The organism is Emticicia sp. SJ17W-69 (assembly GCF_051209875.1).
GTDB lineage: Bacteria > Bacteroidota > Bacteroidia > Cytophagales > Spirosomataceae > Emticicia.
On record NZ_JBNTQY010000001.1, the window covers coordinates 2,652,889 to 2,883,574 of the forward strand.

Annotated in this window: 174 protein-coding genes and 4 tRNA genes (1 of these 178 cut by a window edge); 71 read left to right on the plus strand and 107 right to left on the minus strand. The window is 33.4% G+C overall.

The window, feature by feature from the left end; translation table 11 throughout:
- The 9 genes from ACQUQZ_RS10840 to ACQUQZ_RS10880 all read right to left on the minus strand — a co-directional run.
- Window positions 1-2,484, minus strand: partial view of a choice-of-anchor Q domain-containing protein gene (locus ACQUQZ_RS10840; RefSeq protein ID WP_435354956.1) — the 5' portion only. The gene continues 690 nt to the left of window position 1, outside the view; 2,484 of the gene's 3,174 nt are visible here — the first part of the coding sequence; it begins with the start codon at window positions 2,482-2,484; its stop codon lies off the left edge, out of view.
- Window positions 2,485-2,909: 425 nt separating this feature from the next.
- Entirely contained in the window at window positions 2,910-3,896 is a 987-nt protein-coding gene (locus tag ACQUQZ_RS10845) for an SIR2 family protein (RefSeq protein ID WP_435354957.1), read from the minus strand.
- Between the two features lie 454 nt (window positions 3,897-4,350).
- On the minus strand, window positions 4,351-4,551 hold the full coding sequence (locus tag ACQUQZ_RS10850; RefSeq protein ID WP_435354958.1) for a hypothetical protein: 201 nt from the start codon (window positions 4,549-4,551) through the stop codon (window positions 4,351-4,353).
- A 440-nt stretch (window positions 4,552-4,991) separates the two neighbouring features.
- Window positions 4,992-5,576 carry a DUF6630 family protein gene (locus tag ACQUQZ_RS10855; RefSeq protein ID WP_435354959.1) on the minus strand — a complete coding sequence of 195 codons (585 nt, stop codon included), beginning with the start codon at window positions 5,574-5,576 and terminating at the stop codon, window positions 4,992-4,994.
- A gap of 374 nt (window positions 5,577-5,950) precedes the next feature.
- Window positions 5,951-6,556 carry a hypothetical protein gene (locus tag ACQUQZ_RS10860; RefSeq protein WP_435354960.1) on the minus strand — a complete coding sequence of 202 codons (606 nt, stop codon included), beginning with the start codon at window positions 6,554-6,556 and terminating at the stop codon, window positions 5,951-5,953.
- A gap of 303 nt (window positions 6,557-6,859) precedes the next feature.
- Entirely contained in the window at window positions 6,860-7,390 is a 531-nt protein-coding gene (locus ACQUQZ_RS10865) for a hypothetical protein (RefSeq protein ID WP_435354961.1), read from the minus strand.
- Between the two features lie 1,173 nt (window positions 7,391-8,563).
- A complete protein-coding gene (locus tag ACQUQZ_RS10870; RefSeq protein ID WP_435354962.1) occupies window positions 8,564-12,712 on the minus strand; it encodes a M43 family zinc metalloprotease in 4,149 nt (1,382 codons plus the stop codon).
- 440 nt (window positions 12,713-13,152) lie between these two features.
- Entirely contained in the window at window positions 13,153-13,536 is a 384-nt protein-coding gene (locus ACQUQZ_RS10875; protein ID WP_435354963.1) for a hypothetical protein, read from the minus strand.
- Between the two features lie 349 nt (window positions 13,537-13,885).
- Window positions 13,886-14,506: a hypothetical protein gene (locus tag ACQUQZ_RS10880; RefSeq protein WP_435354953.1), complete on the minus strand. Its 621-nt coding sequence runs from the start codon at window positions 14,504-14,506 to the stop codon at window positions 13,886-13,888.
- Window positions 14,507-15,003: 497 nt separating this feature from the next.
- Here ACQUQZ_RS10880 and ACQUQZ_RS10885 point away from each other — a divergent pair, with 497 nt between their 5' ends.
- The gene (locus ACQUQZ_RS10885) at window positions 15,004-15,426 is read left to right on the plus strand and encodes a hypothetical protein (protein ID WP_350268702.1); all 423 of its coding nucleotides are present in this window, start codon (window positions 15,004-15,006) and stop codon (window positions 15,424-15,426) included.
- A gap of 434 nt (window positions 15,427-15,860) precedes the next feature.
- Here ACQUQZ_RS10885 and ACQUQZ_RS10890 read toward each other — a convergent pair whose 3' ends face one another.
- The 3 genes from ACQUQZ_RS10890 to ACQUQZ_RS10900 form a co-directional block, all read right to left on the minus strand.
- On the minus strand, window positions 15,861-16,502 hold the full coding sequence (locus ACQUQZ_RS10890; RefSeq protein ID WP_435354964.1) for a hypothetical protein: 642 nt from the start codon (window positions 16,500-16,502) through the stop codon (window positions 15,861-15,863).
- A 46-nt stretch (window positions 16,503-16,548) separates the two neighbouring features.
- Entirely contained in the window at window positions 16,549-17,433 is an 885-nt protein-coding gene (locus ACQUQZ_RS10895) for a DUF5780 domain-containing protein (protein WP_435354965.1), read from the minus strand.
- 98 nt (window positions 17,434-17,531) lie between these two features.
- Window positions 17,532-18,080: a hypothetical protein gene (locus ACQUQZ_RS10900; RefSeq protein WP_435354966.1), complete on the minus strand. Its 549-nt coding sequence runs from the start codon at window positions 18,078-18,080 to the stop codon at window positions 17,532-17,534.
- A gap of 554 nt (window positions 18,081-18,634) precedes the next feature.
- Here ACQUQZ_RS10900 and ACQUQZ_RS10905 point away from each other — a divergent pair.
- On the plus strand, window positions 18,635-18,766 hold the full coding sequence (locus ACQUQZ_RS10905) for a hypothetical protein (RefSeq protein ID WP_435354967.1): 132 nt from the start codon (window positions 18,635-18,637) through the stop codon (window positions 18,764-18,766).
- A gap of 319 nt (window positions 18,767-19,085) precedes the next feature.
- Here the strand turns inward: ACQUQZ_RS10905 and ACQUQZ_RS10910 are convergent, their stop codons facing one another.
- On the minus strand, window positions 19,086-20,168 hold the full coding sequence (locus ACQUQZ_RS10910) for a hypothetical protein (protein ID WP_435354968.1): 1,083 nt from the start codon (window positions 20,166-20,168) through the stop codon (window positions 19,086-19,088).
- Window positions 20,169-20,983: 815 nt separating this feature from the next.
- Window positions 20,984-22,552 carry a 3-coathanger stack domain-containing protein gene (locus tag ACQUQZ_RS10915; RefSeq protein ID WP_435354969.1) on the minus strand — a complete coding sequence of 523 codons (1,569 nt, stop codon included), beginning with the start codon at window positions 22,550-22,552 and terminating at the stop codon, window positions 20,984-20,986.
- Window positions 22,553-22,749: 197 nt separating this feature from the next.
- On the opposite strand from ACQUQZ_RS10915, the gene ACQUQZ_RS10920 reads away from it, so the two are divergent.
- Window positions 22,750-22,911 (plus strand): hypothetical protein, encoded by a 162-nt coding sequence (locus tag ACQUQZ_RS10920; RefSeq protein ID WP_435354954.1) that lies wholly within the window; start codon window positions 22,750-22,752, stop codon window positions 22,909-22,911.
- 644 nt (window positions 22,912-23,555) lie between these two features.
- On the opposite strand, the gene ACQUQZ_RS10925 is transcribed toward ACQUQZ_RS10920, so the two are convergent.
- From ACQUQZ_RS10925 to ACQUQZ_RS10960, 8 genes are all read right to left on the minus strand, one after another.
- Window positions 23,556-24,359, minus strand: a complete 804-nt coding sequence (locus ACQUQZ_RS10925; RefSeq protein ID WP_435354970.1) for a hypothetical protein — start codon at window positions 24,357-24,359, stop codon at window positions 23,556-23,558.
- 294 nt (window positions 24,360-24,653) lie between these two features.
- On the minus strand, window positions 24,654-24,854 hold the full coding sequence (locus tag ACQUQZ_RS10930) for a hypothetical protein (RefSeq protein ID WP_435354958.1): 201 nt from the start codon (window positions 24,852-24,854) through the stop codon (window positions 24,654-24,656).
- A 376-nt stretch (window positions 24,855-25,230) separates the two neighbouring features.
- Window positions 25,231-25,785 carry a hypothetical protein gene (locus tag ACQUQZ_RS10935; RefSeq protein WP_435354955.1) on the minus strand — a complete coding sequence of 185 codons (555 nt, stop codon included), beginning with the start codon at window positions 25,783-25,785 and terminating at the stop codon, window positions 25,231-25,233.
- Between the two features lie 415 nt (window positions 25,786-26,200).
- A complete protein-coding gene (locus ACQUQZ_RS10940; RefSeq protein ID WP_435354971.1) occupies window positions 26,201-26,788 on the minus strand; it encodes a hypothetical protein in 588 nt (195 codons plus the stop codon).
- A 451-nt stretch (window positions 26,789-27,239) separates the two neighbouring features.
- A complete protein-coding gene (locus ACQUQZ_RS10945; protein ID WP_435354958.1) occupies window positions 27,240-27,440 on the minus strand; it encodes a hypothetical protein in 201 nt (66 codons plus the stop codon).
- A 1,212-nt stretch (window positions 27,441-28,652) separates the two neighbouring features.
- Window positions 28,653-28,736, minus strand: a tRNA-Leu gene (locus ACQUQZ_RS10950).
- A 105-nt stretch (window positions 28,737-28,841) separates the two neighbouring features.
- Window positions 28,842-28,914, minus strand: a tRNA-Lys gene (locus tag ACQUQZ_RS10955).
- 83 nt (window positions 28,915-28,997) lie between these two features.
- Window positions 28,998-29,070: transfer RNA gene (locus ACQUQZ_RS10960), tRNA-Lys, on the minus strand.
- 127 nt (window positions 29,071-29,197) lie between these two features.
- Between ACQUQZ_RS10960 and ACQUQZ_RS10965 the strand changes: the two genes are divergently transcribed.
- Window positions 29,198-29,935 carry a hypothetical protein gene (locus ACQUQZ_RS10965; protein ID WP_435354972.1) on the plus strand — a complete coding sequence of 246 codons (738 nt, stop codon included), beginning with the start codon at window positions 29,198-29,200 and terminating at the stop codon, window positions 29,933-29,935.
- Window positions 29,936-29,986: 51 nt separating this feature from the next.
- Here the strand turns inward: ACQUQZ_RS10965 and ACQUQZ_RS10970 are convergent, their stop codons facing one another.
- Window positions 29,987-32,194, minus strand: a complete 2,208-nt coding sequence (locus ACQUQZ_RS10970) for a gliding motility-associated C-terminal domain-containing protein (protein ID WP_435354973.1) — start codon at window positions 32,192-32,194, stop codon at window positions 29,987-29,989.
- 146 nt (window positions 32,195-32,340) lie between these two features.
- Between ACQUQZ_RS10970 and rlmD the strand changes: the two genes are divergently transcribed.
- Entirely contained in the window at window positions 32,341-33,750 is a 1,410-nt protein-coding gene (rlmD, locus tag ACQUQZ_RS10975; protein ID WP_435354974.1) for a 23S rRNA (uracil(1939)-C(5))-methyltransferase RlmD, read from the plus strand.
- Window positions 33,751-33,843: 93 nt separating this feature from the next.
- On the opposite strand, the gene ACQUQZ_RS10980 is transcribed toward rlmD, so the two are convergent.
- Window positions 33,844-34,857, minus strand: coding sequence for a rhodanese-related sulfurtransferase (locus ACQUQZ_RS10980; RefSeq protein WP_435354975.1), 1,014 nt, complete (start codon window positions 34,855-34,857; stop codon window positions 33,844-33,846).
- Window positions 34,858-35,009: 152 nt separating this feature from the next.
- On the opposite strand from ACQUQZ_RS10980, the gene ACQUQZ_RS10985 reads away from it, so the two are divergent.
- Window positions 35,010-35,651 carry a deoxynucleoside kinase gene (locus tag ACQUQZ_RS10985; protein ID WP_435354976.1) on the plus strand — a complete coding sequence of 214 codons (642 nt, stop codon included), beginning with the start codon at window positions 35,010-35,012 and terminating at the stop codon, window positions 35,649-35,651.
- Between the two features lie 182 nt (window positions 35,652-35,833).
- Window positions 35,834-37,504 (plus strand): sulfatase-like hydrolase/transferase, encoded by a 1,671-nt coding sequence (locus ACQUQZ_RS10990; protein WP_435354977.1) that lies wholly within the window; start codon window positions 35,834-35,836, stop codon window positions 37,502-37,504.
- A 1-nt stretch (window position 37,505) separates the two neighbouring features.
- Here the strand turns inward: ACQUQZ_RS10990 and ACQUQZ_RS10995 are convergent, their stop codons facing one another.
- Both ACQUQZ_RS10995 and ACQUQZ_RS11000 read right to left on the minus strand, forming a co-directional pair.
- On the minus strand, window positions 37,506-39,002 hold the full coding sequence (locus tag ACQUQZ_RS10995; protein ID WP_435354978.1) for an LptF/LptG family permease: 1,497 nt from the start codon (window positions 39,000-39,002) through the stop codon (window positions 37,506-37,508).
- 101 nt (window positions 39,003-39,103) lie between these two features.
- Window positions 39,104-39,487: an START-like domain-containing protein gene (locus ACQUQZ_RS11000; protein ID WP_435354979.1), complete on the minus strand. Its 384-nt coding sequence runs from the start codon at window positions 39,485-39,487 to the stop codon at window positions 39,104-39,106.
- 190 nt (window positions 39,488-39,677) lie between these two features.
- Between ACQUQZ_RS11000 and ACQUQZ_RS11005 the strand changes: the two genes are divergently transcribed.
- Together ACQUQZ_RS11005 and ACQUQZ_RS11010 are read left to right on the plus strand one after the other, a co-directional pair.
- Window positions 39,678-39,751, plus strand: a tRNA-Met gene (locus tag ACQUQZ_RS11005).
- Window positions 39,752-40,072: 321 nt separating this feature from the next.
- Window positions 40,073-42,691, plus strand: a complete 2,619-nt coding sequence (locus tag ACQUQZ_RS11010; protein ID WP_435354980.1) for a YCF48-related protein — start codon at window positions 40,073-40,075, stop codon at window positions 42,689-42,691.
- Window positions 42,692-42,780: 89 nt separating this feature from the next.
- On the opposite strand, the gene holA is transcribed toward ACQUQZ_RS11010, so the two are convergent.
- Window positions 42,781-43,788 (minus strand): DNA polymerase III subunit delta, encoded by a 1,008-nt coding sequence (gene holA, locus ACQUQZ_RS11015; RefSeq protein WP_435354981.1) that lies wholly within the window; start codon window positions 43,786-43,788, stop codon window positions 42,781-42,783.
- Between the two features lie 27 nt (window positions 43,789-43,815).
- Window positions 43,816-44,439: an ACP phosphodiesterase gene (locus tag ACQUQZ_RS11020; protein ID WP_435354982.1), complete on the minus strand. Its 624-nt coding sequence runs from the start codon at window positions 44,437-44,439 to the stop codon at window positions 43,816-43,818.
- A gap of 98 nt (window positions 44,440-44,537) precedes the next feature.
- On the opposite strand from ACQUQZ_RS11020, the gene ACQUQZ_RS11025 reads away from it, so the two are divergent.
- The gene (locus tag ACQUQZ_RS11025) at window positions 44,538-45,050 is read left to right on the plus strand and encodes an FKBP-type peptidyl-prolyl cis-trans isomerase (protein WP_435354983.1); all 513 of its coding nucleotides are present in this window, start codon (window positions 44,538-44,540) and stop codon (window positions 45,048-45,050) included.
- On the opposite strand, the gene ACQUQZ_RS11030 is transcribed toward ACQUQZ_RS11025, so the two are convergent.
- Complete coding sequence (locus ACQUQZ_RS11030) at window positions 45,040-45,510, minus strand: deoxycytidylate deaminase (protein ID WP_435354984.1); 471 nt, start codon at window positions 45,508-45,510, stop codon at window positions 45,040-45,042. The genes ACQUQZ_RS11025 and ACQUQZ_RS11030 overlap by 11 nt on opposite strands.
- Window positions 45,511-45,651: 141 nt before the next feature.
- On the opposite strand from ACQUQZ_RS11030, the gene ACQUQZ_RS11035 reads away from it, so the two are divergent.
- On the plus strand, window positions 45,652-46,251 hold the full coding sequence (locus tag ACQUQZ_RS11035) for a DUF2911 domain-containing protein (protein WP_435354985.1): 600 nt from the start codon (window positions 45,652-45,654) through the stop codon (window positions 46,249-46,251).
- A 4-nt stretch (window positions 46,252-46,255) separates the two neighbouring features.
- Here ACQUQZ_RS11035 and ACQUQZ_RS11040 read toward each other — a convergent pair whose 3' ends face one another.
- Both ACQUQZ_RS11040 and ACQUQZ_RS11045 read right to left on the minus strand, forming a co-directional pair.
- A complete protein-coding gene (locus ACQUQZ_RS11040) occupies window positions 46,256-47,527 on the minus strand; it encodes a M43 family zinc metalloprotease (RefSeq protein WP_435354986.1) in 1,272 nt (423 codons plus the stop codon).
- Window positions 47,528-47,578: 51 nt separating this feature from the next.
- Window positions 47,579-48,529: a PhoH family protein gene (locus ACQUQZ_RS11045; RefSeq protein ID WP_435354987.1), complete on the minus strand. Its 951-nt coding sequence runs from the start codon at window positions 48,527-48,529 to the stop codon at window positions 47,579-47,581.
- Between the two features lie 247 nt (window positions 48,530-48,776).
- Here ACQUQZ_RS11045 and dnaB point away from each other — a divergent pair, with 247 nt between their 5' ends.
- Window positions 48,777-51,431, plus strand: a complete 2,655-nt coding sequence (gene dnaB / locus ACQUQZ_RS11050) for a replicative DNA helicase (protein WP_435354988.1) — start codon at window positions 48,777-48,779, stop codon at window positions 51,429-51,431.
- A 169-nt stretch (window positions 51,432-51,600) separates the two neighbouring features.
- Window positions 51,601-52,359, plus strand: coding sequence for a glutamate racemase (gene murI, locus ACQUQZ_RS11055; RefSeq protein ID WP_435354989.1), 759 nt, complete (start codon window positions 51,601-51,603; stop codon window positions 52,357-52,359).
- Here the strand turns inward: murI and ACQUQZ_RS11060 are convergent, their stop codons facing one another.
- Window positions 52,360-52,857, minus strand: coding sequence for a GNAT family N-acetyltransferase (locus ACQUQZ_RS11060; protein WP_435354990.1), 498 nt, complete (start codon window positions 52,855-52,857; stop codon window positions 52,360-52,362).
- A gap of 102 nt (window positions 52,858-52,959) precedes the next feature.
- Between ACQUQZ_RS11060 and surE the strand changes: the two genes are divergently transcribed.
- Both surE and ACQUQZ_RS11070 read left to right on the plus strand, forming a co-directional pair.
- Window positions 52,960-53,727 (plus strand): 5'/3'-nucleotidase SurE, encoded by a 768-nt coding sequence (surE, locus tag ACQUQZ_RS11065; RefSeq protein ID WP_435354991.1) that lies wholly within the window; start codon window positions 52,960-52,962, stop codon window positions 53,725-53,727.
- A gap of 125 nt (window positions 53,728-53,852) precedes the next feature.
- Window positions 53,853-55,403 carry a GH3 family domain-containing protein gene (locus ACQUQZ_RS11070; RefSeq protein ID WP_435354992.1) on the plus strand — a complete coding sequence of 517 codons (1,551 nt, stop codon included), beginning with the start codon at window positions 53,853-53,855 and terminating at the stop codon, window positions 55,401-55,403.
- Window positions 55,404-55,460: 57 nt separating this feature from the next.
- On the opposite strand, the gene ACQUQZ_RS11075 is transcribed toward ACQUQZ_RS11070, so the two are convergent.
- The 3 genes from ACQUQZ_RS11075 to ACQUQZ_RS11085 form a co-directional block, all read right to left on the minus strand.
- On the minus strand, window positions 55,461-56,999 hold the full coding sequence (locus ACQUQZ_RS11075; RefSeq protein WP_435354993.1) for a c-type cytochrome domain-containing protein: 1,539 nt from the start codon (window positions 56,997-56,999) through the stop codon (window positions 55,461-55,463).
- A gap of 118 nt (window positions 57,000-57,117) precedes the next feature.
- Window positions 57,118-58,881 (minus strand): RagB/SusD family nutrient uptake outer membrane protein, encoded by a 1,764-nt coding sequence (locus ACQUQZ_RS11080; RefSeq protein WP_435354994.1) that lies wholly within the window; start codon window positions 58,879-58,881, stop codon window positions 57,118-57,120.
- A 31-nt stretch (window positions 58,882-58,912) separates the two neighbouring features.
- Window positions 58,913-62,167: a SusC/RagA family TonB-linked outer membrane protein gene (locus ACQUQZ_RS11085; RefSeq protein ID WP_435354995.1), complete on the minus strand. Its 3,255-nt coding sequence runs from the start codon at window positions 62,165-62,167 to the stop codon at window positions 58,913-58,915.
- A gap of 244 nt (window positions 62,168-62,411) precedes the next feature.
- Here ACQUQZ_RS11085 and ACQUQZ_RS11090 point away from each other — a divergent pair, with 244 nt between their 5' ends.
- Window positions 62,412-62,960: an NUDIX domain-containing protein gene (locus tag ACQUQZ_RS11090; RefSeq protein WP_435357650.1), complete on the plus strand. Its 549-nt coding sequence runs from the start codon at window positions 62,412-62,414 to the stop codon at window positions 62,958-62,960.
- Between the two features lies 1 nt (window position 62,961).
- A complete protein-coding gene (locus tag ACQUQZ_RS11095) occupies window positions 62,962-63,567 on the plus strand; it encodes a LysE family translocator (protein WP_435354996.1) in 606 nt (201 codons plus the stop codon).
- A gap of 81 nt (window positions 63,568-63,648) precedes the next feature.
- Here the strand turns inward: ACQUQZ_RS11095 and ACQUQZ_RS11100 are convergent, their stop codons facing one another.
- From ACQUQZ_RS11100 to ACQUQZ_RS11115, 4 genes are all read right to left on the minus strand, one after another.
- A complete protein-coding gene (locus ACQUQZ_RS11100; RefSeq protein ID WP_435354997.1) occupies window positions 63,649-64,575 on the minus strand; it encodes an SPFH domain-containing protein in 927 nt (308 codons plus the stop codon).
- A 127-nt stretch (window positions 64,576-64,702) separates the two neighbouring features.
- A complete protein-coding gene (locus tag ACQUQZ_RS11105; protein ID WP_435354998.1) occupies window positions 64,703-65,410 on the minus strand; it encodes an SDR family NAD(P)-dependent oxidoreductase in 708 nt (235 codons plus the stop codon).
- A 120-nt stretch (window positions 65,411-65,530) separates the two neighbouring features.
- Window positions 65,531-66,211 carry a GTP cyclohydrolase I FolE gene (gene folE / locus ACQUQZ_RS11110; RefSeq protein WP_435354999.1) on the minus strand — a complete coding sequence of 227 codons (681 nt, stop codon included), beginning with the start codon at window positions 66,209-66,211 and terminating at the stop codon, window positions 65,531-65,533.
- Window positions 66,192-66,614, minus strand: a complete 423-nt coding sequence (locus ACQUQZ_RS11115) for a 6-pyruvoyl trahydropterin synthase family protein (protein WP_435355000.1) — start codon at window positions 66,612-66,614, stop codon at window positions 66,192-66,194. The genes folE and ACQUQZ_RS11115 overlap by 20 nt, the downstream gene beginning before the upstream one ends.
- 357 nt (window positions 66,615-66,971) lie before the next feature.
- On the opposite strand from ACQUQZ_RS11115, the gene ACQUQZ_RS11120 reads away from it, so the two are divergent.
- The 4 genes from ACQUQZ_RS11120 to ACQUQZ_RS11135 all read left to right on the plus strand — a co-directional run bounded on the left by ACQUQZ_RS11120 (window position 66,972) and on the right by ACQUQZ_RS11135 (window position 72,176).
- On the plus strand, window positions 66,972-68,315 hold the full coding sequence (locus ACQUQZ_RS11120) for a Gfo/Idh/MocA family protein (protein ID WP_435355001.1): 1,344 nt from the start codon (window positions 66,972-66,974) through the stop codon (window positions 68,313-68,315).
- A gap of 21 nt (window positions 68,316-68,336) precedes the next feature.
- Entirely contained in the window at window positions 68,337-69,563 is a 1,227-nt protein-coding gene (locus ACQUQZ_RS11125; RefSeq protein ID WP_435355002.1) for a sugar MFS transporter, read from the plus strand.
- A gap of 44 nt (window positions 69,564-69,607) precedes the next feature.
- Complete coding sequence (locus ACQUQZ_RS11130) at window positions 69,608-70,786, plus strand: thiolase family protein (RefSeq protein ID WP_435355003.1); 1,179 nt, start codon at window positions 69,608-69,610, stop codon at window positions 70,784-70,786.
- A 61-nt stretch (window positions 70,787-70,847) separates the two neighbouring features.
- On the plus strand, window positions 70,848-72,176 hold the full coding sequence (locus ACQUQZ_RS11135; RefSeq protein ID WP_435355004.1) for a galactokinase: 1,329 nt from the start codon (window positions 70,848-70,850) through the stop codon (window positions 72,174-72,176).
- A 91-nt stretch (window positions 72,177-72,267) separates the two neighbouring features.
- Here the strand turns inward: ACQUQZ_RS11135 and ACQUQZ_RS11140 are convergent, their stop codons facing one another.
- On the minus strand, window positions 72,268-76,410 hold the full coding sequence (locus ACQUQZ_RS11140; RefSeq protein WP_435355005.1) for a two-component regulator propeller domain-containing protein: 4,143 nt from the start codon (window positions 76,408-76,410) through the stop codon (window positions 72,268-72,270).
- A 498-nt stretch (window positions 76,411-76,908) separates the two neighbouring features.
- Here ACQUQZ_RS11140 and ACQUQZ_RS11145 point away from each other — a divergent pair, with 498 nt between their 5' ends.
- Both ACQUQZ_RS11145 and ACQUQZ_RS11150 read left to right on the plus strand, forming a co-directional pair.
- Complete coding sequence (locus ACQUQZ_RS11145) at window positions 76,909-78,270, plus strand: amidohydrolase (protein ID WP_435355006.1); 1,362 nt, start codon at window positions 76,909-76,911, stop codon at window positions 78,268-78,270.
- Between the two features lie 110 nt (window positions 78,271-78,380).
- Window positions 78,381-79,010, plus strand: a complete 630-nt coding sequence (locus tag ACQUQZ_RS11150; protein ID WP_435355007.1) for an L-threonylcarbamoyladenylate synthase — start codon at window positions 78,381-78,383, stop codon at window positions 79,008-79,010.
- 58 nt (window positions 79,011-79,068) lie between these two features.
- On the opposite strand, the gene mtaB is transcribed toward ACQUQZ_RS11150, so the two are convergent.
- The 4 genes from mtaB to ACQUQZ_RS11170 form a co-directional block, all read right to left on the minus strand.
- Entirely contained in the window at window positions 79,069-80,400 is a 1,332-nt protein-coding gene (gene mtaB, locus ACQUQZ_RS11155; RefSeq protein WP_435355008.1) for a tRNA (N(6)-L-threonylcarbamoyladenosine(37)-C(2))-methylthiotransferase MtaB, read from the minus strand.
- Window positions 80,401-80,592: 192 nt separating this feature from the next.
- A complete protein-coding gene (locus tag ACQUQZ_RS11160) occupies window positions 80,593-81,618 on the minus strand; it encodes a glutamine synthetase beta-grasp domain-containing protein (protein WP_435355009.1) in 1,026 nt (341 codons plus the stop codon).
- A gap of 436 nt (window positions 81,619-82,054) precedes the next feature.
- Complete coding sequence (locus ACQUQZ_RS11165; RefSeq protein ID WP_435355010.1) at window positions 82,055-83,470, minus strand: C1 family peptidase; 1,416 nt, start codon at window positions 83,468-83,470, stop codon at window positions 82,055-82,057.
- Window positions 83,471-83,882: 412 nt separating this feature from the next.
- Window positions 83,883-85,724 carry an LTA synthase family protein gene (locus tag ACQUQZ_RS11170; RefSeq protein ID WP_435355011.1) on the minus strand — a complete coding sequence of 614 codons (1,842 nt, stop codon included), beginning with the start codon at window positions 85,722-85,724 and terminating at the stop codon, window positions 83,883-83,885.
- Window positions 85,725-85,932: 208 nt separating this feature from the next.
- Here ACQUQZ_RS11170 and ACQUQZ_RS11175 point away from each other — a divergent pair, with 208 nt between their 5' ends.
- The 3 genes from ACQUQZ_RS11175 to ACQUQZ_RS11185 all read left to right on the plus strand — a co-directional run bounded on the left by ACQUQZ_RS11175 (window position 85,933) and on the right by ACQUQZ_RS11185 (window position 91,299).
- On the plus strand, window positions 85,933-88,125 hold the full coding sequence (locus ACQUQZ_RS11175) for a glutamine synthetase III (protein WP_435355012.1): 2,193 nt from the start codon (window positions 85,933-85,935) through the stop codon (window positions 88,123-88,125).
- Window positions 88,126-88,276: 151 nt separating this feature from the next.
- Window positions 88,277-90,196: a sialate O-acetylesterase gene (locus ACQUQZ_RS11180; protein ID WP_435355013.1), complete on the plus strand. Its 1,920-nt coding sequence runs from the start codon at window positions 88,277-88,279 to the stop codon at window positions 90,194-90,196.
- 113 nt (window positions 90,197-90,309) lie between these two features.
- Window positions 90,310-91,299 (plus strand): hypothetical protein, encoded by a 990-nt coding sequence (locus ACQUQZ_RS11185; protein ID WP_435355014.1) that lies wholly within the window; start codon window positions 90,310-90,312, stop codon window positions 91,297-91,299.
- 15 nt (window positions 91,300-91,314) lie between these two features.
- Here ACQUQZ_RS11185 and ACQUQZ_RS11190 read toward each other — a convergent pair whose 3' ends face one another.
- From ACQUQZ_RS11190 to ispG, 6 genes are all read right to left on the minus strand, one after another.
- Complete coding sequence (locus ACQUQZ_RS11190) at window positions 91,315-93,810, minus strand: DUF5686 family protein (protein ID WP_435355015.1); 2,496 nt, start codon at window positions 93,808-93,810, stop codon at window positions 91,315-91,317.
- 113 nt (window positions 93,811-93,923) lie between these two features.
- Window positions 93,924-94,343, minus strand: a complete 420-nt coding sequence (locus tag ACQUQZ_RS11195) for a gamma-glutamylcyclotransferase family protein (RefSeq protein WP_435355016.1) — start codon at window positions 94,341-94,343, stop codon at window positions 93,924-93,926.
- Window positions 94,344-94,347: 4 nt separating this feature from the next.
- Entirely contained in the window at window positions 94,348-94,902 is a 555-nt protein-coding gene (locus tag ACQUQZ_RS11200) for a tetratricopeptide repeat protein (RefSeq protein WP_435355017.1), read from the minus strand.
- A gap of 3 nt (window positions 94,903-94,905) precedes the next feature.
- Window positions 94,906-95,256, minus strand: coding sequence for an MmcQ/YjbR family DNA-binding protein (locus ACQUQZ_RS11205; RefSeq protein ID WP_435355018.1), 351 nt, complete (start codon window positions 95,254-95,256; stop codon window positions 94,906-94,908).
- Window positions 95,257-95,301: 45 nt separating this feature from the next.
- A complete protein-coding gene (locus ACQUQZ_RS11210; protein WP_435355019.1) occupies window positions 95,302-95,496 on the minus strand; it encodes a DUF6728 family protein in 195 nt (64 codons plus the stop codon).
- 56 nt (window positions 95,497-95,552) lie between these two features.
- Window positions 95,553-97,571, minus strand: a complete 2,019-nt coding sequence (gene ispG / locus ACQUQZ_RS11215; protein WP_435355020.1) for a (E)-4-hydroxy-3-methylbut-2-enyl-diphosphate synthase — start codon at window positions 97,569-97,571, stop codon at window positions 95,553-95,555.
- A gap of 216 nt (window positions 97,572-97,787) precedes the next feature.
- Between ispG and ACQUQZ_RS11220 the strand changes: the two genes are divergently transcribed.
- On the plus strand, window positions 97,788-98,369 hold the full coding sequence (locus tag ACQUQZ_RS11220; RefSeq protein ID WP_435355021.1) for a 7-carboxy-7-deazaguanine synthase QueE: 582 nt from the start codon (window positions 97,788-97,790) through the stop codon (window positions 98,367-98,369).
- 25 nt (window positions 98,370-98,394) lie between these two features.
- On the opposite strand, the gene ACQUQZ_RS11225 is transcribed toward ACQUQZ_RS11220, so the two are convergent.
- Both ACQUQZ_RS11225 and ACQUQZ_RS11230 read right to left on the minus strand, forming a co-directional pair.
- A complete protein-coding gene (locus tag ACQUQZ_RS11225) occupies window positions 98,395-99,528 on the minus strand; it encodes an NAD(P)/FAD-dependent oxidoreductase (protein ID WP_435355022.1) in 1,134 nt (377 codons plus the stop codon).
- Between the two features lie 153 nt (window positions 99,529-99,681).
- Window positions 99,682-101,187: a vanadium-dependent haloperoxidase gene (locus ACQUQZ_RS11230; RefSeq protein ID WP_435355023.1), complete on the minus strand. Its 1,506-nt coding sequence runs from the start codon at window positions 101,185-101,187 to the stop codon at window positions 99,682-99,684.
- 136 nt (window positions 101,188-101,323) lie between these two features.
- Here ACQUQZ_RS11230 and polA point away from each other — a divergent pair, with 136 nt between their 5' ends.
- The 4 genes from polA to ACQUQZ_RS11250 are packed head-to-tail and all read left to right on the plus strand — an operon-like array spanning window position 101,324 to window position 106,699.
- The gene (polA, locus tag ACQUQZ_RS11235) at window positions 101,324-104,215 is read left to right on the plus strand and encodes a DNA polymerase I (protein WP_435355024.1); all 2,892 of its coding nucleotides are present in this window, start codon (window positions 101,324-101,326) and stop codon (window positions 104,213-104,215) included.
- A 38-nt stretch (window positions 104,216-104,253) separates the two neighbouring features.
- Complete coding sequence (locus tag ACQUQZ_RS11240; protein ID WP_435355025.1) at window positions 104,254-104,856, plus strand: nucleotidyltransferase family protein; 603 nt, start codon at window positions 104,254-104,256, stop codon at window positions 104,854-104,856.
- The gene (locus tag ACQUQZ_RS11245; RefSeq protein ID WP_435355026.1) at window positions 104,856-105,755 is read left to right on the plus strand and encodes a lysophospholipid acyltransferase family protein; all 900 of its coding nucleotides are present in this window, start codon (window positions 104,856-104,858) and stop codon (window positions 105,753-105,755) included. The genes ACQUQZ_RS11240 and ACQUQZ_RS11245 overlap by 1 nt, the downstream gene beginning before the upstream one ends.
- A complete protein-coding gene (locus ACQUQZ_RS11250) occupies window positions 105,752-106,699 on the plus strand; it encodes a glycosyltransferase family 9 protein (RefSeq protein ID WP_435355027.1) in 948 nt (315 codons plus the stop codon). Before ACQUQZ_RS11245 ends, ACQUQZ_RS11250 begins: the two co-directional genes overlap by 4 nt.
- On the opposite strand, the gene ACQUQZ_RS11255 is transcribed toward ACQUQZ_RS11250, so the two are convergent.
- The 5 genes from ACQUQZ_RS11255 to ACQUQZ_RS11275 form a co-directional block, all read right to left on the minus strand.
- Window positions 106,680-107,285, minus strand: coding sequence for a hypothetical protein (locus tag ACQUQZ_RS11255; protein ID WP_435355028.1), 606 nt, complete (start codon window positions 107,283-107,285; stop codon window positions 106,680-106,682). The two genes, ACQUQZ_RS11250 and ACQUQZ_RS11255, sit on opposite strands and share 20 nt — an antisense overlap.
- Before the next feature lie 76 nt (window positions 107,286-107,361).
- Window positions 107,362-107,784 (minus strand): hypothetical protein, encoded by a 423-nt coding sequence (locus ACQUQZ_RS11260; RefSeq protein WP_435355029.1) that lies wholly within the window; start codon window positions 107,782-107,784, stop codon window positions 107,362-107,364.
- Window positions 107,785-107,858: 74 nt separating this feature from the next.
- Window positions 107,859-110,753: a WD40/YVTN/BNR-like repeat-containing protein gene (locus ACQUQZ_RS11265; protein WP_435355030.1), complete on the minus strand. Its 2,895-nt coding sequence runs from the start codon at window positions 110,751-110,753 to the stop codon at window positions 107,859-107,861.
- Entirely contained in the window at window positions 110,750-112,132 is a 1,383-nt protein-coding gene (locus tag ACQUQZ_RS11270; protein ID WP_435355031.1) for a hypothetical protein, read from the minus strand. Before ACQUQZ_RS11270 ends, ACQUQZ_RS11265 begins: the two co-directional genes overlap by 4 nt.
- A 675-nt stretch (window positions 112,133-112,807) precedes the next feature.
- Window positions 112,808-113,638, minus strand: coding sequence for a helix-turn-helix domain-containing protein (locus tag ACQUQZ_RS11275; protein ID WP_435355032.1), 831 nt, complete (start codon window positions 113,636-113,638; stop codon window positions 112,808-112,810).
- 235 nt (window positions 113,639-113,873) lie between these two features.
- Between ACQUQZ_RS11275 and ACQUQZ_RS11280 the strand changes: the two genes are divergently transcribed.
- The gene (locus ACQUQZ_RS11280; RefSeq protein ID WP_435355033.1) at window positions 113,874-115,238 is read left to right on the plus strand and encodes a M20/M25/M40 family metallo-hydrolase; all 1,365 of its coding nucleotides are present in this window, start codon (window positions 113,874-113,876) and stop codon (window positions 115,236-115,238) included.
- A gap of 82 nt (window positions 115,239-115,320) precedes the next feature.
- Window positions 115,321-115,680, plus strand: a complete 360-nt coding sequence (locus ACQUQZ_RS11285) for a DUF1304 domain-containing protein (RefSeq protein ID WP_435355034.1) — start codon at window positions 115,321-115,323, stop codon at window positions 115,678-115,680.
- A gap of 151 nt (window positions 115,681-115,831) precedes the next feature.
- On the opposite strand, the gene ACQUQZ_RS11290 is transcribed toward ACQUQZ_RS11285, so the two are convergent.
- From ACQUQZ_RS11290 to ACQUQZ_RS11300, 3 genes are all read right to left on the minus strand, one after another.
- Complete coding sequence (locus ACQUQZ_RS11290) at window positions 115,832-117,157, minus strand: ammonium transporter (RefSeq protein WP_435355035.1); 1,326 nt, start codon at window positions 117,155-117,157, stop codon at window positions 115,832-115,834.
- A gap of 96 nt (window positions 117,158-117,253) precedes the next feature.
- The gene (locus ACQUQZ_RS11295) at window positions 117,254-118,384 is read right to left on the minus strand and encodes a porin (protein ID WP_435355036.1); all 1,131 of its coding nucleotides are present in this window, start codon (window positions 118,382-118,384) and stop codon (window positions 117,254-117,256) included.
- A gap of 388 nt (window positions 118,385-118,772) precedes the next feature.
- Complete coding sequence (locus ACQUQZ_RS11300; RefSeq protein WP_435355037.1) at window positions 118,773-119,123, minus strand: 4Fe-4S dicluster domain-containing protein; 351 nt, start codon at window positions 119,121-119,123, stop codon at window positions 118,773-118,775.
- Between the two features lie 116 nt (window positions 119,124-119,239).
- Here ACQUQZ_RS11300 and ACQUQZ_RS11305 point away from each other — a divergent pair, with 116 nt between their 5' ends.
- Entirely contained in the window at window positions 119,240-120,259 is a 1,020-nt protein-coding gene (locus tag ACQUQZ_RS11305; RefSeq protein ID WP_435355038.1) for an acyl-CoA reductase, read from the plus strand.
- 84 nt (window positions 120,260-120,343) lie between these two features.
- Here the strand turns inward: ACQUQZ_RS11305 and ACQUQZ_RS11310 are convergent, their stop codons facing one another.
- The 6 genes from ACQUQZ_RS11310 to ACQUQZ_RS11335 all read right to left on the minus strand — a co-directional run bounded on the left by ACQUQZ_RS11310 (window position 120,344) and on the right by ACQUQZ_RS11335 (window position 127,539).
- Window positions 120,344-121,534, minus strand: a complete 1,191-nt coding sequence (locus ACQUQZ_RS11310) for a vWA domain-containing protein (RefSeq protein WP_435355039.1) — start codon at window positions 121,532-121,534, stop codon at window positions 120,344-120,346.
- A gap of 41 nt (window positions 121,535-121,575) precedes the next feature.
- Window positions 121,576-122,430, minus strand: a complete 855-nt coding sequence (locus ACQUQZ_RS11315; protein ID WP_435355040.1) for an AAA family ATPase — start codon at window positions 122,428-122,430, stop codon at window positions 121,576-121,578.
- 76 nt (window positions 122,431-122,506) lie between these two features.
- Window positions 122,507-123,037 (minus strand): hypothetical protein, encoded by a 531-nt coding sequence (locus ACQUQZ_RS11320; protein WP_435355041.1) that lies wholly within the window; start codon window positions 123,035-123,037, stop codon window positions 122,507-122,509.
- Between the two features lie 71 nt (window positions 123,038-123,108).
- The gene (locus ACQUQZ_RS11325; RefSeq protein WP_435355042.1) at window positions 123,109-124,542 is read right to left on the minus strand and encodes an MBOAT family O-acyltransferase; all 1,434 of its coding nucleotides are present in this window, start codon (window positions 124,540-124,542) and stop codon (window positions 123,109-123,111) included.
- Window positions 124,543-124,846: 304 nt separating this feature from the next.
- Complete coding sequence (locus ACQUQZ_RS11330; protein ID WP_435355043.1) at window positions 124,847-126,127, minus strand: dihydrolipoamide acetyltransferase family protein; 1,281 nt, start codon at window positions 126,125-126,127, stop codon at window positions 124,847-124,849.
- Window positions 126,128-126,279: 152 nt separating this feature from the next.
- Window positions 126,280-127,539: a competence/damage-inducible protein A gene (locus tag ACQUQZ_RS11335; protein WP_435355044.1), complete on the minus strand. Its 1,260-nt coding sequence runs from the start codon at window positions 127,537-127,539 to the stop codon at window positions 126,280-126,282.
- Between the two features lie 178 nt (window positions 127,540-127,717).
- Between ACQUQZ_RS11335 and ACQUQZ_RS11340 the strand changes: the two genes are divergently transcribed.
- Window positions 127,718-128,446 (plus strand): DUF4197 domain-containing protein, encoded by a 729-nt coding sequence (locus ACQUQZ_RS11340; RefSeq protein WP_435355045.1) that lies wholly within the window; start codon window positions 127,718-127,720, stop codon window positions 128,444-128,446.
- Between the two features lie 96 nt (window positions 128,447-128,542).
- On the opposite strand, the gene rhaT is transcribed toward ACQUQZ_RS11340, so the two are convergent.
- Window positions 128,543-129,613 (minus strand): L-rhamnose/proton symporter RhaT, encoded by a 1,071-nt coding sequence (rhaT, locus tag ACQUQZ_RS11345; protein ID WP_435355046.1) that lies wholly within the window; start codon window positions 129,611-129,613, stop codon window positions 128,543-128,545.
- A gap of 210 nt (window positions 129,614-129,823) precedes the next feature.
- On the opposite strand from rhaT, the gene gldC reads away from it, so the two are divergent.
- Window positions 129,824-130,171 (plus strand): gliding motility protein GldC, encoded by a 348-nt coding sequence (gldC, locus tag ACQUQZ_RS11350; RefSeq protein ID WP_435355047.1) that lies wholly within the window; start codon window positions 129,824-129,826, stop codon window positions 130,169-130,171.
- An 80-nt stretch (window positions 130,172-130,251) separates the two neighbouring features.
- On the opposite strand, the gene ACQUQZ_RS11355 is transcribed toward gldC, so the two are convergent.
- From ACQUQZ_RS11355 to ACQUQZ_RS11380, 6 genes are all read right to left on the minus strand, one after another.
- Window positions 130,252-130,995 (minus strand): acyl-CoA desaturase, encoded by a 744-nt coding sequence (locus ACQUQZ_RS11355; RefSeq protein WP_435355048.1) that lies wholly within the window; start codon window positions 130,993-130,995, stop codon window positions 130,252-130,254.
- 146 nt (window positions 130,996-131,141) lie between these two features.
- The gene (locus tag ACQUQZ_RS11360) at window positions 131,142-131,801 is read right to left on the minus strand and encodes a DUF4159 domain-containing protein (protein WP_435355049.1); all 660 of its coding nucleotides are present in this window, start codon (window positions 131,799-131,801) and stop codon (window positions 131,142-131,144) included.
- A gap of 1 nt (window position 131,802) precedes the next feature.
- On the minus strand, window positions 131,803-132,516 hold the full coding sequence (locus ACQUQZ_RS11365) for a 16S rRNA (uracil(1498)-N(3))-methyltransferase (RefSeq protein WP_435355050.1): 714 nt from the start codon (window positions 132,514-132,516) through the stop codon (window positions 131,803-131,805).
- Between the two features lie 2 nt (window positions 132,517-132,518).
- Window positions 132,519-134,288, minus strand: coding sequence for a sialate O-acetylesterase (locus ACQUQZ_RS11370; protein WP_435355051.1), 1,770 nt, complete (start codon window positions 134,286-134,288; stop codon window positions 132,519-132,521).
- A 301-nt stretch (window positions 134,289-134,589) separates the two neighbouring features.
- Entirely contained in the window at window positions 134,590-135,336 is a 747-nt protein-coding gene (locus tag ACQUQZ_RS11375; RefSeq protein ID WP_435355052.1) for a L,D-transpeptidase family protein, read from the minus strand.
- Window positions 135,337-135,433: 97 nt separating this feature from the next.
- The gene (locus ACQUQZ_RS11380; protein WP_435355053.1) at window positions 135,434-136,240 is read right to left on the minus strand and encodes an alpha/beta hydrolase; all 807 of its coding nucleotides are present in this window, start codon (window positions 136,238-136,240) and stop codon (window positions 135,434-135,436) included.
- A 335-nt stretch (window positions 136,241-136,575) separates the two neighbouring features.
- Between ACQUQZ_RS11380 and ACQUQZ_RS11385 the strand changes: the two genes are divergently transcribed.
- From ACQUQZ_RS11385 to ACQUQZ_RS11405, 5 genes are all read left to right on the plus strand, one after another.
- Window positions 136,576-137,286 (plus strand): alpha/beta fold hydrolase, encoded by a 711-nt coding sequence (locus ACQUQZ_RS11385; protein WP_435355054.1) that lies wholly within the window; start codon window positions 136,576-136,578, stop codon window positions 137,284-137,286.
- Window positions 137,287-137,381: 95 nt separating this feature from the next.
- Window positions 137,382-138,380 (plus strand): ATP-grasp domain-containing protein, encoded by a 999-nt coding sequence (locus tag ACQUQZ_RS11390; protein ID WP_435355055.1) that lies wholly within the window; start codon window positions 137,382-137,384, stop codon window positions 138,378-138,380.
- A gap of 122 nt (window positions 138,381-138,502) precedes the next feature.
- Complete coding sequence (locus ACQUQZ_RS11395; protein ID WP_435355056.1) at window positions 138,503-139,600, plus strand: carboxylate-amine ligase; 1,098 nt, start codon at window positions 138,503-138,505, stop codon at window positions 139,598-139,600.
- 121 nt (window positions 139,601-139,721) lie between these two features.
- The gene (locus ACQUQZ_RS11400; protein ID WP_435355057.1) at window positions 139,722-140,534 is read left to right on the plus strand and encodes a type 1 glutamine amidotransferase; all 813 of its coding nucleotides are present in this window, start codon (window positions 139,722-139,724) and stop codon (window positions 140,532-140,534) included.
- 39 nt (window positions 140,535-140,573) lie between these two features.
- Window positions 140,574-141,770, plus strand: a complete 1,197-nt coding sequence (locus tag ACQUQZ_RS11405; RefSeq protein WP_435355058.1) for a hypothetical protein — start codon at window positions 140,574-140,576, stop codon at window positions 141,768-141,770.
- A gap of 47 nt (window positions 141,771-141,817) precedes the next feature.
- On the opposite strand, the gene ACQUQZ_RS11410 is transcribed toward ACQUQZ_RS11405, so the two are convergent.
- From ACQUQZ_RS11410 to ACQUQZ_RS11430, 5 genes are all read right to left on the minus strand, one after another.
- A complete protein-coding gene (locus ACQUQZ_RS11410) occupies window positions 141,818-142,465 on the minus strand; it encodes a hypothetical protein (RefSeq protein ID WP_435355059.1) in 648 nt (215 codons plus the stop codon).
- A 90-nt stretch (window positions 142,466-142,555) separates the two neighbouring features.
- Window positions 142,556-143,644: a family 20 glycosylhydrolase gene (locus ACQUQZ_RS11415; protein WP_435355060.1), complete on the minus strand. Its 1,089-nt coding sequence runs from the start codon at window positions 143,642-143,644 to the stop codon at window positions 142,556-142,558.
- Between the two features lie 164 nt (window positions 143,645-143,808).
- The gene (locus tag ACQUQZ_RS11420; protein WP_435355061.1) at window positions 143,809-144,132 is read right to left on the minus strand and encodes a hypothetical protein; all 324 of its coding nucleotides are present in this window, start codon (window positions 144,130-144,132) and stop codon (window positions 143,809-143,811) included.
- A complete protein-coding gene (locus ACQUQZ_RS11425; protein WP_435355062.1) occupies window positions 144,125-144,376 on the minus strand; it encodes a hypothetical protein in 252 nt (83 codons plus the stop codon). The genes ACQUQZ_RS11420 and ACQUQZ_RS11425 overlap by 8 nt, the downstream gene beginning before the upstream one ends.
- Window positions 144,377-144,509: 133 nt before the next feature.
- Window positions 144,510-146,783 carry an aconitate hydratase gene (locus ACQUQZ_RS11430; RefSeq protein WP_435355063.1) on the minus strand — a complete coding sequence of 758 codons (2,274 nt, stop codon included), beginning with the start codon at window positions 146,781-146,783 and terminating at the stop codon, window positions 144,510-144,512.
- A gap of 346 nt (window positions 146,784-147,129) precedes the next feature.
- On the opposite strand from ACQUQZ_RS11430, the gene topA reads away from it, so the two are divergent.
- The 3 genes from topA to ACQUQZ_RS11445 all read left to right on the plus strand — a co-directional run bounded on the left by topA (window position 147,130) and on the right by ACQUQZ_RS11445 (window position 151,485).
- Window positions 147,130-149,598 carry a type I DNA topoisomerase gene (gene topA / locus ACQUQZ_RS11435; RefSeq protein ID WP_435355064.1) on the plus strand — a complete coding sequence of 823 codons (2,469 nt, stop codon included), beginning with the start codon at window positions 147,130-147,132 and terminating at the stop codon, window positions 149,596-149,598.
- Between the two features lie 94 nt (window positions 149,599-149,692).
- Window positions 149,693-150,391, plus strand: coding sequence for an SIR2 family NAD-dependent protein deacylase (locus ACQUQZ_RS11440; protein WP_435355065.1), 699 nt, complete (start codon window positions 149,693-149,695; stop codon window positions 150,389-150,391).
- Window positions 150,388-151,485 carry a serine hydrolase domain-containing protein gene (locus ACQUQZ_RS11445; RefSeq protein WP_435355066.1) on the plus strand — a complete coding sequence of 366 codons (1,098 nt, stop codon included), beginning with the start codon at window positions 150,388-150,390 and terminating at the stop codon, window positions 151,483-151,485. The genes ACQUQZ_RS11440 and ACQUQZ_RS11445 overlap by 4 nt, the downstream gene beginning before the upstream one ends.
- Before the next feature lie 70 nt (window positions 151,486-151,555).
- Here the strand turns inward: ACQUQZ_RS11445 and trxA are convergent, their stop codons facing one another.
- Together trxA and dnaE are read right to left on the minus strand one after the other, a co-directional pair.
- Window positions 151,556-151,879 carry a thioredoxin gene (trxA, locus tag ACQUQZ_RS11450; protein WP_435355067.1) on the minus strand — a complete coding sequence of 108 codons (324 nt, stop codon included), beginning with the start codon at window positions 151,877-151,879 and terminating at the stop codon, window positions 151,556-151,558.
- 286 nt (window positions 151,880-152,165) lie between these two features.
- Window positions 152,166-155,747, minus strand: coding sequence for a DNA polymerase III subunit alpha (gene dnaE, locus ACQUQZ_RS11455; protein ID WP_435355068.1), 3,582 nt, complete (start codon window positions 155,745-155,747; stop codon window positions 152,166-152,168).
- Window positions 155,748-156,184: 437 nt separating this feature from the next.
- Between dnaE and katG the strand changes: the two genes are divergently transcribed.
- The 3 genes from katG to rplT all read left to right on the plus strand — a co-directional run bounded on the left by katG (window position 156,185) and on the right by rplT (window position 159,488).
- The gene (katG, locus tag ACQUQZ_RS11460; RefSeq protein WP_435355069.1) at window positions 156,185-158,401 is read left to right on the plus strand and encodes a catalase/peroxidase HPI; all 2,217 of its coding nucleotides are present in this window, start codon (window positions 156,185-156,187) and stop codon (window positions 158,399-158,401) included.
- 297 nt (window positions 158,402-158,698) lie between these two features.
- Window positions 158,699-158,893 carry a 50S ribosomal protein L35 gene (gene rpmI / locus ACQUQZ_RS11465; protein ID WP_238805355.1) on the plus strand — a complete coding sequence of 65 codons (195 nt, stop codon included), beginning with the start codon at window positions 158,699-158,701 and terminating at the stop codon, window positions 158,891-158,893.
- A 250-nt stretch (window positions 158,894-159,143) separates the two neighbouring features.
- Entirely contained in the window at window positions 159,144-159,488 is a 345-nt protein-coding gene (gene rplT / locus ACQUQZ_RS11470) for a 50S ribosomal protein L20 (protein ID WP_435355070.1), read from the plus strand.
- 102 nt (window positions 159,489-159,590) lie between these two features.
- Here the strand turns inward: rplT and ACQUQZ_RS11475 are convergent, their stop codons facing one another.
- Window positions 159,591-160,013, minus strand: coding sequence for a nuclease A inhibitor family protein (locus ACQUQZ_RS11475; RefSeq protein WP_435355071.1), 423 nt, complete (start codon window positions 160,011-160,013; stop codon window positions 159,591-159,593).
- 150 nt (window positions 160,014-160,163) lie between these two features.
- Here ACQUQZ_RS11475 and ACQUQZ_RS11480 point away from each other — a divergent pair, with 150 nt between their 5' ends.
- The 4 genes from ACQUQZ_RS11480 (at window position 160,164) to ACQUQZ_RS11495 (ending at window position 168,131) form a co-directional block, all read left to right on the plus strand.
- On the plus strand, window positions 160,164-160,754 hold the full coding sequence (locus ACQUQZ_RS11480) for a DUF937 domain-containing protein (RefSeq protein WP_435355072.1): 591 nt from the start codon (window positions 160,164-160,166) through the stop codon (window positions 160,752-160,754).
- Window positions 160,755-161,040: 286 nt separating this feature from the next.
- Entirely contained in the window at window positions 161,041-163,755 is a 2,715-nt protein-coding gene (locus ACQUQZ_RS11485; RefSeq protein ID WP_435355073.1) for an NPCBM/NEW2 domain-containing protein, read from the plus strand.
- A 105-nt stretch (window positions 163,756-163,860) separates the two neighbouring features.
- Entirely contained in the window at window positions 163,861-165,759 is a 1,899-nt protein-coding gene (gene dnaK, locus ACQUQZ_RS11490) for a molecular chaperone DnaK (protein WP_435355074.1), read from the plus strand.
- Window positions 165,760-166,607: 848 nt separating this feature from the next.
- Window positions 166,608-168,131: a response regulator gene (locus ACQUQZ_RS11495; RefSeq protein WP_435355075.1), complete on the plus strand. Its 1,524-nt coding sequence runs from the start codon at window positions 166,608-166,610 to the stop codon at window positions 168,129-168,131.
- 60 nt (window positions 168,132-168,191) lie between these two features.
- Here ACQUQZ_RS11495 and ACQUQZ_RS11500 read toward each other — a convergent pair whose 3' ends face one another.
- The 3 genes from ACQUQZ_RS11500 to trpS are packed head-to-tail and all read right to left on the minus strand — an operon-like array spanning window position 168,192 to window position 170,185.
- Window positions 168,192-168,617, minus strand: coding sequence for a DUF2147 domain-containing protein (locus ACQUQZ_RS11500; protein ID WP_435355076.1), 426 nt, complete (start codon window positions 168,615-168,617; stop codon window positions 168,192-168,194).
- A gap of 27 nt (window positions 168,618-168,644) precedes the next feature.
- Window positions 168,645-169,211: a phosphatase PAP2 family protein gene (locus ACQUQZ_RS11505; protein ID WP_435355077.1), complete on the minus strand. Its 567-nt coding sequence runs from the start codon at window positions 169,209-169,211 to the stop codon at window positions 168,645-168,647.
- On the minus strand, window positions 169,211-170,185 hold the full coding sequence (gene trpS / locus ACQUQZ_RS11510) for a tryptophan--tRNA ligase (protein ID WP_435355078.1): 975 nt from the start codon (window positions 170,183-170,185) through the stop codon (window positions 169,211-169,213). The genes ACQUQZ_RS11505 and trpS overlap by 1 nt, the downstream gene beginning before the upstream one ends.
- A 57-nt stretch (window positions 170,186-170,242) precedes the next feature.
- Between trpS and ACQUQZ_RS11515 the strand changes: the two genes are divergently transcribed.
- Complete coding sequence (locus ACQUQZ_RS11515) at window positions 170,243-170,911, plus strand: DUF2461 domain-containing protein (protein ID WP_435355079.1); 669 nt, start codon at window positions 170,243-170,245, stop codon at window positions 170,909-170,911.
- A 21-nt stretch (window positions 170,912-170,932) separates the two neighbouring features.
- Here the strand turns inward: ACQUQZ_RS11515 and ACQUQZ_RS11520 are convergent, their stop codons facing one another.
- The 5 genes from ACQUQZ_RS11520 to ACQUQZ_RS11540 form a co-directional block, all read right to left on the minus strand.
- Window positions 170,933-172,123 carry an aspartate aminotransferase family protein gene (locus ACQUQZ_RS11520; RefSeq protein WP_435355080.1) on the minus strand — a complete coding sequence of 397 codons (1,191 nt, stop codon included), beginning with the start codon at window positions 172,121-172,123 and terminating at the stop codon, window positions 170,933-170,935.
- A 296-nt stretch (window positions 172,124-172,419) separates the two neighbouring features.
- The gene (locus ACQUQZ_RS11525; protein WP_435355081.1) at window positions 172,420-173,139 is read right to left on the minus strand and encodes a LytR/AlgR family response regulator transcription factor; all 720 of its coding nucleotides are present in this window, start codon (window positions 173,137-173,139) and stop codon (window positions 172,420-172,422) included.
- Between the two features lie 123 nt (window positions 173,140-173,262).
- Window positions 173,263-174,276: a sensor histidine kinase gene (locus tag ACQUQZ_RS11530; protein WP_435355082.1), complete on the minus strand. Its 1,014-nt coding sequence runs from the start codon at window positions 174,274-174,276 to the stop codon at window positions 173,263-173,265.
- A 171-nt stretch (window positions 174,277-174,447) separates the two neighbouring features.
- On the minus strand, window positions 174,448-175,791 hold the full coding sequence (locus ACQUQZ_RS11535) for an MFS transporter (RefSeq protein ID WP_435355083.1): 1,344 nt from the start codon (window positions 175,789-175,791) through the stop codon (window positions 174,448-174,450).
- Window positions 175,792-175,822: 31 nt separating this feature from the next.
- A complete protein-coding gene (locus tag ACQUQZ_RS11540) occupies window positions 175,823-177,571 on the minus strand; it encodes an alpha-amylase family glycosyl hydrolase (protein ID WP_435357651.1) in 1,749 nt (582 codons plus the stop codon).
- Window positions 177,572-177,742: 171 nt separating this feature from the next.
- On the opposite strand from ACQUQZ_RS11540, the gene ACQUQZ_RS11545 reads away from it, so the two are divergent.
- The 4 genes from ACQUQZ_RS11545 (at window position 177,743) to ACQUQZ_RS11560 (ending at window position 183,284) form a co-directional block, all read left to right on the plus strand.
- Window positions 177,743-179,620, plus strand: coding sequence for a glycoside hydrolase family 13 protein (locus tag ACQUQZ_RS11545; protein ID WP_435355084.1), 1,878 nt, complete (start codon window positions 177,743-177,745; stop codon window positions 179,618-179,620).
- Window positions 179,621-179,690: 70 nt separating this feature from the next.
- Window positions 179,691-180,338 (plus strand): beta-phosphoglucomutase, encoded by a 648-nt coding sequence (gene pgmB, locus ACQUQZ_RS11550; protein ID WP_435355085.1) that lies wholly within the window; start codon window positions 179,691-179,693, stop codon window positions 180,336-180,338.
- A 2-nt stretch (window positions 180,339-180,340) separates the two neighbouring features.
- A complete protein-coding gene (locus ACQUQZ_RS11555) occupies window positions 180,341-180,907 on the plus strand; it encodes a DinB family protein (RefSeq protein ID WP_435355086.1) in 567 nt (188 codons plus the stop codon).
- Between the two features lie 52 nt (window positions 180,908-180,959).
- A complete protein-coding gene (locus tag ACQUQZ_RS11560; protein ID WP_435355087.1) occupies window positions 180,960-183,284 on the plus strand; it encodes a family 65 glycosyl hydrolase domain-containing protein in 2,325 nt (774 codons plus the stop codon).
- 69 nt (window positions 183,285-183,353) lie between these two features.
- Here ACQUQZ_RS11560 and ACQUQZ_RS11565 read toward each other — a convergent pair whose 3' ends face one another.
- On the minus strand, window positions 183,354-186,236 hold the full coding sequence (locus ACQUQZ_RS11565; protein ID WP_435355088.1) for a reprolysin-like metallopeptidase: 2,883 nt from the start codon (window positions 186,234-186,236) through the stop codon (window positions 183,354-183,356).
- A 139-nt stretch (window positions 186,237-186,375) separates the two neighbouring features.
- The gene (locus ACQUQZ_RS11570; RefSeq protein ID WP_435355089.1) at window positions 186,376-187,980 is read right to left on the minus strand and encodes an acyl-CoA carboxylase subunit beta; all 1,605 of its coding nucleotides are present in this window, start codon (window positions 187,978-187,980) and stop codon (window positions 186,376-186,378) included.
- A gap of 137 nt (window positions 187,981-188,117) precedes the next feature.
- Between ACQUQZ_RS11570 and ACQUQZ_RS11575 the strand changes: the two genes are divergently transcribed.
- The 3 genes from ACQUQZ_RS11575 to ACQUQZ_RS11585 all read left to right on the plus strand — a co-directional run bounded on the left by ACQUQZ_RS11575 (window position 188,118) and on the right by ACQUQZ_RS11585 (window position 191,054).
- Entirely contained in the window at window positions 188,118-189,266 is a 1,149-nt protein-coding gene (locus ACQUQZ_RS11575; RefSeq protein WP_435355090.1) for an acyl-CoA dehydrogenase family protein, read from the plus strand.
- 91 nt (window positions 189,267-189,357) lie between these two features.
- Window positions 189,358-190,197 (plus strand): hydroxymethylglutaryl-CoA lyase, encoded by an 840-nt coding sequence (locus ACQUQZ_RS11580; RefSeq protein WP_435355091.1) that lies wholly within the window; start codon window positions 189,358-189,360, stop codon window positions 190,195-190,197.
- Window positions 190,198-190,238: 41 nt separating this feature from the next.
- Window positions 190,239-191,054, plus strand: coding sequence for an enoyl-CoA hydratase/isomerase family protein (locus ACQUQZ_RS11585; protein ID WP_435355092.1), 816 nt, complete (start codon window positions 190,239-190,241; stop codon window positions 191,052-191,054).
- Between the two features lie 33 nt (window positions 191,055-191,087).
- On the opposite strand, the gene ACQUQZ_RS11590 is transcribed toward ACQUQZ_RS11585, so the two are convergent.
- The gene (locus ACQUQZ_RS11590; RefSeq protein WP_435355093.1) at window positions 191,088-194,333 is read right to left on the minus strand and encodes a WD40/YVTN/BNR-like repeat-containing protein; all 3,246 of its coding nucleotides are present in this window, start codon (window positions 194,331-194,333) and stop codon (window positions 191,088-191,090) included.
- A gap of 125 nt (window positions 194,334-194,458) precedes the next feature.
- Here ACQUQZ_RS11590 and ACQUQZ_RS11595 point away from each other — a divergent pair, with 125 nt between their 5' ends.
- The 4 genes from ACQUQZ_RS11595 to ACQUQZ_RS11610 all read left to right on the plus strand — a co-directional run bounded on the left by ACQUQZ_RS11595 (window position 194,459) and on the right by ACQUQZ_RS11610 (window position 196,788).
- A complete protein-coding gene (locus ACQUQZ_RS11595) occupies window positions 194,459-195,037 on the plus strand; it encodes a hypothetical protein (protein WP_435355094.1) in 579 nt (192 codons plus the stop codon).
- 184 nt (window positions 195,038-195,221) lie between these two features.
- Window positions 195,222-195,686, plus strand: a complete 465-nt coding sequence (locus ACQUQZ_RS11600) for a DinB family protein (RefSeq protein ID WP_435355095.1) — start codon at window positions 195,222-195,224, stop codon at window positions 195,684-195,686.
- Window positions 195,687-195,796: 110 nt separating this feature from the next.
- A complete protein-coding gene (locus tag ACQUQZ_RS11605; RefSeq protein ID WP_435355096.1) occupies window positions 195,797-196,339 on the plus strand; it encodes a DinB family protein in 543 nt (180 codons plus the stop codon).
- A 281-nt stretch (window positions 196,340-196,620) separates the two neighbouring features.
- Window positions 196,621-196,788 carry a hypothetical protein gene (locus ACQUQZ_RS11610; RefSeq protein WP_435355097.1) on the plus strand — a complete coding sequence of 56 codons (168 nt, stop codon included), beginning with the start codon at window positions 196,621-196,623 and terminating at the stop codon, window positions 196,786-196,788.
- Between the two features lie 79 nt (window positions 196,789-196,867).
- Here ACQUQZ_RS11610 and ACQUQZ_RS11615 read toward each other — a convergent pair whose 3' ends face one another.
- On the minus strand, window positions 196,868-198,286 hold the full coding sequence (locus tag ACQUQZ_RS11615) for an aldehyde dehydrogenase family protein (protein ID WP_435355098.1): 1,419 nt from the start codon (window positions 198,284-198,286) through the stop codon (window positions 196,868-196,870).
- Between the two features lie 191 nt (window positions 198,287-198,477).
- Between ACQUQZ_RS11615 and ACQUQZ_RS11620 the strand changes: the two genes are divergently transcribed.
- The 3 genes from ACQUQZ_RS11620 to ACQUQZ_RS11630 all read left to right on the plus strand — a co-directional run bounded on the left by ACQUQZ_RS11620 (window position 198,478) and on the right by ACQUQZ_RS11630 (window position 201,334).
- Window positions 198,478-199,482, plus strand: coding sequence for a helix-turn-helix domain-containing protein (locus ACQUQZ_RS11620; RefSeq protein ID WP_435355099.1), 1,005 nt, complete (start codon window positions 198,478-198,480; stop codon window positions 199,480-199,482).
- Window positions 199,483-200,628 (plus strand): methionine aminotransferase, encoded by a 1,146-nt coding sequence (locus tag ACQUQZ_RS11625; RefSeq protein ID WP_435355100.1) that lies wholly within the window; start codon window positions 199,483-199,485, stop codon window positions 200,626-200,628.
- A 118-nt stretch (window positions 200,629-200,746) separates the two neighbouring features.
- Window positions 200,747-201,334 carry an HD domain-containing protein gene (locus ACQUQZ_RS11630; RefSeq protein ID WP_435355101.1) on the plus strand — a complete coding sequence of 196 codons (588 nt, stop codon included), beginning with the start codon at window positions 200,747-200,749 and terminating at the stop codon, window positions 201,332-201,334.
- A 1-nt stretch (window position 201,335) separates the two neighbouring features.
- On the opposite strand, the gene ACQUQZ_RS11635 is transcribed toward ACQUQZ_RS11630, so the two are convergent.
- The 3 genes from ACQUQZ_RS11635 to ACQUQZ_RS11645 all read right to left on the minus strand — a co-directional run bounded on the left by ACQUQZ_RS11635 (window position 201,336) and on the right by ACQUQZ_RS11645 (window position 203,740).
- Window positions 201,336-202,073 (minus strand): hypothetical protein, encoded by a 738-nt coding sequence (locus ACQUQZ_RS11635; RefSeq protein ID WP_435355102.1) that lies wholly within the window; start codon window positions 202,071-202,073, stop codon window positions 201,336-201,338.
- The gene (locus tag ACQUQZ_RS11640) at window positions 202,039-203,160 is read right to left on the minus strand and encodes an AMP-binding protein (RefSeq protein ID WP_435355103.1); all 1,122 of its coding nucleotides are present in this window, start codon (window positions 203,158-203,160) and stop codon (window positions 202,039-202,041) included. Before ACQUQZ_RS11640 ends, ACQUQZ_RS11635 begins: the two co-directional genes overlap by 35 nt.
- A 67-nt stretch (window positions 203,161-203,227) precedes the next feature.
- Window positions 203,228-203,740: a ubiquinol-cytochrome c reductase iron-sulfur subunit gene (locus ACQUQZ_RS11645; RefSeq protein ID WP_435355104.1), complete on the minus strand. Its 513-nt coding sequence runs from the start codon at window positions 203,738-203,740 to the stop codon at window positions 203,228-203,230.
- Between the two features lie 294 nt (window positions 203,741-204,034).
- Between ACQUQZ_RS11645 and ACQUQZ_RS11650 the strand changes: the two genes are divergently transcribed.
- Both ACQUQZ_RS11650 and menB read left to right on the plus strand, forming a co-directional pair.
- The gene (locus ACQUQZ_RS11650; RefSeq protein ID WP_435355105.1) at window positions 204,035-204,496 is read left to right on the plus strand and encodes a DUF2452 domain-containing protein; all 462 of its coding nucleotides are present in this window, start codon (window positions 204,035-204,037) and stop codon (window positions 204,494-204,496) included.
- Between the two features lie 35 nt (window positions 204,497-204,531).
- A complete protein-coding gene (menB, locus tag ACQUQZ_RS11655; protein WP_435355106.1) occupies window positions 204,532-205,347 on the plus strand; it encodes a 1,4-dihydroxy-2-naphthoyl-CoA synthase in 816 nt (271 codons plus the stop codon).
- A gap of 91 nt (window positions 205,348-205,438) precedes the next feature.
- Here menB and ACQUQZ_RS11660 read toward each other — a convergent pair whose 3' ends face one another.
- The 4 genes from ACQUQZ_RS11660 to ACQUQZ_RS11675 form a co-directional block, all read right to left on the minus strand.
- Window positions 205,439-206,539 (minus strand): MBL fold metallo-hydrolase, encoded by a 1,101-nt coding sequence (locus tag ACQUQZ_RS11660; RefSeq protein ID WP_435355107.1) that lies wholly within the window; start codon window positions 206,537-206,539, stop codon window positions 205,439-205,441.
- 148 nt (window positions 206,540-206,687) lie between these two features.
- Window positions 206,688-210,329, minus strand: coding sequence for a M1 family aminopeptidase (locus tag ACQUQZ_RS11665; protein ID WP_435355108.1), 3,642 nt, complete (start codon window positions 210,327-210,329; stop codon window positions 206,688-206,690).
- A 14-nt stretch (window positions 210,330-210,343) separates the two neighbouring features.
- Window positions 210,344-211,216, minus strand: a complete 873-nt coding sequence (locus ACQUQZ_RS11670) for an ABC transporter ATP-binding protein (RefSeq protein WP_435355109.1) — start codon at window positions 211,214-211,216, stop codon at window positions 210,344-210,346.
- 282 nt (window positions 211,217-211,498) lie between these two features.
- Window positions 211,499-213,967, minus strand: a complete 2,469-nt coding sequence (locus tag ACQUQZ_RS11675; protein ID WP_435355110.1) for a PIG-L family deacetylase — start codon at window positions 213,965-213,967, stop codon at window positions 211,499-211,501.
- A gap of 42 nt (window positions 213,968-214,009) precedes the next feature.
- On the opposite strand from ACQUQZ_RS11675, the gene ACQUQZ_RS11680 reads away from it, so the two are divergent.
- Entirely contained in the window at window positions 214,010-216,853 is a 2,844-nt protein-coding gene (locus ACQUQZ_RS11680; RefSeq protein ID WP_435355111.1) for a S8 family serine peptidase, read from the plus strand.
- A 153-nt stretch (window positions 216,854-217,006) separates the two neighbouring features.
- On the plus strand, window positions 217,007-219,631 hold the full coding sequence (locus ACQUQZ_RS11685; protein WP_435355112.1) for a sodium-translocating pyrophosphatase: 2,625 nt from the start codon (window positions 217,007-217,009) through the stop codon (window positions 219,629-219,631).
- 66 nt (window positions 219,632-219,697) lie between these two features.
- Here the strand turns inward: ACQUQZ_RS11685 and ACQUQZ_RS11690 are convergent, their stop codons facing one another.
- The 3 genes from ACQUQZ_RS11690 to leuS all read right to left on the minus strand — a co-directional run bounded on the left by ACQUQZ_RS11690 (window position 219,698) and on the right by leuS (window position 224,500).
- Window positions 219,698-220,276 (minus strand): Uma2 family endonuclease, encoded by a 579-nt coding sequence (locus ACQUQZ_RS11690; RefSeq protein ID WP_435355113.1) that lies wholly within the window; start codon window positions 220,274-220,276, stop codon window positions 219,698-219,700.
- Between the two features lie 42 nt (window positions 220,277-220,318).
- Window positions 220,319-221,566, minus strand: a complete 1,248-nt coding sequence (locus tag ACQUQZ_RS11695; protein WP_435355114.1) for a PQQ-dependent sugar dehydrogenase — start codon at window positions 221,564-221,566, stop codon at window positions 220,319-220,321.
- A gap of 153 nt (window positions 221,567-221,719) precedes the next feature.
- Window positions 221,720-224,500: a leucine--tRNA ligase gene (leuS, locus tag ACQUQZ_RS11700; protein WP_435355115.1), complete on the minus strand. Its 2,781-nt coding sequence runs from the start codon at window positions 224,498-224,500 to the stop codon at window positions 221,720-221,722.
- Between the two features lie 186 nt (window positions 224,501-224,686).
- On the opposite strand from leuS, the gene ACQUQZ_RS11705 reads away from it, so the two are divergent.
- On the plus strand, window positions 224,687-225,532 hold the full coding sequence (locus tag ACQUQZ_RS11705) for an SAM hydrolase/SAM-dependent halogenase family protein (RefSeq protein ID WP_435355116.1): 846 nt from the start codon (window positions 224,687-224,689) through the stop codon (window positions 225,530-225,532).
- A 74-nt stretch (window positions 225,533-225,606) separates the two neighbouring features.
- Here the strand turns inward: ACQUQZ_RS11705 and infC are convergent, their stop codons facing one another.
- The 4 genes from infC to ACQUQZ_RS11725 form a co-directional block, all read right to left on the minus strand.
- Window positions 225,607-226,164, minus strand: a complete 558-nt coding sequence (gene infC / locus ACQUQZ_RS11710) for a translation initiation factor IF-3 (protein WP_238805467.1) — start codon at window positions 226,162-226,164, stop codon at window positions 225,607-225,609.
- Window positions 226,165-226,363: 199 nt separating this feature from the next.
- On the minus strand, window positions 226,364-228,307 hold the full coding sequence (thrS, locus tag ACQUQZ_RS11715) for a threonine--tRNA ligase (RefSeq protein ID WP_435355117.1): 1,944 nt from the start codon (window positions 228,305-228,307) through the stop codon (window positions 226,364-226,366).
- A gap of 12 nt (window positions 228,308-228,319) precedes the next feature.
- Complete coding sequence (locus ACQUQZ_RS11720; RefSeq protein WP_435355118.1) at window positions 228,320-229,543, minus strand: tetratricopeptide repeat protein; 1,224 nt, start codon at window positions 229,541-229,543, stop codon at window positions 228,320-228,322.
- Window positions 229,544-229,747: 204 nt separating this feature from the next.
- Window positions 229,748-230,647, minus strand: a complete 900-nt coding sequence (locus ACQUQZ_RS11725) for a class I SAM-dependent methyltransferase (RefSeq protein WP_435355119.1) — start codon at window positions 230,645-230,647, stop codon at window positions 229,748-229,750.
- Window positions 230,648-230,686 lie beyond the last annotated feature (39 nt).

A 230,686-nucleotide genomic window follows, 5' to 3' on the forward strand; every position in this document is an offset into this window, starting at 1 on the left:
TTTTGAAGAGTCTAAATTATCAAAATATGCCCCACCACCATATTCTCCTGAAGAGTTTTCTTGAAATATAACCCCCACAAGTTCAATTGAGTTAAGTAAAGCCGAAACCCCTCCTCCATTTGTCTGAGCAACATTTTTCTCAAAAACTGAATTATATATATTAGTCTTAGATTGATAAGATGACAAACCGCCACCATTGAGAGATTTATTCCCAATGATACTCATATTACTTAATTTTGCTTTCGATTTCCCTAAGAAAATTCCCCCTCCTTGATTATGTAAAATAAAACTTGTTCCAACAGATGTTAATATATTTTTATCTGCTTGCCCTCCAGTCAACACAAAGTTATCAATTTCAATACCCAAAGTGTCATTAACTGCCGAAAGTACATTTAACGAATTATTACCTTGAATTTGAGAAACATCCTCAATGATGAAATTAGTATCTGTATTTATGTCATTATTATCAATGTCTCCACTTAAAATAGTTTTGGGGTTTCCTATGATTCTCTCTGTAATTGAAAGCTCATTCCCTGAGAATCCGCCATATAATTTAATATTATCTCGTACTAAAAAAGTTTTAGTACGAACATCCGTTGGATTCGAATTTCCTAAACCGTCTTTTTCAGGATAATAAACATCGCTTGTAACCCAAATTTCGCCAACTTGATAACAATTTCTCGCTCTGGTAAGAGCATCCTCCAAACTTGTAAAGGCATTTGTCCAACTATTACCTTTATTTAATCCCCCAGCACTTTTATTCACATATAGTCTTGTCTTCGACATTGGTATTAGTTTCTGATACTCGTAAGCTCCAATATCAGGAATTCCACCGTTATAAGGTCTAACATTGCCTGCAATATCGGTATTAGTTGTTGGCAAGAAAGCTCCAGTATTTATTCCCAAAGAACAGCTATCCAGACTTAATCCATCATCTTCTGTACCCAAAATATTATCTTCTCCGTCAAAGTCATTCAAATTATAAAATAGAGGATTGTTATTGGTATAACCTGAACCCGACAAATATTGAGATTTTTGAATAATTGAATTGGAAATTTGATAAATATTTGAACCTGAAGTTTTGATAAAACTATTGTTTTCTGAATACCCCCAAATAATAGAGTTTTTTATTGTTGTAAGTGGACTGCCTTGCAAATAAACGCCGAAACAGCTACTCGATGATTGGACTCCAGCAATAGTTGAATGAACTATTTCGCATTCTGAATCACTAATCGCAACATTTCCCTTTTCATTACCACCCAATACACAGTTATAAAACTTAATATTTGAATTTGATGTAATAGTCGCTCCTGTCAGATTATTGATTAGAAATGTATTTTTGACTGCCATCGTAGCATTAAATATGTAAAGTGCAGCTGGAGAAAAGCCTTGAGTTACAGTAGATAAATGGTTTTTTATTGTACAATGGTCTATAAATGAGTTTAATGGATTTGAAACTATTAAGATGCTTATTGCATGACCTCCATTGATTGCCTCATTGTTATCGAAAAGACAAGAATCAATTTGCAAAGTTTGTGCTCTCACAACCACAAGACCTCCACCAGAACTATTTATTGATTTATTCTCAATAAAAGAGGAATTATTTATTTTTATATTATAACAGTCCTCAGAATAAAATGCACCACCATTTTGGGCCTTATTATTTGAAAATACACATTCATTCATTACAAGCCCCCCTTCACTATAATTAGTGTAAATACTCCCTCCTGCTAGCTTAGCCTCATTATTCAAGAAAGTATTTTTTAGTAGTTTGACTTCAAAAAGTTCTAAATTTGAGTAATTTTCGAAAACAGCCAAAGCCCCTCCATAGCTACTTTTATTTCCAATAAATAAATTATTTGATAATTGAATATTTGAGACATTTACTACAGCACCTGCACCAATGTGCTTCCTCACACCAAAATACTGGTTAGGGATGTTAGGATCAGTATTACCCATGCCAGATGTTATAATAAAGCCATCCATCAGCGAACCAGTAACACAGTTGGAAGCTAAAACAACATGATAGGCATTTTCTCCAACAAGGTTAGCCGTTGTCTCAGCAATATAGTTGCCATCATTATTGATGTCATTATTATCTATGTCACCACTTAAAATAGTTTTAAATAAATTAGGATTTCTTTGGTTTAGTAAGGTTTCATTACCCAAGAATCCCCCGTACAATTGCATTGTGCCTGAGATATAGAAAGTCATATCCCTATAAGGAACTGTAGTTCCTGGAAATGGTCGTCCACCAAAAGGGTCTCTGTCGGGAAAATAAACTCCTTGAGCCACCCATATCTGTTGATTGGAGGTTCTTGCTAAGTCTAAAGCATCAGAAAGATTTTTAAAAGCGTTTTCCCAAGAAGTCCCATTGTTAAGCCCATTCGCATCTACTTTTACATAAATTTGTGCGAAGGAGGTTTGTATCAAAGCAAAAAGAATAAAAATTGAAGTTTTTCTAAAAATAGACAAGCTATTCATACTATGAAATCATTTTAAAACAACGAATAAAATACCGAATCAATCTAGCTATATATCAAATCTTGAAAAGGGGCATAATATTTTAATATGGATTAACCAAGACACTGATTACTAATAATGCAAGTGCAAAATAAGTATGTGCTTTTTCGTAAAAAGGTTATATGTTGAGTTTATGATTTAAAATTAGCAAACTTTTACATATTTTTTCGAAGTGGGACAAAAAATACTTGCCATTGTACTAATTTGATGTCGGTAAGCAACTTGGCTAAAGTTCTCTGTTAATTTTTGCTCAATTGCTATTCAAAAATTATTGGCACACTCGCCATTTAAAATCCGAATCATAATGTAACTTGTGTCGGTTGTAACCTAACCCTTTGTTTGCCTTGGTTCTTGCCATTTGTTTACTAAATTTGTGTAAACCTATTTCAGTTGCATACGTATTTATTAATTAGCTTAATAATATTATTTAGTTCATCATGTGTTGAGCTATAAGGATATTTTATAACTCTCACGTTCAGCCTTAATAATTCATTTTTTAATAATAAAAACTTTCTTTTATCATATTCGGTGTCTTGATGTGTTATTAACGCATAATGATACGCATTTGGTGATAGCCGATGAATTGAAAGTTTTCTTTTAAGACTTGGGTCGTTAAATGACAATCCAATAAATAGACAAGTTGTACTGGTTAGTTTAGTAGTATGAAGCTGGTTGTACCACGAATTCGGTTGAATTATATCTGTTAAATAGTCATCTTCTGTTAAGTATATTTTGCTTTCTAATCCTCCTTTATAAGGTAAAATTCCGTGCATGTGGTAAATTGGGAAATTCTTATGTATACTGAAGTAATTGTCTCCAACTACCGATGATGTTTTGAAATTCTGATTTTTAAAATATATTTCTATTAAATCATCATAATTGTAAGTCAAAATACTTGTTACACGTTTTTGCGTTGATACTAAATTGTAAATATTAGCAATTAGTTCTGATGAAAAATTTAAATTGACATTTTCATATAATGCTTTTCTAAGTAAATATCTCCAATTGTTGAGTTCAATACAATTCTTGATTAATTGGGCAAGTATTAAAGGGTCTTCGTTGTAAAAAGAATCTGGAATTTTAAAATCAGGATAAGCTACCTCATAATATTCTGCCAACATATTTATTGAAATTGATTTAGGGGCTACTTCTTTGTAAATTTTATTATTTTCTTCGATGTCCCTCCATGCAAATAAGAATTCTGTTACAATGGTTTTTAAGAATTTTGTCCAAGTTGGAAGACCAGCTGAAACAGATAAACCAGCACCACAAACAATTGTTAGTTCATTATTTTCAAAGTTACGTAAAAAGTTCGTTAAACTTTTTTGACTATCAGAGTCTAAAAAAACTATATCATCTCTAATTTGTTTCATTAAGCATTTAAATAGTAAACTTCCAACGACCAGCATTGTGATGGTTTTGGGGTGATTTTAGAGTTAATTTATTAACTATCAAGCCTTTATATAATGCTTTCGAGTTGGACTTTCGAGCCTTTGAACGCTCTTCCTTCCAAGTGTCGCCAAGCACCAACAAACACAAAGATATAAAAAACGTAGAATAATCAGAGAGGTTTTTGCGAAAAAAAGCCTTTGTACTTCACCAATTTCACGTCGAACCAAACGCTGAAAAAAGCAGCCCAAAAAACAGCGAAGTAATTTGAGAACTAACACTTAGAAACTTCGCTTTGAAATTGTCGAACGAGCCTAAAAACTGTGACATTTTACTGAGAGGTTTTTGCGAAAATAGTTTCGTAAAACTTCGCTACTAAAATGTCGGATAAGTATAAAAAAACTTACAAAAACTGCTAAACCATTTCAGAAGAATAGGTTAATTTTTTCTGTTTAATTGTAAATCAATATCTTTTGCAAACTCAATACATTTTAGAATTGCAGCTTCTAAATCAGAATCTGTGCAACCTGCAATACGTCCTAATCCATCGTTTAATTCAACTTTATAAACGTTATTTGAAACTTCATCAAAATATAGAAACCAACCACTAAGTACCTCATCTCCGTTTCTGCGTTGCATATTTTTTGTTCTTCTTCCAACGACCGCAAATGAGAAGATTTGGGATTGGATTTTGAGTTAATTAGTTGATTATCAAACTTTTACTTATTTGCTCGTGTTGGAGACAAACAAAATTTGCGAAAGCTCCAATTTGATGTCGCCCAGCCAGATTTGAGAACTAAGATAGAAAAAAGCGTAGAAACTGCTCTGCCTAATTGTCCCCAAACCAAATCTGCATACCAAGTTCTGAAAAAAGAAAATGAAAAGCAAAAGAATTTATTTTTCGGAGTGAAATTTGAGAAAATACCACGCATTTTGAGTGTCGCAAATGACTATGCGTTTAAAATTTTGCTGAGAATTCACATTTAAAAACTTCGCTTTTGTCTCGTCGAACGAGCCTTTGAGCTAAAAATGTCAAACTATTTTAGTGGCATACGAAATGCTAATTTGAGAATTTTAATTTACCACTCATCAGTATAATGTTCGGCTTCAAATCCTAAATTTTTAGCTAATTGCTTAACTTTCTCAAAATCACCTTTTTTAACAAGCATAATTTGATAGCTATCACTATTAATGTCAATACCACACAATGTTATGTTAAATTTTTCTAAATTTTCTCCGAATATTTTATAAACTTTATCTATTGAGTTCAACACAGATAAATCACAAAAGGTATTGGTTCTGACTTCAACATCAAAATTTCTTTTAAGTGCCTTTTCTAAATACACAGCTAATTCTTCACTATCTTCTTTCCAATCAAAAAATCCATAAAAGTAAATCGGAGTTGCGTACATGAAATCTATAATTTCTTGTGAACAAAATTCAAAATTTTCATTTAACTTATTTTTGTGTTCTGATTTTTCAACCCTATTAAGTAAGAACTCTTTAATTATTTCAGCATCTTCAACTTTTAGTGTTAAGTCAATTAAAGAGAATATATTGTCAAACGTAAATGGTTTGCTTTGTGTTTGTTCCGTTACAAACTTTTTGAAAAAATTAAATATTCCCATGAGCCGATTTAAAGCTGTATTTTGTTTACGTTCCAACGACCAGCATTGTGATGGATTTGGAGTGATTTTAGAGTTAATTTATTAAATATCAGACCTTTACACAATGCTTCGTGTTGGAGACAAATCAATCTTGAACACCAACGCTTTCAAAATGTCGCCCAACAATTGAAAATGCTAAGGACTAAAAAGCGTAGAAACTGTTCTGCCTAAATGTCGCTGACCAAATCTGAAAACCAAGTTCTGAAAAAAGAAATTGAAAAGCAAAAGAATTTATTATTCGGAGTGAATTTTGAGTAAATACCACGCATTGGAAATGTTGGGAGTGCCTTTGCCTTTGAGAACTCACACTAAAAACTTCGCATTTGTCCAGTCGAACGAGCCTTTGTACTAAAACTATCTTTTAATATGGCTTACTTACAATAAGGATTGATAGTAATTTTGTTTTGCATCCACCATGTTTCAATTTTTGAATCCCAATGATTACCAGTAATTTTAATATAATAGTTTTGGTCTTTTAGAAGACTAAATAAATCTGGATATACAATCTTTGGATCATATAAAGCAATTATTTCATTAAATGAAAGATTATTTTTATCATTACTTAATAATTGGTCAATCCCAACAGCACCTACTTGTTTATCATATTTTTCAGTGAAAGATACTGGTGAGTAGGCGTCTGGGTTTTGCATAATACTAATCCAAAGCCCAATATTATTATTTGGATATATTTTTTTTACATCGTCTATCACTTTCATCAAAGCAATTCCTAATTTTTTAGGATTAAATGTAAGTTTAACGATTCTTGTTCCAGCTGAATATTGTTCAATATTCATTTCTCCAAAATATTCTAATTGTATTTTAGATGAATTTGGAAGTATAAAAAACATATTTTCAGTATTAATACTTTGTTGGCAGTAAATTGGTGGGACGATAACTTTGGGTTCTTCCCGAGTAGTTTTCTCACAGCTAAATACAAAAAATGATAGAAGTGTCGAAAATATAAATATTTGCTTCATTTATAAAATTTTTACAACCAAAAGAATTGAGATGGTTAGATTTTAGAGTTAATTAATTGATTTCCAGTTTCTTACCTTTTCTTAATTCGGATGTTGGAACACCAAGAAAAGTGAAACCTTTGCTCATTTTTGCCGTCCCCAGACGGCGGGCAAGCGGTGATATAAAACTAAGATGTTTATTGCTGAAAACCAAATTTGCACGCAAAATTTCGCTCTGATGTCCTGTCGCAGATGAATTTGAAGACCCCTTGAAATCGCTCAAATATCTTGTCGAGGATATGGTTGAATAACCTTAGGACACAATTATTGAGTTGTAATGAATGACAGAAATTCTTTGCCTAAAGTTGTAGTTCTTTCACTTAAAACTCCATTTATGGTCATCATACTTTTCAAACTACCAGACTTATGAAAACCAGCAGTTTTTAAATCTTCCCAAATTAAATCTAATATATCATCTTGATTTTTTAAGTCTGGGTATGCTTCTATAATTAAGCCATGAAGGCTGCCCATCATTATATTTGGTATTTCTTTTTGTCTATCATTAAACCATTTAGATGGATTATCAATGAAATTAAGAATAATTATATGTAATGCAGAAAATTTATCAAGCTGATGAAGAAATAATTGATTCTTGGTTACATCTGAATTAATACCGAGTGCAGCATTTATTATTGCATTTTTAAAAGAATCTAATTTTACTTTCTCGCTTGTTTTCAAAGCAAGGGAAGTTGCTTGTAATACAATATCAATGAAAATCTCATTCTCTTTTAAATTATTTAAATCTACTCCTCGATTTTCTTGCAGATTGAATATTTTTTCAGCAATATCATTCATCCATTCCGCCTTTCTTTTTCCAAAGGTGGTGAGATAATTAATCCAAAGATTTCTGAGGCTAATGAACCAACAACTGGAATCGTTCCAATACTACCTTTAATTATTGAATGTGCTATATCGAGTTTTGTAGCTTTAAATTCCATGTATTGTTGTTCATGATTCCAACGCTCGCAAGTAAGATGATTTTTGAGCGAATATTGAGTTAATTAGTTGATTATCAGACTTTTACTTGCTTGCTCACGTTGGAGAAAAGCCAACTTTGCAAGCTCTTCTTTCCGAGTGTCGCCCGAAAACTAAGCGACCCAAAGATATAAAAAAAGTAGCCACTATGGAATAGTATAAACCGCAAAGTTTTAGAGAAAAAAAACTGGCAAATTTCTTCTAATCGCACTTCGCCGAAAGCGATGAGTGCAGGAGCCTAAAAAACGTAGAAGCTATTGTAATTAAACACTTTAAAGTTTCGCAAATCAACCGTCTGCGGTAACTATGAGCTTGACAAAAACTGTCAAACTATTTTAGCTGCATACGCAAATGAAAATACTAGAAGTACAAAATTAATTGTTGAAATAAATAGAGTTTTTTGTCTTACATTATAAAACCCAAATTTGAATAATGAAAAATGGATAAGTTCTAAAAAAGCAAAAGCAATTAGCAAGATTATTATAAAATCGTTGTGAAAATTGGCTAAAAAAGTGGCTAATGAAATAAAAAAAGAGGCGATGAAATTTACGAAAATAGCTAAAACTTGAATAGATTTATTTGCAAACATATTTGTTTTTTCAATTCATTCCAACGACCAGCATTGTGATGGTTTTGGAGAGATTTTAGAGTTAATTTATTAAATAACAGACCTTTACATAATGCTTTTGTTGGAGACAAAGGACTTTGAATGCCAACGCATTCAATATTTCGCCCAACAAATGAAAGTGATAAGGACTAAAAAGCGTAGAAACAGCTCTGCCCAAATATCGCTCACCAAATATGAATAACAAGTTCTGAAAAAAGAAATTGAAAAGCAAAAGAATTTATTTTTCGGAGTGAAATTTGAGCAATTACCACACTAATTGAATGTCGAAAATGACTATGCGTTTGATGTTTTGCTGAGAATTCATGATAGAAAACTTCGCTTTTGTGCCTATGGACAAAATGCTATCAAATTATTCATGGCATAAATTAGTTACATCCCCCAATCTTAGCTTCAAATATTTCATCTCTTCCTACCGAAAATCCGGGCAGTAATAAAATATTTTTACCTGCTGATGCCGAAATGCCACCGACTAAATCAGAACTTATAGTTATACTGTTGCTCGCTTTATAAATCCCACTTTGAGATGTGTTATTCAATGTCAAATTATTGGCACAGACGATTAAAGTTGCAGGAATTCTATCACTCACACAATTATTCGATTGACAACTAACAAAATATGTTGTATTTGTAAAAAGTTTAGGAGTAAGAAAAGTATTTCCCAAAGAAACGGGGTCTTCATCTTGTTGAGAGTTATACCACCTTACTGTTCCATTACAAGACTGTACCTCTAAATTAGCTCTTTGACCAGGCTGAACTGTCGAAGTAGGCACAAGGTTTACAATAGTGTGGTTGTAATTTACAGTTGCTGATGCTGCACCAATACAACCGTTGGAATTTACTGCAGCTGTATATGTACCTGATTGCTTAACAAAAATATTTGCTGTTCTCCCAACATCAGGTAGTGAAATTCCGTCTTTACTCCAATCAATAGGTAAATTTGGATAATTTAGTTTAAGTTCAATTGTTTGATTACCGCACCAAATATTATTTGATGTGGGACTAATTTCGAGAGAATTTCCAAAATGTTGTGTGATAATGTAAGGCGTTGATGTGTACGTACAAATTCCGTTTGATGCAACTAAGGTATATGAACCTGCAGATTGTGCATTATAACCACTATATGTTGCAAATGGTATGTCTATATTATCTTTCTTCCATTGAAAATTAAAGCCTGTAAGAAAAATTTCAGAGGTGAGATAAGTATAATCATTATTACCACAAAGCTTATTTTTGTTAGCAGTTATTTTCAAGAGATTAAAGTTATTAATCACAAAATCATCTGAATTTCTCTGGCATTCAGAATTAGAATACTCAGATAAAATAGAATATGTTCCAATTTGATTAACTGTAATACTGTATGTATTTGATGAAATTAATGACCCATTTCTATACCAACTTAATGGAAAACCAGAACCATTTGCGGTAAGAGTAGCCGTATTACAACTAAAAGATGATACAATGATTTTAGGTTTTCTTTGGTTATTTCCAAATCTTACTTTGATAGAATTTGTAGTTGTTTCAAAGTGAGATCCGATTATTTTTGCATAGTAGATACCTTCAGTTTCGCCACTAAAAAAAGATTCAGACCTTGCTATTTTTTCTCTTCTAATTAATTGGTCATTTCTATACCATTCAATAATTAAATCTTCAAGATTTAATCCTGAATTTAGTCTAACTCCTAATTGCGAATATTTATTAACACAATCAAGTAAACTATCTCCTGTAAGTGTTGCCTTATAAGTAGTACTAAATTGTAAATTCTTTTCTACAGATACTATAAGTTGACAATTAGGGTCATTTACTTCTACTTTGTAATTACCAGTGCTATTGGCTAAATAATATGGTTTTGAGCTATTTGGAATTTCGATATTATTTTTAAACCACTTGTAAGTTGCTGTTGATGAATTGTATGAAGATACTATTTTTACATTTTCACCAATGTAAAAAGGTTCTAAGAGAGAAGTGTTTGTTAATAATAAAATGTTAGACACGTACGTACTTGAATAAACAGGTATATTTACCGTAGATGTACAAGCATTATTTGAGATTTGTAAAGAGTAATTACCTGTGGAATTAATTAAGAGAGAATCTTTATTGCCATTTGCGATAGAAATATTGTCCTTAAACCATTGATAGCTTAAACCATCATCCAAAAGGTTGTTGAAGTAGATATTTGAAGAAGACTTAGGCTTGATAAATTGACTAGAATTGGGGCAAAGCGAAGTTGAACTTCCAGTGTAATTATTAAGATATTTAGAAATAATAATACTACCTAAATTGCTAGTTGTAACACCATTACTGACAATAAAATTGTAATTTCCAGATGATAACTTAAATAAATCAAAATCATTAGATAAGTAAACTCCCTTATCAGGTACACCATTGTTTTGGTAAGAACTTAGTGTTGATTCATAAATCAACTCATTATTTTTTAGAATCTTTAAATAAAATTGACCACTTAAACTCGTTGATTGAATTGGAAAAAAGAGATATGGGGTATTTGTACAAAAACTAATGGATAGATTTGTTTTTACTACTATGCTTGATTCTGAGACAAAAATTTTACCTATTGCTCTATTTTTGATTTTGAAGCCTGATGGTAGCGTACATTCGGCAAAATAGCTTGTGTTTCTGACCAAAGTTGGAGTTTGGAGTTGAAGTCCTGATGTTATTGGTAATCCTCCAATTTCTGTATTGTACCATTTTATTTGCCCTGTACAACCTAAAGCCTCTAATTGTGCTGTTTGATTTTGATTGATGTATTTCTCTTTTATTTCAAAACCTTTTATATTATCATCAACAATTACTTCTACACTATTTGTACCTCCCCAACATCCAAAAGAATTGCAAGCGGCATAGTATTTTGAGTTTACAAATAGAGATTTTGAATAGAATATATTTCCTTTTGAAATAAATTCGGTCCGTAAGCTATCCTGATACCAATATACTTCGCCATTTAAACAGTTTTTAGCTTCTAAAACAGCAAAATCTCCTTTTTTTACTGCAATTTTTGAAATTTCTAAAGGAGGAATTGAAAAATTACAGTTTGAAGGGTTAATGAAAATATCAAAATCACATACACTTCCAACATAGATTTTATTGTTTTTGGTTAGGTTTATGAGATTACAAGCCGTGGAATTTTGGTCAGGAGAGACAACTATTCTTATTCTATATCTTTCTCTTTCTGTAAGAGTAGTTGGCAGAATAAAACTATCTGTTACATTAAATGTACTTACTGAACTATATATAATCTCTGAATTTTCATCAAATGCACCATCTTGGTTTGAATCTATGTATATTTTTACTCTACCTTGGTTAAAGGTTTCTCCAAGATTACCATAACATTGAAGAGTTAAAGGATATAATTGCCCTTTATTAACTTTCAAAATATTTGGTATTTTTTTTAAGGGACTACTTCCACTGACACCGTTCTGCCCGAGAGATAAGTTTCCTACATAACCAAAGTTTGTATTAAAGAAATTTTGTAGATTAACGAATATATAACCAGTATAATTATTAACAAACTGTAAGTTACATAAGCTTGGTTGAGGACTCATTTGAACTAAATGAGAAGAATTTAATAACAATTCTCTTGTCGAGGAAAGAAAAGAAAAATTTCTCATTCTTTCGATTTGTCCAATAGTAAATTGATTTTTGTAAGCATTATAGGACATTATATTGTGATAAAGATTGCCCACGAGTTGACCAGTGCATTGATTTATTGAATTAGGAGTACTGAGAAATCCTACTTTATGTGGTTGCGTATCTACTACTTTGTCACCATCGTTTAACGGGTCATTATTTTGAGGGCAGTTAGCATTGTTATTATCCCCTTCGAAGGTGTGTATTAAATTAAGGGAATGACCCATTTCATGAGCATAAGCTGCATTCCAATAATCAAAGTTAAAACTCCCACCTGTTTGCATAAACAAGCTACCATTATAACTTGCAAACCCGCCAGCTTCGATAATTTTCCAATAAACATTAATAGTAATGATTGATTTGTTGGATTCTGCTTCAATTGGTGTGATGTTACCTAATAGTGCCCCAATATTACTTACCATAGAATATCCGTTGCTCACGTATGTAGGTATTGAGGACGCATCTATTCTAACAATTCCATTAGTGGTTATATTTAAATAATTTTTCTGAGCTAAAACAAATTGAATTTTTGAGTCATTGCCTAAAATTAGATATTCACTTCTTGCTCTGAATGCATCATTAAGATTTTTAACTTGATTTTGAATATATTCTTCACTTACGTTACTTCCTATACCAACAGGCTCTCCAATATGATATATATTAAATTTCACTGGTATAGTTAAAACGGAATCAATACTTATTGCATTAAATAATATTTTGTCCTTTACTTTTTGTGCAATATCTTCAATAAATGCCTTGTATTCTTTTGCTTCAGAAAGTGTTGGAGTACCACAATTAGAGATTTCTCCAGTTTGTGCATAACTTTTTAATGAAAAAATAGAAAATAAGAGTAGTAGCCTAAATTTATTCATAACAATACATGTGTTTTAGCTCAATTGGTCAATACATTAGTGAAATGTCAAAAAAGTATTCTTCCAACGCTCCGAAAGGAGAAGTTGGGAGGTTATTTTGATTTAACTGATTGATTTAAAGACATTTACTTCTTTCATTACGTTGGAGTCGAGTTAACTAATTGATTTATAGATATTTACTTCTTTCGTCACGTTGGACTCACCAATTTTGAAAACTTCGCTGATTTGATGTCGCCCAACAAAAGTAAGTGCTAAGGTATAAAAAACGTACTATAATCAGAGAGGTTTTTGCAAAAAAAACTATGCAAATCGCTCTAATCTCACGTCGCCGAAACCGATAAGTACAGAAGCCCCAAAAACATAGAAGCTATCGAGAATAAACACCTTAAAGTTTTGCTAATCAATTGTCTGAGGTAACTATGAGCTTGACAACGAGGTAATTATTTATAAGCATAGTACATTGCTTGATTCAAAAGTCTAATAATATTCTTGTCATCAATCCAATCTTGTTTTACTTTTAAGAATTTATCCAATTCTTCTTTAAGCTTTGTAAATTCAATATTTTGATTTGACCGTACCAATTCTCCAATCTTATTAGCAACAAAAACGTTACTTTCATTCATAATTTGTTTGCAAATAGAGTTGAATGAATTTAAATCATTCTCACTTAAAAATGGATATTTTGATTTTAATCTTTCCTGAATCGGCATAAGCCAATTTTTGCCAAATTCCATAGCAATATCAAGAGCATCATTCAAAATATCTTGTCTCGATGGTTCGTCTTTTTCTGTATTTTTCGGAAATATCAAGTCGATTAAATTCATTTATTTTTTAAATTCTACCGAAGAATAGAAAAATTCCAACGACCAGCATTATGATGGTTCTTGGAGTGGTTTTAGAGTTAATTTGTTAATTATCAAGCCTTTACATAATGCTTCGTGTTGGAGACAAAGGACTTTGAACACCAACGCTTTCAAAATGTCGCCCAACAAATGAAAGTGCTAAGATATGAAAAACGTAGAATAATCAGAGAGGTTTTTGCGAAAAAAAAACTATGCAAATCGCTCTAATCTCACGTCGCCGAAAATGATAAGTGCAGAAGCCCCAAAAACGTAGAAGCTATCGAGAGTAAACACTTTGCAAACCCGCTCATTAAGTGTCGAAAATGCCTATTTAAATGACAAAGAATTGTTGAATAATATGTAACCAAGTTGGTTTTGGATTTGTAATATAAACGTCATTATAAAGTTCTGGGTATCTTTTTTGAGAAATGCAACACGCATTATCTTCCAATGACTTGTCCAGAAAATTACTCCAATTTAATTTGTCGAAATAACTTTCTAAAATTTTACAAATACCAAAATCTTCTTCTGAAACTTCATATAAATTACCATCTTTTGTGCCAGCAACCTTAATTTTGATAAAACTTTCATAGACCCAAATAAAGGTATTACATCCAAAGATATTTTTATGTCCAGGTTGTTCAAGGTCAGGAAATTCCTTAATCTCACTTTTGAATTTTGTAAACTCTGTTCCTGTATAGGAATGCCCTATTATTGCTCTTGGAAAGTCTGGTGGAATGATATTTAATGAGAATCCAATTTGTTCAATTTTATTTATTAAATCTTCTCTATCAGTAAAACTAAACGCCACCTGAAATTCGTCACCATCATTAGCATGACCACCCCAAGCACGTTTAAAGTGAAAATATTTAAGTTGTTTTATCCATAATTTGACTGTTTGTTTTGAGTGTTGTTGAAACAAATAACTTTCAGATAACTTATCAATTTTCATTATTATGAATTTGAAACTTTCCAACGACCGCAAATGAGAAGATTGGAAGTGATTTTAGAGTTAATTAGTTGAATGTCAAACTTTTACTTATTTGCCCGTGTTGGACGCAAGAAAACTTTGCGACCGCTCTAATTTGGCGTCGCCAGACGCCAAGCACGCTAATGAACCCATCCCATCAACTTGATTGCTGGAAGTAAATTTGCATGGAAAAATACAAAAAAGCAAATGAGTTGGTTAAAAATTTGCGAGTCGAAGAAAAGTTTGCGTAAATACCAATCAGAGAACTTGTCGCCAGCCCACTTTGCAAGCCAAAATCCTAAATTGAGTAGGAGAGAACTGTCCTGTCCGCCAAAATTTATGCGTTTGAAAAACTGAAAAACCAGCGAATCCGTCTTGTCGAATGAGTCTATGAGCCAAAAACTGCCAAACTAATTCAGTCGCATACGATTATTGGAATTCTATTTTTTTTCAATTTAATTTGTGATAAAAACCATTTTATGAAGCTTCTACTTAACTTATGGATTCTTTTGTTCTGTTTTTCTTGTAATTTAGCAAGACTCTCAAACAAGTCATCAGATTACTTAAACTTGCAAGGTATTTGGTTAGCTGAAACAGAAAGCCAAAATGGCATCAAAAAGAATGTTGCTTTTCAGTATAACTTCAGTGGTAATCTACTTGTATTTACAGACGAAACTGGACAAACAGTAAAGTATAATTTTGAATTAGGTAAAATAAAAAATTTAAAGGTGATAAATATTATTCCAGAAGGTTCACCCAAAGACTCTAAACCTGTAAGCGTAGGATACGAATTGAAAAGTAATTTGCTTAAAATTGTGGTTGCACCACCGGGTTTAATTCCTTTAGATATTTCAGACAAAAACGAACAAGAATTGATAATTAGTAGACGAAAAAAATTGTGAGTAAACTCTCAAATCAACTAACTACAAAGTCAAAATTGATTCATTCCAACGACCAGTATTATGATGGTTTTGGAGTAGTTTTAGAGTTAATTTGTTAATTATAAGCCATTTACATAATACTTCTTGTTGGAGAGAAACCAACTTTGAGTGCCAACGTTGATAAACTGTCACCAAGATAGATGCGTGCTAAGGACTAAAAAACATATAACCTGCTCTGCCTAAATGTCACTCACCAAATCTGCATATTAAGTTCTGAAAAAAGAAAATGAAAAGCAAAAGAATTTATTTTTCGGAGTGAAATTTGAGCTAATACCACGCATTAGAAATGTCGAAAGTGACTATGCGTTTGATATTTTGCTGAGAACTCACACTTAAAAACTTCGCATTTTGCATGTCGCAAGCAACCATGTTTGACAAGTTTATAGAGTATATTACTATTTTCTTTTTTGGTTTACCTCCTTGTAAGCCGATATATACTTGTTTGCCTGATAAATATTGGAATTTAAAGTATCAATGTTGGTATTCAAAGTTTTGCTTGACAAGGAAGATTCTTTTAATAGTAATTTTATTTCTGATAATTCTTTCTTTTGCTCTTTTTCATCATTATAATCCTTACGTAATGAATATCCTAATGTAACAATAGAAACTCCTAAACCGATAAGAGCCACCCTGTTTGACATCTTAGCGGACTTGAAATTCTTTTCAGAACTTGCTCTATTTAATTCTGCTTCTCTAAATGACAATAGCTTCATGCAGCTATCGGCTCTCATTGTAAAATTGCAACCCAAGTGTTCGTCAAGTTTTTTAATATCATTTGCACTATTTGCGTGTTCACAATGTGCTTCTTCATGGAAGAAAGAGTTCCAAAACCATTCTCTTACACACCTCTCTAAGCAACCACCACTGTCAAACTCAAAATTTTCTTCCCTAAGTCTATGAATTAATGTATTATAACTTATTCCACAGGTTAGACATTCGCTACCAATTTCAAGGACTCTTTTATATATATCTTCTGGCGATTTTGATTCGATTGAATCAACCTTTGAATTGCAGGTTGGGCAAACTGTTGGCTTCATTTTAGAGTAATTTAAGCAGTTTATAAGGTTTTAGATGTAAATAATATCACTCTCCACTAATAGCGATAATTGTCTTTGGAATCCATTTAGAACCATTTTTAAAATGAACTGACTTAATAATTATCTTTATTTTGGTAGTATTCTCATGTCCATATAATGTCCATGTGGAATAATTTTCATTAAGCGGTTCAATTTCGTCTTGTGATATACCTTTAAATCTATTAGTCTTATATAAATAATGACTTACTGGTCTGTTATAGTTATCATAACACAAAATATCTACTTCAAAAGCGTCTATTACCTTGTTCGATATATTTCTTACTTCTAATGTTGCTTCGGGATTTCCAATAGAATTGTATGATACGCTTGCCTTTGATAATTCAATGGGGACACCCATTGACCTTAATCTTTCATATTTCTTATTTATCTCATCTTGTTTATTTTTTAAAACATCCTCTTCCTTTTGGATTTGAATACCCCTATCTCTTTCATATAAATTATCTACTTGACTTTTTACCTCATCGTAATTTGCAAATTGCAGCGATGACACATATCCTATTTTTTTATTAAAAATTACTTTTAAAAAGTCGTTTTCATAGTCAATTACCTCAATATTGCTACCTTTTGGAATAAAATCAGAAGCACTACCGTTCAATATTGGCGTTTTTCTAAATGGCATTTCATTTTTTGTTAATACACTCACTTTTTTAAACCCCAAAGTGCTATTATTTTTTAATGTTAAAGCCGTTATTTGATTTTCTACCTTAGTTATTTCAGAGTTTATCTTATCTAAATTACTTGATAGTCTTGATTGTTCTGTTTTGAGACTATCTAATTTTTTAGATAGATAATTAGAATCCTGAGAAAAACAAGTATTTACAATAGCTATAAAAGATAATAAGGTACTTAATATGCAAATTTTATAATTCATGTATTGATATTTATTAAGCTAATTAAATTTGCTTTTATTAATATTATTTAGTATATTAGTGTATTAATTAATCTTAATACAGTGTTAAAATGAATACATTATGGTTTCCCGATTGGTATTTTTACGGAATCATTTTTAATACCCTTTTTGCTTGCATTGGTTGTGGCTGTGTCGGATATTTTCTTGGGAATTGTCGTAGGAGGCTCAATTTTAGAGAATAGAAAATCAATCTTACTGTTATAATACCCCCAATTGTAAGCCAAAGTGCCAAATATAGCCAATAATGTTAGTAGCGATGGTATTAAAACTTCATTGCTAAATTGACTGAGAAAATTATTTTTCTCCTTTTCTTCAAATTTTTCAATTATTGATAACTCTTGATTAATATAGAATAGATACTTTTCAGTATGTATTTCGTAACCACAATTTTTAGTTATATCACCAAATGGGTGGCTACTTTCTTGATGAACTTCAAGTTCGTGTTGAATATTTAATTTTATATACTTTAAAAACGTTCTCTTGTCTTTAATTGAATCTAATGTGGCTAACTTATCTCTTAATGGGTATATTATTTTAGCGAATGAACTATGAGTATATTCTTCTGTAAAATCATCTGCAAATTGTCTTATAGTATCTATACTTGTCATTGATTTGAATTTTATTGTCGCAATTAACTCGAAACGAAATAATAGCCAAAGAAGAACTTACTTTATTTATTATTCGGTAAGAGAAAGAAACATTTCCAACGCTCCGAAAGGAGAAGTTGGGAGATTATTTAATTTAACTGATTGATTTAAAGACATTTACTTCTTTCGTTACGTTGGAGACCTATAACTATGAAATCCAACGCCTTCAAAATGTCGCCAGACAAAAGTGCGAACAAAAGCCTAAAAAAGCAAGGCCGCAATGGAATTGAAAAAAATAGAGAAGTTTTTGCGAAAAAAGGCTGTTCAATTTTTCCGCTGATGCGTTGTCGCAGGAGCCTAAAAAACTTAATAAAAACGTAGAAGTTTATAGAGAGAAAACACCATGCAAACAGCTTATTATCAATGTCGAGCGAAACTATAAACTGAAAAAATGAGCCGCAATGGAATTGAACAAAACTGCAAAAGGTTGAGAAAAAAGTCAGAGAATTTACGAGGAAATTCCAGAGAAATCTGCGAAAATAGCGAGGAAAATTTGAGTAACAGTTTGAAAGTTGATGAAAAAGCGAGAAAAATTTGTAAAAATACTTTTCGCCGTTGAGATGTCGAAAGAAACTGAAAAACTTACCGCAATGGAATTGAAAAATAGATTAGCGTTAACTCATTTCCAACGCTCGCAAGCAAGATGATTTTTGAGCGAATGTTGAGTTAATTAATTGATTATCAAACTTTTACTTGCTTGCTTTCGTTGGAGACAAAGGACTGTGAACGCCAATTCTAATCAAATGTCCCCCACCAAATATGAGTGCTAAGGTAAAAAGAATTGTAGTAAAAAAGCAACGAAGCTATTGAGAAAAAAGCCTTTGAATTATTTATCTAATCAAACGTCGCAAAAAACTTGGCGAAAAGTAGCCCAAAAATGCCGAAGCTATGGAGAACTAACACTTGAAAAATTCGCTAATCAACCGTCTGCGATAACCGTGAGCTTGAAAAATGACTTGACTAATTCTACTCTTTTTTTCGTTTTATACTAAGCAATTTACTATAATTAATTACATTAAATTTTGAAAGGTCAAGATAAATAAAACCATCTTTGTACTCATTATTATACAATTCATTATATTCAAATTCACCAGATTCGCTTTTAAATTCTGCTTTATCTATATAGACATCTGTATCTGTTTCTTTATCATTCCTCTCTTTGTTTAATGTTATGACGAAGGAATTTACAATGCTACCTTGAGTAGTTGTAGTTGTTTTTTTATGTGTGAAGGATAATTCAGAAAGTTCATCATTTCTAAGTCTTCTATTTGGTGATGTATTGATGGGTGTTTTATAGTTAAAGATTGATTCAACAAACTCATAAGTATTTTCATTTTTTCTGAAAATATTAATTTTGCAGTTTGTGGAGTCATTAGTTTGATTATCAAATTCATATGAAATCTCTTCAAGATTGAGAACAATACCCTGTTTAAACACTCCTTTGAAATCAATGATTTTATTATACCCTTCTGTATAGCCATTCGGATAAACTCTTATTTGAAAATCACCATCAATCAAATTGTTACTGGCAGATATTTTTTTTTCAAGTGGTGCAGGTTGATAATATTTCATTATTTTGATAATTTTTTCGAAATCAAAATTACCATTTAAGTAATAATAGGGAAACCCATTAAATCCAAATTTTTCAATTTTACTACGGTCATTTGAAAATAAAGGCTGATTTCTGACAATAAGTTCTTCTTTTTCAGCAAAATCATTGTTTTCGGTAGCAAAAGTAGTGATATACATAGAATCACCTTTGATTATAAATTCTTTGCTGTTAAGGGTACTAATATTTAATAGCTTCGCTTTTATAAGTTTACCATTGTGTGCCTCTCCATATATTATTCCATCCCCAATTTCATTTGATTCTCCTAAGATTTGAAAACTTCCATCAAGAAGGTTGTTTTTAAAGAATAACTTATTTTCTAACTTTACATTATTTAATTCAACCATTTTGCTATTAACATATTTAGTAGATTTTTCGGTGTATCCTCCTGTTGATTTTAATTGTCTAAAAATGTCATAGCCATCTAATTCATCATTCAAATTTCTATTTGTGATTGATTGAATAATTTTGGAATCATCAAAGAACGATGCTGAATAAATTGTTATTCCGTTTTGAAAGTAGTAAATATTTTTTGGGAAAATTCCATTATTATCCATAATTAATTTGAACCCGTCTTGTTGCCCAAACTCATTAACTTCATAATATAATTGTAATTTTCCATTGTATTTATTTCTTTCTTCAATGGATTTATTTGACGACTTAGGTGCATGAAAATAATGGATAGGGAATTTTTCCAAAGTAAAACCCTTGAATATTTTATTAGAATACTCCTTATTCTGAGAAAAGGAATTTATTGAGTAAATTAAAAAAAATACTAAAGAGTATAGTTTGTTCATAGATACTTGCTATTGACTTTAAAATGTGGGAATGACTATTTTTATTAAACAGGGCAAAAGATAACCAACTATTTTTATTTGTCCCAGTTCCAACGCTCGCAAGCAAGATGATTTTTGAGCGAATGATGAGTTAATTAGTTGATTATCAAACTTTTACTTGCTTGCTCACGTTGGAGATAAACCAACTTTGCAAGCTCTTCATCCCGAGTGTCGCCCGAAAAATAAGCGACTCAAAGATATAAAAAACGTAGTATAAACCGCAAAGTTTTCGAGAAAAAAAGCTATAAATTGTTTTTCCAATCTCACGTCGAACGAAACTTGGCAAGCAGTGGACTGAAAAAGGTTGCTAAGAACTAACACTTGAACTCTTCGCCGATTTCTTGTCTGCCAAAACTATGAACTTGACAAAAAAAAGCCAAACTATTTCGCAGTCTATGGAACATTTCTTTTATAGGGGGCTAATTACACCCTGCCAATATTTTAGCAATAAATACACTACTTTGATTAGCTACAAAGCCTGGGTTTAAAAGCACATATTGACCACCTTGATAAGTTACATTTGCACTATTAGGAATTATATTGAGTGTGCCATTGCTTGCATTGCCAGCAATAGTAATCACGGTATTTATTGCTTTTTGATTACTTATTATTGTACCAGTCGGAGTAAGGGTATTTGGACAATCAGAAGAACCATCTGTTATTTTTATTATCCAATAATCAGTATCACCTTTACTTGCCTGTGTTTTATCACCAGAAATGCCAGAATAAGAATATCCTGCGATAATAAAACTCCCATCATTAGTTTTCAGTATTCCGCCAGTAGGACCTGGAAGTGAATCTCCAACTCTATCAGCAGAACTACCGCCAATAGTTTTGTCCCATACTTTTTGACCTAAACTATTGATTTTCACTATCCAATAATCATCTCCCCCTTTGCCAGATTCCGATTTATCGCCAGAAATACCATAAGAAGAAGAAGCTAATCCTGCTAAAACAAATCCACCGTCATTGGTTGAAACAACAGAATAAATAGAACTAAATTCTAATGTTGAGATGCTTTTATCCCAGACCTTCTCTCCTAAACTATTCAATTTTACTAACCAAGGGTTAAATCCAGCTCCTATTCCTGTTTCTGTTTTATCTCCAGAAATACCAGAAAAAGATTCACCCGCAATCAAAAATCCACCATCACTGGTTGCAATAACCGAATTAGCACGATCAGTCTTTAAACTCCCAATGGTTTTATACCAAACCACTCCGCCGGAATTATTAAATTTTGCTATCCTATAGTCTGTATTAATACCGCCGGCTGCAATGATGCCTGCTACAACAAATCCACCATCAAGGGTAGCGGTTATTGTTCTTACTCTTGAATCACGATCATAACCATCAAAGCTTGTATCCCAAACTTTCTGCCCTAAACTATTCAATTTTACTATCCAATAACCATAGTAGCCATTATTTCCTGATGTTTTATCGCCCGAGTAACCAGACAGAGATTGTCCCGCTATTATAAAACCACCATCAATAGTTGCCAAAATTAAAGGCTTCTCATCATAAAAATTACCTCCAATTGTTTTATCCCAAACTTTTTGCCCCGCACTATTCAATTTTACTATCCAATAGTCAGTATATGAACCACTTTCTTTGTTTGCTTCTGTCTTATCACCAGAAATACCAGAGTAAGAATATCCAGCTACTACAAATCCTCCATCAATAGTAGCGACAACTGAAGTTGCGTAATCTATACCACTACCCCCAATTGTTCTATCCCAGACTTTTTGCCCTAAACTATTTAGTCTTACTATCCAATAATCAAAAACACCTTTACTTGCTTCTGTTTTATCCCCAGAAATACCTGAGCCAGAATATCCAGCTAATACGAATCCTCCGTCATTTGTAGCAACAATTGAACTTAGAACATCTGTCCCAGAACTACCAATTGTTGAGTCCCAAACTTTTGTAGGCGTTTGGGCATTGGCTTGAAATGAAATAAAAAAAGTTATAGAAAAGAATAATTTTTTCATAATAAAATTCATAATGATTTAACTTTTCTATGATTTTTAACAATGCTAAGTTTGTAGCTAAACAAATGTATATAATGGTAAGATGCAAAAAAAGAGAAAGGAGAAAAATTTATTATTCGGTACTTTTTGGGTATTGATTAAATTTTTCCAACGACTCGCAAGCAAGATGATTTTTGAGCGAATGCTGAGTTAATTAATTGATTATCAAACTTTTACTTGCTTGCCCGAGTTGGACTTTAGAAACTTTGCGTACCAACGCCTTCGTAATGTCGCCCGACAAAAGTGCGAACAAAAGACTAAAAAAGCAAAGAATTGGCGTAGAAGTTTTTGCGAAGAAATGCTGTGAAAACCAACGCTGATTAATTGTCGCCCGAGCCTAAAAAGCTAAACAATTTGTGAAGAAAATTTGGTAGAATTAACATTTAAAAATTTCGCTGATTTCATGTCGCACAAGCCTAAAAACTGAAAAAAGCCGAGAGTAAAATTGAGAAAAGTGGAGAAAAAATTGAGAATTTACCAAGAAAAATTGCGAGAAAAACAAAGAATAATCTGAGACGAGCCACAATGGAATTGAAGAAACTGCGAAAAAAAAACGTAAAATCTTAACGAATTAGAGTTGTCGCAAGTGCCTAAAAAGATTTGAAAGAAAGATTAGCGTGAACTTCGTTCCAACACTCGCAAGTAAGATGATTTTGGGGCGAATGTTGAGTTAATTAGTTGATTATCAAACTTTTACTTGCTTGCTCACGTTGGAGATAAACCAACTTTGCAAGTTCTTCATTCCGAGTGTCGCCCGAAAAATAAGCGACCCAAAGATATAAAAAACGTAGTATAAACTGCAAAGTTTTCGAGAAAAAAAACTTTCAAACTTCTTCTAATCGCACGTCGCCGAAAACGATGAGTGCAATAGCCCCAAAAAAGTAGAAGCTATCGAGAGTAAACACTTTAAAGTTTCGCTAATCAACCGTCTGCGGTAACTATGAGCTTGACAAAAACTGTCAAACTATTTCAGTCGCATCCGCTTATACTTGTCTGTAATATTTTTTCCAATTGAAAATTCATTCTCATTTATGTCTAACAAACGATATTTAAGAATTTTATTAGAAATTATACTTGGTGGCATTGGATAAATGGATACAAATATTTTTTTATTACACTTATTATCAAGTTTTAATTTGATTTTTTCGTAACCTATTTGGGTAATTTGGTAATTTTCGTTCTTTTTAACTTGTTTTATGATAATATTAGCCTCATTTGATAAAGGTTGAAATATTTTAGAGTCAGAATCTCGAATAACCCAAGCTGGGAGATATAAACTATTACTGTCAGTAGTTATAAACTCTAATGTAGCAGTTTCTTTTTGAGATTCTCCATTTACTATTCTAAATTGGCTTTTACTTTTTTGTTTATTATTGGCGAATACTAATTTTAAAATTTGTTTTTTCAAAATATACGTTCCATTTCCTATTTTTGAAATCCCTAGACATCCAGAGATTTGATAATCAAATTGATTGTTAGGTTTAAAAGAAATACAAGTTACATTTCCTTCTCCTAATGTATATGAGCAAAACTCGCCACTTAATTTTATTTGAGAAAATGCAATCGTAGTAGATATAAGCAAAAGAAATGTTACTCGGATTGCCATAATATCTAATAGTTTTTTGTTTTTCCAACGACCAGCATTGTGATGGTTTTGGGGTGATTTTAGAGTTAATTTATTAACTATCAAGCCTTTATATAATGCTTTCGAGTTGGACTTTCGAGCCTTTGAACGCTCTTCCTTCCAAGTGTCGCCAAGCACCAACAAACACAAAGATATAAAAAACGTAGAATAATCAGAGAGGTTTTTGCGAAAAAAAGCCTTTGTACTTCACCAATTTCACGTCGAACCAAACGCTGAAAAAAGCAGCCCAAAAAACAGCGAAGTAATTTGAGAACTAACACTTAGAAACTTCGCTTTGAAATTGTCGAACGAGCCTAAAAACTGTGACATTTTACTGAGAGGTTTTTGCGAAAATAGTTTCGTAAAACTTCGCTACTAAAATGTCGGATAAGTATAAAAAAACTTACAAAAACTGCTAAACCATTTCAGAAGAATAGGTTAATTTTTTCTGTTTAATTGTAAATCAATATCTTTTGCAAACTCAATACATTTTAGAATTGCAGCTTCTAAATCAGAATCTGTGCAACCTGCAATACGTCCTAATCCATCGTTTAATTCAACTTTATAAACGTTATTTGAAACTTCATCAAAATATAGAAACCAACCACTAAGTACCTCATCTCCGTTTCTGCGTTGCATATTTTTTGTTCTTCTTCCAACGCTCCGAAAGGAGAAGTTGGGTGATTATTTTGAATTAAGAAATTGATTTATAGATATTTACTTCTTTCGTCACGTTGGACTCACTAATATTAAAAGCTTCGCTGATTTGGTGTCGCCCAACAAATGAAAGTGCTAAGATATTAAAAACATAGTATAATCAGACAGGTTTTTGCGAAAAAAAACTATGCAAATCGCTCTAATCTCATGTCGCCGAAAACGATAAGTGCAGTAGACCCAAAAACGTAGAAGCTATTGAAAGTAAACACTTTGCAAACCGCTCTAATCTCACGTCGGCAGTAACTATGAGCTTGATAAAAGCTGTCAAGCTATTTCAGTTGTATAGGGACAAAGTATTTTAATATTCATTGTCAAAAATTAATTCTTCGTAGTATTTAGATTCAAGTTCAATTAGCCTTTCTTTTTTTAAAGGAATATGGGGAAAATCAATTTTACTTCTTAAATTTTTTATAAACTTTTTTTCTTCCTCATTTAATTCTTCATTTGTATCTGCATAATATTGAATTGTCCCTTCATAATCATAGCATATTTGTTCTAATGAAAACCAGCCTTTGTAAAATCCTATTGATAAAAATTCGTTTAAGTTTTCAGCTAAAATTATATTACAATCTTTTGATGAATTTCTGTAATTCATTGGTACTGTCATAATAATCGGTTGGATACTATCTGAAATTTCAAAAATACTGTAATGAACTCCATCCCCTCCTGTTGTTGCAAACACAATTGTATTTTTTGGTGTTAAATCGTATCTAAATGTTTCATCATCATTAGGAATTATGCCAGCATAGTCAAAAGACAAGTAATGTTTGGATTGTTCTTTTTTTAAATCATCAGCTGATTCTTCAATTACTTTTCTGAATATTTCCAAATTGATTGTTTTTTTGATATTCATTTTTATTTTGAACTGCTTAAATTTTTTCCAACGCTCGCAAGCAAGATGATTTTGGGGCGAATGTTGAGTTAATTAGTTGATTATCAAACTTTTACTTGCTTGCCAGAGTTGGACTTTAAGAACTTTGCATGCTCTTCTTTCTGAGTGTCGCCCGAAAAATAAGCGACCCAAAGATATAAAAAAAGTAGCCGCTATGGAATAGTGTAAACCGCAAAGTTATCGAGAAAAAAAACTATAAATTATTTTTCCAATTTCATGTCGCAGACCAACTTTGAGAACGGAAAATGTAAATAAAATGCCAGAAAGCTGTCCTGTCCACCGAAAACTATGCGTTTGAAAACTGAAAACCCAGCGAATTTTGCTTGTCGAGCGAGCCTTTGAGTTAAAAACTGTCAAACTATTTAAGCATCATACGTTAAATTTTTTGGAAATCTAACTTTGCAATAATTCCTCTACACTCATCAACCACTTTTTTTGTGATTTTTCTGTTGTTGGAGTTATAATTTTGATTTTTTATTCCATTAAATTTTTTCATTTCCATAACATAAATAGGGTAAGATTTAGTTATTTGTTTATCATTTAGGTAAAGGTTAATTTCTTCTACATTATCATGTGATTTTGAAAATGAGTGAGTAAATTTTCTCTTTACGTTTTCAACCCTTTTTATTGTTTCAACTTCAAATTTGCTAATGTTACTTTCTAAGGCGTTAAAACTTATAAATTTATTTAATATTATAGGCTTGTAATTAAAACAGTTATCAATTCTTTGAACTGTAATTTTATTATCCTTTTTATAAAAAATATGATAAACTTCGAAGTTATCTATTTCACAATTTGTTGAGTCAAAGGGGGCTTGAATAGCTCCATTGTCATAATTTCGATAAACTAAAATTGTGTCAATTTTTTGAGATTTCAAGTCATAAACTACTTTTTCAATTTTTTGTCCATTTGCAAATCTATTGCTTAAAAATATTATTAGAATTAGATTGAGGATGACCTTCATTTTTCATTTTTAAAAATTTCCAACGACCAGCATTGTGATGGTTTTGGGGTGATTTTAGAGTTAATTTATTAACTATCAAGCCTTTATATAATGCTTTCGAGTTGGACTTTCGAGCCTTTGAACGCTCTTCCTTCCAAGTGTCGCCAAGCACCAACAAACACAAAGATATAAAAAACGTAGAATAATCAGAGAGGTTTTTGCGAAAAAAAGCCTTTGTACTTCACCAATTTCACGTCGAACCAAACGCTGAAAAAAGCAGCCCAAAAAACAGCGAAGTAATTTGAGAACTAACACTTAGAAACTTCGCTTTGAAATTGTCGAACGAGCCTAAAAACTGTGACATTTTACTGAGAGGTTTTTGCGAAAATAGTTTCGTAAAACTTCGCTACTAAAATGTCGGATAAGTATAAAAAAACTTACAAAAACTGCTAAACCATTTCAGAAGAATAGGTTAATTTTTTCTGTTTAATTGTAAATCAATATCTTTTGCAAACTCAATACATTTTAGAATTGCAGCTTCTAAATCAGAATCTGTGCAACCTGCAATACGTCCTAATCCATCGTTTAATTCAACTTTATAAACGTTATTTGAAACTTCATCAAAATATAGAAACCAACCACTAAGTACCTCATCTCCGTTTCTGCGTTGCATATTTTTTGTTCTTCTTCCAACTAGTAATTGGACGACAGTGTACAACTACAAGTGATTGATTATTAATTAGTTATATTATTCAATTTTTATGAATAATATTTAAAATAAAATATTTCCCCTCAAAAATACAACTATCTATTAGTTTTCTTTTTTTGTCAAACGTTTAAACCCTGATAATAAGCTTATTATCGATAGGTATTTATTTGCATTTTTACCCTTTATTAATTCATCCTTGAGTACTTTTTTGAAATTCGAGAGTTCTCTTAGTTCCTCATGAAATATTTATCCGAAATTTTTAATTTATTAAGCAAATATTACCCAAAAAAAAGAAATGGTTGCACCAGAAGAACAACCCTAAATTTTTAAATAGATATATTATTATGTTTTTTACAAAATATATAAACAGGTGGATTAAGTCAAAACAAACGCCCCTTCGGTTGTACATATTTTACCCTAAACCAATATTCAAAATATCTTGAAATTCCCATGCTCCATATCCTATTCTCAAGAGAATAGGATATACTTATACACTAGTAAGTACAGAAGTCCAAAGTTTGCATATATAAACAGATTTGATAACAAAAGCTACTTGCGAAATAATTTTAAATGAAGAAGCATCGGGAGAAATCACAGACTGGGTAAAACTTTGTATGAGATTGAATCAAATACTCATGAAGAATATTGTAATTGTTTATAAACTTGACCGTTTGAGCTGTTCATTGATAAATCTTTTAGAGCTCGTAGCTGAAATGAATTAAAAGAAAAAAACATCGAAAGCATTAAAATGCCTTTAACACATCTACTACCTTCGGAGATTGGTTTTAAATATCTCAGCTTGAATTGAAGAATTTGAAAGGAATTTGATTTGAGATCGAACGAAGACACAGAAGCTGCAAAAACCAAAGACAGAAATGGCAGTCGCCGACAAAGCTTGTTTAATCAAGCAGAACTAAAGGCAATTTTGCAAAAAATATGACCAAGATGGTAAAATAACTGCTTTAAAAACGTCTTATTTTGTAGGTATATAAATAAGATTGCGTTCTAATTTTACTTAGTTAATAAAATCAAACGAACCACATTTTCGACAAGTCACCTCTCCTATTCTCAGCTTATTCAAACTGGTCATTTTACAGAGGCAGCTTGTCGAAATTTGCAGCAATTTTTGTAGCAATTTCCTCAAAAGTGCGTTTAACGGCTTTATTGAGGGTTTTGTGACGAAGAAGAGATTCGAACTCTCACAGGCTTTCGCCCACTACCACCTCAAAGTAGCGTGTCTACCAATTTCACCACCTCGCCATTGATAAACTTTTGTATTGCAAAACTAAAAAAGGTCAAAGATTTTTCCAAATTTTTATTCTGCTCTTTCATCTTAAAAATAAAAGCCTCATTGAGAGGCTTTTGTGATCCCGCTGGGATTCGAACCCAGGACCCATACATTAAAAGTGTATTGCTCTACCAACTGAGCTACGGAATCATCAAATAAAATCTTACGACTAAATTTGTATATATGTTATGTGTCATCTGACACGAGAGGAAAATTACCGACGGTAACCTTCGTGATCCCGCTGGGATTCGAACCCAGGACCCATACATTAAAAGTGTATTGCTCTACCAACTGAGCTACGGAATCTTTTTACGACTTGATTTTTGAGTACAGAAATTTAGTGAAAAAATTTACTAAATTTGTATTTTGAATTTCTATTCGCTGTAACCCTTTTCTTAAATCGTGGTGCAAAATTACTACTTTACATCTTATTATGCAAACATACTTTTTGAAATTTCTGAAAATATTTTTTTTTATTTCTATTATATTATTGCAAGTACCTGATAGTCAGGCACAAAGAGCATTTTACAAAAAAGCAGATTCTTTATTTATTCAGAAAAAAAATGATGAGGCGAAGGCATTATATGAACAAATCATTAAAATTTCCCCAAATCCTAATCCTAAAATTTATCTCAAGCTGGCAAATATTTGTGAAACAAAGGGTGAGTTTGTTAAAGAACTTTATTATTTGAATTTGTATTTTTTTAAAAATCCCAATGAAAAAGTTTTTGAAAAAATGTTTAACGTTGCTACTGAAAACGGATTTAGTGGTTATGAAAAAAATGATTTAAATTATTTTCTTTTTTATTATCGACAATTTTCAAATTATGTTTGGGGTAGTTTTTTAGCTCTTGGGATTTATATTTTTGTTGTTTTATTGTTTAAAAAGAAAAACAAGCAATACTCTCCTATCAGACACAAAATTATTTTTTTTGTTTATCTGATTTTTTTAGCGGTGCTGATCAACCTACCAAACAATTATCGATCTGTTATTATAAAAAATGAGAAAGTTTATTTGAGAGATTATCCCTCGGCTGCTTCGCAAATAGTAGGTGATATTAGCGAAGGTAATCGTTTAAATGTCATCAAGTCAGACGACATTTGGTACCAAGTCTTGTGGGAAGGTAAATTTTGTTATTTAAAAGAAAGTGATGTTTGGTTGGTTAAGTAGGATAATTTTCCAAATTGTGGGTTACCACAATTTGGAAAATTATCCTACTTTCTATCTAACCAAATGAATAACGCCTTTAAAGACATCATCCGTAAACTGTAAGGCATAATAATATTCTCCACTTGGTTCCTCATCTCCCGACCATATAAAATCCCTATCATTGGTTGTATAAACAATTTTGCCCCATCTATTGAAAATTTCAAATTTTATAAACTGTCTTTTACAATTATCACCTGGAATCGAGCCAAGGTTGAAAAAATCATTTTTCCCATCTCCATTGGGTGAAAAAGAATTGTAGGGTTTAATAGGGTTATCAGATACAATATTGTCTTTTAATACCAACCTAACATTCACTGAATCGACTTTTTGAAGGCAGTTATTGTCTTGGGTTGCGAAACTAACGATAAATTCCTTGGAATCTTTTCCTCCTAACATAAAACAAGTTGGTTTCCAAGTAAACGTGCTGCTTACTTTTCCGATACCTGCTTTACTGTCAAATGACATTAAAACTGTTTTAAAATCAAATCCTTTGGGAGTGCCAGTAAGCGAAATTTGTTCGTTATCAATATCTTGCCCATTGACATTAAACTTGACTTCATTATTTTGTGATGACCCCAAAACAACTTCGACAGTATTGTTTACCAATGAGGTAGTTACACTTGGAGCATTATTGGGCTTTGCTTGTACATTTACGGGTACCGATATTAAAGCTTGTGAACTTACCCCACAACGCAGGTCACGGGCAACAAAATCAAGTAAAATTTGCTTTTGTTTAATAGCTTCGCAATTCGGTATAAACAAAAGTGTAGAATTTACACTTCCAAGCCCTTGTTTGGGCTGAAATGAAAAGCCCAATGAAGCTAAATTTTGATTTCGAGCAGTTCCAGTTAAGAACAAGGTATCTATGTCAATATCATTTCCTGAAACATTAAATTTTAAGGTATCCCCATACAAAACCAATGGCACTGCTCCATTTGGTAAAGATGTTGTTACGGTTGGTTTATTATTTGAATTTTCTTCAAATTGGATTTTCATACGATAGCCTCTATTTTGGGGTACTGGGCATCCATTATCGCTAATATTTACAAAAAATTCGGCAGGAACATTATTTTTTGTGATAATACAATCATCCAAACAAAAAGTAGCTCTCAATGTATCTTTTGAAGCAACAACTACATTTGAAATAGACGGTATTGATATTTTTTTTGTGTCAAAATTAATCCCTCGTGCAGTAATTGTCAGTTTTTGACTAATATCTGGGTCAAAATATAAAATATCGAAACATCTTTTCTCACCTTTTTTTAATTGAATTGTTTCTCCGTCTTGAAAATTCTTTTTAGAGTTCTGATTTCTAACAAAAATTTGAGGAGGATTGTTGATTACACAATCAATAACTTTTAGCTGAAAATCTCTCTTTACACGACCAATTCTTACTCCTTTTCTAAATTCATCAATGGTAACTGAAAACACAAAAAGTCCAAGTTTATTAGGTTTTACAAACAAAACGCCAGTTTCAGGGTCAATTTGCAAAGGAATATCTCCAGGAATCATATTGTTTACCGTAATTCCATTTACAAAACTTGCCTCCCTATAAGACGTGCTTCCTGCAGAAGAAAAATTTGGATTACTGGTTGAAGAATTTCCAATCCACGGAACGCTCATGGTATAGGTCAAACTATCTCCATCGGCATCTGTTCCACTGAAATCCATCTCAAAATTTTGATTAATACAAATATAATCAGCAATCAATTCTTTAAAATGTGGTGTTGTATTAGGTACTTTATTTGAAGCAAATTCCAAGTAAAAAACCATTCCAACTGAGCTTGGGTTTTGAATATTTGTAATAATCACATTTCTGCAACATCTCTCATAAACCGCAATATAGCCTTCTGGGTCAGAGAACTTTTCATCTGTAAGGTCAATTGTATTAGTGTATTTCATTAATAAAGTTTGTAAATCACCTTTTTGACAGGAAGGGTCAATATATTTGATTAATTGCCGATATACTTGTGGACAAGTAATATTTCCCATCAAGGCTAAATCTTTTTTTCGATAGATTTGAATACGAATGGAAAGTTCTTCAGCCTGAGCTCTACCATTAATTGCATCAAAATATAGATTTAGTGTTATTTGATGAGTAGCTCCTCCAGAAATTGGATTATTTAATGGGACTAATTCAATTTCACCGCCAACAATATGCGAAGCAAAAGAAGCAATTGAGTAAAGTAAAACACAAATCGTAAGTATATATTTCTTCATAGTTAGTTAAGGGTAATTTCATTTCTTTATATAGACGTAATATATTAATCAAAGGTTGGATTTTGAACTTCAAGCGAAGTTAAATACTTTTGTGAATAAATAATAAAAAACTCCTTACAATATTCTATATTGGAGAAAACCAAATAATGGCTAAAATAAAATCATTCGTTATCGAATCAATTGAAGTTGAAAGTTTTGCTGCTGAGGGAAAATGTATCGCTAAACATGAAGGTCAAGTAATTTTTATTGAAGGAAGTAATGTGCATCCTGGAGATAAAGTAAAACTATTTGTCAATAATCGTAAGAAAAATTATGCAGAAGCAAACGTTTTAGAAATACTCGAACCCTCTCCCTTAAGGATTCAACCATTTTGTTCACACTTTGGGGTTTGTGGAGGTTGCAAGTGGCAACATGTACCTTATGAAAAACAATTGAGTTTGAAATGGCAACAAGTAAATGACCAATTGACAAGAATAGGAAAACTACAACTGCCAGAAATTAAGCCTATTTTAGCATCTGCCAATACCCAATTTTACCGAAATAAATTAGAATATACCTTTTCTAACAGTCGTTGGTTCACTCGTGATGAAATTAGTACTGACCTTGCTATGAGTAAAAATGCTTTGGGCTTTCACGTTCCGAAGCGATTTGAGAAAGTTTTACCAATCGAAAAATGCTACTTACAAGCTGACCCTTCGAATGATATTCGATTGACGCTAAGAGATCTCGCAATCAAAAATCAATATACCTATTATGATCATATCGCCCATGAAGGGTTTTTGAGAAATATCATGATTCGAACTGCTTCAACTGGTGAAATTATGATAATGGTTCAGTTTGCTCAAGACAATGAAACTGAAATTAATGTAGTAATGGAGCATTTAAAGGCTAAATTTCCTCAAATAAACTCTCTGAATTATATATTAAACCAAAAACGTAATGATACTTTTAATGATTTGGAAGTAAATACTTTTTATGGTAAGCCTTACATTGAAGAGCGTATGGAGGACTTAGTTTTCAGAATCGGGGTCAAATCATTTTATCAAACAAACTCTGAACAGGCCTATGAATTATATAAAATTACACGAACATTCGCTGATTTAAAAGGGGATGAATTAGTTTATGATTTATATACTGGTACTGGAACAATAGCAAATTTTGTAGCAAAGCAAGCCAGACATGTAATTGGAATCGAATATGTCGCTGATGCGGTAGAAGATGCAAAGATTAATTCGGCTGTTAATCATATTCACAACACCGAGTTTTTTGCGGGGGATATGCGTAAGTTTTTGACAAACGACTTTATTGCTGAAAAAGGTAGGCCAGATGTTGTAATTACTGACCCTCCACGTGCAGGAATGGATGAGCCAGTGGTAAGAACATTGATGGAGTCAGCTCCAAAAAGAATAGTCTATGTAAGTTGCAACCCTGCTACTCAAGCCAGAGATTTGGCCATATTAAGTGAAAAATATGACATTACAGCAGTCCAGCCAGTGGATATGTTTCCTCATACCCACCATGTAGAAAATGTTGCAAGATTGGATTTGAGAGGCTAATTAAGCTGATAAAGAAAAATAAAAGTCAGACTATCTTAAAATTATCTTTTAAGGATAGTCTGACTTTTAGCATTTATACCCATTTATACCCATTTATACTAAGCCCAATTCTTCTACAATTTGTAGATTTTTAGTATTTTTTCTTGTTCTAAAAGCAATTTCAGGTTTATAACCTTCAGTGGTTTTGGCGTAATACCCTGTTCCATCATAAAAACGCTTTCTTGGATTCTCTTTGCATTCAATTGAACACGCTCCTTGCATTTCTACACCACATTTTTCACAAATTGGCACATGCTCATTGCAATCTGGGTTGGCACAATTGACCATTCTGTCACAAGTAGTACCGCAAATATGGCATTTTGAGATAACTACGGGATTAACTTTATTTACTTCAGTCGTTAAACGATTGTCAAAAACATAACATTTCCCATCAAAATCTTCTCCACCTTCTTCCAAACCATATTTGATTATTCCACCATGCAATTGATAAACATCTGTAAATCCTTGCGAAAGTAGGTAAGCACTTGCTTTTTCACATTTAATGCCACCTGTGCAGTATGTAATGACTTTTTTGTCTTTCAAATGTTCAATTTCGTGCATATGCTCAGGTAATTCACGAAGGTTTTCCATATCAAAAGTTACAGCTCCTTTAAATCTCCCAACTGAATGTTCATAATTTGAACGCATATCAACCAAAACAACATTTGGGTCGTTTTTGATAAGCTGCTTAAAATCTTCAGGTTCGAGGTGTTTACCTGTTTGAATCAATGGATCAACAGGTAATTCTGAATGAACAATTTCTTTTTTGATTTTTACATAAAGTTTTTTAAAAGTATGCGTTTCGCTTTGTTCAACTTTAAAATCAACTTTCGCAAATCTTGGGTCGGATTTTATCCATTTCATGTATTTATCACAATCCTCAACAAGTCCAGAAACTGTACCATTTAAGCCCTCAGGAGCAATAATAATGCGTCCTAAAAGATGATTATCTAAACAAAATTGATGGTGAATGTCTCGATATTCTACAACATTGTCAATTGGAGAATAGATGTAATAAAGCAAAACGCTATATTTTGCTTGTGTAGTGTTTTGTTCTTCAGTCTTCATTGATTACAAAATTTCCAGCTTCAACCTGGATTTGAAATTTATGCAAAATTACAAAACATATTTTTTTAATTCTATGATTTTTATCAGATAAAGCCTTATTTTGTAAAATGTTCGTATTCTGAACATTGATTTAAAAACATTATTTATTAACAATGCACATTGCAATTACAGGAAACATCGGAGCTGGTAAAACTACTTTAGCAACAAAATTGGCGGAATATTATGGGTGGGAAGTGCTTTATGAAGCAGTTGATGGCAATCCTTACCTTCCTCCATTTTATCAGGATATGGAAAAATGGGCTTTTCACTTACAGATCTATTTTTTAAATAGTCGTTTTGAACAAGTTTTGAAAATAAAGAAATTAACGGAAGAAAAAACAATTATTCAAGATCGTTCAATATATGAAGATGCCTATATTTTTGCTCGAAATTTATATGAATCAGGTAAGTTTAATGAAATTGATTACCAAACTTACCAAGGCATGTTTAATACAATCACCCAAGCAATTTCTCACCCAGATTTGATGATTTATTTACGAGCAGATTTACCTAAGCTTCAAAAACAAATAAAAAAACGAGGTAGAGACTTTGAAAAAAACATCGACCCTGATTATTTGATGAGTTTAAATAAATTATACGAGGATTTTGTGAATTTATACACACATGGAAAACTGCTCATTATTAATGTAAATGACATCGATTACGCAGAAAACGAAAATGATTTTCAACAGATCATAGAAATTATAGATAAAAATATAAGTATGGGGACACAATTAGAAATCCAAACACTTTAAGAAAAAAACTGAAACTTCCATACAATTTGATCAAACAATCATATATAAATGGCATGAAAACGATTCATAAATTCTTACTATTTATTATTATTCAATTATTCATCTCGTTGTTAATAATTATAGTTTTTCGACAAATTTATGATTTAAGTTTAAAGTTAATTATTGGACATCTCTCGATTATATTGAGTATTCATTTAATACTAATAATTTGGGGAATATGTTGTTTTTCAATAAAACTGAATATTGTTCAAAAAATCATAAAGTATTCAATTCCGATTTTTTATGGAGTTTTTACTATTCTACTTTACTTTACCTATTTAGCAGCATTTTTTGGTAAAAATTATAATTCTAGGATATTTACTTTTGAAATACTTTGGGGATACTTGAAATATCTTAATGATTTAATTACTACTTTTTCTCTAAATAGCGTATTTGTATATTTTATTATATTCTTTGTTCCGTTGATCATTTTTGTTGCATTTCAATTGATGAATAAATTAATATTTCAAGGTCTCCAACAATTGAAGAATATTAAAATACAAGAATACTATACTCCTCGTATAATCTTATTATGTATTTCAATTTTAGTAGCATCTTTTTTAATCGTAAAAAAACGCTGGTTTATTAACGATAAACTTTTATTAATGGAAGAACCTATCATTTCATTTATTTCACAAGCTCCGTTTCAGGGTTTAACCATTTTGGATGATAATGAAGATGACAAAATACGAAGTGAATATCCCAAGAATTTAAAATTTCAAAAAAAAAACATCGTATTAATTGTAGTTGACGCTTTACGCTCTGACCATTTAAGTCTTTTTGGTTACAAAAGAAAAACATCTCCTTTTCTCGATAGCCTTTACACAACTGGGAATTTAAAAAAAGTTGGATTATCTTTTTCCGTGGCAGGAGCATCGTTCCCAGGTATAAATGGAATATTAAGATCAAAAATATGGTCAAATATGGGCTATAAGAACTTCTCTTTACAACAACTCTTAAAGGATCAAGGATATGAACTTAATTTTCTTGTTAGTGGTGACCACACACACTTCTATGGATTGAAATCTTTTTACGGAAAAAATTCAGATTTCGATTATTATATTGATGGTTCAGAAACTAAAAAATACATTGTCAATGATGATAGAATAATATTTGAAGGACTTGAAAACATCAAACCTTATCATAACAATCCCTCCTATTTTCATTTTCATTTGAATTCAGCACATTTTTCGGGAATAAAACTTGCTAAATACGAAAAATATCAACCTGCTTCATCAAATACAAAAGATAGAGATAATTACACAAATAGATATGATAATGGCATCCTTCAGGCTGATGATTATTTGAAAAGTATTTTTAAAATCTTGCAATCGAAAGGTTATTTACAAAACAGTATAGTTGTCATTACCGCCGATCATGGAGAGGCTCTGGGTGAAAGAGAGCAATTTGGTCACGTGAAGAATGTTTACACTGACCAAATTTTAGTGCCAATTCTGTTTTACGAATCAGAAAAAGTTGCATACAGAAACACAAGTTTAGCAACTACAGTAGATATTGCACCAACAATTATTGATCGACTTGGTTTGCCCATTCCAAAAACTTGGGAAGGTAACTCACTTTATAGCAATGAAAACAGAGATTTTACTTTTCACCAAATGAATGAACATTATGCAATTATCTATTGCAAAGGAAAATCAAAATTAAAGTATGTGTTCAACTACAAAACTAAGAAAGAGGAAATCTATGATTTAAATAAAGATCTTTATGAAAAAAGAGATCTTATTAATACATTAGATAAACCTTCTCTAAATATTTTTAGAAAAAAAATGAGTACATTTCGTTTGAATCAATAATTTAAGAGGCATTACTAACCGTCATTCTTTTGGCAAATTTCTTTTTCCAATAAATCTTAATTTTATCGAAATAAACATCGTAAATGTCACTTTCAAACAGACGGGCATCATTTGTTGCTTTGTAGAGGAAGTAAACACCGAATAGTAAAAGCACAAAATCTGGCATCCAAACACCAATAATAACTGGCCAAATACCTTCTTTTGCGTATTTATCACCTAATTGCATCAAAATATACATCAAAATAAAAAATGTAATTGAAAGTAAAACTGGCATACCAAATCCACCTTTTTTGATAATTGAACCTAATGAAGAGCCGATCAAGAACATGACAAAACATGCAAAAGCCATAGTGAATTTATGCCATTTTTCAACTTCAGCCTTGAAAACATCCCTTCTTTTACTTAAAAAAATGTCAGTATTGGTTTGAAGCTGGTCACGAAGATTTTTTGCTTGCGTAATTGCTACTTCAAAGGTTTCTAAACTTCTTTTATCTTTTTCTAAATTAGCAAATTTAGAATCTATCCATTTCCCGGCTAAAATTTTCTTTACCTGAACAGTATCCCTTTTGATAGTGTCAACAACAACTATTTGTTTTTTTAAATGAAAATTATAAAACTGTCCAATATTATCAGCTTGATTTTTTTGTGAAACTATTATTTCTCTTCTAATTGAGTCCGCTTGTTTATTCAATTGAGAAATATTCTTCATATACTCATGGTACTTGAATTGAGATTCATCTGTACGTTTCATACCAAATGATTCTAAAGAGAATACCATTTTATTCTGTTTGAAGGAATTTTTCACGAATTGAGTTTCATTGTAATTTCCACCGGTATTATTCTTGTATTCAACATAATTTGTGCCGTTAAACAATTCAAAAACCAAATAATTATTATCATACATGGTGTACATTTTACCCGAATCGGCCAATGTTACGTTTACATTACCATCATTTGTATTATGATTATAAATTGTAACTCCCTTCAAGGTTCTACCGTCAGGAAATTTCTTCACTACCTTAATTTTATAACCTGGAATCTCTCTATAGAAAATCCCTTCTTTCACATTCAAAGTGACTTTAGTAGTTTTTACATCATATAACAGACTATAACCTTTCAAATTTGCCCAAGGATTAATTGTATTATTGAACCACAATGAAAACATACTCACGCCAAATGCAAAAATTACTGCTGGTAAAAGTACCCTTGAAATAGGAATCCCAGCAGCCTTAATAGCAGTAAGTTCTGAATACTCCCCCAAATTCCCAAAACACATCAGTGAAGCTAAAAGTACTGATAGGGGTAAAGAAATTGGAACTGTAATAAGAGAAAAATATATAAAGAGTTTGCCAAATACGTCATACCCCAAGTCTTTTCCAACAAAATCATTGAAATAGAGCATTAGGAAACGCATTAAAAAAATAAAAACTACCACACAGGTAGTTAATATAAATGGCCCTATAAAAGAACGTATAACTAATAAATCAATTTTTTTCATGCAAAGCCAGGCGATTTGTCGCCCATAAGAATTAAGCACAAAATTCCGTTAGGAATTTCATTTTCGCAAGCCTTTAAGCTATTTTAACAAACACAAATGTTTTAACCGCCAACAATTTCTTTTAATTTTTCAACCATGCCATCCCAAATATCTTCGAGTTCGGTTTCATCATGGTTATCAGAATTATCAGTAACCTTTAAAAATGTAGCATTTGTTAATTCGCTTTGTTCTAATTTGAATTCTACATAATTACCTTTTTGCTCGTCTTTTAAGAAGTCAAATTTTACTAATTTATTCAAACGCTGAGCAGAAAGCCGAGCTGGATGGCTTTCGTCATCCCAAAGAAAATCAAAATTTGAATCGTTGGTGTATTTGACTTTTGAAGCAAACCATTGCTGCAAACCAGCAGGTGTGCTGAAATACGGATATAGCACTTTTGGTGATGCTCTGAATTCGTATTCACGAGAGAACTTGTATTTTTCCATAACACAAATAAATTTAGAAATGATACTTACTCGACTCAATTAAGTATGATTGAATAACTTTTCCAAGAATTACTATAAATATTTCCGAAATTATTGATTCTCAAATTAGATTTTTTGCAATGTAAGAAAACTTTAACTAATTTTGCAACATAATAATTAAACAGAGTTAGTTCTGAGAAAAATTATTCACTGCGGGATAGCTCAGATGGTTAGAGCGTAGGATTCATAACCCTAAGGTCGGCGGTTCGATCCCGCTTCCCGCAACATTAGTAATCAAGCAGTTACGATTTTACTCGTAACTGCTTTTTTTTATGTACAAGCTTAAAAATGAGTATCGAATAAACTTAACTAAATTCATTGTCAACTTTATTGATAATATATCGTAGTTGACTCTATACTACTTATCTTACAAATTTATTTTTCATCTTATCGAATATCAAATATATCCTATAAATGATTAAATAAAATTCTTTTTTTAATCATTTATAGCTATTTTGCAAAATAACATTGTGATTCCAAACAAAACTTTTCAATAAACTTCACTTTACATCTTTGTAATTTTTTTAAATTTCAAACCTAAATGATATGAAGAAAATTTACTGTTCGTTATTATTCTTACTTTTGCTCGTTGACTTAAATGCACAATTCAGACTATCGGCAAATCAATCCATTCTATGCAATGGAAATTCTACAACTATTACACTACTTCATCCAAATGCTAATACAAACTTCAATGCTACATTACAACGAAATGGCGTAAACATTGCAAGTACAACCACTGGTGAACATAGCTATACCACCAGTGAAGCTGGAGAGTATCAATATGTTTATGATGATAGACCAGTTTTGAGGCAAATATTCGGACCTAAATTAGATGTTTTAACAGCATATAATGACATATATTTTATCAACCCTACAACTGGATTTATTGTAGGAGAAAATGGGGTTATTCTAAAAACTACGAATGGTGGGCAAGACTGGGGTCTAATCTCTAACACTAATAGTTCATATCTCAATGGTTATCGTTCTATTAGTTTCAGTGATGCTAATAATGGTTGGGTTTTGAGTAGTTGGGGAAAGGTGCTTAAAACTACTGATGGTGGAAATACATGGACAGATAAAAGTCTTGCTCCTATTTGGGTCAAGGATATTTCTGCTGTTAGTGCTACAACAGCTTGGGTTGTAGGTCGAGAATACCGACCGATTATAAAAAAGACAAGTAATGGAGGAGATAGTTGGGAAGATGTTTCTATTGGTACTTTAAACAGTGATAGATATTTGAATACAGTTTTTTTCCTTAATCAAAACATTGGATTTATTGCAGGTGATAGAGGTATAATCTACAAGACTATAAATGGGGGTACAAACTGGCAATCTATTTCAATAAGCTCAAATACCTATCTTGATTTCACTGATATTTTTTTTCTTGATGCAAACACAGGCTGGTGTATAACCGTTGGTGGAATAATCTTTAAAACAACTGATGGAGGTACAAACTGGACAATGCAAGCACAGGGTAATGGGAATGATTACAGTGAGACTAATAATAAAATCCATTTTTTTGATACGATGAATGGCGTTGCTTCAAGGGGGGAGTTAATTCAAAAAACTGCTGACGGTGGCCAGACTTGGACTTATTTCGGTCCTATAGAAGGTAGTTCTGGCTCAACTAATTCAAGTGCATTATATTTCTTTTCTCCTGATAATGGCTTTAAAACAACTGCAGACCGCATCTATAAATATTATTCTTCTATGCCAAGAAGAACCAATAGCGTTACGATAGAACAACAACCAATTATCAGTTCCGAAAATCCGAATATTTGTCTTAATCAAATAACTACCCTTTCTGTAAATAATACCTCTTCTTATAGTAATATTCAGTGGTTAAAAGAAAATACACCGATTACAAATGCTAATCAAAGGAATTATTCCCCTTCTGAAACTGGAAACTATCAAGTACGGTCTTCTACTTCTATAGACTCATGGCAAATAAAACCAAACTTACCTGGTACAGAATATTTCTCTTTTGCCAATGCACAAATCGGTTGGATTAGAGGAGCAAACGCTAATCATGAAGCAGTATTTTTTAAAACAATTGATGGAGGTGAAACCTTTAGCGAAACGGTAGTACCAAGTGCGGAAACTCAGTTGAGGGGACTAACAAAGTTCACCGTACGGACAACTCAAGAAGCATGGGCAATAGGATACGAACCTTTTATTGGATATAGCTATTACATTAAAAAAACAACAGATGGAGGCGTAACTTGGACAAAAAAGAAAAGTGAGACGGGGGATAAAGTGTTGAGGGATATTTTCTTTTTGGATGAAAATCGTGGTTGGGCAGTAGGTTCAACTTTTGGTGGAAATTATGAAGCATTTATATTGCGGACAACTGACGGAGGCGAGAATTGGGTGACTCAATCTTCGTACCACCCTTTTATAAATAATTTAAGTAATATTTTCTTTACAAATGCTAATATAGGTTGGGCTTGGGGAATCGATTCTGAGTTCCACCAATCAAACTCTAATTCAATTATATTAAAAACTACAGATGGCGGTAACAACTGGACTAAAGTTTTATCAGTGTTAGGAGAAAACCCAAAAGCTTTTTTCTTAGACGAAAATAATGGTTGGTTTTCTACCAGATATTATATGTATCGCACACATGATGGGGGTGCTAACTGGACGATGTTACCCTCTCAATACAAGGAAGTATTCGGACAAATGTACTTTAGTAATCTAAACGATGGAATTATGCTATTTGACAGAGCTAACTTTAGTGGGCCTGCCGATTATGATGCTGGTACTTACAGAACCAATGATGGAGGTAATACATGGAGAAAATTAACTGCTATTCAATTGTCAGACGTTCCTGCTCAAATTCTTGGTCTTAACAAAATTTTTGCCAGAATAGGCAATACCATGTCTTATCTTACGCAAAGCACATTTTCATGCCAATCTTTGCCAATTACGGTTGGTACCAATTGTTGTTCATTGTCAGTAAATTTATCAAGTCCAAATGATGATATAACAAATGGCATCATTACTAAGCAAGCCTCTGCAACAAATGGTAATATAAGTGCATCAAATCAGATTAGTGGACTTGCCAAAGTAACTTATCAAGCAAAATCAATTCAACTTAATCCCAATTTCAAAGCTGATAATGGTACTGTTTTCAAAGCCGAGATTGGTGGATGTAATTAAAATATATCTTAGGAGGTAGTTCTATCCCACTTTCCTCAACCAAAAAAGCCTCAAAAAGAGGCTTTTTTGGTGTTTTTTTTAATAATAAGTTAGTGCAATATTTCAAATACCAACTTTCTCAAAATATCTCCTTCGTTTTCTTCACCAGTTTCAACACCTTTTGATTTTAAATCAGCAATTTTTAGAGCATGTATGATAAATGCCAATTTTGAAAAGGAGTAATTTCTGGACGCTATCAAATAGTCTTTGGCAAAAAAAGCATTTACTTTTAATAATGCGGCTACTGCACTTTCTGATTTATCATTAGAAGCATGAACTAATAAAACTTTGCTAAAGAAATTATATAGAATAATCAAAATTGGTTGAATTGGGTTATCCTTAGGATTATTACCGAAATAAATTACAATTTGATTAGCTTTTAAAATATCTCTTTGTATTAAGGCTTTTTGCAACTCAAAAACATTATATTCCTTGCTAATCCCAACGTATTTTTGAATAACATCAGCATCAATCCCATCACCTAATTTTACGTTCAATACTACTTTATCAATTTCACCTGTCAATCTTTTCAAATCATTCCCAATATGTTCAACAAGTAATTGGATAGCTTTCATGCTAATTTTAACACCATTACTATGACAATAACTGGCTACAAATTCTGGTAGCTGATTATCATATAATTTCTTAAAGTTTTGCAAAACCCCTTTTTTGGCAAACGCCTTCACCCAAGTTTTTCTCTCATCTTGTGCATTACCAAAACAAAGTACTAAAATGGTAGAAGCTAATGGATTTAAGGCATAATCTTCTAATATTTTTTGATTTTCCTTTTGATCAATTCCTTGTATTTGATTAGCATCCTTCACAATAATCAATTGGCGTTCTGCCATCATGGGAAATCGTCTGGCGTAATTGAGTAAAGCTCCAACTGTCAATTCTTTTCCAAAAAGCACAAATTCATTAAAACCTTTTTCGTGTACAGGTATGGCTAAGCTCTGAATTTTATCAGCAATTTGTTCAATATGAAATGGTTCATCTCCATGTAGAAAATAAAGTGGTTTAATAGAATCTTTTTTGATCGATTTTAAGATTTCGGACATATTTCCTCAATAAAAACTTGCTAATAATTATACAGATTTATTACTGGCAACATAACCTTTGTTGATTAAAAAGTTTGTGCATTCATTTATCATTAATGGAAAAAAAACACTAAATTTTTCATCAAAGAAATCATAATGTAGTTTCAAATCTTCAACTGCATTTTCCATGTTTGATTCATAAGCTGTGCGTCGAGAAATGCCAGTTAAGGCTCTTTCCATCCCCCAAAATTCACTGTAATTTTTAAGCCAATCATGTTTGATCATTGATTCTATCATCGGTTTCATTCGCTCAGGCATCACGTCCCAATGTTTTTGAAATGAAGAATGTACTCTTTTTCTAAAATCTTCAAACGGCTCAGAAGAATATTTCTCCCAATGTATAGCCAAAAAGTGGTCGAAAAAAATATCAATCACAACGGCAGCATATTTGTGATACTTCTTATAAAGCACTGATTTACAATCACTTACTATTGGGTGCGTATCAGTAAAACTATCGATTAACCGATGTAGCAAAATACCATTTTTAATATTTTCATTGTAATGTTCATTTCGAGGATGTTCGATTCTTCCTACAACAAAATCTTCTAAAAGATTGCCAACCATGACCTCCTCATCATCGCCTGAAAGAAATAAATGTGCTAAAAAATTCATTAAATAATTTAGAATGTGTACGTTTGCGACAAAGTTAAAAAAATAACTTACTCTTTAAATACAAAATCTTTAAAAGGCGAACAAACGCTACTAAAATTATGAAAATTGCATCAAAAAAAGTTGTAAAGTTGGTCTATGAATTATACATAGGGGAAGATCAAACAGAGGAATTGGTTGAAGTGGCAGGTGAAGATGATCCAATGGTCTTTATCCATGGATTAAGTGGCTTACCCGAAGCATTTGAAAACCACCTTATTGGATTATCAGCCAACGACTCATTCAACTTTACAGTCAGTGCAGAAGATGGATATGGTGACATCGACGAGGAAGCAGTAATTGACTTCCCTATTGAACATTTTAAAATTGAAGATGGAAAAGTTCCAGATGGAATGTTAGAAATTGGAAATTTTATTCCTTTTGCAAATGAGGAAGGAAATAAAATGACAGGTAGAGTAACGGAAGTTCACCCAGATTTTGTCATTTTAGATTTTAATCACCCATTGGCAGGACAAACCATGCATTTTAAAGGTCATGTAATTTCGGTCCGTAATGCAAATCCAGATGAACTTTCACATGGTCATGTTCATGGCGAAGGTGGCGTTATTCACTAAATTGAACTACTTCAACACCAAACTTTCGTAGAAAATCTACGCCTTCATCATTAGGGATACCTTTGTATTGGGCGTAGGATTTCCAAAATAACACTTTTTTTATTTTCATAGAATAAATTACTCTTGCACAAGCTATACAGGGTGAAAGTGTAACATACAGAGTTGTTCCCTCAATATTAGCCCCATTTTTAGAAGCGTATAATATTGCATTCTGTTCGGCATGAAGAGCCAAAGAACAACTACCTTTGGAATCTCTTGGACAGCCATCATGCGGAAATTCTTCATCACAATTGTGGGTATGTGCAGGTGGACCATTATATCCAATGGAAATGATTCGAGTGTCTTTTGTCAAAACTGCCCCAACTTGTGCCTTTACACAATGCGAACGTAAAGCAAGGTTTTTGGCCAAATCCATAAAAATATCATCAAAATCGGGCTTTTGTTTTACAACTTTTTCCATTTTTTATCGTTAAAGTAATCTTGACAGTTGATTTAAGGTCAGAAAGCAAGAAAAAAACTATTAAATATTCTAAACTTTGGCACAATAACGCCCAGCTTCTTTAATTCTATCGTATATAAATACAATCCGAAACGCTAAATTATGAAATCTTGTTTAAACCCAATGCAGTCTATTTGTATTCTTTTTTTATTCATAAGTATTTCAAGCTTCGCAGTAAATGATAGCATTGTAAAACCTCAGGTTAGAAACAGTCCTATTGTGATTGCAAATTTAAAAACAGCAGAAAATAACTATGTCAAATGCACTTATGGACAACCTTTAAAGAAAGGAAGAATTATTTTCGGTGAATTAGTACCTTATGGTAAACTTTGGAGAACTGGTGCCAATGAAGCTACCGAAATTACATTTACAACAAACATTCAAATCGGAGAAAATGCCCTTCCAGCTGGCACTTATACCCTATTTAGTATTCCTGATAAAGAAAAATGGACAATTATTTTGAACTCTGAATTAGGGCAATGGGGAGATTTTACATATAATGCTTCAAATAATGTATTAACTTATGAAGCAAGTATAAGTAAAAATACAGATATATATGAAGGTTTTACAATTCAGTTTGAAGACAAAAATGGTGGTTTTAATATGTATTTATTATGGGATGATATAAAAGTAAATGTTCCTATTCAAATAATTGGTGAAATAAAACAATCCAAAAAAAAGAAAAAAAAGCGATGGCTATGATTTTTTAAAACAAAGCCAGTCTTTTTTGTACCTGTTGAGCATTGGAGGTAACGGTTAAAATATAATTGCCCGGAGGTAAATCTTTGGTTTTGAGTGTAACAACTGTACTGGGCAAATCAGTAAAAAATTCGGAATAAACTTCTCTTCCAAAAATATCTTTGATTTTAATATTAAAATCTTGAAAATTTGGCAATAATACTTGAACTTGTACAGCAGTGATACTCGCTGGGTTTGGGAATATGGTAGCCTCTAAGGTTGTTGAGGGTGGGAGTTGATATTTTGCAAAGTTAACCACTCTCCTACGACGTTTGCTCAAGTCTAATGCAGCTCTTATTCTATCTTTTTGACCTTGAGTGAAAATATTCATACATGAATCAGGCGTATAATCCATGTAATCTTCAATCAAGTTACGTGTTCTTGTTCCGCCGCAATTTGAAAAAACTGCATTACAATAATTAATATTAGATGTCGATGTTGGAGGAGTATCCGCCACAAAATCTGTTCCACAGTATTCATCTCCCCAAGTATGATATAACCCAAGCCAATGTCCAATTTCGTGCGTTGCAGTACGTCCAAAACTATATAAACCTTTGGTATTTGTACCTATTTTCTTTCCAAAAACTGTATAATCAATATAAACTCCATCAAGGCTTTCTGTTGCTTCATTATCTAAACCTGAAATGGTTTCAGCATAAGGAAATTCACCATATCCAATATAACCTGAATTATACGCTCCAACCCAAATATTTAGGTATTTATTGCTATCCCAATATGACAAGTTTGACATCGTTTGACGATCATTATCACTTGTAATATTGAAGATTTTTTTTGTAGTATATGAACGAGTGATACCGGATGAAGGATTACCATTTGGGTCAATGTTTGCTAGAAAAAATTCTATTTCTACATCGGCACCAATTGGATTAGAATTAAAACCCAATGTCCCTGCTTTTCTTCTATAATCTTCATTCAAAACCTTTATTTGTGAATAAATTTGCTCATCAGAAATATTATTACCAGTAATTTCATTATTGGCTTGATTATGAATTATATGCACAACTACTGGAATTCTGATAATCTCAGAAGCTACACGAAGATTTTTTTGACCATTGAGATACGTTTCTAGAGCTTGCTCATACCTTATTTTTTGGAGAGAAAGTTCTGGATGATTCATTTTAATAACTGAATCGCAATAGGCATTTGCACATACTCTTGTTCTTTGAGCAAAAGCAAAAATATGCAAAAACAAGAAAATGATTGTTAATTTTTTTTTCATTCTAATAAGACGTGTCGAACTTAGTTTTTGGTTGCAAATCCAGTCTGCATGTTAACTATTATCAGCACTTTCATAAGCTTTTAAAATGTCTCTCACTAATTTATGTCTAACTACATCTCGATCATCTAATTCAATAAAGCCAATACCTGTGATATTCTTTAAAATATGCAAAGCATCTGCTAAACCTGATTTCTGCTTAGAAGGTAAATCAATTTGAGTTTTATCTCCTGTAATAAATGCTTTTGAAAGAGGTCCCATACGAGTCAAAAACATTTTAATCTGCATAGGCGTGGTATTTTGTGCTTCATCTAATAGTATAAAAGCATTATTGAGTGTTCTACCTCTCATGTAGGCTAATGGAGCAATTTCTATGGTACGATTCTCAATATAAAATTTTAGTTTTTCTGAAGGAATCATGTCATCTAAAGCATCATAGATTGGCCTCAAATATGGGTCAATTTTCTCTTTTAAATCTCCAGGCAAAAATCCTAAATTTTCACCAGCTTCAACCGCTGGACGAGTAATGATAATTTTCTTAACTTCTTTATCTTTCAATGCTTTTACTGCCAAAGCAACTGCTGTATAGGTCTTCCCCGTACCTGCAGGTCCAGTGGCAAATACAATATCAAATTTCTTACCTGCCTCAACCATTTTCTTTTGATTAGCAGTTTTTGCTTTGATGGCATTACCCTTCGTACCGATCAATATTAAATCATCATCGGGTGTTTCATGTGTTGCGGATTCTATATCGGCTTTTATATAACTGCGAACTTGTTCCGTTGTCAGTCGTCCATATTTTTCTAAATGCTGAATCAATGCTTCTAAGACATCTGAAATTCTATGAATTTCGTCAACATTCCCTTTGATTAATATTTGATTCCCACGAGAAATGATTTTACTCAATGGAAAAGCTTTTGCAAGCTCTTTGATATTATTATTTTCAACCCCAAGAAAATCTGTCAATGAGATTTCTTCATCCAACGTAAATACTTTATCTGTCAAAATTCAATTATGGTTTGTTTATGTGATATTTTAATATTATCTTATATGAACTTTCTAAATGAAAGTACTCAAGCTTATTAACTCCCAAAGTTCAAAAATTATTCACATATTTGTTGAGTTTTCCACAAAAAAATCTTAAAAAACTTATTTTTAGCTGATAATCAAGCTATTAGTCAATATAACTAAAATATTCAAAAGTTGCTTGCTTTTTTGATAAAAGAATTTTCCTTAACATTGTATTAATATTATGGAAAAAAGTTATCAAAATAACCCAGTTAATGCTAATCAAAACCAAAGAGGTTTTGGAAAAAATCTCTTTTTGGAAACACTAAGGTCTGAATCAGGCAAACTCCCACCCCAAGCCGTTGAGCTTGAAGAAGCCGTTTTAGGAGCTTTGATGATTGAAAAAGATGCCCTCACTGCCGTAGTTGACATTCTTCAAGATTCAAGCTTTTATAAAGAATCTCATCAAAGAATTTATAAAGCAATTATTTCTCTATTTGGTAAATCCGAACCAATAGATATGCTCACCGTTACAACTCAATTGAGAAGTACTGGTGAATTAGAGTTTGTTGGAGGTGCCTCGTATTTAGTCAAATTGACAAATAAAGTAAATTCTGCTGCAAATATTGAATACCATGCTCGTATTATTACTCAATCTGCCATCAAGCGAGATATGATTAAAATTGCGGGTGAAATCCTAAAGGATGCTTATGAAGATACAACGGATGTATTTAACCTTTTGGATAAAATTGAACAAAATTTCTTTGAAATTTCGGAAAGAAATATTCGTAAAAACTATGCTGATGCCAGCACAATTATGCGGGCTACCATTGAAGAATTAGAGAAGAAGAAAAATAATAAAGATGGTCTGACTGGGGTAGCAAGTGGATTTACTGAACTTGACCGAATCACAAGTGGTTGGCAAAATACTGAACTTACTATCATTGCTGCAAGGCCAGCGATGGGAAAATGCTTAGGTAAAGGAACAAAAGTATTGATGTATGATGGTACTTTGAAAAAAGTTGAGGATGTTGAAAAAGGTGACTTATTAATGGGCGACGATTCTACGCCAAGAAATGTACTTTCAATTGCTCGTGGACAAGAAAAAATGTACTGGATTCGTCAAAATAAAGCGATTGACTATCGAGTAAATGAAAGCCATATTTTATCTTTGAAACGCAGTCGTAATGAAGGAAAATATAAAAAAGGTGAAGTTTTAAATATCACAGTAAAAGATTATCTTGATAAATCCGATAAATTTAAATCAAATTATAAAGGTTATAAAGTTGAAATCGATTTTGAAGAAAGAAATCTTGAATTAGAACCCTATTTCTTGGGGCTTTGGTTAGGAGATGGTCACTCTTATAGTTCAAGAATAACTAATATTGATACGGAAGTTGTAGGTTTTCTAGGAGAATATGCTGAAAAGTTAGAATTGGAATTAGTAGAATATAGTCAAGTTGGCAAAACACCGAACTATGGAATCACCAAAGGTTTCCAAGGAAAACAAGATTTTTATAGTATTCAACATGAGCTTAGAGAACTAAATCTTCTCCAAAATAAACACATTCCCCAACATTATTTAATTAATTCTAAGGAAAATCGTTTGCAATTATTAGCAGGATTATTGGATAGTGATGGTAATTACGATGAAAAATTCAACTGTTTTGAAATCTCACAAAAGAATGAAAATTTAGCTCATCAAATAAAATTCTTGTGTGATTCTTTGGGTTTTAGAACTTCAATAAAAAAGAAAAAAACCACAATAAAAGCTTTGAATTTTGAAGGAACTACCTTTAGAGTTCGTATTTTTGGTAATTTAGATTCCATTCCAACAAGAATTGAACGTAAAAAAGCTCGTCAATTAAAAGCCAAAGCAGATTGGAGAGTAACTGGAATTAAAGTAGAATTTGACAAAGTTGACGATTATTACGGTTTTGAAATTGACGGCAATCATTTGTTTTTGCTGGAAGATATGACTGTAACTCATAATACAGCCTTCGTTGTTTCTGCCATGAGAAATGCTGCTGTTGAATGGAATATTCCGGTGGCTATGTTTTCTTTGGAGATGTCGGCAACACAATTAATGTTACGTTTGATTTCTGCCGAAGCTGAAATTGATAGTAATAAATTACGCAAGGGAAAACTCGAAAATCATGAGTGGGTACAACTGCATCAAAAGATAAAAAATCTTTCGAATGCACCCATTTATATTGATGATACTCCTGCCCTATCTATTTTAGAAATGCGGGCAAAATGTCGTCGTTTAAAAGCTCAATTTGATATTGGTTTGGTGATTATTGATTATTTGCAATTAATGACTGCCGATACTGGTAGCGGTGGCAAAGGCAATCGTGAACAAGAAATTGCCGCGATTTCTCGTGCCATGAAAAACCTTGCTAAAGAAATAAATGTGCCTGTTATTGCTCTTTCTCAATTAAGTCGTGCAGTAGAAACTCGTGGAGGTGATAAGCGACCTCAATTATCTGACTTGCGTGAATCTGGTTCAATTGAGCAAGATGCTGATATGGTTATGTTTTTGTATCGTCCTGAGTATTATAAAATTACACAAGACGAACAAGGCAATTCAACTGAAGGAGTTGGTGAAGTAATTATTGCCAAAAACCGAAGCGGAGATGTAGATACTGTAAAGCTTAGATTTATTGGAAAATACACTAAATTTACAGATTTGGATGGTTTTTACACACCACTTCCAGGACAAGATAATTTTGGTGATTTTAATATTCCAAAACCAATCATTTCTGCTAATTCATTAGAAAATTTTGAAAGTTCAGCTCCAAGTTCTATGCCAAGCCCTAATATTGGTGGAACAGTCACATTGGGTAGCAAGGCTAATCAAGCTCGAAATTTAGATGATGAAAAAGAGTTTCCTTTTTAAAAAGAATGAGCAGTTGAATGAATTCATGAATAATTCTTCATGATTATTCATCAAGACACTTTTATTGAATTTTTAAGAAAAAAATATAAGTCATTGATTATAAGCGACTTGCATTTTTCGCAAATCGTAAATCCTAAATCGCACGGGCGACCCCGTCGTAATTTCTTAAATGATAGGCGTTTTTGATTCTGGAATTGGCGGACTCACTCTTCTACATGAAATCATTCAGCAATTGCCAAATGAGCAATTTTGCTATTATGCCGATACAGAAAACGTTCCTTACAGCACAAAATCCGAAGAACAGATAAAATCTTATGTGGAAGATGCGGTCAATTATTTTCTTCAAAGAAATGTAAAAGCCATTGTTTTAGCTTGTAATACCGCCACTAATGTTTGTGTTGAAGATTTACGTAATCGTTACACATTGCCCATTATTGCCATTCAACCAGCAGTAAAAGTGGCTGTTGATAATGACAAATTTGGGAGAAAAATATTGGTTTGTGCTACCCCTATTACCTTACGTTCGGCAAGATTTCAGAGATTGGTTGACTTATTAAATGCCAATAATTTAGTTGAGAGATTAGCTTTGCCAGAATTGGTAAAATTGGCCGAATCTGAAGTTTTCGATGAAAAAGCTAAGCAATATATTCAAGATTCGCTACAGCAATTTGATATCAAACAGTTTAGTTCTGTCGTATTAGGTTGTACTCATTTTACCTATTACGAACCTACTTTCCGAGAGATTGCCCCTCATTTAAGCATTTTTGATGGAAATGAAGGTACTGCTCGGCACTTAAAGAATATTTTAAGTAAGCTGAATTTACTTTCAAATGAAAACTTTTCAGTTGAATATATAGAATCGGGAAAGCCTACACAAAACCTTTCAAGGTTTGAAAGATATATCGAGAGAATCAAATTATTATATTGATTAAATTAATATTTTTCTCATCACAAAATCATTCATCCAATAATCTCCAATTGGAATATCCTCCTCTAAAATAATTTCAAAACCCACTTTTTCATAAAAAAAACGAGCTTTATTATACCGATTAACATTCAAATCAAGGATTTTTCCACCTAAGTTTTTAACTTGGGATTCCACTTCTGATAATAATTTTTTACCATATCCACCACCTTGAAAAGTTGGATCTAAATATAATTTATTCAACTTATACACACTTTCTTTTTCGTCCTTTAACGAATAAGATGCGAAAGCAACAATTTGATTATCAGCAAATTGTAAAACAAATACTTGTCCATTTGTCATTTGCTCAGCAAGTGCTGTTTCACTATAAATCAAATCAAACATAAATTTCGGTTGCTCTTTACCTAAAATTGGTTCATAAGTTACAAACCATGTTTTTTCAGCAATTAATCTTATTTGTTCAATATCTTTGTTTTTTGCTTTTTTATAAGTAATAATCATAGTTTTTCAAAAATTCTTCACAAATATAAACTCTGCTTACATAACATTTTGTTAATTTGCATCAAAATATTATCTGCGATCTGAAAGTTCGCCTAACAGTATATGAAACCACTAATTTTAGTTACAAATGATGATGGTATTACTTCTAAAGGAATTTCGGTTTTGATTGAGGTGATGCGAAAAATAGGAGAAGTATTCGTTGTGGCTCCTGATAGTCCCAATTCCGGTATGGGTCATGCAATCACTGTTGATAGTACCATTCACGTAAAAAAATCAAAATTATTTAAAGGTTTAGAAGCCTATGAATGTTCGGGAACACCAGCAGATTGTGTAAAATTAGCAAAACATCATTTTTTGAAAGATAGAAAAATTGATTTGGTTGTGAGTGGTATCAATCATGGAGCAAATGCTTCTATTTCTGTAATTTATTCGGGTACTATGTCAGCGGCAGTTGAAGGAGCAATCGAAGGAATTCCTTCAATAGGCTTTTCAATTGATGATTTTAAATATGATGCTGACTTTCAACATGTAAAACGTTGGATAAAGCGAATCACAGAAAAGGCTCTAAGTCATGAATTTCCTGCACATGTTGCCTTAAATGTTAATTTCCCGAAAAAATCTGAGAAACCAATCAAAGGAATAAAAATTTGCCGTCAGACAAACGGCTATTGGCACGAGGAATTTGATTTCAGACATGACCCACACGGTAGACCTTATTTTTGGATGGGTGGTGATTATGTCAATCGTGAACCTGATGTTGAAGGCACTGATATTCATGCAATTAATGAAAATTATGTGGCGATTGTACCTGTTCATTACGATATGACTGCTCATTCGACAATAAAAAGTTTGAAAAAATGGAAACTTTGAAGGAGTTAGGAGTTAGGAGTTAGGAGTTAGGAGTTAGGAGTTAGGAGTTAGGAGTTAATTTAAAAAGTGTTTATTGGATTAATCGTAAAACTCAAAATTTATTACTGAAAAAGAGCGAAAATCATATGGCAGTATTAGGCAGATTATTAAAGGGCAGTATCACATTTACTAGTAAAATTCAAGAAATAAGGAAAATTAAACCTTTGAAATGGCAAAAAAAGGCTTTTACTAAACTTATTTCTAAAGCTCGTTATACACAGTTTGGCGAAGCCTTTAACTTTGAAGAAATTCTTAGTTCAGCAATTTTTGACGGTGAAAAAGAATTTTACCAAAAATTCAAGCAGAATGTGCCAATTTATGATTATTCAAAAATATATAAAGAATGGTGGTATAAAGCTCGTTTGGGAGAAAAAAATGTTTGTTGGCCAGGTAAAGTTAAATATTTTGCACTAAGTTCTGGTACTTCGGATGCTTCGTCAAAAGCAATTCCTGTGACCAAAGATATGATAAAAGCTATTCAGCGAACAAGTATCAATCAAATCATAACTCTTGGAAAATATACTGAATTACCTGCCGACATTTACGAAAAAGGATATCTAATGCTTGGAGGTAGTACCGCATTAAATGAAGTTGATTCTCATTACGAAGGCGATCTTAGTGGTATCACAACTGGTACAATCCCAATTTGGTTTCAAAATTTTTACAAACCTGGTCAAAAAATTGCGGCTTTAAAAAACTGGGAAAATAAATTAGAAGATATTACTGCCAATGCACCAAATTGGGACATTGGTTTCTTGGCAGGTGTGCCTGCTTGGCATACAATTTTACTCGAACGAATCATTAAGCGATATAATTTAAATACAATACATGATATTTGGCCAAACCTTACTGCTTTTGCATGGGGAGGGGTTTCTTTGGATCCATATAAACAAGGTTTAGAAAAACTATTTGGTAAACCTGTAATTTATATCGAAACCTACATGGCTTCAGAAGGTTTTCTTGCTTATCAAGACCGTCCTAATGGGAATCTTCGATTAGTTTTAAATCGGGGAATTTTCTTTGAATTTATTCCATTCAATGAAAATAATTTTGATGAAGATGGTAATTTAGTAACAAGCCCAGAAACATTGATGGTTGATGAAGTTGAAGAAGATGTTGATTATGCACTTCTTATCTCAACGTGTGCTGGTGCTTGGCGTTACATGATTGGTGACACAATAAAGTTTACCGATAAAAAAATGGCCGAAATTAAAATTACTGGCCGAACTAAACATTATTTAAGTTTATGCGGTGAACATTTGTCGGTCGATAACATGAATCATGCAATCGAACTTGTTTCAAAAGATTTAGGTCTTGATATTAGAGAGTTTACAGTTATTGGCGTAAAACATCCACCTTTATTTGCTCATCAATGGTACATTGCTACTGATGATAAAGTTGATGAAAAGCAGCTTTGCGAATTAATTGACAAGAAAATTTGTGAACTTAACGATGATTATGCCGTTGAAAGAGGTCATGCCTTGAAAAATATTTTTGTAAAGGTTTTACCAACACAAGCATTTTATGAATGGATGAAAATGCGTGGCAAGGAAGGCGGTCAACATAAATTTCCACGAGTTTTAAAAGGTAAATTAGTGGAAGATTGGGAAGGGTTTGTTAAAGAAAAATATTCTTAGAGGTATAATTAATAAAGATAATTAGAAGGCATGAAAGTAATATCCATGCCTTCTTTTTTATTTTTTCTTATAAACATCATCATTTACAGTATCAGCCTTAGCCTGCATGAGCAAAGCCATTTGCTGATCATTGATGCCTGATTCAATGACTAAATTAGGACATTCTTTTTTCAATTGCACTATTCCAGCTTTGGTTACTTTTGTTTTCCATACATAAACTTTCTTCAACCATTTCATAGCACCTAAGACTTTTAATCCTTCGTCAGTAACTGAAGTGCCATTGATGTTCAAATATTCAAGATTTTTTAATTCTTTTAATTGTTGTAAACCGTTATCAGAAATTTTTGTCCCTTCCAAATGTAGTCGTGTAAGATTTTTTAGTTTTGCAATTTCAACCAATGTTTTATCTGTAATTTGCGTATTACTTAATTTCAACCAAAGTGTTTGTTGAGGAGCATTTGAAACCACTACTGCTTCTTTATCAGTCAGTTTTGAATTATTCAAATAATTGATTTCAATGTAATTATTATTTTGAGCAATAGGCAGAATTAATGCCTTAGTCTTTTTTATATCTTCTGAAACTCCTTCATTAATGATCCCAACTTCTATTGAAAGAATCTTCTCTTCTAAATCAAACTTATCTTGTTTAACAGTTGAAATATTTTTATTGTCAATGACATTTATTCCACCACCGAGCGAAGCCAAAATCGGCTTAATTGTCTGATTTACAGTTAACTGTGAAACTTTTTTGTCAAAACTCGCACCTTGTTCAACCCACCATTTCATTAAAGAAAGTTCATTTTCTGTAATTTGATTTTTACCTTTTGGAGGCATGTGGTGTTCATCAGATTCGGGTAACAAGATTCTATTGATAAATTCGCTTTCTTCAACATGATTAGCCTTAAAAATTACGCCATTTTTTCCACCTTTTTTTATAAGCTCAATTTCGTCCATTTGAAGGTTTCCTTTCTTTTTACTTGCATTATGGCATTGTTCACATTTTTGTTTAAAAATTGGATGGATGATTTCTTGATAGACCAATGCTTCATTTACATTTACAATTTTGGGTAAATCTGTTTTATTAATATTTACTAATCTATCTGACATTCCAAGCCAGCTACGAAATGGTGGAGGTGTATTATCTGTCAAATAGGTTTCACCATGTGTAAGATTACCGCCATGATGTCCTGCAACAAACATTAAAATACATGATAAAAATATTGCAGGAACATAAAAGATTGTGTTGATTCCAATTTTCTGCGTAAGCCATTCATTTTTTGCCAACCAAGCAATCCAAAGAAAAACTGCTAACCAAATTCCTTGCCATTGATGCTCAATTAGTATCTCTTCGTTATAACCACCCTCCATAGAAAGGAAATAACCTGCCACACAAGCAAGTGTAGCACTCAAGGCTGTCACTAATAAAGCAATTTTGATGAGTTCATTTGAAACCTCCAATTTTCCTAACATTTTGAAGATCTCAATGATGGAAATCAATATTATAAAGCCAATGGGTAGATGAACTAAAAGTGGGTGGAATCTTCCAAAGAAAGCTGTCCAGTCTGAGACTGTTAGCATGATCAATAAATGGCACATATATATTTTTAGGGTTGATAGATTTATCAAAAATACAAATTCAAAAGGAAGAATCAAAAAAAGAGTCAAAACAACATGTTTTGACTCTTTTTAGAATTATCGAGGATTTTAAATACTATTAATACCCTGGATTTTGAGTTAATGTTGCTTTACCGTCTTTTTGGCTATTCAAAATTTCATCATTTGGTAATGGGAAATAAGCATTTTTAGCTGCAAATGATTTTCCAACCAAATAACCACGCTTATTATAAGTTCTACCAGTATTGTCAGTACCATTTTTAGACTCTTCTGAAACATACTTATTCAAATATTTTTCAGCTATGCCCCAACGAACTAAATCGAAGAAACGATGACCTTCCATAGCAAATTCCAAACGATTTTCCATGCGTACGGCATTTCTTGCATAATCTGCACCTTTATCAGTAAATGTACCTTTAGGATAAGGATTTACTACATAATTGATAGATGGGTCTTGAACAGAACCAGTTTTTGCACGAGTACGAATCATATTTACATAATCCTCTCCAGCTTGCAAATTACCCAATTCTATTTCACACTCAGCCAACCAAAGAATTACAGAAGACATTTTTAATAAACGATAGTTATTATTAACATTTCTTTTTGAGGTTGAGTGAGTTGAGCTTCCCTCATCAGCTAAATAATACATCCATTTTTTACCAATAAATGGGCCAGAGTAGCTTTGATTTCTAATCCAAGAAAAACCTGGCATTGGACCCCAATCTAAGAAATTTACACCTCTACGTCCAACAGTCCAATCTAAACGTGGATCAACTGGAACAGTTTTATCAAGACTAAATGCTTGGTCTGATTTTAAACCTTGGTCATTTGATAAATCAACTTGGTTATATGTATCAGCAGTACCGTCTGGAGATGAACCAATTAAAGGTAAACCATCTTTATCAGTTTTGAAAGCATTTACCAAGTTATGTGATGGTAAATAGAATCCACAACAACCTCTTCCAGGTGCATTGGCAGAGTACGGCCAGTTCAAGTTGTCACCAGCATTACCATTATTACCATTTGTACCATCATTAATTGAGAACTCAACTTCGAAAATTGACTCAGCATTATTATTAGTAATGTTTCTGTAATTATCATGGTAATTAGGCATCAATTTTTTACCTGAATTCTTGTAAACATCCTCCAACAAAGCCTTAGCAGCAGCCCATTTCTTTTGGAAAATAAGTGCTTTTGCCAAGTATGTTTTTGCAGCCCATTTGGTAGCTCTACCTTTTTGAGATTGAGTTGCAGGCAAGTTGTCAGCAGCAAATTGAAAATCTGCTTCAATTTTAGGCCAAATATCTTGGTCATTAGGTATTTTTGTAGAATTTGGGTCAGCTGCTACATAGATTTTTTCATCAATGTAAGGCACTTTATTCCACATTTTTTTAGCTTCAAAATGATAGTGTCCACGTAAAAATCTTGCTTCTGCAATAACTTGCGTTTTTTCTGCATCAGTCATATCTTTTACATCAGGGTTACCAACCAACTGAATTGCTTCGTTTGAACGAGCAACGCCATCATAAGAATGTTGCCATTTACCCAAGAAATAAGTATTATCAGACAACCAGTTATATTGTTCAATGTACTCTTGTTCTGGTTGGTCACCAATATCTGTACCTTTTACAGCGTCACCACTGGTGATTCCTCCAAATACATAATTTGAAATTGTAGATTGACGACCAGTATTACCAGCACCAACACCATCTAATAATGAATAGGCACCTATCAAAACTGCATTTACACCATTCTTATTACTCAAGGATGCCAATGAAGCAGCTCCTTGAGGTTGAATGTCAAAGAATGAATCAGAACAAGAAACGCTTATTCCTATCAATGCTATTATTAATATTTTTTTCATTGTAATGTATTTAAAATTTTTGTTTTATCAATTAAAATCCTAATCTTAGACCAACGTTATATGACTTAGCCACTGGGAAAGCACCTTCATCGATACCCATGTGAATATCTTGGTTATCAGTACCAGAGTTTCTCAAGTTAATATCTGGATCTAAACCTTTATACTTTGTGAAAGTAAACAAGTTTTGACCTTGTACATAAATCTGAGCTGAACTTATTTTGATTTTAGACAAAAGAGCTGTTGGGAACGTGTATGTCAATTGGATATTTTTGATACGCATATAAGATCCATCTTCAACAAAATAAGTTGAGATTTGTTGACTTGTTCCATCTTGTGAATTCAAACGTGGCAATAAAGCATCATCACCTTGTTTTTTCCAAGAATTATATAACATATCTTTTGAACGGTTTCCTTGGAATGTATTAAAATCAGTCCAGAATTTTTGGTAATTGAAAATATCATTGCCATAAGATCCTTGACCAAATATTGCTAAATCCCAGTTTTTATATCCTAAGTTAATATTAAAGCCATAAGTAAAATCTGGATGAGGATTTCCAATGATAGTTTTGTCAGCAGCTGTGATCACACCATCTCCATTGACATCTCTAAATTTGAAAACACCTGCTCTTGTATAAGATCCAAACTTAGGTGCAGCGGCAGCTTCAGCATCATCTTTGATTACACCATCAACAATGTATCCATAGAAACTTGAAATTGGTAAACCAGCTTTTGTAACCGAAATGGCAGGAAGACGAGTTGTAAATCCAAAAATTGTTGCATTAGGGTCATTATTCAATTTAACAACGTTATTTTTGTATTTACTGATCATTCCAGTGATAGTATATCTAACCTGACCAATTTTATCTCTGTAAGTAATATTCAAATCAACCCCTTTATTGTTAACTTCACCAATATTTACAAAAGGAATTGAACCAGTTCCTGCTGTTCTTGGTATTGGCACTTGAGTCAACATATCAGATGTTGTACGAGTGTATAAGTCTAAAATAACTTCTAATTTACTTTTCAATAAAGTTGCATCAATACCAACGTTTGTTGAAGTATTAGTTTCCCATTTACCATTAGGGTTACCAAATTGAGTTAAGTCAAAACCGTTCGCAATTGAGTTACCGCTACCAGAAATATCATAAGCGTTGTTTTGTGGATCTGGTGTATATAATGTATAAGCGTTATATACGTTCGGAATCAATTGATTTCCAGTTTTTCCCCAACCACCTCTGATTTTCAAATCATCAACAAAAGTCAATTTTTTCATGAAGTCAAACTCAGTCATACGTAATCCAACTGAGAATGCTGGGAAAATACCATAACGGTTAGCAGCCGAGAATCTTGAAGAGCCATCACGACGCATAGTAAAGTCAGCTAATAAAAAGTCTTTATAAGAGTAGTTGATTTTACCAAATTGTGAGAACAATGCACTAAGAGTCGCTCCAGAACCACCATTAGCTAAACCAGCAGCAGCACCAAGATTAAGATAACGATATGAAAGGTCATCAAAAGCATAATTACTACGTGCAGCATTAAAACCAAAAGCATAAGTTTGAACAGCTTCAGTTCCAGCTAATATATTAAACTCGTGAGCACCAATTTTCTTGTTGTAGTTTAAAGTATTAAACCAAGTGATTGCTCGATCGAAGTTATTTGAAACAGTTAAGCTATTTGCACTACGTGGTTCAGCAGCTTCAATATCTCTATTAAAGTATTGTGAGAAGTTATAGTTATTAAATTCTACACCCAAACTTGTTCTGAATTTTAAATCTTTCAGGATACCAACTTCAGCAAACATATTACCAAAGATGTGAGTACCTTTGATGATATTGTCTTTCTCACGCCATTGTCTTGCTAATGGGTTTGGAGCATTACCAAGATTTGAACCTCTACTTCCTGCAAAACCATTCAAATCAGATGTATTAGTACCACCCAAAGCCACTGGGCCACCTGTAATATCAAATACCGGAATAATTGGTTGAATTCTAATGGCAAATGAAATTGGGTTACTCTCGTTTTGGTTACCACTTGGTACACCTACTCTTTCATCATAAGCAACTGTAAAGTTTTCACCAAAAGTCAAACGACCTTTGGTAAATTCAGTATTTGCACGAACTGAATAACGCTTATAGCTGGTATATTTTAAGATACCATCTTGATCAAAATAACTTCCAGAAATAGCATATTTACCATTTTTTGAACCACCAGTTGCACCCAATTGATAATTAGAAATTCTCGCTGGGCCAAAAATAACATGTTGCCAATCTGTACCTTCTTTGTTTGCTTTTGTAATATTAAAAGCAGTAACACCTAATTTTGGGTCTGCAATATCATTTGTATAGGTGTAGTTAGCAGGTAACGCACCATAAACGTTTGGATAGATATAGTCAGCAATTGTTTGCGAACCATCCGCTCCAAATTTATATTGTGCTGATGGTGATGTACCTGGTGCTTTACCAGCTCCAATTTCAGATTCATAATATAATTGACCTAATTCTTTTGTATTTAGTAAGTCAAGTGTTCTACCCACTCTTTGTGTACCAGTGTACATATCAAATGAGATTTTTGGCTCACCTGTACCACCTCTTTTAGTTGTAATGATTACAACACCATTGGCAGCTCTTGCACCATAGATTGAAGCAGCAGAAGCATCTTTCAATACCTGCATTGATTCAATATCATTTGGGTTGATTTGGTTGAGTGTACCTTGTGTTGGAGTTCCATCAATTACATATAGCGGGCTATTGTTATTGATTGACCCAAATCCACGAATACGAACCATAGTCCCGCCACCAGGAGAGTTGTCATTTCCAACTGTTACGCCGGCAGCACGACCTTGCAATTGTTGAGCAACACTTGCTGCAGGAAGTGATTGCAATTCTTTAGCTCCAACAACAGTTACAGCACCAGTAATGTCTTTCTTACGTTGTGAAGCATAACCAGTAACAACTACTTCGCTCAAAGCCTTTGTATCTGATTGCAACGTTACATCAACGATTGATTGATTTCCTACCGCAACTTCTTGAAGCACATACCCAATTGATGAGAATACCAAAGTTGCATTATTTGGTACTTCGATTGAATACGCACCATTGGCATCGGTAGCAGTTCCTTTGTTTGTACCTTTTACTTGAATTGTTGTTCCTGGTAGACCAGTACCACTTTCGCCATCGGTTACTTTGCCTGATACTTTCCTTTGGGCAAAAACCATCGAACCGCAGAATAAAAACATAATCATCAAAACGGACGCTTTGATTGGAATCGGGTAAGAGTGTTTCATAAAATACATTGTAAGATTAGGTTTATAAAATATTACGATTCAAATATAAAATATTACAGATTCTATTTCTAATTTTTTTTAAAAAAAATCTTGGAATATTAAAATTACTTTGATTTAGAGATAAAATCAACCACAAAATGGTAAAAATCATAATTTATTTTAAAATACTATTTTTTTATAAGATAAGACTATTATGAAAAAATCTTTTTTTCAAATCTGCCTAAAAAATATTAAGTTTGCATCTATGAATGAGAATGTAAACCCGTGGCAAATCCTCGATTCTGAGGTAAAGTATGAGAACAATTGGATTGAGGTAGTCCATCAAAATGTCGTTAATCCAAGTGGTGGAAAGGGGATTTATGGAACTGTCAATTTTAAAAATATTGCCGTTGGAATATTGCCTATTGACCAAAATGATAACACTTGGCTTGTAGGGCAATTCCGTTTTCCACTCAATGAATATTCTTGGGAAATTCCTGAAGGTGGTTGTCCAAATGGTGAAGAAGTTTTAGCAAGTGCCAAAAGAGAATTAAAAGAAGAAACTGGCTTAATTGCAAAAAAATGGACGTTAATTTCTAAACTTCATACATCAAACTCTGTATGCAGAGAGGTAGCTTATATTTATCTTGCTGAAGATTTAACACAATCCGAAAGTCAACCCGAAGAAACAGAACAACTTCAAATAAAAAGAATACCATTTAAACAAGCATTAGACATGGTTTTAAAAGATGAAATCACTGACTCGATAAGTGTCGCAGGTATTTTAAAAGTTGCAAGATTAAAAGGACTTTAATATGCTTGAAGCTATTTCATTAGGTTTTTTTACTGGGATTGTACTAAGCTTTGGATTCGGTAGTGTATTCTTTGCCCTTATCCAAGATAGCATTGAGAATGGCTATCAAGCAGGAATCAAAATTTCACTTGGCGTTGTTTTTGGTGACATTTTGATGGTTTTCATTGCTTTTCTTGGGACTTCATTTTTACCAAATATACCTAATTTTGGATTTTATTCAAGAATTTTCGGGTCTATCCTACTCATCAGTTTAGGAGTTTTTCAATTTATTCAATCTAAGCCTTCAACAAAAAAAAAGGATTTTAAATTAGCTCGTTTCTTTTATTTCTTTGGAAAGGGTTTTTTACTAAATGTCATTAATCCAGTCAATTTCATTTCATGGATGGTCATTTCAGCGTCATTGAAAAGTTATAAATATGATATTTATGATGAAATTGCTTTTTTTTCCACTTGTATTCTAATGATTTTTGTGGTTGAGTCAGTGTTTGCTCTATCAGCTTATAAAATCAAAAATAAAATGAGTGAAAAAACAATACAATACATTAAATATATATCGGGTATAGTTTTCATTGTTGTTGGTTTGAAGTTGATCTATGATGCTTTTTAATGTTTAATAAACATATATTTATAAAAAACTAAGGCTACCCCAAAAAGGTAGCCTTAGTTTTTTAATGGACTGTAAACTTTATTATTTCCTCTGTTTATTTTCAGAATTTTGATTCAACGCCATCATTTGTTTCATTGTCTTATCAAATCCTTCAACCGAGCCATCCATAAATATAACATTTCCTTTACCATCTTGAGCTACCTGACGCATGGTTTCTGTCCAAAGCGAAAATAGAATAATTGATGGGTCAAGATGAGCTTTTTCCATTTCTGCTGCTGCCACTGCCATCCCTTTAGCAATTTCTTCACGAAACTGTGCCAAACCTTGTCCACGTAAACGTGCTGCTTCTCTTTCAGCCTCAGCCGAAATTCTAATCGCATTTCCATCAGCCTCAGCACCCTTTGTTTTAGTAATTAATAGGGCTTGTCCTTCATTTTCAGCCGCTGCCTTTAAATTATTAGAAGCAACCACTCTGGACATTGACTTTACAATTTCTTCATCAAACGTAATATCATTAATTTGTAAGTCTAATAAATGATACCCCCAGCCATTCAAAATATGATCAAGATTAGATTTTACGTCATCAACGATTTCATTTCTTAAACCCAAAATTTCTGCTTGCTTTTTTGTAGCCACAAAGCTACGAATTGAACCTTCAATTGAGCGAACCAATGCTTGCATAAAGTTGGCTTGATCAATAAATTTAAAAGCCACATTCTTAATTTGTTCTTCAGAATTATCAGTTACTGTATATAATAACATTGCCTTGAAGTAAACATTGGCTTGGTCATTCGTAATTGCTTGAAATTGTAGTTCAGCCGAACGATTTTGAATAGAAATTGTGCGAAAAACAAATTCAATGAATGGAATTTTGAAATTTAGACCTGGTGTCATGATTCGGCTATATTTTCCGAATACAGTAATAACTGCCACATTGCCTTGTTGAACAATGACAATTGACAAATAAAGAATGATAATAACGGGAATAATAATAAAAAGAAAGCCCATTGCTTTAGAAAGGTTTAGTTAGAATAATGGTTCAAATGTACTTTGAAAAATGAAACCTATAACATTTTCTTGACAAATGGTAAATTTTAATCAAAAACTTACATTTAATTTATTATAAGGTTAAAAATTACATCATTCTTATAGAACTCATACCACCATCCACATGAAAAATCTGACCTGTTATCCAGCTGCCATCATCTGAAAGTAATAATTTTGCCATTGATGCAATATCTTCACTCTTACCAACTCTTCCGATTGGATGTCTTTTATTCGATGCTTCAATTTTTTCTGGAGAAGAAAGTAAAGTTTTAGCTAAAGGCGTATCAGTCAACGATGGAGCGATTGCATTAACTCTTATTTTAGAAACAGCAAATTCAGCGGCTAAAGATTTTGTTAATCCTTCTATTGCACCTTTGGATGCAGCAATGGAGGCATGAAATCCCATTCCAGTTTGAACTGCTACTGTACTAAATAATACAACCGAAGCATTTCCTGCGGCTTTCAAACGACTTAAATTAGCTTGAATAACACTGACAGCTCCAAGAAGATTTATTTGAAAATCTTTCAAAAAGTCTTCGTTACTCAATCGATGAAAGGGTTTCAAATTTATTGTGCCTGGGCAGTAAATTAGGCCATCTAAAATTGTAGGTAATTCATTAAATGTATTGCTGTCAGGATTTTGTGCATCCCAGAAGAAAAAATTTGCCATGAGATTCGGCTGTGTGCGAGAAGCAGTAAAAACATTTGCTCCTGCTTCGATTAGACTTTGTGCAAGTGAAAAACCAATACCAGAGCTTGCTCCAACTATTAGGAAATTTTTATTTTTAAATGACATATATTTAATTGTTAACTGATAATTGATAATGGAGAATTTAATATCTCAACTACTACAATTTAAACCGAATGTTCAGTAAATTGTTTTAATGATTCTCCATTATCAATTAGCCATTATCAATTATACACTAAGCACCTTCAAAAACTCTCCTTTTTTATCTTCGTTTTTGAAGACTCCACCGTAAAAAGAAGTAATTGTTGAACTTGTTTGGTCTTTTACTCCTCTTGATGAAACACATTGGTGGTCGGCATCAACGAGCACAGCTACATCTTCTGTCATTAAGGCAGTTTTCAAAGCATTTCCAATTTGCATTGTTAGACGTTCTTGTACTTGTGGACGACGAGCAAAATAATTAACAATTCGGTGCAGTTTCGACAATCCAATTACTTTTCCACTTGAAATATAAGCAATATGCACTTTCCCAATGATTGGAACAAAATGATGCTCACAATTTGAATAGAATTGAATGTTTTTTTCAACTAACATTTCATTATAATGATAATCGTTAGTGAAAAGGGTCATAGCAGGTTCATTTTCTGGATTTAAGCCTGAAAACAACTCTTTTACATACATTTTTGCCACACGATGAGGTGTTCCTCTTAAACTTTCGTCTAAAAGATCAAGACCTAATGTAAGCATAATTTCTTTGAAATGCTTTTCAATAATTTCAATTTTTTCGTCATCATCTAAATCAAAAGCATCTTCTCTCAAAGGTGTTTCGAGTTTAGTGAAGGGATGATCTTGGTCATCTAATAATAAATCGTTCACTAAAGTTTGGTCTTTAAATTGGATATTCGACATAATTTCTTTCAGTTTCGTAAAGTCTAATTTTCAAATCAAGGTTGTCCGAAATTTTGGGTCTCAAAATTTCATAAATTACAATCGCAATGTTTTCCGCTGTAGGATTAAGGTTTTTAAACTCCTCTGTATCAAGGTTTAGATTCTTGTGATCAAATTTATCCAAAACATTTTCTTTAATTAAATCACTTAAAATTTTCAAATCAAAAACATAGCCTGTCGCTGGATTTACCTCACCAGTCAGTTGTACAATCAAGTCATAATTATGTCCATGAAAATTAGGATTATTACATTTCCCAAAAATACGGGCATTTTCTTCCAAAGTCCATACGGGATTATGGAGGCGGTGAGCAGCATTGAAGTGTTCTTTACGGAACACAGCAACCCTTTTATTTTTTGATTCCAAATTAAAATGTTGAAAGTGTTAAAAAATCAAGTCAAAAGTCGTTACAAAGTTTGTGTATAACACTCATTGACTTCCGAGCGGTAGCTTTTAACGCTCAGTTGAAACGGTTTCGATTATATTAACAAGTGGTTTTTTTATTTTGTTCAAGAAATATTAAAAAATAATATTTTTCCAAATCAAAATAATTCATTTTAACTTTGGGAATTACTTAAAAAGTCTTTTTTTTGAAAGAAAACGCTTGATTATTTCTTTATTTTTTAGATTTTTTTGAGTTAAGGTGTAGATTTCCAAAATTTGAAATTAATTTGTAATCTAATAATTAATAATTGTTTTTATTCATCCTCAAACCTAACAAAAATGAATCGTCGAAATTTCCTTTCTACAAGTTTGGCTACCTCAAGCATTCCATTCATAGTTAAGAAAAATAATCTAAAAGAAGACAAAAAAGTCAGACTAGGTTTTATAGGTGTTGGGTTGCGAGGCCGCACCCATCTTGAACAAGCCATGTATCGTTCGGATGTTGAAATTCCTGCCATTTGTGATATTGACTTAAATTCAATCAATGAAGCCAATAAAATTTTTCAAAAGTTTGGTAAAAAAGAGCCAATAGCCTATACAAAAGGAGAAAGAGATTTTGAAAACTTTGTTAAACGAGATGATTTAGACGGAATTATTATTGCCACACCTTGGGAATGGCATGTACCTATGTCGGTTGCTGCCATGAAAGCAGGTAAATATGCTGGTGTTGAAGTTTCTGCAACGGTAACTTTACAAGAATCTTGGGACTTGATTGATACATACGAAAAAACAGGCTCACATTGCATGATTCTCGAAAATGTATGTTATCGCCGTGATATTATGTCAATATTAAACATGGTGCGTCAAAATATGTTTGGTGAAATGCTTTATGGACATTGCGGTTACCAACATGATTTGCGTTTTGTAAAATTAAATGATGGAAAATCAGCTTATGGTAAAGGGGTAGAATTTGGAGAAAAAGGTTTCAGTGAAGCTAAATGGCGTACCCAACATTCGGTCGATAGAAATGGAGACCTATACCCTACGCACGGACTTGGGCCAGTTGCTCATTGGATGGATATTAATCGTGGAAATAGATTTGAATACCTAACATCATTTGCAACAAAATCAAGAGGTTTACATAATTATATTGTAGAAAATGGTGGTGAAAATCACCCAAATGCCAAAGTTAAATTCAAATGCGGTGATATTGTCACCACAACAATTCAATGTGCCAATGGTGAAAACATTGTAATCATTCATGATACAAATGCACCAAGACCATATTCTTTAGGTTTTAGAGCTCAAGGTACTAAAGGAATTTGGATGAATGATGGAAATCAAATCTATTTAGATGGCGTTTCAAAAAAACATGATTCATGGGAGCCTTTTGCCGATTATCAAAAACAATACGACCATCCCCTTTGGAAAAAATTTGAACAAGATGCCGTTAATGCTGGTCATGGTGGCATGGACTTTTTTGTATTAAGAGCATTTATTGAGTCCGTAAAAAATAAAGTTGCACCACCAATTGATGTATATGATGCCGCTGCTTGGAGTGCAATCAGTCCACTTTCTGAGTTATCTATTGCCAGAGGAAGTTCACCGATTGAAATTCCTGACTTTACTCGTGGAAAATGGAAAACTAATAAAAGAATTTTTGGATTAAATGACAATTACTGATCTTCAATAAATAATAAAATCATGCAAGAAAATAATAAAAACTATATCGGGCCACTCATTATCATTGGACTTTTATTTTTTGTCTTTGGATTTGTCACGTGGGTAAATGGTACTTTGATTTCATTTTTTAAAAAAGCCTTTGATCTTTCAAATACCAGTTCATATTTGGTAACTTTTGCATTCTTTATTTCATATACCATTATGGCTATCCCATCGTCAGCGGTGCTAAAAAAAGTAGGTTTTAAGAAAGGAATGTCATTAGGGTTAGGTATAATGGCAATAGGTACATTAATTTTTGTCCCTGCCGCTGAGGCTGAATCTTATCCATTATTTCTGGTAGGTTTATTTACCATCGGTATTGGCTTAACTTTGCTTCAAACTGCCTCAAACCCTTATGCAACTATACTTGGGCCGAGAGAAAGTGCTGCTCAACGTATCAGTTTTATGGGCATTGCCAACAAAACTGCCGGAATCATCAGTCAGAAAGTTTTTGGTGGAATTTTATTAGCAGGTGGTGTTGCAGGGGCAGCCGTTTCTGCCAAAGAAGAACTTCAAAAAGTTGTAACGCCATATTTGGTTCTAACGGGTGTATTAGTAGTTTTAGCAATATTAATTTTGTTTTCTAAAGGATTACCAGAAGTCAGCGAAGAACAAGACGGAAATGATCAGGCTGCTTTAACTACCAAATCAAGTGTTTTTGAGTTTCCAAATCTGGTTTTAGGGCTAATCGCATTATTTTGCTATGTGGGTGCTGAAGTGATTGCGGGTGATTCTATTATCAGTTATGGCATTTCATTGGGTTTTTCAACGGAGGAAGCAAGTCAATTTGGTACCTATACGCTATGGTTGATGATGTTGGGCTATGTGTTAGGAATTGTTTTGATACCAAAGTATGTTTCTCAACAAACTTGGTTAAAACTTTCATCAATTTTAGGCATAATTGTTACAATTTTAGCTTTGTTCACAACTGGCTTTTCATCAGTTTTATGTATTGCAGTTTTAGGTCTGGCAAATGCCATTATGTGGCCAGCAATTTGGCCTTTAGCTATTGATGGGTTGGGCAAATACACAAAGATTGGGTCTGCTTGGTTAGTGATGATGATTGCAGGAGGTGCAATTCTACCTTTGGTGTATGGTAGCCTTTCAGATTTTCTAAAAAATTCTCAATTGGCTTATGCAATTATGATACCTTTGTACGGTTTTGTATTATATTATGCCATGATTGGTCATAAAAAGAAAACTTGGTAAAAATCCATTTATTTGTTAATAGTAAAAAATACTAACATATATCAATGCAAAATACGTTTATCATTTCTGCAGTTCGTACGCCAATTGGGAGCTTTGGAGGTTCATTATCAACTGTGGCTGCACCATATTTAGGAGCTGCTGCTATTAAAGCTGCTGTATTAAAAGCTGGCATTGACAATAATTCAGTTGAAGAGGTATTATTTGGCAATGTCTGCCAAGCCAATGTAGGGCAAGCACCAGCCAGACAAGCAACAATTTATAGTGGTTTGAGTAACAAAACAAACGTAACGACCATTAATAAAGTATGTGCATCGGGTATGAAGTCGATTATTTTTGGTAGTCAATCAATTGAATTAAGTCAAAATGAGATTGTCGTAGCTGGTGGCATGGAAAATATGTCGATGATTCCATTTTATTTGGCTAAAGCACGCTATGGATATGGTTATGGGAATGGAGAATTAATTGATGGTTTAGCTAAAGATGGTTTAGTAAATGTCTATGACGGGAATGCTATGGGTTGCTTTGCCGATGCAACTGCCAAGAAATTTGACATTTCTCGCCAAGATCAAGATGATTTTGCGATTCAATCTTATAAGCGTTCAGCAGAAGCTTGGGCTAATGGTATGTTTTCTAATGAAGTGATTCCCGTAGAAGTTACTGACAAAAAAGGAAATGTGAAAGTTTTTGCTGAGGATGAAGAATATAAGAATGTAAACTTTGAAAAAATTCCAACATTAAGACCTGTTTTCACCAAAGATGGCACAGTAACAGCGGCTAATGCCTCAACAATCAATGATGGTGCGGCAGCTCTTGTGTTGTCATCAAAATCAGCAATTGAAAAAAATAATTTAAAGCCAATTGCCAAAATTATTGCTTATGCTGATGGCGAACATGAGCCAGAATGGTTTACCACAGCCCCTATCATCGCTGCTGAAAAAGCACTTAAAAGAGCAGGATTAAAAATCAATGATATTGATTATTTTGAAGTTAATGAAGCATTTTCTGCCGTACCAATCGCTTTTTGCAAAAATTTTGGCATTAGCTATGAAAAAGTAAATATTTTTGGTGGAGCTGTTTCATTGGGACATCCCCTTGGTTGCTCTGGAGCCAGAATTGTGACAACCTTGATTAATGTTTTGCATCAAAAAAATGGTCGCTTCGGTATGGCTGCTATTTGTAATGGTGGTGGTGGTGCAAGTGCAATTATTGTAGAAAAATTATAAAAATCTCGAACCAAACAAACCTTGCAGGATTTATTTAATCTTGTAAGGTTTTTTAGTAAAAATGAAAATAAACTCAGATTCCTCTCTTGTACTTCAAAAATTTTTCGGAAATAATCAAACTTTAATCCAAGCATCTTCACCTGGACGAATGGACGTTATGGGTGGTATTGCTGATTATTCGGGTTCGATGGTTTTGCAAATGCCAATCAAAGAAAAAGCAATTGTTACTATTGGTATAAGAAATTATAACCAATTACATATTAAAAGTTTAGATATTCAGACAAATAATGAAGTTTATATAGATTTAGATGAATTACCATTAGAGTATGAACAAGCAAGATTATATCTTCAAAACATTGATGGCGGCGATTGGGCTTCATACATTATCGGTGTTTACTTGGTTTTAAGTAATGAAAAAAAAGTTAATTTGGGTGGTTTAGATATATTAATTGACTCAAATGTTCCAGTCGGTAAAGGTGTTTCTTCATCCGCAGCGATTGAAGTTGCTACTTTAAAAGCAATGACTGAGTTATTTTCTATAAATTTAGCAGCAACTGACCTTCCAAAATTTGCACAAAAGGCAGAAAATTTAGTCGTAGGAGCTCCTTGTGGATTAATGGATCAATTGGCTTCTTTTTTTGGTGAAAACAACAAACTTTTGCCCATTTTGTGTCAACCTGATAAAATACATAACTTAGTAGAAATTCCAGAAAACCTTTATTTTGTAGGTATTGATAGTGGAGTTAGGCATTCGGTTGGTGGAGCGTCTTATGGTGAAGTTCGTACAGCTGCATTCATGGGTTATTCAATTATTGCACAAAAAAGTGGAATCCCAAAAGAAAGAATTCAAGAACTTAGCAATGATGAAATACCATTTAATGGCTTTTTAAGTAATATTTCACCTTCGATGTTTGAATCAAACTTTGCGAGAAGTCTTAATTCAATGTATGGAAAAGATTTTATCCATGATTTTGGTGGAATAACTGATCAATTATCTACGATTAAAGCGGATGTTTTCTATAATATAAACGCTTGCACTCAGCACCCAATTTATGAAAATCATCGTGTTACAACTTTTCTTGAATTATTAAAAAATCTTTCTGAAGCCAATTATTCTGCCATTTTACCCATTATGGGCGAATTGATGTATCAATCGCACGAAAGTTATAACAAATGTGGTTTAGGAAATGAAATGACAGATAAAATTGTGAGTATGGCTCGTAAAAAAGGATATGATTCTGGTATTTATGGTGCTAAAATCACAGGTGGTGGCAGTGGTGGGACCGTTTGCTTAATGGTCTATGGAGAAAAAGGCTTAAATGCTTCTAAAGAACTTTTTGCTAACTATCAGAAGCAAACCAATCAATCATCATTAGTCTTTTTCGAATAAAAGTTAATGAATGTTCATCTATCAATTTATTTTTAATTCGAGAATTCGTGTATAATCAAAAAAGAAAAGGCTAAAGCCTTTTCTTTTTTGATTATTGCCAAGCTTCCATCCTTCTTTGAATTTCAATTCCCCACTTTTCTAACATATTTACAAATAACTCCATTTGGATTGGTTTACTAATATAATCATCCATACCAGCTTCTTCACATTCTAATCTACTTTCTTGTAAGGCATTTGCTGTCATTGCAATAATTATTGGCTGATTAATTTTTTGTTTCCGTATTTGAACTGTTGTTTGTAAACCGTCTAATTTTGGCATCTGAACATCCATCAAAATAACTTGATATTCCTTTTTCAAAATTGCATCTAAAACTTCTAAACCATTTTCGGCCAAATCAGCTTCAAAGCCAAGTTTACTTAACATTCTAATTGCAAATTTTTGGTTCATAACGTTATCTTCAGCTATCAAAATTTCCATGGGATATCTATTTGCAAAATCTGGAGACAGTTTTTGTTCATGGGGTTTTTCTATGCTTTTTTCAACCAAGATTGGCAAAACTTTTGGTGCCAAAGCATTATATATACTTCGGCATAAAATGTGTTGCTTGACTGGCTTTGTCAATACAGAACAAAACAAATCGGGGTGTTCTTTATAATAAGTGTCTGCTATAGAACTAAGCGAAATAATTGGCAACTTATCATCTATTTTTTTGATTCCAAGTGCCAATTCAATTCCATCCATTGTTGGAAACTGCATATCTGCAATCACCACAGCAAAATCATGGTTTTTATTGACAATTTTTAATGCTTCTTCTGGAGAATCTGTCAAGGTCGGAATCATCTTCCAACGCTCAAGTTGCCCTTTCAAAATATTTAGATTTGTAAGATTGTCGTCAATTACTAAAATTTGTTTGTTTTCTAAACTTTCTAAATTAAAAGGTGGAACCGAAAACTTAATATTACTAATGAGGGTTTTTATTGTGAAAGTAAATATTGTACCTTTATTCACTTCACTTTCAACTTCAATTTTACCTTTCATTAAGCTCACTATTTTTTCGCAAATTACTAAGCCAAGACCTGTTCCTCCATATTTTCTACTTGAAGATGCATCAACTTGAGAGAACGCTTTAAATAGTTTTTCTAATTTATCTTCAGGAATACCTATACCTGTATCTTTTACTTTGAATCCGATCTCAACATATCCATTTTCAAAATTTTCAATTAAATAAACCTTAATAAAGATTTCACCTTTTTCAGTAAATTTTATGGCATTTCCTACGAGATTCAAAAGGACTTGTCTTAAACGTAATTGATCACCCACAATATTTAATGGCACATCCCAATCAATCTGATATAATAAATCAATTTTTAATTGGGCAACTTTGGTAGCAAAAACATCTAATGTTTCTTCAATACAATTCCTTAAATTGAAACTCTTTTCTTCCAATTCCATTTTTCCCGATTCTATTTTTGAAAAATCAAGAATATCATTGATAACTGTCAATAATCCTTCTCCGCAAGATTGAATTGTATCTGTATAACTTTTTTGTTCTTCATTTAACTCTGTTTCTTCCAACAGTGAAGTCATCCCAATTATACCATTTAAAGGTGTTCTAATTTCGTGACTCATTGTTGCGAGAAAAATACTTTTAGCACGGTTTGCTTTTTCTGCCTCTTCTCTTGCAATGAGTTCTTCTTGTGTTGATTTATAAAGTTGTTGTGTACGCAATTCAACTTCTTTTTCAAGACGAATGTTATGTTTAGTGATTAAACCCATTCGGTAATAATAGTATAAATAGGCTAAACCAACAATACTTGAAATTAACAGGAATCTAAACCACCATGTTTCCCAAAAAGGAGGTAAAATCTTTAAAATCAACGCTACTCCTTTTTCATTCCACAAACCATCATTATTTGACGCTTTTACTCTGAAAATATATTCGCCTGCATCCAAATTTGTATAAGTAGCTGTACGGCGATTGCCAATATAATTCCATTCACTATCAAATCCTTCTAATTTGTAGGCATACATATTTTTGGAAGATAATGTATAATTTAAAGCAGCAAACTCAAATGAAATAACTGATTGAGTGTGAGCTAATGTAATTTTTTTTGTTTCAGTGATAGGCTTGCTCAGTGGAGAACCAGACTCTTTATTTCCAGGAATAATTGATTTGTTAAAAACCTGAAAGTCAGTAATATAAACGGGTGGCACAAATGTATTATCATGCAAACGTTCTGGATAAAATGTATTGAGTCCATCTGTTCCACCAAAAAACATTTCACCATCAATGGTTACAAAAGCAGCTCTTGGTTTGAATTCATTTCCTTGCAAACCATCTGAAACCCCATAATTTCTAAAAACTTTTGTTGATGGATTATAATTTGAAATCCCTTTGTTCGTACTTATCCATAGATTCCCTTTTTTATCTTTCAATATACTATGAATGATATTATTTACTAATCCATCATTTTCAGTAAAGGTCTGAAACTTTTTCGTTTTGAGGTTTAATAAATTTAATCCATCCATTGTCCCAATCCAAAGATTACCATTGCCCGCATCAACAATTGTTTGAATATTATTATTACTTAAGCTAGTTTTATCATTTGGATCATTGACAAAATGGGTAAAAACCTTCGTTTTTTTGTTGAAATAATCAAGTCCATTTTCAGTCCCTACCCATAAATTATCTTCATTATCTTCAAAAAGTGCTTTCGCATAATTATCACAAATACTCTTTGAATCTTTTGGATTATGAATATAAGCGGTAAAACGCTTAGTTTTTCTATCATAATAGTCTAATCCACCTGTGTAAGTACCTAACCAAAGATTACCATCTTTGCTCTTGAGAATTGCAAAAACACTTGAAGCAGAGATACTATTGGGATTTTTACTATTGGGTAAGTGATGAATAAATTGTTTAGTAGTCGTATTAAACAAATCAAAACCACCTAAATAATGACCTATGGCTAATAAATCTTTTTCAACCTCAATTACTGAAACTACAAAGTCAGAACCAATGCTATTTTGTGCATTTGAATGTCTTTTATAGGTAGTAAAAGTGTTTGTTTTTCTATTAAAATAACTTAAACCTCCCCCATCTGTTCCTAACCAAACATTGTCATTTTTTGAATCACCGGCAATAGACAAGATAATACTTGAGTTAAGTCCATTTATTTCTTGTTTATAGGTTGAAAATTTCTTTCCAAAATTTGGCAAAAAATTAATTCCTCCAGAATATGTTCCTACCCAAATATTTCCAATATCATCTAAGTATAAACTATAAATCGAGTTATTACTTAAACTATTAAAATCATTAATATCATATTTAACTGTCGAAAACGTATTTTCTTTTTCATTAAAAATACTAATTCCACCATTTTCTGTACCGATCCATAAATTACCTTTTTTATCATTCATGAATGATAAAATATTATTGAGAGCAATGCTATTAGTCTTTTGAGGATCATGCTTATAATTGATAAATGTATCATCTTTAGGGTTTAATCTGGCAGCTCCACCACCCGATGTACCAATCCATATGTTTTGATGATTATCTTTAAAAATCGCTCTTATCCAATTAGAACCAATCGATTTTGGGTTTTTAGGATCATTAAAAAATCGAGTAAAAAGGTTTTTATTTATATCAAATTTATTTAAACCATTTTTAGTAGCTATCCAAAGATTGCCAAAGCTATCTTCTCCGATTTGGAAAATAAAATCATTGCTTAAACTATTTGCGTTTTTTTCTTGGTGCTTGAAGCAAGTAAATGTACCTTTTTGAGTATTTAATAGGTAGAGGCCAGAGGTTGTACCCAACCAAATTCTTTTTTTACTGTCTTGAAAAATATCACGGACGCATATTTTAAACTTGTCATTAAAAAAATGATAAAAGCCATCAGTTTCTCTATTTAAGCGATCTAAACCACTTGAAGTTGCGATCCACAACTCTCCTTGATAGTCTTCTAAAATATCATATACAAAATTGTCGTTTAAACTTGAGCGATCGATATGTGAATGTTTATAGGTAGAAAAACGGTAGCCATCAAATTTATTTAATCCTTCTTCAGTTGCAAACCACATAAAGCCTTTTCTATCCTTGAGTATAGAACTTACATGGCTCTGGGAAAGCCCTTCATTTGTTGAAATACGCTTAAATGAAAAGTCCTTTTCTTGTGCAATCGCTATTTGAATGCACAAAAAAATATACAATAAAATTAAATTATATTTCATAGGAAAGAAAGGTGTATTGTACAAATACATTAAAACGCAGGTTTAAAATGCTTTTTAACGTTTGCATTATAAATTTATTACTAAAAAAACTTAGAAATAAACTAAAATATAGAACTTATACAAGTAAATGCAGCAAAAGTTATGCCAATAGTTTCTCGAAGTTTGCTTTTAAAAATTAAACTAAACCTACAATTTATTGGCTATAAATATCTCAGAAAGGCAAATGTATGAGGTAAAATTAATCATATTTTATGCTTAAAAAAAACTTCATAATGGTATTAAATTAAAATTTTATAAAAGTTGTCTATAATTTTATGCTAATTTAAGCAAGATTGGCTAACGGAATCGAATAATCGTAAGTTGATTAATAAATGTTTTAAATCCTAATTTTGCAATTCAACAGAAAGATTTTTATAAATTTCAACTAAATAGCAATTTATTCTAAACTACGATTCTTTTTTTGATTAAATTTGAAACATCATATAACTAAACTTACCGATGAAAAAAATCTTAACAACCATTTTAGCAATCTCATGTGGATTGGTATATGGTCAAACCTCACTTAAAACCAGAATCAATGCAGGAGCGGATGCTATTGAAAAAAAAGTCATCACTTGGAGACGTGATTTTCATGAACATCCTGAATTGGGTAATATGGAGGTTCGGACTGCAAAAATAGTAGCCGATCATCTTCGCTCACTTGGCATCGAAGTTCAAGAAAAAGTTGCCGTAACCGGTGTAGTTGGAATTCTCAAAGGTGGCAAACCTGGTCCTGTAGTTGCTCTTCGTGCAGATATGGACTGTTTACCAGTTACTGAACGTGTAGATGTTCCCTTCAAATCAACCGTTTCAACTGTTTATAATGGTCAGAAAACAGGTTTAATGCACGCCTGTGGCCATGACTCACACGTGGCTATCTTAATGGGTGTTGCAGAAGTATTATCTTCTATGAAAAATGATATTGCTGGAACAGTAAAATTTATTTTCCAACCTGCTGAAGAGGGTGTTTATGACCCAAGTTTATTAAAAAATGGTAAATCTGGTGCAGAATTAATGGTAATGGAAGGAGTAATGGAAAACCCTAAAGTTGATGCTGTATTTGGCTTACACATTAGCTCAGTTACAGAAGTGGGTACCATCGGCTATCGCCCAGGAGCAACAATGGCGGCTGTTGATCAATTAGGAATTAAAGTAAATGGTAAACAAACACACGGAGCAAATCCTTGGGGAGGTATTGACCCAATTGTGACGGCCTCACAAATTGTCATGGGCTTACAGACAATTGTTAGCAGAAATGTGAATATTACTGAAAATCCTGCCATTGTTACCGTTGGAGCAATTCATGGTGGTATTCGTCAAAACATCATTTCTGAATCACTTGATATGATTGGAACAATTCGTACTTTCGGAACAGAACAAAGAGAATTAGTTCATAAAAGAATCAGAGAAGTAGCCACAAATATTGCAGAAAGTGCTGGTGCTAAAGCTGATGTTACTATCGAAACAGGTTATCCAGTTACGTACAATGACCCAGCTCTTACCGAAAAAATGATTGGGTCATTAGAAAACTTAGCTGGTAAAGCAAATGTGCAAGTTCAACCTGTTCAAACTGGTGCCGAAGACTTTAGCTTTTTTCAACAAAAAGTCCCTGGATTCTTTTTCTTTTTAGGTGGAAAACCTAAAAATGTAAAAGTTGGATTTCCACACCATACACCAGATTTTTACATTGATGAATCTGGCTTTACACTCGGTGTAAAATCACTTGCAGCTTTAACAGTTGATTATATGGATATGAATGCTCCAAAATCAACAGATAACGAAGCTTCAGCGGTAGGTAAAAAAAGCAAAAAAAGTAAATAAGTTAAACTTAAGCAAATTGATTTGTTGAATTGTTTGCCAAATATAGTTTTCAAAATTTTAATGAGCAGTTATCAACTTTTGATTGATAACTGCTCACTAATAACAAAAAGATGTCTGCTGAGATTATAGAAATATTCCCAAGTAATTTAGATGAAAGAAAACTCCGTCATGTTGTCGATTGTCTAAAAAATGGAGGGATTATCATTTATCCTACCGATACAGTTTATTCAATGGGATGTGATATTAATAATGTAAAAGCTGTAGAAAAACTCTGTAAAATTAAAGGAATCAAACCTCAACAAAATAATTTTTCAATTGTTTGCCACGATTTAAGCAATATTTCAACGTATGCAAAAGTTTCAAACAACGCTTTTCGCTTAATGAAACGAGCTTTACCTGGACCGTTCACATTCATATTGCCTGCAACAGGAGAACTTCCAAAAATTCTTCAAACAAAAAGAAAAACCATAGGTATTCGTATTCCAGACCACGAAATTCCTTTGAAAATTATTGAAATGTTGGGCAACCCAATTATTACAACATCTGTGAAAGACGATATTGATGATATCATTGAATACCCTAATGAAATTGAAGTAATTTATCAGCAAAACAGTGAAAAAGCTGATATTATTATTGATGGTGGTTGGTGCGGAATTCAAGCATCAACGGTTGTTTTTGCCGTTGATGATGATTTTGAAGTTATCAGACAAGGAGTTGGTGATTTAGCAGAATTTTTGTAACACAATTCTCCGAATTGTGCCATTTCAACGAACACAATTCGGAGAATTGTGTTACAAATTAGTGCATCAGATATTCCTCAACTTCTTCTACCTCAACCAACATTTTTTCATTTACCAACGACAAGTTTACAGTCTTCATTTCATTGATTAAGATGGGGTCATACTTGGCCGTAACTCGAACATAATTTTCAGTCCATCCGTGCATGTTTCCTTCTTCTATATCTTCTTCAAATAATACATTAAATGTTTTTCCAATTTGGCTTTCGTAGAAAAATCTGCGTTTTTTGTCAGACAAAATATGTAACATTCTCGAACGCTCGGCACGTTTATTTTGAGGTACAATTGGCTTGATTCCGATAGCAGTTGTATTGGGTCTTTCAGAATAAGTAAACACATGTAAATAACTGATATTCAATTCATTAAGGAAATTGTAGGTCTCTAAAAAAGCTTCTTCCGTTTCACCTGGATGACCAACAATTACATCAACACCTATGCAACAATCAGGCATTAGTTGTTTGATTTTATTCACTCTTTCAACATACAATTCACGCTTATAGCGGCGTTTCATTAATGCCAAAACTTTACTTGAACCAGATTGTAAAGGAATATGAAAATGCGGAACAAATTTCTTTGATTTTGATACAAATTCAATAATTTCATCAGTCAAAAGATTAGGTTCGATGCTTGAAATTCTGAATCGTTCGATTCCTTCAACTTCATCTAATTCCTTTACCAAGTCAAAAAAAGTTTCTACTCGAATGCCATTCTGTAAACCAAAATCTCCAATATTTACACCTGTTAAAACAATTTCTTTTACACCACTTGTTGCGATTTCGTTAGCTGCTTTGACAACATTTGCCACAGTATCTGAGCGGCTTTTCCCACGAGCTAAGGGAATCGTACAATAAGCACAAGGATAATCACAACCATCCTGAACTTTCAAAAAGGTGCGAGTGCGGTCATTGAGCGAATATGAGGTATGATAATCAACTGCTTCTTCAATTTTTGAATTAAAAACTTGGGCTTTTTCATTTTGCAAACGTGGTTCTTTTACAAAATCGCCTAATAAATCAACTAAGCGAAATTTTTCAGCTGCCCCCAAGACGGCATCAACGCCTTCAATTTCAGAAATTTCTTGCGGTTTGAGTTGAGCGTAACAACCAATAATGGCAACATACCCATCAGGATTTACTCGATTTGCTTCTTTTACAATTTTCTTACATTTTTTGTCGGCATTTTCAGTCACCGAACAAGTATTTATAATAAAAATATCAGGATTTTCATTAAACTCGACCTTTTGAAACCCACGGCTCTCAAACATCCGACCAATGGTTGATGTTTCGGAGTAATTGAGTTTACAACCTAATGTATAAAATGCTACTTTTTTCATCTATTCTCTTAATAATGGTGCAAAGTTAGTGAATTTTATCTTTTGAAGCATGTTTTTTCAGGTTGTGATTGGAATGAATGCTAAAATTCTAATTCAAAATTTAAAGATTGAAGAATTTTTTTTTTGTATAAAAACAAAAACCCCTCAACATTGTCGAGGGGCTTTGCGAACAAAATATTATTCGAAAAAATCTTAAACTTTCGCTGTTTTAACAGTTTTGATAATACGAGCCGCAACTTTGTAAGGATCAGCAGCAGAGTTTGGACGACGATCTTCCAACCATCCTTTCCATCCTTTTTGCACTGCAGCAATCGGAATACGAATTGAAGCACCACGGTCTGAAACACCGTAAGAGAATTTATCAATTGATTGTGTTTCGTGCTTACCAGTTAAACGCAAGTGGTTATCAGCACCATAAACAGCAATGTGTTCTTTAACAAATGGAGCAAATGCTTGACAAACTGTATCGTAATCTTCTTTTTTACCAGAAGTTCTCAACAATGTGTTTGAGAAGTTTGCGTGCATACCCGAACCATTCCAGTCTGTATCACCTAATGGTTTACAGTGCCAGTTGATTGATATACCATATTTTTCGCCAATTTTTTCAAGTAAATAACGTGCAACCCACATTTCATCACCTGCTTGTTTTGCACCTTTAGCAAATCCTTGAAATTCCCACTGACCAGCTGCAACTTCAGCATTAATACCTTCTATATTTAAACCTGCTTGTAAACAAACTTCAAGGTGTTCTTCAACCATGTCACGTCCGAAAGCATTAGCTGCACCTACTGAACAATAGTATTGTCCTTGTGGAGCTGGGTAGCCATTTGCTGGGAAACCAACTGGTTTATTTGTTTCGTTATTCCACAAGAAATATTCTTGTTCAAATCCAAACCAAAAATCATTATCTTCATCATCAATAGTAGCACGACCGTTCGATTCGTGTGGCGTTCCATCAGAATTCAATACCTCACACATTACTAAGAAACCTGCACCTAAACGAGTTGGGTCTGGGCAAATGAAAACAGGCTTCAATAAACAGTCAGATGAACCACCTGGTGCTTGTTGTGTAGAAGAGCCATCAAAAGACCACATATCACAATCTTCTAATTTACCACTGAAGTTCTTTTCAATTTTGGTTTTGCTGCGAAGGCTTTGAGTAGGTTTGTAACCATCAAGCCAAATGTACTCTAATTTTGCTACAGGAACGTTTGCCATTTTTGTAATTTTTTAATGTATTGCGGTTATCAATCAAAGAATATGATACAAATATATAATACGAAAACAATATATTATTCTTCAAAAGCCAATTATTTTAGTGGAATATTCTAAATTCTTTATAAAGTACAACTTTTTGTTTGATTAATTTGATTTTTTCAATGATTCACCGCTAAATCGAAGCCTGTTTTTAATAAATTTGCAAAAAAAATATCATAATTCTCCTAAATCAAAACCCATATCTTAAATATTATAAACAAAACACTTCAATTCACCCCAAAACAAAACCTAATTTTAAAGAATTCTACATTTTTTGTAAATGTAATTTTTTAAAGAAAGGTATCACACAAAATTTGAGCAATCAAACTCAAAATTCGTTGATTTAATTCAAAAAAAACACAGATACCTTAAGCATCTGTGTATGTTTTGAGGTGATTTATTTTTCTTCCTCTTCTTCTCCTCCTTCTTCCTCTGGCTCTTCTTCGCCTTCCTCTTCTCCCTCTTCATATTCTTCTTCGTCTTCGCCTTCTTCTTCCTCCTCTTCATATTCTTCTTCTTCCTCTTCTTCTTCTTCCTCCTCTTCTTCTTCCTCCACTTCCTCCTCTTCATCTTCTTCCTCCTCCTCTTCTTCTTCTTCCTCTTCTTCTTCTTCTTCTTCTTCTTCTTCCTCCTCTTCTTCTTCATCTTCTTCTTCTTCATCTTCTTCTTCTTCATCTTCTTCTTCCTCCTCTTCTTCTTCATCTTCTTCTTCCTCCTCTTCTTCTTCTTCGCCTTCCTCCTCTTCATATTCTTCTTCGTCATATTCCTCTTCTTCTAAACCATCCTCATATTCGCTTAGAATTTCATCGTATTCACCGTCTCCTTCAAATTCCAATTCATCAAATTCTTCAGGAATTTCTTCGTCGTATTCAACTATTTCTATTCCATCAAAAGGATCAAAGTCTTCATAATCTTCCTCATTATATATAATAAGGTCCTTTTTATTGAATCCTCTACCATTATCCACAATTGATTTTTTATCATCAATCCAAGTTTCATCCGAATCTGGAATTGGAGTTGAGCGACCAAAAATCCAGCAATCACCCATATTAAATTTGTTATTAATCAAATAATTATAAGGCATATAACAATAACCTTTATCGCCCCACTGCTCTCCCCAAGAATTTCGAACAATAAACATATTATCAATTTCTGAATAACCCACACAAAGCATTGCATGTAATCCATGAGCTGAGCGTGAAGCTTCATCTGGTGAAGGCATTGGTACAATTCCTTTATTTTTACTACAAGTATCAAATGAAGGGAAAAGAGCAATTCCAAACACAATTGGATAACCTTCTGCTAGGGATTGTTTCCATGCTTCAAGGTCAACAGGAACAAACTTTGTTTTTTCTATTTTAAAATTAGCTGCAACTTCATAAGATTTTGTATGAGGTTTTACATTTACTTGCTTTGTATCATACGGCCAAGTTTCTTCCTTACAAGCACCAATTTTCATTAGACTATCCACTGCATACTGTATATGGCTTCCTGAGTCTTTTATCTCACGCCCAGTTCTTAACCGAGCATTATAATAGATAAAAAGTCGACTTACATCAAATGCTTTTTTGCTCAAATACTTTTTAACTAAATACTCATAAGCTCCTGCAACAGCATTTGCCGTACAGCTACTTAACTGTTTTTGGTCTTCTACTTGCGTCATAAATGGACGCAAATCTACTTTTTCAGGAAGGGTAGCATTTTTAATTTTTGATGAAGATCTGTACTTTTCTGCCCCTGAACTTGGAGTCATGTACTCATACCCTTTGATAGCACGCTCGCTACCATCATTCTGTTTGAATTGAAGTTTCATAGTTTAACAACTTGGTGAATAAACACCAGTTAAATAGTGGTTGAATTATTAATTGGAAATTTTAATAGATAAGAATCTAACTATGCAAACGTAGAAATAAGCTATCTACGTTTGAACAAATCCTGACGGTAACAAAAGTGAGGTAAATAAAGCAATTTTTTTAAAATATTTGGCATTAAATAAATTTAGGCAAAATATCAAGTTTTAAAATTTGATGGACGTCTTTAAAAATCAACAATTTCCATCAAAGGTTAATATTTATTACGTAAAGCGATATGATCTTATTTACATTTTAAGCTTACTAAGTACTATTTCAATAAAAAAAGAAATTTGTTTAAATCAGAAAATATGTAAATACTTGAATCAAAACTCAATGTGTTATTCTATGCTTTCCACATTTGAATTCCATATTTTACTTATCCAAGTAATCTTGAAACATTCTTTGCATCAATGCTTTCCCTAAATCTTGGTCCTTAGGACTAATATTTCCGTATTGTTGAATTATTTTCTGACCAACATTATCAAAAACAATCGATTTTTTCTTGTCTTCAACAAAACCATATCCATTATTAAAAGCAAAAAACGCCCAAGGTTTTGTTTGCTTATCGAAAATATTTTTGCTCCAGTTGTAAGCATAGGCATTCAGCCCAACTTGTTTTAATAGAGTTGAAGCAATATCAATTTGCGAGGCTACTTTGGAATTTTCAATATTTGTTTTTGCTAAAGCTCCCCCCAACCAAAGCATTGGAATTTTAAAATCATCAATTTTATTTCCTGTATGCGGAATTGGATGACCATGGTCAGCAATAATAATTACTAAGGTATTTTGCCACCAAGCCTGCGTTTTTGCTTGAGCAATAAAATCTCCTAACGATTTGTCAGCATAATACATTGCATTCATAAACATACTATCTTCATCATCGCCTTTAAATTTTGTTTCGATAGGAACTTCAAATGGCTCATGACTACTTAATGTGAGAAGCGTTGAAAAAAACGGTTGATTAGCATTTGTATGCTCATTTAAAAATTTTTGATAAACAATTCCATCGTGTGCTCCCCATTTTGAATTCCAATCTTTTTGGTCAAAATTTTGTTTACTCACAATCTTTTGAAAATCTGCTGCATATAAATATGATTTGATATTGGCAAAGTCAGTTTCTCCACCATAATAAAAATCAGTAGAATAGGCATTATCACCAAAATCTTTACTTAAAACAGGCAATTTTGAAGATTTATTCGGTTCAGTGATTATTGAGGCAATTGGCTGTGCAGGATAGCCACTCAAAATAGCAGGAAGCCCTTTTTCTGTCCTATCACCACTTGCATAAATGTTTGAAAAATAAATACCTTCTTTTTTTAAAGCATTAAAGTTTGGAGTAACTTCCATGCCATCAATGAGTTTTTCGGTAGCTTTTTTAGTGAAACTTTCCCAAACAATCAATAAAATATTAGGTTTCTTGATTTCCTTTTTCAAAACTAACTCTGACGAATTTGAAGTTGTATAAAGTTCTTTTATGGCATTACTTAATGTTTCTTTAGGTAAATATGTATAAGGATTTACTTTATCATAACTGCCATTAACAATGGAACTAAAAAAATTCCACGGTGCATTAACCGCAGCAATATTTGCAAAATTATTTGTAGAAAAATAAACGGTACTCTGATTCATTGGCGAAATTCCAAGACTTCCTCGAATTGGTATGATCAGAGCAAGTAAGAATAAACCAGAAACTGGAATAAATGGTAGATTTTCAATATAATTCCAACCATCTATATTACGTGTTACAATTCTATAAACTATATAAGACGCAACTATTAGCAGAATAATAAAACTTAAAAATAATTGAAAGATAGGTGAGGAACTTACCGAAGCCCAAGCTTCACGTGGTGAGTTGAGGTAATGTAAGGGAGTTGCATCCAAGCGATAACCCCAAGTATTAAAAACTTGCAAATCAATCACCACAATCAATGTAATGATAAAGACAATTACGAAAGTATAAGAAAATATCCAGTTTTCAAGGCGACTTTTTTTAATAAAATTTGAAACTGTAACTAAGAAAAAAGGAATAACAGAAAGATAACCAGACATTGAAAAATCCATGCGTATGCCATTCCAAAAAATCCCCCAAACTGTTTCTAAAGTCAGAAGTTTGGTATCTTCAATATGATAGCTTAGAAATATTATCCTTGCACTCAGGAAGAAAACCACCCAAAAGCAAAAATATATTAAGAGAAATTGTAAGCGTTCTTTCATTTATTTGGTTTGATTTGCTTAATTTAGCTCAAATATAAGATAAGAAATGAAAATTGAAAATTTGAAAATAAACAAAAAACCATAAATACTTGATTATCAGCAAGTTATTAATTCTTTGTTTCTCTTGTAATTCAAAGTTTTTCTATTTTTTTTAAACAAAAATTTCCACCATATATTTTTATTAATATTATTCGTAAATTTTATAACAATGGCAAGATTAAGATTTCAAGCAGTTGAGGAAGCACAAAACCGTCAAGCTACAAAAGTAGAAATTCCTACTGGAAAAGTAACTGACTTCTATGGTTCAAATATTTTTAATGATGAAGTGATGCGTGCAATGCTTTCTCCTGAAGCATACATGAAAGTGACCGTTGCAATCAAAAGCGGCGATAAAATTGATAGAGAAATTGCAGATGAAGTGGCAGCTGCCATGAAATCTTGGGCTGTTTCTAAAGGAGCAACGCACTATACCCACTGGTTCCAACCACTCACAGGCGGATCGGCTGAAAAGCACGATGCTTTTTTTGACATTACTTTCGATGGAAAAGCTGTTGAAAAATTTAAAGGAAGTGCTTTAACCCAGCAAGAACCCGATGCTTCTTCTTTTCCAAGTGGTGGTATTCGTGCAACATTCGAAGCTCGTGGTTATACAGCATGGGATCCATCTTCACCTGCTTTTATCATGTATAATGAAGCCGGTACTGGAACGCTTTGTGTACCTTCCATTTTTGTATCATATACAGGTGAATTATTGGATTCAAAATCGCCTTTGTTGAAATCGCTTCATGCACTTGATAATGCGGCTACTGACGTTGCTGTTATTTTTGACAGACACGTAGAAAAAGTTTCTGCTACACTTGGACTTGAACAAGAATATTTTTTGGTTGACAAAGCTCTTTTCAATGCTCGTCCAGATTTAATGATGGCTGGACGAACTGTATTTGGACATCCACCAGCCAAAGGACAACAATTAGAAGACCACTATTTTGGTTCAATTCCTCCACGTGTCAATGCATTTATGGTTGATTTTGAATTTGAAGCCTTAAAACTTGGTATTCCCGTTCGTACTCGACATAATGAGGTGGCACCAGCACAATTTGAAGCTGCTCCAACTTTTGAGGAGGTAAATTTGGCATGTGACCATAATATTTTATTGATGGATTTAATGAGAAGAATTGCTCGAAAGCATCATTTCGAGGTTCTTTTCCATGAAAAACCATTTGCCGGAATCAATGGAAGTGGTAAACATAATAACTGGTCACTTGGAACAGATACAGGTGTAAATTTACTTGGACCAAGTACCAAACCTAAAGAAAGCCTGCGTTTTGTAACGTTTTTAGTAAATGTGGTCAAAGCAGTGCATGATAATGCTGATTTGTTACGTGCAAGTATCGCAACTACCGGTAACGAACACCGATTAGGAGCCAATGAAGCTCCACCTGCAATCATTTCGATTTTTCTTGGAAGTCAAATGACAAAAGTATTAGAAGACCTTGAAAATAAACAAATTGTTTCGATTGAAAAAGGTGAAAATGCTTATATCAAACTTGGCTTGAATCGAATTCCATCAATATTATTAGATAATACTGATAGAAATCGTACTTCCCCATTTGCATTTACTGGAAATAAATTTGAATTTAGAGCAGTTGGTGGGTCGGCAAACTCTGCACAACCAATGATGATTTTGAATACGATTGTAGCTAATCAATTATTAAAATTCCGAGCCGATTATGATGCTGAAATGACAGAGCATGAAGGCAAGAAAGAAGAAGTAATTGTCAAAATATTAAAAGGTTATATCAAAGAGTCAAAAAAGATACTTTTTGAAGGAAACGGTTATTCTGAGGAGTGGAAAGTTGAGGCAGAAAAGCGTGGGTTGAGCAATGTTGCCAGCACACCAGAAGCTTTAAAAGCATATTTGAATAAAGATTATATCGAAATTTTTGAACGTTTAGGCATTCTTTCTGAAAGAGAGTTTCATGCAAGATATGAAATCGAATTAGAAAGTTATATCAAAAAGATTCAGATTGAATCTCGTGTTATAGGTGATTTAGCAATGAATCACGTAGTATCTACTGCTGTTAAGTATCAATCCCAATTGGTTCAAACAGCAAGAGCATTGAAAGAAATGGAACTTTCAAGAGAAGCAGAACCTGTCATAAAAATTATCAGAGAAATTTCGGAAAGAGTTACCGAAATATCAGAAAAAGTAAACTTAATGACTGAGGCTCGAAAAAAAGCAAATAATATTGAAAATACCGAAGAAAAAGCACGTCTGTACTCATCCGAAGTGAAAGGATTCTTTGATGAAATTCGCTATAGTGTAGATAAGTTAGAAATATTAATTGATGATGAAGATTGGCCACTTGTTAAGTACAGAGAATTGTTGTATATTCGTTAAAATACACAACAATTTAATGAAAAATAAATATTCTACTCCTTATATAAAAGTATTGACTTATCAACAGCATAAGTCAATACTTTTTCTGTTTTGTTTTTTTTCTTGCTTGATATCCCAGGCACAAATCAGCATACAATTTGAAAAATTCCCAATGCCTTCACAGTTATTTCAACGGGATTCATTCAATAAAGCGACTGTACCCATTAAAGGAAATTTATATACTGAAGGCTACACTGATATTTCCATTTTGGTTAAAAGAGATAAAAAAACATATTTTTGGCAAAAACAAAAACTTTCATATCAATCTTTAGCTCCCAAAAATGCAGCATTCTCTTTTGAAACTGAAATTAAAGCTGAACTTTTAGAATACAGTTTCCAAGTTTATTTATTTAAAGGTAAAGACTCTGTACTAATAAAAGAACAAAATGAAGTGGTTTGTGGTGATATTTTTTTGATTTATGGGCAATCCAATGCTTTAGCTAATGATTCAGTTGAAGTTGCAAGATTTAATGGAGAGAATCAATTTGGTCGAACAGCACTTGCCAATTTTGAAAAAAATGATTTTTTGTGGCTTCCTGTAAAAAAATGGAATTATTGGAGTGTAGGCTTAGTTGGCTTAGAAGTTCAAAAACAATTAATTGACAAGTATAAAATTCCAATCGCTCTCATCAACGGATCTGAAGGAAATAAAAGTATTACCGAGCTAATGTTTCGAGATGACAAATTTCATAATAATATCTCAACAATTTATGGAAGATTATTAAAAAAAGCGGAAGGATTAGGGATTTCTAAAAGTGTTCAAGGGATTATCTGGCGACAAGGCGAAGCAGAAGCTTTTGATGCTAGCTATAAAAATGATTATGCTAAAAAGTTTGATTTTTTTCGCAAAGAAATTTTGGAAGATTACCCATCAATCAAGAAATTTTACACTTTTCAAAATAATATTTACTTTGGAAACCAATCTAATGCGGGTAATTTAAGAGAATACCAAAGAACAGTCAAAAGTTTATATCCTGACTGCGAAGCCTTAGCGACTTATGGTACGATTACATTTGAAAGTTTGCACTATAAATTGGAAGGTTATCAACAAACTGGTCAAGAACTATCAAGACTTATGGCTAGGGATTTTTACCAAAGCAATGATACTTTGGAGATTTATTCACCAAACATAAAAAAAGTATATTTTACACAAAAAAGAGATAGCTTGATTTTGGAATTTGATAAAAATCAAAAAATGAATTTTCCACAAGTTCCTATTTCTCCAAATAGTAAAATTTCAACCGATATTAAAGATTACATTTATTTAAATGGTAAATCTGGAAATATTGCCAGTGGTAGTATGTCTGAAAATTTTATTATTCTCAAATTAAAAGAACCACAAACCGCACAAACTGTCAGTTATACGCCAGACTTTTATCCAATTGAAATGTACCCATATTTACCTGGACTTCCTCAAATTAAAAATTCAAGGGGGCTTCGAGCATTCACTTTCAAAGACTTTCCTGTAACATCCGTCAGTAACATATCAATCGACTCATTTAGTGGTAAATGGAGTGATGTTGGAAGTAAGGGCATTTTACTGCAATGGAATCTTCCAAAATACACAAATTACACCTATTTTTTGGAAAAAGCAGTCTATTCACCGCAATTTTTTTATGAAATTGGTTCAACAAATGGGTCAACTTTGATTGATTATAAGGTAAAAAAAGGCATTAGCTATTTTTATCGTTTACGCATAAAAGAAGATGGAAAAAGTTCGTCCTATTCAACTATTGTTGAAGTTAAACCTTCAACAGATACAGAAAAATTCTCTGTTCAAAATGAAGACTTGATGACTTTTCCAAATCCTGTTCAAAAAGGGAACGATTTACTTATTTATGCTCCTTTTGATAATCCTATATATACAATTAGATTGTTCAACATGAATGGAAAGCTTATTGGCGAATTAGGAGGAAAAGACAAACAACATCAATACAATTTCAAAACTAATGATCTAAACGCTGGAATGTATATTATTGAAACTATTTTAATGGATAATACAAAATTAATTAAGAAATTTGTTGTTGAATAAAGAACGTTGTTAATAAAATTAACATAAATAACTGATAATAAACAACTTACACCCATTTAAAGCAAGTATTTTGAATTTCAAAGAATACAATTCAAAATCGTAAATCACATAAAATGTTTATCAATTTTACAAAGAAAATTCTCCTATTTATTAGCCCTTTATTCTTGTTAATTCTTGGCTATGTAGTTTTTGACCCCTTCCAAATTTTACGTACTTATCAAGCTTATCCTGATAATTTTGCAAAAAGTTTAAACAGAGATCGTATCAGTACACAAACTTTTTTGAATAATAATAAAGATTATTCCTATAAATCTTTCATTTTTGGGAGTTCGAGATCAAGTGTATTTTATGCCAGAAATTGGGGCAAATATATTAATGATAAAAACCCGTATCATTTTGATGCTTCTTGTGAAACTGTATCAGGAATTGCCACTAAGCTCAAATTTATTGAGAATCATGGTAATAAAATAGAGAATGCTTTATTTGTGTTAGACCGAAGCATTTTTGCTTATGAGCAAGATACACTTGGGAGTGTATTTATACAGGATTACCGTGTGAGTGGATTGCCGTGGTGGAAATATCATTTAGTGTTCGTCAACACCTATTTTTCTAAGGGCTTTTTTGTTGCTTTTTATGACTATCTTTTATTTGGAAATTTTAAAAGTTACATGCGAAGTTTCCTTGAATTTCGAAAAATTAATTATACCCCAATAGTTAATGACTTTATATTTACCAGTTATATTGAACAAATCAAAGCTGATTCTACAAAATACTATAATCAACCTAACTTTTTTTATGAACGAAAAAAAGAAAAACAATTAGGTGGGCAAGTCATCAAATCGTACCAACTAAAATATTTACAAAAGATTAAAGAGGTTTTATCAAGACAAGGCACTCAATACAAAATTGTTCTTGGACCTACTTATGACCAAATATATTTTAATGAAACTGATTTAAAAATATTGATAAAGTTCTTTGGTAAGGGAAATATTTATAATTTTTCAGGAATAAATGAATATTCTAATGACAAGACTAATTATTATGAGATTTATCATTACAAACCCAACGTTGCTAATGACATTTTGAAGAAAATCTATCAATAATCTTTTCCAAATTGCTTACAATGAAATATCAGCCGATAGCTTTACACCAAATTTTGTCGCATCAGGATTACTTCGATAGGTAATTCTGTGCATGGCTTCTACACGTAGAATTTTAAAAATATTGGTTACTCCATAACCTAGTTCAATGTATGGGACATTAGAAAGACTCGTAAAATGTCTAAGACCTGATTCCTTTACCTCCGGTGTCATGTCAAAATTTTTGTCGGTCAATGTTCCCATCAAAAACTTTCCAGTTGTAAAGGTTCTCAATTTAAGTTTTTTAATGAGCGGAAAACGATTAAAAAGAAGTCCTTCAAAATCGTGAACGTACCTTAATGAAACATATCTATCGCTGATAAATTCAAAATAATTCATTAAATTATAAGAGTTACTAACGATAAAAATACTTTCATTTCCTAAGTGACTTTTCAGTAACGGATAAGGAACAGTTCCAAAAATAGCACCTGCTTCGGCTTTGTAATATGTTTTTCCTAAATAACCAAAATTTAAAGTATGGCTAAACTTTGCCATGAGATTGTGATAGGTAAAATCGCTATTCAATAGATTTTTTGCTCCTAAAGTATATTTAAAAGTGATCGTTGGCGATTTTGTTGTACCAAAACTCAGTCTTTCATTATCATTAATGACCGCAAGCTCATCTCTGGCAAAAGTAATTTCAGATATAAATTCGGAGGTATTAAAATGTGTTGTTAATGGCGATGCTTCTGCTAAAGATGGTTGTACTCTGTAAGAAAAAGGGTATAGTGGTTCAAAACTTCGAGTTCGAAATCCAAATGAGGTAAAAACACCTTTGGCAACTTCCCTTTGAAATTGAATTTTATTTTCATTTTCATAATAGGGTCTCATCAGCGTCGAAAACCTTAAAAATGCAGAATAAATAGCTCCCAACCCTAAATCTTCTTTTCGTAGGCCGACTTGCTCTATGTCATGAGTAAATTTCAGGTTGACTGTTGTCCATGGTTTTCTTGAAAAAATTCTGGTGACTTCTCCTCCCATTTTCCATTCTTCATCCTTTGTACCATAAGCTAAATAACCTTCTAAAATCCATTTTTTACTAAATTCATAATTTGTACGAAGACCCAAACGAACCCTTAAACCTTCAATATTATTATATGCTCCGGAATATACCAAAGGACCTAATTCAATACCTGTAAAGATTCTTTTATAACCACTTGACAAAATTTTTGCAATATCAGCGTATGTTTTAATCACAGGTACATTTTTTATAGAATCAATCATCGAATAGGCCATTTGCTCTTTAGAAGAAAAAGGCTCAGGTCTTATACCTTGCCAATATGCCTTATCACTTTCTCTATAATCTAAAGCAATTTCAATTCCCTTATCGAAAAACTTTACATCTTTGATTTGATTTATCACTATGTCCTCATTGTAGTTGGTAAATTTCAATAACATACCCGCTGAAGATTTGGTTATTTCTGCCACATCTACTACAATTCTGTTTTTTACAGGAAACCAAACTTTTTGAAATGGCTCTAATTCTTGTTGAATTTTAATACGCTCAACATAATTCAAATTGGCATCTTTTGTAATGGTTGCATCAATTTGAGCCATAGCCCAAGAGTTTTTATCAATCCAAATCGAACCTGAGAATGCCAAATCATACTTGTTTTTTGGGGTAAAATCAATTTTATAACAAAAGTTATCACCCAAAAAAGTACTATCTGCCAAATAGTATTCATATATCAAACGCCAATCATCCGCAATTGGCGATGCAAAATTTTTATTCAGCAAATCTACTTGATTGACATAAAAGTTATATTGTTGAAAAGTAGAACCAATTAATTGAGATGTCAAACTACCGTCGGTTACACCAATCCCTTTAACGTTTGTTTTTTCAATAATTTCTTTTGATAGGCGTGGATTATTTCTATAGTAGTAATGTGAAACCGATTCAGACAAAAAAGTAGGAAGAAGTGTTTTGCCCTCATCATCTGTGAGTGTTCCTATGTCTTCAATGGCTTTGTTTACTTTCTGCGTAATCCTTCTTTCTCTCATTTTGTCGCTGATATTATTGATATCAACTTCAATCTTGTTATAACTTTTATGGTCATAACCATCCAATTTTTTATAATTATTCTCAGATTTGGCTGCCACTGCATTTCTTATTATTTGATAAGCAGGATTTTCGCCTTTGGCATAAACTTTTACCTCTTGTAATAATATTTCTGAAGGTTTTAATTGGATATTAAATGTTTGGATTAATGAATCTTTGGAGAGATAAACAGCCTTTGTATAATAGCCTAAGCAACTAATTATTAATGAGTCAGAAGGAACGGCAGAGAGTGTAAAAGAAAAATTACCTTCAAAATCAGTATTTTTTCCAAAGGAAGTATTTTTAATATTTATTGCAGAAAAAGGAATTGGATCATGCGTTACAGCATCGCTGATTCGCCCTTTAATTGTATATGTTTTTTGTGCAAAAGCAAAAGAAGATAATAGCAAAAAATATATAAAGTAAAGTCCTTTCATCTCACTGTTAAGTTTCAAAAAACATTCGTGTGTATTTATATTAAAACGAAATTAGCTGTCTTTTGGTTGCTTAATAAGTAAGAAAACCTTATTTATTTATAGTAAATCTTTAATTATTTATGATATTCATTCAAAAAATCACCTTTAGGCATAAATTCTAAGTCATCAACCGATTGATTGAAATAATAGACCCAAGCATTATATGTTTTTCCATCATTTTTTAATTGAACTTGTGATTGTTTTCTGACATATTCAGAATGAGCTGGATCCATTGGATTGTATTCTTCATATTTATCCAAAAATCCGAAAAGGCTATCAGGCTCTTTCAAGCGATATAGTTCACCTTTTACAAAATATTTTTCTCCTTTCTGACAAGGAATAATACCTGGATAATAATCAACCATATACATTTTGCCCTCCATTATAGCCTTTCCCATAAACTCGGCATATTTATCAACCCATTGATGAGACTCGTTATCACCATAATCGCTCAAAAGCGTTCCATATACAAAAAGATACTGATTGTCAATCATTGTTTTACTGTGATGTATTCCTAATATTTCCTAAAAAAAGCGTTTGTAATAAAATTTGAGATTCTGAATCGCCTAAATTTTCAGCAATTTTAAAGCTTTTTTCTGCACTTTCAAAATCTCCACTTCTAAATTCCAATTCTCCTTTCATCCTAAATACTTCTGCATTTTTATCAAGATACATTCTTGAAGCTCTTTTTAATTCAAAAAGTGCATGCTCATAGTTTTCAAGATAATAATAACAAGTAGCTTTGTGATGATAAGCTTCTGCAATTGAATTGTCTATCCTTAGTGTTTTTTCAAAGTCATTTAAAGCTGCTTCCCAATTTTCGAAACTAAAATGACATTTTGCACGATAAAAAAATGCAGTGGCTGATTTAGGAAAGTCTTTGACTTTTTGATCAAAATACCTGAATGCTCGTGCATATTCTTCGTTATTGAAAAGTAAAATCCCTTCATAAAATAATGCTTCATCACGCTCTTGTGGTGTGATGTCATTCCCTAAAGTAATTCTTAGGTAAATATACAGAAAAAAAGGTATGCCTATGAGCAATGCCTCCATTTTTCAAAGATTTTTAAGTTCTTCTTGCAATTTTTTAGTCAAACTTCTTGCCACAATTTCATAGGATTCATCAATCCATTCACGAAGGAGAGCGTCTTTTACTGTACTATTCATTAATACCATGTTCCAATGTTGCTTATTCATGTGAAAAGCAGCTTCGACACTTTCAAACTCTGCTCTCAATTCTTGGTTTTTCTCAGGAAGGTTTTTTAGACTTATTCTTTGAAAATCAAATCCAGTCAAGGCAAACATTTTCCCCATTACTTTATATACTAAAGTATCGGGGCCAAAAGGCAGCTCTTCTGTCACACCTTTTTTGGACAAGCAATATTCTCGAAATATTTCTAAGTTCATTTATTGTTAATAACAAGAATTAATTAATTACAATGATGACACCTATCATCTTGTTGCACAGCGGGTTACCATAATAATTAAACAAATGATAAACATGACAATTGAAATTTTATTAATTCCATGCATCATTTTCAAATTGAAACTATGCGGATACTTTCCTTCTTTATCTTTCCTGAAAATTCTAAAGAAATAGGCAAAAACAGGTCCTATTGATAAGAAATTTTTAAGTTTATCTATCATGTTTGTCTTGTTTGAATTTTAATAAATATTAAAACACCAATTTAGCTATTGTGTTATTAAATCGTTTCATACTCCATAACTTCTTGCTCGAACCAGCGACCATCTTCTTTTATTAGCTCCATTAATTCATCAACGGCATTATCGGCATGAACTGATTTTTTTACAACTGTTTGTCCACGATACAAGGCAATTTTGTCTTTTCCTATGCCAACATATCCATAATCTGCATCTGCCATTTCGCCGGGGCCATTTACAATACAGCCCATAATGCCAATTTTAACGCCTTTCAAGTGATCAGTTCTTTTACGAATCATAGCTGTAGTTTCTTGCAAATCAAATAATGTACGACCACAAGAAGGACAACTGATATACTCTGTTTTACTCATACGTGTACGTGCTGCTTGCAAAATACCAAAAGACGTACTATTATGAACTTTCAATCTTTCGAGCAAATCTTGTTTTGATTCAAAATCAGGCAAATCTAATAAAATGCCATCACCAAAACCTTCGATCAATACACCACCGCAATCTGTTGCAGAAAATAATTGAAAATCACTTTCTGATATTGCCTTATACTTTGTTCTTAAAACTACAGGATTTTTTACATTGTAAGTAAATAAACTGAAATAAACGCTTCTTAATTCAATCATTGGAGCATCACTTCTTGCCTCCACTACCAATACAACATTTGTTAGATTTTTAACCAATTCTATAAAAATTGGCGTTAAATCATCTATCGTGATAGTTATAAAATTAATCGTTGAATGAAATTGTTTTGCAGGATTTAAAAATTCTTCGACTGTAAATAAAGGCAACTTATTTTGTTTATCTGTCTGTTGTATCCATACTTGATAATCTAAAATTTCTTTCAAGCCATTAGGTAGCATAAAAGGAATCTCTTTTTTTCCTGAAAATACATAATCTGCACCCAAATCATTCATTCTCCATTTATCTGGTAATGGCAAATAAAAATGACCAATTGCTCGTAAATCTTCATGCTCAGTTACATCTATGTGAGAATAATCACCGATAACACGAGGAACATTTAACCCTCCAAAATTGCCTACTTCAATTGTTTCTCTTCTTGTATAGCTGAAAGGATTGGTAGTTTTAAGTTCATTGTTTTCAGTTTTAAGTGTCTGATTGTTTTTCAATTCGACATTACGGGACAAATATCTATCAATTAAAGACTTGGCTACAGGAGCCTCAAATTCAGGATCTTCAGTTAAGCTTACTCTGACAGTATCTCCAAGTCCATCTTCAAGTAATGTTCCAATTCCCATGGCAGATTTTATTCTACCATCTTCGCCTTCGCCAGCTTCAGTTACCCCTAAGTGTAAAGGATAAGGTTTCAGTTTTTCTTGTTCTAATCGATGCACCAATAAACGGTAAGCTTGTACCATCACCTGTGGATTGGACGATTTCATTGAAATGACAATATTGAAATAATTTTCGTCTTCACAGATTCTCAAAAATTCCAATGCTGATTCAACCATGCCAAGTGGTGTGTCTCCATAGCGACTTAAAATTCTGTCAGATAACGAACCATGATTTGTACCAATTCGCATAGCTGTACCATATTCTTTACAAATTTTAATTAAAGGTAAAAACCTTTCACGAATACGTTCGAGCTCAACCTTATAGCTTTCTTCAGTATAATCGATTGTTTCAAAACGTTTTTTATCTGCATAATTTCCTGGATTAATTCTAACTTTCTCCACAATCCTTGCTGCCAACTCTGCTGCATTGGGCGTAAAATGAATATCTGCAACCAAAGGTGTATTGTATCCTCTTTTACGCAATTCATTTTTTATATTTTCAAGATTTTGAGCTTCCTTGACACTTGGAGCAGTAATTCTGACTAATTCACATCCACTTTCTATCATTCGAATTGATTGTTCAACAGAGCCAATGGTGTCCATTGTATCAATGGTTGTCATTGATTGCACTCGAATTGGGTAATCAGAACCTAAATATAAATCACCAATCCGAACTTGATTTGTAATTCGACGTGAATATTCAGTGAGTGAATTGCAGTATTTTTTTTCAGAATTTAACATATAAAGTTTTTTCATCTTTAAAACCTGCAGAGTCAAATAAGACCTTACAGGTTTTGCTTTAAATTTTACGCAAATTTAGTTATGAATATAACGTCTTTTACGATAGAAAGGTTGAAAAATTATCAAAATTCTTCAAATGTGTTTATTTTCCAATAGTTTTATTATTTTTTGGTACTTTTGCATATATTTTTTGATGTAAGAATGAATTTGATTGAGAATAAACTCCCGATAATGGAGTCCTTTTATACCTTGCAAGGCGAAGGTTTTCATGCAGGAAGATCTGCTTATTTTATACGTTTAGGAGGTTGTGATGTTGGTTGTGTGTGGTGCGATGTAAAAGAATCTTGGGATGCTTCAATTCATCCACAAATATCTATTAGCCAAATAGTTGATGAAGCTAAAGCATACAATGGTCGTTTGGCTGTCATCACTGGTGGAGAGCCTTTGATGTATCATCTAGATGAACTTACTGAAGCTTTACAAGAAGCAGGTTTTCAAACAAATATTGAGACTTCAGGAGCTTATCCAATGTCAGGTAAATGGGATTGGGTTTGTTTTTCGCCTAAGAAATTTAAGGAAGCACATCCAAGTATTTTTGAACAAGCCAATGAATTGAAAGTAATTGTTTACAATAAATCTGATTTTTCTTTTGCAGAGAAATATGCTAAATTAGTCAATCAAAAATGTGTATTATTACTTCAACCTGAATGGGGAAAGCAAGATAAAATGTTGCCTTTAATAATTGATTATGTAAAAGAAAATCCACAATGGAGAGTAAGTTTACAAACACATAAATTTATGAATATTCCATAGATACTGCGTTTCTTAATTGTTTTCTCTAATTTGTTTGACTAATTTTTAGTACTTTTCCGTGTGTACTCTTAATTATTGGACGAAGTAAAATAGGGACTTTACTTAGCACGGCAACTGCTAAATTTGAATATATTTCATTTCCAAAAAGTTTTTGCAGTTGTCGTCCTCGCCAAATTCTATTTTGGAAATTTTGATTCCACACTTTTGTATAATATTTCTCTAATTCTTCACGAGAAATATCTTTCTTGAGAAACTTTGACACCAATTCAGCAGACAAAACCCCTGCCCTAATGGCCATAGACATGCCATTCCCAGCCAAAGGAGCTATTAAACCTGCTGTATCTCCAACCATCAATATATGTTCACTTGTGGCATTTTTCTTTACAAAACTTATTTCGTTGATTACTTCTGGTTTTGGAAATAAAAACTCTGCATTGGTAAATATATTTTTCAAAAAAGGGTTTTTAAACAAAATATTTTCTTCCATTTCAGGAATTCCTCCATTCATTCTGAGATTTTCTCGTTCTGAGAGATAACACAAACAATATTTGTCATTCTCAATTGCTGAAATTCCACAATAACCACCATCAAAATTATGGAGAGCAATGAGATTTTTCGGAAAATCATATTTTATATGGTATTTAACACCAATGTATGCAGTTTGTTGATTAGAAAATTTTCGGTGAAGTATTTTATCCAATTTTGCTCTTTTACCATAAGCCCCAATTACCATCTTAGCCTCAAAGGTTTCACTAAGATAGGTATCCACAAAAAAAACATCATTAATTTTTTGAATTTCATCAACTATGGTATTTAGTTCAAATGTTACACCTAATTTTCGAGCAATTAAATATAATTCATAATCAATTGTATAGCGACTAATACCAAAACCACCCATTTGAAGGTTTGTAAAAATTGAATTCCCATTCACCGATGATAACTGAAATCTATCAATATTTGCAGCACCAAGTTGACTTAGGTTTATACCCAAACTTTCGATATATGGTCTTACCTCATTTGATATATATTCACCACAAACCCTATGAAAAGGGTATGTGTACTTTTCAATCACAAGTACCTTAAATCCTTTTCTTGCTAATTCAATTGAAGTAGTCAAGCCACCAAGTCCTCCACCAATAATAATAGTATCGTATAACATCTTTTCAATTTAGTTCAATAGAATTTTGTAGTGGTAGGCTTGACCCATCTAGTTATAAAAAACTCATTATCAAGCATTTATGAATAGTACTTTCAGATACTAATTACACGCAACTACTTAAACTAATTTAAACTAAATTAGTTTTTTATTTTCTCACTTTTTGTATTGAAGTGTTAAAGCATTTTTACCTACTATTTTTCCAACTTCTTCTCCTTGTTCAATTCCATCTCTGAAATGTATTCCTCCATAAACCCTTGATATACTGCATTCGTGTGCAGCAGTCCAAAAAGACGAAAAAGATTTGGGTGGGCCAACAAAATATTTAGAATAATCAATAAAGTTTACATTGTCTCCAATTTTTGCGGTCAAAACTGTAGCCATCGTTGATGATTGTGCCGAGTGTCCCGAAGGAAATTCAGGAAATGGAGGTGTCAATAGTGCTGGTTCCCATTGGTTATCAATATAGCGTTTGATAAAAGCGATGGGCCTTATGGTATTGTATTGATATTTCAATCGCCAAGTAACAATAAAGGCATCACTTACGGCTATAGTTAAATTACTAAATAATTCAGCAGCTCGACTCAAATCTACTGGGTTTTGTTTTAAAACTTGGGTTAATATTGAAACCGAATGACCAGGGGCTGTATAAGTAAAAGTTGCGGCATCATCCCAGAAATTGGCAATTTGCAATTTTTCACTATTAGGTGTTACTTGTTTAGAAATAGTATAAACTTCCATTGCCATTTTATAGAATGGTGAGCTTTGATAAATTGAAAATTCAACCTTAGGCTTTATATCTATTTCATTTTGATTCTCCGTTAAAAAAGTCCTGTTTTTTCCCCAATTTGGATGTAGAGGGCCTGTATTTTCTAAATCAGCCACTCGATTTATCTCAAAACAAGATTGACATATAGGTAATTTATAAGCCATATTATAAGTACGCATAAATGCTTGATGTCCACCATCTAATTTTGAATATTCATAAATCCAATAGGCAATTTTTGCCCCATAAACTTTTGATTTTGTCATGGCTTCAAGCGAAAGTTGTTTGGCAAAATGTGTATTAACAGTATCATTCAAAGCATAGACTTTTTCCATCCAAATATAAGGTGCAGATATAAAGTATTTATCGACTAATTTAAAAACGGCAGCATTTAAAGCAACTGAAGCATTAAAACTTCTTGCATCAATATTCAGGCTATCGGGTCTATTAAACTCTTGCAATTGCCCTGATAAAGTAATATTTTCTCGATTGGCAGGTAAAATTGATTCATAGGCTGCCAAATTGATATAAGCCATATTTCGTGAAGCCACACAAGGACTGTAGCCTTGCGTTTGTTCAATCAATTCAAAAATCAATTCGTGCCATCTTACCAATAAATCTGAGTTTGAATAATCATACAATCTAACTGGTTCTACTTTTACCAAAGTTGGATTTCCGACTTGAGTTTTTTGTTCAATCTCTTCTATAATTGTTTCTTCAACTTTTAATGGTTTTTCAGTTTTTGTTGTTTTAGGTATTACAGTCGGCTTAGTAGATGGTTTGATAGTAGTTGTTTTGGAGACTGTTGTTGTGGTTGGTTTAGGTGTTGTTGGTTTTTGAGCAAATGCAAAAAAACAGTTGATTTGGATAATTAAGAGTAGAAGCGTATTTTTCATTTTTTGAGATTTTCCTATTAATTTATGGTCAATTTATAACGATTTGGTCAATTTATTTTCAACAAATTTAATTTATTTCTTCACTTAAAAAAAATCAACGTAATTTACAGCACGAAAATAAAAATAAAGTAAACCCATGCCTTCAAAAAAACTATTCCTGCTCGATGCGATGGCTCTCATTTATAGAGCTCATTTTGCTTTTATTAAAGCTCCTCGAATCACTTCCACAGGTCTGAATACCAGTTGTGTTTTTGGCTTTACAAATACACTTTTAGAAGTAATCCAAAAAGAAAAACCTACACATATTGGTGTTGCATTTGATTTACCAGGAGGCACTTTCAGAAATGATATGTTTCCAGAATATAAAGCCAATCGTCAAGAACAACCTGAAGATATTACAATAGCTATCCCTTATGTAAAAAAATTGGTTGCAGCGATGGACATTCCGTTATTAATGATTCCAGGTTATGAAGCTGATGATGTCATAGGTACGCTTGCTAAAAAAGCTGCGTTAGAAGATTTTGAGGTTTTCATGATGACTCCCGACAAAGATTATGGGCAATTAGTAGAAGAACATATTTATATGTATAAGCCTGCTATTTTTGGTAAGGATGCTGAAAAATTAGGTGTGAAGGAAGTTTGTGAAAAATGGGGAATCGAGCGACCAGAGCAGGTCATAGATTTGCTGGGCTTGATGGGAGACGCCGTTGATAATATTCCAGGAGTACCGGGTGTTGGTGAAAAAACTGCTGCCAAATTGATTGCTAGCTATGGCTCGGTTGAGGGTTTGTATGAAAATCTTGACAAATTAAGTGGCAAATTGGGAGAAGCCATTAAAAATAACAAAGAAAAAGCATTTTTATCTAAAGAATTGGCTCGAATTGAGTTAAATGTTCCGATAGAATTTGATGAGGAATTTCTCAAAATTTCAACGCCAAAAGTTGATGAATTGTCACCTTTATTAGATGAATTAGAGTTTAGAACTTTAAGAAAAAGACTTTTACCAGATGAAAATCAGCAATCGACAGGTAGTAATCAATCATCAAGCAAAACGTCATCAAGCAGTACACCACCTGTAAATGCAATCAAAGCGAAAGCTGGTACACAAATTTCGATGTTTGATGCAGCCGCCTCTCCTACTCCAAATGTTGCTGATGCTGATTTCTCTTATGCTGATGCTGAAAATGAACTCGACCAAGCAGTTTCAACTTCTACAAAAGATACGATTTATACAAAGCTGCATGAGTATCACTTGATGGATACTCCTGAATTAAGAAAAAGTTTGGTTCACTACTTATTAAAACAAGATGAATTTTGTTTTGATACCGAAACTACATCAGTTGATGCTGTTGATGCAGAGATCGTTGGATTTTCATTCGCTTATATTGCGGGTGAAGCATATTATGTTCCAGTACCAGAAAATCAAATTGAAGCTCAACAAATACTCGAAGAATTTAGGCAAGTATTTGAAAATGAATCAATTACAAAAATTGGTCAAAATATTAAGTATGATTTGATGATCCTCAAAAACTATGGTATTGATTTAAAAGGCAAGCTTTTTGATACGATGTTGGCTCATTATATACTTGAGCCAGAGCAACGTCATGGCATGGATTATTTGGCCAATACTTACCTAAATTATGACCCAGTTTCTATTGAAACACTCATTGGTAAAGGAAAAGCACAGGGCAATATGAGAGATGTTGATTTTGAAAAAATCAAAGAATATGCGGCTGAAGATGCTGATGTAACGCTTCAATTAAAGGCAATTTTACAACCTAAAATTGCTTCATATCAGCAAGAAAAACTACTTCAAGACCTCGAAATGCCTTTGGTAAATGTATTAGCAGGCATGGAAATCGAAGGAGTAAGGATTGATATGGGGGCATTAAATGATATGTCAAATGTATTAGAATCGGATATTAAACAAATTCAAGGAGATATTTTCAATTTAGCTGGACAGGAATTTAATGTGGCGTCACCCAAACAACTGGGAGATATTTTGTTTGAAAAACTCAAACTAGATAGCAAGGCTAAAAAAACTAAAACTGGTCAATATGCCACAGGAGAAGATATTCTGTCTAAATTAGAAAATGACCATGAAATTGTTCGTAAAATCTTAGATTTTAGAGAGTTGGTGAAGTTAAAAAATACGTATGTAGATGCCCTACCGCTTCTAATTTCTAAGAAAACAGGTAGAATTCATACATCATACAATCAGGCTGTTGCAGCTACTGGGCGTTTAAGCTCTACGAATCCAAACTTGCAGAATATTCCTATTCGTACGCCAAGAGGTCGAGAAATCAGGAAGGCTTTTGTTCCAAGAAATGAAGATTTTGTTATCCTTTCTGCTGATTATTCGCAAATTGAACTTAGGATAATGGCTGCTTTTAGTGGCGATGAAAGTATGTTGGAAGCATTTAATCAAGGTATTGATATTCACTCAACCACCGCATCTAAGGTTTTTAAAGTTGCATTGGGTGATGTCACTTCAGAAATGCGAAGAAAAGCCAAAATGGTCAATTTTGGAATTATCTACGGTATTTCTGCTTTCGGATTGTCACAGCGGCTCAATATTCCAAGAGGAGAAGCCAAAGAAATTATTGATGCCTATTGGGTCGAATTCCCCAAAATAAAAACCTTTATGGATAGTACTATCAACAAAGCTCGTGAAACGAAATTTGTTGAAACAATTTTAGGTCGACGTCGATATTTAAGAGACATTAATTCACAAAACCTGACTGACAGAGGCTTTGCCGAACGCAATGCCATCAACGCTCCTATTCAAGGCTCAGCAGCCGATATGATAAAAGTTGCAATGATCAATATTCATCAATTTATTGAAACAGAAAAACTGCAATCAAAAATGATTTTACAAGTACATGACGAATTAGTTTTTGATGCTCATCGCTCAGAAGTTGATTACTTAAAACAAAAAGTGAATGAATTGATGTGCAATGCAATACCAATGGTAGTAAAAATGGAAACAGGTATGGGAGTAGGCGAAAATTGGTTGGAAGCACATTAATATAAAATTAAAAAAAATCATTCAAATAAAATTCACAAATGAATGTCAGTATAATTATACTCGCAGCAGGAGCTTCATCAAGAATGGGTGCTCCCAAACAACTTTTATTAGTCGAAGGAAAAACATTAATCACAAGAGTTTCTGAAATGGCTATGGATACGGTATGTTTCCCTATTGTTACAGTTTTGGGGGCAAATCGTACATTAATTAGGAAAGAATTACAAAAAATGCCTATTACGATTATTGATAATCAGCAATGGGAAAATGGCATGTCAAGTTCAATAAAAATGGGTTTAGTTGGTGCTTATATGACGCAGAAAGAAATTGATGCAGCCATTTTCCTGACTGTTGACATGCCATTTGTTTCAGTAGATTTAATTAATCGTATGATTGAAAAAGCTACACAAAATCCTGATTGTCAGATAGTTGCTTGTAGTTATGAAAAGCAAATTGGTATTCCTGTTTTGTTTAAACGTTCCTTATTCAATGATTTGCTTGAGTTAAAGGGAGATGAAGGAGCAAAAAAAATTGTTTTAAAAAATAAAGAGACTACCCTAATTGTAGATTTTCCTGAAGGCAAATTTGATTTGGATACGATTGATGAATATCGGAACTTTGTCTCAACATATAATCAAAATTAATGAAACGAATCGGCTTCTATCTTACTTTACCATTACTATATTTTATTTCAATACTACCGTTCAGAATATTATATGTAATTTCAGATGGCTTATATTTAATTTTATATTACATCATCGGCTACCGAAAACATGTGGTTAGAATCAATCTTTCCAATAGTTTTCCTGAAAAATCTAAAGCAGAATTAACGAAAATTGAAAAGGATTTTTATCATTACATCGTTGATTTCTTTTTAGAAACACTTAAATGTCTGACTATTAGCCAATCCGAACTTAAAAAGAGATTTACCATCGAAAATGGTCATCTTTTGGATGATTTACTAAAAAAAGGTAAAAATCCCATTGTTACAGCAGGACATTATGGCAATCATGAATTAGGCAATTTGGCACTTTCCTTTTTAATAAAATATAAACCAAAAGGTGTTTATCGACCTTTAACAAATGAGTATTTTGATCAACTCTTTTATAATTTCCGTACAAAATTTGGCACAATTTTGATTTCCATGAAAGACGCTGCTAAAGAAATTGCAAAAGTAGAAAACTTCAATTATGCTTTTTTTCTAATTAATGACCAGTCGCCTCCTCCAGATAGATCATATTGGACAACTTTTTTACATCAGGAAACTGGCTTTTTTACAGGCATCGAACGTTTTGCTCGACAATATGATATGCCTGTTTTATACATGGGCATTCATAAAGTTGCCAGAGGGAAATACAATATCAAAGTTGAACTAATTGCAGAATACCCAAATGCTTTACCAGAGGGAGAATTATTAGAAATTCATGCAAGAAAATTAGAAAGAGATATCAATGAATATCCTTCAACGTGGTTTTGGTCACACAAACGTTGGAAATACACAAAAGTGAATGGTGAAATTGTACCGATAAGCTATAAAAAATGAAAAAAACAAAATTCTTAATTTTACGATTTTCATCAATTGGTGATATTGTTCTGACAACTCCAGTTGCCAGATGCCTTAAACTCCAATACCCCAATGCAGAAGTACATTTTGCAACTAAAAAACAATTCAGAGTTTTACTTGAAAATAACCCTTATATTGATAAAATCCTCTTACTTGAAAAATCACTTAATGAATTCATAAAAGATTTACAATCAGAAGATTATGATTATATAATTGATTTACATAATAATCTTCGGACTTCGATTATTAAATTTAAGTTGCCTGCAAAATCTTTTTCTTTTGATAAATTAAATTTCAAGAAATGGCTTTTAGTCAATCTAAAAATAAACCAAATGCCTGACATTCATATTGTAGATAGATATTTAAAGACCGTTGAAAGTTTAGGTGTTAAAAATGACAATCGAGGACTGGATTATTTTATTCCTGAGAAAGACAATATTCTATTAGAGAATACCAAACCTTTTGTAGCATACGCCATTGGTGGTCAGCACTTTACAAAGAAATTACCAACGCACAAAATTATCGAAATTTGCAAAAATATTGATTCAAATATCATACTTTTAGGAGGAAAAGAAGATTTTGAAATTGGTGAACAGATTCAAAAAAATATCGGAGATAAAGTGATCAATGCCTGCGGGAAGTACAATTTAAATCAATCTGCTTCTCTCCTACAACAAGCAAACTATGTAATTTCCCATGACACAGGGTTGATGCACATAGCTGCAGCATTAAAAAAGAGTATAATCTCAATTTGGGGAAATACAGTTCCATCATTTGGAATGTACCCGTATTTAACTAAATACCAAATTATAGAAAATAACGACATCTCTTGCAGGCCTTGTTCAAAAATCGGCTTTAAAAAATGTCCAAAAGGACATTTCAAGTGTATGGAAGATCTTGAGGTTAATGATTTAAAGATTTAAATCTATTTAAAGTAACTTTCACTTTTTTACTCAATTGATAATCAAGGTTTCTAAACTTTTTTGAAGAAGAACTATTGTAGTAAATGACATTCAGAATAAAACTCATTACATTTGATTTCCAGAATCCATTGGTAATAATAAAAGAAATCGAATATGGTACATTTATACTGCGATTGTCATTAGTCAACAGATGAAATTCGAAAAATTGCATATTCTTAGCATTTACATGCCCTTCAAGTTTAAATTCCTTTTTACCAAATTTACTTTCAACTGTCATTAAGCCATCAAATTTATGCATATCTCTTAGTTTCATTCGTTGAGAGTACGGAAAACCGATACTTGTAAAAATTCGCTCGGTTTTAGAATAAGGTTCATAGATTTCAATACTTATCTTTTTTTCTAAACTATCTGGTTCAGTAAATTGCCCAACCCATTTCCCGACCAATAAAGGTTTATTTTCATCCAAACTAAATGCCCATGGACACAATCTACTATCTGTTCGATAAGTCACATAATATCCAAAAGCTCCTACAATAGCACAAATTGAAGCAAGTATCAGTGTAGTTAAAAATATACCAAATTTCATTTCAAATCATTTCAAATAAAAAACCCTTAAATTTAGATAAATTTAAGGGTTAAAAATAATTATCATAATTGATTTCTTATAGTTTTTCATACTTTATAATTAATCTTTTGGTTTTATTCTGCCCCTCGGCAGGTGTATAAGTGTGCGTCATTGTCATTGTTTTACCAGAAAAACTTATTTCATAGTTAGTATCCGTAACGGTTTTTCCAACTTTCTGACTAATAAAAAATTTATTGCCCGTTTGCGTCCAATTGGCTTCAATTTTTGGAAAAGACTCACAACCTTTTGGTAAAATCATGTAGTGTTTTCCGCCACTTTCAAAGACATACTTTATATCTACACTGCAGGGAAATGCAGCTGATAAATTTTTCTGTAAATCATCGGTTTTGCCATCGACATACTCCAAAACTGAAGATATTCGTTTCCAAGTTCCCAAAATATTCTGTGAAAAAGCGGGTATAGAACCACAAATAAGGCAAATTAAAAATATTTTTTTCATAATATAATTGATTTTAAAATTCATTCTTCAATTTTTGTAAAGGCCATGAATAAAGGAAATTAGTTTCATAGATTTTATTTTTTTACTTTCAATTTCGATTTGACACCTTTATCAGTATTTGTTGCATGAAGTTCAGTAGGTGCAATGACTTTAACCACTTTCTTTTTTGATGTAGTTCCTAAAACTTCTTGCTTTTGACTAGCATTATTTGTGTCTTTTCTCAAAAACTGTTGATCACTGCGTGCATTTCCACAACCCGATACATAGGCATATAAAACACTCCCTTCTTTTACAAAAAATCCATCGCTTAATACTATTTCATTGCCAGTATTATAAGTTACTTTCGTCCCTATTCCCCCTTGTATGGTTGTCGTTGAAGTGATTGTTCCTGATGCTTCGTAGTATTCTTGCCCAACAGTATTAGCGGTATGAAATACATTTTGAGGGCAAGGGGTATACAAATCACTTTTCCAGATACCACGACCAAAAGTTGCTATAAACATCTCGTTATTAGCTACATCAAGCTCAATGTCTGTTACAGCAACATTAGGTAGTTTATTGCTATAAAGTGTCCATTGTTGTCCACCAGCATAGCTAAATCGGTGGAAAACACCAATATCAGTTCCAATGTAAATACCCGAACTTCCACCTGTTTTTAAAGCAATACAATTTACTGGCACATTAGGAAGATTATCAGTAATATTTGTCCAAGAAACACCTTTATTGCTACTAAAAAATACTTTTCTGGTGGCGTCGTATCCACCTAGAGTTACAAAAACATAGCGAGAATTGTTGGGATCAGTGGCTATCGAAGTGATGATATTATTACCAAATGCTCCCGAGGTAATATCTTGTATAGAAGCACTTTGGTCATTTTCAAAACGATAGACTCGCCAATTTGGTTTACCTGCATTGGTATTTGGCGGAGGCGGTGGGGTGGCATTTACTGCACAATAAACAACGTTTGTATTTGGCAGGTTGAATGTTGAATAATTGCCTTGTGCCATCGCAATGATTGGATTAACAAAACCTGTACTCACTCGAACATCAAAATCATCACCCCCATCGGTAGAATAATAATAATCTTTATAACCTACATAAACTAAATCTGGCACACTACAATGCTGGACGAGGGGTGTAATCCAAGCACCTTGTCTATTTTCTATAGGTGTAGAAGAAGGTTCGCTAAAGCTACCACCATAATTATCAGAATGTAACAAAATTCCATTTTGTAGTGTTGCAACTATCTCGCTCCCATCGGCAGAAGCAATTGCATTATCCATGCCATCGCCACCCGCTACTTTTACAAAGCCATTGGGTGTCCAGCGGTGTTGCCCATTATCTTGTGAGCCGCCATAAATCACCCTCCCGCTGTAGATTAATGGCTGAACTTGATAGACAATACTGATTCTATAAATTTGTGTGTTATTGAGATTTGCACTTAGAAAACTCCATGTATTATTACTGCTTGTATAATTAAAAAAACCACCATCATTACCGCACAGGATATTTCCATAACTGCCAAAACTCAAAAAATGTATATCAGCATGAACATAATTAAAATCATCGAAATCAGCTTTGTTATCTGACCTGTTAATCCAATTATACCCTCCATTGGTTGACTCCCAAACATTCAAACTTCCAACAAAAATCCTGTTGGCATCGGTTGGGGATACAGCTATACACAAAGCATAAGCAGCTGTTGAATAATATGAGCCAAAAGTTCCATCTGCCTCATTGCTTAAAATATTAGGCGAAGCTGAACGGAGTTGAAATGAGACTCCACCATCAGAAGAGGCATATAAGCCTAAAAACCCGGTATTATAGTTGGTTGGTGGTATTGGAGGATCATAGGCTTGATTTGAATTTCCAGCGACAGCATATACTACATTATTATTAGCAGGTGAAACACCAAGCATAACTCTTTGGCAAGCATCATTTTTTGCTCCATTAGGAATACGAAATCGGTGAATGAATGTCAAACCACCGTCAGTACTTCGCCAGATACCATTTGTTGATGAAGCATATATTGTATTTCCATCATTGGGTTTAAATTTTATATCGTACCAAAGCCCACCCTTTAGGTTTGCAATGCCAGAGGAAGGCTGACTATATAGGGCTGATGAAACAGTTTGCCAAGCGTTTTGGGTCATGTAGATGCCTTTATTAGAAGCCATCACCATGTGATTGAAATTGGTTGGATCGGCAATAAGTTTAAACCCTACACAACTTGAATCAATTGGAATTTTCATAGCTGTTTCACTCCAGTTCAAACCTGCATCAGTTGATTTTAAGATTCCAATCGAACTTCCTCCTCCACTTCCGTTTGTACCACCATTGATTGATCCGATACCATCTCCACCGCCACCATAACTTGAACCCGTGAGTATATAAATTTCATTAATATTATTCGGATTTATAACAATATCGGCGATACCCATTTGCGGAATACCATCAGAAAGAGGTATCCAATTATAGCCCAAGTTTGTATATACACCCCGCCAAATACCACCTCCTGATGTACCAACCAAAAAATCAGGCGTTCCTGGAATCTCGATTATACAATTCACCCGTCCCATACCTGCTTGCTCATCAATTGCCGTAGAATAAGGCACATTGCTCAAGTTTTGCCAATTTCCACCAATAGATTCTACGCTTTTGATTCTTGAATTTTTAGCATTAGTGTTGAATTTCTGTGTCGCTAATTTGCTCATAATAACATTATTCAATACATAACCTTTGGAATCTAAATGACGTTCAGCCCACCACTCCCAACGTTTATACCTATTGTAATCACCATCTTCTTCACCTTCATCATCTGAATTATTATTTGAAACGCTGAGTCGTTGTTTCTTTTGATTTTCAAAAAAACGTTCAGCTTCTGCTTGTATCTCGTAGAATTTTCGTTGCTGAGCTTGGCTTACAAAAGTCGTTAGAAGCAAGTATAAGCTAAATAATATCTTTTTCATTTGCTGATGGTGGCTTTAGATTTTCCTTTTTCTAACTTTTCAATTCTCTTATTTTGCTCAATAATATAAAGCGTTAATTCTTCAATTTTGGCCATCATTTTTGATTGCATTGCACTCATATCAATGCCTTCTTTCTCGATAACATTAGCCGCAGGTATTTCAGGTAAATGCTTATGTTTCAGAATGTACCTTTCTATTTCTGCTAATGGTCTTAAAGCATATTTTTCGTCAAATACATAATCAGCCCAATTTTGGTTACTTACTCGAATTTCACGTGCTTTGATACTTCCATTAACGGCCAATTTATACGTTCCAGGGTCTGTGGTACCGATACCTACATTTCCATTATCTCGAATAACCATCCGAAGAGCATAATTTGTTGAAAACATCAAATGTTTAGCGGGATCTCCACCAACAATTGGCGGAGTACCAACCTCAAAGCCATATAAATTTGATGGATTAAATGGATTTTTTGTCCATGCTCTGAAGAAACCATATTGGGCATTAGAGGTACGATCATGGAAAATAACTAAACTATTTGTCCCATCAATTTTCACTAATTCTTCTCCTGTTGCATATAGATGCAGCTTATATTGTGGACTAAAGTTTGTTCCAATTCCAACATTTCCACCGAACGGATTTAATACCATACTTGAAACAGCATCAATATTATTGGGTCCAGTATTTCGAGCAAATGTTTGTATATTGCTTCCATCTAATTTCATTCTTTGGTTAAGATTTAGGTCATTATTAATTAAAGTAAGCCCTCCATCATAAAAAGTTGGACCACTAAAACCATTATCATAAAACTTAGTCACATTTCCTTTTGCCCGTATTCCACTCCTAAATTGTGCTTCACTACTCACATCTAATGGAAAATCTGGACTCGATAATCCAAGTCCAATATAATTACCAATATCTCCAATTAGCACTTTCGAAGAAGGAGTTCCACCTCTTATATAGGTATTTTCTTGAAAAATATTTTCTGGTTTATTAAAATGAGAAGTAAATTGTGTGCCTTTAATTGTCAACGATCCATCCGTATTAGTACCAACAATTGCTAATTTTGCAGTAGGTGAAGTCACTCCAATGCCAACATTTCCTGTATTCGTATTTTCGAGATTATTACCATTGATTACCCATCCAGCACCTGAGCCGCCTGTTGTAATGCTTATCCATGCAGTTCCATTCCAATATTTCATCACATTCAGGTCTTTGTCAAACAAAACAGTGCCTTTTGGCTGATTTGTAAGACCATTGATAAAAACTGTGTTAAACTGTGGAACTGAAATTCCTTGATTAGGTTTTATTTCGGTACTCTGAGAAAGTCCTTCAAAACCAATTAATAACATTAGTAAGAATAGTAGTATTTTTTTCATGGTTTAAGAAATTATAGGTTTGTGCGTTCATTTTTTGCACTATTGCATAATTAATTTACATTCCCAAAATAAGGTTTTGTCAAAGCTTAACATCAAAAATAGAGTATAAAACAAATTTTGATTGGCTACATGACTTAGGTTAATTAACTAATAAATTCCGTTACATTTTTTAATTATTCCGAAACTACGCTCTCACAATTAGATTTTTCATGTATAAAATTTTTGAAGAAAATACTGAAAATTTCATATAATTTCTCTCCAAATGATGATAATCAAAGTGGTTGTAAAGTATTGAACCATTCATCAATTAGCGAAAGTAATTTCCATCACAGATATGAATTTGAAAACTCGTTGCAAATATGGATTTTAAGATGATAGTTTTAGTGGTAAAAAAACGACATTCTTTAATTTTAATTAGCCATTTTATTAACAAGATTACTCCACAGTGCTTGTTATTTCACGACAACGTTTTCTACTGCGATCTTATCTACTCTTTTAACTTGAGCAAAAATCACATTTGATAAAAGAAGAAATAGACAAAATGAAAATAATTTTTTCATAATCAATTATTTAAATTTGATTACAAAAATAAAGGATGAAGAATGGTTGGAATAGTACAAATACGACAACTCAATGATTTGAATTAAAAATATTTAATCAAATTAAAGAAAGTTTCTAATAAAAAAGTTGATTACGAAGCAAAAAAGGCGTAGCGTTGAATTCGCTTTCAATAACAGAAGGTGAAACTCCACAAAAGGCTTTAAAATCTCGAATCAAGTGCATCTGATCGAAATAACCACACTCGTGAGCAATGGTAGTCCATTTGATATTGGGTATATTTTCTTTCATCACCCAAGCTTTAGCAAAACGTGTTTGGCGTATAAAAAACTTGGGAGAAACCCCAACTCTTTGTAAAAACTGTCGCTCCAATTGACGATTGCTCACACAAGCTTGAGAGGCGATTTCATCAACATTTATGAGTCCACCATCCTTTAAAATTAAAGGCAAAACATTATCAATAGGTAAGCGACTACGCAAATGACCAAGTTTTTTTAACAGAAAAGTCTCCACAATAGCTTTGAGTTTATCAGGCGATTGTGTTTCTGCCAACTGCTCATTGATAAATTTTATTCCTCTATCTAAAATATATGTACTATCGAGTGATTCATCAACTGGAAATTCATTCATCGAAATTCCCAACAAACGATATAAACCACATGGTTGAAATCCAACTTTTACAGTAAAATTCGAATGGTGCATTTTTAGCTTTATTCTGTTGACTTGCGGCCCAACCAAAATACTTCTGTCGAGTTTAACTTTTTTATTGGTTGTCAAATATTCGCTTTCAGGAGCTTCAAATGGATAAAAATAAAGGCACTGCTCAGGTAGTGGCGGAAATGAAAACTCAGGACGTGGTAAATTACGGTCTAATTCAAATCGAAAAACCATTATATTATTTACAAATTCGCTCAATGCGGGGTGTGGTTTGTAAATCTTATGAAACATTTAAGTAAATATTTTTTATAAATTTCGCACATTAAATATAAAATTGAATATTTATCCATCATTTTTTTAAAATTATCTATTAGACGGTCAATTTAAGAAAAATCAAAGATTTTTTACCCATCTACCATATTGCAAATTATTTCAAAAATCCCAATTCCATTCATTTCACTCATATTTATAAATGATTATTTCAAAAAATGACTATTTTTGTCAGAAACATCTAAACACTTTATCAATGAAAAAAATCTTTATTTTTTCTTTTTGTCTATTGACATCAATTAATTCTTTTTCACAAAAAATTATCAATCGTGACCCACAAATTGAAGCTTTAGTCAAACAAATTTCAAGCGATAGTCTCAAAAAATTTGATGAAAAATTAGTTTCTTTTGGCACTCGAAGTACCCTTTCGACCACAACGGAGGCCAATCGAGGAATTGGAGCTTCACGCCAATGGGTTCTAAGTAAATTCAAAGAATTTGCCAAACAATCGGAAGGCAGAATGACTGCTGTTTTAGATACCTTTACACTTCAACCTGATGGAAAACGTATTGATAAAACCATCGCTATGGCCAATGTAATGGCAACGCTCAAAGGCACCGACCCCAACGATGATCGCATTTTTATGGTTAGTGGGCATATTGATAGCCGTGTTACGAATGTGATGAATCGAGAATCTGATGCCCCAGGTGCAAATGATGATGGAAGTGGTACAGTTGCAGTGATTGAATTAGCACGCATCATGTCAAAATCAAAATTTCCAGCAACAATTATTTTTGTAGTAGTAAGCGGCGAGGAACAAGGACTTTTAGGAGCCAATTTTTTAGCTGAAAAAGCCATCAAAGAAAACTGGAATTTAGAAGCCTTATTGAATAATGACATTATGGGTTCTAATAACTCCAATGAAACAAATATCATTGATAACACTCGTATTAGAGTTTTTAGTGAAGGACTTCCTGCTTTTGAAATGGATAAAAAAGTTGGTGCTATTCGTCAATATGGGGTAGAAAATGATGGAAAAGCAAGGCAGTTGGCTCGTTATGTAAAAGAAACTGGGGAGCGATATGTTGATAATTTAGAAGTAGTGATGATTTATAGAAACGACCGTTTTTTACGTGGTGGCGACCATACTCCTTTTGTTACACGTGGATTCTCAGCAGTGCGTTTGTCAGAAATGAATGAAAACTTCTTACACCAACACCAAGATTTGAGAATTGAAAATGGTGTTGAATATGGAGATTTACCTAAGTTTATGGATTTTGAGTATTTGAGAAAAAATACTGGAATCAATTTAGCTACATTGGCCAATTTGGCAAAATCGCCTTCAATGCCCCAAGATGTTGTTTTGGATGTGAGAGGACTGGGAAATTCTACTAATTTAAATTGGAAAGCACCCAAAAGTGGTAAAGTTAAAGGGTATTATGTGATGATGCGAGAAACTGCAATGCCATATTGGCAAAAGAAATTTTTTACAACTGAACTTAAAATTAGTCTCCCATATTCAAAAGACAACTATTTCTTTGCTGTTCAATCTGTTAGTGAAGACGGTAATGAAAGTTTACCAGTATTACCTAGAGTCGGACTTAGAAATGCTGGGGAATAACTTTGGCTACGCTCAGTTACAGATAAATCATTATTCGTAAATCAATATACATCATTCATCTACCTTTTAAACCCAAAATAAAATGGAATTAATAGCAAAGATTCTCGTTGGACTTGTTGCCATCGAACATTGTTATATACTTTGGCTTGAAATGTTTGTTTGGACAAGCAGAGGTCCAAAAGTTTTCAAGGGTTTGCCCAAAGACTTATTTGTACCAACCAAAGCCTTGGCAGCCAATCAAGGACTTTATAATGGATTTTTGGCAGCGGGTTTATTTTGGTCATTATTAATCCAAGACCACGCTTGGTCATTTTACGTTGCTATTTTCTTCCTTTCATGCGTGATTGTTGCAGGAATCTATGGAGGAATAACCGCTGGGAAAAGAATTTTTTATGTGCAAGCAATTCCTGCTATTTTAGCTTTGATTGCTCTACATTTGTAGATTTTTTTCTAAATTTCAATACCCAAATGATCCTACAAAGAAAATGCCCACCAATATGGCGGGCATTTTGACTTATGGAGTACAACAAAACCACAATAAAAGTACGGCAATTAACCGCAATTGTGATTTTGTCACAAAATTATAAATATTTTTAAGCTTCTACCAATGATTCGTCATGTTGACTAACATCAAGACCAATTTTCTCATCAGCTTCAGAAACACGAAGTGGCAAAATCATGTCAGTAATTTTAAGCATTACAAACGACATTGCGAATGCAAAAACAGAAACAATTACCAAAGCAATGATGTGATTGATAAATAATTTCGATTCTCCAAAGAATAAACCTTGGTCAGCAACAGCAGCATTTATGCCTTTGTTAGCAAAAACACCTGTCAATAACATACCTACCATACCACCAACACCATGACAAGGGAATACATCTAATGTATCATCCAAAGCAGTTTTAGTTTTTAAGTGAGCTAAGTAGTTAGAAATGATAGATGAAATTGTACCAATAACAATTGCGTGAGGGATAGTCACAAAACCAGCACCAGGAGTGATAGCAACAAGACCTACTACTACACCAATACAGAAGCCAAGAGCTGATACTTTTTTGCCACGAGCTACATCAAATAATACCCAAGCTAAACCAGCAGCAGCAGCAGCAGTATTTGTTGTTGCAAAAGCAGAAGCAGCCAAAGTTCCTGCACTAAGAGCAGAACCAGCATTAAAACCAAACCATCCGAACCATAATAAACCAGTACCTAATAATACATAAGGAATATTGGCAGGTGGAAGGAAACTTCCTTCAACATGTGTGCGACGACGACGTAAGTAAATAGCTCCAGCTAAAGCAGCCCAACCAGCTGACATGTGTACAACAGTACCACCAGCGAAATCAAGAACTCCCATTTTGAAAAGGAATCCTTCAGGATGCCATGTCCAGTGTGCTAAAGGAGCGTAAACGAAAATGCTGAAAAGAATAATAAATAAAACGTAAGATTTAAAATTAATACGTTCAGCTAATGAACCTGTCACAAGTGCAGGAGTAATTACAGCAAATTTCAATTGGAAAAATGCAAATACAACTAAAGGAATTGTTGGAGCTAATGACCAAGGTTTGCTTTCTAAGACACCAGCAAACATAAAATGAGTCATCGGATTTCCAATATATCCTCCAATTGATTCTCCAAAAGCTAAACTATAACCTACTGTTACCCAAAGTACAGAGATTACACCCATAGCAATAAAACTCTGTAACATGGTAGAAATAACATTTTTGGTATTCACCATACCACCATAGAAATAAGCTAAGCCTGGTGTCATGATTAGTACCAAAGCTGTACTGATCAACATCCAAGCAGTATCGCCAGAATTAATTCCTTCGGTTACGATGGTAGAAGGTACTGCAGGTAACAACAATGCCACAACTGCAAGAATAAGCAAGATAATCAGGGGTAGTGGGTTTTTACGCATAATGGTTTTGAGGTTTAAGTGTTGTACAAAAAACTTGCATTAATTTGATAGTGAATCAGTTAATTCTTTAACTGACTCACTATTCATCAGAATTATTTAGAATTTAAAAATCAAGGCTCCACCAAATGTTGATTGTGAATCTTTAGTAAAATTACCAGATTTATCTTCAAATTGAGCCATTCCAGCAGCAGATTTAGCATAGCTATCAAGACGGAACTCAGGTTTGAACAATAAATTATCAGAGATAATTAGATTACCAGTCAAAGTAAATGAATTAACTGCTGTTCCATCACCCGCTCTGTTTTTCAAGGCACGAATACCTGATTTGTTATCAAAATATTCATAACGAATGCCTAATCCAAATTTATCAGTCAAAGATGCTTGAGCATATAACGCAGCTCCACCCCATGATAATTTATCTTGTGTACCATAAGCTGCATTAACACCTAACAAGAATTTTTCAGTAATTTGATAAGAAGTTGTCAAATCAAATAGTGAATAATATGATTTAGCACCTACGCCTTCATCACTACCAATCCAGTTTAAGTAAAGATTCCAACCAGAAGCAGGCGAAACATAAAACTGCAATATTCCACCTAATTTACTGTTGTTATCATCTTTTGAGTCAATACCATTAACCATACCGAAAGTTAATGAAGATTTAGCAGAAGTTGCAACTGTTGCTTTAATTCCAGTATGATAAAAAGGCCCATTATTGAAAAGATTCGACAATGAGTAGTTATAATTTACTGGAGCATCAATCACTTCATATCCAATGTGTGTACCCCACTGTCCTGCTGTAATTGATAATTTGTCAGTAGCTTTCCAAGTCAAATATGCTTGTTTGATAGCCAAAGCTGTACCAGTAGCTTCTTTTCCACCAACCAATACACGACCAAGTGCATTACCATAATTCCCAAGATCACCATGGTTACCAAAAGTTAAATCAATAACTCCATCAACTTTGTCTGTTGAATAGGTCATTTTAGTTTGTGCAAGACCAACTTGAAACTGACCAACTTTTTGATCGAAAGCTCTTTCGTATCCAGATGCTCCTAAATTTGACTTTGATTTAGGTGAGTTAAAATTGCCAAAGAAATAAGTGTCAACATAACCAGAAAATGTAATTGGATTTTTTTTCTCTTCTTCTGGTTTTGTTGTAGTGTCTTGTGCAAAAACGTTTACTGCTGTAAACAATGAAAGTACGGTAAAAAATGTTTTTCTCATAATTTTCTTTGGTTTAATTAATCATTGGTTAGATTTAATTTCTTCACAAATGTTTGCCAAAAAATAATTAAATCCAAATTTTAAGTGTAAAAAAATACACATTTTTCAAAAAAAATATAAAAAAAGCTAAATATATGTATTAAAATTAAACTAATTATTGAAATATTTATATTTTACATTTAAACAAACATTATTCTGCAATTTATCATAAATCAAGAATATTATTTTGAAATACAATTTTATCTTAAATTTGTACAATTTCAAGAATTATACAAATTTCAATTATATGTATTCACTAAATACATATTGGTCTAAACACAAAAATCCCCAACAGTAAAAACTGTTAGGGATTTATCATTTACTCTTTTACTGCTAATCAAATAAATAATTAAGCTTCAGCATGAAGCCAAGATTTCTTGGCCAATAACATTTCATCATCCTCCTCATGCTCAGGGTCAGGAATGCAACAATCAACTGGACAAACTGCTGCACATTGTGGTTCTTCATGAAAACCATGACATTCCGTACATTTGTCGGAAACAATATAATAAAATTCATCAGATACTGGTTGCATAGGGTCTTTACCACCCAATACAGTTCCATCTTCTAATTCAACTTCTGTGAGTTTTGTTCCGCCACCCCATGTCCATTCTACACCACCTTCGTAGATTGCTGTATTTGGACATTCCGGCTCACATGCACCACAATTGATGCACTCGTCAGTTATCATGATTGCCATACTCTCTCTATATAATTAATAGTTTATTAAACTTTAAACAAATATAAGGCTTCAAAGTTTCAGTTTACTTGTATTTTTGTAAGATTTTATCAAAGACAAGTAACTTTCTAAAAAAAATGCAATTAAAAAAACAAATTTTTACATTTTCACAACTTGGTGATTTTTTATTGGACATTTCAAATGATGATCAAATTAAGGTCATTGCAAGTGCAGCTCGCAATGAAAATGCATGGTTTACAGAAGATAATGTGAGGTTGGCATTAGAAAACACTTCAAAATCATTTTTAAATCCTGAATTAATAGAACAATTTGTTTCAAAGCACCAAATAAATGAAAATAAGTTACCCAAAAAAGTGGGAATTGTAATGGCAGGAAATATTCCTGTTGTTGGTTTTCATGATTTATTATGTGTCATATTAAGTGGTAATATTGCCTTAATAAAACTAAGTTCAAGCGATTCGGTTTTAATGAGATTTTTGATCAATAAACTATTCGAGTTTAATCCTGACTTCAAAGAATTAATTAAAATTGTTGATAGGCTCAATGACGCTGATGCCTTAATTGCAACAGGGAGTGACAATACTGCAAAACATTTTGAATATTATTTTGCAAAAAAACCCCATATTATTCGTAAAAACCGATCATCAGTTGCTATTTTGAGAGGAGATGAAACAAGAACTGATTTAGGAAACTTAGGAAACGATATTTTTCAATATTTTGGTTTGGGTTGTAGAAATGTTTCAAAATTGTATGTTCCAATAGGATATACTTTTGATAAATTTTATGAAGCGATTGATTATTGGAATACGATTTGTTTGCATCATAAATACAATAATAATTATGACTACAATAAATCAATCTATTTGGTCAATGGTGTCAAACATTTAGACAACGGATTTTTACTATTAAAAGAAGATGATGCACTTGTTTCTCCAATTTCTGTATGTTTCTGGGAAGCTTACGATGATAACACTCATCTAAAAAGCCTTATGGAAGACAAAAAAGAAAAAATTCAATGTATAGTTTCCAAAGATGGATATTACCAAAATAGTTACAGCTTTGGAGAAGCTCAATTACCTAAATTAGATGATTTTGCTGATGGAGTTGATACGATGGAGTTTCTAAAACAATTATAATTTGTTAAATATTAATGGTGAATTTTATTAAAATCGTAAAAAAGTTATCTTTATAATTTATAATTCACCATTAATCTTTAACAATTAAAACTTCAGCTTGCTATTTTTCAGACATTTCATGGCTTTTTCGATTCCATTAATGGTGAGTGGAAACATTCTATTATCTGACCATGAACGTATTTGCTGAATTGTATGCGTATATTGCCAGTAGCCATCATTGACAGGGTTGAGCCAAACTAAATTGGGATATTTTGTTTTGAATCGTTCTAACCATGTTATTCCAGCCTCTGGATTGTAATGCTCCACACTTCCACGAGGTTCTGCAAGTTCCCACGGCGACATAGAGGCATCACCAATAAAAATTACTTTGTAGTCTTTATTATATTTGTTTAGCACGTCCCAAGTCGAAATGCGGTCTTCGTAGCGACGATGATTATCTTTCCAAAGTGTTTCGTAAACGCAATTATGGAAATAATAAAACTCTAAATTTTTAAATTGGTGTTTTGCTGAAGAAAAAAGCATTGAACATTCCTCAATAAAATCATCCATAGAACCTCCCACATCAAGCAACAGTAAAACTTTTACACGATTTTGCTTCGATGCCTGCATCTTTATGTCTAAAAGACCAGCATTATTGCTTGTTCGCTCAATGGTTTCATTCAAATTTAATTCATCTTCGATGCCTTCACGAGTCAAAATCCTTAATCTTCGCAAGGCCATTTTTGTATTTCTGGTATTGAGTTCGAGATTATCATCATAATTTTTAAAATCACGTTTATCCCAAACCTTAACAGCACTCTTATTGCCTCCCTTGCCTCCTATCCTTACACCAGTCGGATTAAAACCGCCATTGCCGAAGGGTGAAGTGCCGCCAGTACCAACCCATTTACTACCGCCTTCGTGTCTTTCTTTCTGTTCTTCGAGGGTTTTTCTTAATCTTTCTAATAATTCTTCAAGCCCACCTGACGCTTCAATTGCAGCTTTGTCTTCTTCTGACAATTCTCGCAAAAACTTACTAATCAACCAATTATCATCAATTTCAAATAACTTTTCAGCAGAAATACTTTCTAATTCTCCAAAAAATTGTCCAAAAAGTTTATCAAATAAGTCCAGATTTTGTTCGTGTTTTACATAAATGGCTCGACTCAAAAAATAAAAATCTTCAATATTGTAGGCTACAACTTCCTTGTCAAGAGCTTCCAACATGGTCAGATGCTCTCGAAGATTAACTTTTAAGTTATTATTTCTTAAATGAAAAAAAAAGTTTGTTAGCATTTAAATCGAAATCAAAGTGGCGAAACGTCCGTCTTACTTGATTATTTTATACCCTTCTCTCTCAAAGCCTTAAACAAATCATAATCCGATTCATTTTTCAATAATGCTCCCAAAAATGGAGGAATTTCATTCATTTTATTCAAATCATCTAAATCCTCTGCCGTGACATGACCAACCAACAGTAATCTTATCCAGTCAATCAACTCGCTTGTAGAAGGCTTTTTCTTTAGATTTTTTACTTCCCGAATGCCAAAAAAAGTTTTCATGGCATTATTCAAAAGCGTCTCTTCTAACTTTGGATAATGAACATCAACAATTTGCTGCATTGTTTCTTTGTCAGGAAAACGAATAAAATGAAAAAAGCAACGGCGAAGAAAAGCATCAGGCAATTCCTTTTCATTATTTGAGGTGATAATGATAATCGGTCGGTGTTTTGCTTTGATCGTTTGCTTAGTTTCATAGCAATAAAACTCCATTCGATCGAGTTCTTGCAACAAATCATTAGGAAACTCAATATCAGCCTTATCAATTTCATCAATTAAAAGCACTGATTGGTCTTCTGTCTGAAAAGCTTCCCAAATCTTTCCTTTTTTTATGTAATTTTCTACATGATTTACACGATCATCACCCAATTGAGAATCTCTAAGCCTTGAGACAGCATCATATTCATATAAACCTTGTTGAGCAGATGTTGTAGATTTAATATGCCAAGTAAACAATTGTTTTCCAAGTGATTTGGCTACTTCAAATGCCAATAATGTTTTTCCAGTGCCTGGCTCTCCTTTAATCAAAAGTGGCCTCTGTAAAGCAACTGAGGCATTGACAGCCGTTTGTAGCTCACGAGTTGCGACATAATTTGTTGTACCAGTAAACTGATTGTTTTTTTTATTTTCCATAAAAACTGTAGAACAATTTTTCAAATTGTTTAAAAAGCTTTAAGCTTTTTGTTAAAGAACAAGTTGAAAACTTGTTCTACTCTTCTAAACTCGAAAAGCTATAAAGCGTTGGGTCGAGTTTCAAAGTACCTGCATTAAAATCATTGACAAACTTTGTAATCACCTCATTATCAATCTCTTCCACATTTAGTGCAATATCAAGACCAATACCATATTCAAAATCAGTTTCTACTTCTACAAATTCTGAAACCTTAAAATCTTCCTCTTCTTCCAATTCTTCAATAATTTCTTCTAGCATCAATTCCATTTCTTCATCTACTTTGTAATTGGGTTTTCTCCTCTCAATTTCGATGTAGTTTGGATATGCTTTTTTCATTCGAATTTCGGCTTCTTCAAAAACCAAAGAACTATGATTTAGGCGTAAAGTTCCCATTACAGCATCATAAATAACCTCTTTCCCTTCATAATTTCCGACAAACTGAAAATGGGCAAACTCGCCTGAATCGTTCATGCCATCTTCATCTTCAACGATTACATAATTCTGTCCTTCTTGCTCACACTCTTTTTTGAGTTCAGCAATTTCTATTGGGTCAAAGCCTTCATTCATATCTTTAAAATTTAAATTTTATTAAAAATTATAATAAATGTGTGTATTATTTAGAAAGTTGTTTACTTAAATTAAAATTGGAAGTAAATAAATTGCGAATTATTATAAACTCCATAGCACAAAATCAACATTAAAATCAAATAATAAGCTCCCCAACGTTGCCATTTTGGCTTTGCATCAAACCAAGCAGCAATACTTCGCCCTCTTTGCAACCACTGTACGACTTCCAGTATAAAAAATGAAATAATGATTAAATATAAATCATTTTCACCAATCATCCCAAGAATTTGCTCGAATGAATGAGAATTAGTTTTAAAAAGGTTTTTTACAATATAAACTGAATCAGCATTTGTGTTGGCTCTAAAAAAAATCCATGCAAAAGATGCCAATGAAAAAGTAATAATTGCTTGAATACCTTTCTCTATGAATGGTACTTTTACAAGAGAGAACGCTTTGTCTTGAATGTCTTTTGTTAGTTGTCCGAAAATTAAATAAACTCCGTGTAAAGCTCCCCAAACAACATAATGCCAATTGGCTCCATGCCAAAGTCCGCTCATCATAAATACAAAAAATAAGTTGAAATAACGTCTTGTTTTTGAAACTCTATTCCCTCCCAAAGGAATGTACAAATAATCTCGAAACCAAGTAGAAAGCGATATATGCCAACGACGCCAAAACTCAGAAATTGATTTAGAAAGGTAAGGTCTATCAAAGTTTTTCATCAATTCAAAACCCATCACACGTGCAGCTCCAATAGCAATATCTGAATAACCAGAAAAATCACAATAGATTTGAAATGTAAAAAAAAGTGTAGCAATAATTAGTGGAAGCCCTTGATAATCAGTTGGATTATTATAAATATGGTTCACAAAAACTGCCAGCCTATCGGCAATTACCACCTTTTTAAACATACCCCAAAGCATTAATCTAAGTCCGCTAACTGCTAAATTGTAATCAAACTTATGTTTTTCATAAAACTGATGAATTACGTTCTGCGGGCGTTCGATTGGGCCAGCAACTAATTGCGGATAAAACATCACATAAAGTGCATAAATCCCAAAATGTCGTTCAGCTTTTTGATTTCCTCGATATACTTCAATCGTATAACTCATGGCTTGAAATGTATGAAATGACAAGCCGATTGGTAATATAATATTCCAATGTGGAATAAGTTGATCGGGGTTTATTTTAAATAAAATGGAATTAAAATTGTCAACAAAAAAATTGTAATATTTAAAGACTGCTAAAACTCCAATATTAGCAACAAGGCTCATTATTAAGGCCGATTTTCGACTTCTCCCTTTTGACTCTTCAATCCAAATTCCTGCAAAATAATCAATGATAATAGTGAAGAAAAGTATAAGAATATACTCCAAGATGAAGAAACTATAAAACACACAGCTTGCCAATAATAGATGAAACCAGCGATATTTGTGCGGAAGTGCAAAATAAATGAGGGTAACAAGCGGAAAAAAAACAAGAAATTCGAACGAATTGAAAAGCATTTTATAGAGTTATGAGTGCTGAGATATGAGTTATGAGTTAAAAACATTGAGTTAGATTTTTTTTATCGCTCATTGTTCATCATACATCACTTTTTTGACTCCAAAGTTCATGGTTTATTTTTGTTTTTAAAAACATTTTACTAAAAATCGCCGTGTAATATAAATGAAAAAAGCATCGAAGATCCTTCGATGCTTTTATTTATACCCCAAAACAATAAAATCTTTACTAATGTAACAATTCAAAAACGACAATTATCATGCCTCATTAGTATATTAATTTTAAATTTTAAGGGTAAGATATCTTTTAAAACAATTTTCTATCAAAATCAAAGTTTTCTAAATAATCAGCAACTCTCTTTACGAATTGTCCGCCAAGAGAACCATCCACTACTCTATGGTCATAAGAATGAGAAATAATCATTTTTTGACGAATTCCGATTGTATCACCATAAGGTGTTTCAATCACTGAAACTTTTTTCTGAATTACTCCAAAAGCAATAATTGCCACTTGTGGCTGCATAATAATCGGAGTGCCAGCAATATTTCCGAAACTACCAATATTTGAAACCGTAAATGTTCCATCAGCTAAATCATCACCTTTTAATTTATTCACTCTTGCTCGATTAGCAAGGTCATTGACTTTTTTTGTCAAGCCAATCAAACTATATGAATCAGCATCATGTACCACAGGCACTATCAAATTGCCATTTGCCAAAGCCACAGCCATTCCAATATTTATTTTTCCTTTTTTGATGATTTTATCACCATCAACTTGCACATTAATTAATGGAAAATCTTTAATAGCTTTCACAACTGCCTCGATCAGAATAGGGGTAAAAGTTATATTCTCTCCTGTTTCTTTTTTAAACTGACCTTTTACTTTTTCTCTCCACAAAGCCACATTGGTCATATCAGTTTCAACAAATGAAGTAACATGAGCTGAGATTCGCTTCGATTCGATCATCCGCTCTGCGATCATCTTACGCATTCTATCCATTTCGATGATTTGATCATTACCACTAAATTCGATAACTGGCGAAATGGGAACAGTGATTTTATTACTATCAGAACGTTCCTTCAAGTATGATAAAATATCATCCTTTGTTACTCGATTATCTAAACCTGTGCCAATGATTGCATCTAATTGTTCAGATGAAACGCCCTCCTCCTTGGCAATATTTAAAACCAAAGGTGAATAAAAACGATTATTTGAGCCAATTGATTTTAGCTCTGTATTTGTTGTTAAGCTTGATGCAACAGCAATTTGTTTTTCAATTTCTGGCAATGCCTGTTTTAATTCAGGTTCAACATTAACTACAACCGAGTTATTTCCAACCGACTCACTATCTGTTTCAATAATGCAAATCGGATTGCCAATCATAGCAATTTCTCCTTTCTGAACCAAAAATTGTTTGATAACTCCTGAATGTGACGCACCAATTTCTGTATCAATTTTATCGGTGGCAACCTCCAATATCATATCATCAGCTTCAACATATTCACCAACATTTTTGAGCCAATTCAAAACTGTACATTCAAAAATACTTTCGCCCATTTTAGGCATTATCATTTCAACTAAAGCCATTTTATTTTAGGTTTTAGGACTTAGGGGTTAGGACTTAGGGGTTAGAGACCAGGCTGTAAGTCTTAGGTAGTAGGTCGTAGGCCATAAACCTAATTCCCAATACCTAATTTCTAATTCCTAATTCCTAATTCCCAATTCCTAATTCCTACTTCCTACATTTCATAATCACCATTAAGCATTTTTCGTAAAAGATTCAGAGCTACAACGCTTCCATAATTAATATTTGTATCTCTTTGATTCGACATTTGTAATTTTCGAGCAATTGTCTTGCCTTCCATTGCACAAGCGATCCATAATGTACCAACTGGCTTTTCGGGCGTTCCTCCGTCGGGTCCAGCAACACCACTCGTAGCAATTGCAAAATCTGTCTTCATTAGTTTCAGAACACCCTCTGCCATTTGAGTTACTGTTTCGCCACTTACTGCTCCATATTCTGCTATTGTTTCTGCTTTTACGCCTAATACATTGATTTTAACAGAATTGTCATAACTAACAACACTACCCATAAAGTAGGCCGAACTACCCGGAACTTTTGTAAATAAATGCGAAATATAACCACCTGTACAACTTTCGGCTGCCGAAACTGTCAAACCTTTAGCTTTCAAACTTTTCCCAATCGCTACTTCTAAATCATCATTATCAAAACCAAAAACGGATGTTTCAATTAAAGGTAAAACTTTATCTATTTCTGCTTGTACCTCTTGTTTTAAAACTTCCTCATCCTGTCCTACTGCAGTCAATCGTAATCTGACTTGTCCAAAACTTGGCAAATAAGCCAATTTAATATGTTCGGGAAGACTATCTTCCCAATTTTCAATTTTTTCAGCTAAGAATGATTCACCCACACCAATTGTACGAATCATTTTATGATAAATAACTGGTGTTTCAAAATATTTTTTTAGACGTGGAATTACTTCATTGGTCATTAAATATTTCATTTCATGCGGTACACCAGGCATTGAAACAAATATTTTTCCTTTATGTTCAAACCACATTCCAGGAGCTGTTCCCGTTTTATTGGCTAAATAAGTACAACGACTTGGTACGGCCGCTTGTAAACGATTTAATTCAGTCATCGGTCGCCCTCTCTTTGTGAAGAAATCAGTGATAAATGCTAAAGCATCTTCATTAATAACCAATTCATCATTAAAATACTTGCATAAAGTTTTCTTAGTAATGTCATCTTTTGTTGGTCCAAGTCCACCAGTCAATAAAATAATATCTGCACGACTTTCTGCTTCTTCAAAAATTTGCAATATTTTATCTTCTTGGTCTCCTACAGAAGATTTACGAACTGTTTTGATACCAATTTTATCCAGTTCAGTACTCATCCATTGTGTATTTGTATCGGTGATTTGCCCATACAAAATTTCGTCTCCAATTGTTACTACTTCAGCTAAAATGAGTCTCATTGATAAAATATTAAATGTAAATTTTTAAATTTTGTTGAATTTTATTCTAGATTACGTCCTTTTTGAAATTAGATGTAAAGCATTTGAAACTTTATTTGCACAAAAATACAATTTTCATTGTTCATTCGTTAGTAAGACAATCAATAATTCATAAAACAATCACAAAAAATAGTATAAAATGAAACAAATACTTTCTATTTCCTTAATTATCAGCATTTTAACATTCCAAAGCTGTGCAGGGCAAAAAATTAATTTAGGTAAAGTTTTAGGAGGAATCATTGACCAAACCCAAAGTGGGGCATTAACAAATGATGATGTGGTTATGGGTTTGAAAGAAGCTTTAAAAGTTGGAATAAATAAGGGTGCAGATAGTGCTTCAAAAATGAATGGTTATTACTTGAATCCTAAAATAAAAATCCCTTTCCCTCCAGAAGTACAAAGAGTTGAAAATGCACTACGTAAGGTTGGTTTAGGGAGCGAAGTTGATAAATTTGTTATTTCTCTTAATCGTGGTGCAGAGGAAGCTGCCAAAGAAGCTAAACCAATTTTTATCAATGCAATTTTAAATATGTCATTTTCCGATGCTTGGGGAATTTTACGAGGAGATAAAAATGCTGCTACGATGTTTTTAAAACGCACAACCTCAGCAGCATTAGTTCAGGCCTTTATGCCAACCATAGAAAAGGCATTACAAAAAACACAAGCTACAAAATATTATACTGATTTGGCAACAACCTATAATGCTCTGCCATTTACTCAAAAAGTTAATCCTGATTTAAAAGGATATGCTACCCAAAAAGCCATTGATGGCTTATTTATTTTAGTGGAAGAAGAAGAAGCAAGAATTAGAGAAAACCCATTGGCACGCACAACAGAGCTCTTAAAAAGAGTATTTGGAGCTTCATAAGAGGAGAGGAAGTAGGTTTTAGGAATTAGGTTATTTAATATCATTTTAAATTAAAAAAAAATTCTATAACCTAATTCTTACTTTCTAATCCCTACCTTATTTCAACGAATTACCATATCCGACTAATAATACTGAAAGAATAATTGTCAAAATGCCTGCACTAATAGTGATTAGTGTTTTCTTTGAAACGCCTTTCCATTCTTTTAAAATTAATCCCCATGAATTTGCGACTAATATAATAAATGCCATGTGTAAAATCCATGAGCTTGGCCCATTTCCTAATTTACTTTCGCCCATGCCATAAAAGAAAAATTGTAAAAACCATGTTGTACCAGCAATAGCCGAGAAAATGTAGTTTTTCAAAAGCGGTGTTTTGGTATTGGTATAATCACCAAAAGTCTTGTTTTTTGCATTTAAATACATACACCAGATAAGGTTTGTGGTCAATCCTCCCCAAAGTACAACCACATACACTACATTATTTCTATACAAAAACTCTCCTTGACCTGGGTTTTGTGCTACCCATAATTCGTTAGCTATTTTTGACATACTTGAACCCGCTTCAATACCAAAACTAAAACAAGCACTCAACACGCCAGAAATAACTGCCAAAATCAAGCCTTTGGTAAGTTGAAACTCATCATCACTTTTTCCATCACCTATGAGGTCATTATCTTTCATACCACCAGCTTTCCCACAAATGACAATTCCAATCACACAAACAAATAGCCCCAGTAAAACCATCTGCCCCCAGTTAGTAGTCATTAAATCATTAATAGTATCTTTACCAGCAGTAGGTACAAAATTATAATAGATTGAAGGTATGATTGAGCCAAATACTGAGCATAAACCAAGTATAACCGAACTTCCTAATGATACACCAAGATAACGCACCCCGAGACCATAAGTAAGTCCGCCAATACCCCAAAGTAAACCCATTAAATAAGTCCAAAATAAAGTATTTCCAGCCGTTTCTGAAATAATATTTCCAAAATTAGGTATAGTAATGTAAGCGGCCAAAGGAGGTACTATCAACCAAGAGCAAAGTCCTCCAACGATCCAATAACTTTCCCAAGCCCAGCCTTTTACTTTTTTGTATGGGATATAAAAGCTACCCGAAGCAAAGCCCCCTATGAAGTGAAAAATAATACCTAAGATTGCATTCATTAGTGTTTAGGTTAAGAGTTTAAAATAATAGTTTTTTTGTAAAAAGAATGATGTTAAATATCAAAATAATACTAAAAACAAAAATATCCCTTCCTGTACTCTCCCGCAAGTGAAGGACTCAAATATTTTCATTAGTAATTTAAAATAAACAAATTGAACTTTCTAAGGTAAAAACTAATTTCTTAATAGTAATCGTTATTGTAGAATTTTATGAACAAATCTGAAATTAATTTTACTGTCGAGCTCGACAGCAACCGAATTCCTGAAAAAATATTTTGGGACGCTACCGAAAATCCCAATGAAGGAATCAATGAAAGTAGAGCCATTGCTATCAGTGTATGGGATCATTATCATCGTGGACTTCTCGGTATCAATCTTTGGACAAAAGAAATGCCTGTCGATGAAATGAAACACTTTGCCGTCGATATTGTAGGAAATGTGGCTCAATTGATTGCAGATGCAACTGGAGATAAAAAAATGATTGAAATTTTAGAGAGTACTTGCCGAAGTCTGAAAAGACATATTGATGAAGAGGAAAAAAAGAGTGCTGAGTCTTGAGTTCTGAGTTCTGAGTTCAAAATAAAAAATGCCGAATCCTGAAAAACTCAGAACTCAGCATTCAGAACTCAGAACTAAAATCATCCTTTTTTAGGAGTAATGATTTTAGTCCAAGTTAAAAACTTTATTACAGGGTAAGTTGGATCAATTTCATACCATTTTTTAGCAAAATTGATTGACATTGGGTGTTTATGGTGATTATTTTGAAATAATTCACCCATCATTAAAATGTCAACAATTAATGAGTTTTTCGATTCATCATGGTTATCAAAATTTTGGTAACCATATTTATGTCCACTCCAATTAACAATCGCACCATGAATTGGACCCATCAAAAAGTGAATTGGTAATAGAAAGAAAAATCCCCAATGCACATCAAAATACATAAATCCAATGACATAAAAAGCGATATAACCAATTCCCCAAGCTAATCGAGAAACCCAGTTATCGCCAATTTTATCTACCAAATTCCATTCTGGCAAATCTTTCTCAAAACGTTCCTCGATTTTGAATTTGTAATTCAATAAAGCCCTATAAATTTCTTTTGTTTTCCACATCATCGTAAATAGATTTTGTGTGTGATGAGGCGAATGTGGGTCTCTTTCTGTGTCGCTGTATGCGTGGTGCATGCGATGCAAGATTGCATAAGAGCGTGGATTTAAAAAGGATGAACCTTGTGTTACGTAAGTAAAAAGATAGAAAAAACGCTCCCAAAACTTATTCATTGTAAACATTTTGTGAGCAGAATAACGGTGCAAAAAGAAAGTTTGACTAAATAAAGACAAGTACCAATGACCGAAAAAAAACGATAAGGCAACAACCATTATAAATTATTTTGATAAGTGAATAATATTCGTAAAATACAAATATAATAGTGAAACAATAAACTAAAGTCGAATGTTGCTTTGATTTATCACTATTTCAAAAGTTCTTTAAAATGTACAAAATACTTACATAGAATTATACAATTTCAATAATTCGTAAAAGCATACTGAACTAAATTAGCTCCCATTTGTAAAGCCTTTTGTCGAGTTTCTTCGGGGTCATTATACACACCCCTATCTTCCCAGCCATTTCCCAAATCACATTCATAACTAAAAAAACACACCAATTTACCTTGCCAAATCAAGCCAAAGCCTTGTGGTGGTAAGCCTTCATGCTCGTGAACTTTCGGTAGGCCGTTAGTAAATTTATATTTTTGTTGATAAACGGGATGCGAAAAAGGTAATTCTACAAATTCTAATTCAGGAAATACTTTTTTCATTTCCCTGCGAATGTATTTATTCAATCCATAATTGTCATCAATGTGTAAAAACCCTCCAGAAATTAGATATTTTCTAAGATTTTGCACTTCACCATCAGTAAAAACCACATTTCCATGTCCAGTCATGTGAATAAATGGGTATTGAAATATGTTTACATCGCCTACTTCAATAATATCTTCTTCTGGAAAAAGATTCATCTTTAGGTTTTGGTTGCAAAATTTGATCAAATTAGGCATAGATGTCTTATTGGCATACCAATCGCCTCCCCCACTGTACTTCAATTTGGCAATTTTGATGGTGGGTTGTTGAGCAACAACAACAACCTTAAATAATAAAAAGATAAAAACTAAAATATTGTTTTTCATACTAAATTAAATTAATAATTGTACAAGCTACCACACCAGCTGTTTCGGTTCTAAGTCTTGATTTTCCAAGCATAACTACTTGAAAACCAGATTTTTGTGCTTTTATTACTTCGTTCTCTGAAAAATCTCCTTCTGGCCCAATTAATAAACAATAGGATGTATTGGGTTCAATAATTTTAACTAATGGTTGAGCATCATCTGTCAGATGAGCGATTAATTTTTGTTTGACCTTACTTTGCTCCATTATTTTTAAAAAGGAGTCAAAATCTATCAATTCGTTTATTTTAGGCAAATAAGCTTTTAAGGACTGTTTCATTGCTGAAATAGCTATTTTTTCAAGACGTTCAACTTTCTGATTTTTGCGTTCAGAATGTATAGTTTGAATCAAAGATATTTCATCAATACCGATTTCAACACATTTTTCGATAAACCACTCAATACGGTCGGCATTTTTGGTTGGAGCAATGGCAATATGAAGATAAATATCACTTTTCTGAAAATCATGCTGTTCAGAAAGAATAGTAAATTCACACTTCTTATCATTAGGTTTGCTTATTTCACATTCATAAAGCCCCCCTTTTCCATCTACTACATGAATGATGTCTTTGGAGTTTTTACGTAATACCTTAATACAATGTCGAGAATCTTCTTCATTAAGAAAATTTGTATTCTCACGTGAGATACTCCGTATATTAGGTTGATAAAAAAGAAGCATGTTTAGTTGTTTTGGCAACCACCAATTTCGGCTGAGAAATCACTTCCCAAAGCAGCATCAAAACCGTGGTTCAAATCGATATACTTTTTAGCCTCCAAATATAGTTGTTTTGCGTTACTAATTGTAACGATTGCAGCAATAGAAATATTTGCACCTACATAAGAAAGATTAGGTAATGTCTTTAAATTAACATTTTCGAGACATTTGAGGGTAATTTCTTTAATTCCGGATTGTTTTGTGGGAGCATTATCAGCATGAATCCTATAAAAATAGGTTTTTCCTAAATTTACTTGTGTATCATAGTAAATATATCCCTTTATAGTGCCAATCTCTACAAAACTGTCTGAATTATCGATCGAACGCTCGATATGATATTTGGTTTGATTATTTCCATTCCAAGTAAGCTTAACCATAATATCTTCATGAGCAAGAAGCGATAGTTCAATGGAAGGTTGAGGTGTTGGCGGAATAATAACAATAGGAGGTGTAATAGGATCAGGTGGCGTAATAGGTGCATCTCCGCCAATAGCAACATTATCAAAACTAAACGCTCTCATTCCCATCGCATTTTTCAGATGTCCACCTTCATAGACATAAGAACCAAATTCACCGTACGATGAAGGTAAATATGAGACATATTTTGCATTTTGTACGTTAGAAACAGTCAAATAAATTTTATTAGCATTCGCTTCTCCTCCTTGAATAACATCATTTTTTCCATCAATGTAGATAAAGTTTTTCATTTGATATAGAAAATCTTTAACAATCGTATCTTTAGGATAAACCATTTGCATGGCATTGTCAAACTCCAAAACTAATTTGTTATTTTCCCAAAAAGCTCTTTGCAAATCAGGTGAATAAACTTGTCCAGACAAGTTGTCATGATATATTTCTTTCCCAATTATTCTTGAAAGTTCAAATGCAGTTTGAGAATACCCAGCTAACGTATAATGAAGTCCATCGTAGCCAACTGTACCAACCGTACTCATTGTTGAGATTTTGGGGTATAAGTATTTTGTTCTTCGTTGAAAATCCCTCAATGAAGCAGCCTTACCATTGTTAAGCGTAAGAATATTAAGTTGTGTATTGAAAAGTCTTGTTAAATTTGGGTAATCACCAACTATGTTTTTATAAAGTTTATCAAATTCGGCAGCGTACTCTTGCGACTCGACTGGATACGAACCATCTGTTTCGCCATGTCTAAAAATAATATATTTAATTTGATTTCTCAAATCACTAAAATCGGTCTTCAATAGCATTTTACCATAATCAGTATTCTTATCAGTCGGATTTGATGTATTTCTGTCATTCAACGCTTTTATATTTGAGCCACCAACCGATGCCTGAATAATACCTACAGGATATTCATATTTTCCACATAAATAACGCATTAGCTCCATCGCTCCAGTGCCTGGCCAATGAGACGTTTCAAACGGTAAAAACCATTCACTATCGCCATTATCATAATTAAAGACATCAAAAAATCTAATAAGCGGATTGGGAACTGGTCTATAGGTTTCAATGCCACCAGTTCCTAAAGCATTAGATTGACCGTAAATAAGAAAAATATCACCCACAGCTACTCTTGTTGCAGTTTGCATTTCTCTTGTCGCATCTAAGTATAATTTTACCGTATAGTTGTATTTACCTGCTTTAAGTTTTGGCGAAAAGTCAAAAGATTTTGATGCTTCTAAATTGATTGTATTCTGAGAAAATACATTCCCATCTTGCAAAACAATCAGTGAAACAGAAGAGTGGCCATTTTCAGTCACAGTGCCTTTTACAGATAAAATAGCCTCGTTTTGATTATCCCTTTGTAAAACTTGATTGTTTTTTGGGAATTTTTGGTAGTTTATTTGCGAAGAAACGCTGTGCCAACAACAAATAAGCAGGCAAAATAAGAGTATAGGATGATATTTAGAGTATAATTTGGGTAACACTGTTCCTAATTTTAAAACTATATTTTTAAGAGAAGAAAAAAGCGTGCCAAAATTTTATTGCTCTGCTCAATACACAAAAAAAGTATGGCATTCCATTATAAATACCATACTTTTGATATATATATCAAAAAAATTAATTTACGAGATATTTTCCAGCTTCGTCAATTACAATATTTGGAAGTATTCTATTATTTTCAAAAGCATCATAAGCTGGTTTAAGCCAAGACCAAAATTGCAGAAGCGACTGGTTTGATGCGTATTCTTGTTTTAAACTATTATAGGCAATATCATCAAGTTTGGAAGGAAATATATGCACATTGATTGTTCCACCAGCATTTTTTGCTTTGGCGGCAAGCAAGTATAATTCTTTGATATTTTCATTCCCAATTGGAATACATCCAATTGTCACACAATCTCCATGAATGAAAATATTATCTCCAGGGTTTAATTTATCGGCAAAAACTAAGTCAGATTTGTTTGGATAATTTACTCTAAAGGAAAGGTGATATTGGCTTTGAGGGTTAAAAGAATCAATAATATAAAAACCTTCTGGGATTTGTCTATCACCTGAACGACGTTTAGGGCCAAGAACGCCTGTATTCGCACAAAAATCATACGTTTTTAATAGTGCATAAGACCCATTCCCTTTATTTTTAGCCCAAACTTCCAGTTTTTGTTCTTTCTTAAAACCTCTTAAAAAAAGTTCAAAATCCGTAGAATTAATACCCTGAGCCAACAATATTTCCTCAACAATTTTCCTTTTTTCTCGATTAGCAGCTTGTACTCTTGGGAATTTTAATTGCTGAGTTAAAAAATCGACAGGTGGAATCATTGACATGATGATAAAGGTCAGAAAAAACAGCGTTAAGTTTTTTTTCATCTTTTTTTTTGTATTTGTAATTTAGCGAACATAAATTTTATAAAAAAATATTATAAAACCATACTTTTTAGAACATAATTTAACAATTCAATCAAAACTACTCTTTCCCAAACAACCATTTCAAAAAAATTGGCATAGCTTCACTCCATGTTTGTTGATTATGCTCTCCTTCTTTAATTTCATAATAACTTATATCTTTTCCATTTTGATAACCTTTGTTTATTAATTCAGTGATTAAGTCTTGGGTATCATCAATTGAGTCAATTACTCCATTTCCATTTCTATCATCTTTTTCGTCGTTAGTGCCACACTCGAACCAAAATTTTTGTCCTTCATGAAACACACCATTTCTGATTAAAACATGCATAATTCTATCATTGTGATCATCATACCCATCTTCATAGGCTTTTTTACGCCACCAAAACGAACCACTAAAAACACCTACTTTTGAAAATTTGTCTGGATTTGCCCAAACAATATCAATCGCTGATAGGCCGCCGAGCGAAAAGCCTGCAAAAAAATTATCTTCTTTTTGACTTGAAACATGGTAGTTAGTAACAATTTTTACATATAATTCATTGATTATAAAATCATTGTATTGTTGTGCTAAATTTCCTCTCTGCTTATAATCTGGCATCGCTGCAGTGCCATATTCTTTCATTCGATTCTCATTGGTATGAATTGCAACCAAAACAAATGGTATAATTTCATTCGATCGGTATAGTTTATTTAATGTACTTTCAATTTTTAGAGCAGTCATGTCCTGCCCATCATTCAAATATAATACACTTAGCTTATCTGGAATATTTTCGTAATTGGGTGGTAAAATCACATCAAAAATTACATCTCTTTTAAGGAATTTTGAATGTATTTTTAAATCATTAATTAAAGTAATTTGTTGCACTTGAGAATAGGTTTTTATTGAAAAAATAAAGGGCAAAAATAGTAAAATAGTATTCTTTTTGATAAAAAAATTAGAAATCATTTGTTTAATAGCTTAAATTCTGTTAATATTTCAAAAAAATATTTGTTTCGGCAAAATTACAAATTCATAATTCCAAATCAGAAAAAACAAACAATACAATATTTTATTTTTTAAATAAATAATAATACAAAATTTTACTTAGATTACAAGTTTCAACATTAACTAAAATCAAAATATTATTTGGCAAAATATTTTATTGTTTAAAAACAAAGTGCGAATTTTGCACTCTCAAAAAACTTCATATTAAAAAGTTTATGCAAGAAAAACACATAAAATTTTATTCTCATATCATGGGAAGAGACATTGATTTATTGGTAAGCGGACATTGGGGCTATCCTATATTAATGTTTCCAACATCTATGGGAAATTATCTTCAAAACAAAGATTTTGGATTATTAGATACCGTTAGCGATTTAGTTGACGCAGGAAAGATAAAACTATATAATGTAGCAAGTATTGATTTTGATAGTTTCTATGCAAAAGATTTACCTGCACAAATCAAAATTCACAATTATAATCTTTATACTCGATTTTTGAAGGAAGAATTAGTACCAGCTATACAAACTGAATGTAGTGTTCATCGAATTGGCGTAGCTGGGTGTAGCTTTGGTGGGTATCATTGCACCAATTTTGCCTTAAAATATCCTGATATAGTTGCACATTTATTTAGTATGAGTGGTGCTTTTAGTATTAAAAGTTTTATGAAGGGTTATTACGATGATAACGTATATTTCAATGACCCAATGGACTTTATGCAAAATGCTGAAAGTTGGAAATATAATCATTTAAACATAGTATTAGGTACTTCGGATTGGGATATTTGTAGAGAAGACAATTTAAATATGTCAAGACTATTAGGCAATAAAGGGATCAATCATTGGTATGATGAGAAACGTTGGGCTAGTCACGATTGGCCCCTATGGAAAATGATGTTTTCGGAATACGTCAGAAAAATGGAACTTTAAAAATGATATTTTATATTAAAATACAAAAATAAGCTTTAAAAACCAATAGCATTTACATACCATCAAAACAAGTCCCCCATCGAGGGTAAAAAAACATGAAAAAAATAGGCATATTATTTGGAATGGAAGATACCTTCCCTTGGGCATTTATTGAACAAGTAAATAAAACTGCTCCAAAAGGCATCATTGCTGAGGCTGTTCAAATAGATAAAGTCGAGCAAGGTGTACCAACAGACTACGCAGTGATCATCGACAGAATTTCGCAAGATGTACCATTTTATAGAGCATATCTCAAAAATGCAGCACTTTGCGGTACAGCAGTTATTAACAATCCGTTTTGGTGGAGTGCAGACGAAAAGTTTTTTAATAACTGTTTAGCAGTGAAATTAGGTGTTCCAGTACCAAAAACTGTACTTTTACCCTCTAGAGAAAGACCCACAGATACCACTGAAAAATCTTTCCGCAATTTGGTAAATCCTTTAGACTGGGGTTACATTTTTAATCAAATTGGTTTTCCTGCCTACATGAAGCCTCATGCAGGTGGCGGCTGGAAAAGCGTTTATAGAGTTGATAATCCTGATGATTTGTGGCAAAAACACGCAGAAACAGGTCAGTTAGTGATGCTACTACAAGAAGAAATTCAATTTACAGACTACTATCGTTGTTATTGTCTTAATGGCAAATATGTGCATATTATGCCTTATGAACCAAGAAATCCGCATCATTTGAGATATGCAACTCAACCAAAAACGCAAGGTGAAGAGCATAAAAAGTTGATGGCAACCATTACTGATTATGTACTAAAATTGAACCATGCTTTGGGTTATGATTTCAATACTGTTGAGTTTGCAATCCGTGATGGGATTCCTTATGCCATTGATTTTTGCAATCCAGCACCTGATGCAGATATTCATTCGGTAGGTCAAACAAACTATGACTGGATTGTTGAAAATGCAGCAAAAATGGCCATTGAACGAGCTATTGCTCAAAAAGATGGTAAAGATAACTGTACTTGGGGAACATTTGTTGGCAATGCCGCAGTGGCAAATATACCAACTGCATCAGAGAAAAAAGCTCCGACTAAGAAAAAGTAATATTTTAAGCCTTCTGAACTTTAATGTTCAGAAGGCTTTTTGGTCAAACGTAAAATTTGCAGAGTAATTATCAATTATTCATTTTTACATCGCACGGGCGACCCCGTCTCCATTAACTTACTATGGCTTTATTTACATTAGGTATTGAAGAAGAATTCCAAACAATTGACCCAAAAACACGTGAGCTAAGGTCACACATGTCAAAATTGGTTGAGGGTGGGCAGGTAATTTTGCAAGAAAGAATCAAGCAGGAAATGCACCAAGCCGTAGTGGAGATGATTTCGAGTGTTTGTGAGAATATTCAACAAGCACGTGAAGAAGTTACTTATTTAAGAAGGATGTTGTTTGATTTGGCTGCAAAACAAAACCTTCATATCGCTGCCGCAGGAACTCACCCTTTTTCTGATTGGCAAAAACAACTTATTACTGAAGATGCACGTTACGACAAGCTTATCGACGATATGCGTGACGTAGCTCGTTCTAATTTGATTTTTGGTTTGCATGTACATGTTGGCATTCCAAGTCGTGAAGAAGGGATGCAAATCCTTAATGCTGCGAGATACTTTTTGCCTCATATTTATGCTCTTTCGACCAATTCACCATTTTGGTGTGGCCGAAATACTGGTTTTAAATCTTATCGCTCAAAAGTTTTTGATAAATTCCCTCGTACAGGGATTCCAGATTACTTTTCAAGTGTAGCTGAATATGATAATTATGTAAATTTACTTATCAAAACTAACTGTATTGATAACGGAAAAAAAATTTGGTGGGACATTCGTTTACATCCTTTCTATCCAACTGTAGAATTTAGGATTTGTGATATCCCTATGAGAGTCGATGAAACAATCTGTTTGGCGGCTTTAATGCAAGCAATTGTTGCAAAATTGCATAAACTTCATCAACAAAATTTAAGTTTTCGCCCTTATCACCGAATGTTAATTAGCGAAAACAAATGGCGTGCTGCTCGCTACGGCGTACAAGGCAATTTGATTGATTTTGGAAAAGAGATAGAAGTACCTTACTCTCACCTTGCCGAAGAATTGATGGAATTTGTCGATGATGTTTTGGATGAACTCGGTAGTAGGAAAGAAGTTGAATATATCCATGAAATTTTAAAAATGGGAAGCGGAGCTGACCGCCAATTGAAAGTTTTTGAAGAAACTAAAAGCCTAAAAAGTGTTGTTGACTATATCGTAAGCGAAACAAAAGTAGGACTATGATTGATTGACGATTTACGATTTTTTGATTTACGATTGTAAAAATATTTTTATTCAATCTTAATTATAGCGGCAAACCGTTCAAAAATCGTCAATCATCAATCAAAAATCGTAAATCAAAAGAATGAATATTGCAATTTTAGATATGTACAATGGCAGAGCCAACGAAGGAATGCGTTGTATAAAAATGCTATGCGAGCGATTTTTAGCTCAAGATGGTATGAATGGCCATTACGAAATTTTTGATGTAAGGCAAAAAAACGAAATACCCGATATCAAAAATTTTAATATATTCATCTCAACTGGTGGTCCTGGTAACCCATTACCAGAAGGCCACGATTGGGAAGAAGGTTTCAACTGTTTTATTGACCAAGTATTCTTGCATAACAAACAATCAGAAGAAAAAAAATATCTATTTTTGATATGTCACTCATTCCAAATTGCAAGTCATTATCTGCAATTGGGTGAAGTCTGTAAACGTCGTTCTACTTCCTTTGGAGTAATGCCAATTCACAGAACAGACGATGGTGCAGAGGAATTTTTATTTGAAAAACTACCTGACATTTTCTACGCCGTTGATTCAAGAGATTACCAATTGATTCAACCAAATTGGTCAAGAATACACGATTTTGGAGCAAAATTACTTTGTTTAGAAAAAATTAGAGAACATATCCCATTAGAACGGGCAATCATGGCTATACGCTTCTCAGATGAGGTATTTGGTACACAATTTCATCCTGAAGCCGACTCTGAGGGTATGATGCGGTATTTTAAACAAGAAGAAAAAATGATTGCTATCATTAGTGAATATGGTGTTGAAAAATACGAAGAAATGATCGACCGCCTCGACGACCCAGATAAAATTATGCTTACTGAGGCAGTAATTATTCCAACATTTTTGAATCATGCTGCTGAACAAATTTTAGCATTAGCTTGAGAAATATCTCATTTATTAAGTGACGAAAAAAAAGAACCTATGATTCCCAAAATCAGACAACAATTCAATGAAAGTTTTTCGCAAGAAAAATACGATGCAATGATTGCAGAAATTCAACAAGAATTTCCTAATCAACTTGATTTTAGAGTGGCTGAAACACCAGTTTTTGTTCCAAAAGACTTAAAAATCAAACTTTTGCAGGCTTGCAATGACATTATCGAAGTTTTACTAAAACCTGATTTCAAAGAAAAAACACAACGAGCCATTCCTTCAAATCAAAATGTACCAAATGAAGACGAACACCCAAGTTTTTTAGCAATTGATTTTGCTGTTTGTAAAGATGAGTCTGGCAATTTATCTCCTCAACTCATTGAATTACAAGGATTTCCTTCGCTTTTTGCATACCAATGGTATTTAGGTCAGAAATACCGCAAGTTTTTCTATGACCCTCGTAATTTTAGTCAATATTTCAATCGCCTTTCATTTGCTTCCTATGTGGATGAAATGAAAAAAGTACTTTTGGCAGACGAAAATCCAGAAAATGTAATTTTACTTGAAATCTATCCAGAAAAACAAAAGACTCGATTGGATTTTGAAATTACTAAACAACTTTGGGGAATTGAACCTGTATGTTTAACAAAAATAAAAAAAGTAGGCAAGAAACTTTTCTATGAAAAAGCGGGTAAAACCATTGAAATAAAACGCATCTATAACCGACTGATTTTTGATGATTTGCTACAAAACTTCCCTAATTTAGAGACTAATTTTAAAATGACTGATGAAATTGAAGCTAAATGGGTAACACATCCCAATTGGTTTTTCAGAATTAGTAAATTTACCTTGCCACTTTTGAAAAGTACTTATGTCCCACAAAGTTTCTTTTTATCAGATTTAAAAGAATATCCTTCTGATTTAGAAAACTATGTATTAAAACCGTTGTTTTCTTTCGCTGGAAGTGGTGTGAAACTACATTTTACAAAAGCAGATTTAGATGTTATTCAAGATAAAGAAAATTATCTAATTCAGAAAAAAGTAAAGTATGAACCTATAATTGAAGACAAAGAAGGGAATTTGATAAAAACTGAAATCCGGATGCTATTCACTTGGGAAGATAATGCTTCTCGACCAAAATTAGTTACAAACTTGGCTCGCTTAAGTCGTGGAGAAATGATTGGAGTAAACTTTAATAAAAACTTCGATTGGGTTGGTGGAAGTTGTGCTTTTTTTGAGGATTAATAAGTTTCCAAAGGCATGATTAAAATCATGCCTTTGGAAAAAAACAATTATTTAGGCAATAATTTTAGAGCTGTAATTATATTTTGCGTTCTTTCTTCATAATAACCTACAACTCTTTTACCGTTTACGGCAACCATTTCTTTCGTTACAAAGAAATCAAATGATAAAGTAGTATTCTCTTTTGTAGTGATTGTTACTGTTCCAGGCAAATCTCCAGGCGTTTCTTCGTCAGCACCTTTCAAAATTCCAACAACTCTCTTCGTTTCTGGTTTGATTTCAATCGGTGCCTCATTGGTAATTGATTTTCCATTTACTTGAACATCAAGTAAAGCATTTGTTGGTTCAGATTTGTATAGAAAAGAAACATATTTACCAACTCCATCACGCATTTTATTAATATCAGCTCCAGGAACTTCCTCTAAATTGACAGTGAAATACTCTTCAAATTTTCTCTCTGGAAACTCAATTCTAAGCGTTGCAATTGGATAACCAGAATCTTCAACTTCCTTTAAGAGTCCCATTTCTCTTATTTCGTCATCTTTTGGAGTTAACTCGCTCTCGGTTTCTGGAGTTGTAGCTGAGGCTACAGTATCAGCGACTGTTGTAGAATCTGTATTAGTTGTTTGGTTTTCTTTGGAAGCACAAGAAATAAAAATAGTAAAAATTAAAGCAGCAGTTAAGGTTTTAAAATTCATTGTTGATAATAGGTTTTAGGTTAAGATCCAAAATTACTTTTTTTGCTACAAATTTTAACGTTTTATGAAGAATATTTTAAGCTTTGTAGCTCAATTTTGTTGTATTTTATTTATCTCTTCAAAAATTGCTCTAAAACAATTGGCTTGCGAATCTCCTTCTTTTTTGCTGTAAAACTCTTCCAAAAAGTTACCCACGCCCGACCAAACAGTTTGCATTATCCCTTGATATTTTCCTTTCATTTCTGGTGTTGCACTTGCCTTAAATCTAACTAAGTCCTGCACTTGGCTCACTCCTACCGCTGGCATTCTCCACGGACAAGTAATCACATTGAATCCTTTCATGGCAAAAAGCACGGCAGTTGGCAATGGTTGTTCATAATGCCAGTCACAAATAGTGACATTTTTTGAAATCAAATCAATGGCTCGGTGTGTATTGTTAAAACTTCCCTCCCAAATACCAATGCCAGTTGTTTTTCCATCAATCAATCTATCTCCCCAAATCCAAAGATTTCTATTTTTCAATGTTAAGTGATTTTGAATTAGATTTACTTCGCCAGCAAATAACTCAGCTTTGTCTTTACCACTGCATCTTGGACATTTTTCATCACCCAAATAAAAAACCTCGTCCATTCCCGCATGAAAAGCTGTAGACTCAAAAACATCACAAATTTCATCAACTAAAGCAAAAACTACTTTATGCACGCCCTCATGTAATGGACAATAGCTTTTGCAATACAAACCATCAGCATTTGGCCAAACATATTTTTCGGGCATTTTTACATGTGGAGTTTCATCAAATTCGGGGTAAACTTTTAGCAAATTGGTAATTTTACTCGCCCAAGATTGATGCCCCAATAAATTGATTTGCGGTATTAAATTAATATTATTGGCTTGACAAGCCTTTACAAGTTTCTTCACATCTGCTTTAGAAAGTGCATTGGCATCTCTTAATTCGGGGTGACTTTCAAACTGAAAATTAAAATCCACTCGTAGAATGAGTGTATTTACACCTCGCCTTGCCAATTCTTCATTGATAAATTTTATAAAAGGTTCAACTTCTTTAGTATTGGGTGAACCAATACAAAATCCACGTACAGGAAAAAGGCTATCTTTTTTTGATTGAGCAAAAGAGCTTATGCTTAAAAGAAAGGTAAATAAAAGTAAAATTTTAGCTTTCATGTTGATTGGTGTAATTGAGTTAATAGAATTCCTATTTCAGTTTATACGTTCTTATTCCATTTTTTTAGCTTATAAAATTCAAAGGCAAGGCTTGGTAGAAATGTAAAAAAGTAGAGCAAAAGTAGTAGTTTGTATAGTTTTGTGGTTTTCATTTTGCAATTTTATTAAGCCAATTCTTTCAGTAATTCATCTAATTCATTAGGCAATAAGTCTTCTTTTACTTTTTTATCATAAATGGTAAGCAAGATAACTTCTTTATTTTCTGTAATAACATAAGTAACAATTCTTGCTCCTCCACGCTTACCTTTTCCTTTACTTTTAATGGCAAGCCTAATTTTGAAGCATGATTTACCCAAGGGTGTTCCTTTCGTAGGGTTGTGTGCTAATTCCGCTCCAAGTTCAAAAAGTTCTTGTCGTAATGAAGCATATTTTTTTAGTAAGGATTTAGCATTTTTCTCAAAACTTTGAACAGGGATTACATTATACATCTTCTAAAAATTCTTTTAAAGTACGTAGCTTAATCTTCCCTTCCTTATAAAGTTTCACTTCCTCCAAACCTTCCTTGATACGTGCTACAAGCTCCGCTTTGGTCATTTCTTCTTCCTCCTCTCTTTCTTTTACCAAAATAGAGACCAATTTTGCTTTTTGCTTTTTTGGTAATTGCTTCGCTATATCAGTTATTTGGCTAAAAGTTAGCTGAATGTTTGTATTAATATTTGCTACCGCTTTCATTGTATTATTAGATTGATTTTCATTATATCAAAAATAAGTGTTTTATTAATATCTGACAAATTTCAAATTGAAAGTAATAAAAAAGTACCTCAAAATTGCTTTCAAGGTACTTTTTAATATTATCAATCAAAACTTAATGTTTCGCAGCCTCAGCAGCAATCAAATTCAAGGCAGAACCTGCTTTAAACCAACCGATTTGACTTGCATTATAAGTATGATTCAATTTGATTTCATCTTTAGAGCCATCTTTGTGATTAGCAACCAATGTCAATGGAACGCCTTCAGTAAAAGTGGTCAAACCTAAAATATCCAAAGAATCGTCTTCTTGAATTTTGTCATAATCCGCAGGATTAGCAAATGTCAAGCCTAACATACCTTGTTTTTTCAAGTTTGTTTCGTGAATACGAGCGAATGAACGAACGATGATTGCACGAACTCCCAAATGACGAGGCTCCATCGCTGCATGTTCACGAGATGAACCTTCACCATAGTTTTCATCACCGATAACGATTGAACCTACACCAGCGGCTTTATAAGCTCGTTGTACTGTTGGAACTTCGCCGTATTGGCCTGTTAATTGATTTTTTACTGAATTTGCTTTGCCATTGGCAAAGTTGATCGCTCCAATCAATAGATTGTTTGAGATATTATCCAAGTGACCACGGAATTTCAACCACGGACCAGCCATTGAAATATGGTCAGTTGTACATTTTCCTTTAGCTTTAATCAACAATTTCAAACCTTTCAAATCCGTACCTTCCCAAGCTTTGAATGGCTCTAATAATTGTAAACGGTCAGATTTTGGATTTACCGCTACTTTCACTTTACTACCATCTTTCTTAGGTTTTTGATAACCTGCATCTTTCACATCAAAGCCCAACGGAGGCAACTCAACACCAAATGGATTTTCCAATTTTACTTGTTCTCCATTTTCATTGGTCAAGAAATCTTTGGCAGGATTGAAAGTTAAATCACCTGCAATAGCAAATGCGGTTACGATTTCTGGCGATGCCACAAATGCGTGCGTATTTGGATTTCCATCGGCACGTTTAGCGAAGTTACGATTGAATGACGTGATGATTGAGTTTCTCTCACCTTTCTCTGCACCATGCCTTGCCCATTGACCAATACAAGGACCACAAGCGTTGGCTAAAACAACACCACCAATCGCATCAAATTTAGACAAAATACCATCACGCTCTGCAGTAAAACGAACTAATTCAGAACCTGGAGTGATCGTAAATTCTGCTTTTGCTTTGATATTTTTTGCGGCTGCTTGTGAAGCAATTGAAGCGGCACGAGTCATATCTTCATAAGAAGAGTTGGTACACGAACCAATCAAACCTACATCTAATTTTTGTGGCCATTTATTTTTAATTACCGCTTTAGCAAATTTAGACAATGGCCATGCCAAATCTGGCGTGAAAGGACCATTGATTCTTGGCTCAAGTCTTGAAAGGTTAATTTCAATTACTTGGTCATAATATAATTCTGGATTATCGATACATTCTTGGTCAGGACGTAACAAATCTTTGATTCCGTTAGCTAACGAAGCAACTTTTGCACGACCAGTGGCTTTCAAATAAGAAGCCATCTTTTTGTCATAACCAAAAAGTGATGTTGTAGCACCGATTTCAGCACCCATATTACATATAGTACCTTTACCAGTAGCAGAAAGTGCATCCGCACCTTTACCAATATACTCAACGATCGCACCTGTTCCACCTTTTACAGTCAACTGACCAGCAACTTCCAAGATAACGTCTTTTGCAGAAGCCCATCCTTTGAGTTTACCTGTCAATTTAACACCAATTAATTTAGGCATTTTCAATTCCCAAGCTAATCCCGCCATTACGTCGCAAGCATCTGCTCCACCAACTCCAATTGCAACCATGCCCAAACCACCTGCATTCGGTGTGTGTGAGTCAGTTCCAATCATCATACCACCTGGGAAAGCGTAATTTTCGATAACAACTTGGTGAATAATACCTGCTCCTGCTTTCCAGAACCCAATACCATATTTATTCGATACTGATGCCAAGAAATCATAAACTTCTTTATTTTTATCGGTAGCAATTTTTAAATCTTCAGTTGCACCAACTTTTGCTTGAATCAAGTGGTCGCAATGAACTGTCGAAGGAACAGCCACTTGCGGACGACCTGCCGACATAAATTGTAACAAAGCCATTTGAGCAGTTGCATCTTGCATCGCCACACGGTCTGGAGCAAAATCAACATAATCAACACCTCTGCTATATGCTTTGGTAGCAGCACCTTCGCATAAATGGGAATAAAGAATTTTTTCTGCCAAAGTAAGTGGTTTACCAGTTGCCTTGCGAGCAGCGGCTACTCTCTCTGGCATTCGAGCGTAAACGCTCTTAATCATATCTAAGTCAAAAACTGCCATTTGTTAAAAAATTTAGGATATATTGTTACCGAATATTCTTTTTAAGAAATCTTGTATTGTAACAAAATTACGAAACAAGAATTAATATACAGAAGGTTTTGTTGCAAAAATAGGATACGAATCATGTAAATACAATGTTTCGGACTGAATATCTTAAAATTCATCAAAATATTATCATTTACTGCCAACAAAAACCCAAAAAGCTGTCATAATTTTAACTTTCAAAGTTAAACTATCTGAATGGGAAAATTAAAGAAATGATAAATTTTAAGCAATTTTTAAAAGAAAATAGTTGTTTTATGAATCAAGGCTTATATTTGAGCCATAAAAAACAAAAAAAGAATAGATGTCAAAGAATTTAGTTATAGTTGAGTCACCAGCCAAAGCCAAAACCATAGAAGGTTATCTCGGAAAAGATTTTACAGTAAAATCAAGTTTTGGACACGTACGAGATTTGCCAGACAAAGAATTAGGTATAGATGTTAAAAACAAATTCTTACCAAATTATATTGTATCTTCTGATAAAACTAAGGTTATCAGCGAACTAAAAAAACTCGCAAAAGAATCTGATACAGTTTGGCTTGCAACTGATGATGACCGTGAGGGAGAAGCTATTTCTTGGCATTTAAAAGAAGCTTTGGGTCTTAATGATGCAACCCCAAGAATTGTTTTTAGAGAAATTACCAAGAAAGCAATCACCACAGCTATACAAAATCCACGTACAATCAATATGGATTTAGTTGATGCTCAACAAGCTCGTCGGGTACTTGACCGTTTGGTTGGTTTTGAACTTTCGCCTGTACTTTGGCAAAAAATTAGAACTGGCGAACGTACCAATCTATCAGCAGGCAGGGTACAATCTGTGGCTGTTAGAGTAATTGTTGACCGTGAAAGAGAAATTGATGCCCACGAGTCAAAATCTTCATATAAAGTTCAGGCTCAATTTATTGTCGAAAAGGGTAAAATCTTAAATGCCGAATTATCCAAAAATTTTGACAAAGAAAATAATGCAAGAGAGTTTTTGGAAAAATGCAGAAATGCCATTTTTACCATTAAGAATTTGGAGGTAAAACCTGCCAAAAAATCTCCTGCGGCCCCATTTACAACTTCTACTTTGCAACAAGAAGCTTCACGTAAATTAGGATTTTCGGTACTCCAAACCATGACAGTTGCTCAGAAATTGTATGAAGCAGGGAAGATTTCATACATGAGAACAGACTCTACGAATCTTTCGGGAGAAGCAATTGAGAAAGCAAAAGTACAAATTGAGAATGCCTATGGCGAAAAATATGTAAAAACTCGTCAGTATAAAACCAAAAATGAGTCGGCACAAGAAGCCCACGAAGCCATTCGTCCAACTGATTTTGGTGTTGAAAAAGTTGATGGAGATAGAAATGAACAAAGATTATATGAGTTGATTTGGAAACGTTCGATTGCTTCACAAATGGCTGATGCTGAGTTGGAACGTACTATCGCTACAATCGGAATTTCAACAACTAATGAAGAATTAGTGGCCACAGGTGAAGTTATTAAATTTGATGGTTTCTTGAAAGTTTACCTCGAATCAAGCGACGATGAAGACGAAGAAAGTAAAGGAATGTTGCCTCCATTAAGTATTGGTCAAATTCTAGATTTGGCAATCATGCGAGCAACTGAAAGATTTTCAAAACCTGCAGCACGCTATACTGAGGCAAGTTTAGTAAAGAAATTAGAAGAAATGGGGATCGGTCGCCCATCTACTTATGCACCTACAATTTCTACAATTATCAAAAGAAATTACGTTGTTAAGGAAGATCGGCCTGGAAAAGAAAGAAACTTCAAGGAATTTACCTTAAAAGACAATCAAGTTTCTGAAAAAATTGGCAAAGAAAACTACGGAACAGAAAAATCTAAACTATTCCCAACCAATATAGGCATGGTTGTCAATGACTTTTTGGTTGATAATTTTGATGCCGTCATTGACTATAATTTTACTGCCAATGTTGAGAAAAATTTCGATATTGTTGCCGAAGGCAAAGCTCAATGGCAAAATATTATTGCCGATTTTTACAAAGATTTTCATTCAAAAATTGAGTTGGCAAGCGAAGTTAAATCTACTGCTGGTACTCGTGAATTAGGAATAGATCCAAAATCGGGAAAGAAAGTTTCTGTAAAAATTGGCAAATTTGGCCCGTATGTTCAAATCGGAGAAAAGGATGATGAAGATAAACCCACTTTTGTGAGTCTTCAAAAAGGGCAATTGATTGATACTATTACATTAGAAGAAGGTTTAGCTTTATTCGATTTACCAAAACTGCCTAAAGAAGTTGGCTTCTATGAAGATAAACCATTGATTGTTTCGATTGGAAAATTTGGCCCATATATCAAACATGATGACAAATTTTATAACCTCGAAAAATCTGACGACCCTTATCAGGTTGACGAAGCTCGTGCCATTGAGGTAATTGAAGCCAAACGCAACAGCGGAGATTTATCACAACCAAAAGATTTAGGAATTTATGAAGGTTTGGCTGTAAATATTGGTAAAGGTCGTTTTGGCCCTTATGTAAAATACGGTGATAAATATTATAATATTGCCAAAGGTACTGACCCAACAACTTTGACTATTGAAGGAGCTATTGAAATTATCAAAGCCAAAAATGCTGCCGAAAGCAATAAAATAATCAAAGAATTTGAAGAAAATAAGACAATTCAAGTTTTGAATGGTCAGTATGGCCCATATATTAAAGCAGGAAAACGCAACGTGAAAATTCCAAAAGGAACCGACCCTGCTACTTTAACTTTAGAAGATTGCTTGAAACTGGCCAATGGATAATATTTAATTATAAATGTTAAATTATGAATGGTGAATGTCTAACGAAAATTTTTAAAATTATCATTAAACATTCATCATTTTACGTTATTTATTTATGAAAAAGAAACTCGTAGTGTTAACTGGTGCGGGAATCAGTGCTGAAAGTGGCATCATGACTTTCAGAGACGCGGGCGGACTTTGGGAAAACCATAGCATAGAAGATGTTGCCACTCCAGAAGGTTGGCGTAGGAATCCCGCTTTGGTTCAAAAATTTTATAATGAGCGTCGAGCAAAAGCTTTTGAAGCTCAACCAAATGCTGGTCATAAGGCTTTAGTCGATTTAGAAAAATATTTTGATGTCAGAATCATTACACAAAATGTTGATAATCTTCATGAAAAAGCAGGTTCGTGCAATGTTTTGCATTTACATGGTGAATTAACCAAAGTTAGAAGTATCAAAAACGAAGATTTAATTTATGATGTTGGTGACAAGGCCATCCAAATGGGCGATTTGGCAGAGGATGGTGGACAACTCCGCCCACACATTGTTTGGTTTGGAGAAATGGTACCAATGATTGAAGTTGCCACAGATTTATGTTTAAATGCCGATATTTTTGTGGTAGTAGGTACTTCTATGCAAGTTTATCCAGCAGCAGGTGTCATTGGGTTTGTTGCTGATGAAGCCCCTAAATTTATTATTGACCCAAATTCACCAGAAGTTTCTTCTCAATACAAAAATGTGCATTTTATCAAAGAAACAGCTACTATTGGCGTGCCAAAGTTGGCTGATATGCTGATTAATCAATATCAATGAAAAAAATCATATTCTTCATTTTGATGTGTAACAACGCCTTTGGTCAAAGTTTTCAACAAGAGCTTGACTCACTCTTAGCTGCAAAATATTCGTCAAATCAAGCAGGAATTGCTGTTTTGATTCTTCATCATAATAAGGAAATTTATAAGAAAGGCTTTGGATTAGCTAATATCGAAACCAAAGCACCAATTACTGCTCAGACTAATTTCAGAATGGCATCAGTTTCAAAGCAATTTACTGCGATGTGTATTATGTTGCTTGAAAAACAAAATAAATTAAGTTATGAAGATAATTTATTGAAATTCTTTCCTGATTTCGATAAAACAGTTGGTTCAAAAATAAAAATCAAACACTTATTAACACATACTTCTGGAATTCTTGATTACGAAGAATTAATTCCAGCCAATCAAAAAGAACAATTATCGGATGCTGATGTTGTCAATTTTTTAAAGAATCAATCAAAAACTTATTTTGAAGCGGGTTCTACATTTCAATATAGTAATTCTGGATTTTGCTTGCTTGAACAGATTGTTGAACGAGCTTCCAAAATGAGTTTTGTTGAATTTATTGAAAGCCATATTTTTAAGCCTTTAGGCATGAAAAGTACCAAAATCTTTGAAACAAATGTAGATATTCCAAATAGAGCAATGGGCTATGCTCGTAATGAAAAGGGAGAATTGATATTTTCTGATCAAAGCATCACCAGTGCTACCAAAGGTGATGGATGTATTTACACTTCATTAGAAGATTATTCAAAATGGCATAACTCATTGATAAATAACAAATTAATTAATCTAAATTCTGAGTTGATTAAGATCAATCACAAGATTGAAGGTACAAAAAATGTAAGATACGGTTTAGGATGGTTTCATTCATATAATGCGTCAAATCAGTTAGAATTATATCATACTGGTAGTACCTGCGGATTTAGTAACGCTGTCAACTTTGTTCCTCAAAAAGGCTTTTTACTGGTCAGTTTCTCAAATATTGCAGACAATCATTTGATTGAAAAATCAATCAGAGTTTTATTGAAAAAATACAATTTAGATGATTCTGCCATTGATTTTGCCAAGATGCTTGAATTGACTCGTTGAAAATAAAAAATCCTCTATTTTTTTAACAAATAAAAAATAGAGGATTTTTATGTAATAATCAGTTAAAAAATTATAACTGAGCTTCTAATTTAGAAGTAAGAATATGTTTCGGAACTGCTCCTACGATTTTATCAACCATTTTACCATTTTTAAAAATCATCAAAGTAGGAATCGAACGAATTCCAAAACTCGATGGTACTGATGAATTTGCATCAACATCTAACTTACCAACAATTGCTTTTCCTTCGTATTCTCCAGCGATTTCTTCTACAACCGGCCCAATCATCTTACATGGCCCACACCACTCTGCCCAAAAATCAACTAAAACTGGTGTGTCTGAATTAATTAATTCAGCAAAACTTGCATCTGTAATTTCAATTGCTTTATGTCCCATTTCTATAAATTCCTTTGTTAGGAATGAAATTTTAATTTATAATTTGTTTTATTGATTAGTTAACAAATCACTATGAAATAAAAGTTCCGTAGAAATAAAAGGATTTAGGAATTAGGTTTTAGGAGTGAGAGTTTAGGTTTTAAGAGTTAGGATTTAGGAGTTAGGTTTGACTCTTAAATTATCTTTTTTATCAAATTCCTAATACCAAAATTTTACTATCTTCTTGCACAATATATTTTTTATCTAAATCCGATTTCCTAAAACCTATTTCCTAAAACTTACCTTCTCACGCCAAGACAACATTATCTTCTCCTACAATTTCTTTCAATTCTTTCACAAAGTCATTTGTTGATGCAACTTTCTGTTTACGTGAAAGCAGCAAAACATCCATTTTTTCATCTGCATCAAATACCGAAAGTTTAAAATCAAAATTTCCTGGAAATCTGATCATAGTATTTTGCACTTGCTCTACTAATTGAGCATTCACAAATTGTAATCCAATCGAAATTTTCACTTCTTTAAAAAGTTTATTTCTAATTTCAGTCAATAATTCCATCCCCAAAACCTTAAATTCCCAATCGCCTTCTCTCCCCCACTTGGTTTGTACTTTTCCACGAATAAACAAAAACAAACCCATCTGCATATATTTGGAATAATTGACAAAATCTTGTCCAAAAAGCATCATCTCCATGCTTGAATTATAATCTTCAATTTTTAAAATCCCAAACGGATTTCCATTTTTTGAAGTCTTGGTTACCACACTTGTAACAACGCCACCAATGGCAAATTCTTTATTCAGATTTGAGGCATCAAGCACTTGGTCGAGCGGTGTGCATTTCCGCATTTCAAGTCTAAACTGGTCGAGTGGATGTCCTGAAATATAAAAGCCAACCACATCTTTTTCAAATTTTAGTTTTTGTATATCACCCCATTGTTCGCAATCTGGGATTTTAGGTTTAGCAATATCAAATGCCCCACCAATTGCTCCAAAGAGTGAATTTTGTCCAGCAGAAGCATTTTCATGAAATTTATTGGCATACTTGATGATTTTTTCGATTAAGGAAGTATTATCTGTTTCATCAAAATATTGGGCTCGGTGCAAGTCTTCAAAACAATCAAAAGCTCCAGCATAAGCAAAAGATTCAAGTGTTTTTTTATTGACAGTACGAAGATTGACACGAGTAATAAAATCAAAAATATCCTTAAAGTGTCCACCTTTTGTTCTTTCTTCGATTACTGCATCAACGGCGGCATCTCCTGAGCCTTTGATTCCCCCCATTCCAAAGCGAATATCCCCTTTTTTATTCACACTGAATTGTTTTTGAGATTCATTGACATCTGGACCTAAAACATTGAGACCTAAAGCCTTACATTCTTCCATGAAAAATGTAATTTTATCAATATTTCCTAATTGCGAAGTCATTACTGCCGCCATATATTCTGAGGTGTAATGAGCCTTCAAGTAGGCCGTTTGATAAGCAACAAAAGCGTAACATGTAGAGTGAGATTTATTAAAAGCATAAGATGCAAATGCTTCCCAATCAGACCATACTTTTTCCAAAATTTTTGCATCATGTCCTTTGGCAACTGCACCCGAAATAAACTGAGGTTTCAATTTATCAATCATATTTCGGTCTTTTTTTCCCATTGCCTTTCTCAAAACATCAGCATCACCTTTTGAGAAACCTGCCAACTTTTGAGAAAGCAACATCACTTGCTCTTGATAAACTGTAATGCCGTACGTTTCGCCTAAAAATTCCTCCATCTCTGGTAAATCATATTTTACCTCTTCACGCCCGTGCTTACGATTAATAAAGTTAGGTATATAGGCAATAGGGCCAGGACGATACAAGGCATTCATTGCAATTAAATCATCCAATCTATCAGGTTTCAAATCTTTCATGTATTTTTTCATACCGTCAGATTCAAACTGGAAAACTGCATTCGTTTCGCCACGTTGCAGCAGTTCATAGGTTAGCTTATCATCGAGCGGAATATTATCAATATCAATTGTCACATCATGATTTTCTTTAATCATTCTTAAACAATCTTTAATGATGGTCAAGTTTCGCAGACCTAAGAAGTCCATTTTGATTACACCTGCATCTTCAATGATTTTTCCTTCGTATTGTGTAATCAATAATTCAGTTTCTTTTGATGTAGAAACGGGCAAAATATTATACAAATCTTCGGGAGCAATGATAATTCCTGCTGCATGGATACCTGTATTTCTAACAGTTCCTTCTAAGCGATGAGCTTGCTGTAAAACCTTGCCAGTCAAGTCATTACCATTATACATCGTCCGAAACTTCTTGACATTTTCAATCTCATCGGGTTGGATACCGACCTCGGTCAAACTACCTTTTCCTTCTAAAGGGTAATTAACCATTTTTTCAAAATCAATGCCATAAGCTGGTTTATCTGGCACTAACTTTACTATATAATTGGCATCAGCAAGTGGCAATTCCATTACCCGAGCAACATCTTTAATGGCCGATTTAGTGGCCATCGTACCGTAAGTAATGATTTGAGCAACCTGATTTTTAGTGTATTTTTGCACTACATAATCAATTACTTTTTGACGACCTTCGTCATCAAAATCAGTATCAATATCGGGCATTGACTTACGGTCAGGATTCAAGAAACGCTCAAAAAGCAATTGATACTTGATTGGGTCAATGTTTGTGATCCCTATACAATAAGCAACTGCCGAACCTGCTGCCGAGCCACGTCCTGGTCCAATCATCACACCCATATCTCGACCAGCTTTGATAAAATCTGCAACAATCAAGAAATATCCAGCAAAACCCATTGATTTAATGGTAAAAAGTTCAAAATCAAGTCGTTCTTGTACTTCATTACCTATTTCGCTGTATCTTTTCCTCGCTCCTTCGTAGGTCAAATGCTTCAAATATTCCCATTGATTGAGTACATCATCAGCATGTATTTTAAATTCATCAGGAATCGGAAAGTTAGGAAGCATGATATCACGCTTCAATTTTAAGGTTTCAACTTTTCCAACAATTTCATTAGTATTATCAATCGCCTCAGGAATATCGCTGAAAAGGCGAGTCATTTCTTCGGTTGTTTTGAAATAAAATTGGTCATTATAAAAGGCAAAACGGGTATTTTTTGAGCCACCTTCATCATCATTAAATTCTTTAGCTGATGGCGTTGAAAACTTTTCGTTGGTATTTACACACAACAAAATATCATGAGCTACCCAATCTTGTTGGTCAACGTAATGGCTATCATTAGAAGCAATGATTTTAACATTATATTTTTTGGCAAACTTCATCAAAACCTCGTTGGCTTGAATCTGTTCGGGAATTTCATGGCGTTGTAACTCTACATAATAATCTTCACCAAATCTATCCAACCACCATTGAAATTCCTTTTCCCCTTCCTCTTCTCCTTTTTTCAAAATCATTTGCGGAACGGATGCACCAATACAGCAAGTTGTGGCAATTAAATCATCTTTATATTGCTCTATCATTGCCTTAGTAATGCGGGGATATTTACCATACAATCCTTCAATGTAGCCCAAAGAGCAAAGTTTTACTAAGTTTTTATAACCATTAGCATTTTTTGCCAATAAAAGTTGATGATAACGTTTATCCTTTTGGTCTTTGGTAAATTGCTTGCGATGATGGTCTTCAACTACATAAAACTCGCAACCAACAATTGGTTTTACACCAAACTTCGCAGCATTAGATACAAAATCAAAAACCCCAAACATATTCCCGTGGTCAGTAATGGCCATAGCGGGCATATTGTCAGCTTGAGCTTTTTTGAAAAGCTTTTTTATATCAGATGCACCGTCAAGTAATGAAAACTGTGTATGGTTATGTAAATGAGAAAATTGCATTTTTGGGGAAAGTTTATGGTAGCACAATTTTAAAACTGTGTCGGATCATTTTAAATGATCATTTTACGAATTCAAGTATAAATTTAAGTAAAAACTACCAACAAAAAGAAAAAAAAATATTGTTTAATAATAAATACCTGATAATCAAGCTACTAACTATTATCATTATTTTTATTAACTTTTAATGAAAATAATGATTATCTGATTAATCAAATTTTTATTCAACCAATTAATTTAGAAACTTGAAACTCAACCTTGTACCTAAGCATTCTTATAGACAAAAACTATAAGAACATAAAAACAATCAATTTGATTTATAGAAAACACTGTTGTAGTTTTGGGATGTAATTAAATGTGAATCAGAAAATTCACAAAAATCCTCACTAAAAAAAGTGGAGTTTACATTATCACAATAAATCACATATTAAATTATCAAAATGGAAAATCTCACATCAGATTCTGGTGGCAAATGCCCATTTCCTCATGGAGCAACAATCAATAAAAGTGCAGGTAGTGGCACAAGAAACCATGACTGGTGGCCAAATCAGTTAAGACTAAATATTCTCCGCCAGCATTCTTCATTATCTAATCCTATGGGAGAAGATTTTAATTATGCAGAAGAATTCAAATCACTTGATTTAGCAGCTTTAAAGCAAGAAATCTACGATTTGATGACAACTTCACAAGATTGGTGGCCTGCTGATTATGGTCATTATGGCCCATTTTTCATTCGTATGGCATGGCATAGTGCAGGTACTTACCGTATCGCTGATGGTAGAGGTGGTGCAGGTTCTGGTACACAACGCTTTGCTCCTTTGAATAGCTGGCCAGATAATGGGAATCTTGACAAAGCACGTCTATTGCTTTGGCCTATCAAACAAAAATATGGTAAAAAAATCTCTTGGGCTGACCTCATGATTTTAGCAGGAAACTGTGCATTAGAATCAATGGGATTCAAAACATTTGGTTTTGGCGGTGGCCGTGAAGATGTGTGGGAACCAGAAGAAGATATTTATTGGGGTTCAGAAGGCAAATGGTTGGATGACAAAAGATATACTGGTGACCGTGATTTAGAAAATCCGCTTGCAGCAGTTCAAATGGGACTTATCTACGTAAATCCTGAAGGACCTAATGGAACACCTGACCCACTGGCAGCAGCTCGTGACATTCGTGATACTTTTGGTCGCATGGCAATGAATGATGAAGAAACTGTCGCTTTGATTGCGGGTGGACATACCTTTGGTAAAGCTCATGGTGCAGGAGACCCTGGTCAATATGTGGGCCCAGAACCAGCCGCCGCAGGAATTGAAGAACAAAGCCTTGGTTGGAAAAATACTTATGGTACTGGTAATGCAGGATACACTATTACAAGTGGTTTGGAAGGTGCATGGTCTCAAACGCCGACGCAATGGAGCAACCATTATTTTAACAACCTATTTAGTTACGATTGGGAATTAACCAAAAGCCCAGCAGGAGCTCAACAATGGAAACCAGTAGGTGATGCCGCAGCAGGTACAGTACCAGATGCTCACGATCCAGCTAAACGTCACGCTCCGATTATGTTTACGACAGACATGGCTTTGAGAATGGACCCAATTTATGAACCAATTTCAAGACGCTTCTTCGAAAATCCAGATCAATTTGCTGATGCTTTTGCTCGTGCTTGGTTTAAACTCACTCACCGTGATATGGGACCTAAAGTTCTTTATTTAGGTAATGAAGTTCCTACCGAAGAATTAATTTGGCAAGATCCAATTCCTGCAGCTACTTATCAATTAATTGATGAGCAAGATATTGCAACTTTGAAGGCCAAAATTTTAGCTTCAGGACTATCAGTTTCAGAATTGGTTTCAACTGCTTGGGCTTCAGCTTCAACTTTCCGTGGATCTGACAAACGTGGTGGTGCAAACGGAGGTCGCCTTCGTCTTTCTCCACAAAAGTTTTGGGCAGTCAATAATCCAGTACAGTTAGATAAGGTTTTATCAAAACTTGAAGGTATTAAGAATGAATTCAACGCCTCAGCAACGAGTGGTAAGGCTGTTTCAATAGCTGATTTGATTGTTTTGGGTGGAAGTGCTGGTATTGAACAAGCAGCCAAAAATGCAGGACACAACATTACTGTCCCATTTACACCTGGACGTACAGATGCCTCACAAGAACAAACTGATGTAGAATCATTTGCTGTACTTGAACCATTGGCAGATGGATTCCGTAATTATTCAAAAGGTTATTTTACAACCTCAGCAGAAGAAATGTTGGTTGATAAAGCTCAATTATTGACGCTTAGTCCACCAGAAATGACAGTTTTGGTTGGTGGTTTACGGGTATTAAATGCTAATTTTGATAAATCTCTATTGGGGGTATTTACCAATAAGAAGGAAACACTTACCAACGATTTCTTTGTAAACTTACTCGACTTAAAAACTACTTGGAGAGCAACAAACGCTCATCAAGATGTTTTTGAAGGCCGCGATCGTTCAACTGGAGAACTCAAATGGTCAGGTACTCGTGTTGATCTAATTTTTGGTTCAAACTCAGAATTACGTGCCTTAGCAGAAGTTTATGGTTGTGGAGATTCTCAAGAAAAATTCTTGAAGGATTTCGTAGCAGCATGGACAAAAGTGATGAATCTTGACCGTTTTGATTTGGTTTAAAGATTAGTTTAAAGTTTTAAACAAAAAGAGGTAGTTTGGTAACAAACCACCTCTTTTTGTTTAATCACATTTTTGAAGTAATAACCGATGCCACATAATCACAATTTATATATAGCTTCTGGTAGAATCTCTTGTAAAATATGAGTTAGTACATAAATTAAAGCTAAGTTTTCAAACAGAAATATCTGATTATCAGTATAATAAAAGAAAACATTTTCAAAAAAATTTGAAAACTCAATATCAAATCGTATCTTTGCACCCCAATTTACTTTTTGTTCAATACTTAATGTTTTAGCGATGCCAAAGCAAAAAACCAATTCTGGAGCGAAAAAACGCTTCAAAATTACAGGTACTGGAAAGATTAAGCGTAAACACGCTTTTCATAGCCATATCCTGACCAAAAAATCAAACAAACGTAAAAGAAACTTGGTTTCTGCAACGCTTGTAAGTTCGGCTGATACTGATCGTATCGAAGGACTATTATGTATGTAATTTGACTAATTAAGAATTGAGAATGTAGAATTAAGAATTATTTTTAATGAAACATCTTAATTATTGAAGTCACCAAATTATTATACTGGTTCAAACGACAAGGTGTCGTTTATTGTTTCACCCGACAAATGGCAACCGCAAGAGTTCTGAGTTCTGATTTCTGATTTCTGAGTTGAAGATTCATTCTTCATTCTACATTCTTAATTCTTAATTGAATGAGCCGCCAAAGTCAAAAAACTAAAAAAATAAAATGCCAAGAAGTGTCAATCACGTAGCGTCAAGAGCGAGACGTAAAAAAGTCCTTAAATTAGCCAAAGGTTATTACGGACGTAGAAAAAATGTTTGGACGGTAGCAAAAAACGCCGTTGAAAAAGGTTTAGTTTATGCCTATTCAGGTCGTAAACAAAAGAAAAGAAGTTATCGTCGTTTGTGGATTGTTCGTATTAATGCAGGTGTGCGTCCATTAGGAATGTCATATTCTGTTTTAATTGACAAACTCGCAAAGGCAGGCATCGAACTTAACAGAAAAGTATTAGCTGACTTAGCAATGAACCATTACGATGCGTTCAAAGCAGTCGTTGAAAAAGTAAAGTAAAAAGCCACGCCCTTCCCCATCGGGGAGTTATGGATAAGGTCAATAAAAAAAGCATCAATAATTGATGCTTTTTTTATTGGTATTTTCTCAAAATATAGGATATTACGTTTCAATTATTAATGTTTTCAAACCTTTCCATTTTCCTTCTTTATCCTGTCCAATGAGATAAGCTTCGATTTCTATTCTTCCAGCTCGTAAATACTCCAAATTGGTCAAGTTACTATTTACTAGCTCTTTGACCTTCATAAAGTTGACGGCTCTATTTTTTTCAAAATCTGTCCACCATTCTTTTTCGGTCAAAATTGGCTCAAAGAATCTTTCCCACGGCAAAACTTCAACTCGTACAGATGGAGTAACTCCAATATACTTACGAAAAAGAATGGTATCAAATGGAGCTGGGTTATCTGCCTGCCAATCAATAACTTTAATTTTTTCGTCTGATTCGCTTGGAAATAATAGGCCATCAACACTTGCAGTTAATTGTTCAACGAATGATTTTTCTGATTTTACTTCGATTTCGTTCACTTTTTTGGGGTTTGGTAAATTATTTTTATGTTTCTTGTTACTTTTCACTTTAATTAATGTCAGAAACGTAAATTTATTCAATCAATTTTGGAATAAATGTAAGTAAAATAGTAATATTGTACCAATTAACAACCATTAAATCTTAAAAAAATGTTAGAAGTATTGCAAGGTCTTATTCAACAACACGGTCAAAGTGCTGTAATCAATAATCCACAAGTCCCAAATGAGCATAATGAAGGCGTGATGAACGAAGTCATGCAAGGGCTTATGGGTGGTTTGTCGAATCAAGCAAATTCACAAGGTGGGCTTGGTAGCTTAATAGGGCTTTTAGGTGGTGGAGCTGGGAATGGTGGAAGTTTGATGTCAAACCCAATCGTTGGTGGCATTGCTCAAAGTGTAGTTGGAAACCTCATGGAAAAGTTTGGTTTGTCAAATTCTGCGGCTGCAGGTGTTGTAACAAGCATGTTGCCATCTGTTTTGGGTGGTTTAATCAACAAAACAAATGATCCTGATGACAATTCGATTGATTTAGGTGGCTTAATGGGGACAATCACAGGAGGTAAAACTGCTGGAATTGATTTTAGTAGTATTTTAAGTCAAGGTGCTGGAGCATTAGCCGATGGCAAACTTGATATGAATGATTTAATGAATATTGCTGGCGGAATGATGGGAAGCCAACAAAATCAACAACAAGGAGGTGGCTTGGGCGGCCTTTTAGGTGGATTATTTGGCGGAAAATAATATTACAATTCAATTAAGCATCATACTATTTATATGTATGATGCTTTTGAATTTTAGTAAAGATTTCACACAAGGTATTTAAAATAAAGTCATCAAATTATCCAACAATCACACACTTAATACTTCTATTTTATCTCAAAATACTACTATTTTTTTTCAATAATTTGTCATTGGGTGAAAATTCGAACCGTTTAATCAATAAATATAGTAATTTGCTTCACTTTTTCGTTATTTTGTGTAGTCATACTATGCTTGCTACAAATTCATAATAATACAAATATTCCACATGAGGATTTATTCTCTATCTTTCATAATCATATTATTTGCTCTTGGAATTGAATTTGATATCAATGCCCAAGTTACAATCACTTTTCCAATGGAAAAGGCTGTTTTCCAGAGAAATCAAAGTAATCAAGCAAAAATTTATATTGCAGGAAATTTTACTTCAACTATTAATACAGTAGAAGCAAGATTAAAAAATGCTTCCAATGATGTTGTAGTTATTGACTGGACTATCATTTCTTTTAATCCTAATAATGGTGTTTTCAGTGGTTCTCTTTCAAATGTAACGGGTGGATGGTACAAATTAGAAGTTAGAGGAAAACTCAATGCAAGTGTAGTAGGTACCGCAACGCTCAATCGAGTTGGAGTGGGTGAAGTATTTATAATTGCAGGTCAATCAAATGCTCAAGGCCTTGAAGGCGATCATGGTGAAGTTGGTGCAAGTGATGAACGTGTTGTTACTCATAATGAAATTTCGTGGTTTGATAGCGGTGTCAATCATTGTGACCTTAAATTTCCAAATTATCCAGTTTTATCTCAAATCGTAAGTAGTGGTAGTACCAGAAGTTATCTCTCAAAAACAGGCTTTAACCCTTGGGCTTATGGAAAATTGGGTGATAATTTGGTCAGTCGATTGGGTGTCCCTGTTGCCTTTTTTAATGCTGCAGCTTTTGCAACATCTTCTCAAAATTGGAAAGAAAGCTCTGATGGCTTAACTACCCTAAGTCATTATTCAGGACAACCCTATTGCAATACATCAGGAGTGCCATATAATGGATTGAGGAAAGTCTTAAATTACTATGCCTCTTTATTTGGAGTGAGAGCAATATTGTGGCATCAAGGAGAAAGTGATAATTTTGCAGGAATCTCCCAAAGTAATTATATTTCAAATGTAAATTATGTTATTAACAAAAGTCGTTCACACTTCGGCAGTAACATTCCTTGGGTAATTTCAAAAGCTTCGGTATTTGATAAAAATTCCAATGGAGGTTTGGGAAACGCAAACAGTGGTATTATAAACGCACAATACAATTTAGCTAATAGTAGTAATCAGATTTTTTCTGGGCCATCAACTGATGACTTATTAGGTTCAAATAGGATTGATGAAGTCCATTTTTATGGACCAGGGCTTATAGAATTGGCAAATCGTTGGAATGCGTCGTTGAGTACTGATTTTTTCAATGCCTCAAACCCAATTGTAGCTAAACCACTACCAATCGTAAGTGTCGGTTGTCACTCAATAACTGAGCTACGTTTAACTGCACCATCAGGTTATAATGCCTACAAATGGGTTCGAACCGATACAGGTAACAATGATTATGAAGATGTTGCCGAAGCCACCACACAAATAATTGATCGCTCATCTGGTACATATCGCTGTTATTTAACAGATGCACAAGGAAATATTACATTTACTCAACCTGTAACGGTACAAAACGTTGCAAACTATTGTAGTTGTGTTGGTCTGACTAGTTGTTCAGGTATAACTTATCTATCAAATTCTACACCTTGTTTTTCATCAAATGGCTGGGGGCCAATAGAAATGGACAAAAGCAATGGTGAAAGTGGTTTAGGAGATGGTTCTTCTATAAAAATAAAAGGAATTACCTATCCAAAAGGTATTGGTACACACGCCAATTCAGAAATTGTTTATCATCTCAATAATAATTTTGGTAGATTTATAAGTGATATTGGCATTGATGATGAAGTTAGTACAGCTACAGAAGGAGCTACGGTAATTTTTAAGGTTTATAAAGATAATACTTTAAGTTATACCAGTGGCATTTTGAATAAAAATTCAGCCACAGTCAGAGTAAATATTGATGTAAACAATGTTAATGAATTAAAATTAGCTGTTGAGGATGGTGGTGATACTTTTTTTGCTGACCATGCAGATTGGGCAGGTGCAAGGCTACATTGCGTTGATAATCAAGCTCCTACAGCACCAAGTTCATTAGTAGAAAGTAATATTGGTCAAAACTGCGTTAAACTAACCTGGAATGCTTCAACTGACAATATGGAGGTTGAGAAGTATAACATTTATCAAGATGGCAATCTCATCGGTAGTGTAAATGCTCCTATCACTACCTATCAAGTGACAGGTCTTTTGCAACTAAATTATTACAGATTTTCTGTCAAAGCGGTAGATTATTCTGGAAATATTTCAAGCGAAAGTAATATTTCAGAGGTTGTAACCTTACAAAATCCGTTGATAGCCATTTCTAAAAAAATTATAAATATTGGACAATCAACCTCACTCGTCGCTTTTGGTTGTAGTGGCGGAACAATCAATTGGTCAACAGGTTCCACAGCAAATCCTCTTGTCGTAAGTCCCAGCGATACAACTATTTATAGTGTAACTTGTACCGTAGGATCTTGTACTAGTATTGTTGCTAAAGATACTGTAAAAGTTATACCTAATTGTAAAACCAGCTATATATTAATTAATAATAGAGATAATTATGGCGGATCTGGAACAAATCTTACTTTTAGTAGCTCACAAACTATATCAGCGACCAATATCATATCCACTCAAGCCAATGTAACCTATAAAGCGGCTAAGTCAATAACTTTACTACCTGGTTTTCAATCAACTTCTGGAACCGTATTCAATGCTTATATCGCTGGTTGTGTGAATAATGCACGAATAGGTTCGCTTTTCGAAAGTCAACCTGCCGATAAGCTCAAATTGTCTCCTTCAATTGAAAAACAGGATTAATTTTCTGCCAATATGTCAGTATTTTCTGCCAAAATAATGCTTGGCACTCCAATTGATGATATGTAAACAAAACTAATTTGCATACATAATACTGACACAAATAACATGGGAAAAATCATTGGAATTGACTTAGGAACAACCAACTCGTGCGTTGCCGTGATGGAAGGAAACGAGCCAGTTGTAATCGCTAACAGCGAAGGTGCCCGCACAACCCCTTCAATTGTTGCTTTTTTAGAAAACGGAGAAAAGAAAATCGGTGCACCAGCCAAACGTCAGGCTATCACTAACCCTAAAAACACCATTTCATCAATCAAACGTTTCATGGGTAAACGTTTCACTGAAGTTGGCAGTGAAATAAAAACTATCAACTACGATGTAGAACAAGGAGCTAATAATACGCCACGTGTCCGCATTGGCGATAGATTATATACACCACAAGAAATCTCAGCATCGATCCTTCAAAAAATGAAGCAAACTGCTGAAGATTATTTAGGAACTACAGTAACGGAGGCCGTAATTACAGTTCCTGCTTACTTCAACGATGCAGAACGCCAAGCGACAAAAGAAGCAGGTACTATTGCAGGTTTGGATGTAAAACGTATCATCAACGAGCCAACTGCTGCTGCCTTAGCTTATGGACTTGATAAACAAGGCAAAGACATTACAGTTGCTGTGTTTGACTTAGGTGGTGGTACTTTTGACGTTTCAATCCTTGAATTAGGTGATGGTGTATTTGAAGTAAAATCAACTGATGGAGACACACACTTGGGTGGTGATGACTTTGATCAAGTAATTATTGAATGGCTAGCTGATGAATTCAAAAAAGATGAAGGTATTGATCTTCGTCAAGATGCAATGGCTCTTCAACGTTTGAAAGAAGCAGCTGAAAGAGCAAAAATTGAACTATCAAGTTCAGCACAAACAGAAATTAATCTACCTTATATCTTCCCTGTGAATGGTATTCCAAAGCACTTGGTAAGAAGTTTGAGTAGATCAAAATTTGAGCAATTGGCTGATAGCTTGATTCAAAGAGCGATGGAGCCTTGCAAGCGTGCAATGAAAAATGCAGGCATGAGCAATAGCGATATTGATGAAGTAATTTTGGTAGGAGGCTCGACTCGTATTCCTAAAGTTCAAGAAGAAGTTGAGAAGTTCTTTGGTAAAAAACCTTCAAAAAATGTTAATCCTGATGAAGCCGTTGCGATTGGTGCTGCAGTTCAAGGCGGAGTATTAACTGGTGAAGTAAAAGATATTTTATTACTTGACGTAATTCCATTGTCATTAGGAATTGAAACTTTGGGTGGTGTATTTACTAAAATGATCGAAGCAAATACAACAATTCCAACAAAGAAAAACGAAACATTCTCAACAGCTGCCGATAATCAGCCTTCAGTAGAATTACATATTTTACAAGGAGAACGTCCGATGGCTAATCAAAACCGTACTTTAGGACGATTCCACTTAGATGGCATTCCACCTTCACCACGTGGTGTACCACAAATCGAAGTAACTTTTGATGTTGATGCCAATGGTATTCTACATGTAGCTGCCAAGGATAAAGGTACAGGTAAAGAACAAAAAATTCGTATTGAAGCTTCATCAGGTTTGTCAGATGCTGAAATCCAAAAAATGAAAGATGAGGCAAAAGCAAACGAAGAAGCTGATAAAGCAGAAAAAGAAAAAGTTGAAAAAATTAATGCAGCCGATACCATGATATTTACAACTGAAAAACAGTTGAAAGAGTATGGAGATAAGCTTTCGGATGGCAATAAATCAGCCATTGAAAGTGCATTGACAGAGCTGAGAGCTGCTCACGGAACTAAAGACCTTACAGCTATTGATGCTGCAATGGAAAAAATCAATGCTGCTTGGCAGGCTGCTTCTCAAGAAATGTACGCTTCGGGTGCAGCTCCATCTGGTGCTGACATGGGCGGACAGGGAAATCCTTCAAGTACAGGTACTGAAGAAGGTGTAACAGATGTAAATTATGAGGAAGTAAAATAACTTGTGCTACCTCATTCAGAAATGCTCTATTTCAATTGAAATAGAGCATTTTTTTTTATACTTTTTACTATAATTTTTTAATAAATTATTTTTTCTAAATAAAAAAGCTCCCTATTCATTACTGAAAAGGGAGCTTTCATTTTTTTAACTTTTATAGTATTAAGATTCACACAATAGCTCAAAAAAATCATATTTGAGCTTCAAAAATTCATAGATGATCAAGCGGTATTATTTATGTTTTTTTTGCCTAAAAATAGTGGTTACCCCCAAAAAAAAATAATATATAATAAAAATGCTACCGCTTAATTATTAGGTATAATATTTGCAATATTATAATCATACAATTCTCAATAAACAAAAATAAAGGACTAATATCCAAGTTTATGAGTAAAGTGATATAAAACAAGAACTGAGATTTATAAAAATTTACTAAAAATCAGCTATAAATATAGATCACAAAGACCGTGCCAATTTTTAAAAACGACCTTTTTCTCTATAAAACACTCATTCAAAGAAGAACGATTAAAAAAATATTTTATTCATTATTCTAATAAATTGAACCCTAAAATTGCCATAGTAAAATACAAAGTTTTTCAACCAGTATTTTTCATTAACTAAGTGAATTAGAAGCAAAAAATATCTGTCAAATGATAAGAAAAAGCTATAAAGCAAAACAACTTGATTTGAGATTTGTGCATTCTTAATTATTAAAAATAAACCACCAGTTACCCATAAATCTTTTTTAAACGTGCTTTCCATTTATAATAATTTTAGTACAGTTGTATTACTATTATTTTTTAAACTAAAACTGTTGTCGAAACAAAAATTAACCATCTAAAAAGACTATTATGGACCCCATTCATTATCATCAATCGCTAAATGTTGTTATAAAAAAACATTTAGCGAAAGACCAATCAAAGCACAAATCTATAACTGGTTTTTTAAAGTCAGTAAATGACTTATGTTATACCTTTGAGAATGAAAAAGAACATTTAAAGAGTCAGATTCGGCCAAATGAAAGAAAGTATGTAGAAATTAATACAAGACTAAAAAAAGAAGTCGAGCAGCGTCGAGAATCAGTTGGTAAGCTAATGGAAGCCATTGGTAAGCTTGATTTACCTGCCAAATACCAAATGCCTAATTTTAATGAAGACAATCTCTATGAAATAGCTGTTTTCATGAAAAAGATCCTCGTTTATCAAAAAGGCATTGAAATTCAACTAAGAAAAGCAAAAGAGGAAGCTGATCGAGCATCCAATGCAAAATCTGAGTTCTTGTCAATGATGAGTCATGAAATCAGGACACCTCTCAATGGAATTGTGGCAATGACTTATCTCATGCAACAAGAACCCCAAACACCAGAAATGTCGGAAAATCTAAAAATATTAAATTTTTCGACTGAAAACTTATATTCATTAATCAATGATATTCTTGATTTCAATAAAATTGAAGCTGGAAAAATAATACTTGAAAGCATTCATTTCAATATCAAAGAATTAGTAACGAATATTAAAAAAACATTCCAATTAAACGCTTCTTCAAAAAATATAAACCTTGTTTTAAATTTTGATAATAATATACCTGAAAACTTGATTGGAGATCCTCTTAGAATTAGTCAAATATTAAATAATTTGGTTAATAATGCAGTAAAATTCACCAATGAAGGAAGCATTTTTCTTGAACTTCAACTGAATAAAATCGAAAATAATTATGCTACAGTTGATGTATCTGTCAGGGATACAGGAATAGGAATCGCAGAAGAACATATTCCATATATCTTTGAAAAATTTAGACAGGCTGATAATCAAATTTCAAGACGTTTTGGAGGGACTGGGCTTGGATTAGGAATAACCAAAAAACTCTTAGAGCTTTTTGGAAGTAAAATCAATGTAGAAAGTAATGTCAATGAAGGATCTAAATTCTATTTTACATTGAGTTTGGAAATGGCGAAACAAAACCTTAAAACTATATCTAATAGTGAAAATCATGATTTCGACCAACAAACGCTTCAAGGGACAAAAGTATTATTAGTTGAAGATTTTCCTGTAAACATCAAAATAGCTACCATATTTCTAGAAAAATGGGGAATGAAATATGATACTGCCGAAAATGGCAAAATTGCCGTAGAAAAAGTTTTAAATAATGATTATCAAATAGTATTAATGGATCTTTTAATGCCCGAAATGGATGGATATACAGCTACTGAAAATATAAGAAAATTTGACACAAAAATACCAATCATTGCCCTTACAGCTTCTGCTTTAAATACCCAAGATAGAGTTTATGAAGTAGGGATGAATGACTTCGTAACAAAGCCATTTAATCCAAAAGAGCTATTCCAGAAAATCAATAAACATTATTTGAGGGCATAGAATAAATTCAACAAAAAAATGGGCTAATTAAAAATTAGCCCATTTTTTTGTACATAAATATTAGTCAGCCTTAGTAAACCTTGTCGTACGACCAATGATTGAAATGCCAATATAGCCTCTTGCATCAATTGTTGTTGGGCTTGTGACAGTCATTTTACAAGAGTATGTTTTGCCATTATTTGGGTCATAAATTTGACCATCTTCCCAAGCATTAGGGCCATCAGCTACAAAATTTGTTAAAAAAACTAAACCCATAATTGGTCTGGTTCTTAATTTACTATCAGAATTCAGCTTGTCAATTCGTGGTTTCCCATTTTCCAATGGCTCTTTCAGCCATACAACTTTCCCAAAAAGTTTATTACCTTGTTTGTAAAATTGAATCTTGGAAGTTTTCTCTGCATTATACCACGTTCCTTGTGTGATATCTTGGGCATAAGCCAATTTTGTAATAAGAAAAATTGCAAAAAAGATTGATAGTTTTTTCATTGTTGGTAAAGTTGATAAAGGTTAGAGTTAAAAATTAATTAAAAATTTTCTATTAAGTGAATTCTTTAAAATAAATAACATCATTGAAATGAGCACTCCAATTATTGCTCCTACAATCAAATCAGTAGGAAAATGTACTCCCACATAAATACGACTATAAGAAACGATTATTGCCCAAATAAATAGAAAAATAGTCAGTTTCCCTCCCCTATTTAGTAAATAAAATGAGGCAGCTAAGGCAAAACAATTAGCTGCATGGCTTGAAGCAAAACCAAATTGTCCTCCACAATCACCGACAACATGAACCATTTGCTGAATTAATGGATCGTGGCATGGACGAAAACGCTGAAAATAAGGTTTCATAAAACCAGAAGTAAAACGATCCGATAACCCAACAGAGAAGGCTATAAAAATGAGATTTTGCCAAAATGTTGTCCTGAATTTTATATATATATAATAAATGACATAGACATACAAAGGCAACCAGGTAAAGCGATACGTGACCCAAAACATTATGACATCAAAAGTCGGTGAATGAAAGCTATTGAGCCACAAAAACCATTCATATTCGGCGTATTTAATTGTTTCAATCATTATGCAAAACCTAAAACTTTTCTCACATCATTCATTGTTTGTTCAGCTATTTCACGTGCTTTAGCCTCGCCTTCCCGTAATTTTTCTTCTAATGCTTCTTCGTTTTTCATATAATAATTAAAAATCTCACGTTCTTTTTCAAATTTTGTCCATAATTTTTCAAACAAGGCTTGTTTGGCATGTCCATAACCAAACCCACCGGCCAAATAATTCTGACGCATCTTTTCAACTTCACTTTTGTCGGCAACCAAAGAATATAGTTTAAATGTTATATCATTATCAGGATTCTTTGGGGCTTCTAATGGTGTGCTATCTGAAAGAATAGATTTTACCATTTTCAGAAGTGGCTTTTCATCCAAAAAAATGTCAATATAATTATTGTAAGACTTACTCATCTTAGCTCCATCAGTCCCAGGAATAACCATGACAGACTCATCAATCAATGGCTCGGGTAAAGTAAAAATTTCACCATAAGTTCGATTGAAAGCTGCTGCCATATCTTTAGACATTTCAAGGTGTTGTTTTTGATCTTTTCCTACAGGCACAAAATTCGCTTGATACAATACAATATCGGCTGCTTGCAAAACTGGATAGGTAAAAAGTCCAGCATTTACATCCGACAATCTATCTGATTTATCTTTGAATGAAAGTGCATTAGATAACATCGGAAAAGGAGTTTGACAACATAAATACCACATTAACTCGGTATGCAAGCCTGCCAAACGAGATTGACGATAAAAGTAGTTTTTTTGTGTATCGAAGCCACAGGCGAGCCACGCCGAAGCAACGGCACGAGTATTCTCTTGCATCACTTTGGCATCTTTGACTGTTGTCATTGAGTGTAAGTCTGCAATAAATAAGAAGGACTGATTGTCTGGATTTTGAGAGAGTTTTACGGCTGGTAAAATTGCTCCAAGTATATTTCCGAGATGTGGACGACCACTTGCTTGGATGCCCGTTAAGATTCTTGCCATAAGTATAAAAATATCAATAAATTTTGTAATTTTCGACAAAAATAGACATTTTTACTAATGCTTAGCCAACATACGCTCCAATTTTTAACAAATCTTTCTGAAAACAACAATCGAGAATGGTTTCATGCCAATCGAAGAGATTATGAGAAAAGTAAAATAGAATTTGAAACATTGTGCCAAACTATTTTGGATGGCATCGCTCAATTTCAAGAAAATCTGCACAATACGACTGTCAAAAGCTGTATATTGAGAATCAATCGAGATATTAGGTTTTCGTTAGATAAATCACCCTATAAAAAATATTTAGCTGCTGGATTTGGCCCTGGGGGGAAAAGTTCGGGCAGAGTTGATTTTTATTTACACATCGAACCCAATGAATCTTTTCTTGGAGGTGGAATGTGGTCACCTACCTCAAGCCAATTGGCGAGTTTTAGACAAGAAATTGATTATAACCCACATATAATCAAGGGAATCATTGAAGACGAAACCTTTAGGCAATATTTTAATGAGATTCATGGCGAAAAAGTCAAGAAAATGCCAAAAGGCTACCCTATCAACCATCCTGATATTGAATTATTAAAATATAAAGAATTATTCTTTGTTCATAAATACCCAAACAATTCAGTAATGGACGCAAATTTTGCTGGTGAAGTTATCAAAGGTTGTAGAATCTTAAAGCCATACCTTGATTATATCAATCATTTATTTTTTGGCGATGAGAGTTGACGTTGTATCATTTTAGATTCATTATTCAATACAACTGAGTATAACCTCGCAAGCCCATGAAATTTCATTTTCAGTAATTATCAAAGGTGGGGCAATTCGCATCGAATTATCACAATACAAAAACCAATCAGTGATCACACCTTTTTCAATAGCTTTATCAATAATTGGTTTTAAAACATCAAAACTATCAAATTCGGCCGCAAGCATCAAACCTTTACCTCTTACTTCTTTAATTTTTGGATGTACCAACAATGATTTAAATAAATCAGATTTCTTTTCAATATCCAACAACATTTTTTCTTCTAAAATTGCATTCAATGTTGCTAAAGATGCCGCACAGCTAACTGGGTGACCTCCAAAAGTAGTAATATGACCTAAAATTGGATTATCTTTAAACACTGACATTATTTCTTGGGATGCAATAAAAGCTCCTATGGGCATTCCGCCACCCATTCCTTTAGCACATAGTAAAATATCAGGACAAATATCATAATGTTCAAAAGCCCAAAATTTACCAGTTCTACCAAAACCTGATTGTACTTCATCAAAAACCAATAATGCTCCAACCTCTAAACATCGTAGTTGCAATGCTTGTAGGTAATCCATATCAGTAGGTCTTATACCTGATTCTCCACCGATTGGCTCAAAAAAAACTGCAGCAGTACGATTATTGATTAGTGATAAATCTTCAAAACAATTTCTTTTAATCTTTTTTGTTGCGGGCAAAAGAGGGCGATAGTTTCTTCTAAAATGTTCTTCACCAAGTGACAATGCACCTTGAGTCGAACCATGATAAGAATTATAACATGAAATAATTTCTGAACGTTTGGTAAAACGTTTTGACAATTTCATAGCACCTTCAACCGCTTCTGTACCAGAATTTGTAAAATAGACATTATTTAAACTTAATCCAGATGAAGTATGAAAATGACTGAGTGTATTTACAATGGCGTTTGCTAATTGCACTTGGGGCGATTGAATGTATTCTCCATAAACCATCAAGTGTAAATATTTGTCAACTTGATTTTTAATAGCTTCTACAACTTTTGGGTGGCGATGCCCTACATTACTGACTGCAATTCCAGAAATCAAATCAATATATTTTGTATTATTTCCATACAAATATATTCCTTCAGCTTTCTCAATTTCAAGTGCTAATGGAAAATCAGATGTTTGAGCAAGATTTTGTAAGAAAATTTGACGTTGTGTCATTTGCATTATTATTTTTTCACAAATTTGACATAAAAAAAACTCGTATGCAAAGCCCACGAGTTTTAAGTACTAACCTATTATTTATGAGTAGTTACTTACTCCACTATTAAACTTTTCTTTAAATCACTCTTTCTTCTAAATTATTGATTATTTCAACCATTTGAGATAAGAATTAATGAGTTATAATTTAAAACACACAAATCAATTAACCATTTTTTTTTCTTAACACGAAAATAATTGATATTTTACATTGTGCAACACACTTGCGACAAAAAGCCTAATTTATGCGACCTTTACTATTTACCGCCAATTCGACGCATCAAATCTTCTGAAAATTGCTCACTTACAGGTATTAAGTGTGTTCCAATGGTAATTTTTAAGTTGCGAATTGATTCAATTTTATTTAATGAAACTATATAAGATTTGTGAATTCGCATGAAAGGCATCGAAGAAAACTTCTCCTCAATACTTTTCATTGTCATCCGAGTGATCACTGGGCGACTTTGTGTACTCAAATAAATTTTTATATAATCTTTCAATCCTTCAATATAAAGTATATCTGCATATCTTATCTTAACTAAAGAATATTCTGCGTTGACAAAGAAATGCTCATCAAAAACATTTTTTGTTGAATAAGTATTGGATTTCAATTGATGAAGCTCATTTGCTTTGTTAACCGCCTTTAAAAAACGTTCAAAAGAGACAGGTTTGAGTAGATAATCAACAATATTTAATTCAAATCCTTCTAAAGCATATTGTTCATAAGCCGTAATAAAAATAACCATTGGATTTGAAACCATGCTTTTTAAAAACTGAACCCCAGTAATTCCAGGCATTTGAATGTCGAGGAAAATCAAATCAATTGATCTGTTTTCTGCTTTTTCTGTTTGAATCAAATCAATTGCTTCAAAAGCATTACGGCAACGGCCAACAAATTCTAAATATGGAATCTGTCTAATATTATCCTCTAGCAAGTCTAATGCCAATGGCTCATCATCTACGGCTATACATCGCATCTCAATTATATGTTAAAGTATTAAAATAATAGGTATGTTTACTATAACAATATATATATTTCAATACAAAACTACATTTTGTTATAATATTTGATTCACTTGTAAAGATTTATACCAGCTTTCTTATTGCTTAAAATTAAGTTGCAAATCGGTAGTATAAAGATTATCTTTTTCTTCAACATTTAAAACATATTGATTTGGGTAAAGTAGTTCTAATCTACGTTTCACATTTGCTAAACCTATGCCTGAAGCACCGTCTTTTACCTCTTGTTTATCCGAACTAAACTTATTTGTCACTTTAAAATGCAATTGATTTTTGGTAGTTTCTAACTCAATTTTAATGATTGGTTTTTCAACTAACCCAACACCATGTTTGAAAGCATTTTCTACAAATGGGATCAATAACATTGGTTCAATATTTTTGCTCAATAATGGTTTGTTTACAAAAAAATTAATCTCCACATAATCAGCAAAACGAACTTTTTGAAGATCAATATAATTTTCTAAATACTTTACTTCATTATCAAGAGAAATCTGTTTGTCATCTTTTTCATAAAGCATATAACGCAATAAATCTGACATTTTAAGTAGAACTGGTTCAACCAAATCAGACTTTTTTCGATTCAATGATACCAAACTGTTCATTAAATTGAACATGAAGTGTGGCGATATTTGTGAACGAAGAAATGAAAGTTCAGACTTCAGTCGCTCATTTTCTGTTTCCCTTTGTACTTGTTGTGTCTTTTGGTAATCAGAGAAAAAACAGTAGGAAGCACTGATACCAAATATAAAAAAGTATTGAATAAAGGTGTTTACATAAAATAACTGACTTGGAGCCCCTTCCACAAAATTAATGCGTACATAGTATCTACCCATCACTAAACAAACCATTACCACAATTAACAGCAAAAAATATTGAATGGGTTTTTTCTTATAAATTCTGGGAAAAAGATACTCAGAATGAATATAAAATAAGATAATACATGAAATAGAAACATAAGCCCAATAAATTCTACTTGTGTAGGGATTTACCGAAGGCCGATCTGAATCTCTTTGTAAATTCAATAATGGTAATGTTGTATAACCTAACCAAATGATTCCATGTAAAAAAGTATATAAGTATCTATTCTTAAACATACTATTTGAATTATATGATACACAATGATAGGAATTAACTTGATAAATATAACATAAACAAGATAACAAGTCATAAATGAACGATTTAATAGTGTTTTTCATAGACGAAAAAGCCCTCAACAGATTGTGAAGGCCTTTAATATTTATGAAATTATCTAATCTTAAATCCTATTATCCGTTATTATCATCTACAAATCTTACAAAAAAAGCAGCAATTAATAAACTTACGCCACCAGCTACAACAATATAAAGTGGAGCTTCAATTGAGCCTTCACCAAATATGGTTTTTACGATTTTACCTAAAAATAAAGAGGCAAGAATCTCGGGAATAACGATAAAAAAATTAAATATACCCATATATACTCCCATTTTATTAGGAGGCAATGCCCCTGAAAGTATGGCATAAGGCATTGAAAGTATTGATGCCCAAGCAATACCAACTCCAACCATTGAAAGCAACAAAATATATTGATTTGTAATAAAAAGCACTGAGATTAGTCCAATACCACCACAGATTAAAGCAATTGTATGAACAAACTTTCGACTTGTTTCTTTAGCAATTACAGGAATCAAAAATGCTGCTAAAAAACAGACAACTGAATAAGTGGCAAAGTTGATTCCGTTCCATTCTCCACCAGCCCTAAACTCGGGAGAATCAGCTGAAGTTGCACCAAATATGTGATAAGAAGTCATTAATCCAAAAAACATCCACATACAAAATAAACCAAACCATGTAAACATCTGGACAACAGCCAACTGTTTCATCGTCTTTGGGATACTACCAACTGAATCAAAAAGTTCCTTGAAGTAACCTGCAATACCTTTATTTTCTTCTTTTTCTCTCTCAAATGCTTCCATATCTTCGGGTGGATATTCAGAAGTGGTAAAACATGTATAAAGTACTGATAAAAAGAAAATTACTGCACCTAATTGAAAAGCATATTTTGTAGTCAATGAAATACCGCTTTCGGTTGTACCAATTACCCCCATTTTACTAAAAATCCAAGGTAAAAGATTGGCAAATGTTTGTCCTAAACCAATAAAAAAGGATTGCATAGCAAATCCAGCCGTACGTTGGCTAATATCTAATTTATCAGCAACAAAAGCCCTGAAAGGCTCCATTGAAACATTGATACTTGCATCAAGTACCCAAAGCAAGGTAGCTGCCATCCACAACAATTGCGATTCAGGCATAAAAAATAATCCAAGTGAAGCTAAAATAGACCCAATAAAGAAGTATGGTCTTCGACGGCCAAATTTTGTCCAAGTCCTATCACTCATTGAGCCAATCAAAGGCTGAATCAAAAGCCCAGTCATAGGTCCAGCCAGCCATAAAATAGGAATTTCATCTGGGTTTGCTTTGAGTTGGGCATAAATACCACTCATATTAGCAAGTTGTAATCCCCAGCCAAATTGAATTCCAAAAAAGCCGAAATTCATATTCCATAATTGCCAAAATGAAAGTTTTGGTTTAGCTTTTCCGCCCGAGGTTTGCATTGTTGTCGATGCTGCCATTATTTATAGGTTAAAGGTTGAATTTTTTATGCTACTTTATTTCAAAAACTGTTACACTATTCGGTGCTAAATTAACACTAAGTGCTTCCAAAAATGAAATAGCTTTTGTTTGCTGATTGATTGTTTGACTATTGGAATATTTATCAAAACTCAAAACGTTTGTATAACTAATTGGAGCTTTGGTATCAAGTTTCATCATATCCCATGCTCCTTGCGGAATGAAAACATTGGTTGAATATGATTTTTCCAAGTCAAAGTTGCAAATAAACAACAATTTTTGATTTTCTGTAAACCTTAGATAACTATATATTTTTTTATCGTTGTAATTGACAGCTTGACCATTATTATTGACATACTGCAAATCGAAAAATTGTCCATTTTTTACTGCATCACTATTGTTGACAAACTTCAATAGTTCGGAATAAAAGTTTCTGATGTTTTTTTGTTCAGCAGTTAATTTTCCACCATCATATTGATGATTATTTACCCAATTTTGAAATTCGGGGACTCCCCAGTAATCAAACATGGTTGTGCGACCATCATCCCCACTAAAACCTTCTGCGACAACTGGCTTTACGCCTACTTCTTGTCCAAAATATAGCATAACAGGGCCTGTATGAAGGGTGGCACTTACAACCATTGCAGGAATAGCTTTAAATGGATCATTGGCAAAATATTTTGAAGCAATTCTTTGTTCATCATGGTTTTCTAAAAAACGTAACATTCGATTGGCAAAATTACCTGACTCATTTTGCCAAACACCTGTAATGTCATTGGCATTTCCACCACCTTCCATCAATCTACGGAGGGCATCGTACAAACCAACTTTATCATATAAATAATCAAATTTTCCTTCAAACAGATATTGACGATAAGTTTGAGGATTATAAATTTCTGCAATAAAAATGACTTTTGGGTTTATTTTTTTTATTTCAGGAATCACCCAGCCCCAAAACTCAGCAGGAACCATTTCCGACATATCACAACGAAAGCCATCAACTCCTTTTTTAGTCCAAAAAGTCAAAATATCACGCATTTTTATCCATGTATTTGGAATTGGGTCAAAATGTTTCGAACGATTATCCAAATAATCGATTCCGTAGTTGAGTTTAATGGTCTCAAACCAATCATTGATACTTGGCCTAGCTGAAAAGACATCATTACCAGTGGCTTTAGCTGGAGACTCAAAATAACTATTATTTACTTTTACTGGTGGATTGACACCATCTGGCACATTAAAAGCTTGGCCAGGAATGTAATAGAAGTTATTGTAAGGAGCGAATGCCCTATTTTTGTCGTCTTCTTCACCAAAATCTTTCACACCCTTTGGCTTTTTATCCGAATGATAACTTCTGGCCACATGATTCGGCACGCAATCAATCAATACTTTGAGACCATTTTTATGACTTCTCTCAACCAATGCTTCAAATTCTTTCATGCGATTTTTAACATCAACTGACAAATCTGGATTGACATCATAATAATCTTTAATCGCATAAGGCGAGCCAGCAATTCCTTTAACAACTAAAGGATTGTCTTGCGGAATTTTAAACTTTGAGTAATCGGTCATGGTTGCATGCTCAATCACGCCTGTAAACCACACATGAGAAACCCCAAATTCTTTTAGTGCTTTCAGTGCGTTATCATTGATGTCATTGAATTTACCTGTACCGTTTTCTTCTAAAGTTCCGTTGAATTTGTTTGTAGTTTTTAGGTTTCCAAACAAACGAGTGTAAATTTGATAAACTACAAGTTTGTCAGTTTGATTTTCTTTGGTCATTTTGATAGGAATTTGAGCCACCGAAAAATGGCATAAAGCCATCAAAACTATGGCAAATGATTTATACATTTTGTTATAGGTTAAAGTTAGTTTCAAATCTAAACAAGATTTTTTTATGAAAAAATACTTTGATTGTGTTATTTTGCCTAACGAAAAAATACTTTAACTAATATGAAACTTAACAAACTTTCAATCCTTCTTGTTTTTGTACAATTAGGCTTGTCACTCTACGCTTTTAGTCAAAAGCCTGATATTCAACGCATTGACCCTTCAAACTGGTGGGTTGGCATGAAAAATCCCAACCTCCAAATATTGGTTTATGGCAAAAACATTGCTACATCAAACCTAAGTTTAAAACCATACTCAGGAGTTAAATTAAAGAAAATTCAAAAAGTAGAAAATCCCAACTACCTATTTATTGATTTAGAAATTGCCAAAAATACGAAGGCTGGAAAATTACAGTTCACCGTTGGCAATACACAAGGCAGTACCAAAATTGATTATGAGTTAAGAAATAGGACTGCCAAGCCCCAAGCTGTTACCCAATCAGATGTAGTATATTTATTAATGCCAGACCGTTTTGCCAATGGAGATGAGTCAAATGATAAATTCGCTAATATGAATGACCCTGAGGCAGACCGCAAAAGTCCGTGGCTGCGTCATGGTGGAGATTTACAGGGAGTCATTGACCACCTTGATTATTTCAAAGAATTGGGAGTTACCGCACTTTGGATGACACCTATCATCGAGAATAATACCCACCAAAGCAATGAGGGCGGAACCATGCGTAGTTCATATCATGGTTATCATTTCACTGATCATTACCAAATCGATAAGCGATTCGGAGGAAATGAGGCTTATTTAAAATTAATTGGTGCTGCACATAAAAAAGGTATCAAAATTGTACAAGATGCTGTGTATAATCATGTAAGTGAAGATGCTTGGTTTAATAAAGATTTACCCTCAAAAACTTGGATTCATCATTGGGATAAATACACCAATACATCATATAAAGATCAGCCTTTATTTGATGTCAATGGCTCTGCTTATGATAAAAAAGTTACATCTGATGGTTGGTTTACTGCATTTTTACCAGATTTAGACCAAAAAGACCCATTATTAGCAAATTATTTAATTCAACATGCTTTATGGACAATCGAGTATTTTAACATTGATTCTTGGAGAATTGATACTTATATTTATAATGACATGGAGTTTATGAATCGTTGCAACAAAGCGATTTTAGATGAACATCCACAAATGTTGCTTTTTGGTGAATCTGCTGTAAATACACCGATTAGTCAAGCTTATTTTACAAGAAATAATTTGAATATTCCATTCAAATGTAATTTACCAGCAGGTTGTGATTTTGTAGTGCAAGGAGCAATTAATAGTTCATTGAATGAAGATTTTGGATGGACCAATGGTGTAAATAGATTGTATCAAACTCTAGCACAAGACATTGTTTACCAAAACCCTGAAAAACTTGTACCTTTTGTAGAAAATCACGATACTGACCGATTTTTTTCAGTAATTGGGGAAGATTTTAATAAATATAAAATAGGTTTGACATGGCTTTATACATTAAGAGGAATTCCTCAAATGTATTATGGTACTGAATTTTTGATGAAAAACTTCAAAAATCCGACTGATGCAGAGGTCAGAAAAGATTTCCCTGGGGGCTTTAAAGGTGATGCTGAAAATAAATTTACCGCTGCTGGACGTAACGCTAAAGAAAATGAGGCTTTTGATTTCAATAAGAAACTATTGAATTATAGAAAAACTTCTGAGGCTCTTACAAAAGGAAAGTTTAAACAATTTACCCCATTTGATAATGGTATTTATGTGTATTTCAGATATACTGATAAACAAACAGTAATGGTGGTGAGCAATACAAAGAAATCAGAAGCATCATTTTCTACAGAAAACTTTGCTGAAGTAATTAAAGGTGCGAAATCAGCCAAAAATATCATGACTGGTGAAGTTTTGAATGATATATCTAACTTAAAAGTACCTGCGATGACGGCAGTTATTTTAGAATTAAAATAAACTAAGTAAGACGGAGTTCCTACTCCGTCACATTCCGATGGAGTAGGAACTCCATCTTACTAAAAAGACAATGATTAAAGCATTTTTATTTGATTTAGATGGTGTAATTGTCGAAACGGCAATTTTTCATTACCAAGCTTGGCGAAAAATGGCTAATGACTTAGGATTTGATATTTCAGAAGAGTTCAACGAAGGGCTGAAAGGTGTTAGTCGCATGGATTCACTTGATTTGATATTAAAACATGGAGGTGTTGAATTAAGTGAAGACCAAAAGCTTGAATTAGCAGCCAAAAAGAATGAACATTATTTAAGTTTGGTAAGTAAAATGACACCTGATGATATTTTGCCAGGTGTGCAAGATTTTTTCAAGCAAATCAAGCAAACTGATGTAAAAATAGGTTTGGGTTCGGTGAGTAAAAATGCCAAAATGATTTTAGAAGGTGTGGGTCTTTTGGATGATTTTGATGCCATTATTGATGGAACTAAAATCTCAAAAGGAAAGCCCGACCCCGAAGTTTTTTTGAAAGGTGCGGCTGAATTAGGTTTTTCTCAAAACGAATGTATCGTATTTGAAGATGCCGTTGCTGGTGTAGAAGCTGGAAAAAATGCAGGAATGAAAGTTGTGGGCATAGGCAAAGCAGAAATTTTGACAAAAGCTGATATTGTTTTAGCGGGTTTTGAAGGACTTGAGTTAGCAGAACTTTTGAGACAAATCTAAAAATGAATACCCAACAAACTCTCAGACAATTACAAAATGATTTGAATGAAATATTACAAACTTTCAATCAAAAGTTTGAAAAACTTTCAGATAAACAAATTGCTTGGAAACCTTCCCCTGAAAAATGGAATGTGGCTGAGTGTTTGCAACATTTGAATATTGCCAATGGTTTTTATGTGAAAAAAGTAGATGTAATATTATCAAAAATTGATAAAAGCGAATTCCCCACAAAAAGTGAATTTGATTTAAGTTTTCAAGGCAAAATTTTTGTAAATTATATCATTGACCCAAAAACTAAATATAAGTTTTCAGCTCCTAAAGTAACAAAACCTAGACCTGATTTAGATATAACTAAAGTAAAAACAAAGTTTGTCGAAATCATCAATACCTTACAAAGACAAATAGTATTATCAGAAAATTTAGATTTAGAGCGAATAAAAATAGCATCTCCTTTTACAAATTTATTAAAATTTACATTAGGCGATGTTTACATGATTTCAGCAAGACACACACAAAGACACGTTAATCAGGCATTGCGGGTCATTGATTTAGCCGAGTTTCCAAAATAGAAAAAATACTTTACCTATAATAAAGATAGTCAAAAAACTGTCATACTGATTTATGAAAGATTATATTAAGCATGATGCCTGGTGCATTATTGAAGAAGGATTCCACCCGGAACACAACGAAATAACTGAAAGTTTGATGAGTTTGGGGAATGGTCGAATGGGTGGACGTGGAAATTTTGAAGAACATTATTCTGGAAAAACGCTGCAAGGAAATTATGTAGCGGGCGTTTGGTTTCCCGACAAAACACGTGTTGGATGGTGGAAAAATGGTTATCCAAATTATTTTGCCAAAGTAATCAATGCTTGCAATTGGACTGGAATTGATATTGAAATTGAAGGAGAAGCGATTGATCTTAATACAAGTAAGGTTTTATCATTCAATCGAACACTTGATATGCGAACGGGTGTTTTAGACCGAAAATGTGAAATTGAGCTACCAAGTGGAAAAATCCTGAAAATTCATTCTCAAAGATTTTTGAGTTTGGTTGATGATGAAGCTGGAATTATTAAATATGCCATTACTCCTCTTAATTTTTGGGGTTCCGCCAAAGTGACTATCTCACTTGATGGTGATGTTTCCAACAAAGATTCTAATCATGGGGAAAAATTTTGGAAAGAAATTAGTAAAGAAACCGCACACAATGAAGGTTATTTAACTCTTGAAACCAAAAAATCGGCTTGGGAAACTGTACCCACTTTTCAGGTTTGTACAGCTATGAAGTTTGATATTTATCAAGACGCTGAACTTGTTGATTATCAAACACTTCCAATCAAAAAAGAAAGTTATGTAGCCAATGAATTGAAACTCAATTTGGAAGAAGGCAAAGAGGTTTCAATCATTAAATTTGCTGTAAATCTCTCTTCTGAAAATCATTCGATTGAAGACTTAGGCAATCATGCTAAACAGTATATTGCTAAAATTTCAAAAAAAGGTTTTGAACAAATGCTTCAAGAACAACAAGTAGCTTGGGCAAAAAAATGGGAAGGAAATGATATTCAAATCGAAGGAGATGTAGCTGCTCAACAAGCCATTCGTTTTAATATTTTCCAGTTGCAACAAACCTACAGCGGTGAGGATGCTCGATTAAATATAGGACCGAAAGGATTTACTGGTGAAAAATATGGGGGTGTGACGTATTGGGACACAGAAGCTTATTGTTTACCATTTTATCTCGCAACTTCAGACCAAAAAGTTGCTCGAAATTTGCTCGTTTATCGCCATAATCACTTGAAAAAAGCCATTGAAAATGCCGAGAAATTGGGATTTGCGGGTGGAGCGGCACTTTATCCAATGGTGACAATGAACGGGGAAGAATGCCATAATGAGTGGGAAATTACATTTGAAGAAATTCACCGAAATGGGGCAATTGCATATGCCATTTATGACTATATCCGTTATACGGGCGATGAGCAATATTTAGAAGAATATGGCTTAGAAGTCTTGACTGGTATTTCAAGATTCTGGTCTCAACGTGTCAATTGGTCATCTGATAAAAACAAATATGTAATGCTGGGTGTCACAGGCCCTAACGAGTACGAAAATAATGTCAATAATAACTGGTACACCAATTATTTGGCTGTTTGGTGTTTAAAATATACAATAGAAAGTTTTGAAAAATTAAAAGCTAATAATCAATCAAAATTCAAAGAAATTATTGAGAAAACCAATCTTGATTACCAAAAAGAAAGCGAAAAATGGCAGCATATTATTGAAAATATGTATTTTCCTTATGATGAAAATCGACAAGTTTTCTTACAACAAGATGGTTTTTTAGACAAGGAATTACTAACTGTGGTTGATATTGCAGAACAAAGACCAATCAATCAAAAATGGTCATGGGATAGGATTTTACGTTCATGTTTTATCAAACAGGCTGATGTGTTGCAAGGAATGTACTTCTTTGAGTCAGATTTTTCAATCGAAGAATTACAAAGAAATTTTGATTTTTATGAACCAATGACAGTTCATGAATCTTCACTTTCGCCTTGTGTACATGTGATTCATGCAGCAAAATTAGGTAAAAAAGACAAAGCTTATGAAATGTATGTACGCACAGCCCGACTTGATTTGGATGATTATAACAATGATACCGAAGATGGTTTGCATATAACCTCAATGGCAGGAACTTGGCTTTCCGTTGTTCAAGGCTTTGGTGGAATGAGGGTAAAGCAAGATAAACTATCTTTTGAACCATTTTTACCAGAACAATGGCAAGGTTTCTCGTTCAGAGTAGGTTTCCGAAAAAATGCTTTACAAGTTTCTATTAAACCTAATGTGATTGAAATAGAAAATCTTTCTAAACAATCAATCTCTGTTTTAGTTTATGGAAATGAAGTTTTGGTTCCTGCAAATGCTTATAAATCAATTACCTACTAATTTAAGAGTAAACAACATTAAAAAAGCTATCAAATTTAGATTTGATAGCTTTTTTAATGTTTTATCTAATCAATTACACCCTCCTATTTCTGCTTTAAAAACTGTTCCATTATCTGCTTTAAACCCAGCATTAAGTTGGATTTTTTTTGCTTGATAAGTAGCTCTAGTGCCAGCTCCAGTAACAAAATTTGTGGCTGTTATGGTGCCATTAGTTGCTGATGCTTGTTTGGTTATATTTCCAGTTGAAATATTATCTGTTGGGTTGATTAAAGTTAAAAGAGTAGAACAAGGATTAGGTGTAATATTTAATATTTTCTTATTATCGCTGTAAATCAAACAATTAGCCGATATAATGGCATTAAGTGATTGGCCAACGAAAGTGGCAGTTGTAATACCATTTTTATACATTACCCCATATACTTCAAAAGTACCAGCTGATAAACTTGTAAAATTTGAAGTTGAACTTACAGCAGAAACGGTGTTCGTTGAGGTATTTAAAGCCAAGTAAGTATAGCTATATCCAACTGGATTTGATGCTATTTCATAGACATTTCCTAAACCTTGAATATTAAGTGTAATATTAATCGGATCAAAAAATGTAGAAATTGCAATATAATAAGTTGTACAAGCATTCAGGTTTATTGAACGACTTCCAAACCATCCAATACCTGTAGGTGTGGCATAAGAATTTGAACCAACAAAAGTTGAACAGTTCATAGTATTCGATGTGAAAACTGAAAAGGGTTCAGAGCCAGCACTATTATCTCCCAATCCACTAATAGTATATTGACCAGTTTTGCTAACTCTAAAGCTTAAGAGAATAGAGTTATCTGAAAATATATTTTGACAAGTTGTAAAAGTGTTATCTGAATATCCTACAATCATGCGACTACCAGCACCAGCAGTACTAAAAGATCTACTTGAACCTATAAATTTACTAACTGGGGTAAAATTTAAACCTAAATTTAATGCTGCATTACCAGCCTGGGCAGTTAATGTAGCATCAGAACATATTATACTACTAATTGCCTGACAAGTTGAAGTTAAAGTAAAATTTGCATTTGAAATATCAAAAAAATTGGCTGTTGCACTACCTCTACTTACAACTTTCACACGAGCTTGAGTAGTATTAGCAATATTTGCAGAAACCAAATAACTTTCAGTACCATCATTAGGTGTATTACTTACAATCAAATACGGAAAAGTATTACCACCATCGACAGATAAATAAATATCCACATTAGCACTTAGCGAATTAGTATTATTTACACTCCAAGTGATCGTATGGCTATTTCCTGCTGTCCAAGTTTCACCACCGTTTGGTAATGTAACGGCTAAAGGACCTTTTGTTGCATCGACTGTTACCACCACTGCACTGCAATGAGTTCCACCACCACCAGCACGATTGTCACGAACGGTTAATCTAAAATTCATTGTTCGACTCACATTCGGTAAATCTTCACCTTCTGTATCAGGAGGATTATTAGCATTATTTAAGATGCTACTTAAAGCTGGAAATTCACGCTGTGGTGATGAAGATTGCCGACTTCTAAATAACGGGGCTGTGGTACTATTGATGGCCGCATAGCCCCCAACTCCATTTGTTCCGCTACCCAATGCTCCAACATCATTGGCTACGGGTAAATCATATTCCTCCCAAGTATAATTCAATACATCTCCATTAGCATCAGTCCCCGAACCTATAAGTGTAAAAGGTGTATTTTTAGGAATTGTAAATGCCGTACCTGCCACGGCAACTGGTGGTGTATTCCCTGTTGCTGTAGCTGTTCCACAAGTATTACCTGTCCCCCCTGCTTGGATATATGTAATCATACTTTGAAGCGAATTGGTATGAAAATAAGGCACTTTGCCTCCACTAATATTTTGGGCAGCAATACACAAACTTGCATAAGACATAATAGTATTGCCACTTCCAGGTTCGAATGCTGTTGAAAGACTTCTATTACCATCACTACAATTACTATTGCCATTTCCAAGAAAAGTATGAGGAGCAGTAAATTGATGTCCAACTTCATGAGCCATCAATAGTACACTTGAAGGACTTGTACTTCCTGACCAACCACCGCCTTTATAAGAATTATTGCAAACACCATAGTAGGCTACCCCACCACCAGTATTATGCAAGCATTGCCCGAGGTCATAATTTGCAGCACCAAACCGAGTATTCATTTCAACTCTAATTGTATTAATGTCTTGGTTATATGTACCTATTGCCTCTGTTTTTCTATAAAACACATTGGCACTCACTGGATTATTGGGTGATACAAGTGTAAATCTTACAGCTATTTCTCTTTCATAAACACCATTCAAACTATTAACAATTGCGGTAACTTCATTATTAATTGTGGCATTTGTATTTCCTCTTTCAATATAAAACTCATCTGTTACAAACAAAGCCATCCGATAAGTTCTTAAACTTGCACCATTTGTATAATTTAATATTCCATCAATATCTCTTAATCTTCCATTCGCATTAATGCTATTTTCGGCTTTACATTCAAACTCATTTTGACTTTGAAGATAAACATCATATTCATTTAAATCTAAGGCTTGCTTACTTCTTTCGATGACGACAATACCCTCATTTGTATAAATAGTTGCTACCAACCAATCCTTTGTTAAAGATATTCTACAGCTAATAGATTCATCACCTACTTTTAATCCATGATATGTTTTTATATCTGAATTAGTCCCTTTTGGCAATATTGAATATTCAACTATTTGAAAATCAAAGGATTGTCCATTTGGAAATGGGAGTGAAATAACATTAGCTGCTGATAAAGTTTTCCCTAATACAATCGTATTTTCAAAAGGAACGTTGGCCAATTGGTTACGATAACTACCAATATTAATACTTACCTTTCGAATATTATTTTGAGCAAAAACGAATGATACTTGGCTAAAAAGGATAAATAGTAAATATTTTTTCATTTATTACGAAATAAGGTTACAATCAAAAGGTAAAGTTACATTATTATCAAAAAAAGAATGGTTGAATAAAAAATTTTTATCTAACGGCAATTAACTATATCTTATATTTTCATTTTAAGACAAGAGACATATATACATACTAAGTCTGAATAACACCAACATTATAACGCTTCTGAATCGGAGAATGATTGGCAGCCTCAATGCCCATTGAAATAATTTTTCGGGTTTCTAAAGGGTCAATGACTCCATCAACCCAAAGATTTGATGCTGCATAGTATGGACTTAACTGTGAATTGTATCTGTCGGTTATTTTATCCAACAATTCATTTTCTTCGATTTCACCAATCGTTACACCTTTGGCTTTCAATGTGGCAGTCTGAATCTGAACCAATGTTTTAGCTGCCGAAGCTCCACTCATGACAGCCATTTGTCCAGTTACCCATGAATAGATTAATCTTGGATCATAGGCTTTTCCGCACATCGCATAATTACCAGCTCCATACGAATTTCCTACAATAAAGGTAAATTTTGGAACAACTGAATTTGCCATTGCATTGACCATTTTTGCTCCATCTTTTATAATTCCTCCATGTTCCGAACGACTTCCAACCATAAAGCCAGTTACATCTTGTAAGAAAACCAAAGGAATTTTTTGTTGATTACAATTCATGATGAATCGAGCAGCTTTATCGGCAGAATCAGAATAAATCACCCCCCCCATTTGCATTTCACCTTTCTTAGATTTCACAATTTTCCTTTGATTGGCTACAATTCCAACTGCCCAACCATCAATTCTTGCCAAACCACACAAAATCGTTTGTCCATAGCCTTTTTTATATTGATCGAATTCAGAATTATCTACTATTCTTTCAATAATCTCAACCATATCATAGGGTTTAGCTCGGTCGGCTGGCAAAATAGCATAAATCTCATTTGGGTCTTTTTTTGGTAAAAAAGCCTCTTTTTTATCAAAGCCTGCATGATCGAAATGCCCCATTTTATCAAAAATATTGCGTATCTCATCTAAACATGCCTCGTCATTCGGGAATTTATTATCGGTTACGCCCGAAATCTCACAATGGGTAGTTGCTCCTCCCAAAGTTTCATTATCAATATCTTCACCAATAGAAGATTTCACCAAATATGACCCCGCCAAGAAAACCGAACCAGTGCCTTCGACAATCAAAGCATAATCGGACATGATAGGTAAATAAGCTCCTCCAGCAACGCAACTTCCCATAATTGCCGCCACTTGTGGTATTCCTGCCGAAGACATTTGTGCATTATTTCTAAATATTCTACCGAAGTGTTCTTTGTCAGCAAAAACTTCTGCTTGCATGGGCAGATAAATCCCTGCTGAGTCAACCAAATAAATAATCGGTAAACGATTTTCCATGGCAATTTCTTGAGCTCGAAGGTTTTTCTTTGCCGTAATTGGAAACCAAGCTCCTGCTTTTACAGTAGCATCGTTGGAAACAATAACACACATTTTACCGCTAACATAGCCAATTCCACAAACACATCCACCATTAGGGCATCCTCCTTCCTCTTCATACATTCCTTCGCCAGCAAATGTCCCAAACTCCAAGAATCTACTTTCCTTATCAATTAAATATTCGATTCGCTCTCTTGCTGTTAATTTGCCTTTGGCCTTATGAGCTTGAATTTTCTTCAAACCACCTCCCAATTTTAATTTCTCGAATCGTTCATTTAGTTCAAGTAATAATTCTTCTAATTTTAGCATAATTCTTGATATATTTCGTTGATGAAGCAAAATAATGATAATTTTTCATTGTTTTAAACAATTTTTACAAACTTAGTAAATAGTTGTCAAAACAATGATTAATATTGCAACTAAATTTCAATAAACAACTAAAGACAATGACTTACTTAGAAACAGAAACAGAAGAAGCTTTGGAAATGATTCAACAAAGTGCCAAAGACTTTGCCGAAAACCATATTCGTCCTCATTTGATGGACTGGGATGAAAAACAGATTTTTCCAGTAGATTTATTTCATAAAATGGGTGAATATGGCTTCATGGGCATACTCGTACCAGAAGTATATGGAGGTTCGGGACTTGGCTATCAAGAATATATCACCATTTTAGATGAAATTTCAAAGGTTTGTGGCTCAATAGGTCTTTCTGTTGCTGCCCATAACTCTCTTTGCACCAATCATATATTAACTTTTGGCAATGAGCAGCAAAAACAAAAATATTTACCCAAATTAGCCACTGGACAATGGATTGGAGCTTGGGGGTTGACAGAAACTGGCACTGGCTCGGATGCAGGCGGCATGGCAACAACCGCTATTGAGGAAGGTGATTATTTTGTACTAAATGGCTCCAAAAATTTTATTACACACGCCATAAGTTCAGAAGTAGCAGTTGTGATTGCTCGTACAGGTAATAAAAATGATTCACATGGCATGACAGCATTTATTATCGAAAAAGGTACTGAAGGATTTTCGGCAGGTAAAAAAGAAAATAAATTAGGTATGCGGGCCAGCGAAACAGCTTGTTTGTTTTTTGACAACTGTCGGATTCATAAAGATAATATTTTAGGAAATGTTGGTGATGGATTTGTACAATCATTAAAAATATTGGATGGAGGAAGAATTTCGATAGCCGCACTTTCACTGGGAATTGCGAAAGGAGCTTTTGAAGCAGCATTAAAGTATGCTCAAGAAAGACAACAATTTGGAAAAACAATTATGAATTTTCAAGGAATTAGCTTCAAATTGGCAGAAATGGCTACAAAAATAGAAGCAGCCGAATTGTTAACTCGCAATGCTGGACATTTAAAAAATCAAGGCAAAAAAATGACCAAAGAAGGTGCAATGGCTAAACTTTTTGCTTCAGAAACGGCTGTTGAGGTAGCAACCGAAGGCATACAAATTCATGGAGGATATGGCTATACAAAAGATTTTCCTGCCGAAAAATATTACAGAGACGCCAAACTTTGTACCATCGGTGAAGGAACAAGTGAAATTCAGAAAGTGGTAATTGCGAGAGAAATTGTTAAATGAAAACCGTGTTGATTGAAGTGCTACTTTGCTCAACATGAGTCTTTTGTTTTAACTAAACATCAGCCTGTTACAATCATTAATAAAATTCAAAATGAAGATAATTGAATGTCCACGAGATGCTATTCAAGGTTTGCATCAATTTATTCCGACTGAAAAGAAAGTAAAATATATCAATTTTCTGCTCAAAAGTAATCTTTTTGATACAATTGACTTTGGAAGTTTTGTTTCACCAAAAGCAATTCCACAAATGTCGGACACAAAAGATTTAGTAAAAAAACTAAATATTCAAGATTCAAAAACTAAACTTTTAGCTATTATTGCAAACGAACGTGGAGCTTTGGAAGCTTGTCAATTTGATGAAATTACATATTTGGGTTATCCTTTTTCAATCTCTGAAACATTTCAATTACGCAATACTAATGCTACAATTGTAGAGTCTTTGGAACGTGTAAAAGCTATTCAAGAAATCTCACAAAAAACTGATAAGCAATTAGTTATCTATATTTCAATGGGGTTTGGAAACCCTTATGGGGATGAATGGAATGCAGAAATTGTAATCAAATGGGTGGAAGAATTACAAAAATTGGGTATAAAAATATTTTCATTATCCGATACAGTTGGCATTGCAAAACCTGATTCGATTTCATATTTATTCGAGAACTTAATCCCTAAATATCCACATTTAGAATTTGGTGCACATTTGCATACCACTTCTGATACTTGGTTTGAAAAAATAGATGCCGCTTATAAATCAGGTTGCAGAAGATTTGATGGAGCGATACTTGGCTACGGCGGCTGCCCAATGGCAGCAGATGAATTGGTCGGCAACATGCCAACTGAGTATTTATTAAACTATCCTCAGCCTTTGAAGGAAAATAAAAGTGAATTAGTAGATGAATTAAAAACAGCTTTCCAAGAGCTTATTTCTTAAAATTAAGACCAAATACATTTCAAATTTCGCTCACAGACAATATGTTTTTTACAAAAGCCGATACCGAAAAATATGCTGAAGTTAAATTTAAGCTAATTAAGACTGAGGATGAGGGAAATCTATTTACGATTACTTTGAATCGTCCCGAAAAACGTAATGCTTTTACTCCAACAATGATACATGAAATAGCATTTGCGTTGGCTTATGCCCATTTTCAGCTTGAGATTTGGTGCATATTGTTGAAAGCCGAAGGGTCAGTTTTCTGTGCTGGAATGGATTTGAATGTTTTTCAAAATCCTGATTTAGATATTAAAAATGAGACTTTACCAGTTCCATTAAAAGAAATTACCATTGGCGATGCCTTCAAATATTTAGAAAAACCTTGCATTGCAAAAGTTGAAGGGAATGTGCTGGCTGGTGGTTTTTTATTTATCGGTGGATGTACATTTGTTATTGCTACAGAAGAGGCACAATTTGGACTTCCAGAAGTGAAACGTGGTATTTTCCCGCTTCAAGTGATGGCTACATTACTAAAAATAATGCCACAAAGAAAAGTTTTGGAAATGTGTATTTTAGGTAAAAACTACACTGCCGAAGAAGCCTATAATTTAGGCTTAGTTACACATTTTTCGAGCAAAAATGAAATTGATAATGATACAAAGGTACTGATCAACACTATACTAGAAAATTCTCCTTTTGCTATAAAAAAAGGTTTTGAAGCATTAAATAAGCTTCAAAACCTTCCAGAGAATGATCAGCATCCATACCTATTAAAAATGCTTCAAGAAATTAGAAATTCACCTAACGCAAAAGAAGGTATATTGGCATTTCAAGAAAAAAGAAAACCAAAATGGTAGAGACAAGGCACAATCTTGTCTCTACGTATCTTTTTAATTAATTTCTTTCTTCTTACCAACATTAATGGCTGGTAATTGATTTTCACTAACTAACTTATTGAAGGCTGGTACGTCTTCATCAATGATCTTTTTAAGTTTGGTAGTACTAATCTCCATTTTCTTACTTAAATCATCAAACGCCTCGTGAGAACCCTTAGTTGGTTTAGCATCTGAACTCGAAACCACACTGGCAACTCCTGCAATTTTATCATTCAATCGAATTGGGTAAGCTAATAAATCTTGTGTAGCACGTGCTTTGTTTTGCACCAAAGTTTGCTCTAAATCTTCCAAATTTTTAAGCATTGGCTTTGTTAATTTCTGAAACTTCGCAATCAAAACAGTATCTTTCACACTTTTCATGTATTCACTCACCGCTTTCTTGATTTCACGCATTTGATTGATTGCTTTATGATTTTCATCTAATTTATTATGAATTTTCAATAACAAATCAAATTGTGCTTTCAAATCTGCATCCGTTGCTTCGTTCCTTGGGTCTTTTCTGATTTCAGCGATTTCTTCTTGAACCATATTTTTCCCCACAATCAATCGAACTTTATAATTTCCAGGAATCACTTTTGGTCCAGTTAAACTTCCTGCCCACATTGGCGATTTTTCGCCTTCAATTTCAGTTGCATCGGCATAACGCATATTCCACACAAAACGATTTAAGCCTACATTCGCAGCCACAGTTCCAGATTTTTGGGTTTTCGAATCTTCATAAAAATCCTTTGAAACTTTCAAAGGTTCTCCTTTTACATCTTTTAGGTTTGAATAAGTGATAATAGTATCATTATTCATCGTCAAAAACTGCAATTTAACTTCATCTTTTGGTGTACTCTTCAAGTAGTAATTTACAATAATACCATTTGGAGCATTTTGACCTTCATCAGATGGAGCTCCACGTCGGCCACCACCATCGCCACCTTGCATACGATAAGAATGGCGTGGTTTGAAAAGATATGCTTGAGCATCTTTCACCAAATTATCTTTAATTTCATACAAAGGTGTAACATCATCCATAATCCAAAATGAACGTCCGTGCGTAGCTACCACTAAATCTTTCTCTCTTTTATGCACTTGTAAATCACGAATGGGCGAAATTGGCAAATTCAAACTTAATGAACTCCAAGTTTGTCCATCATCAAATGATACATAAATACCTCTTTCAGTTCCTGCATAAAGCAAACCTTCTTTATTTGGATCTTCACGTAATACACGTGCATATTCATCTTCAGGAATGCCATTATTGATTGCTGTCCAAGTTTTTCCATAATCGCTTGTTTTGAACAAATATGGTTTTCTATCACCAAACATGTAACGAGTTGCGGCAACATAAGCTTTTCCCTTCACAAAATCAGAAGTATGAATTGTGCTTATTAAAGCAAAATCACCCAATTGTGAAGTAGGAATAGTAATATTAGTCCAGTTTTTGCCATTATCTTTAGTTACATGTATGTAGCCATCATCCGAACCAGCCCAAATATTACCTTTTTCAATAGTAGATTCGGCCAAAGCAAAAATAGTCGCATAAATTTCAGCACCAGTTTGGTCAAGTGTGATCGGACCACCCGTTGCCCCAGTAGTTTTTGGATCATTACGAGTCAAATCAGGGCTAATGGTTTCCCAAGAATGTCCATAATCTTGCGAAACGTGAACATATTGCGAAGTTGCATACAAGCGAGTATCATCATGTGGTGAAAATAAAATTGGATAAGTCCACTGAAAACGGTATTTTTTTTCAGCCGATGTATGACCCATATTATTTTCAGGATAAACCATGATGTTTTGTTCTTGGTTATTTGCAGCATTTTGCTTGGTCATAAAGCCATCATAAGAACCGCCAAAAGTAATTTTTGAATTACGTGGATCAATTGCGATATAACCTGATTCTCCACCAGCTACCGAATACCAATCTCTTATTCCAATAGAGAAATTATCTGTTCTACTGGCAATTCTAACCGTACTATTATCTTGTTGAGATCCATAGACATTATATGGAAAATCGTTATCTAAATGAACATGATAAAACTGTGCAGTAGGAATATCAATATCTGAAAATGTGATACCATCATTAAAGGTAACTTCTGCACCGCCATCATCACCAATAATAAAGTTTTGGCTATTCTTAGGATTTATCCAAACGTCATGTGTGTCGCCATGATGCACATTTAAGGTACGAATGGTTTTACCTCCATCATTTGACTTGAACGAATTTACATTCAAGATGATAATCCCATTTTCATTTTGTGGGTCTGCTTGCAAATTCATGTAATACCAAGGGCGTTGCCACAAGTTCTTATTGTCATTTACCAAAGTCCAATGCTCACCAGCATCAAAAGAGGTATATAATCCTCCTTTGGCATTTTCAATCATAGCATACAAACGATTAGAATTGGCTGGAGAAACAGCAATACCTATTTTTCCAAGCAAGCCTTTTGGCATCCCTGGTTTTTCATTCAAACATACCCATGTATCACCACCATCAACCGATTTGTATAATCCACAACCTTTTCCTCCACTGCTCATGCTATGACCGTTTCTATAAGCTTGCCAAAGTGTAGCATATATCACACGAGGATTATTAGGGTCAAGTCTTACATGATATGCTCCTGTACTATCATTTTTACTAAGGATTTGCTCCCAAGTTGCTCCTCCATCCTTACTTCTGAATACCCCACGTTCTTTGTTTGGGGCAAACGGATTTCCGACGGCAGCTACATATACTAAATTATGGTCTTTCGGATGGACTTCAATGGTTGCAATTGCATCTGCCTTTGGCAATCCCACATGTTTCCAAGATTTTCCTGCATCAGTCGATTTATAGACACCATCACCGTAGCTGATATTACTTCTCATATCAGCTTCTCCCATACCAACATAAACAACATTTGGGTCTGATGGAGCGACAGCAATTGCTCCTACTGAGCTTGATTTAAATGTAGAGTCGTCAATTTGTTTCCAATTTGCTCCACCATCCATTGTTTTCCAAACACCACCACCAACTGCACCAAAATAATAAGTAAGTGGTTGGTCTGCTACTCCTGCAACTGCAAGCGAACGACCAGCTCTGAATGGGCCAATATTCCTCCAAGAAAGGCCATTGTAAAGATTTTTATCAACTTTTTTGGTTTCATTAGCTGTTATTGCTGTAGAAGAACTTGGTGCATTTGTCTTTTTTTTCTGGGAAAATCCAGAAATTGAAATAATACACCCTAAAATCAAGAGAGAAAGGTTTTTCATGTTGATGATTTGTTAAGGTTTGTGCGTAAAATTAAGTGCAACTTCACAACAATACAAAAAAAAAAGCGAAATTTGTAAGTAATTACCCAACTAACCTAAAACTTATAACTACCTCAAGAATTAATATGAATCTATTGGTATTTTCTCGAACAGATGATTTTGAGTCATTTGTAAAATTTTGGACCCAGTTGTACGATCACAATTCACCGTGGGAGCCAAACTACAAAAAACACATAAAAATTGGTAAACCATTTACCCATAAGGATATTTTACAATTATTTGAATGGGAAAATCAAGCAGGCTTAGGTAGAATCAGAGCAGATGCGATCAAAGATAAGATTTATCCACATTTGGATTTTATTAATGATATGAAATTTGAAGATGCTGTCAATTTAGATGAATTCAATAAAAAATTTGAGACAGTACAGGCCGTTTCTCGAACATTCTTACTACATATAATTAAGCCTGATATTTATCCTCTTTATGACCAAAATGTCCATGTTGCATATAATTTTATTCATGGAATTGATGCCGATATTTATCCTTATCCAAAAAGACCTGATGATAAAATAAAATTCTATTTCAGAAAACTTATGCCATTCGTTGAAAGTGTAAGAGGAAGTCTATCTTTAAAAGAAATTGATGAAGCCTTAAACACATTCGGTCAAATTGTGAAAAAGAATCCAAAAATTAAACATGATTAGTAAGTTTTAAAGATATTCGGAATTAATTTTAATTTGATTTTAAAATATTGAAACTTTTATAATTAGATTATTTAGATTTGCCAAAATTTTAATCATTATTCTAAGGTATAAAAATTCAATAGAAATAAATTTAATTCTGAATATCTTAAAAGTATTTCAATTGAGCTAAAATTACACTTCAAACATGACCAATGACCAACTCGAAAAAATAATTGACAATTTTGACACCGTTTTTAGAGGCGATGCGTGGCACGGCCCTTCAGTAATGGAGTTTCTCAATTCAATGCCAATGAACGTAGTTGATGTCAGAAAAAACTTTTCAAAACATACCATTTGCCAGATTGTATTCCACTTAACAGCATGGCGGAAATTTGCATTTGAAAAACTCAACGACAATGTACGCTACGATTTGGTTACAGAAGAAGACAATTATGGCAGCGAAGAAGATATTACCAAAGAAAACTGGACTAATTTGGTATCAAATTTGAAGGATTCTCAAGAAGCACTTTTACTTAAGTTAGAGGAGTTTGATGATTCAATTCTCAATAGATTAGTTCCTGGCCAAGATTATGATTTTTATAAATTACTCACTGGACTTATTCAACATGACACTTATCATTTAGGTATGATTTGGGTGCTGTGGGAATAAATTTATTGTGTTTTAAAACCAATTCTAAGTTTAGAGTCAATATTTTTTATAAACAATATTCAAGCACAATTCGTTAGAAAAAAAATTAAAAGAGAAACGAACAAAATATTATGGAGGAATTGCAAACATCAGAACTGGACAGAATTAAAACTTTGTTAAATGCAACTTTTCATGGAGGAGCATGGCATGGCCCATCAGTTTTGGAAAATTTACAAGGTATTAAGCCTAAAGCGGCTGGAAATCGTCAAAAAAATATACATACCATTGCAGAATTAGTCTATCATATCACTACTTGGAGAATTTTTGCTTTAAAGAAAATTCAAGGGGATGTTGATTTTGTTATTAAAACCGAAAAGCAAAACTGGGGAAATCTCAAAGAAATAGATGAATTTGAATGGGAAACTCTTCAAATGGAACTGACATTGAGTCATGATGAATTGATGACTGGTTTGGAAGAAAAAGATGATAGTTTTCTTTTAGAAATTGTACCTGGTGCTGAATATGACTTTTATACGCTTTTGCACGGCATCATCCATCATGATATTTATCACAGTGGTCAGATTGGTATTTTAAAGAAAACTGCTCCAAAAAGTAGTAAATTCGATGATGAAGATGACTTCAAAACAAGTAATTACTTTGAAGACGAGTATTGATATTTAAATCATTTTTAAAACGGCTTGCAGAAATTTTCTTCAAGCCGTTTTTTATTTACTTGAATAGAATAATGGTAAAAACTAAGGGATAAAAGCTTAATTTTTCATGAAAATATAAAATGAACTTACGGTATTATTCCAAGATTCGTTGAATAATCTAAACGACTACTTGTACTATTCCAAGAAGCCTCTTTGAAGTGTTTGGAAAATACCGAACTTTGCAGTATATTCTTAATAAAAGAAGTCTAACATAAGTGTCTGTAAATTAAACAGTTACGATTATGAATCTGTATTTAAAGTTCGGCAAAAATGATTGGTACGATTTTGGTGCTGATGATTTAAGTAGTGTTTTTCCGATAAACAAAAAAAAGGAGGCAAAAATGAAAAAATGGATGAATGAAGCTCTTGAGGCAATTTCAAGATTTTCAACACCTTTCGGTGCATTTTAGGTAATGTATTTTATTTATCTTAATAAAAAATCCCCGTTTTCCTAAAAAGTAACGGGGATTTTGTTTTGTAAAATATACCTTAAAACCACTTGATTACAAGATCTAATAGTTTCTTTACTCGATTAGTATATGGAGGATGAAACATACTAAACTGAGCAAATTTATTTTCTACAATAGCACGTTTATTTGAGAATTCTTCAAAACCATATTTACCAAACGATTTACCAATGCCTGAATTATTTACTCCTCCAAACGGCAAATTATCTTGTAAATAATGAATAGTTGTTTCGTTAATAACCGTTGCTCCAGCCGAGGTATTTTGAATAAAAAAGTCAATATTTTTACGTTTTTTACTAAAAACATACAAAGCTAAAGGCTTTTCTCCTTTACCAACGTATTCAATAACCTCCTCATTATCAGCGAATTGCATAATTGGTAATAGTGGTCCGAATATTTCATCTTGCATAATTTTCATTCCATCATTCACATCAATTATTAAAGTTGGCTCAATATAATTTTCAGATTCATTACTTCTTCCTCCACCAACAATTTTTGCACCTTTAGCAACTGCATCTTCCATATAACCTTTAACTCTTTTGAAATGTCTATCATTTACTACTCGGCAATAATCTGGCGTTTGAAAAGCATCATTCCCATACATTTTTGCTAAATAAGCATTGGCCTCCTGAATGAATTCATCGGTTTTCGATTGATGAATGTAGATATAATCGGGAGCAATACATGTTTGTCCATTATTTAAAAATTTCATCGCCGTAATTGCTTGGGCAGCTGCTTTTACGTTGGCAGTTTCATCAATGATGGTTGGAGATTTTCCGCCCAATTCAAGTGTGACTGAACAAAGATTTTTCGCAGCAGCTGTCATTACAATTTTTCCAACAGCGGGACTTCCTGTGAAGAAAATATGACTAAACTTCAGTTTCAACAAAGCTGTTGAAACATCAGCATCACCTTCTACGACTGCGATTTCATTTTCATCAAAAAGCTCAGCTATCATCTTTGCAATCAATTTTGAAGCATGAGGAACGACTTCTGAAGGCTTCAAAATAACAACATTTCCTGCGGCAATAGCTTGTAAAAGTGGTTTTAGGGCCAGATTGAATGGATAATTCCACGGGCTGATTATCAAGCAATTACCTTTTGGCTCGTGAATAATTTTACTGATTGTTCCTACCATTTTCAAAGGAGTATCTACATCCTCAGCACGCATCCATTGGGTCAAATGTTTAATAATAAATTTAGCCTCTCCTACTACGGGCATAATTTCAGAAATTTTCACTTCGGCTGGGTGCTTTTTATGATCAGCATACAAGGCATCGGCAATCTGACTTTCATTTTCCAACATCCAATTCATTACCTTTTTTATTTTGGCAATTCGTTCTTTGGCAGTGGTATTAGCAATATTTTGAGCATTTTGCTTCTGTTTTTCAAAAAGCACTTGAAGGCTCAAGTCGATATTTATTTTTGGTTCGGCAATCATGAGAATTTTTAATTAATGTTGACAGACAAAATTGACTAAAAAATAGTACAATTCAAGGAAAAACTTAAAATATAACAGTAAATTTGGCAAATTGCTAAAAATTTTAGATATTAGGGTGTTAAACCTCAACTTTGAACGGTTTCATCATTCATAATTCAGAAACCGTCATTCATAAATCGTAAATTTTATAAATGTCTCTGATCAGTAATAATCTCAAATACTTGCGTCGAATCAATGGTTTGACACAAGACCAATTTGCCCGCCGAATCGGTACAAAGCGAGCAAATGTCGGTGCTTATGAAGAATCAAGGGCTGTACCTCCAGTTGATACCCTTAAAATTATTGCAAATACCTTTGGTATTACTGTTGATGATTTCGTAAAAAAAGATATTAGAAAATTAAGGGAAACGCCCGATTTGACATTTGGGTTTGAATCTAAGCCATTTTATAGCCAAGACGAGCCTTCAATTGAGAAAGCCCCATTGAATGAAGTTTTTAAAAATGATGAAGATCCATTCGATATGCCTCCTTCAATCGGAGATTTAATGAAACAATTTCTTGGAAATGACCCAAGTAATCAACCTCAAAACGAAGTCATTAAACCCGTAGAAAGAGTTTCGCAAAGTGTCACACTCAAACCAAATTTTGAAAGAGAGCCTTATGTTGCTCCAAAAGTCACTCCCCCTATTGTAGAAATACCATTCACTCAAAATCAGGCAGATAATCTAAATATTCAATTGGTAAAAAGATTTCAATTTAATGATTATTTGGTGCGTTATTCTGATTTAAGTTTTCTTAAATCACTGGTTTCATTTTGTTTGCCCAATCTTCCAGCAGGCGACTATCGTGCATTTGAAGCAGGTGAAGATTTTGCCTTTGAAGGTGCTTTGCTAATTGGTAGTTTAATTACAAATTGGGCTGAAATTAAAGATGGTAAGAACTATGTTTTGGTTACAAAATCACAAGGAATTATTTATCGACGTGTCTATAACCAAGTAAAAATCAAAGGTACACTGCTACTTAGCACCGATAATAATCGTTTTCCAAGCTCAGAAATTTCATATACTGATGTCATTGAAACTTGGGAAATTAAATCATTTGTAAGTCAAACTTTACCCGAACCAAGTACCCCATATAGTAAATTGGGGAATTTAGTAGATGAAATGAAATTTGAATTAGAACGTATAAAAAAATAAATGCAAATTACTTCCAAACAACCCAACATAGGAACAACCATTTTTACAGTCATGTCGCAATTAGCGGCAGAAACAGGTGCATTAAATCTCTCGCAAGGTTTCCCCAATTATAACTGTTCACCAAAACTCATTGAGTTGGTAAACCACCACATGAAACTTGGGATGAACCAGTATGCACCAATGGCAGGAATTATGCCTTTGAGAGAAGTTTTAGCAGAAAAAACAGCAAATATTTATGGTTTAACATATAATCCTACAGATGAAATAACCATTGTATCAGGTTGTACGGAAGCATTGTATGCTGTAATGACAGCAATTTTACTTAAAGATGATGAGGTAATTGTTTTTGAACCTGCCTACGACAGTTATGTTCCTGCAATCGAATTGAATGGCGGAAAGGCTATTTACGTAACACTTTCACCTGAAAATGATTTTGCTATTGATTGGCAAGTTGTCAAATCTAAAATTTCAGACAGAACAAAAGCTATCATGTTCACCACACCACATAATCCTACGGGAAAATGTTTGACTCAAAATGATATTGATGAGCTGGCAATTTTAGTCAAGAATACCAATATTTTTGTAATTTCAGATGAAGTTTATGAACACATCATTTTTGATGGTCGCAAACATTTATCACCTGCGATGCACCCAGATTTAAAAGAACGGACTTTTGTTTGTAGTTCATTTGGCAAAACATTTCATACAACTGGCTGGAAATTAGGTTATTGCCTTGCTCCAAAAGAACTTTCAGTTGAATTTAGAAAAGCTCATCAATGGATAACTTTTTCTTGCCCAACGCCTATGCAGTATGCTTACGCTGATTTTTTGAAAGATCCTGACAATTATCTATCAGTGACACCGTTTTACCAAGAAAAAAGAGATAAATTCATTCAATGGTTGAGTGGTTCACGATTTACACTTAAACCAGCCGAAGGAAGTTTCTTTCAAATGGTTTCTTATAAAAACATTACAGAAGAGTCTGACTACGATTTGGCCGTCAGATGGACAAAAGAGATTGGGGTTGCTTCTATTCCAATTTCAGTATTTTATGCCGATAAAATTGATAATAAAATATTAAGATTTTGCTTTGCCAAAGATGATGAAATGCTTGAACGAGCAGCTGAACGGCTTTGTAAATTGTAATAATGTTACCATTTAAAAACAAAATTATTGAATTTTAGAATTTTGATGATTTTATGCTTAGTTTCAAATTCAAATAAGTATTAGTACAAATTATTTCTATAAATAATGCCTACATTTCATGAATATTAAGGCAGTAGAAAGCTATATCTACGAAAAATTACAAAAAAATCTATCTCCGACGCTTTCGTATCACGGATTTCACCATACCCTTGATGTAGTAGATGCTGCTTTAAGAATTGCGAAACAAGAAGGTATCAACGATAAGGAATCGCTAATGCTATTAGAAACTGCGGCTCTTTACCATGATTTAGGCTTTATTTCAACATATCGTGGTCACGAAGAAGAAGGTTGTAGGATTGCTGAACTTACTTTACCCCAATTTCAGTATTCAAGTAATGAAATTGAAAAAATTCTCGGAATGATTATGGCTACTAAAATTCCTCAGCAGCCACGAAATCTATTAGAACAAATCATTGCCGACGCTGACTTAGATTATTTGGGTAGAGATGATTTTGAACCAATTGCAAATTCACTTTTTCAAGAACTCAGCCAAAGAGAAATGATTAACGATTGGCATACATGGAATAAAATCCAAATTAAGTTTTTAGAATCTCATCATTATTGGACAAAATCGGTAGTCGAACAAAGAGAAGCACTAAAAACGAAACATTTACAGAAATTAAAGACGTTAGAAAATATTATCTAACCTAAAGTCTTATAATTTTCAAAATTTTATTGGGTTGAATCAACAAAGATTTGCCAACCTCATACCACAATTCATCACCAGCATTTACAAATAATCCTTTATGCGATGGACGATTTTTAAGTGCATATTCGGCATCAAAATCACCAGAAAAGGTATTTTTTAATATAAAATTCAATTCTTCCCAAGGCAAAATTTTTGTTTCAATTTGCGATTCATTGATATTGTTTCTTTTGAACGCTAATTTACGCTCAACAAAAGAAGCTTGCACATCCACCTCAATCAGTTCACCTGACTGATTTTTTAAAAAAGTCAATTTTAGAGGTGGCTCTTTTCCAGCTTTTTCATAAACTGCTTGTTGTAACTCTTCAATTAAATATTTGAATCGATCGGTTTCTTTCGGATAGAATGTTTTTCCTTCAAAATCAATTTGCCAAAACTCCTGATGTGGTTCTAAAGACTTGATATACAATACATTAGCTGACTTCAAATTACCAAAAACAACATCACTCCAAATTTTAGGGAGAATACCTTTCCAAGTAAAGTTATCATTGAGTGAAAAACCTTCTTCAATTAATTCTTCTTCAGTAAAACCTTCTCGGTCTAAATAAGTCAATTCAAATGAAATTTCAAATTCAGAGCCTCCAGAATTTTGTACCATAACACCAGTAATTTCAATTGCATGAGCAAAAGGGGCAGGCAAATTTTCAGCCGTTTGATATTTGAGGGAGAACGTAGGCATTGATGGTTTTTATTTTATCTATTTTCCCGGTTGGGGTTTCAATCATTTTTTCAATAAAAAATACTTCCTTTGGAACCTCAAATTTAGGCAAAATTTCTTTGAAAGCTTTTAAAATATCAATTTTAATACCATCTATATTTACTTGTGAAAGCATTTTTACGTCATTTACAACGACTAAAATCAGCCTTTCTCCCAATTTTTCATCTGGTAAACTAAAAACAAAGAATTGTTTTTCTAATTGTAATTTTCTAAGAATCCCCTCTCCTACTTTTTCAATTTTTTCTAATTGAATTTTTACACCCCCACTGTTAATCACATTATCAATACGTCCATGTAAAATAAAGCTACTACCATTAATAATTTCGGCCACATCATTTGTTATAATCCATTCATTACCAACAGCTTTAGATTGAATCATTAAACAATTGTTTTCATTCAATTTTATATCAACTCCATCTAAAACATTAAAAAAATCATCTTTTGCATCACTATTAAGTCGCTTAATTGCGATGTGAGTTATGGTCTCTGTCATGCCATAAGTGGCATAAACTGGGCGATAGATTTTTTGTATTTTTTCAAGTATAGTTTCGTTAACGGTAGCACCTCCAATGATGATAGCTTTGGCGGCGTTCAAGATTTCTGCAAGTTTTGGGGTTTCTTCAAAAATTGTTTGTAGTTGAAGCGGAACAAAAGCAAAGAAATTTTTCCCACGATTAGCATTAAGGAGATATAAGTGTTTTTCTATTCCCACAAACGGATTGGATGAAGGTTCGACAACTATTAAATCCATACCAATTTCAAATGCACGAACAAGCATCATCATACCAGCAATATAATCAATATTGAGGCAACAAAAAGCCGTATCTCCTTCTTGTAAATCAAAGGCTTTTGCTGTCATTTTGGCAGATGCAATCAGTTGCTTTCTATGAAGAATTATTTCTTTCGGTGCTCCTGTTGAACCAGAAGTTTGTATCTTAAATGTCTCCTGTCCTGAGTCCCATAAAGTCTTAAAATTCAATACTTTATCATAATATTTATTACCAGATGCAGTATTGATATATGTTCCATCTCTCTCTAAAAAAACCATATTCTATTAAATAAAAAATCCCTTCTCAAAACCTGAGAAGGGTTATGAAATAATATTTTTTACAAAATTATTCAAAAATTCTCAACTTGTTATTAGTTACATCAAGTGAATAGAAATACTTTTTCAATGGTGTAGTAGCTGGGCTTTTTTGAACGCTGCCATCAGCTTTGAATTCTGAACCATGATTGGGACATAAAAAATCATTAGAAGCACCACGATACATAATTTGTGAACCTTCATGCGTACATTTTGAACTCACAGCCAAATAAGTATCTGAATTTGTATGAGCCACAATAATACTTTGTCCTTTGACGATTACATATTCACCTTTAAACTTTAAATCTTTATAATCAGAAGAGTTCAGATCAAGAGTAATATCAATTTTAGTTGCAGTTGTTGTCGGATTTGGGTCAGGAATTTCACCACCATCACTACAAGATTGCAAGCAATTCATCAACATTATTGCTCCAAAACCAATGCCAACTTGACGCATAAACTCCTTACGGTCAATAGTGCCGCTCTCACTCAAACTACCATCAAATGTATTATTTTCTGCTTTTACAGGGACAATTTTATTCATAAATAAAAAGGTTATATTTTGAAAACGTTTGGTTCATTTTTTTGTTTTCAAATTTATTCATTTATCTATTCAAAAACAATTTTAATGTTTAACATTTATATTTCAATAATATCTATATTTGCAGACTTTTAAAGATTATTTCTTTACTAATTTCAATATTTATAGATAAATACAAAACAATTAAAGTCAATTTGTAGTTATTTTATCTTTTAAGAGATTCAAAATATTTTACCCAACAAAGAATTTTCTTTAATTATTACTCAAGATACAAAGATTTCAAAATAAATTTGTGAGATGGAAAAGAATCCAATAGATAAAATTAAGGTTAGCGAGAGTCCTGGTTTACTCGAATATGCTCATACGGCTGGTGGAGCAGTGATTCGACCTGAAGACATGGGGAAAGTGAAAGGGAAAGCCCAGTTAGCCATGAGACAACAAACCCATGAGCAGATAAGCAAAATTTATCGACAAATGGAAGTGCTTGCCCAACAAGCCAAAGAGGTAAAAAATCGTGTGGAGGTTTCGGAAAGAATTTATGATGCAGTAATGGGTTTTGAACCAATTATCGGTCATATCTATTATCTTTACGAAAAAAAAGATGGTTCAGATATTCTTTCAATGGTCGCCCCAAACGAATGGGGAAGAAAGTTTCCATTCAATCAGTTTTTAGCTAAAGTTTTCCTTTTAGCTGATCATACATGGAAAGTTGAGTTTTTTGAAGAAAATGATAGAAGTGAAACAATTGATTTAGATTAATAAAATAATTAATAATTTATAATTAATAATTGACAATGTACGATTGGAAAGTAATTAAAGAATACGAAGACATAAAGTTTAGTTTCTACGAAGGAATTGCAAAAATAAGCATTAATCGACCAGAAAAACACAATGCTTTTCGTCCTCAAACAGTCAAAGAATTGATTGATGCGATGGCATTCTGTAGGGAAGAACCAGCTATTGAAGTGATAATTTTAACTGGCGAAGGCGGAAAAGCCTTTTGTAGCGGTGGCGATCAGTCGGTACGAGGACACGGTGGATATATCGGTGATGACCATGTTCCTCGTCTAAATGTATTGGATTTACAAAAAATGATTCGTTCGATTCCAAAAGTTGTCATTGCGGCTGTGGCTGGTTGGGCAATTGGTGGCGGACACGTGCTTCATGTAGTTTGTGATATGACTATTGCTGCTGAAAATGCTAGATTTGGTCAAACAGGTCCAAAAGTTGGTAGTTTTGATGGAGGTTTTGGTGCAAGTTATTTAGCAAGAATTGTTGGGCAGAAAAAAGCACGTGAAATTTGGTTTTTATGTGAGCAATATGATGCACAAGAAGCATTACAAATGGGCTTAGTAAATAAAGTTGTGCCTTTAGAGCAATTAGAAGAAGCAACTGTTGCTTGGTGTCAGAGAGTGCAACAAATGTCGCCTTTGTCAATTAGAATGTTGAAATCATCATTCAATGCAGAATTGGACGGACAAGCAGGTATTCAAGAATTGGCAGGCAATGCTACTTTATTATATTATTTAACTGACGAAGCAAAAGAAGGTTTCAATTCTTTCTTAGAGAAACGTAAACCTGATTTTAGTAAATTTCCGAAGTTTCCTTAATTTTCTATTTTGTCTAAATTTAAGCCTCAGATAGTATTCTGAGGCTTTTTTTATAGATTTCATCAATTGTTTAACAAGTTTAAAACTTGTTTTACTGAACATTTTTCCACCATTTTCCAAAAGTCTGAGTCGAGTCGCCTAAATTGACTTTTTGCCCAATAATAGGTGTAATAATTGGAAAATTCTCTTTCTCAGCAGCATTTGAAACTCTATTCAAAGGCTCGTCCCACGGGTGATTTCCTAAAGCAAATTTCGATGAATGTACTGGAAACAATCGCTTGGCTTTCAAATCTTTAGCAGCTTGAACCACTTCTTCGGGCATCATGTGAATGTATTTCCAGCTTTTATCATACTGTCCATTTTCCAAAATGGCTAAATCAAAACCACCATAAGTTTTACCGATTTCGGCAAAATGTGTATCATAACCGCTATCACCACCAATGTAAATTTTGTTAGTTGGTGTTTGCAACACAAATGATGTCCACAGAGCTCTGTTTCTTGAAAAACCTCTACCTGAAAAATGTCTGGCAGGTGTTGTGTAGGCAACAAACCCTTTTTCCAATTCAATTTTAGTATTCCAGTCTTCTTCAATGACCGTTTTCAAATCAAAACCCCAAGATTCAAAATGTTCACCAGTACCTAAGCCAGTGATTATTTTTTTCACTTTTGGTTTCAACAGCATAATAGTTTCATAATCAAGATGGTCGTAGTGGTCGTGCGAAATAAAAAGATAATCAATATTTGGGAAATCAGCCACAATATAAACATCCGTACCTTTAAAAGAAGGAGTTGTAAATTTTATGGGCGATGCCGCTCCACTTAATACAGGGTCAACTAAAAAAGTTTTGCCATCTAATTGCATGAAATATGAAGAATGACCAAACCAAACTAAAATATTTTCATCAGATTTTAGGTGTAACAAATCAACTTTTGTATGCGGAATTTCATCAATTGGTTTCAGTCTAACTTTTTTTCCAAATATAAACTCTTTCATTACACTATAATATGTTACACCCTCAGCTAAATCTGGTGTGAAACTCAAATTTTTAAATGAACCATCTTTATAATTTGGTGATTTTTTGATTCTTTCTAAACGCTCCCCAGCAGGTGTCTTTCCAAATTTTGCTTGCTGCATGAATAAAAATATTGCTATTGTCAATAGTACAATTATTGCCAAAATTGATATTACCATAGTTTTTATGATTTTGAATGCCTTTTTCATTAAATTTTATTTTTCTAAAAGATTAACAAGGAGTTTTTCTTTAAAATTCCTTACTATAAAAAAGAGGTAAAAATACAAAAATGTATTCTTACCTCTCCGTCAAGAATTCACCTTGAGTCTAAACTCCCTCTGCTTTGGTTGCAGGTTTCGTATTATCTTCCGAATGTCGGTCAATTAGCTTATTGATTGGGTCAATTCCTGCTTTTTTGGGTTCTTCTTTTACGATTATTGTAAAGGTATTTTCTTTTTTGGAAATTTTTCGTTTTTGCAAATACAACAATTTATCTTGGCCTTTGGCATCTTTTCCATAAACACCAACATCGATCCAATCATTGATAGCAATAGATTTTTCATTGCCCGAACTATCCGCTCTAAATTTCTCACTTATGGTTTTGATTGTAACCTCATAAGTTTTGTCTTTTAGCTGCTTATAGCTCACATTATCGGCTTTATTTTCAAACAAAGTGATGGTTTCAAACATATCTGTGATGATGTGCTTCAAAGAATCAGGTGTTTGTTCTTTGAAATATTTCAGCAAATCATTGCTGGTTGGATAACGTTTATTTTTAGAATCTGGGCCTGGATATTGCCAATCTTTCAAGAAATTCCGCAAGGCTAAATTAACTTTTTCTTCACCAATATAATCTTGCAAAGCATACATTACCACAGAACCTTTGCGATAATGAATGTACCCTTGTGATTCAACTAAGTTGAGCGGTTGCTCTTTTTTACGCTCGCTCGAACGACCTCTTAAATAGCTATTTAGTTCATATTTCAAGAATTTTTGCATCAATTCAGGCTTTACGGCATGTTTCATTACCATTAATGCCGAATATTGAGCTTGTGTTTCAGAAAGCATAGCATTGCCTTTTACATTGGCTTCTGCCACCTGATGTCCCCACCATTGATGTCCTAATTCGTGAGCAGTTACATAAAATGGCATATCCAAATCTTCTTCTGGGTCGGCAATTTTTTGAATAAAACCAATACCTTCTGAAAACGGAACGGTATTAGCAAATGACTGGGCAAATTCCTGATATTTTGGAAACTCCATGATTCGCATTTGTCGATATTGATAAGGGCTGAAATTTTTCGAGAAATAATCAAAAGATGATTTCATCGAGGACATCATTTTTTCCAAGTTATATTCATGCCCTTTGTTATAATAAATTTCAAGGTTAATTGTATTCCCATTTGCTCCAACCCATTTATCTTTTTTGACCTCATATTTTGCCGAAACAATTGAATAAAAATCACACATCGGAACATCCATTTTGTAATGAAAGTATTTACGGCCATTTTCTTCCCAAGTTTTTTGTAAATAGCCTGGAGCTATAGCAATTTGATCTTTTTCTGTACCAATTTTCATCTCAAAACGAATATAATCTGCATCATCACCAAACAAACTTTGTGATAAGCCAACAGGGTTATTTTGCTCCATCATGCGTTCTTTTTCAGGCAATTTCTTTCCTCTTCGAGTATCATCATCGCTAATTTCATAACTATCATTGTAGCCTATTGTAGGAAAATAGAGGTTATTGAAGAATGTACCATTATAAACCACATCAGTATTTGACTGACCCGCTACAAAGCCTTTTGTCTCGAATTTTGTCTTGAATGACATTTTTACTGAGTCATTTGGTGCGAGTGGTTTTGTCAAAGTATAAATCGTATAACCGTATTTTTCATACTGTTTATTTGCTTTTGCACCGCCATCAAACTTCAAATATTCGAGTTTCATGTTGTGGGCAACGTCATTCTGAATATGGACATCAGCTATGGTTTTTGTTGTTTTATTTTTCAACCAAAAATAGCCTTCTGCTGTAAAATCTCGCTCAAGAGGATAAATTTCGACATTCAAATTTACGTCAATGATTTTGGGCTGAGGAATATTTTCAAACTTCTTCAAAGTCTTTTCATAAGCTACTTGCTTATCTTCACGAGCCTCACGAGATTCGTATTTATTGATTTGATTAGTATTATAAAAAACATAACAACCAGCACCAATAAAAGCTAAAAAAGAAAAAATGGCAAAAGTGAGAATTGGTCGAGTAAGGCGAAGTTTACCAACTTTTAGACGAGTTTTGAGTAACGCTTCCGAACCACGAACTGATAAAATTACTGACACAACAAATAAGAAAATGACCAACATCAACCAATAAAATTTGAGCCACGAGAAAGTCGTGATGAAATGTCCGTATTTATTCATATCAGAATAATCACGTAAACTTCCCGAACCAAACATAATTAATGGATGCTGAATCCCTGCCGCTCCAAGAAAAAAAGTAGTCAAAAAGAAGACAAACATCATGGCAAAACCTATAAACTTGTTGTTTGCCATTACTTGAACAAAGAAGGCAAGTAGCGTATAAAGCACTAAAAATGCTAAAGTGCTTGTAAAAAGGGTTTTGAAATAAAGCGACAATTCAAAATTGAAATAACCATGTGCTGCTTGCACAATGACTCCTCCCAAAATAAGTATCAACAATAAACCAATATAAACAAGCAACATTCCTATGAATTTTGCAAGTAAATTTACCCAATCAGGCACAGGAGTGGCATCAACAATCAAGTGCATATTGGTTACTCTTTCTTTCCAAATTAATTCTCCTGAATAAAAAACTGCTATTATTAAAAAATACATGTCGAAACCATTGAGTAGTCCCAGCACATTGGCAGTGATTGGATATGAACTTGTACCATACATTTTCTGAAAATAAAATGAACTCACAATCAAATCCATTATTCCAACAAAAATAATGGCGATAAAAGGCACTTCTCTCACCACCATTTTGCCATAAAAAATAGCTTGTTTCCAAAGTTGAGCAAGATTAGTGGCAAATCCTGTATATTGATGTACCGCAGGAATTTTGACTAATTCAGGGTTAATTTTTTCCTTTACTTCTTTGACTGCTTTTTTCTTGAATAAACTGCTACGAACAACATTAAAACTAAAAGCAAAGTAAGTTCCCCCCAAAACCAACAAAGCAAAACCTAACCAAGCCAATCGATTCCAAACCAAAATACCTTCTAATGGCACAATTTGGCTATTTTTCTGAGCAGGAGTCCAATATTCTGTAAAAATTGTAAATGCACGCACACCAAATGGGTCGAGCATGGCTGAGAGTGTTTTGTTATCAATATCGCTCAAAAGCGTATCTGAAACTTGGTAAAGAACGAAGAGAATTATTCCTTGTGTGTAAATGACAATTGTTGAGCGGCTTAATGCTCCAGCAGCGAAAAAGATGGCTCCTTGAATGAATAAATTTGTGATTCCCCAAACAATAAATGGTTGAAAATACGCCCAAGCGTCAAAAGGCAACATTGTTTTATCAGCCCAAGATGGATCCCATGGCAAATACTTTCCGATGGCAAAACCTGTCATAAATGCCAGCCAAATTGAACAGTAAATCAAAACCATGACGATAAACGAACCCAAAAAACGGCCAAATAAATAATCGAATTTAGACATTGTAGTACTGAACATCAATGACTCCGTTTTGTGTTCAAAATCTCGCAAAACTGCCACACCCATAATGGCAGAGCAAATAAAAGTGAAAAAGAAGGTCATAATGATGGTCATGAAACCCAAATTGTAAGGCGAATTTTCTTTGATTTGACCACCAGCAACACCACCAATGACTATGTATTTTGAAGTAACCGCAGCAAAACATAACAGGAATAAAATTCCGAAATAAATATACGTAGCAGGTCGATTTTTTCGATATGAAAATTCAAACCTAAGTATTTCTTTGAGCATGGTTTTTCTTAGGTTTAAGCGTTAGTAAATATTTTCGAGAAATAAACATCTTCCAAATCCCCTTCGACAGCTTCAAAAGTACCATCAGGATTGGTATCTGAAATTATATGTATCAAAGGATTTCCACCGATGAGCTTTTCAGAAATCACTTTAAAATTCTTTTTATAATCACTTAATTCGGCCTTATTGATACGTTTTTGCCAAATTTTACCAACAATTTCTTTCAAAGCCTCATCTGGGCTACCTTTAAAAAGAATTTCACCCTTATTAAAAATTGCCATATCTGAACATAATTCTTTTACATCTTCAACAATATGGGTTGAGAGAATAACGACAGTATTTTCGCCAAGTTCAGATAGCAAATTCAAAAAACGATTACGTTCGGCTGGGTCAAGTCCTGCTGTGGGTTCATCCACAATAATTAATTTAGGATTCGCTAAAAGTGCTTGTGCTATGCCAAAACGCTGTTTCATTCCACCCGAATATCCACCCAAATTCTTCTTACGAGCATCCCACAAATTGGTTTTTTGCAACAATGCTTCAACCACAGCTTTTCGCTCACCAGCATTCGTAATTCCTTTCAAAACTGCTAAATGATTAAGTAAAGTTGTAGCATCAACTTTTGGATAAACACCAAATTCTTGAGGCAAATACCCTAAAGTTTTTCTAATCTCATCTTTTTGTGTCAAAACATTAATTTCACCGAGAAAAATTGAACCACTATCAGGTTCTTGAAGTGTGGCAATGGTTCGCATCAATGATGATTTACCTGCTCCATTTGGCCCCAAAAGACCAAACATACCTTGATTAATCGTAAGATTTACATCTTTTAAGGCATGTACACCATTACTGTAAGTTTTGTTAAGATTGGAAATAATTAGCTGCATAAAGGTTTGGGTTTGTTAGTTTGATAAGTAATTGAAGGTGTAATAAGAATATTTGCTGGTGCAAGATTTTGTACGAATGTTGCTTTGCCAAATAATATTTTATTCAAAATTAAAATTATGAAATTTTAGTAACAATAAAATGTTATGAAAGGAATTTTAATGGTGATGAAATATATATTTTATGTGATAATAAAAAAAGAAACAAAAAAGCCGAGCGAACTCGGCTTTTCCATTTTACAGTTTTAAATTTCTCAATAATTAGAACAAATATTATTTTTAAATTTATTTCCCTACCGAAATCATGTTGGCAAAGAGGCGGTATGCTCCCGGTACACCTGCTGGTAACTCTCTAAAAAATGCTAATCCAGTGAAAACAAAATTTCCTTTGCCATATTTTGCATAAAGTAAACTGCCTTCTTGTTCGGTTTCATTGGCATCTTTTATTGAAAAAATTGTTTCATATTTATCACTCCATTTGTCAGAAAAGTAAAGACCACGCTCCTGTACCCAACCTTCAAAGTCTTTGGCTGTGATTTTATTAGGGGTATTAAGCAATGGATGTTCGGGTTTAATAATTTTCATTTCTGCATTTTCATCTGTCACTCGGCCTCTGCCAATTGCAAAAGGATATGGCCCGATTTCTTTTACTTTTGAAACACCATAAAAAGCATTGGTTTGATATTGCGTCACAACATTTCCACCATTATTGACATATTCCATCAATTTTTCTTGAAAAAACTTCAAATGTTCTTCCGTATTATAGGCACGTACACCAACAATAATGGCATCAAACTGCGATAAATCTTTAGCTAATTCGACTGGAGTAAGCATGGTAACTTGATAGCCAATTTGTTGTAAAGCAGCAGGGACTTCATCACCTGCACCTGCAATATAACCAATTTTTGTTCCTTTCTTTTTCAAATCAATGCGTAAAGCTTTCGCTTCTGAAAATGGGAAAAGAGTTAAAGTCGGTACATGTTTATATTCGATTGAAGCGATACCACGATTATAAGTGCCATTTGAAGTTTTTGCGATGGCTTTCAAAGTAATTTCTGAGGCAGTTGCTGACGGAAAAACTTTAAATGTTACCTTTTTCTCTTCATATTTATCTTTTAGCTCAAAATTTATGGTTGCTGGCTCAACTTTCCATGAACTTGGCACTTCTAAAGAAACCGTACCATTCACTCCTTTTTTACCCGCTTTTAAGGTTACTACCACTTCTTTTGGTGAATTATCTGCAAATGAATAAACTTTTTCAGCAATGGTAGCAGTAACTTCTGGGCGAACTTCAAAATAACGATAAATTTCTCCATCCGATGGTTCCACAAATTTGTAGGTTAAAGGCGTTTGAAATGTAAAGTTTTTCCCCTCAATTTTCATCGTATATTCACAAACCAAATCAGCAGGTTTCATGGGTAAACCTCTCAAAAGTTGGTCTTTTACTTTATAAAAACCATTTTCTTTCTTTTCCTCCAACCAATATGGTTGAGTGATTGGCTGATTCGCAGGAATTTGTAAATCATAAGAAATATTCAACCCATCATTATAAACCAATTTTTTATTGATTATAGTATCTTGTTTGGTCGCTCTAAAAGTCAGTTTTTCAAGCGTAATATTAGCATTGCTTCTACTTACAACATTGATATTGACCTTAATTTTATCGTTAGGCGACACAGAATAGTCAACAGGATTTGCTTCAAACCAAAGCCCAGCACAGGCAATAATTAACTCTTGAACTTCTTTTTTCTTATAAGTTGTCCATACATTCTCATCTAAAGCCGAAATGGCATTAGATACTTCAATCAATGCTGGAACAGAAGCAGAAGGATTTTGAGCTTTAAAGTTATTGTAAATATCATTGACCATTCTCTCAATTTTCTCACCCCCATTGATTCTCTTCCAAGATAAATCAATACCATCAAACAAATCATTTTTGGCTTCATCGCCAGCTTTGTGTAAAGCATAATCAGCACGTTGATTTTTAGTTTTGGCCGAACCAAATCCTTGGCTTTTGTGCATACTACGTGCCTCTGCTGCTATTTCAGTGTAAGATTTACCCAATAAAGGATTATAATCACCCAGCGGTATTTTAATATAACTTCCTTCAGGTTGATTATTCTGAAAATTAGGTGAGAATGAATTCCAAACCAATCGTTTTGCTTGCCACGGCTTGACATAAGCTAATTGCTCAGGAAAACGATTGGGGTCAGCAGCAGCCTTAAAAGCTTCTTCTGATAAAACTGCTGATGCTGAATGATGACCATGACCAGCACGAGCATCAGGTGGAAAGCGGTTGACAATGATGTCAGGCTGAAAATTACGAATTCTCCAAACCAAATCTGCTAATATTTGGTCTTTTCCCCAAGTTGTCAAAGCTTCATCAGTAGTTTTGGTGAATCCAAAATCATTGGCACGCGTGAAATATTGTTCACCACCATCAATGCTTCTTGCCCCTAATAACTCATGAGTTCTTAAAAGCCCAACATATTCTCCTTGCTCAGAGCCAACCAAATTTTGTCCTCCATCACCACGTGTCATGGCTATATATCCAGCTCGCACCATTTTTTCTTTGGAAAGCCATGTAATAAAGAGGGTATTTTCATCGTCAGGATGAGCAGCTACATATAATACGTTTCCAACCACATTGAGGCGTTTCATGGCTTGAAGAATTTCGCCAGTATTCATTTGTTTGGTTTGTGCGTAGGCAACCGTGGAATAAATAAATAAGAAAAAAACAAAATATTTCTTCATTTTTAGGAAATTTACAGGATAATAGATTGAAAGATAAATTTTATGAAAAACAAGTATTTATTTATAGTTGGACTTTTATTGATTTCTAACACAATATTTGGTCAGAAAATTAATAAAGATTTTATTGACGGTGAAATTTACATAAAAGTCAAACAAAAACCACCAACCAATTCGACCAAACTGGTAAATTTCTCTACCGAATTGCCTTTTTTACAAAAATATGCGAAAGAGCTTGTCCTAAACGAAACGAAAAAATCATTTTTTACCAAAGAATCTGAAAATCTTCAAAAAATATATCGTTTAAAAGTAACAGATCCTGAAAAAATAGATGAGATTATCAAACAATTAAAAAATGAGAGTTCGATTGATTACGTTGAAAAAGTTAGATTGCGTTCTATCATCTCCACTCCTAATGACCCAAATGTTGGTTCGCAATGGTCACTTTCAAAAATAAGGGCCTTTGAGGCTTGGAATATTAATTCAGGTCTGAATGATGTCATTGTTGCTGTGGTTGATAATGCTATCCAAACCAATCATGCCGATTTACAAGCAAATATGCTTGCAGGCAAAGATGTTTCTGATGGTGATAATGACCCCAATCCACCAAATGAAACATTCAGTCATGGAACGCATGTTGCAGGAATTTTAAGTGCTGTTAGCAATAATGCCATTGGTATTGCATCAGCAAGTAATAACCGAATCAAGATTTTGCCCGTTAAAGCAACGCCAGATGCTGGGACTTCAAATAATATTTATCATGGTTATGAAGGTATCACTTGGGCAGCTGATAACGGTGCCAAAATCATTAGTTTGTCTTGGGGTGGAGCTGGTTATTCCCAAGCCGAACAAGACGTTATCAACTATGCCGCATCAAAAGGGATATTGATTGTGGCAGCAGCTGGAAATGAAAATACATCAGTAGAACATTACCCTTCTGCATACACTAATGTAATTGCAGTAGCAAGTACTGAAACAGATGATAAAAAAAGTTCATTTTCAAATTTTGGAACTTGGGTTGATATTTCAGCTCCTGGACGTGGAATTTTAAGTACAATTCCTTATGATTCTTATGCTTCTTTTAGTGGAACTTCCATGTCAACACCACTTGTTTCAAGTGCATTAGGTTATATTTGGTCTTGTTATCCATTATTAACTCCCACCCAAGTTGAAAATTTACTAAAAACGACTGCCGATAATATAGACGAACAAAATTCTACACAAGCAGGACTTTTAGGAATGGGGAGAATCAATCTTTTTAGAGCAATTGCTTGCCCTAACGGGGGGGTATCATCTGCGACAATTACCGCCAACAGCTCGACATATATTTGTAAAGGTGAATCGGTTCAACTCAATGCGAATACTGGTATAGGTTATAGCTATGTATGGCTCAAAGATGGGATTAATCAAGCTAACACAAGTAGTAGTTTAACTGCCATAGCTGAGGGGAATTATAAAGTAATTATTTCCAAAGGAGAGTGTAACATCATTTCTAATGCTATTAACGTTACTTATAATCAGTTAATTACATCTATACCTACTGTTACAAATAAAGAAATGCCTTATTGTAGTAAAGTTATTTCTGGTAATGGTTTAAAGGCTACTGCTATCAATTGTAATTTTGGAGGACCAACAATTTATAGTTATGCAGGCCCTACTGTGGGTTATGATGGTTTTGAGAAAAGTGGTGAAAACCCAACAGTAAATGTCGGGAATTTGGGAGGGAAAGTCGCAAATGTAAAAGTATCAATTACGTGGCAGAAAAAAGACAGTGGCAACGAAAATACCTGTGATATTTCAGACGGAGGAGGTATTCCATATAATGAAGAAATTTCCTTCAAATTAAAATCTCCTAATGGAACGATTATTACACTGCTTGCTAATAGTACTTACGCCAAAGGAACAACCACCTCAGGAATTGTCACAACTATTTTCCAAGATGCTGCTGCTACTATTCTTGAAAATTCACTTCCAATATCAGGAACTTTTGCTCCGAATCAACCATTAGCAACATTTATCAATGAAGTCCCCATTGGTACTTGGACTTTATTGCCCGAAGATGATGGTTTTGTTGACCCTCTTTGTGTACAAGGCTTTTCATTGACTCTCAGTACTGATAGTCCAAATCAAGCATCAAAAATTACTTGGTGGGATAGCAATCTCAGTGGCAATTTGCTCGCTTCTGGAATTGAATACACTGCTATCTCAACAAGTAATGTTGGTACTCAAACTTTTTATGCTCAGGCACAATGTGATGGTTTATGTCCGAGTGATAGAGTTGCTACAAAATTCATTACCAAACCTGTTCCATTAGTATATGCTTATCCTATTTCTTTAAGTCTAATAAATGATATTCATTTTAAAAATTTAGTTAATAATCAAAATATTGCATTTATGACAACTGCCAACAATGAAACTGTCATTTTTGATGCTAATAACAAAACCGAAAGTGTTATCATAGGCAATACACCACCATTGACAAGTCCTATAAGCTTGTGTGCTAATCAAACATATCTTTTACTAAGTATTGGTTGTTCGTCAAATATCATCACTTGGAATAATGCACAAAATGGCCAGTCGATTTTAGTAACGCCCACAACACCTATAAGCTATTATGCTTATTGTCATCATGATTGGACAGGATGTACACCTATTAATTCAAATACAATTTCTTTTGAATCGCCACAAAGTAATATTACAATCAATGATGAAATCAGTCCAGATAGTCAGCAAACCTTTGTTGGTAAAAATATTACTGCCTCCAATACAATACAAACACCTGCCAAAATTTCCTATAAAGGTTTTCAAACAGTTATGTTAAAACCTGGATTTAGTGTAAGTGGAAATAGTATTTTCTCTGCTTCTATCGTAAATGGATGCAATAATTAGCTCTATTCGATAAAAAATCTTGAATAAATGATAAAAATTTATACCTAAAATACTAAAATTTAATTTAAACTTTTATCAGAACTACAATTATCCTAAATTTGCAAACTTTTTAAATTAGTAAAACTAAACTCAAATAAAATACTTATGGATTCAATGATTATTTACCTTGTTCCTCTTTGTGGAATCATTGGCTTACTTTACACTGCTTGGCGATTCAACTGGGTAACAAAACAACCTGCTGGAGATGCAAATATGCAAAAACTTTCAGGCTATATTGCCGATGGAGCAATTGCCTTTTTAAAAGCAGAATGGAAAATTTTAGCTTATTTTGCTATACCTACTGCTATTCTTTTAGCTTGGTTGGGTTCTTCAACTGACAAATCTTCTTGGATTATCTCAATTGCATTTTTAATTGGTGCATTATTTTCAGCCTTTGCAGGATATGTGGGTATGAAAATCGCTACTAAAGCCAATGTTCGTACTGCACAAGCAGCTCGCACATCTTTGTCTCAAGCTCTTAAAGTTTCATTTACGGGTGGTTCAGTAATGGGAATGGGCGTAGCTGGTTTAGCTGTTTTAGGTCTAAGTTTATTATTCATCATATTTTATAACTATTTTGCAAAAGGCGAGGCTTTAACTTCAGAAAATATGCGTATTGCTATTGAAGTTTTAGCTGGTTTTTCTTTAGGTGCTGAATCAATCGCTCTTTTTGCTCGTGTGGGTGGTGGTATTTATACCAAAGCAGCCGATGTTGGTGCTGACTTGGTAGGTAAAGTTGAAGCTGGAATCCCAGAAGATGATGTTCGTAACCCTGCAACTATCGCTGATAACGTGGGTGATAACGTGGGTGATGTAGCTGGTATGGGTGCCGATTTATTTGGATCTTATGTTGCCACTATTTTAGCAACAATGGTTTTAGGTCAAGAAATCAATGTTTCAGATAATTATGGTGGTTTTTCACCAGTTTTATTACCGATGTTGATTGCTGCCGTTGGTTTAATTGCTTCTCTGGTTTCAACATTTTTTGTTAGAATCAAATCTGAAACTTCATCTGTTCAAGCAGCTTTGAATCTTGGAAACTGGGCTTCAGTAATCATTACTTTTATTGCTTCTTATTTCTTAGTAAAAAATATTTTACCAGAAACACTTTCATTGCGTGGACATGAATTTACGTCAAATGGTGTATTTATGTCTATCGTTGTTGGTTTGATAGTTGGTGCGTTGATGTCAATCATCACTGAATATTATACTGCCATGGGTAAACGTCCAGTTTTATCAATTATTGAAAAATCTGGTACAGGACATGCCACAAATATTATTGGTGGTTTGGCGGTTGGTATGGAATCTACTGTTTTGCCAATTTTGACTTTAGCTGCTGGTATTATTTTCTCTTATTATTTCGCTGGTCTTTATGGTGTTTCAATCGCTGCTGCAGGTATGATGGCTACTACTGCCATGCAATTAGCAATCGATGCTTTTGGCCCAATTGCTGATAATGCAGGTGGTATTGCTGAAATGTCACAATTACCATCAGAAGTACGTGAGCGTACAGACAACTTGGATGCTGTTGGTAATACTACTGCTGCGACTGGTAAAGGATTTGCGATTGCTTCCGCTGCATTGACTTCATTGGCTTTGTTTGCTGCATTCGTTGGTATTGCAGGAATTAGCTCGATTGATATTTACAAAGCCCCTGTTTTAGCTGGTTTATTTGTAGGTGGTATGATACCATTCATTTTCAGTGCCTTGTGTATTTCAGCAGTTGGTAAAGCAGCTATGGAAATGGTAAATGAGGTTCGTCGTCAATTCCGTGAAATTCCAGGAATCATGGAATACAAAACTGAACCAGAATACGAAAAATGTGTGGCTATATCAACAGAAGCATCAATCAAACAAATGATTTTGCCAGGTGCTATTGCTTTGGTTACGCCAGTTTTAGTTGGATTTGGTTTCAAAGGTGTTTTTGCAGATACATCATCACCTGAGATTTTAGGTGGTTTATTAGCAGGTGTAACTGTATCGGGAGTTTTGATGGGTATTTTTCAATCAAATGCAGGTGGTGCATGGGATAATGCTAAAAAATCATTTGAAAAAGGTGTAATGATAGATGGTGTTAAACATAAAAAAGGTTCTGACCCACACAAAGCTGCCGTAACTGGTGATACAGTTGGTGATCCATTTAAAGATACTTCTGGCCCATCAATGAACATTTTGATTAAATTGATGTCAATTGTTTCTTTGGTGATTGCCCCTTATATCGCAGTAAAATCTGGTGATGTTGCAACAATGGAAGCTGCCCCTGCGATTGTTGAGGCAGCAATGCCAGTAAGCATTAATAAACAATTATCATCAGGAGTAACATTAAACTTTTTGGAAGGTGGTATCGAAGACCAATTAATTAAATTTATTGAGTCAGATTCAGAAGCTGGAAAAGATAATTGGTTCAATTTTAAAGCGTTAAACTTTGCTTCAGGAAGTGCGGTAATTGATTCAACATCGTTGAACGAAGTAAAAAATATCTCTGAAATTTTAAAAGAATTTCCAGCTGTAAACATCAAAGTTGGTGGATATACTGACAATACTGGTGATGACGCTGCTAATCTTAAACTTTCAAGTGATCGTGCTGCTGCTGTTAAAGCAGCGTTAGTTACGTTGGGAACTGATGCAAAACGCTTGGAGTCTGAAGGATATGGAGAGCAACACTCAGTTGCTTCAAATGATACAGAAGAAGGACGTTCACAAAATCGCAGAATTGCAGTGAGTGTTAGAAAGAAATAATTTTTGATAAAACACTAAAAAAGCCCTTTTCTTTATTGAAAAGGGCTTTTTTTTATAAATTCAACATCAAATTTCCCAGTCCAAGTAAATATCATTTAATGAAACTTCAATATCTAATGATTTTATTTCAATGGTTTCATTTAAGTTTCTGTAAGAGCGATATTGCAAAAAAGATACGTCTTCTGGTTTATAAAAAACTTCAACTAAAACTTTATCTTGTGAAACTAAGATATACTCTCGAAAAGTAGTTATTTTTTGGTAATCTTGAAATTTTCCTTCACGGTCATATAAAGCAGTTGATTCAGATAAAACCTCAACAATTAAAATAGGATTTTTTGCAGCATGTGGCATTTCTGGAAAAGTTTCAGTTTTTCCACAAACAACAAAAGTATCAGAATAAACAAACTTTTCATCTGAAACTGCAATTTTTGCATCACTATTATAAGTTCTACACGATTTACCTTTTCTCTTAATAGATTCTCTAAGACTTCCTCCAATGTTACTTGACAATAAACTATGATTAAGTGTCCCTCCTGCCATAGCAAAGATTTCTCCTGCATGGTATTCATATCTTTCTAAAGAACTCTTTTCAATTTCAAGATATTCTTCAATTGAATAATGGTATTTCAATGATGCTTCGCCCATATTTGTTTGTTTTCGAGAACAAATATATTTATAATTTTCATTTTACTGACAACCATCCATTTGTGCATAAAAAACAACGCCACTTTCAGTTTTAAAACCTGGATTAAGTTCAATTTTTTTATTGGCACTGAAAAATACATTGGCTGAATTTAAAATTTGAGCAGAACTCTGAATCGAATTCAATGCCAAATAATAAGTTGAGGATGAAATCGGGCTATTCACTGTTAGGTTATCCTCTGTACCACAAGCCACAATTTGATAAATTTTATCGAAAGTTGCGACGTATAATTCTCCATTGTTATCTTCTCCAAAGGTGGTTGGATTTGACATCAAAACTCCCTTTAGATCATTACTTATTTCATTATTAGGCAATCTTTTCAGCAACCAAAATCTACCCGAATTATAATCTGCATAGCAATAAAACCCATTTAAAGAGGGATATTTCTTTCCTCGATAAACATAACCTCCTGTGACAGATGCTGGTAGATTTCCATTAAAAAGGTAGCCTTCAAAAGTTGTTATTGGAAAAACTAAATCAATGGTATTGGAAGGGCAATTTTGACTTAAATGCAACATATTTCCCTCATAACAGCTCCAACCATAGTTTCTCCTTTCAAATGTTCCGTAAGGGACAAAATCTACTTCTTCATAACTATCTTGTCCAACATCACCAATCCATATATCGCCTGTTTGTCTATCAAATGAAAATTTCCAAGGGTTTCTCAAACCTAAACCAATAATTGCATCAGGAATTCCATCATCAGGAGATTGATAAGGATTTGTGAAAGGAATATAATTAGGTGCATCTACATCCAGCCTTAACATTTTTCCTTTAAAAGAACTCAAATTTTGAGCATTTCTATATTCATCTCCAGGGGTATCTCTTGCACCCGAAGCTCCGTCACCAGTAGTTGTATATAAAAAGCCATCTTTGCCAAATTCTAAATCACCACCTTGGTGTCCAGTATTATCAGGGTAACTAAATATCACTGTTTCAGAATTTACATCCCCTAAGTTTTCATTGGAGACATCTTTAGAAAACCTTGAAATGACACAACTATTATCAAGTGCCATATATTTCACATAAAAATAACCATTTGCAGTATAATCAGGATGAAATGCCAAAGCCATTATCCAAGAAGCCTTTGTTTTTAAATCAATAAAAGGCTCTGAAACTGTTTGTCCCGCCAACAAAATTTTGACCTTCGTACTATCTACAATAAACAAACGATCATCTTTTGCAGTAGCAATATCAAAAATTCCACCAAATCCACTTGCAACTAAGGTCAATTTGATGGTAGGTGATTGTGAAAATATAAAGGTAGGGAAAAATAAAAAGATAAATATATACTTCAATTTTACTAACATTGTTTAAAATTTTGTTGCAATATGGCAGTAAAATAAAGAGTAGCATCTTTTACAAAATGCTACTCTTTTAAACTTTTAAATAACCACATTAACAATACGCTTCGGAACAACAATTATCTTTTTCGGCGTTACTCCTTCCAGCCATTTTAAAACTAATTCATTTTCCATCACCAACTTTTCGATTTCTTCTTTGCTCATATCAGCAGGAAAATTGAGCGTTGCACGCACTTTACCATTCACTTGAATGGGATATTCAAATGAATCTTCAACTAAATGTTTAGCATCAAATATTGGAAATTCTTGCGTAGTGATACTATCTGAATTACCCAAAATTTGCCATAACTCCTCGGTTACGTGCGGTGCATAAGGAGAAAGAATCACAACTAATTTTTCAAGAATCGCTTTTTTATGGCACTTTAAATCAGATAATTCATTGACACAAATCATAAATGAACTTACTGAAGTATTAAAAGAAAATGCCTCAATATCTTCCGAAACTTTCTTGATTGTTTTATGTAATGCTTTTAATTCTTCTTTGGTTGGCTCGGCATCTACGACCAAATATTTACCATTTTGGTCATAAAACAAACGCCATAATTTACGTACAAAACGATATGTCCCTTCAATCCCACGAGTATCCCACGGCTTACTTTCAGTCAATGGCCCTAAAAACATTTCGTATAATCTGAAAGTATCAGCCCCATATTTCTCAACAATTGTATCAGGATTTACGACATTGTACTTAGATTTTGACATTTTTTCAACTTCAGAGCCACAAATATATTTCCCATCCTCCAAAATAAATTGAGGGTCATCACCAATATCATTTCTTGTTTCTTTGAATTTTTCAATATCTAAAACATCATTTTCAACGATGTTTACATCAACATGAAGCTTGGTTGTTTCATATTTATCTTTCAATCCATAAGATACAAAAGTTACTTTATCTGTATCTTTCAATCGATAAACAAAACTACTTCTTCCCATAATCATTCCCTGATTAATGAGTTTCATTGCATATTCTTCTTGTGGTACATAACCTCTATCTTTCAAGAATTTATTCCAAAAACGGCTATACAACAAGTGACCAGTGGCGTGTTCGGTTCCACCTAAATATAAATCTACATTTTGCCAATAATCAATTGCTTCTTTTGAAGCAAATTCTTGGTCATTATGAGCATCCATGTATCTAAACCAATACCAACTACTACCTGCCCAACCTGGCATAGTGCTTAGTTCATATTCGTTTCCTTTATAATTCCAGCCTTCTGCTCTTCCTAAAGGCGGTTCACCGTCTTCCGTTGGTAAATATTTATCAATTTCGGGTAAAACTAATGGTAAATCTTCTTTGTCAATTAAATAAGGAAGCCCATCTTTAAAGAAAACAGGCACAGGTTCGCCCCAATAACGTTGACGTGCAAAAACTGCATCACGCAAGCGATAATTAACTTTTCCTTTACCAATTCCTTTTTCTTCTAACCAATTTATTAGTTTCGCTGTGGCTTCTTTATATCCCAAACCATTTATCATGCCCGAATTGACATATTTCCCTTCTTTGGTCGCATCAGCCTGTGTTTCAATATCTGTTTGACTATCAAGTATTTGTATAATAGGTAAATTAAAATGCGTAGCAAAATTCCAGTCACGTTGGTCACCTGATGGCACACCCATCACAGCACCAGTTCCATACCCTGCCAATACATAATCTGCAATCCAAATAGGCACTTTTTCACCACTAAATGGATTAATACAATAACTACCAGTAAATGCTCCCGAAACCGTTCTTACATCTGACATACGGTCAAGTTCAGAGCGTTTTTGGGTTTCTGAAATATAATTTTCAACACTTTCTTTCTGTTCGGGAGTTGTCAATGAAGCAACCAATTCATGCTCAGGGGCTAAAACCATGAATGAAACACCATAAATTGTATCAACACGAGTAGTAAAAACTTCAATTTTAGTTGTCTTATTACTCTCAAGAGCAAATTGAACCATTGCTCCTACCGAGCGGCCAATCCAGTTTTTTTGTTGTTCTTTCAATGAATCTGACCAATCAACCAAATCCAAACCACTGATGAGTCGATCGGCATAAGCCGTTATTCTCATTACCCATTGTTTCATTTTTTTCTGAATTACTGGGTAACCACCTCTTTCAGAAACACCATCTTTCACTTCATCATTCGACAAAACCATGCCCAATGCAGGACAAAAGTTTACCACCGCATCAGAAAGATAAGTTAAACGATAATCTAATGAAATCTTATATTTTTCAGTTTCGGTAAAGCCTTTCCATTCATCAGCAGTAAAACGCTGCACATCGTCTCCACTCACGGCTTTTACGCCAAATGTTCCATTTTGTTCAAATTTTTCGTATAAAGTTTCAATGGCTTCTGCTTTATCCGTATCTTTATTGTACCAAGAATTGAACAATTCCATGAAAATCCACTGTGTCCATTTGTAATATTTTGGGTCAGAAGTACGAACTTTTCTACTCCAATCATAGCAAAAGCCAATTTTTTTCAACTGACTGATATAAGTTGTAATATTACTCTCGGTGGTTATAGCAGGATGTTGACCAGTTTGAATGGCATATTGCTCAGCTGGGAGTCCAAATGAATCAAAACCCATTGGGTGAAGAACATTAAACCCTTTTAAACGTTTATATCTTGAATAAATATCCGTAGCGATATAGCCCAAAGGATGACCAACATGTAAGCCTGCACCCGAAGGATAGGGAAACATGTCAAGCACATAATATTTTGGCTTTGAATGGTCAATTTCTACTTTGTAAGTTCCATTTTCTTCCCAGAACTTTTGCCATTTTTTTTCAATTTCACGATGGTTGAACTCCGACATATACTAATTTTGAATGAGTGAATGCTTGAATGAGCGAATAAAATTCCTACAAAAATACAATTTTCAAGCCGTAACCTTGTTATTTTGCATCATATAAAATCAAACCTTTTCAAAACTATGTCACGGAAAGTTATCATAACATTACTAAGTATCTTCATAATAGCCTCACTATCAGTCTTTTACGCTATGAATAAAAGACAAACAGGTTCATTAGTATTCATGACTGATTTTGGAATAAAAGATGGTGCAGTAGCTGCCATGAAAGGTGTTGCACTCAATTTATCACCATCAGTAATCATACATGACCTAACTCACGAAATTCCGGCCTACAATATTTGGGAAGGTGCATTTCGTTTACAACAAACAGCACCCTATTGGGCAGCAGGGACTGTCTTTGTGTGTGTTGTAGATCCTGGCGTTGGAACTGCACGAAAATCAATTATTTTAAAAACCAAAGCCAATCATTATTATGTTGGCCCAGATAATGGATTATTTACTTTAGTTGCTGAAAATGAAGGTATTGCAGAAGTCAGAGAAATCTCTTCGGCCAATCGTTTGCCAAATTCACAAAATTCATATACTTTTTTTGGTCGTGATGTTTTTGCCTACTCAGGGGCAAAATTAGCCTCAGGAGTAATTACTTATGAAGAAGTTGGTAATCAAATAGCTAATAATCAATTAGTTATGCTACAATACCCAAAGCCAAAGTATGAAAACGGCATTGTTTCGGGCGGAATACCTGTTTTAGATATTCAATACGGAAATGTTTGGACAAACATTGACTCAAAAACTTTAGCAAATTTAAAAGTAAACATTGGAGATCTACTTTCAATAAAAATATTTGAAAAAGACAAACTGATTTATCAAGGACAAATGCCTTATCAAAATACTTTTGGACAGGTAAAAGAAGGAGATAATTTATGCTATATGAATAGCCTATTAAATTTATCTTTAGGAATAAATATGGGAAATTTCTCAGAAAAATACAAAGTACTCAGTGGAATTGACTGGAGAATTGAAGTAATGAAGTAGGAACTACCTCTTACAAAAGTTACGCAAAAAAGGGTGTGCTAATGACAGCACACCCTCTAAAAAAATCAGTACTTTTATTTCTTAGGTTTTGGAGCTAGAAATACAATCATTCGCTTACCTTCAAGTTTCAATTCACCTTCTGGTTTGCCGTATTCCTCCAATCCTGCAATAAAACGTTTCAATAATGCAACACCTTGGTCTTTGAAAACAATTTGTCTTCCTACAAAATGCACATAAGCTTTCACTTTTGCATTTTCCTTTAAGAAACCGATGGCGTGTTTTAGTTTAAAATCAAAATCATGGTCATCGGTTTGTGGACCGAATCTAATCTCTTTTATGACGGTTTTGGCAGCTTTGGCTTTTATTTCCTTTTGCTTTTTCTTTTGGTCATATTTAAACTTAGAATAATCTACAACTCTACAAACAGGTGGTGTAGCCGTAGGTACAATCTCAACTAAGTCAAGGCTTTGTGCTTGTGCCATAGCAAGAGCTTGTGCGGTATCAAAAATACCTTGCTCTACATTATCGCCTACTAAACGAACTTGTGCGGCACGAATCCTTTGATTGATTCTATGTTCGTCTTCCTTCTGTACTGGTCTTCTGAAATTACGATTGAATGGTTGTTGTGCCATTTAACGATTTTAAGGTTACTAAAAATTTGAATTATACGAAAGTAATATTATTTAATTACAAAAACAAATGTTTTTTTTGGTTTTAGGAATTAGTTAAAATGGATTGAGGTAAAAACAGTGATTTAATCATTTTGCTTAAAATCATAAATACTATTTTCAAAAAATGACAACCTAACTCCTAATACTTAATTCCTAACACCTATTTAAACTGCGGAATATTCTTATTAATCTCAGTTTTTGCGTAATTGATAAACTCTTCAATCGTCATTGAGCCTAAATCACCCTCTCCTTTTCTCCTAACTGAAACTTTTCCTTCTTCTTGCTCTTTCTCACCTACAATTAGCATTAGTGGCAATTTATTTACTTCTGCATCTCGGATTTTTCTACCAATTTTTTCATCACGGTGATCAACGAAGCCTCGGATATCTTGTTCTTGAAGAGTCAAGAATAATTCGTTAGCATAATCTTCGTATTTTTCTGAAATTGGTAAAATAGCAATTTGGTCGGGTGAAAGCCAAAGCGGAAAATTTCCAGCAGTAGTTTCTATCAAAATTGCAATAAATCTTTCCATCGAACCAAACGGAGCTCGGTGAATCATCACAGGGCGGTGTTTTTGGTTGTCAGAGCCGATATATTCCAAAGCAAATCTGTCAGGTAACTGATAATCAACTTGAATAGTTCCAAGTTGCCATTTTCTTCCCAAAGCATCTTTCACCATAAAATCAAGTTTAGGGCCATAGAAAGCAGCTTCGCCTAATTCTTCAACTGTTTTTAAGCCCTTTTCAGCAGCCGCTCTTCTAATGGCATTTTCTGCTTTATCCCAAGCCTCATCTGAGCCAAAGTATTTAGTTTTATTTTCAGGATCACGCAAAGAAACTTGTGCAGAAAAATCTTCAAAACCAAGCGAGTTGAATACATAAAGTACCAAATCAATCACTTTTTTGAATTCATTTTCAACTTGATCATCTGTACAAAAAATATGTGCATCATCTTGTGTAAAGCCACGCACACGTGTTAAACCATGTAATTCACCACTTTGTTCATAACGATAAACAGTACCAAATTCAGCCAAACGCAAAGGCAATTCACGATAACTTCTTGGACGTGAGGCATAAATTTCACAGTGATGAGGACAGTTCATTGGTTTCAACATAAACTCCTCTCCTTCTTCGGGTGTCCTGATTGGTTGGAATGAATCTTTACCATATTTTTCCCAGTGTCCAGAAGTCACATAGAGTTGTTTACTACCGATATGCGGCGTAACTACTTGTTGATAACCCGCACGTACTTGGGCTTTTCGAAGGAAATTTTCTAATCTTTCACGCAACATTGCCCCTTTGGGTAACCAAAGCGGTAAACCTTTTCCAACTTTTTCTGAGAATGTAAAAAGTTCTAATTCTTGCCCTAATTTACGGTGATCACGACGTTTAGCTTCTTCTAAAAGCACCAAATATTCCTCTAATTCTTTGGCTTTTGGAAATGTAATACCATAAATTCGAGTCAACATTTTATTGTTTTGGTCGCCTTTGAAATAAGCTCCAGCCACATTCATAATTTTTGCAGCTTTGATAAACCCAGTGTTAGGAATATGAGGCCCACGACACAAATCTGTAAAATTTCCTTGTTTATAGAAAGTAATCGAACCGTCTTCTAAGTTAGAAAGTAGGTCTAATTTATATTCATCACCTTTTTCTTCAAAATATTTGATAGCATCGGCTTTCGCCATTGGAATTCTTACATAATCATTCTTTTGACGTGCTAATTCGAGCATTTTATCCTCAATTTTCTTAAAATCATCATGTGAAATGGTTTCACCATTCGTGTCCACATCATAATAAAAACCATTTTCAAGTGGTGGGCCTACCCAAAACTTGACCTTTGGATAAAGCGTTTCCAATGCTTCAGCCATTAAGTGAGCAGATGAATGCCAAAAAGTTGATTTTCCGTCCGTATCATTCCACGTCAAAAGTTGTAAGGTTGAGTCAGTATCAATTGGCAAGTTGGCATCTTGTATTTTGCCATTTACTTTTGCAGCCAATACGTTTCTTGCAAGCCCTTCGCTGATAGATAAGGCGATGTCATAACTCGAACTTCCTTTTGGATATTCTCTTTCGCTTCCGTCCGGTAAAGTAATTTTAATCATTTGGTCAACTAATTATAATTTTAATCTTCTTGTTGTATCTGTTTTAATATTAACACGTTTTTTTGGTGCAATCACATTTACATGCACTCTTGATGTATCCAATAACTTTTTAGGCTCTTCAATAACTGGTTTTGGTGCAACTGTTGGTGTTTTCTTTGAAGGAACAGGCACTGGAGCCGTATAAATACCCAATGCAGAATTGATTTGCCCAGTAACTCTATTCAATGCAATCACAGATTGGTCATCGGTTTCATCTTTTTCAACGGCATCTCTTAAAAACTCTTCTGCTTTTGTAAATTGTCCTAATTGTTCAAAAGTTAAGCCTATGAAATAATTTATTTTTGGTGTTTCAGGATTAGCATCTAATACTTTTTCATAGTACTCTAATGCTTTTGTATAATTTTTCCAACGAAAATAAACAGTTGCAGAGTAAAGCAAGGCATCTGTTCGCTTAGTATCCATTGATGAAGCTTTATCATAATATACCAAAGCACTATCTAATCGACCAAATTTTGCAAAAACCGATCCTCTATCTACAAAAAATTCTGCATTTGTAGGAAATTGACGAATCGCACTACTATTTACTGCTAAAGCAGAATCATACAATCTGCGATTTTTCAAAATATCAGTCAAAGTAGTATAACCTATTTTAAAAGAAGGCTTCATATCAATCGCCTTATTCATTTTCAAAATAGCTGTTGCAGTATCACCTTTTCTTGCTGCTAAAGTGCCTTGATAAAAATATGTTTCACCATCAAAAGGAGCAATTTGCAAAGACTTTGCTAAATATTGTTCTGCAATCTTTAGGTCATTTCTTTGTTGAGATAAATCACCTAAAAGTGTATAAAGTTCTGGTGTATCAACATTCAAAATCTCAGCACTTTGAGCAAAAGCAAAAGCTTCTCTATACTGTTTTAAATCTCTGAGAATCAATGCTTTAACAAAAAGATATTTACCAGTATTTTGTTTTAATCTATCTGCTCGATTGATGTCTTCTAAGGCCTTTTGTAGATCACCCATCTTTTGTAAAATCAAAGATCTTTTATAATAATTTTCGGCTACACTTGGGTTGCTACGAATGGCATCAGTCAAAGCTTCCAAAGAGGCTGTGTTTTGAATGCTTTCGGTCTGAAATGGCGTAGGCGGAATCTTTGAACGCTCACGGTTTCCTTGTCCACAAGCGAAAAAAAGTAAAGAAATGATGAATAAATAATAAAAGTTATTTCTTTTTGACATCGGATTTACAGCACGAAATAAAATAATGCAGTGTTTCGTGATTCATTTTTTTACAAAAATCCGAATTTTTTCTCATATATAAAATGAAAAGTTAAGAGTTCTGAATTTTGAGTTCTGAGTTCTGAGTTTTTCTTCGTATATTATTCTCTTAAAACACTCATAATCAATTACTTAATCTAAATTCAATAAACTTATACCGATTTTCTAAACCGAAGCAAATCTGTAAAATACACCTAAGGGTAAGCGTTTTTGAAATGAATCTTGTAACACTAATTCTCCCATTTCTGGGTTTGGTATATTTGAATAATTTTGTTTAATAATTGTCTCGGCAATAATGGCTGAAAAACCCATGGAATAAAGATTTAAGATAAAGAAAAAATCATTTTCATGCAGAAGTTGTAAGCAATTTTTTATCAATTCATTTAATCCTTCTTCTAATATCCACTTTTCACCATCTGGCCCTCGACCATAAGCTGGTGGGTCTAAAATAATTCCGTTGTACTTTTTACCACGTTTGACTTCTCTTTTGACAAATTTCAAAGCATCTTCTATTACCCAGCGAATATCAGTTAAATTACTCGCTTCCATATTTTCTCTCGACCAAGAAATCACTTGTTTTACGGAATCGACGTGAGTAACATCAGCACCATTTGCCTTTGCAATCAGAGATGCACCGCCCGTGTAGGCAAATAAATTTAAAACTTTCGGTGTTTCCTTTAAATCCATTTTATTAAGCTTATCGGAAATAAAACGCCAATTTTCGGCTTGTTCTGGGAAAATACCTACGTGTTTAAATGAAGAAAGGGAAAGTTTAAATTTTAACTTTGTATTGCCTTGTTCATAAATGATATACCATTTTTCAGGCATTTTTTTTATATTTTGCCAATCACCTCTTTCTTCAGGGCTAAGCTGATCTTTGCCTTTCGTTTTTTTAAAAATTGCCGAAGCTTTTTTTTGCCAATCTTCCTCAGAAAGTGATTTATCCCAAACCGCTTGAGGTTCGGGGCGAGCCAAAATAAATTCTCCGAAACGCTCTAATTTTTCATAATTTCCCGAATCTATTAATTCGTAAGTGGAGATTTTGGGTGTTAATAGGCTGTACAAATTAGTCCTGAGTTTTAAAAACTAAAATCTGAATTTAAG

Coding starts and splice junctions, on each gene's coding strand:
- ACQUQZ_RS11080 (WP_435354994.1), bottom strand. CDS start 58,881: ATGAAAAAAATATTAATAATAGCATTGATAGGAATAAGCGTTTCTTGT.
- ACQUQZ_RS11515 (WP_435355079.1), top strand. CDS start 170,243: ATGCTTAGCCAACATACGCTCCAATTTTTAACAAATCTTTCTGAAAAC.
- ACQUQZ_RS11245 (WP_435355026.1), top strand. CDS start 104,856: ATGAAACGAATCGGCTTCTATCTTACTTTACCATTACTATATTTTATT.
- trxA (WP_435355067.1), bottom strand. CDS start 151,879: ATGGGACATAAAGCAATTGAAATTACAGATGCAAGTTTTGCTGAATTA.
- ACQUQZ_RS10870 (WP_435354962.1), bottom strand. CDS start 12,712: ATGAATAAATTTAGGCTACTACTCTTATTTTCTATTTTTTCATTAAAA.
- ACQUQZ_RS11395 (WP_435355056.1), top strand. CDS start 138,503: ATGGCTTTATTTACATTAGGTATTGAAGAAGAATTCCAAACAATTGAC.
- ACQUQZ_RS11315 (WP_435355040.1), bottom strand. CDS start 122,430: ATGGAAAATAAAAAAAACAATCAGTTTACTGGTACAACAAATTATGTC.
- ACQUQZ_RS11565 (WP_435355088.1), bottom strand. CDS start 186,236: ATGAAAAAATATTTACTATTTATCCTTTTTAGCCAAGTATCATTCGTT.
- dnaB (WP_435354988.1), top strand. CDS start 48,777: ATGGAAAAAAGTTATCAAAATAACCCAGTTAATGCTAATCAAAACCAA.
- ACQUQZ_RS10895 (WP_435354965.1), bottom strand. CDS start 17,433: ATGAATTATAAAATTTGCATATTAAGTACCTTATTATCTTTTATAGCT.
- ACQUQZ_RS10880 (WP_435354953.1), bottom strand. CDS start 14,506: ATGAAAATTGATAAGTTATCTGAAAGTTATTTGTTTCAACAACACTCA.
- ACQUQZ_RS11415 (WP_435355060.1), bottom strand. CDS start 143,644: ATGAAAGCTAAAATTTTACTTTTATTTACCTTTCTTTTAAGCATAAGC.
- surE (WP_435354991.1), top strand. CDS start 52,960: ATGAAACCACTAATTTTAGTTACAAATGATGATGGTATTACTTCTAAA.
- topA (WP_435355064.1), top strand. CDS start 147,130: ATGTCAAAGAATTTAGTTATAGTTGAGTCACCAGCCAAAGCCAAAACC.
- ACQUQZ_RS11120 (WP_435355001.1), top strand. CDS start 66,972: ATGAATCGTCGAAATTTCCTTTCTACAAGTTTGGCTACCTCAAGCATT.
- ACQUQZ_RS11275 (WP_435355032.1), bottom strand. CDS start 113,638: ATGTTTCATAAGATTTACAAACCACACCCCGCATTGAGCGAATTTGTA.
- ACQUQZ_RS10905 (WP_435354967.1), top strand. CDS start 18,635: ATGAAAAAGCGAGAAAAATTTGTAAAAATACTTTTCGCCGTTGAGATG.
- rhaT (WP_435355046.1), bottom strand. CDS start 129,613: ATGAATGCAATCTTAGGTATTATTTTTCACTTCATAGGGGGCTTTGCT.
- ACQUQZ_RS11670 (WP_435355109.1), bottom strand. CDS start 211,216: ATGCAGCTAATTATTTCCAATCTTAACAAAACTTACAGTAATGGTGTA.
- trpS (WP_435355078.1), bottom strand. CDS start 170,185: ATGGCAAGAATCTTAACGGGCATCCAAGCAAGTGGTCGTCCACATCTC.
- ACQUQZ_RS10850 (WP_435354958.1), bottom strand. CDS start 4,551: ATGCAACGCAGAAACGGAGATGAGGTACTTAGTGGTTGGTTTCTATAT.
- ACQUQZ_RS11535 (WP_435355083.1), bottom strand. CDS start 175,791: ATGGCAGCATCGACAACAATGCAAACCTCGGGCGGAAAAGCTAAACCA.
- ACQUQZ_RS11640 (WP_435355103.1), bottom strand. CDS start 203,160: ATGGTTTTTTTAGAGAGAGATGGAACATATATCAATACTGCATCTGGT.
- ACQUQZ_RS11525 (WP_435355081.1), bottom strand. CDS start 173,139: ATGCGATGTATAGCCGTAGATGATGAGCCATTGGCATTAGACTTGCTA.
- ACQUQZ_RS11605 (WP_435355096.1), top strand. CDS start 195,797: ATGGAGGAATTGCAAACATCAGAACTGGACAGAATTAAAACTTTGTTA.
- ACQUQZ_RS11375 (WP_435355052.1), bottom strand. CDS start 135,336: ATGAAAAAAAACTTAACGCTGTTTTTTCTGACCTTTATCATCATGTCA.
- ACQUQZ_RS11445 (WP_435355066.1), top strand. CDS start 150,388: ATGAAAAAAATCATATTCTTCATTTTGATGTGTAACAACGCCTTTGGT.
- ACQUQZ_RS11040 (WP_435354986.1), bottom strand. CDS start 47,527: ATGAAAAAAAAATTAACAATCATTTTCTTGTTTTTGCATATTTTTGCT.
- katG (WP_435355069.1), top strand. CDS start 156,185: ATGGAAAATCTCACATCAGATTCTGGTGGCAAATGCCCATTTCCTCAT.
- ACQUQZ_RS11170 (WP_435355011.1), bottom strand. CDS start 85,724: ATGAAAGAACGCTTACAATTTCTCTTAATATATTTTTGCTTTTGGGTG.
- ACQUQZ_RS11660 (WP_435355107.1), bottom strand. CDS start 206,539: ATGGTAATATCAATTTTGGCAATAATTGTACTATTGACAATAGCAATA.
- ACQUQZ_RS11690 (WP_435355113.1), bottom strand. CDS start 220,276: ATGGGCGAAGCATCATTGAAATACCATTATTCAATTGAAGAATATCTT.
- ACQUQZ_RS11595 (WP_435355094.1), top strand. CDS start 194,459: ATGAATCTATTGGTATTTTCTCGAACAGATGATTTTGAGTCATTTGTA.
- ACQUQZ_RS11145 (WP_435355006.1), top strand. CDS start 76,909: ATGAAAAAAATCTTAACAACCATTTTAGCAATCTCATGTGGATTGGTA.
- rplT (WP_435355070.1), top strand. CDS start 159,144: ATGCCAAGAAGTGTCAATCACGTAGCGTCAAGAGCGAGACGTAAAAAA.
- ACQUQZ_RS11150 (WP_435355007.1), top strand. CDS start 78,381: ATGTCTGCTGAGATTATAGAAATATTCCCAAGTAATTTAGATGAAAGA.
- infC (WP_238805467.1), bottom strand. CDS start 226,164: ATGGCACAACAACCATTCAATCGTAATTTCAGAAGACCAGTACAGAAG.
- ACQUQZ_RS10995 (WP_435354978.1), bottom strand. CDS start 39,002: ATGAAAAAAATTGATTTATTAGTTATACGTTCTTTTATAGGGCCATTT.
- ACQUQZ_RS11575 (WP_435355090.1), top strand. CDS start 188,118: ATGACTTACTTAGAAACAGAAACAGAAGAAGCTTTGGAAATGATTCAA.
- ACQUQZ_RS10985 (WP_435354976.1), top strand. CDS start 35,010: ATGCACATTGCAATTACAGGAAACATCGGAGCTGGTAAAACTACTTTA.
- ACQUQZ_RS10945 (WP_435354958.1), bottom strand. CDS start 27,440: ATGCAACGCAGAAACGGAGATGAGGTACTTAGTGGTTGGTTTCTATAT.
- gldC (WP_435355047.1), top strand. CDS start 129,824: ATGAACAAATCTGAAATTAATTTTACTGTCGAGCTCGACAGCAACCGA.
- thrS (WP_435355117.1), bottom strand. CDS start 228,307: ATGATTAAAATTACTTTACCGGACGGAAGCGAAAGAGAATATCCAAAA.
- ACQUQZ_RS11665 (WP_435355108.1), bottom strand. CDS start 210,329: ATGCTCAAAGAAATACTTAGGTTTGAATTTTCATATCGAAAAAATCGA.
- ACQUQZ_RS10980 (WP_435354975.1), bottom strand. CDS start 34,857: ATGAAGACTGAAGAACAAAACACTACACAAGCAAAATATAGCGTTTTG.
- ACQUQZ_RS11420 (WP_435355061.1), bottom strand. CDS start 144,132: ATGTATAATGTAATCCCTGTTCAAAGTTTTGAGAAAAATGCTAAATCC.
- ACQUQZ_RS11060 (WP_435354990.1), bottom strand. CDS start 52,857: ATGATTATTACTTATAAAAAAGCAAAAAACAAAGATATTGAACAAATA.
- ACQUQZ_RS11135 (WP_435355004.1), top strand. CDS start 70,848: ATGAAAATAAACTCAGATTCCTCTCTTGTACTTCAAAAATTTTTCGGA.
- ACQUQZ_RS11280 (WP_435355033.1), top strand. CDS start 113,874: ATGAAAAAAATCTTTATTTTTTCTTTTTGTCTATTGACATCAATTAAT.
- ACQUQZ_RS10875 (WP_435354963.1), bottom strand. CDS start 13,536: ATGAATTTAATCGACTTGATATTTCCGAAAAATACAGAAAAAGACGAA.
- ACQUQZ_RS11610 (WP_435355097.1), top strand. CDS start 196,621: ATGAATCTGTATTTAAAGTTCGGCAAAAATGATTGGTACGATTTTGGT.
- ACQUQZ_RS11410 (WP_435355059.1), bottom strand. CDS start 142,465: ATGAATTTTAAAACCTTAACTGCTGCTTTAATTTTTACTATTTTTATT.
- ACQUQZ_RS11020 (WP_435354982.1), bottom strand. CDS start 44,439: ATGAATTTTTTAGCACATTTATTTCTTTCAGGCGATGATGAGGAGGTC.
- ACQUQZ_RS11615 (WP_435355098.1), bottom strand. CDS start 198,286: ATGATTGCCGAACCAAAAATAAATATCGACTTGAGCCTTCAAGTGCTT.
- ACQUQZ_RS11430 (WP_435355063.1), bottom strand. CDS start 146,783: ATGGCAGTTTTTGACTTAGATATGATTAAGAGCGTTTACGCTCGAATG.
- ACQUQZ_RS11530 (WP_435355082.1), bottom strand. CDS start 174,276: ATGTTTAAGAATAGATACTTATATACTTTTTTACATGGAATCATTTGG.
- ACQUQZ_RS11125 (WP_435355002.1), top strand. CDS start 68,337: ATGCAAGAAAATAATAAAAACTATATCGGGCCACTCATTATCATTGGA.
- leuS (WP_435355115.1), bottom strand. CDS start 224,500: ATGTCGGAGTTCAACCATCGTGAAATTGAAAAAAAATGGCAAAAGTTC.
- ACQUQZ_RS11220 (WP_435355021.1), top strand. CDS start 97,788: ATGGAGTCCTTTTATACCTTGCAAGGCGAAGGTTTTCATGCAGGAAGA.
- ACQUQZ_RS11290 (WP_435355035.1), bottom strand. CDS start 117,157: ATGCGTAAAAACCCACTACCCCTGATTATCTTGCTTATTCTTGCAGTT.
- ACQUQZ_RS11285 (WP_435355034.1), top strand. CDS start 115,321: ATGGAATTAATAGCAAAGATTCTCGTTGGACTTGTTGCCATCGAACAT.
- holA (WP_435354981.1), bottom strand. CDS start 43,788: ATGTCCGAAATCTTAAAATCGATCAAAAAAGATTCTATTAAACCACTT.
- ACQUQZ_RS11330 (WP_435355043.1), bottom strand. CDS start 126,127: ATGGCTTTAGTTGAAATGATAATGCCTAAAATGGGCGAAAGTATTTTT.
- ACQUQZ_RS10890 (WP_435354964.1), bottom strand. CDS start 16,502: ATGAAGCCAACAGTTTGCCCAACCTGCAATTCAAAGGTTGATTCAATC.
- ACQUQZ_RS11365 (WP_435355050.1), bottom strand. CDS start 132,516: ATGCTTCTTTTTTATCAACCTAATATACGGAGTATCTCACGTGAGAAT.
- ACQUQZ_RS11160 (WP_435355009.1), bottom strand. CDS start 81,618: ATGGCAAACGTTCCTGTAGCAAAATTAGAGTACATTTGGCTTGATGGT.
- ACQUQZ_RS10900 (WP_435354966.1), bottom strand. CDS start 18,080: ATGACAAGTATAGATACTATAAGACAATTTGCAGATGATTTTACAGAA.
- ACQUQZ_RS11085 (WP_435354995.1), bottom strand. CDS start 62,167: ATGAAACACTCTTACCCGATTCCAATCAAAGCGTCCGTTTTGATGATT.
- ACQUQZ_RS11650 (WP_435355105.1), top strand. CDS start 204,035: ATGGAAAAGAATCCAATAGATAAAATTAAGGTTAGCGAGAGTCCTGGT.
- ACQUQZ_RS11625 (WP_435355100.1), top strand. CDS start 199,483: ATGCAAATTACTTCCAAACAACCCAACATAGGAACAACCATTTTTACA.
- ACQUQZ_RS10915 (WP_435354969.1), bottom strand. CDS start 22,552: ATGAAAAAATTATTCTTTTCTATAACTTTTTTTATTTCATTTCAAGCC.
- ACQUQZ_RS11095 (WP_435354996.1), top strand. CDS start 62,962: ATGCTTGAAGCTATTTCATTAGGTTTTTTTACTGGGATTGTACTAAGC.
- murI (WP_435354989.1), top strand. CDS start 51,601: ATGATAGGCGTTTTTGATTCTGGAATTGGCGGACTCACTCTTCTACAT.
- ACQUQZ_RS11025 (WP_435354983.1), top strand. CDS start 44,538: ATGAAAATTGCATCAAAAAAAGTTGTAAAGTTGGTCTATGAATTATAC.
- ACQUQZ_RS11440 (WP_435355065.1), top strand. CDS start 149,693: ATGAAAAAGAAACTCGTAGTGTTAACTGGTGCGGGAATCAGTGCTGAA.
- ACQUQZ_RS10885 (WP_350268702.1), top strand. CDS start 15,004: ATGAAGCTTCTACTTAACTTATGGATTCTTTTGTTCTGTTTTTCTTGT.
- ACQUQZ_RS11400 (WP_435355057.1), top strand. CDS start 139,722: ATGAATATTGCAATTTTAGATATGTACAATGGCAGAGCCAACGAAGGA.
- ACQUQZ_RS11570 (WP_435355089.1), bottom strand. CDS start 187,980: ATGCTAAAATTAGAAGAATTATTACTTGAACTAAATGAACGATTCGAG.
- ACQUQZ_RS11335 (WP_435355044.1), bottom strand. CDS start 127,539: ATGAGACTCATTTTAGCTGAAGTAGTAACAATTGGAGACGAAATTTTG.
- ACQUQZ_RS11505 (WP_435355077.1), bottom strand. CDS start 169,211: ATGATTGAAACAATTAAATACGCCGAATATGAATGGTTTTTGTGGCTC.
- ACQUQZ_RS11340 (WP_435355045.1), top strand. CDS start 127,718: ATGAAACAAATACTTTCTATTTCCTTAATTATCAGCATTTTAACATTC.
- pgmB (WP_435355085.1), top strand. CDS start 179,691: ATGATTAAAGCATTTTTATTTGATTTAGATGGTGTAATTGTCGAAACG.
- ACQUQZ_RS11200 (WP_435355017.1), bottom strand. CDS start 94,902: ATGGAGGCATTGCTCATAGGCATACCTTTTTTTCTGTATATTTACCTA.
- rlmD (WP_435354974.1), top strand. CDS start 32,341: ATGGCTAAAATAAAATCATTCGTTATCGAATCAATTGAAGTTGAAAGT.
- ACQUQZ_RS10965 (WP_435354972.1), top strand. CDS start 29,198: ATGCAAACATACTTTTTGAAATTTCTGAAAATATTTTTTTTTATTTCT.
- ACQUQZ_RS11635 (WP_435355102.1), bottom strand. CDS start 202,073: ATGCCTACGTTCTCCCTCAAATATCAAACGGCTGAAAATTTGCCTGCC.
- ACQUQZ_RS11255 (WP_435355028.1), bottom strand. CDS start 107,285: ATGAAATTTGGTATATTTTTAACTACACTGATACTTGCTTCAATTTGT.
- ACQUQZ_RS11645 (WP_435355104.1), bottom strand. CDS start 203,740: ATGAATAAAATTGTCCCTGTAAAAGCAGAAAATAATACATTTGATGGT.
- ACQUQZ_RS11360 (WP_435355049.1), bottom strand. CDS start 131,801: ATGAAAAACAATATTTTAGTTTTTATCTTTTTATTATTTAAGGTTGTT.
- folE (WP_435354999.1), bottom strand. CDS start 66,211: ATGTCGAATATCCAATTTAAAGACCAAACTTTAGTGAACGATTTATTA.
- ACQUQZ_RS11705 (WP_435355116.1), top strand. CDS start 224,687: ATGAATAAAAGACAAACAGGTTCATTAGTATTCATGACTGATTTTGGA.
- ACQUQZ_RS11355 (WP_435355048.1), bottom strand. CDS start 130,995: ATGGTTGTTGCCTTATCGTTTTTTTTCGGTCATTGGTACTTGTCTTTA.
- ACQUQZ_RS11190 (WP_435355015.1), bottom strand. CDS start 93,810: ATGAAAGGACTTTACTTTATATATTTTTTGCTATTATCTTCTTTTGCT.
- ACQUQZ_RS11130 (WP_435355003.1), top strand. CDS start 69,608: ATGCAAAATACGTTTATCATTTCTGCAGTTCGTACGCCAATTGGGAGC.
- ACQUQZ_RS11305 (WP_435355038.1), top strand. CDS start 119,240: ATGCAATTAAAAAAACAAATTTTTACATTTTCACAACTTGGTGATTTT.
- ACQUQZ_RS11000 (WP_435354979.1), bottom strand. CDS start 39,487: ATGGAAAAATACAAGTTCTCTCGTGAATACGAATTCAGAGCATCACCA.
- ACQUQZ_RS11555 (WP_435355086.1), top strand. CDS start 180,341: ATGAATACCCAACAAACTCTCAGACAATTACAAAATGATTTGAATGAA.
- ACQUQZ_RS11185 (WP_435355014.1), top strand. CDS start 90,310: ATGTTTATCAATTTTACAAAGAAAATTCTCCTATTTATTAGCCCTTTA.
- ACQUQZ_RS11265 (WP_435355030.1), bottom strand. CDS start 110,753: ATGAAAAAGATATTATTTAGCTTATACTTGCTTCTAACGACTTTTGTA.
- ACQUQZ_RS11560 (WP_435355087.1), top strand. CDS start 180,960: ATGAAAGATTATATTAAGCATGATGCCTGGTGCATTATTGAAGAAGGA.
- ACQUQZ_RS11105 (WP_435354998.1), bottom strand. CDS start 65,410: ATGTCATTTAAAAATAAAAATTTCCTAATAGTTGGAGCAAGCTCTGGT.
- ACQUQZ_RS11545 (WP_435355084.1), top strand. CDS start 177,743: ATGAAACTTAACAAACTTTCAATCCTTCTTGTTTTTGTACAATTAGGC.
- ACQUQZ_RS11035 (WP_435354985.1), top strand. CDS start 45,652: ATGAAATCTTGTTTAAACCCAATGCAGTCTATTTGTATTCTTTTTTTA.
- ACQUQZ_RS11425 (WP_435355062.1), bottom strand. CDS start 144,376: ATGAAAGCGGTAGCAAATATTAATACAAACATTCAGCTAACTTTTAGC.
- ACQUQZ_RS11165 (WP_435355010.1), bottom strand. CDS start 83,470: ATGAAACTTCAATTCAAACAGAATGATGGTAGCGAGCGTGCTATCAAA.
- ACQUQZ_RS11620 (WP_435355099.1), top strand. CDS start 198,478: ATGTCTCTGATCAGTAATAATCTCAAATACTTGCGTCGAATCAATGGT.
- ACQUQZ_RS11260 (WP_435355029.1), bottom strand. CDS start 107,784: ATGAAAAAAATATTTTTAATTTGCCTTATTTGTGGTTCTATACCCGCT.
- ACQUQZ_RS11180 (WP_435355013.1), top strand. CDS start 88,277: ATGCCTTCACAGTTATTTCAACGGGATTCATTCAATAAAGCGACTGTA.
- ACQUQZ_RS11210 (WP_435355019.1), bottom strand. CDS start 95,496: ATGATAGATAAACTTAAAAATTTCTTATCAATAGGACCTGTTTTTGCC.
- ACQUQZ_RS11680 (WP_435355111.1), top strand. CDS start 214,010: ATGAAAAACAAGTATTTATTTATAGTTGGACTTTTATTGATTTCTAAC.
- ACQUQZ_RS11195 (WP_435355016.1), bottom strand. CDS start 94,343: ATGATTGACAATCAGTATCTTTTTGTATATGGAACGCTTTTGAGCGAT.
- rpmI (WP_238805355.1), top strand. CDS start 158,699: ATGCCAAAGCAAAAAACCAATTCTGGAGCGAAAAAACGCTTCAAAATT.
- ACQUQZ_RS11205 (WP_435355018.1), bottom strand. CDS start 95,256: ATGAACTTAGAAATATTTCGAGAATATTGCTTGTCCAAAAAAGGTGTG.
- ACQUQZ_RS11600 (WP_435355095.1), top strand. CDS start 195,222: ATGACCAATGACCAACTCGAAAAAATAATTGACAATTTTGACACCGTT.
- ACQUQZ_RS11100 (WP_435354997.1), bottom strand. CDS start 64,575: ATGGGCTTTCTTTTTATTATTATTCCCGTTATTATCATTCTTTATTTG.
- ACQUQZ_RS11720 (WP_435355118.1), bottom strand. CDS start 229,543: ATGTCAAAAAGAAATAACTTTTATTATTTATTCATCATTTCTTTACTT.
- ACQUQZ_RS11225 (WP_435355022.1), bottom strand. CDS start 99,528: ATGTTATACGATACTATTATTATTGGTGGAGGACTTGGTGGCTTGACT.
- ACQUQZ_RS11310 (WP_435355039.1), bottom strand. CDS start 121,534: ATGCTAACAAACTTTTTTTTTCATTTAAGAAATAATAACTTAAAAGTT.
- ACQUQZ_RS11585 (WP_435355092.1), top strand. CDS start 190,239: ATGTTTTTTACAAAAGCCGATACCGAAAAATATGCTGAAGTTAAATTT.
- ACQUQZ_RS10970 (WP_435354973.1), bottom strand. CDS start 32,194: ATGAAGAAATATATACTTACGATTTGTGTTTTACTTTACTCAATTGCT.
- ACQUQZ_RS11580 (WP_435355091.1), top strand. CDS start 189,358: ATGAAGATAATTGAATGTCCACGAGATGCTATTCAAGGTTTGCATCAA.
- ACQUQZ_RS11590 (WP_435355093.1), bottom strand. CDS start 194,333: ATGAAAAACCTTTCTCTCTTGATTTTAGGGTGTATTATTTCAATTTCT.
- ACQUQZ_RS10940 (WP_435354971.1), bottom strand. CDS start 26,788: ATGAAGGTCATCCTCAATCTAATTCTAATAATATTTTTAAGCAATAGA.
- ACQUQZ_RS10935 (WP_435354955.1), bottom strand. CDS start 25,785: ATGAATATCAAAAAAACAATCAATTTGGAAATATTCAGAAAAGTAATT.
- ACQUQZ_RS11500 (WP_435355076.1), bottom strand. CDS start 168,617: ATGAAAAAACTATCAATCTTTTTTGCAATTTTTCTTATTACAAAATTG.
- ACQUQZ_RS11385 (WP_435355054.1), top strand. CDS start 136,576: ATGCAAGAAAAACACATAAAATTTTATTCTCATATCATGGGAAGAGAC.
- ACQUQZ_RS11540 (WP_435357651.1), bottom strand. CDS start 177,571: ATGACCAAAGAAAATCAAACTGACAAACTTGTAGTTTATCAAATTTAC.
- ACQUQZ_RS11675 (WP_435355110.1), bottom strand. CDS start 213,967: ATGAAGAAATATTTTGTTTTTTTCTTATTTATTTATTCCACGGTTGCC.
- ACQUQZ_RS11010 (WP_435354980.1), top strand. CDS start 40,073: ATGAAGAAAATTTACTGTTCGTTATTATTCTTACTTTTGCTCGTTGAC.
- ACQUQZ_RS10845 (WP_435354957.1), bottom strand. CDS start 3,896: ATGAAACAAATTAGAGATGATATAGTTTTTTTAGACTCTGATAGTCAA.
- ACQUQZ_RS11325 (WP_435355042.1), bottom strand. CDS start 124,542: ATGCTTTTCAATTCGTTCGAATTTCTTGTTTTTTTTCCGCTTGTTACC.
- ACQUQZ_RS11480 (WP_435355072.1), top strand. CDS start 160,164: ATGTTAGAAGTATTGCAAGGTCTTATTCAACAACACGGTCAAAGTGCT.
- ACQUQZ_RS11070 (WP_435354992.1), top strand. CDS start 53,853: ATGGCAGTATTAGGCAGATTATTAAAGGGCAGTATCACATTTACTAGT.
- ACQUQZ_RS11485 (WP_435355073.1), top strand. CDS start 161,041: ATGAGGATTTATTCTCTATCTTTCATAATCATATTATTTGCTCTTGGA.
- ACQUQZ_RS10860 (WP_435354960.1), bottom strand. CDS start 6,556: ATGAAGCAAATATTTATATTTTCGACACTTCTATCATTTTTTGTATTT.
- dnaK (WP_435355074.1), top strand. CDS start 163,861: ATGGGAAAAATCATTGGAATTGACTTAGGAACAACCAACTCGTGCGTT.
- ACQUQZ_RS11630 (WP_435355101.1), top strand. CDS start 200,747: ATGAATATTAAGGCAGTAGAAAGCTATATCTACGAAAAATTACAAAAA.
- dnaE (WP_435355068.1), bottom strand. CDS start 155,747: ATGCAATTTTCTCATTTACATAACCATACACAGTTTTCATTACTTGAC.
- ACQUQZ_RS11075 (WP_435354993.1), bottom strand. CDS start 56,999: ATGTGCCATTTATTGATCATGCTAACAGTCTCAGACTGGACAGCTTTC.
- ACQUQZ_RS11090 (WP_435357650.1), top strand. CDS start 62,412: ATGAATGAGAATGTAAACCCGTGGCAAATCCTCGATTCTGAGGTAAAG.
- ACQUQZ_RS11175 (WP_435355012.1), top strand. CDS start 85,933: ATGGCAAGATTAAGATTTCAAGCAGTTGAGGAAGCACAAAACCGTCAA.
- ACQUQZ_RS11270 (WP_435355031.1), bottom strand. CDS start 112,132: ATGAAAAAAATACTACTATTCTTACTAATGTTATTAATTGGTTTTGAA.
- ispG (WP_435355020.1), bottom strand. CDS start 97,571: ATGAAAAAACTTTATATGTTAAATTCTGAAAAAAAATACTGCAATTCA.
- ACQUQZ_RS11495 (WP_435355075.1), top strand. CDS start 166,608: ATGGACCCCATTCATTATCATCAATCGCTAAATGTTGTTATAAAAAAA.
- ACQUQZ_RS11390 (WP_435355055.1), top strand. CDS start 137,382: ATGAAAAAAATAGGCATATTATTTGGAATGGAAGATACCTTCCCTTGG.
- ACQUQZ_RS11250 (WP_435355027.1), top strand. CDS start 105,752: ATGAAAAAAACAAAATTCTTAATTTTACGATTTTCATCAATTGGTGAT.
- ACQUQZ_RS11295 (WP_435355036.1), bottom strand. CDS start 118,384: ATGAGAAAAACATTTTTTACCGTACTTTCATTGTTTACAGCAGTAAAC.
- ACQUQZ_RS11140 (WP_435355005.1), bottom strand. CDS start 76,410: ATGAAATATAATTTAATTTTATTGTATATTTTTTTGTGCATTCAAATA.
- ACQUQZ_RS11030 (WP_435354984.1), bottom strand. CDS start 45,510: ATGGAAAAAGTTGTAAAACAAAAGCCCGATTTTGATGATATTTTTATG.
- ACQUQZ_RS11230 (WP_435355023.1), bottom strand. CDS start 101,187: ATGAAAAATACGCTTCTACTCTTAATTATCCAAATCAACTGTTTTTTT.
- ACQUQZ_RS11405 (WP_435355058.1), top strand. CDS start 140,574: ATGATTCCCAAAATCAGACAACAATTCAATGAAAGTTTTTCGCAAGAA.
- mtaB (WP_435355008.1), bottom strand. CDS start 80,400: ATGAAAAAAGTAGCATTTTATACATTAGGTTGTAAACTCAATTACTCC.
- ACQUQZ_RS11685 (WP_435355112.1), top strand. CDS start 217,007: ATGATTATTTACCTTGTTCCTCTTTGTGGAATCATTGGCTTACTTTAC.
- menB (WP_435355106.1), top strand. CDS start 204,532: ATGTACGATTGGAAAGTAATTAAAGAATACGAAGACATAAAGTTTAGT.
- ACQUQZ_RS11520 (WP_435355080.1), bottom strand. CDS start 172,123: ATGACACAACGTCAAATTTTCTTACAAAATCTTGCTCAAACATCTGAT.
- ACQUQZ_RS11300 (WP_435355037.1), bottom strand. CDS start 119,123: ATGGCAATCATGATAACTGACGAGTGCATCAATTGTGGTGCATGTGAG.
- ACQUQZ_RS10930 (WP_435354958.1), bottom strand. CDS start 24,854: ATGCAACGCAGAAACGGAGATGAGGTACTTAGTGGTTGGTTTCTATAT.
- ACQUQZ_RS10865 (WP_435354961.1), bottom strand. CDS start 7,390: ATGAATGATATTGCTGAAAAAATATTCAATCTGCAAGAAAATCGAGGA.
- ACQUQZ_RS11320 (WP_435355041.1), bottom strand. CDS start 123,037: ATGAATGAAGGCTTTGACCCAATAGAAATTGCTGAACTCAAAAAAGAG.
- polA (WP_435355024.1), top strand. CDS start 101,324: ATGCCTTCAAAAAAACTATTCCTGCTCGATGCGATGGCTCTCATTTAT.
- ACQUQZ_RS11240 (WP_435355025.1), top strand. CDS start 104,254: ATGAATGTCAGTATAATTATACTCGCAGCAGGAGCTTCATCAAGAATG.